The 230,686-nt window shown below is 61.2% G+C and carries 192 protein-coding genes, 2 tRNA genes, 1 pseudogene and 1 riboswitch (2 of these 196 cut by a window edge); of the genes and pseudogenes, 77 read left to right on the top strand and 118 right to left on the bottom strand.

Annotated features, from left to right (window positions below):
- A protein-coding gene (locus ACVWYF_RS01680; RefSeq protein WP_457063965.1) for a M61 family metallopeptidase crosses the window boundary here: on the top strand, positions 1 to 739 show its end. 1,037 nt of this gene lie to the left of the window's left edge; the window shows 739 of its 1,776 coding nt (coding positions 1,038-1,776); its start codon lies off the left edge, out of view; its stop codon occupies positions 737 to 739.
- A 162-nt stretch (positions 740 to 901) separates the two neighbouring features.
- Here ACVWYF_RS01680 and ACVWYF_RS01675 read toward each other — a convergent pair whose 3' ends face one another.
- From ACVWYF_RS01675 to ACVWYF_RS01645, 7 genes are all read right to left on the bottom strand, one after another.
- Positions 902 to 2,860 carry a KUP/HAK/KT family potassium transporter gene (locus tag ACVWYF_RS01675; protein WP_457063963.1) on the bottom strand — a complete coding sequence of 653 codons (1,959 nt, stop codon included), beginning with the start codon at positions 2,858 to 2,860 and terminating at the stop codon, positions 902 to 904.
- A gap of 117 nt (positions 2,861 to 2,977) precedes the next feature.
- Positions 2,978 to 3,661, bottom strand: coding sequence for a hypothetical protein (locus ACVWYF_RS01670; RefSeq protein ID WP_457063961.1), 684 nt, complete (start codon positions 3,659 to 3,661; stop codon positions 2,978 to 2,980).
- A 96-nt stretch (positions 3,662 to 3,757) separates the two neighbouring features.
- Positions 3,758 to 4,393 carry an FKBP-type peptidyl-prolyl cis-trans isomerase gene (locus ACVWYF_RS01665; RefSeq protein WP_457063959.1) on the bottom strand — a complete coding sequence of 212 codons (636 nt, stop codon included), beginning with the start codon at positions 4,391 to 4,393 and terminating at the stop codon, positions 3,758 to 3,760.
- A 238-nt stretch (positions 4,394 to 4,631) separates the two neighbouring features.
- Positions 4,632 to 4,766 carry a hypothetical protein gene (locus ACVWYF_RS01660; protein WP_457063957.1) on the bottom strand — a complete coding sequence of 45 codons (135 nt, stop codon included), beginning with the start codon at positions 4,764 to 4,766 and terminating at the stop codon, positions 4,632 to 4,634.
- Positions 4,767 to 4,887: 121 nt separating this feature from the next.
- On the bottom strand, positions 4,888 to 5,463 hold the full coding sequence (locus ACVWYF_RS01655; protein ID WP_457063955.1) for a pseudouridine synthase: 576 nt from the start codon (positions 5,461 to 5,463) through the stop codon (positions 4,888 to 4,890).
- Positions 5,464 to 5,533: 70 nt separating this feature from the next.
- Positions 5,534 to 6,604: an OmpA family protein gene (locus ACVWYF_RS01650; protein ID WP_457063953.1), complete on the bottom strand. Its 1,071-nt coding sequence runs from the start codon at positions 6,602 to 6,604 to the stop codon at positions 5,534 to 5,536.
- A gap of 141 nt (positions 6,605 to 6,745) precedes the next feature.
- A complete protein-coding gene (locus ACVWYF_RS01645) occupies positions 6,746 to 7,618 on the bottom strand; it encodes an aldo/keto reductase (RefSeq protein ID WP_457063951.1) in 873 nt (290 codons plus the stop codon).
- A gap of 194 nt (positions 7,619 to 7,812) precedes the next feature.
- Between ACVWYF_RS01645 and ACVWYF_RS01640 the strand changes: the two genes are divergently transcribed.
- Positions 7,813 to 8,274: a hypothetical protein gene (locus ACVWYF_RS01640; RefSeq protein WP_457063949.1), complete on the top strand. Its 462-nt coding sequence runs from the start codon at positions 7,813 to 7,815 to the stop codon at positions 8,272 to 8,274.
- Between the two features lie 41 nt (positions 8,275 to 8,315).
- Here ACVWYF_RS01640 and ACVWYF_RS01635 read toward each other — a convergent pair whose 3' ends face one another.
- The 5 genes from ACVWYF_RS01635 to ACVWYF_RS01615 all read right to left on the bottom strand — a co-directional run bounded on the left by ACVWYF_RS01635 (position 8,316) and on the right by ACVWYF_RS01615 (position 15,073).
- Positions 8,316 to 9,104 carry an SDR family NAD(P)-dependent oxidoreductase gene (locus ACVWYF_RS01635; protein ID WP_457063947.1) on the bottom strand — a complete coding sequence of 263 codons (789 nt, stop codon included), beginning with the start codon at positions 9,102 to 9,104 and terminating at the stop codon, positions 8,316 to 8,318.
- Between the two features lie 135 nt (positions 9,105 to 9,239).
- Complete coding sequence (locus ACVWYF_RS01630) at positions 9,240 to 9,830, bottom strand: hypothetical protein (RefSeq protein ID WP_457063945.1); 591 nt, start codon at positions 9,828 to 9,830, stop codon at positions 9,240 to 9,242.
- Positions 9,831 to 10,287: 457 nt separating this feature from the next.
- Positions 10,288 to 10,752, bottom strand: a complete 465-nt coding sequence (locus ACVWYF_RS01625; RefSeq protein ID WP_457063943.1) for a hypothetical protein — start codon at positions 10,750 to 10,752, stop codon at positions 10,288 to 10,290.
- Between the two features lie 68 nt (positions 10,753 to 10,820).
- Positions 10,821 to 11,612: a trypsin-like peptidase domain-containing protein gene (locus ACVWYF_RS01620; RefSeq protein WP_457063941.1), complete on the bottom strand. Its 792-nt coding sequence runs from the start codon at positions 11,610 to 11,612 to the stop codon at positions 10,821 to 10,823.
- Between the two features lie 41 nt (positions 11,613 to 11,653).
- Entirely contained in the window at positions 11,654 to 15,073 is a 3,420-nt protein-coding gene (locus ACVWYF_RS01615; protein ID WP_457063939.1) for a methylmalonyl-CoA mutase family protein, read from the bottom strand.
- Positions 15,074 to 15,223: 150 nt separating this feature from the next.
- Between ACVWYF_RS01615 and ACVWYF_RS01610 the strand changes: the two genes are divergently transcribed.
- Entirely contained in the window at positions 15,224 to 15,685 is a 462-nt protein-coding gene (locus ACVWYF_RS01610; protein ID WP_457063937.1) for a hypothetical protein, read from the top strand.
- Between the two features lie 103 nt (positions 15,686 to 15,788).
- Here ACVWYF_RS01610 and fdhA read toward each other — a convergent pair whose 3' ends face one another.
- From fdhA to ACVWYF_RS01595, 3 genes are all read right to left on the bottom strand, one after another.
- Positions 15,789 to 17,021, bottom strand: coding sequence for a formaldehyde dehydrogenase, glutathione-independent (fdhA, locus tag ACVWYF_RS01605; protein ID WP_457063935.1), 1,233 nt, complete (start codon positions 17,019 to 17,021; stop codon positions 15,789 to 15,791).
- 88 nt (positions 17,022 to 17,109) lie between these two features.
- Entirely contained in the window at positions 17,110 to 17,520 is a 411-nt protein-coding gene (locus tag ACVWYF_RS01600; RefSeq protein WP_457063933.1) for a GlcG/HbpS family heme-binding protein, read from the bottom strand.
- 261 nt (positions 17,521 to 17,781) lie between these two features.
- Positions 17,782 to 18,630, bottom strand: coding sequence for a hypothetical protein (locus tag ACVWYF_RS01595; RefSeq protein ID WP_457063931.1), 849 nt, complete (start codon positions 18,628 to 18,630; stop codon positions 17,782 to 17,784).
- Between the two features lie 436 nt (positions 18,631 to 19,066).
- On the opposite strand from ACVWYF_RS01595, the gene ACVWYF_RS01590 reads away from it, so the two are divergent.
- The 6 genes from ACVWYF_RS01590 (at position 19,067) to ACVWYF_RS01565 (ending at position 28,164) form a co-directional block, all read left to right on the top strand.
- Entirely contained in the window at positions 19,067 to 20,485 is a 1,419-nt protein-coding gene (locus ACVWYF_RS01590; protein ID WP_457063929.1) for a BON domain-containing protein, read from the top strand.
- A gap of 87 nt (positions 20,486 to 20,572) precedes the next feature.
- Entirely contained in the window at positions 20,573 to 20,803 is a 231-nt protein-coding gene (locus ACVWYF_RS01585; RefSeq protein WP_457063927.1) for a hypothetical protein, read from the top strand.
- A gap of 99 nt (positions 20,804 to 20,902) precedes the next feature.
- Complete coding sequence (locus ACVWYF_RS01580) at positions 20,903 to 21,802, top strand: universal stress protein (RefSeq protein WP_457063925.1); 900 nt, start codon at positions 20,903 to 20,905, stop codon at positions 21,800 to 21,802.
- Between the two features lie 96 nt (positions 21,803 to 21,898).
- On the top strand, positions 21,899 to 24,595 hold the full coding sequence (locus ACVWYF_RS01575) for a cation-translocating P-type ATPase (protein WP_457063923.1): 2,697 nt from the start codon (positions 21,899 to 21,901) through the stop codon (positions 24,593 to 24,595).
- A gap of 318 nt (positions 24,596 to 24,913) precedes the next feature.
- Entirely contained in the window at positions 24,914 to 25,738 is an 825-nt protein-coding gene (locus tag ACVWYF_RS01570) for a universal stress protein (protein WP_457063921.1), read from the top strand.
- A gap of 47 nt (positions 25,739 to 25,785) precedes the next feature.
- Positions 25,786 to 28,164 carry a phosphoketolase family protein gene (locus ACVWYF_RS01565; protein WP_457063919.1) on the top strand — a complete coding sequence of 793 codons (2,379 nt, stop codon included), beginning with the start codon at positions 25,786 to 25,788 and terminating at the stop codon, positions 28,162 to 28,164.
- 102 nt (positions 28,165 to 28,266) lie between these two features.
- On the opposite strand, the gene ACVWYF_RS01560 is transcribed toward ACVWYF_RS01565, so the two are convergent.
- Genes ACVWYF_RS01560 through ACVWYF_RS01550 form a run of 3 tightly spaced genes read right to left on the bottom strand, consistent with a single transcriptional unit; the run spans position 28,267 to position 30,815 of the window.
- On the bottom strand, positions 28,267 to 29,241 hold the full coding sequence (locus ACVWYF_RS01560; protein WP_457063917.1) for an MlaD family protein: 975 nt from the start codon (positions 29,239 to 29,241) through the stop codon (positions 28,267 to 28,269).
- Between the two features lie 23 nt (positions 29,242 to 29,264).
- The gene (locus ACVWYF_RS01555) at positions 29,265 to 30,047 is read right to left on the bottom strand and encodes an ABC transporter ATP-binding protein (RefSeq protein ID WP_457063915.1); all 783 of its coding nucleotides are present in this window, start codon (positions 30,045 to 30,047) and stop codon (positions 29,265 to 29,267) included.
- Between the two features lie 9 nt (positions 30,048 to 30,056).
- A complete protein-coding gene (locus ACVWYF_RS01550; protein WP_457063914.1) occupies positions 30,057 to 30,815 on the bottom strand; it encodes an MlaE family ABC transporter permease in 759 nt (252 codons plus the stop codon).
- Between the two features lie 299 nt (positions 30,816 to 31,114).
- Between ACVWYF_RS01550 and ACVWYF_RS01545 the strand changes: the two genes are divergently transcribed.
- Entirely contained in the window at positions 31,115 to 31,531 is a 417-nt protein-coding gene (locus ACVWYF_RS01545; protein WP_457063912.1) for a hypothetical protein, read from the top strand.
- Here the strand turns inward: ACVWYF_RS01545 and ACVWYF_RS01540 are convergent.
- Together ACVWYF_RS01540 and ACVWYF_RS01535 are read right to left on the bottom strand one after the other, a co-directional pair.
- On the bottom strand, positions 31,494 to 32,192 hold the full coding sequence (locus tag ACVWYF_RS01540; RefSeq protein ID WP_457063911.1) for a Crp/Fnr family transcriptional regulator: 699 nt from the start codon (positions 32,190 to 32,192) through the stop codon (positions 31,494 to 31,496). The two genes, ACVWYF_RS01545 and ACVWYF_RS01540, sit on opposite strands and share 38 nt — an antisense overlap.
- Positions 32,193 to 32,393: 201 nt before the next feature.
- On the bottom strand, positions 32,394 to 33,950 hold the full coding sequence (locus ACVWYF_RS01535; protein ID WP_457063909.1) for a L,D-transpeptidase scaffold domain-containing protein: 1,557 nt from the start codon (positions 33,948 to 33,950) through the stop codon (positions 32,394 to 32,396).
- A gap of 333 nt (positions 33,951 to 34,283) precedes the next feature.
- On the opposite strand from ACVWYF_RS01535, the gene lepA reads away from it, so the two are divergent.
- The gene (gene lepA, locus ACVWYF_RS01530) at positions 34,284 to 36,071 is read left to right on the top strand and encodes a translation elongation factor 4 (RefSeq protein WP_457063907.1); all 1,788 of its coding nucleotides are present in this window, start codon (positions 34,284 to 34,286) and stop codon (positions 36,069 to 36,071) included.
- 79 nt (positions 36,072 to 36,150) lie between these two features.
- On the opposite strand, the gene ACVWYF_RS01525 is transcribed toward lepA, so the two are convergent.
- Positions 36,151 to 36,579 carry a DUF5684 domain-containing protein gene (locus ACVWYF_RS01525; RefSeq protein ID WP_457063905.1) on the bottom strand — a complete coding sequence of 143 codons (429 nt, stop codon included), beginning with the start codon at positions 36,577 to 36,579 and terminating at the stop codon, positions 36,151 to 36,153.
- 100 nt (positions 36,580 to 36,679) lie between these two features.
- Between ACVWYF_RS01525 and ACVWYF_RS01520 the strand changes: the two genes are divergently transcribed.
- The 4 genes from ACVWYF_RS01520 (at position 36,680) to ACVWYF_RS01505 (ending at position 41,347) form a co-directional block, all read left to right on the top strand.
- Positions 36,680 to 37,600: a bifunctional 5,10-methylenetetrahydrofolate dehydrogenase/5,10-methenyltetrahydrofolate cyclohydrolase gene (locus ACVWYF_RS01520; protein WP_457063903.1), complete on the top strand. Its 921-nt coding sequence runs from the start codon at positions 36,680 to 36,682 to the stop codon at positions 37,598 to 37,600.
- A 203-nt stretch (positions 37,601 to 37,803) separates the two neighbouring features.
- Positions 37,804 to 38,385: a 7-carboxy-7-deazaguanine synthase QueE gene (locus ACVWYF_RS01515; RefSeq protein WP_457065079.1), complete on the top strand. Its 582-nt coding sequence runs from the start codon at positions 37,804 to 37,806 to the stop codon at positions 38,383 to 38,385.
- Between the two features lie 8 nt (positions 38,386 to 38,393).
- Positions 38,394 to 40,370: an OmpA family protein gene (locus ACVWYF_RS01510; RefSeq protein WP_457063901.1), complete on the top strand. Its 1,977-nt coding sequence runs from the start codon at positions 38,394 to 38,396 to the stop codon at positions 40,368 to 40,370.
- A gap of 602 nt (positions 40,371 to 40,972) precedes the next feature.
- Entirely contained in the window at positions 40,973 to 41,347 is a 375-nt protein-coding gene (locus tag ACVWYF_RS01505; RefSeq protein WP_457063899.1) for a hypothetical protein, read from the top strand.
- Positions 41,348 to 41,498: 151 nt separating this feature from the next.
- Here ACVWYF_RS01505 and ACVWYF_RS01500 read toward each other — a convergent pair whose 3' ends face one another.
- The 5 genes from ACVWYF_RS01500 to ACVWYF_RS01480 all read right to left on the bottom strand — a co-directional run bounded on the left by ACVWYF_RS01500 (position 41,499) and on the right by ACVWYF_RS01480 (position 47,499).
- Positions 41,499 to 42,788, bottom strand: a complete 1,290-nt coding sequence (locus ACVWYF_RS01500; RefSeq protein WP_457063898.1) for a citrate synthase — start codon at positions 42,786 to 42,788, stop codon at positions 41,499 to 41,501.
- Between the two features lie 205 nt (positions 42,789 to 42,993).
- Positions 42,994 to 44,415, bottom strand: coding sequence for a tRNA uridine-5-carboxymethylaminomethyl(34) synthesis GTPase MnmE (gene mnmE / locus ACVWYF_RS01495; RefSeq protein WP_457063896.1), 1,422 nt, complete (start codon positions 44,413 to 44,415; stop codon positions 42,994 to 42,996).
- Positions 44,412 to 45,110 (bottom strand): metal-dependent transcriptional regulator, encoded by a 699-nt coding sequence (locus ACVWYF_RS01490; RefSeq protein WP_457063894.1) that lies wholly within the window; start codon positions 45,108 to 45,110, stop codon positions 44,412 to 44,414. Before ACVWYF_RS01490 ends, mnmE begins: the two co-directional genes overlap by 4 nt.
- Positions 45,111 to 45,205: 95 nt before the next feature.
- Positions 45,206 to 46,216, bottom strand: a complete 1,011-nt coding sequence (locus ACVWYF_RS01485) for a 3-oxoacyl-ACP synthase III family protein (RefSeq protein WP_457063892.1) — start codon at positions 46,214 to 46,216, stop codon at positions 45,206 to 45,208.
- A gap of 113 nt (positions 46,217 to 46,329) precedes the next feature.
- Positions 46,330 to 47,499: a glycosyltransferase gene (locus ACVWYF_RS01480; protein ID WP_457063890.1), complete on the bottom strand. Its 1,170-nt coding sequence runs from the start codon at positions 47,497 to 47,499 to the stop codon at positions 46,330 to 46,332.
- A gap of 84 nt (positions 47,500 to 47,583) precedes the next feature.
- Between ACVWYF_RS01480 and ACVWYF_RS01475 the strand changes: the two genes are divergently transcribed.
- Together ACVWYF_RS01475 and ACVWYF_RS01470 are read left to right on the top strand one after the other, a co-directional pair.
- Positions 47,584 to 48,408: a 2,3,4,5-tetrahydropyridine-2,6-dicarboxylate N-succinyltransferase gene (locus ACVWYF_RS01475; RefSeq protein WP_457063888.1), complete on the top strand. Its 825-nt coding sequence runs from the start codon at positions 47,584 to 47,586 to the stop codon at positions 48,406 to 48,408.
- A 14-nt stretch (positions 48,409 to 48,422) separates the two neighbouring features.
- Positions 48,423 to 48,962: a hypothetical protein gene (locus ACVWYF_RS01470; protein ID WP_457063887.1), complete on the top strand. Its 540-nt coding sequence runs from the start codon at positions 48,423 to 48,425 to the stop codon at positions 48,960 to 48,962.
- A gap of 35 nt (positions 48,963 to 48,997) precedes the next feature.
- On the opposite strand, the gene msrA is transcribed toward ACVWYF_RS01470, so the two are convergent.
- The gene (msrA, locus tag ACVWYF_RS01465; protein WP_457063885.1) at positions 48,998 to 49,534 is read right to left on the bottom strand and encodes a peptide-methionine (S)-S-oxide reductase MsrA; all 537 of its coding nucleotides are present in this window, start codon (positions 49,532 to 49,534) and stop codon (positions 48,998 to 49,000) included.
- 190 nt (positions 49,535 to 49,724) lie between these two features.
- On the opposite strand from msrA, the gene ACVWYF_RS01460 reads away from it, so the two are divergent.
- Together ACVWYF_RS01460 and ACVWYF_RS01455 are read left to right on the top strand one after the other, a co-directional pair.
- Positions 49,725 to 50,588, top strand: coding sequence for a helix-turn-helix transcriptional regulator (locus ACVWYF_RS01460; protein ID WP_457063883.1), 864 nt, complete (start codon positions 49,725 to 49,727; stop codon positions 50,586 to 50,588).
- Between the two features lie 126 nt (positions 50,589 to 50,714).
- Positions 50,715 to 52,529, top strand: a complete 1,815-nt coding sequence (locus ACVWYF_RS01455; protein ID WP_457063881.1) for an alpha/beta fold hydrolase — start codon at positions 50,715 to 50,717, stop codon at positions 52,527 to 52,529.
- 293 nt (positions 52,530 to 52,822) lie between these two features.
- On the opposite strand, the gene ACVWYF_RS01450 is transcribed toward ACVWYF_RS01455, so the two are convergent.
- Positions 52,823 to 53,710 (bottom strand): 3-hydroxybutyryl-CoA dehydrogenase, encoded by an 888-nt coding sequence (locus ACVWYF_RS01450; RefSeq protein ID WP_457063879.1) that lies wholly within the window; start codon positions 53,708 to 53,710, stop codon positions 52,823 to 52,825.
- 216 nt (positions 53,711 to 53,926) lie between these two features.
- Here ACVWYF_RS01450 and ACVWYF_RS01445 point away from each other — a divergent pair, with 216 nt between their 5' ends.
- On the top strand, positions 53,927 to 54,085 hold the full coding sequence (locus ACVWYF_RS01445; protein WP_168672812.1) for a lmo0937 family membrane protein: 159 nt from the start codon (positions 53,927 to 53,929) through the stop codon (positions 54,083 to 54,085).
- 81 nt (positions 54,086 to 54,166) lie between these two features.
- On the opposite strand, the gene ACVWYF_RS01440 is transcribed toward ACVWYF_RS01445, so the two are convergent.
- Positions 54,167 to 54,979: a hypothetical protein gene (locus tag ACVWYF_RS01440; protein WP_457063877.1), complete on the bottom strand. Its 813-nt coding sequence runs from the start codon at positions 54,977 to 54,979 to the stop codon at positions 54,167 to 54,169.
- A gap of 101 nt (positions 54,980 to 55,080) precedes the next feature.
- Positions 55,081 to 56,703 (bottom strand): ABC-F family ATP-binding cassette domain-containing protein, encoded by a 1,623-nt coding sequence (locus ACVWYF_RS01435; protein WP_457063875.1) that lies wholly within the window; start codon positions 56,701 to 56,703, stop codon positions 55,081 to 55,083.
- Positions 56,704 to 56,989: 286 nt separating this feature from the next.
- Between ACVWYF_RS01435 and ACVWYF_RS01430 the strand changes: the two genes are divergently transcribed.
- Both ACVWYF_RS01430 and ACVWYF_RS01425 read left to right on the top strand, forming a co-directional pair.
- Complete coding sequence (locus tag ACVWYF_RS01430; RefSeq protein ID WP_457063874.1) at positions 56,990 to 57,460, top strand: DUF4199 domain-containing protein; 471 nt, start codon at positions 56,990 to 56,992, stop codon at positions 57,458 to 57,460.
- Positions 57,461 to 57,593: 133 nt separating this feature from the next.
- Positions 57,594 to 58,052 (top strand): hypothetical protein, encoded by a 459-nt coding sequence (locus ACVWYF_RS01425; RefSeq protein ID WP_457063872.1) that lies wholly within the window; start codon positions 57,594 to 57,596, stop codon positions 58,050 to 58,052.
- 49 nt (positions 58,053 to 58,101) lie between these two features.
- Here the strand turns inward: ACVWYF_RS01425 and ACVWYF_RS01420 are convergent, their stop codons facing one another.
- A complete protein-coding gene (locus ACVWYF_RS01420) occupies positions 58,102 to 58,515 on the bottom strand; it encodes a hypothetical protein (protein WP_457063870.1) in 414 nt (137 codons plus the stop codon).
- Between the two features lie 127 nt (positions 58,516 to 58,642).
- Between ACVWYF_RS01420 and ACVWYF_RS01415 the strand changes: the two genes are divergently transcribed.
- Positions 58,643 to 59,437 (top strand): murein L,D-transpeptidase catalytic domain family protein, encoded by a 795-nt coding sequence (locus ACVWYF_RS01415; RefSeq protein WP_457063869.1) that lies wholly within the window; start codon positions 58,643 to 58,645, stop codon positions 59,435 to 59,437.
- Between the two features lie 108 nt (positions 59,438 to 59,545).
- Positions 59,546 to 60,358 (top strand): M48 family metalloprotease, encoded by an 813-nt coding sequence (locus tag ACVWYF_RS01410; protein WP_457063867.1) that lies wholly within the window; start codon positions 59,546 to 59,548, stop codon positions 60,356 to 60,358.
- 192 nt (positions 60,359 to 60,550) lie between these two features.
- Here ACVWYF_RS01410 and ACVWYF_RS01405 read toward each other — a convergent pair whose 3' ends face one another.
- Positions 60,551 to 61,186 carry an LON peptidase substrate-binding domain-containing protein gene (locus ACVWYF_RS01405; protein ID WP_457063865.1) on the bottom strand — a complete coding sequence of 212 codons (636 nt, stop codon included), beginning with the start codon at positions 61,184 to 61,186 and terminating at the stop codon, positions 60,551 to 60,553.
- Positions 61,187 to 61,340: 154 nt separating this feature from the next.
- On the opposite strand from ACVWYF_RS01405, the gene mtgA reads away from it, so the two are divergent.
- Positions 61,341 to 62,102, top strand: coding sequence for a monofunctional biosynthetic peptidoglycan transglycosylase (gene mtgA, locus ACVWYF_RS01400; RefSeq protein WP_457063864.1), 762 nt, complete (start codon positions 61,341 to 61,343; stop codon positions 62,100 to 62,102).
- Positions 62,103 to 62,107: 5 nt separating this feature from the next.
- On the opposite strand, the gene ACVWYF_RS01395 is transcribed toward mtgA, so the two are convergent.
- The gene (locus ACVWYF_RS01395) at positions 62,108 to 62,392 is read right to left on the bottom strand and encodes a TIGR03643 family protein (protein ID WP_457063862.1); all 285 of its coding nucleotides are present in this window, start codon (positions 62,390 to 62,392) and stop codon (positions 62,108 to 62,110) included.
- A 163-nt stretch (positions 62,393 to 62,555) separates the two neighbouring features.
- Here ACVWYF_RS01395 and ACVWYF_RS01390 point away from each other — a divergent pair, with 163 nt between their 5' ends.
- Positions 62,556 to 63,017 (top strand): YybH family protein, encoded by a 462-nt coding sequence (locus tag ACVWYF_RS01390; protein WP_457063860.1) that lies wholly within the window; start codon positions 62,556 to 62,558, stop codon positions 63,015 to 63,017.
- A gap of 79 nt (positions 63,018 to 63,096) precedes the next feature.
- Complete coding sequence (locus ACVWYF_RS01385; RefSeq protein ID WP_457063858.1) at positions 63,097 to 64,581, top strand: alpha/beta hydrolase; 1,485 nt, start codon at positions 63,097 to 63,099, stop codon at positions 64,579 to 64,581.
- Between the two features lie 62 nt (positions 64,582 to 64,643).
- Here the strand turns inward: ACVWYF_RS01385 and ACVWYF_RS01380 are convergent, their stop codons facing one another.
- The gene (locus ACVWYF_RS01380; protein WP_457063856.1) at positions 64,644 to 65,747 is read right to left on the bottom strand and encodes an App1 family protein; all 1,104 of its coding nucleotides are present in this window, start codon (positions 65,745 to 65,747) and stop codon (positions 64,644 to 64,646) included.
- 196 nt (positions 65,748 to 65,943) lie between these two features.
- Here ACVWYF_RS01380 and ACVWYF_RS01375 point away from each other — a divergent pair, with 196 nt between their 5' ends.
- Positions 65,944 to 67,062, top strand: a complete 1,119-nt coding sequence (locus tag ACVWYF_RS01375) for a DNA topoisomerase IB (protein WP_457063854.1) — start codon at positions 65,944 to 65,946, stop codon at positions 67,060 to 67,062.
- 124 nt (positions 67,063 to 67,186) lie between these two features.
- On the opposite strand, the gene ACVWYF_RS01370 is transcribed toward ACVWYF_RS01375, so the two are convergent.
- Positions 67,187 to 68,728, bottom strand: coding sequence for a hypothetical protein (locus ACVWYF_RS01370; protein ID WP_457063852.1), 1,542 nt, complete (start codon positions 68,726 to 68,728; stop codon positions 67,187 to 67,189).
- Positions 68,729 to 68,806: 78 nt separating this feature from the next.
- Entirely contained in the window at positions 68,807 to 70,423 is a 1,617-nt protein-coding gene (locus tag ACVWYF_RS01365; protein WP_457063850.1) for a hypothetical protein, read from the bottom strand.
- A 123-nt stretch (positions 70,424 to 70,546) separates the two neighbouring features.
- Here ACVWYF_RS01365 and ACVWYF_RS01360 point away from each other — a divergent pair, with 123 nt between their 5' ends.
- Complete coding sequence (locus ACVWYF_RS01360; protein ID WP_457063848.1) at positions 70,547 to 72,184, top strand: hypothetical protein; 1,638 nt, start codon at positions 70,547 to 70,549, stop codon at positions 72,182 to 72,184.
- Here ACVWYF_RS01360 and ACVWYF_RS01355 read toward each other — a convergent pair.
- A complete protein-coding gene (locus ACVWYF_RS01355) occupies positions 72,181 to 72,900 on the bottom strand; it encodes a spheroidene monooxygenase (protein WP_457063847.1) in 720 nt (239 codons plus the stop codon). The genes ACVWYF_RS01360 and ACVWYF_RS01355 overlap by 4 nt on opposite strands.
- A gap of 96 nt (positions 72,901 to 72,996) precedes the next feature.
- Positions 72,997 to 73,509 carry a pyridoxamine 5'-phosphate oxidase family protein gene (locus tag ACVWYF_RS01350; protein WP_457063845.1) on the bottom strand — a complete coding sequence of 171 codons (513 nt, stop codon included), beginning with the start codon at positions 73,507 to 73,509 and terminating at the stop codon, positions 72,997 to 72,999.
- 128 nt (positions 73,510 to 73,637) lie between these two features.
- Here ACVWYF_RS01350 and ACVWYF_RS01345 point away from each other — a divergent pair, with 128 nt between their 5' ends.
- The gene (locus ACVWYF_RS01345; RefSeq protein WP_457063844.1) at positions 73,638 to 74,246 is read left to right on the top strand and encodes an acyl carrier protein phosphodiesterase; all 609 of its coding nucleotides are present in this window, start codon (positions 73,638 to 73,640) and stop codon (positions 74,244 to 74,246) included.
- 136 nt (positions 74,247 to 74,382) lie between these two features.
- Here ACVWYF_RS01345 and ACVWYF_RS01340 read toward each other — a convergent pair whose 3' ends face one another.
- Positions 74,383 to 74,931: an FKBP-type peptidyl-prolyl cis-trans isomerase gene (locus ACVWYF_RS01340; RefSeq protein ID WP_457063842.1), complete on the bottom strand. Its 549-nt coding sequence runs from the start codon at positions 74,929 to 74,931 to the stop codon at positions 74,383 to 74,385.
- 196 nt (positions 74,932 to 75,127) lie between these two features.
- On the opposite strand from ACVWYF_RS01340, the gene ACVWYF_RS01335 reads away from it, so the two are divergent.
- Complete coding sequence (locus ACVWYF_RS01335; RefSeq protein ID WP_457063840.1) at positions 75,128 to 76,294, top strand: SMP-30/gluconolactonase/LRE family protein; 1,167 nt, start codon at positions 75,128 to 75,130, stop codon at positions 76,292 to 76,294.
- 156 nt (positions 76,295 to 76,450) lie between these two features.
- A complete protein-coding gene (locus tag ACVWYF_RS01330) occupies positions 76,451 to 78,616 on the top strand; it encodes a S9 family peptidase (RefSeq protein WP_457063838.1) in 2,166 nt (721 codons plus the stop codon).
- A gap of 162 nt (positions 78,617 to 78,778) precedes the next feature.
- Here the strand turns inward: ACVWYF_RS01330 and ACVWYF_RS01325 are convergent, their stop codons facing one another.
- The 13 genes from ACVWYF_RS01325 to ACVWYF_RS01265 all read right to left on the bottom strand — a co-directional run bounded on the left by ACVWYF_RS01325 (position 78,779) and on the right by ACVWYF_RS01265 (position 98,568).
- A complete protein-coding gene (locus tag ACVWYF_RS01325) occupies positions 78,779 to 79,255 on the bottom strand; it encodes a hypothetical protein (protein WP_457063836.1) in 477 nt (158 codons plus the stop codon).
- Positions 79,256 to 79,293: 38 nt separating this feature from the next.
- A complete protein-coding gene (locus tag ACVWYF_RS01320) occupies positions 79,294 to 81,285 on the bottom strand; it encodes an AAA domain-containing protein (protein ID WP_457063834.1) in 1,992 nt (663 codons plus the stop codon).
- Between the two features lie 624 nt (positions 81,286 to 81,909).
- Positions 81,910 to 83,334, bottom strand: a complete 1,425-nt coding sequence (locus ACVWYF_RS01315) for a carbohydrate-binding protein (RefSeq protein WP_457063832.1) — start codon at positions 83,332 to 83,334, stop codon at positions 81,910 to 81,912.
- Positions 83,335 to 83,485: 151 nt separating this feature from the next.
- Positions 83,486 to 85,813, bottom strand: coding sequence for a beta-1,3-glucanase family protein (locus ACVWYF_RS01310; RefSeq protein ID WP_457063830.1), 2,328 nt, complete (start codon positions 85,811 to 85,813; stop codon positions 83,486 to 83,488).
- Between the two features lie 541 nt (positions 85,814 to 86,354).
- Entirely contained in the window at positions 86,355 to 87,467 is a 1,113-nt protein-coding gene (locus ACVWYF_RS01305) for a VWA domain-containing protein (RefSeq protein ID WP_457063828.1), read from the bottom strand.
- A gap of 9 nt (positions 87,468 to 87,476) precedes the next feature.
- Entirely contained in the window at positions 87,477 to 88,196 is a 720-nt protein-coding gene (locus ACVWYF_RS01300; RefSeq protein WP_457063827.1) for a 2'-5' RNA ligase family protein, read from the bottom strand.
- 21 nt (positions 88,197 to 88,217) lie between these two features.
- Positions 88,218 to 90,575 carry a DUF5682 family protein gene (locus ACVWYF_RS01295; protein ID WP_457063825.1) on the bottom strand — a complete coding sequence of 786 codons (2,358 nt, stop codon included), beginning with the start codon at positions 90,573 to 90,575 and terminating at the stop codon, positions 88,218 to 88,220.
- A gap of 182 nt (positions 90,576 to 90,757) precedes the next feature.
- Positions 90,758 to 91,561 (bottom strand): SMI1/KNR4 family protein, encoded by an 804-nt coding sequence (locus ACVWYF_RS01290; RefSeq protein ID WP_457063823.1) that lies wholly within the window; start codon positions 91,559 to 91,561, stop codon positions 90,758 to 90,760.
- A 55-nt stretch (positions 91,562 to 91,616) separates the two neighbouring features.
- Positions 91,617 to 92,702, bottom strand: a complete 1,086-nt coding sequence (locus tag ACVWYF_RS01285; protein ID WP_457063821.1) for an ATP-binding protein — start codon at positions 92,700 to 92,702, stop codon at positions 91,617 to 91,619.
- 164 nt (positions 92,703 to 92,866) lie between these two features.
- Positions 92,867 to 95,998, bottom strand: a complete 3,132-nt coding sequence (locus ACVWYF_RS01280; protein ID WP_457063819.1) for a DUF5691 domain-containing protein — start codon at positions 95,996 to 95,998, stop codon at positions 92,867 to 92,869.
- Positions 95,999 to 96,129: 131 nt separating this feature from the next.
- The gene (locus ACVWYF_RS01275; protein ID WP_457063817.1) at positions 96,130 to 96,489 is read right to left on the bottom strand and encodes a hypothetical protein; all 360 of its coding nucleotides are present in this window, start codon (positions 96,487 to 96,489) and stop codon (positions 96,130 to 96,132) included.
- 84 nt (positions 96,490 to 96,573) lie between these two features.
- A complete protein-coding gene (locus tag ACVWYF_RS01270) occupies positions 96,574 to 97,893 on the bottom strand; it encodes a DASH family cryptochrome (protein WP_457063816.1) in 1,320 nt (439 codons plus the stop codon).
- A gap of 72 nt (positions 97,894 to 97,965) precedes the next feature.
- Entirely contained in the window at positions 97,966 to 98,568 is a 603-nt protein-coding gene (locus ACVWYF_RS01265) for a hypothetical protein (protein ID WP_457063814.1), read from the bottom strand.
- 16 nt (positions 98,569 to 98,584) lie between these two features.
- Here ACVWYF_RS01265 and ACVWYF_RS01260 point away from each other — a divergent pair, with 16 nt between their 5' ends.
- Positions 98,585 to 99,049 (top strand): hypothetical protein, encoded by a 465-nt coding sequence (locus ACVWYF_RS01260; protein WP_457063812.1) that lies wholly within the window; start codon positions 98,585 to 98,587, stop codon positions 99,047 to 99,049.
- 76 nt (positions 99,050 to 99,125) lie between these two features.
- Positions 99,126 to 102,842 (top strand): AAA domain-containing protein, encoded by a 3,717-nt coding sequence (locus ACVWYF_RS01255; RefSeq protein WP_457063810.1) that lies wholly within the window; start codon positions 99,126 to 99,128, stop codon positions 102,840 to 102,842.
- A gap of 28 nt (positions 102,843 to 102,870) precedes the next feature.
- On the opposite strand, the gene ACVWYF_RS01250 is transcribed toward ACVWYF_RS01255, so the two are convergent.
- From ACVWYF_RS01250 to ACVWYF_RS01235, 4 genes are all read right to left on the bottom strand, one after another.
- Positions 102,871 to 103,794 (bottom strand): FKBP-type peptidyl-prolyl cis-trans isomerase, encoded by a 924-nt coding sequence (locus tag ACVWYF_RS01250; RefSeq protein WP_457063808.1) that lies wholly within the window; start codon positions 103,792 to 103,794, stop codon positions 102,871 to 102,873.
- Between the two features lie 54 nt (positions 103,795 to 103,848).
- A complete protein-coding gene (locus ACVWYF_RS01245; protein ID WP_457063807.1) occupies positions 103,849 to 104,280 on the bottom strand; it encodes a ribosomal maturation YjgA family protein in 432 nt (143 codons plus the stop codon).
- A 34-nt stretch (positions 104,281 to 104,314) separates the two neighbouring features.
- A complete protein-coding gene (locus ACVWYF_RS01240) occupies positions 104,315 to 105,133 on the bottom strand; it encodes an oxygenase MpaB family protein (RefSeq protein ID WP_457063805.1) in 819 nt (272 codons plus the stop codon).
- Positions 105,134 to 105,329: 196 nt separating this feature from the next.
- Complete coding sequence (locus ACVWYF_RS01235; protein ID WP_457063803.1) at positions 105,330 to 107,648, bottom strand: efflux RND transporter permease subunit; 2,319 nt, start codon at positions 107,646 to 107,648, stop codon at positions 105,330 to 105,332.
- 232 nt (positions 107,649 to 107,880) lie between these two features.
- Between ACVWYF_RS01235 and ACVWYF_RS01230 the strand changes: the two genes are divergently transcribed.
- The 6 genes from ACVWYF_RS01230 (at position 107,881) to ACVWYF_RS01205 (ending at position 111,140) form a co-directional block, all read left to right on the top strand.
- Positions 107,881 to 108,339, top strand: coding sequence for an ankyrin repeat domain-containing protein (locus tag ACVWYF_RS01230; RefSeq protein WP_457063801.1), 459 nt, complete (start codon positions 107,881 to 107,883; stop codon positions 108,337 to 108,339).
- A 76-nt stretch (positions 108,340 to 108,415) separates the two neighbouring features.
- Complete coding sequence (locus ACVWYF_RS01225) at positions 108,416 to 108,622, top strand: hypothetical protein (RefSeq protein ID WP_457063799.1); 207 nt, start codon at positions 108,416 to 108,418, stop codon at positions 108,620 to 108,622.
- A 93-nt stretch (positions 108,623 to 108,715) separates the two neighbouring features.
- On the top strand, positions 108,716 to 109,396 hold the full coding sequence (locus tag ACVWYF_RS01220) for a hypothetical protein (RefSeq protein WP_457063797.1): 681 nt from the start codon (positions 108,716 to 108,718) through the stop codon (positions 109,394 to 109,396).
- Positions 109,397 to 109,410: 14 nt separating this feature from the next.
- On the top strand, positions 109,411 to 110,205 hold the full coding sequence (locus tag ACVWYF_RS01215) for a thymidylate synthase (protein WP_457063795.1): 795 nt from the start codon (positions 109,411 to 109,413) through the stop codon (positions 110,203 to 110,205).
- Positions 110,206 to 110,213: 8 nt separating this feature from the next.
- A complete protein-coding gene (locus ACVWYF_RS01210) occupies positions 110,214 to 110,729 on the top strand; it encodes a hypothetical protein (protein ID WP_457063794.1) in 516 nt (171 codons plus the stop codon).
- A 36-nt stretch (positions 110,730 to 110,765) separates the two neighbouring features.
- Positions 110,766 to 111,140 carry a hypothetical protein gene (locus ACVWYF_RS01205; RefSeq protein WP_457063792.1) on the top strand — a complete coding sequence of 125 codons (375 nt, stop codon included), beginning with the start codon at positions 110,766 to 110,768 and terminating at the stop codon, positions 111,138 to 111,140.
- Here the strand turns inward: ACVWYF_RS01205 and ACVWYF_RS01200 are convergent.
- The 7 genes from ACVWYF_RS01200 to ACVWYF_RS01170 all read right to left on the bottom strand — a co-directional run bounded on the left by ACVWYF_RS01200 (position 111,135) and on the right by ACVWYF_RS01170 (position 122,490).
- Positions 111,135 to 111,938, bottom strand: a complete 804-nt coding sequence (locus tag ACVWYF_RS01200; protein ID WP_457063790.1) for an aminotransferase class IV — start codon at positions 111,936 to 111,938, stop codon at positions 111,135 to 111,137. The two genes, ACVWYF_RS01205 and ACVWYF_RS01200, sit on opposite strands and share 6 nt — an antisense overlap.
- 96 nt (positions 111,939 to 112,034) lie before the next feature.
- Positions 112,035 to 114,542 (bottom strand): T9SS type A sorting domain-containing protein, encoded by a 2,508-nt coding sequence (locus ACVWYF_RS01195; RefSeq protein WP_457063789.1) that lies wholly within the window; start codon positions 114,540 to 114,542, stop codon positions 112,035 to 112,037.
- Between the two features lie 111 nt (positions 114,543 to 114,653).
- Positions 114,654 to 117,131, bottom strand: a complete 2,478-nt coding sequence (locus ACVWYF_RS01190; protein ID WP_457063787.1) for a hypothetical protein — start codon at positions 117,129 to 117,131, stop codon at positions 114,654 to 114,656.
- A 111-nt stretch (positions 117,132 to 117,242) separates the two neighbouring features.
- The gene (locus ACVWYF_RS01185) at positions 117,243 to 119,759 is read right to left on the bottom strand and encodes a hypothetical protein (protein WP_457063785.1); all 2,517 of its coding nucleotides are present in this window, start codon (positions 119,757 to 119,759) and stop codon (positions 117,243 to 117,245) included.
- Between the two features lie 150 nt (positions 119,760 to 119,909).
- Complete coding sequence (gene dprA, locus ACVWYF_RS01180; protein WP_457063783.1) at positions 119,910 to 121,049, bottom strand: DNA-processing protein DprA; 1,140 nt, start codon at positions 121,047 to 121,049, stop codon at positions 119,910 to 119,912.
- A 6-nt stretch (positions 121,050 to 121,055) separates the two neighbouring features.
- On the bottom strand, positions 121,056 to 121,427 hold the full coding sequence (locus ACVWYF_RS01175) for a MerR family transcriptional regulator (protein WP_457063781.1): 372 nt from the start codon (positions 121,425 to 121,427) through the stop codon (positions 121,056 to 121,058).
- A gap of 22 nt (positions 121,428 to 121,449) precedes the next feature.
- Entirely contained in the window at positions 121,450 to 122,490 is a 1,041-nt protein-coding gene (locus ACVWYF_RS01170; RefSeq protein WP_457063779.1) for a glycoside hydrolase family 53 protein, read from the bottom strand.
- A gap of 164 nt (positions 122,491 to 122,654) precedes the next feature.
- Here ACVWYF_RS01170 and alaS point away from each other — a divergent pair, with 164 nt between their 5' ends.
- The 5 genes from alaS (at position 122,655) to ACVWYF_RS01145 (ending at position 130,299) form a co-directional block, all read left to right on the top strand.
- Entirely contained in the window at positions 122,655 to 125,336 is a 2,682-nt protein-coding gene (gene alaS, locus ACVWYF_RS01165; RefSeq protein WP_457063777.1) for an alanine--tRNA ligase, read from the top strand.
- A gap of 249 nt (positions 125,337 to 125,585) precedes the next feature.
- Positions 125,586 to 126,512 (top strand): SPFH domain-containing protein, encoded by a 927-nt coding sequence (locus ACVWYF_RS01160; RefSeq protein WP_457063775.1) that lies wholly within the window; start codon positions 125,586 to 125,588, stop codon positions 126,510 to 126,512.
- Between the two features lie 94 nt (positions 126,513 to 126,606).
- A complete protein-coding gene (locus ACVWYF_RS01155; RefSeq protein WP_457063773.1) occupies positions 126,607 to 127,461 on the top strand; it encodes an energy transducer TonB in 855 nt (284 codons plus the stop codon).
- 146 nt (positions 127,462 to 127,607) lie between these two features.
- Complete coding sequence (gene gatB, locus ACVWYF_RS01150) at positions 127,608 to 129,062, top strand: Asp-tRNA(Asn)/Glu-tRNA(Gln) amidotransferase subunit GatB (RefSeq protein WP_457063771.1); 1,455 nt, start codon at positions 127,608 to 127,610, stop codon at positions 129,060 to 129,062.
- Between the two features lie 115 nt (positions 129,063 to 129,177).
- Positions 129,178 to 130,299, top strand: coding sequence for a redoxin domain-containing protein (locus ACVWYF_RS01145; RefSeq protein WP_457063769.1), 1,122 nt, complete (start codon positions 129,178 to 129,180; stop codon positions 130,297 to 130,299).
- A gap of 87 nt (positions 130,300 to 130,386) precedes the next feature.
- Here ACVWYF_RS01145 and ACVWYF_RS01140 read toward each other — a convergent pair whose 3' ends face one another.
- The 4 genes from ACVWYF_RS01140 to ACVWYF_RS01125 all read right to left on the bottom strand — a co-directional run bounded on the left by ACVWYF_RS01140 (position 130,387) and on the right by ACVWYF_RS01125 (position 135,588).
- The gene (locus tag ACVWYF_RS01140) at positions 130,387 to 131,163 is read right to left on the bottom strand and encodes a hypothetical protein (RefSeq protein WP_457063767.1); all 777 of its coding nucleotides are present in this window, start codon (positions 131,161 to 131,163) and stop codon (positions 130,387 to 130,389) included.
- A gap of 62 nt (positions 131,164 to 131,225) precedes the next feature.
- Positions 131,226 to 131,744 (bottom strand): acyl-CoA thioesterase, encoded by a 519-nt coding sequence (locus tag ACVWYF_RS01135; RefSeq protein WP_198068335.1) that lies wholly within the window; start codon positions 131,742 to 131,744, stop codon positions 131,226 to 131,228.
- A gap of 150 nt (positions 131,745 to 131,894) precedes the next feature.
- The gene (locus ACVWYF_RS01130) at positions 131,895 to 134,120 is read right to left on the bottom strand and encodes a M43 family zinc metalloprotease (RefSeq protein WP_457063765.1); all 2,226 of its coding nucleotides are present in this window, start codon (positions 134,118 to 134,120) and stop codon (positions 131,895 to 131,897) included.
- A gap of 805 nt (positions 134,121 to 134,925) precedes the next feature.
- On the bottom strand, positions 134,926 to 135,588 hold the full coding sequence (locus ACVWYF_RS01125) for a protein-L-isoaspartate(D-aspartate) O-methyltransferase (RefSeq protein ID WP_457065077.1): 663 nt from the start codon (positions 135,586 to 135,588) through the stop codon (positions 134,926 to 134,928).
- Positions 135,589 to 135,747: 159 nt separating this feature from the next.
- Between ACVWYF_RS01125 and ACVWYF_RS01120 the strand changes: the two genes are divergently transcribed.
- The 7 genes from ACVWYF_RS01120 (at position 135,748) to ACVWYF_RS01090 (ending at position 143,988) form a co-directional block, all read left to right on the top strand.
- Positions 135,748 to 137,169 (top strand): sugar transferase, encoded by a 1,422-nt coding sequence (locus tag ACVWYF_RS01120; RefSeq protein ID WP_457063763.1) that lies wholly within the window; start codon positions 135,748 to 135,750, stop codon positions 137,167 to 137,169.
- Positions 137,170 to 137,275: 106 nt separating this feature from the next.
- Complete coding sequence (locus tag ACVWYF_RS01115) at positions 137,276 to 138,922, top strand: S8 family serine peptidase (protein WP_457063761.1); 1,647 nt, start codon at positions 137,276 to 137,278, stop codon at positions 138,920 to 138,922.
- Between the two features lie 120 nt (positions 138,923 to 139,042).
- Positions 139,043 to 140,203 carry a tRNA 2-thiouridine(34) synthase MnmA gene (gene mnmA, locus ACVWYF_RS01110; protein WP_457063759.1) on the top strand — a complete coding sequence of 387 codons (1,161 nt, stop codon included), beginning with the start codon at positions 139,043 to 139,045 and terminating at the stop codon, positions 140,201 to 140,203.
- 56 nt (positions 140,204 to 140,259) lie between these two features.
- Complete coding sequence (locus ACVWYF_RS01105; protein WP_457063757.1) at positions 140,260 to 141,042, top strand: hypothetical protein; 783 nt, start codon at positions 140,260 to 140,262, stop codon at positions 141,040 to 141,042.
- Between the two features lie 45 nt (positions 141,043 to 141,087).
- A complete protein-coding gene (locus ACVWYF_RS01100) occupies positions 141,088 to 142,785 on the top strand; it encodes a S8 family serine peptidase (RefSeq protein ID WP_457063755.1) in 1,698 nt (565 codons plus the stop codon).
- 144 nt (positions 142,786 to 142,929) lie between these two features.
- Positions 142,930 to 143,253 (top strand): hypothetical protein, encoded by a 324-nt coding sequence (locus tag ACVWYF_RS01095; RefSeq protein WP_216688795.1) that lies wholly within the window; start codon positions 142,930 to 142,932, stop codon positions 143,251 to 143,253.
- A 144-nt stretch (positions 143,254 to 143,397) separates the two neighbouring features.
- Positions 143,398 to 143,988 carry a riboflavin synthase gene (locus ACVWYF_RS01090; RefSeq protein WP_457063753.1) on the top strand — a complete coding sequence of 197 codons (591 nt, stop codon included), beginning with the start codon at positions 143,398 to 143,400 and terminating at the stop codon, positions 143,986 to 143,988.
- A 289-nt stretch (positions 143,989 to 144,277) separates the two neighbouring features.
- Here the strand turns inward: ACVWYF_RS01090 and ACVWYF_RS01085 are convergent, their stop codons facing one another.
- Genes ACVWYF_RS01085 through hemF form a run of 3 tightly spaced genes read right to left on the bottom strand, consistent with a single transcriptional unit; the run spans position 144,278 to position 146,394 of the window.
- Entirely contained in the window at positions 144,278 to 144,892 is a 615-nt protein-coding gene (locus tag ACVWYF_RS01085; protein WP_457063751.1) for a flavodoxin family protein, read from the bottom strand.
- Positions 144,893 to 144,905: 13 nt separating this feature from the next.
- The gene (locus ACVWYF_RS01080) at positions 144,906 to 145,484 is read right to left on the bottom strand and encodes a phosphatase PAP2 family protein (protein WP_457063749.1); all 579 of its coding nucleotides are present in this window, start codon (positions 145,482 to 145,484) and stop codon (positions 144,906 to 144,908) included.
- Positions 145,477 to 146,394, bottom strand: coding sequence for an oxygen-dependent coproporphyrinogen oxidase (gene hemF / locus ACVWYF_RS01075; RefSeq protein WP_457063747.1), 918 nt, complete (start codon positions 146,392 to 146,394; stop codon positions 145,477 to 145,479). The genes ACVWYF_RS01080 and hemF overlap by 8 nt, the downstream gene beginning before the upstream one ends.
- A 163-nt stretch (positions 146,395 to 146,557) precedes the next feature.
- Between hemF and ACVWYF_RS01070 the strand changes: the two genes are divergently transcribed.
- A complete protein-coding gene (locus ACVWYF_RS01070; RefSeq protein WP_457063745.1) occupies positions 146,558 to 148,750 on the top strand; it encodes an alpha-ketoacid dehydrogenase subunit alpha/beta in 2,193 nt (730 codons plus the stop codon).
- Positions 148,751 to 148,846: 96 nt separating this feature from the next.
- Here ACVWYF_RS01070 and tamL read toward each other — a convergent pair whose 3' ends face one another.
- Complete coding sequence (tamL, locus tag ACVWYF_RS01065) at positions 148,847 to 151,495, bottom strand: translocation and assembly module lipoprotein TamL (RefSeq protein ID WP_457063742.1); 2,649 nt, start codon at positions 151,493 to 151,495, stop codon at positions 148,847 to 148,849.
- A 14-nt stretch (positions 151,496 to 151,509) separates the two neighbouring features.
- On the opposite strand from tamL, the gene ACVWYF_RS01060 reads away from it, so the two are divergent.
- A complete protein-coding gene (locus ACVWYF_RS01060) occupies positions 151,510 to 152,268 on the top strand; it encodes a TrmH family RNA methyltransferase (RefSeq protein ID WP_457063739.1) in 759 nt (252 codons plus the stop codon).
- Positions 152,269 to 152,428: 160 nt separating this feature from the next.
- Here the strand turns inward: ACVWYF_RS01060 and ACVWYF_RS01055 are convergent, their stop codons facing one another.
- The 3 genes from ACVWYF_RS01055 to ACVWYF_RS01045 are packed head-to-tail and all read right to left on the bottom strand — an operon-like array spanning position 152,429 to position 155,251.
- Positions 152,429 to 153,589, bottom strand: coding sequence for a hypothetical protein (locus ACVWYF_RS01055; RefSeq protein ID WP_457063736.1), 1,161 nt, complete (start codon positions 153,587 to 153,589; stop codon positions 152,429 to 152,431).
- A gap of 24 nt (positions 153,590 to 153,613) precedes the next feature.
- Positions 153,614 to 154,678 (bottom strand): hypothetical protein, encoded by a 1,065-nt coding sequence (locus ACVWYF_RS01050; protein ID WP_457063734.1) that lies wholly within the window; start codon positions 154,676 to 154,678, stop codon positions 153,614 to 153,616.
- 12 nt (positions 154,679 to 154,690) lie between these two features.
- Positions 154,691 to 155,251, bottom strand: coding sequence for an RNA polymerase sigma factor (locus tag ACVWYF_RS01045; protein ID WP_457063731.1), 561 nt, complete (start codon positions 155,249 to 155,251; stop codon positions 154,691 to 154,693).
- Between the two features lie 168 nt (positions 155,252 to 155,419).
- Here ACVWYF_RS01045 and ACVWYF_RS01040 point away from each other — a divergent pair, with 168 nt between their 5' ends.
- On the top strand, positions 155,420 to 155,920 hold the full coding sequence (locus ACVWYF_RS01040; RefSeq protein ID WP_457063729.1) for a hypothetical protein: 501 nt from the start codon (positions 155,420 to 155,422) through the stop codon (positions 155,918 to 155,920).
- 6 nt (positions 155,921 to 155,926) lie between these two features.
- Here the strand turns inward: ACVWYF_RS01040 and ACVWYF_RS01035 are convergent, their stop codons facing one another.
- The 4 genes from ACVWYF_RS01035 to ACVWYF_RS01020 all read right to left on the bottom strand — a co-directional run bounded on the left by ACVWYF_RS01035 (position 155,927) and on the right by ACVWYF_RS01020 (position 161,453).
- Entirely contained in the window at positions 155,927 to 157,210 is a 1,284-nt protein-coding gene (locus ACVWYF_RS01035; protein ID WP_457063726.1) for a chloride channel protein, read from the bottom strand.
- Between the two features lie 49 nt (positions 157,211 to 157,259).
- Positions 157,260 to 157,333: riboswitch (Fluoride riboswitch) on the bottom strand.
- Positions 157,334 to 157,439: 106 nt separating this feature from the next.
- Positions 157,440 to 159,095, bottom strand: a complete 1,656-nt coding sequence (locus ACVWYF_RS01030; protein ID WP_457063724.1) for a hypothetical protein — start codon at positions 159,093 to 159,095, stop codon at positions 157,440 to 157,442.
- Positions 159,096 to 159,386: 291 nt separating this feature from the next.
- Positions 159,387 to 159,746, bottom strand: a complete 360-nt coding sequence (locus tag ACVWYF_RS01025) for a CoA-binding protein (protein ID WP_457063721.1) — start codon at positions 159,744 to 159,746, stop codon at positions 159,387 to 159,389.
- A gap of 135 nt (positions 159,747 to 159,881) precedes the next feature.
- Positions 159,882 to 161,453, bottom strand: coding sequence for an NAD(P)/FAD-dependent oxidoreductase (locus tag ACVWYF_RS01020; RefSeq protein ID WP_457063719.1), 1,572 nt, complete (start codon positions 161,451 to 161,453; stop codon positions 159,882 to 159,884).
- Positions 161,454 to 161,603: 150 nt separating this feature from the next.
- Between ACVWYF_RS01020 and ACVWYF_RS01015 the strand changes: the two genes are divergently transcribed.
- Positions 161,604 to 162,932, top strand: a complete 1,329-nt coding sequence (locus tag ACVWYF_RS01015; RefSeq protein ID WP_457063716.1) for an MFS transporter — start codon at positions 161,604 to 161,606, stop codon at positions 162,930 to 162,932.
- A gap of 162 nt (positions 162,933 to 163,094) precedes the next feature.
- Positions 163,095 to 163,304: a hypothetical protein gene (locus ACVWYF_RS01010; protein ID WP_457063714.1), complete on the top strand. Its 210-nt coding sequence runs from the start codon at positions 163,095 to 163,097 to the stop codon at positions 163,302 to 163,304.
- Between the two features lie 151 nt (positions 163,305 to 163,455).
- On the opposite strand, the gene ACVWYF_RS01005 is transcribed toward ACVWYF_RS01010, so the two are convergent.
- Positions 163,456 to 164,451 (bottom strand): tryptophan 2,3-dioxygenase family protein, encoded by a 996-nt coding sequence (locus ACVWYF_RS01005; protein WP_457063712.1) that lies wholly within the window; start codon positions 164,449 to 164,451, stop codon positions 163,456 to 163,458.
- 270 nt (positions 164,452 to 164,721) lie between these two features.
- On the opposite strand from ACVWYF_RS01005, the gene sdaAB reads away from it, so the two are divergent.
- From sdaAB to ACVWYF_RS00985, 4 genes are all read left to right on the top strand, one after another.
- On the top strand, positions 164,722 to 165,402 hold the full coding sequence (gene sdaAB / locus ACVWYF_RS01000) for an L-serine ammonia-lyase, iron-sulfur-dependent subunit beta (protein WP_457063709.1): 681 nt from the start codon (positions 164,722 to 164,724) through the stop codon (positions 165,400 to 165,402).
- Positions 165,403 to 165,474: 72 nt separating this feature from the next.
- Positions 165,475 to 167,019: a TolC family protein gene (locus ACVWYF_RS00995; protein WP_457063707.1), complete on the top strand. Its 1,545-nt coding sequence runs from the start codon at positions 165,475 to 165,477 to the stop codon at positions 167,017 to 167,019.
- Positions 167,020 to 167,108: 89 nt separating this feature from the next.
- A complete protein-coding gene (locus tag ACVWYF_RS00990; protein ID WP_457063704.1) occupies positions 167,109 to 168,515 on the top strand; it encodes an efflux RND transporter periplasmic adaptor subunit in 1,407 nt (468 codons plus the stop codon).
- Positions 168,516 to 168,752: 237 nt separating this feature from the next.
- Positions 168,753 to 169,742, top strand: coding sequence for an NAD(P)H-dependent glycerol-3-phosphate dehydrogenase (locus tag ACVWYF_RS00985; RefSeq protein WP_457063702.1), 990 nt, complete (start codon positions 168,753 to 168,755; stop codon positions 169,740 to 169,742).
- 17 nt (positions 169,743 to 169,759) lie between these two features.
- Here ACVWYF_RS00985 and ACVWYF_RS00980 read toward each other — a convergent pair whose 3' ends face one another.
- Complete coding sequence (locus tag ACVWYF_RS00980) at positions 169,760 to 170,071, bottom strand: hypothetical protein (protein ID WP_457063701.1); 312 nt, start codon at positions 170,069 to 170,071, stop codon at positions 169,760 to 169,762.
- A gap of 53 nt (positions 170,072 to 170,124) precedes the next feature.
- On the opposite strand from ACVWYF_RS00980, the gene ACVWYF_RS00975 reads away from it, so the two are divergent.
- Both ACVWYF_RS00975 and ACVWYF_RS00970 read left to right on the top strand, forming a co-directional pair.
- Positions 170,125 to 170,997, top strand: coding sequence for a glycosyltransferase family 2 protein (locus tag ACVWYF_RS00975; protein ID WP_457063699.1), 873 nt, complete (start codon positions 170,125 to 170,127; stop codon positions 170,995 to 170,997).
- Positions 170,998 to 171,001: 4 nt separating this feature from the next.
- Positions 171,002 to 171,433, top strand: coding sequence for an EamA family transporter (locus ACVWYF_RS00970; RefSeq protein WP_457063696.1), 432 nt, complete (start codon positions 171,002 to 171,004; stop codon positions 171,431 to 171,433).
- A 112-nt stretch (positions 171,434 to 171,545) separates the two neighbouring features.
- Here ACVWYF_RS00970 and ACVWYF_RS00965 read toward each other — a convergent pair whose 3' ends face one another.
- From ACVWYF_RS00965 to pdxH, 4 genes are all read right to left on the bottom strand, one after another.
- A complete protein-coding gene (locus tag ACVWYF_RS00965) occupies positions 171,546 to 173,366 on the bottom strand; it encodes a hypothetical protein (RefSeq protein ID WP_457063694.1) in 1,821 nt (606 codons plus the stop codon).
- Between the two features lie 2 nt (positions 173,367 to 173,368).
- Positions 173,369 to 173,959, bottom strand: a complete 591-nt coding sequence (locus ACVWYF_RS00960) for a Maf family nucleotide pyrophosphatase (RefSeq protein WP_457063692.1) — start codon at positions 173,957 to 173,959, stop codon at positions 173,369 to 173,371.
- A complete protein-coding gene (locus ACVWYF_RS00955; protein ID WP_457063690.1) occupies positions 173,956 to 175,284 on the bottom strand; it encodes a DUF1015 domain-containing protein in 1,329 nt (442 codons plus the stop codon). The genes ACVWYF_RS00960 and ACVWYF_RS00955 overlap by 4 nt, the downstream gene beginning before the upstream one ends.
- Positions 175,285 to 175,413: 129 nt before the next feature.
- Positions 175,414 to 176,064, bottom strand: a complete 651-nt coding sequence (gene pdxH, locus ACVWYF_RS00950; RefSeq protein ID WP_457063689.1) for a pyridoxamine 5'-phosphate oxidase — start codon at positions 176,062 to 176,064, stop codon at positions 175,414 to 175,416.
- Positions 176,065 to 176,304: 240 nt separating this feature from the next.
- Between pdxH and ACVWYF_RS00945 the strand changes: the two genes are divergently transcribed.
- From ACVWYF_RS00945 to ACVWYF_RS00930, 4 genes are all read left to right on the top strand, one after another.
- A complete protein-coding gene (locus tag ACVWYF_RS00945; protein WP_457063687.1) occupies positions 176,305 to 176,859 on the top strand; it encodes a YqgE/AlgH family protein in 555 nt (184 codons plus the stop codon).
- Between the two features lie 90 nt (positions 176,860 to 176,949).
- A complete protein-coding gene (locus ACVWYF_RS00940; protein WP_457063684.1) occupies positions 176,950 to 179,439 on the top strand; it encodes a DUF349 domain-containing protein in 2,490 nt (829 codons plus the stop codon).
- A gap of 122 nt (positions 179,440 to 179,561) precedes the next feature.
- Positions 179,562 to 179,634: transfer RNA gene (locus ACVWYF_RS00935), tRNA-Thr, on the top strand.
- Between the two features lie 124 nt (positions 179,635 to 179,758).
- The gene (locus tag ACVWYF_RS00930; RefSeq protein ID WP_457063681.1) at positions 179,759 to 179,956 is read left to right on the top strand and encodes a hypothetical protein; all 198 of its coding nucleotides are present in this window, start codon (positions 179,759 to 179,761) and stop codon (positions 179,954 to 179,956) included.
- Positions 179,957 to 180,036: 80 nt separating this feature from the next.
- Here ACVWYF_RS00930 and ACVWYF_RS00925 read toward each other — a convergent pair whose 3' ends face one another.
- Positions 180,037 to 180,861: a phosphatase PAP2 family protein gene (locus tag ACVWYF_RS00925; RefSeq protein WP_457063679.1), complete on the bottom strand. Its 825-nt coding sequence runs from the start codon at positions 180,859 to 180,861 to the stop codon at positions 180,037 to 180,039.
- Positions 180,862 to 181,208: 347 nt separating this feature from the next.
- On the opposite strand from ACVWYF_RS00925, the gene ACVWYF_RS00920 reads away from it, so the two are divergent.
- The 4 genes from ACVWYF_RS00920 to ACVWYF_RS00905 all read left to right on the top strand — a co-directional run bounded on the left by ACVWYF_RS00920 (position 181,209) and on the right by ACVWYF_RS00905 (position 186,368).
- Positions 181,209 to 181,856, top strand: coding sequence for an HD domain-containing protein (locus ACVWYF_RS00920; RefSeq protein WP_457063677.1), 648 nt, complete (start codon positions 181,209 to 181,211; stop codon positions 181,854 to 181,856).
- A gap of 67 nt (positions 181,857 to 181,923) precedes the next feature.
- Complete coding sequence (locus ACVWYF_RS00915; RefSeq protein ID WP_457063675.1) at positions 181,924 to 182,154, top strand: hypothetical protein; 231 nt, start codon at positions 181,924 to 181,926, stop codon at positions 182,152 to 182,154.
- 225 nt (positions 182,155 to 182,379) lie between these two features.
- A complete protein-coding gene (gyrA, locus tag ACVWYF_RS00910; RefSeq protein WP_457063673.1) occupies positions 182,380 to 185,025 on the top strand; it encodes a DNA gyrase subunit A in 2,646 nt (881 codons plus the stop codon).
- A 185-nt stretch (positions 185,026 to 185,210) separates the two neighbouring features.
- Complete coding sequence (locus ACVWYF_RS00905; protein WP_457063671.1) at positions 185,211 to 186,368, top strand: tetratricopeptide repeat protein; 1,158 nt, start codon at positions 185,211 to 185,213, stop codon at positions 186,366 to 186,368.
- Positions 186,369 to 186,661: 293 nt separating this feature from the next.
- On the opposite strand, the gene ACVWYF_RS00900 is transcribed toward ACVWYF_RS00905, so the two are convergent.
- The gene (locus ACVWYF_RS00900) at positions 186,662 to 186,910 is read right to left on the bottom strand and encodes a transposase (protein WP_457063669.1); all 249 of its coding nucleotides are present in this window, start codon (positions 186,908 to 186,910) and stop codon (positions 186,662 to 186,664) included.
- A 480-nt stretch (positions 186,911 to 187,390) separates the two neighbouring features.
- Between ACVWYF_RS00900 and ACVWYF_RS00895 the strand changes: the two genes are divergently transcribed.
- Complete coding sequence (locus ACVWYF_RS00895) at positions 187,391 to 188,413, top strand: hypothetical protein (RefSeq protein ID WP_457063667.1); 1,023 nt, start codon at positions 187,391 to 187,393, stop codon at positions 188,411 to 188,413.
- A 32-nt stretch (positions 188,414 to 188,445) separates the two neighbouring features.
- On the opposite strand, the gene hisIE is transcribed toward ACVWYF_RS00895, so the two are convergent.
- From hisIE to rpe, 9 genes are all read right to left on the bottom strand, one after another.
- Entirely contained in the window at positions 188,446 to 189,114 is a 669-nt protein-coding gene (hisIE, locus tag ACVWYF_RS00890) for a bifunctional phosphoribosyl-AMP cyclohydrolase/phosphoribosyl-ATP diphosphatase HisIE (protein ID WP_457063665.1), read from the bottom strand.
- A 32-nt stretch (positions 189,115 to 189,146) separates the two neighbouring features.
- The gene (gene hisF / locus ACVWYF_RS00885) at positions 189,147 to 189,902 is read right to left on the bottom strand and encodes an imidazole glycerol phosphate synthase subunit HisF (RefSeq protein ID WP_457063663.1); all 756 of its coding nucleotides are present in this window, start codon (positions 189,900 to 189,902) and stop codon (positions 189,147 to 189,149) included.
- A gap of 39 nt (positions 189,903 to 189,941) precedes the next feature.
- Positions 189,942 to 190,658: a 1-(5-phosphoribosyl)-5-[(5-phosphoribosylamino)methylideneamino]imidazole-4-carboxamide isomerase gene (locus ACVWYF_RS00880; RefSeq protein ID WP_457063660.1), complete on the bottom strand. Its 717-nt coding sequence runs from the start codon at positions 190,656 to 190,658 to the stop codon at positions 189,942 to 189,944.
- 33 nt (positions 190,659 to 190,691) lie between these two features.
- Positions 190,692 to 191,279: an imidazole glycerol phosphate synthase subunit HisH gene (gene hisH, locus ACVWYF_RS00875; protein ID WP_457063657.1), complete on the bottom strand. Its 588-nt coding sequence runs from the start codon at positions 191,277 to 191,279 to the stop codon at positions 190,692 to 190,694.
- Between the two features lie 81 nt (positions 191,280 to 191,360).
- The gene (hisB, locus tag ACVWYF_RS00870; RefSeq protein WP_457063654.1) at positions 191,361 to 192,467 is read right to left on the bottom strand and encodes a bifunctional histidinol-phosphatase/imidazoleglycerol-phosphate dehydratase HisB; all 1,107 of its coding nucleotides are present in this window, start codon (positions 192,465 to 192,467) and stop codon (positions 191,361 to 191,363) included.
- Between the two features lie 49 nt (positions 192,468 to 192,516).
- The gene (hisD, locus tag ACVWYF_RS00865) at positions 192,517 to 194,928 is read right to left on the bottom strand and encodes a histidinol dehydrogenase (RefSeq protein ID WP_457063652.1); all 2,412 of its coding nucleotides are present in this window, start codon (positions 194,926 to 194,928) and stop codon (positions 192,517 to 192,519) included.
- An 11-nt stretch (positions 194,929 to 194,939) separates the two neighbouring features.
- Positions 194,940 to 195,791 carry an ATP phosphoribosyltransferase gene (gene hisG / locus ACVWYF_RS00860; RefSeq protein ID WP_457063650.1) on the bottom strand — a complete coding sequence of 284 codons (852 nt, stop codon included), beginning with the start codon at positions 195,789 to 195,791 and terminating at the stop codon, positions 194,940 to 194,942.
- Positions 195,792 to 196,351: 560 nt separating this feature from the next.
- Positions 196,352 to 198,955 carry a TonB-dependent receptor gene (locus ACVWYF_RS00855; protein ID WP_457063647.1) on the bottom strand — a complete coding sequence of 868 codons (2,604 nt, stop codon included), beginning with the start codon at positions 198,953 to 198,955 and terminating at the stop codon, positions 196,352 to 196,354.
- A gap of 27 nt (positions 198,956 to 198,982) precedes the next feature.
- Positions 198,983 to 199,696, bottom strand: coding sequence for a ribulose-phosphate 3-epimerase (gene rpe / locus ACVWYF_RS00850; RefSeq protein WP_457063644.1), 714 nt, complete (start codon positions 199,694 to 199,696; stop codon positions 198,983 to 198,985).
- Between the two features lie 144 nt (positions 199,697 to 199,840).
- On the opposite strand from rpe, the gene ACVWYF_RS00845 reads away from it, so the two are divergent.
- Positions 199,841 to 200,437 carry a hypothetical protein gene (locus tag ACVWYF_RS00845; RefSeq protein ID WP_457063642.1) on the top strand — a complete coding sequence of 199 codons (597 nt, stop codon included), beginning with the start codon at positions 199,841 to 199,843 and terminating at the stop codon, positions 200,435 to 200,437.
- A gap of 91 nt (positions 200,438 to 200,528) precedes the next feature.
- Here ACVWYF_RS00845 and trmB read toward each other — a convergent pair whose 3' ends face one another.
- The 9 genes from trmB to ACVWYF_RS00800 form a co-directional block, all read right to left on the bottom strand.
- Positions 200,529 to 201,194: a tRNA (guanosine(46)-N7)-methyltransferase TrmB gene (trmB, locus tag ACVWYF_RS00840; RefSeq protein ID WP_457063639.1), complete on the bottom strand. Its 666-nt coding sequence runs from the start codon at positions 201,192 to 201,194 to the stop codon at positions 200,529 to 200,531.
- Between the two features lie 42 nt (positions 201,195 to 201,236).
- Positions 201,237 to 202,550, bottom strand: coding sequence for a bifunctional folylpolyglutamate synthase/dihydrofolate synthase (locus ACVWYF_RS00835; protein ID WP_457063637.1), 1,314 nt, complete (start codon positions 202,548 to 202,550; stop codon positions 201,237 to 201,239).
- Positions 202,551 to 202,664: 114 nt separating this feature from the next.
- Entirely contained in the window at positions 202,665 to 203,549 is an 885-nt protein-coding gene (locus tag ACVWYF_RS00830; protein WP_457063635.1) for a hypothetical protein, read from the bottom strand.
- Between the two features lie 33 nt (positions 203,550 to 203,582).
- Positions 203,583 to 204,002, bottom strand: coding sequence for an ExbD/TolR family protein (locus ACVWYF_RS00825; RefSeq protein ID WP_457063633.1), 420 nt, complete (start codon positions 204,000 to 204,002; stop codon positions 203,583 to 203,585).
- A 105-nt stretch (positions 204,003 to 204,107) separates the two neighbouring features.
- Complete coding sequence (locus ACVWYF_RS00820; RefSeq protein ID WP_457063631.1) at positions 204,108 to 204,806, bottom strand: MotA/TolQ/ExbB proton channel family protein; 699 nt, start codon at positions 204,804 to 204,806, stop codon at positions 204,108 to 204,110.
- Positions 204,807 to 204,814: 8 nt separating this feature from the next.
- Positions 204,815 to 206,044, bottom strand: a complete 1,230-nt coding sequence (locus tag ACVWYF_RS00815; RefSeq protein WP_457063629.1) for an HU domain-containing protein — start codon at positions 206,042 to 206,044, stop codon at positions 204,815 to 204,817.
- A 101-nt stretch (positions 206,045 to 206,145) separates the two neighbouring features.
- Positions 206,146 to 207,954 carry a hypothetical protein gene (locus tag ACVWYF_RS00810; protein WP_457063628.1) on the bottom strand — a complete coding sequence of 603 codons (1,809 nt, stop codon included), beginning with the start codon at positions 207,952 to 207,954 and terminating at the stop codon, positions 206,146 to 206,148.
- A 35-nt stretch (positions 207,955 to 207,989) separates the two neighbouring features.
- Positions 207,990 to 211,244, bottom strand: a complete 3,255-nt coding sequence (locus tag ACVWYF_RS00805; RefSeq protein ID WP_457063627.1) for a tetratricopeptide repeat protein — start codon at positions 211,242 to 211,244, stop codon at positions 207,990 to 207,992.
- A gap of 257 nt (positions 211,245 to 211,501) precedes the next feature.
- Complete coding sequence (locus ACVWYF_RS00800) at positions 211,502 to 211,708, bottom strand: hypothetical protein (protein WP_457063626.1); 207 nt, start codon at positions 211,706 to 211,708, stop codon at positions 211,502 to 211,504.
- A gap of 199 nt (positions 211,709 to 211,907) precedes the next feature.
- On the opposite strand from ACVWYF_RS00800, the gene ACVWYF_RS00795 reads away from it, so the two are divergent.
- Positions 211,908 to 213,251, top strand: coding sequence for a sugar MFS transporter (locus ACVWYF_RS00795; protein WP_457063625.1), 1,344 nt, complete (start codon positions 211,908 to 211,910; stop codon positions 213,249 to 213,251).
- Between the two features lie 30 nt (positions 213,252 to 213,281).
- Here the strand turns inward: ACVWYF_RS00795 and holA are convergent, their stop codons facing one another.
- Complete coding sequence (holA, locus tag ACVWYF_RS00790) at positions 213,282 to 214,340, bottom strand: DNA polymerase III subunit delta (protein ID WP_457063624.1); 1,059 nt, start codon at positions 214,338 to 214,340, stop codon at positions 213,282 to 213,284.
- 147 nt (positions 214,341 to 214,487) lie between these two features.
- Here holA and tyrS point away from each other — a divergent pair, with 147 nt between their 5' ends.
- Positions 214,488 to 215,798 (top strand): tyrosine--tRNA ligase, encoded by a 1,311-nt coding sequence (gene tyrS, locus ACVWYF_RS00785; protein ID WP_457063623.1) that lies wholly within the window; start codon positions 214,488 to 214,490, stop codon positions 215,796 to 215,798.
- A 243-nt stretch (positions 215,799 to 216,041) separates the two neighbouring features.
- Here tyrS and ACVWYF_RS00780 read toward each other — a convergent pair.
- Positions 216,042 to 216,212, bottom strand: a pseudogene (locus ACVWYF_RS00780) (histone H1); the annotation flags it as partial.
- Between the two features lie 252 nt (positions 216,213 to 216,464).
- The gene (locus ACVWYF_RS00775) at positions 216,465 to 217,712 is read right to left on the bottom strand and encodes an aminotransferase class I/II-fold pyridoxal phosphate-dependent enzyme (RefSeq protein ID WP_457063622.1); all 1,248 of its coding nucleotides are present in this window, start codon (positions 217,710 to 217,712) and stop codon (positions 216,465 to 216,467) included.
- A gap of 373 nt (positions 217,713 to 218,085) precedes the next feature.
- Between ACVWYF_RS00775 and accC the strand changes: the two genes are divergently transcribed.
- Positions 218,086 to 219,597 carry an acetyl-CoA carboxylase biotin carboxylase subunit gene (gene accC, locus ACVWYF_RS00770; protein ID WP_457063621.1) on the top strand — a complete coding sequence of 504 codons (1,512 nt, stop codon included), beginning with the start codon at positions 218,086 to 218,088 and terminating at the stop codon, positions 219,595 to 219,597.
- Between the two features lie 96 nt (positions 219,598 to 219,693).
- Here the strand turns inward: accC and ACVWYF_RS00765 are convergent, their stop codons facing one another.
- The 11 genes from ACVWYF_RS00765 to ACVWYF_RS00715 form a co-directional block, all read right to left on the bottom strand.
- On the bottom strand, positions 219,694 to 220,488 hold the full coding sequence (locus ACVWYF_RS00765) for a bestrophin-like domain (RefSeq protein ID WP_457063620.1): 795 nt from the start codon (positions 220,486 to 220,488) through the stop codon (positions 219,694 to 219,696).
- Between the two features lie 73 nt (positions 220,489 to 220,561).
- Positions 220,562 to 221,020 (bottom strand): RES family NAD+ phosphorylase, encoded by a 459-nt coding sequence (locus tag ACVWYF_RS00760; RefSeq protein WP_457063619.1) that lies wholly within the window; start codon positions 221,018 to 221,020, stop codon positions 220,562 to 220,564.
- Between the two features lie 9 nt (positions 221,021 to 221,029).
- On the bottom strand, positions 221,030 to 221,473 hold the full coding sequence (gene parS / locus ACVWYF_RS00755; RefSeq protein ID WP_457063618.1) for a type II RES/Xre toxin-antitoxin system antitoxin: 444 nt from the start codon (positions 221,471 to 221,473) through the stop codon (positions 221,030 to 221,032).
- Positions 221,474 to 221,610: 137 nt separating this feature from the next.
- A complete protein-coding gene (bshB1, locus tag ACVWYF_RS00750; protein ID WP_457063617.1) occupies positions 221,611 to 222,330 on the bottom strand; it encodes a bacillithiol biosynthesis deacetylase BshB1 in 720 nt (239 codons plus the stop codon).
- Between the two features lie 81 nt (positions 222,331 to 222,411).
- On the bottom strand, positions 222,412 to 223,533 hold the full coding sequence (locus ACVWYF_RS00745; protein ID WP_457063616.1) for a peptidoglycan DD-metalloendopeptidase family protein: 1,122 nt from the start codon (positions 223,531 to 223,533) through the stop codon (positions 222,412 to 222,414).
- A gap of 151 nt (positions 223,534 to 223,684) precedes the next feature.
- The gene (gene trxB / locus ACVWYF_RS00740; RefSeq protein ID WP_457063615.1) at positions 223,685 to 224,620 is read right to left on the bottom strand and encodes a thioredoxin-disulfide reductase; all 936 of its coding nucleotides are present in this window, start codon (positions 224,618 to 224,620) and stop codon (positions 223,685 to 223,687) included.
- Positions 224,621 to 224,766: 146 nt separating this feature from the next.
- Complete coding sequence (locus ACVWYF_RS00735) at positions 224,767 to 225,630, bottom strand: sigma-70 family RNA polymerase sigma factor (RefSeq protein ID WP_035566352.1); 864 nt, start codon at positions 225,628 to 225,630, stop codon at positions 224,767 to 224,769.
- A 123-nt stretch (positions 225,631 to 225,753) separates the two neighbouring features.
- Entirely contained in the window at positions 225,754 to 227,925 is a 2,172-nt protein-coding gene (pnp, locus tag ACVWYF_RS00730; RefSeq protein WP_457063614.1) for a polyribonucleotide nucleotidyltransferase, read from the bottom strand.
- A gap of 199 nt (positions 227,926 to 228,124) precedes the next feature.
- Positions 228,125 to 228,400, bottom strand: coding sequence for a 30S ribosomal protein S15 (gene rpsO / locus ACVWYF_RS00725; RefSeq protein WP_342301015.1), 276 nt, complete (start codon positions 228,398 to 228,400; stop codon positions 228,125 to 228,127).
- Positions 228,401 to 228,540: 140 nt separating this feature from the next.
- Positions 228,541 to 229,995: an LptF/LptG family permease gene (locus ACVWYF_RS00720; protein WP_457063613.1), complete on the bottom strand. Its 1,455-nt coding sequence runs from the start codon at positions 229,993 to 229,995 to the stop codon at positions 228,541 to 228,543.
- A 98-nt stretch (positions 229,996 to 230,093) separates the two neighbouring features.
- Complete coding sequence (locus ACVWYF_RS00715; RefSeq protein WP_457063612.1) at positions 230,094 to 230,507, bottom strand: START-like domain-containing protein; 414 nt, start codon at positions 230,505 to 230,507, stop codon at positions 230,094 to 230,096.
- A 132-nt stretch (positions 230,508 to 230,639) separates the two neighbouring features.
- On the opposite strand from ACVWYF_RS00715, the gene ACVWYF_RS00710 reads away from it, so the two are divergent.
- Positions 230,640 to 230,686, top strand: a tRNA-Met gene (locus tag ACVWYF_RS00710); it runs 27 nt beyond the window's last position.

Raw genomic sequence — 230,686 nt, 5'->3', positions numbered from 1 at the left:
TACGGAGGTGGAGAACACGCCCGGTAACCGTATTCAGTCGGCCGCCGAGTCCAGCTTCGATGCCTGGATTAAGTCCTACCGGCCAAATGAAAACTCTAACAATACCCAAATCAGCTACTACCCCAAAGGGGACCTGATTGGCACCTGGCTGGACCTGAACATCGCCCAGGCCACCGACGGTGCGAAGCACCTCGACGACGTGTTCCGCCTGCTCTACGACACGTATTATAAGAAAGCCGGCCGGGGCTTCACCGACCAGGAATACCAGGATGCCGTGGCCACTGTGGCCGGCCGCCGCTTCGATGAGTTCTTCCGGAACAGCGTGTACGATACCAAACCCATCGATTTCGCCACTGCCCTCGGCTATGCCGGCCTCACGCTGACCAGCGCGCCGCTAAGCACTGACGGCACGCTCGGGGCCAATTTTTCGAACCGCACCGGCAAGCTCCTTGTGGCCAGCGTGGTGCGCGACGGCGCGGCCTGGAACACCGGCCTCAGCGCCACTGACGAAGTGCTGCTCATCAACGGTGCCGCGCCCAGCGACGAGACGGTGAAAACCCTCATTAGCAGCCCCGTGGGCACCGACGTGAAGCTGCAAGTGCGCCGCGACGGCCTCACCCGCGACATTACCCTGCGCGCCCTGCCCAACCCCGACCGCAAGTTCACGGTGCAGCCCGTGGCCAGCCCCACCGCCGCCCAGCAGAAAGTGCTGGCCAAGTGGCTGCGACCCCAGATTTAACGGATTTTAGCAGATGATTGGTGGTTTCGCTCCGCTGTTTTATCACTGCCGCCCAACAAAAAATGCCGCCCGATTGGGCGGCATTTTTTGGTTAAATCCATCAAGATTCATGGCGGGGCGGAACCACCAATCATCCGCTAAAACCCGTTAAATCTGGGGTTCTTATTTTACCCGCTTCAAGGCTACTTCGCGCACCGGGGCAATTACCAGCGGCACCTTTTCTACTTTCACGGAGGAGGTGTCCAAGCCAAAATACTGGTCTTCAGAGGCAATGAACTGGCGAATGTAGAAGTAGGCCTGCATTACAAGCTTCTCGACGGTCGGGAAGTCGTTCTCGATGCTGAGGAATTTTTCCAGCACCACGAAGCGGAAATCACCGGTAACGTGCTGCTTGCTCAGCGATTCGTAGCGCGAGGTGATGTCTACTTCCTTGTTGCGCACCAGGTCTTCAATCACCTTGCGGAAGTAGAGGTTGATGCGCTGCTGCACCCGGAAACCGAGGCGGAAATTGATGCGGAACACGTCATCCTTAGCCACTTCGGTCACCTTGTACTCCATTGTGTACGGCTCGTCGGTGGTGTCGACGTGGATGAACCAGTAAATGTCGGCGCGCTTGGGCCGCTTCTGGAAGATGGAATAGATGATTTTCTGCTCAATCTCGGTGCTGCGCTCGGCCGAAGTCAGGAACACGAGATGGGTCGAGTATTTCGGGATGGATTCGTCGTCGCTGAGCTGCTTGAGAGCGTCCACGTAAGGCTCCAGCCGCACAAATTCGGTGAGGCGGCGCTTGATATAGAAGGCTTTAAGCCACACGTACATCACGGCCATGAGCGTACCGCCGATGGCCAGCGACACCCAGCCGCCGTGCGGGAACTTGCGCATGTTGGCAATCAGGAATGCGCCTTCAATGACGCCATATAGCACGGCAAAGGATATAACCAGCGGCAAAGCCACCTTCTTCATCTTCAGCCACATGGTGAGCAGAATGGTGGTCATCAGCATGGTCAGGGTGATGGCCAGGCCGTAGGCGGCTTCCATGTTTTCCGACTTTTTGAAGTACCACACCACCCCAATGCAGCCCAGCAGCAGCAGCCGGTTCATGCTGGGCACGAAGAGCTGGCCCTTCACATCGGTGGGGTAGTTGAGCTTCACCTTGGGCCACATATTCAGGCGAATGGCCTCGGCCACCAGCGTGAACGAGCCCGTGATAAGCGCCTGCGAAGCAATGATAGCCGCGATGGTCGCAATGCCAATGCCAATGAGCAGGAACCACGAAGGCATCAGCTCATAGAAGGGGTTGCGGCCATTCAGCTTCTCGCCCAGGTGGGCCAGCAGCCACGCGCCCTGGCCCAAGTAGTTGAGCAGCAGCGCAGACTTTACAAAAGTCCAGCTGATGCGGATGTTGCCCTTGCCGCAGTGGCCCAGGTCCGAATACAGCGCCTCGGCCCCGGTAGTACACAAAAATACCGAGCCCAGCAGCCAGAACCCGCTGGGGTAGCGCACCAGCAAATCGTAGGCATAGTAGGGATTAAAGGCCTTCAGAATAACGGGGTTCTGAATCACCCAGCTAATTCCCAACACGCCCAACATGGTAAACCACAGGAGCATTATTGGCCCAAAAGCCTTGCCCACAATCTGAGTGCCAAAGCTTTGCAGCAGAAACAGGCCGGCGATGATTCCAATGACGATGAATACAATAATGTCCTGCGTCAGCGATGGGTACACGGCTTTCAGCCCCTCAATGGCCGAGGACACCGAAATGGGCGGCGTAATTACGCCATCGGCCAGAAGCGAGGCCCCGCCGATGATGGCCACGGCCGAAAGCCAGGCCCCGCGCCGCCGCACCAAGGCGTAGAGCGAGAAGATGCCACCTTCGCCGTTGTTGTCCGCGTTCAACGTGAGCAGCACGTACTTAACGGTGGTTTGCAGGGTGAGCGTCCAAATCACGCAGGAGATGCCGCCGAGCACCAAGTGGGCATCAATCATGTCCGGCACCGTGGCCCCTTTGAGGATGGACGACATCACGTAGAGCGGCGAGGTCCCGATGTCGCCGTAAATAATGCCAAGGGCAATGAGCAGCCCCGCCCCGGATATAGCGGTATGCGAATGTTTAGAGTCCATGCGGTAAGTTGAAAGCGGTAATCGGCAAGTTTTGGGTGCTACGGGTGGATTACGGGGCGCGAAGGTAGCAGCCCGGCTGCTGGAATGTCCTTACGGTTTCCTGCCGGAAAAGTCGTATTAGCTGATATCTAATGGATTATTATTTGCAGCCGCCTCATTATCAGCGAAAGTCTGCACGTCGGCAGCGGATTGGGCAGCCTGGCGCGTGGCTTCGTCGGCGGCCGCGAGAAGGGCGGCGGCCTGGCGGGCATCGTAGTCATGCACGCGGAAGATGCGGCGGTTCAGCTCGGCACTGAGACGCTGCCAGGGCGCGGTTTCGCCGGGCAGGGCAAAGTTGACTACCTCGCGGCCCAGGCGGTGCAGGCGCAGGCGGTTGGTGCCGCGGTGCCCGTAGGCCAGCAGTACCGCCGTGGCCACCATGCCCAGCATGGCCGGGCCAGTGCGCAGCTGGTTTTGCAGAAAGGCAATCATGACAAAAGCCAGGCCCAGCCCCCCCAGCAAATACCACAGTATCCACTTCACGGGCGTGATTTCGGCCCGCTCCAGCTCGCGCAGCGAGAATTCCTGGCCCCGTACCGTCACGCTGCCATCGGCGAGGACCACGCGGCCGTCAGCAGACCGCACCTCGGGCAGGGGCGGTAGTTCCGGCAGAAACGCGGGGGGCGGGGTGGGTTGGTAATGGGGAGCGGGTGGCACGGCAGCGGCTGCCGCGCCGGGCGTAGGCAGCAAAGAGGCCCCGGAAGGTTGTTCCGGGGCCACGTTGGGCTGGTCAGCGGGAGGCTGGGCTTCGAAGGGATTCATGGTCTTGGAAACAGCCGGAATGGTGCTGGTGGGGCGGCTCCAGGTGGGAGCCGCCGTGCGGGTAGCGGCAGAAACAGGTTCTGCCGCTACGCTCGCTCAGTTGTTCACTTTCAGCAACTCTACGTCGAAGATGAGGGCGGTGTCGCCGGGGATGTCGCGGCCCGCGCCGCGCTTGCCGTAGGCCAGGTCGGAGGGGATGTAGAGGCGGTATTTCGAGCCTTCGGGCATCAGTTGAAGGGCTTCTGTCCAGCCGGCAATTACGCCGTTGACGGGGAAGGTAGCGGGCTGGCCGCGCTGGTAGCTGCTGTCGAACACGGTGCCGTTAATCAGGGTGCCGTGGTAGTGCGTCGTCACCGACGATTTCAGGCTGGGCTTGGCCCCCGTGCCCTGCGTGATTACCTCGTATTGGAGGCCGCTGGGCAGGGTGGTGACGCCGGCTTTGCTGGCATTCTGGGCGAGGAAGGCTTCGCCTTCGGCTTTGTTGTTGTTCATGGATTCGGGGTCTTGGGTATTATCGTCTTCGTCGGCACCGCTGCCCATTTGCTCCTGCAACTGCTGCATGGCGGCCTGCATCTGCTCCTGGGTGAGGCGGCTGGGGAGGCCCTGGAGGCCTTCTTTCAGCGCGCCGGCCAGAGTGTCAACGTCCAGTTCGAGGCCCTGCTGGGCAAAGTTGCGGGCCAGGTCGCGGCCAATGATGTAGCTCACCTGAGCTTGGTGGGAATCGAGGTTCATAAAACCAGGAGGGGGATTTGTGAAGCTGCAACGGCTACGGCCACAAATGCCGCCACCGGCAGCCGGTGAAAAAAGTGTTAAACGGGTTACGCCGTTGCGAGGGCAAGGTTCCAAAAGCCGCGCCGAACCACCCAAGCCCGCCGCATTGGCCGATGCCATAACAAAAGAGCCCGGCTAATGGGCCGGGCTCTTTCAGGAAATAATGCTGACAGGATGCTGCGTAACGATAAAATAGGGATTAGCAGTAGTGATGGTGGTCGTCGTCGCCGTGGAAAAAGAACGTCAGGTCGAGGTCGGCCAGTTTGGCAGCCAGGTAGGTCATGCCGCCTAATAGCAGCAGTGAGGAAAGAGAGAAAGCAGCGGTTTTTTTCATATCGATAGCGCAAATAGCCTAGTGGCTAATGCTGATGCAAAGATACGACACCGCGCGATAAATGTTATGCATGCAGCATAAAATAATGATTTAATAATGGATTAATCCTCGCCGAATGAGCTTAGATGCCAAAGTCCGGCACCTCCACCACCGCCCCCGGAGCCAGGTCGCCGAGCCAGATGCTGCCTACCCGCACGCGCACCAGCCGCAGCGTGGGAAAGCCCACGGCCGCCGTCATTTTGCGCACCTGACGGAATTTGCCCTCCCGCACCGTAATCGATACCCAGGAAGTGGGCCCGTGCCGGTCGTCGCGGATTTTGCGGGTGCGCGGGGCGAAGGCGGGAGCGGCTTCAAGGCGGTGAGCGGCGCAGGGGCTGGTGATGACCTTTTCGTTATGCACCCCGATTTCGACTCCGGCCCGCATCCGGACCAGCGCGGGCTCGTCCATTACCCCATCAACCTGGGCGTAATATTCTTTTTCGACGTGCCGGCTCCGGATGGCTTCGCTCACTTTGCCATCGGTGGTGAGCAGGAGCAGGCCTTCGCTGTCCTCATCGAGCCGGCCAATGGACATGGTGCCCGCCGGAAAATCATGGAATTTGCCCAGCATGGTTTTCTTCGCCTCGCCCGAAAACTGGCTGGTGAACTGGCTGAGGCAGCCGTAGGGCTTATGAATAAGAAAGTGGCGATGGGACATAATTGGGCGATGGCCTTGCTTTACAGGAGCGGCGCAGTTGCTGCTTGCTTAGCAGCTGCGCAACGTACAGTTACTTTATTTCTTCCACCTCCACGCGCCGGTTGCGGGCATCGGGCGAGGGGTAGAGCGGGCGCGAGTCGCCGTAGCCGATGGAGCTGAGGCGCTCGGACGCGATACCCGCTTTTAGGAGGTAGGTTTTCACGGCTTCGGCGCGCTGTTCGGAAAGAAGCTGGTTTTTATCGGGCTCGCCCAACTTATCGGTGTAGCCGGCTATGCGCAGGCGCAGGGTGGGACGGGTCCTGAGCTCGGCGGCCAGCTGGTCGAGGGCCGGGGCGGCGGTGGGCATCAGCTCGGGGGTGCCCAGCCGGAAGAGCACCGTAGGCAGCACTACCGTGGCGGGCGCGGCGGGCAGGATGGGCGTAACGGGGGCTTTTAGGGTTGAATCGGCAGGGGGCGCGGGTGGCGGCGTGGGCACGGGCGTCCGGGCCGGCTTAGCCCCGCTCACCTGAATGGTGATGGGCACCACGGGGCTTTGCTCGGTGGGATAATAGGCCTGCTTGAGGTAGAAGGTAGTGGTTTTGCTGAGCCGGGTGCGGTAGGTGTTGCCAGCGGCCAGGGGCTGCTGTAATTCGGCATCTGCGTACCAGAGCACGTTGCGGCCCGATACGCGCAGGGTGCTTTCGGTGCCGGCCGACACGGTGGCTAGCGACTTCAACCGGATGCGGTAGAAGGTGAAGGTACCCACGCTGCAGTCGCCCAAGGGGCGGTAGGTGGCGTGGCCGGTGAGCTTTTCCAAGGCGAGGTCATAGGTGAAGGTGATGGCGCCGTCGCACCAGTAGCTGGTGTAGGTACGGCCGGTTTCGTTCAGCTTCTGCTGGTGTTCGAGGCGCAGGCCGGTGGCGGTGCGGCCGCCCCGCATTTGGAAGGTGACGGAGGTGCCGGGGTTGCCGCCTACTTGCTGGTAGAGCACCCCAAACACGTCGGTGCCCTTGCTTTTCTGGAGCCGCAGGACGGCGGGCCAGTAGGCGTTGGGTTTCGCGGTTTCCGATTCAACTCCCTGCCAGACGCCCGTCAGGGACTGGGCGTGCGCCGGGGCGGCCAGTAGCAGCGCCCCGAGGCCATACCAAAAGCTGTTTTTCATGTCGTCAAAAATAACCAGTCCGGGAATTCTGAGGAGCCAGGCCACGGACGGCGGCCATACAAAAAGGCTGCCGAAACACGTTTCGGCAGCCTTTTTATCAGGAATGATGACAATGTTGCCGCTACCCGAATTGATAGCAAACTACCCCAGATACGCCATGTCTTCCGCGCTCAGCTTAATGTCGGCTGCTTTCATGTTTTCCTCAAAATGCGCCAGCGACGACGTGCCGGGAATGGGCAGCAGCCAGGGCGACTTGTGCAGCAGCCAGGCAATGTTGAGCTGGGCTTCGGTGGCGTTGTGCTTGCGGGCGATTTCGGCCAGTTTATCGCCGGCTTTGGGCAGGCCATGCACCAGCGAGAAGAACGGGATGAGCGGGATACCGTGCTGCTCGCACAGGGCCAGCACTTCTTCGCCGCCTTGGGTTTCGCCGTGGGCCTCGCGCAGGGTGGTGCGTTGCGCGTAGCCGTACATATTCTCCACAGTGGCAATTTCGCCCTGCTTCAGGCCGGCTTCCAATTCCTCGCGGGTCACGTTGCTGAGGCCAACGTGCTGAATTTTGCCTTCTTTCTGCATCTCAAACATGGCCCCAAGCTGCTCATCGAGCGGCACCGCGCCGTGGCCCATCAGCCGCAGATGCACCAGCTGAATCTGCTCGCGTTTGAGGGTGCGCAGGTTGTTGTCGATGGCGGTGCGCAGATTTTCGGGGGTGTTGAAGGGCACCCAGCTTTTGTCAGGCTTGCGGGTAGCGCCCACTTTAGTGCAAATGACCAAGTCGGCCGGGTAAGGGTACAGGGCCTCGGCAATAAGGCGGTTGGTCACGTCCTCGCCGTAGTAATCGGCCGTGTCCAGGAAATTCACGCCCGACTCCACGGCTTTCTTCAAAATGGCCAGTGCCTGGGGCCGGTCGGCGGGCTCACCCCAGATGGCGGGGCCGGTAAGGCGCATGGTACCGTAGCCGAGGCGATTAACGGTTAGGGGCTGGGCGGAGTTTTGGGCAATGGTGATGGTGGGCATAAGGGCTGGTTAGGTTCGGATAGGAAAAAGACGTTTAGGCCGACGCAATGTTTGGGAATGGCTCCGATATTTTAATTTCTGCCAGCGCCGCGCGCGCATCAGCAGCCGCTTTTGCCGCCGGATTGCGGAGGCCGCCCCTCCTAAACCCCTATTTCCATCGGTCCCTTATCTTGCGACGTAAAAATATGCTGCTCATGCCTGCCCCGCCCATTCACTCCAATGCTTTGCCCGACCAGGATGCTTCGGCGGCGGATATCCAAACTACTTCGGCTGCTAGGGCTTCAGCGCGCCCTGCCCGGCGGGTGCGTCGGCCCAGCCTCACCGGGGCGGTAGCTAACACCGCCACCCGGCTGCTCCCGCTGGTGGCCCTGCTCGATTCCATTCAGCCCTCGGTTAGCAAAGAGTCGATTTTCCGCATCCGGCGTAAGAAAATTAAGCAGCACTTCACCGAAATCTACGCCGAGCTGCACGCTGAGCGCCCCCGCCGCGAAGCCCTTACCCACGCCTTTCAGGCCCTGGCCGAGCTGGTACTGGAAGAAACCCGCGACATCAGCAAAAACGAATTGAAACAAGCGACTAAAGAAGTGGTGTTGGCCACGCTTCAAAATGCCCCCGCCCTTATCAACATTGCGCACCAGGCCCGGCTGCTGGCGTAGCGTCCGGTAGTTTGCCCGGCTCAGGCTGGAGGCCCCGCCTGCTACATGGAGCGGTGCCGGGCCGTGCGGTTGCGCAGGGCCTCGTAGTTGGCGGCGGCCACGGCGTCAATTTTGTGGGGCTCCAGGAAATTGGTTTTGATTTGCGCCTCGCGCTCGGCCCCGCCCATGATGACGTTGATTTCCCCCGCCAGCAGGCCCGCGATGGAAGCTTTGGCCACGTCTTCGGCCGAGTCCATGCCCTTCACCACGGCGGTTTTCATCATGTCGGTATCGGTGGCGGAGGGGTACACGGTCATTACATGCAGCGGGTGCTGGAAAAGCTCGCGGCGCATGGCATCGGAAAACTGGCGGATGGCGGCTTTGGTGGCGGCATACACGCTGTAGAAGGGCATGGCCAGGTAGCCGTAGCCGGAAGAAATGTTCATCAGCGCCCCGTCGGAGCTCTTTAGCAGCAGGGGCAGGGCTTTCTTGGTGAGCAGAATGAGGCCGGTCAGGTTGATATTGATTTGGCCGATGATGTCGTCGTCGGACTGGTCGGCGAGCAGGCCGGCGCTCACCACTCCGGCGTTGTTCACCAGAATGTCGAGCCCGCCCCACTCGCGGGTAATGGTGGCTACGGCGCGGTCGAGGTCGGCGGGCAGGCCTACATCGCCGGCAATGAGCAGCAGCCGGGCATCGGGGTATTCCTGCTTCAGGGCATCGAGGGCTTCCTGTTTGCGGCCCATCACGGCAAAGTCGCGCACGCCGTGCCGGAGAAATTCGGCTAGCAGCGCTTTGCCAATGCCAGCGCTGCCGCCGGTGATAAACACTTTCTTGTTTGCTAAGTCCATCTGGAAAGGCTGCCGGATTAGTGAGCGTGCAGCCGGATGGGTTGTACCAGTCCGGCCCCCGAAAGGTTGGTGCTGGTGGCTACGGCCAAACTCGTGCAATCCTGGGGGCGCTGCCGATTAAGCTCCTAAGCCCGGTTAAACAGCTGCCGTCTGAAAGCCTTGACGGGTCTTAATGAGCACCGGCAGTTTGGCTTTGCCCTTGGCCCGGCCTTTCTTGAAGGTGATGGTCCAGATGCTGTCGTAATCATTATCGGGCCATTCCAGCGGCTCTGCGATGCCCAGGGCTTCGGCAATTTTCACGATGTTGTGATGCTCCCAGACCAGCAGTACGGTGCCGCGGTGGTGGCGCAACTCCTTTACGAGGCCCTTAATTTCATCGGGGGCGTAGTCGCTGTTGATGGTCAGATTGTGCTGCACGGCGTAGGGCAGCACGGTTTGCATCATTCGCACCCGGGTGGTGTCTTCCTTATCGGTGCCAATGCACGGCACGTAAGTGAAATGAGGCGGTCGGGGCAGCAGGTTGTTGAGCACCTCGGGCAGGGCCAGCGCCCGTTCGAGGCCTTCGGGGGAAAGGTTGTCGCCTTCAGTCGGCTTTTCGCCGTGCCGGATGATGACAATCTGGAGCAAAGGCCCATTGGGTGCGGGCGGGGCCTTGGGATGCACCGGATTGAGATGGTATAGCAGGAAAAGCTTGGTCCTATCTATTTCGGTAAAATGAGTAATCATGAGGCAAAGGCAATAGTAAGAGGCCGGAATCAAGCAAAGAATGCTTAACCCGACAACGGGCTAGCTGCGGCATACTAGCCCGGCCGGTGCAGGGTTACAAACTTTGAATGAGCGCCCGCCTCCCAGCGCCCCCGCCGCCTCTTGCAGTGGCTTGAAGAGTCGAGGGGAGCTACAGTAAATCGCCGTGTCGCTGCGCCCCTAAAGCCGCTGCCGAAGCCGGGGGCTCAGTGTCGCACCCAAATGGCCCATGAGCTAGCCCAAGTGCCCTTGGTGCCTCTCAACGCCGCTGAGGAAGCTTAGTGTGTCTGGGAGGCGGGGCCGGTGGGAGATGCCCCGTTACGCAAAACACCCTGCCCCCACTAGGTGGGAAAGGCAGGGTGTCGGGATTGGGGAAGTGAGCCAGGTGAGAACTTGTCTAGCACAAAACTGACTACACATTAACCTTACGGGATTTTATCTACTTGATGAATGCAACCCAATCATTATTTGCATCAAAAACATTGTAGCCAGATGATGAATCACTTTCAATATGGCCTATATAATTATTGTTAGTGTCGAACAACGAATATCCATTTTGATTGTGATGGACTGCGAATTTTGTGTTTTCTAAATTAGTGTTAAACACTTGCATAACGCTGTCATTAACTTTCACGCAAAACTCTGTAGGAACCAAGTCCAAGTTGAATACAACGTTGCCTTGAAAGCTTGTATTGACATTGGGATTAATATTGCTATTAATCCTTGGGTTAATATTAGAGTTGCGCATCGGATTAATCATGCTGTTGCGCATCGGGTTGATTAAACTGTTGCGCATCGGATTAATCATGCTGTTGCGCATCGGGTTAATTAAACTGTTGCGCATCGGATTAATCATGCTGTTGCGCATCGGGTTGATTAAACTGTTGCGCATCGGATTAATCATGCTGTTGCGAAAAGGATTGATTAGGCTGTTTCGCGCAGGGTTTTTGCTTGTAGAAAGTATCATTGCTTCTAAGCCTTTGGAAATGAAGAGCTATCTATTAAACGTAGTACAGCATCTGTAGATATACACACTGTATAACCAGAATTAGTATACTCGACATGCTCTATTGAACTTTCTCTATTGTTTTTCCAAACGGTCGAGAATGGTACGTATTGGGAAACCAAGCCTATTATTCTGATTGTATCATCTTCACATACTTCAAGAACTGGTCCTCCACTATTACCATAGTACGCAAAGCAGTCAATAATGAACGTGTCGCTGCCAATATTGTATCCGGCGATTATTCCTTTTCTGAATAATGGTCTACTTACATCAAAACCTGTTATTATTTTATTGAATAGTAGAGAAGTTGGAAAGCCAATTAAATAAACTTGATTTGGTGCTCTTATTTCATTGATGCCTCTGGTATCACTGCTACTAACAGTAATTATTTCATGTGGGTATTCATTAAATAATGTGATTAATTCTGATGTACTATAGTCCCCTCTATTTGGTAATAATATGGCGACGAAATCATTGACCATATTGTGAATTATGTCAGTCTTGTCTAAGTATACTTCGAATAAAAAACTTACGGTAATTTCATCTCTGATATTTTTTGCTGTAACTAGTAGACTTGTGTCAATCAGTGTCTCACCTTTGAAAACCACATGTTTAGCAGTTATAATATAATCTGAGCCATTATGTGTTAAAATAAACCCAGAACCTAGTGACTGCCCTCCTGCTACACTAAGTGAGACAACATAAGTTAGATTATCTAGATACTTTTGATTTTGCATGACGTTTTCAAATAGGCTCACTGTCTTGAATGGATAGACAGTGAGCCTTATAGTTTCAACTCCTACATATTCCGCCGGTACTGCCCGCCGACCTCAAACAGCGCGTTGGTAATCTGGCCCAGCGAGCAGTATTTCACCGTTTCCATCAGCTCGTCGAACAGGTTGCCGTTGGCCACGGCGATTTGCTGGAGCTGCTTGAGGCGCGCCGGGGCCTGGGCGGCGTTGCGCTGGTGCAGCAGGGTGAGCATGTCGATTTGGTACTGCTTTTCCTCCTCCGTGGCACGGATGACTTCGGCTGGCACCACCGTGGGCGAGCCCTTCGACGAGAGGAAGGTATTCACTCCTATGATGGGGTACTCGCCGGTGTGCTTCAGCATCTCGTAGTGCATGCTTTCCTCCTGGATTTTGCCGCGCTGGTACATGGTTTCCATGGCCCCGAGCACGCCGCCGCGCTCCGTGATGCGGTCGAATTCGAGCAGCACGGCCTCTTCCACCAGCTCAGTCAGCTCCTCGATGATGAAGGAGCCTTGCAGCGGGTTTTCGTTTTTGGCCAGGCCCAGCTCGCGGTTAATGATGAGCTGAATGGCCATGGCCCGGCGCACCGATTCCTCGGTGGGCGTGGTGATGGCCTCGTCGTAGGCATTCGTGTGCAGCGAGTTGCAGTTGTCGTAGATGGCATACAGCGCCTGCAGCGTAGTGCGAATGTCGTTGAAGTCAATTTCCTGGGCGTGCAGGCTGCGGCCCGAGGTCTGGATGTGGTACTTCAGCATCTGGCTGCGGGCGTCGGCGCCGTACTTCAGCTTCATGGCCTTGGCCCAGATGCGGCGCGCCACCCGCCCAATCACGGCGTACTCGGGGTCGATGCCGTTGGAGAAGAAGAAGCTCAGGTTGGGCGCGAAATCGTTCACGCTCATGCCCCGGCTCACGTAGTATTCCACGAACGTGAAGCCGTTGCTCAGCGTCAGGGCCAGCTGCGTAATCGGGTTGGCCCCCGCCTCGGCAATGTGGTAGCCCGAAATCGACACGGAGTAGAAATTCCGCACCTTCTCGGTGATGAAGTACTCCTGCACGTCGCCCATCAGGCGCAGGGCAAACTCGGTGCTGAAAATGCAGGTGTTCTGGGCCTGGTCTTCTTTCAGAATGTCGGCCTGCACGGTGCCGCGCACCTGCGTCAGCGTCTTGGCCTTGATGGTGGCGTACACGTCGGCCGGCAGCACGTCCTCGCCCGTCACGCCGAGCAGCAGCAGGCCCAGGCCGTCGTTGCCGGCCGGCAGCTCGCCCTGGTAGCGGGGCCGGAGCTGGTTCTTAGCCGCATAAATCTGGTCGACTTTGGCATCGACTTCCGCCGTCAACTCGTGCTCCTTAATGTATAGCTCGCACTGCTGGTCGATGGCCGCGTTCATGAAAAAGGCCGCCAGCGTCGCCGCCGGACCGTTTATCGTCATCGAAACCGAAGTGCTGGGGTTGGCCAGGTTGAAACCCGAATACAGCTTCTTGGCATCATCGAGGCAAGCAATGCTCACGCCCGCGTTGCCAATTTTGCCGTAGATATCGGGCCGCAAATCGGGGTCTTCGCCGTACAGCGTCACCGAGTCGAAGGCCGTGCTCAGGCGCTTGGCCGGCAGGCCCATGCTCACGTAGTGGAAACGGCGGTTTGTTCGCTCCGGCCCGCCCTCGCCGGCAAACATGCGCGTCGGGTCCTCACCCTCGCGCTTGAAGGGGAACACGCCCGCCGTGTAGGGGAATTCGCCGGGAAAATTCTCCTGCATGGCCCAGCGCAGCCGGTCGCCCCAGCCCGAGTAGCGCGGCATCGACACCTTAGCAATCATATTGCCCGATAGCGACTTGGTATGCGTCTGCACCCGGATTTCCTTGCCCCGCACCGAGTACACGTACTCCGGGTTGCGGTAGTTCTGAAGCGTGGCTTCCCAGTTTTCCAGAATGGCCTGGCTGTCGGCATCGAGCCGGCGCAGCTGGGTCTGCTTGTTCTTCTCGAATTCGCCCACCATGCTCTCGCTGCTCTTTTTCTCGTCGCGGTAGTGCTGCTCCAGCTTGGCGAAAGCCCCGGCCACCTCGGCAATGTTGGCCTGCTCGCGCACGCGCTGGTCGTAGGCGCGGTTGCTTTCGGCAATCTCCGAGAGGTAGCGCGTGCGGTGCGGCGGGATGATGTAAATCTTCTCCGAATCCTCGCCGCTGGTTTCCAGGTGCGAGGCGAAAATGGCCCCGGTCTTGGTCTCCAGCATCTTCAGCACCGCCCGGTACAGCCGGTTCATGCCCGGGTCGTTGAACTGCGAGGCGATGGTGCCGAATACCGGCATCTGGTCCGTAGGCGTGTCCCACAGGCCGTGGTTGCGCTGGTACTGCTTGCGCACGTCGCGCAGCGCATCCAGCGCCCCGCGCTTGTCGAACTTGTTCAGCGCAATCACATCGGCGAAATCGAGCATGTCGATTTTCTCCAGCTGCGTGGCCGCGCCGTACTCTGGCGTCATCACGTACAGGCTGGCATCGGAGTGCTCGATGATTTCCGTGTCGCTCTGCCCGATGCCGGAGGTTTCTAGGATAATCAAATCGTAGTTGGCGGCGCGCACCACGTCCACGGCATCCTGCACGTAGCGGCTCAACGCGAGGTTGCTCTGGCGCGTAGCCAGGCTGCGCATGTACACCCGCGGCGAGTTGATGGCATTCATCCGAATCCGGTCGCCGAGCAGCGCCCCGCCCGTTTTGCGCTTGCTGGGGTCGACGGAGATGATGGCAATGGTCTTCTCCGGGAAGTCCATCAAAAACCGCCGCACCAGCTCATCCACGAGGCTGGACTTGCCCGCGCCGCCCGTACCCGTAATACCGAGAATAGGGGCGGGGCGCTTACTGCTTAGGTTCTGATTGTTGTTGCTTTCGCCCATCTGAAACTCGGCCACTAAGTCGCCTTTTACCCGCTCAAACTCCTCGGGGAAGTTTTCGGCCGCCGAAATCAGGCGGCCAATGCTGCGGGCGTCCTTCTCTTTAACGTGGCCAGCTTCGCCATTCAGGTTCTGACCTGTCGGAAAATCAGCCTGCTCCAGCAGGTTATTAATCATCCCTTGCAGGCCCATCGCGCGGCCATCATCGGGCGAATAGATGCGGGTGATGCCGTAGCCCTGCAGCTCCGCGATTTCCGTGGGCAGAATCACGCCGCCGCCGCCGCCGAAGATTTTGATGTGGCCCGCGCCGCGCTCCTTCAGCAGGTCGAAAATGTACTTGAAGTACTCATTGTGCCCGCCTTGGTAGCTGGTAATGGCAATGGCCTGGGCATCTTCCTGAATCGCGCAATCCACGATTTCCTGCGCCGAGCGGTTATGCCCGAGGTGAATAACCTCCGCGCCGCTGCTCTGGATAATGCGGCGCATGATATTAATGGCCGCATCGTGCCCGTCGAACAAGGCGGCGGCGGTAACGATGCGAACGTGGTTCTTAGGCTTGTAAGGCGCGGTGGGAGCGGGGTGCATATTCGGGGGAGTAGCGCGGACTTTGTAGTCCGCGACCGTAAGGGTGAAAACGTGCGCGAAGGTACGGAAAACGCTCCGGCGGGGTCGGCTCGCGTAAGTTTGGGGTTTCGAGCAAACTCGAATTCCGGTTATAATTAAGCAACGACCAGAATGAGTAAACGTAGCGCTTCTTTTTCCGAGTTTGAGCAAGTCATCCAAGAGATGCCGGGGCAGCAAGCTTGGCGCATCCGGGCCGTTTCAGGTACAGGTTCCATTTTTACAATGGAATTCAAACCCACATCGAAGACTGATGAGCTTCAGCGTGAATTCTCATTAATGGTATACTGCGCCTGGCGAATTGTTAAAGCCGGACACATCATCTGCACTTGGCATGAGGATGCCGATGCTAACATAGTGCCTGCTCTAAAGACACTGGAAGGCACTTCTGTCACTAAAGCAATTCTTACGGAATGGGGTGACTTGACGGTTGATTTCTCGAATGGTCATTCGCTGCACAGCTGGAACGACGCCCCATTTAAAGATGGCGACAGCTGGTTTATCGGCTACTCAGGCTTAGGGTATTATTCGGTAACAACCCGCAACGCTTTTTTCTATGAGCCAGAGGTTTATTAGCCACTCCTAACCGCTAGACAGCTTCAATTATGATAGCCCCAAACGCCAAACAGCCGGGCCGCCTCCCTGGCAGCCCGGCTGTTACGTCCGTTTCAGCCGGTGCCTAAGCGGCGGCGGTTTCTTTCTTGGCGGTGGTCTTCTTCACGTCCGGAATCAGGTTGTGCGGGTTGATGACGAACTTCCGGGCCACGCCTTTGTCAAATTCGGCGTAGCCTTTGGGCGCGTCGTCAAGGCTGATAATTTCCACGTTCACGGCTTTGCCAATCTGGATTTTATCGTAGAGAATGGCCTGCATGAGCTGGCGGTTGTAGCTCATCACGGGCGTTTGGCCGGTGTGGAAAGAATGGCTCTTGGCCCAGCCCAGCCCGAAGCGGATGGACAGGTTGCCGGTTTTGGCGGCTTGGTCCGTCGCGCCAGGGTCGGCGGTCACGTACAGGCCGGGGATGCCGATGGAGCCGCCTGCCCGGGCAATTTCCATGAGCGAGTTGAGCACGGCGGCGGGCACCTCGGTTTTGGCCTGCGTGCCGTGGCCGCTGGCCTCAAAACCCACGCAGTCGATGGCACAGTCCACTTCCGGCACACCCAGAATCTGGGCAATCTGGTCGGCTAGGTTGGCGTCCTCGTTCAGGTCCACCGTCTCGCAGCCGAAAGAGCGGGCGTGCGCCAGGCGGGCCTTGTTCATATCGCCCACAATCACCACGGCCGCGCCCAGCAGCTGCGCCGAAGCAGCGGCCGCTAAACCCACCGGGCCCGCGCCGGCCACGTACACCGTCAGGCCCGGCCCCACGCCGGCCTTTACGGCCCCGTGAAAACCGGTCGGGAAAATGTCGCTCAGCATGGTCAGGTCGCGGATTTTCTCCATTGCCTGGTCCTTGTTCGGGAATTTCAGCAGGTTGAAATCGGCATAAGGCACCATCACGTACTCGGCCTGGCCGCCCACCCAGCCGCCCATGTCCACGTAGCCGTAGGCCCCGCCGGCGCGGCCCTCGTTCACGGTCAGGCAGATGCCGGTTTTCATCTCCTTGCAGGTGCGGCAGCGGCCGCAAGCCACGTTGAACGGCACCGACACGAGGTCGCCCTTTTTCAGGAATTCCACGTCATCGCCGGCTTCAATTACCTCGCCCGTGATTTCGTGGCCCAGGACCAGCCCCGCCGGCGCCGTGGTGCGCCCGCGCACCATGTGTTGGTCCGAACCGCAAATGTTCGTTGAAATAACCTTGAGAATCACCCCGTGGGTAATTTTCTTGCCCTTGGGGTTCTTTAGCTCGGGAAAATCAATGCTCTGGACCTCGACCTTGCCGGGACCCAGGTAAACAACGCCTCTGTTGCTAGCCATGATGATGGGGTTAATGAAGTAAACAGGAAAAGAAAAACGCCATGCCTGGCAAGTGCAGGCATGGCGTTTGGAGCGGCGGTTGCGCGTCCTAGCGCTTGCCTTCGATGGCCAGCTGGCCAGCTTCGGCCACGGCGTGGTCGTCTTCCACGGTGCTGCCTGATACGCCGATGGCGCCCATCACTAGGCCACCATCGCCCTTGATGGGGATGCCGCCGGGAAAGCTGATGAGGCCGCCGTTAGAGTGCTCAATGCCGAAGAGCGGACCGCCCGGCTGTGACAGCCCGCCGATGGCCCCGGTGGGCATGTCGAAGAAGCGCGCCGTTTTGGCTTTCCGGATGGAGATATCCAGCGAACCCAGCCAGGCATCGTCCATGCGGATGAATGCGACGAGGTTGGCACCGCCGTCGACCACCGCGATGTTCATCTTAACGCCCATTTCGAGGGCTTTTTCGTGGGCGGCTTGCACGGCCGTTTGGGCTTGTTTCAGGGTAATTCCCATAAAGGTGTTGGTGGATTGGGGTGAAAGTTGGTGTTGAGGATTTAAAGAACAGAATCCTTCCAACTCTTAAGCGGATTCTGGCCCATTTGGTTGGCCCCGCCGCAGTGATTGCGACGATACCGGACCATTTTGCGAGAATAATACAGGGCCCTAAAAGGCCGGAAATCCTATGCTGTGCGGCTCAATACCAGTTTATGCACTGGTAGTCGGGCACAAAAAAAGCCCCGGCGGGCCGGGGCTTTTGCAGTCGTTTCAGTTGCCTCAGCCAAATGTCAGTGGCGGGCTCAGGGCCAGCCGCCAGGCTACGGCTACCATGAGGGCCAGGCCCAGCAGCCCCCAAGCCACACGCGTGGCTTGGGGGCGCTTCACGGTTTCGGAAAATACCTCGTTGAGGCAACCCAGGGCTAGCGGAGTCACCAGCAGGCCCATCATGGCCAGGTGCAGGGTTTCCTGCATGGTGAGGTAGGGCATTTTGGTGAGGGCAATGAAAACGCTGCCCACCACCCAGGGCGCAATGAGGGTGCTCACCACCATTAGCTGGCGCTTGTCGTAGCGCATCACCGTGTGCGAGTCGTGGGCCTGCAGGAAGGCGATGGCCCCGAAATAGCCCAGGCCCAGCTGCACCAGCCCGGCCAGCAGAGCCAGCACCACGTTCATCGCGCTGCCGATGCCCAGGAGCCAGTCGGGCACGTACCAGAAGCCCGAATGCGTGAACGTGTCGGCCAGCAAGGCCCCGAACACGGCGTTGCAAGCATGGAACGCCACCCACAGCAGCAGCAGCTTGAACTGCCCCCGGCGCGCCCGCTCGCCCCGCCAGTACCAGCGAAACGCCACCAGCCCCAGCACCAGGCACACCGCCGGCCCGCTGCCATACACCGCGACGATGGCCGTGCGCCACCACTCGTTATCGGCCAGGGTGTAGCGGATGCCGCTCGGGTCCCATATCCCGCGCAGCTGGAAGTGGTGCGACACGGCCGCCTTGGCCGCCTGGTGCAGGCCCCACACGAAATAATAAGCCAGCACATACAGCGCCGTGCCGTTGGTGGCCGCGATGTAGAACTTGCGGCGGTTGGTTTCGGGGGAAGAAGAAGTAGTGGTTTCCGGGGGCATAGGCAGCTTTACTGAAGCAGGCAAGATTGGGGAATCAGCAAAACTAAGCCGCTGGCCTGCAATTGCGCGGCCGCGCTACGCTGGCCGGCCGGATAAGGCCCGGCCCGGGCTTGAAAAGCGGCGTCAAGCCCCGCCCGAGCGCCAGGGAGTGCTAATTAAAATCATGGTAATATATGATAGTTGTCACGGCCTGAATGTCGCCGCCGAATGCATCTTGCAGCAGTCAGAAATCCTTCGGTTTATTCTGTTCCCCTGGCCTTTAAATAGCGCTGTTATGGTCACGTCCTCGCTGTTATTTTCTCTGCTATTGGTGCTGGGGCTGCTGGCCACTGGCCTGCGCCACGGTGCCCCGGCCCGGTACCGGGCCTGCTAGGCCATTTGGCCCGGGGCAGGTTGCCTGTGCCCGGGTGCTCCTCATTATTAGCGCCTCTTCGCCATGAAAAGCCAACCTGCCACGCTCATAACGGATGAGCATTTGGCCGATGCCGACATCACGGCGGCCATCGAGCTGTTATTTATGCTCAAAAAGGGCGTCACTTCGCACCTGGTGGAGGTGGCCACGCACGAGGGCATTGTGGTCCTCAACGGCTTCACCGACAACCTGCTGGCCCGCGAGCGAGCCGCTGAAGTGGCCAAAGCCGTGCGCGGCGTGCGTGGGGTAGTGAACGAACTGATTATCCGCACGCCCGATGTGCCCAATGCCGAACTACAGCGCCGGGTGGTGCGGGTCTTGCAGAACGACCCCGCCGTGCGCCGCTACCAGGTGCGCAGCTACGCCAACGACGGCGAAGTCATTCTGGAAGGCAGCGTGCAAACCTGGGCCGAGGAGCTGCTGGTGCTGCGGGCCTTGCGCGGCGTGCCCGGCGTGCGCCATCTGCACAACCGCCTGGTGGTGCGCGGCGGTCCGGTAGCTACTGCCGATGCAGACATTGCCGCCCACATCCGGGAGTGCCTGGCCTGGGACCTGCGCGTGAAAAGCCCGCTCGTGGACATTGCCGCCGACCACGGCGCGGTGCGCCTGACCGGCACCGTGGGCACGGCGGCCGAGTTCGACCACGTACTGGCCACCGCCCACCGGGCCGGGGCTACCAGCGTCGATGCCGCGCAGCTGCAAGTGGCCCCCTGGGCGCTCGACAAGGTGCTGCGTCACCAGCGCTTTGCGCCGAAAGCCGACGAGGACGTGGCCCGGGCCGTGCGCGATGCCCTGCGCTACGACCCGCGCTGCCACCCCGATGCGCCCACCGTGCAGGTCGAAGACGGCACCGTGACCCTGACCGGCGCGGTGGGCAACCTGCGTGCTCGCCGCGCCGCCGGCCAGGATGCCCGCAACGTGCTGGGCGTGAAAGAGGTGCATAACCTGCTCCAGGTGCATCCCGCCACGCCCGTGGCCGATGACGTGATGCGGCAGCAGGCAAAAACGGCCCTGGCCGCCGATGCCTATCTGGCCGGCTACGACTTGCTGGTGAGCGTGCAGCACGGCCGGTTGCGGGTGGGCGGCTCCGTCGATTCGCATTTCGACCAGCAGCGCACGGCGGAAGTGGCCAGCGGCATCAACGGGGTAGTGGAGCTGGAAAACCATGTGCGGGTGGCCCCGGCGCAGTCTCAGGCGGACGACGACGACGACCTGGCCGACCTCGAAGGCCCCGCCGCCGACCAAGCCCTGGAGCAGCGAATCCGGCTGCATTTCTACTGGTCGGCGCTGCTGCACGACCAGGACATTGAGGTGTGCGTGGCCAATGGTCGCGCCACCCTCACCGGTGCCGTGGATACGTGGCTGGAGCGCCAGCACGCCGCCGCCGATGCCCGCGACTGCGGTGCCCGCGACGTGAACAACCACTTACGGTCGCTGCACTGACGGCCGCCCCGATGATTAACCCCGCAACGCGCATGAAGATACAATTACGGCTTGATAATCAGTTCAATCACAAAGCCTCTTTGCGTCATGCCCCAGCCAATCCCGGAAATATATTACCCGCCCGCATCCCCGCCCGATTCCATTGCCGAGGCACCGGAATCTGTCCGCGCAGCGTCCCCCTACCGCACGGTGCCAAACCGCTACCGGGAGCCCCAGCTGCTGCCCGATTCCGACTACCAGCTCGACGACACGCTGACCGAGGAGGCCGGCATGGCCCGCAATCCGGGCGTGCTGGGGGCTTACGCCGGCTCGTTTTAGGGCCGGGTATCGGCTCTTTTTACCGTTTGCCATTCTTCGCAAACTTTTAGGATGACAAACGTGCTGAATTCCCCGACCGCGTCAATAATCCACCCCGCAATGAAAACGGCCCCGTCATTCTCTTTCATTGTCCTGACCAGCTTTTATCCCGAGGCGCAGCGCGCCGTGCGCTACGCCGACGCGCTGGCCGGCGGCGTGGGCGGCCACCTGCTGCTGCTGCACGCCAACCGCATTTCTTTCTTCGACCCCTACGTGTTTGCCGGGGACAGCTGGCGGCGGCAGGAGCTGGCCGAGGAGCCTGGCATCAAGGCCATGCTGACCCATCTGGCCGGGCAGCTCCACGCGCCGGCCACGGTGGAACTTCTCACCGACCTGCTGCCGGCGGCCGCCCAGGCCCTCACCCGGCAGCACAACCCGGCATTGTTCGTGGTGGGCCGGTCCGCCGATGATACCGCCGCCCCTGACCAGCTGAGCCTGATGCTGCTGGAGCTGCTGCGCGCCGGGCAGCTGCCCCTGCTGCTGGTGCCCCTGCGCACGGCCGCCACCACGCCGCCCCGGCGCGTGCTCATTGCTGCTGACAGCGAGCCGTTTGCCCTGCCCAAGGCCATCGATGGCGTGAAGCAGCTGCTGCACCGGCTCGCCCCGCACGTTACCATCGTACACGTATCGGGCGTCGAAGACGATGAAAACTGCGCCCGCGCCCGCCACGCCGTGGAGCTCAGCGGCCTCACCAAGGGCCTGCACGAGGCGGAGCCACGCGGCTACCAATATGACCGCCCGGCCGATGGCATTCTGGCCGCCATCGACGACCTGGGGGCCGACCTGGTGGTGCTGCTGGCCCGCCGGCGGAGCTACCTCGGCGACCTGTTACATCACAGCGTGACGGCCGAAGTGCTGCGCCGCAGCCCCGTGCCCGTGCTGGCCGTGCCAGCCGCCGAACCCACGGCAGCCCACCGCCGGCAGGCCCACCACGCGGCCGATAGTATGCTGGTCTGGTGAGTAGGCTTCGGAGAATAAAAAAGTGTATTTCTGGTTATTATGCGCTATACTGTGGGGTAGTTGGTATCAGTTGGTTTCCTTTCCATTGCCGTCGTCATGGCCGAGCTCATCGAACTGCCGCCGTCGCCGGCACTTGCTGCCCGCGTGGTTGGCCTCACCGAAGCCGAGGCCTGCGAGCGGCTCCGGCGCTACGGCCCCAACGCCGTGGAGCCCGTGCTGCCCGACAGCTGGTGGCAGGTGCTGCTGCGCCAGTTTCGCAGCCTGATTGTGCTGGTGCTGGGTGGGGCGGCGGGTTTTTCGTTTGCCTTCCACGACTACGCCGAGGGCTTCGCCATCTTGGCCGTCGTTGTCCTCAACGCCGGCCTGGGCTTTTGGCTGGAGTGGAATGCCCAGGCCTCGATGGCCGCCCTGCGCCGCTTGGGCCTGACCACGGCCCGCGTGCTGCGCGACGGTCAGGTGTGCGCCGTGCCCACTCCCCACGTCACCATCGGCGATGTGCTGCTGGTGGAGGCCGGCGAAGTGGTGGCGGCCGACGCCGCGCTGTTTGAAGCCCAGCAGCTCCAGGTGAACGAGTCGGCCCTGACCGGCGAATCGATGCCCGCCGGGAAGGCGGTGGCCCCGGCCACTAGCGACGGATGCGACATAAAATCCACGGATAAACTCACCGACAAATCCACCGAAGCGACCAGCCAGTTGTTCAAGGGCACGGCCGTGGTCAATGGCACGGGGCGGGCCTACGTGACGGGCGTGGGCAGCGGCACGCAGCTGGGCGAAATCACGCAGCTGGTGCAGCACGCCGCCCGCTCGGCCACCCCGCTCGAAGCCAAGCTCGACCGGCTGGCCCGGCAGCTGGTGTACATCACGGTGGGGCTGGCCGCGGCCTACGTGGGTATCGGGCTGGCGAAGGGCCAGCCGGTGTTTGGCCTGCTGAAAATTGCCATTGTGCTGGCCGTGGCGGCCATTCCCGAAGGAATGTCCATTGTGGCCACGCTGGCCCTGGCCTACGGCATGATGCGCCTAGCCCGCCATAACGTGCTGGTGAAGCGCCTGGCCGCCGTGGAAACCCTGGGCGGCACCGACGTCATTTTTACCGACAAAACCGGCACCCTTACCCAGAACCAGATGGCCGTGCAAACCGTGTGGCTGCCCGAGGGCCAGCTGCATTTTCCGCCGGTGGCCGGGGCCGCCGGGCCGGCGGCGCTCACCGGCGAGGCCTACCAGCTGCTGCTGCGGGTGGCCGTTCTGTGCAACAACGCCACCTACTCGCCGGCCTCCGCCGATGCTGCCCTCGGCGACCCGCTCGAAGTGGCGCTGCTGACCCTGGCCCACGGCGGGCCGTTTGACGTGCCGGCGGCGCTGGCCGACCCGCGCCTGGCCGAGCAGCCCTTTAACTCCGACACCCGCCTCATGGCCACCCTGCACCAACTGCCCGGGGGCCGGGCCTGGGTAGCGGTGAAGGGTGCCGCCGAGGCCGTGCTCCCGCATTGCGCCGCGCAGCAGCTGGCGAGCGGTGCCCAATCCATCGGCCCGGCCGAGCACACCGAATGGCTGCACCGCGCCAATGAGCTGGCTGCCAGTGGCTTGCGCGTGCTGGCCCTGGCCTATCGCGAGTTGCCCGATGAGCATCAGCCCAACTGGGCCGACGAGCTGACCTGGCTGGGCATGGTGGCCTTCCTCGACCCGCCGCGCCCCGAAGTGGTGCCCGCCCTCGAAGCCTGCCAGCGGGCCGGCATCCGGGTGTTGATGGTGACCGGCGACCACCCCGCCACGGCCCTCACGGTGGCCCACCAGGTGCATCTCACCACCGATTCGGACACAACCGTGGTGACGGGCGAGGAGCTGGAGAGTTTGCTCGCGCACCCCAACGGCGAAGGCCGCCGCCGCTTGTGGCAGGCCAGCGTATTTGCCCGCGTGAGCCCGGCCCAGAAGCTGGACCTCATCAGCCTATACCAGCAGTGCGGCCACGTCGTGGCCATGACCGGCGATGGCGTGAACGACGCGCCCGCCCTCAAAAAAGCCGACATCGGCGTGGCCATGGGCCGGCGCGGGACCCAGGTGGCCAGCGAGGCCGCCGCCCTGGTGCTGCGCGACGACTCGTTTGCCTCCATCGTGGTGGCCGTGGAGCAAGGGCGCATCATTTTTACCAACATCCGGCGCTTCGTGCTCTACCTGGTGTCATGTAACCTGAGCGAAATCCTGGTGGTGATGGCCGCCGGCCTGCTGGGCCACGGCGCGGGCCTGCTGCCCCTGCAAATCCTGTTTCTCAACCTGCTCACCGACGTGTTTCCGGCCCTGGCGCTGGGTGTGGGCAGGGGCAGCCCCCGCGCGATGCAGCACCCGCCGCAGGACCCGCAAGGCCCCATTATGCGGCCCGGCGACTGGCACCTGGCGGTAGCCTACGCCGCGCTCATGACCGTGGCCCTGCTCGGGGCCGACTACCTTGCCCGGCACCACTTTGGCCTGGCTCCGGCCGCCGCCAATGCCGTGCTGTTTTTCGGGCTGGCCGCCGCTCAGCTGGCGCACGTCTTCAACATGGCGGGTGGCCACACGCCCCTGTGGCACAACGACATTCTGCGCAACCGCTACGTGTGGCTGGCGCTGGCCCTGTGCTCCGGGCTGATGGTGCTGGCCTACGTGCAGCCGCTGCTACACCACTTGCTGGGGCTGCAAAAGCTCACGCTGGTGGCCCTGCTGCTCATTGCGGGGCCGGCCGTGGTGACGCTGGTGTTGGGCCAGCTGCTGGGCCGATTACTGGCCGGGAAGCGCCCGGCCAGTAATCGGCCCAGCAGTTGAGCAGGGGGGAGGCCCGATTGGCCTTGGCTGATGGTGCCGGAATGGTCGTCGTCAATGATATAATTCATGCACCGGGTTGATAATGCTTATGGTGCCGGGCCGATGAGTTATCGAAATTTAGAGTAACTCCCAAGCGCTATCCGGAGCAGGTGAAACGCTTTTGAAACAGCGTATTGATTGAATTGGTAGCCCCATCCGTGTTAACCAGAACTCCCCGGCGGGGCGAGCATGCCCCCGCCGTATTCGGTTGCGCTCCCCACCTGGCTCAGCGCCGGAACCGGCGGGACGGCGCTCACCAACTTCTTCCGGCTTCTCGTCATGCAACCAACTTTCGTCGTTCTCTCTGACCTGAACAGCGCCACCGATGCGGTGCTCCGCTACACCAGCCAACTGGCCACGCAGCTGCCGGAAGGCCACCTCGTGCTCATGCATGTGTTTCAGGACCCGCTGCTGTTACCCGAGTCGGCCCTGATGGTGCCCGTGGTTACGCCCGGCCGCCACGCGGTGCTGGCCGACCTGGCCCAGCGCGCCGACCACCTGCCCGTGCCCGCCGAGCCGGAGATGACCATTGACACCCTGGGCCTGGCCCTGGCCGATGCCGTGATGCGCCACCACCCGCTGCTGCTGGCCGCCGGCCGCGAACAGCCCGCCAATCTGATTGACCGGGTGCTCAGCAATATGGCGCTGCCCGTGTTGCAGGGCGCGCACTACCCGCTGCTGCTGGTGCCCGAAGAAAGCAACGCCACGGACCTGCCCCGCCGCATAGTGGTGGCCGCCGATGACCAGCCCTTTTGGCTGACCGCCCCGTCGCTGGCCTTGGCCGACTTGTTTGAGGCCCTGCAACCAACCACCACGGTGGTGCATGTAGCCGCCGCGCATGGCCCCTCAAAAGCCGGTATCGGCCTCGATGCGGTGCGCCGCACGGGCCTGTTTGGGCCTCTCGATAACAACAGCCTCTACGAAGTGCGGGAAGAATCCCCCGCCGACGGCATCCTGCACGCCGCCGCCGAAGTTGACGCCCAGCTCATTGTGGTGCTGGCCCGGCCGCACACCCTGCTCGGGGGCTTGTTCCACCGCAGCGTGACGGCCCAGCTGCTGCACCGCAGTCCCGTGCCGGTACTGGTGTTGCCCACCACCGATTGAGCCGGCTGCCCGTTTCCGCCCGATAGTCACTTCGCCAGCTCTTGCCCATGACTCCCGAACTCACGACCACCGCCGTGCCCCAGGCCACCCGCCTGGCCCAGCTGCACCGCTACTGGCTGGCTGCCAACTACCTCGGGGCCGCCCAGCTGTATTTGCGCGACAACTTCCTGCTGGAGCGCCCCTTGCAGGCCGCCGACATCAAGCCGCGCCTGCTGGGGCACTGGGGCACGCAGCCGGGCCTGAACCTGGTGTACGCCCACCTCAACCGCCTGGTGCAGGACACCGATGCCAGCGTGCTGCTGGTGACGGGGCCGGGCCACGGCGCGCCCGCCATCCTGGCCAACCTGTTTCTGGAAGGCACCCTGGGCGAAGTGGACCCGCAATACCCCGTCAACCGCACCGGCCTGGAGGAGCTCATTCGGCAGTTTTCGTGGCCCTCCGGCCTGCCCAGCCACCTCGTGCCCGGCACGCCCGGCCAGATTCAGGAGGGCGGCGAATTGGGCTACTGCCTGTCGCACGCCTACGGCGCGGCCCTCGACAACCCCGACCTCATCGTGGCCTGCGTGGTGGGCGATGGCGAGGCCGAAACCGGCCCGCTGGCCGCCGCCTGGCATTCCAACAAGTACCTGAACCCGGCCACCTCGGGCGCGGTGCTGCCCATCCTGCACGTCAACGGCTACAAGCTGTCGGGCCCCAGCATTTTTGGGCGGATGAGCGACGAGGAGCTGCGCCACCTCTTCACCGGCTACGGCTATCAGGTGCGGTTTGTGAGCGGCAGCGAGCCCCACCAAGTACACGCCGCCATGTGGCAGGCCCTGGACTGGGCGCACGCCGAAATCCGGCGCATTCAGGAGCACGCCCGGCTGGGGTTGCTCGATGGGGTGCCGGCCTGGCCCATGCTCATTCTGCAAACGCCCAAGGGCTGGACCTGCCCGCTCACAGTGGATGAACAGGCTATCGAAAACACGTTTCATGCCCACCAGCTGCCCGTGGCCGACCCCGCCGGCCAGCCCCGCCAGCTGCCCGTGCTCGACGCCTGGCTCCGCAGCTACCGCCCGCAGGACCTGTGCCGCCCCCTCACCGGCCACCTGTGCGAGGAACTGCTGGCCGGCTGCCCCACCGGCGAGCGCCGCCTCGGCATGAACCCGCACGCCAACGGCGGCCAGCTGCTGGTGCCCCTCAAGCTGCCCAATTTCTGCGATTATGGCGTAATGGTGCCTTCGCCCGGCAGCGTAACGGCAGCCGCCACGCACAAGCTGGCCACCTTCCTGCGCGACGTGTTCCGCCGCAACGAGGACGCCCGCAACTTCCGCGTGGTCTGCCCCGACGAAACCACTTCCAACCGCATGACCCCGCTGTTTGAAGCCACCCAGCGCGCCTGGCTCGGCCCCCTGCGCGAAACCGACGAATACCTGGCCCCGGATGGCCGCGTGATGGAAATCCTGAGCGAGCACACCTGCCAGGGCTGGCTCGAAGGCTACCTGCTCACGGGCCGGCACGGCGTATTTGGCTGCTACGAGGCATTTATTCCCTTGGTCGATTCCATGCTGAACCAGTACGCCAAGTGGCTGAAAGCAAGCAAGGAAGTGCCCTGGCGGCAGCCGCTGGCCTCGCTCAACTACCTGCTCACTTCCCACGTCTGGCGGCAGGACCACAACGGCTACACCCACCAGGCCCCCAGCTTCCTCAGCGCGGTGGCGGCCAGGAAAAGCTCGGTGGCGCGGGTGTACCTGCCGCCCGATGCCAACTGCTTGCTCGCCGTGATGGACCACTGCCTCCGCAGCCGCGGCTACATCAACCTGATTGTGGCCTCCAAAGCCCCGCAGGCCCAGTGGCTGGGCATCGAGGCCGCCCGCGAGCATTGCAGCCGGGGCATTTCGGCCTGGCACTGGGCCGGGAATGAGAGCAGCAGCGAAACCCATCCGCACCCCGACTTGGTGCTGGCCTGCGCCGGCGATGTGCCCACCACCGAAACCATCGCCGCCGCCGCCCTCATTAGGCAGCACCTGCCCAACCTCCGTCTCCGCGTGGTAAACGTGGTGGATTTGATGGCCCTCATGGCCCCCGACGCCCACCCGCACGGCTTGCCGGAAGCCACCTTTCTGAGCCTGTTCGCGGCCGATGCGCCGGTAGTTTTCGCCTTCCACGGCTACCCCACGCTCATTCATGAGCTGCTGCACCATCGGCCCGGCCCGGCCCGCTTCCACGTACACGGCTACCTGGAGGAAGGCCGCACTACCACGCCCTTCGATATGCTGGTGCTCAACAACATGAGCCGCTACCAACTCGTAATGGCCGCCCTCGACCGCATCGCGGCCGACCCCAACGGCCCGGTTCTGGCCCAGCTATGCCAGCTGAAGCTCACCGAGCACGCCGCCTACATCCGCGCGCACGGCATTGACATGCCGGAAGTCCGGTGCGCGTAGGTTCGGTCCTATAACCTCATGGCAAAAAACCAGAACGGTCATGCTGAGCGCAGCCGAAGCATGACCGTTCCATATTCTTTTTAATCTCCACACCGCCAACCCTCACGGCGTGGCCGCCTGCGCCTTATCCTTCTTGGCCTGCTTGCGGAAATACCCGCGCAGCAGGAAGTTATGCTTCAGCGCATCCATATTCTGGCTGAAGCCGGCCGTGCCCAGCTCCACGTTGCGCAGGCTCTGGCGCAGGTTGCGGGCCATGGCCGTATCGGCCAGCAAGGTATTGAGCGGGCCGTTGGGGGTCTGAATCTGCCGTTTGAGGCCGGCCAGGGTACGGGCCAGCGTATCGGAAGTACCGGCCAGCTGGCGCGTGGCGTGGCGCATGCGGCCGGCAAAGGCCGTATCGGTGAGCAAGTAGCCGGCCGGACCTTTGCCCTGGCGCAGCCCACGCGTGAGCTGCTGCATATCGGCCGCCGAGGCTTGCAGCAGAGCCGTGGCCGTGGCCGTATTGCGTAGGCTGCGGTGCATTTCGAGGGCTAGCTGCTTGTCGTTCAGTAGTTGCCAAAGCGCATCACTGCCGTTGAGCTTGTGGGTAATCTCGCGCAGGTCCTTGGTGATGCCCACCAGGTTTTTGTTCGATATATTGAGTGTGCCCAGCATCGCATCCAGCGCCAGCGGGGTGGTGGTGCGCAGCACGTCGCCGCTTTCGATGGGCCGGGCCGGGGTGGGCACGGCCTTTAGGTTGATGATGGTATTGCCCACCAGCCCGTCGGTGCCAATGGAGGCAATAGCGTTTTTCTTCACGTAGGGCTGCACTTCGCGGTTCAGGCTCAGGCCCACACGCACGGTGCTGTCGTTCAGAATGCGGATGTCCTTCACCGTGCCCACGCTGATGCCGCCCAGCCGCACGTTGTTGCCCGTGAGCAGGCCCGCCACGTTCCGAAAATCGGCCTGCACTTCCAGCGAATCGCCAAACAAATTCTGCTTGCGTCCCAGCAGAAACAGCACGGCCAGCAGGCAGCCCAGCCCGACCAGCACAAACAAGCCCAGGCGGAAATACGTACTGGCGGGGCGCTGAGGCATGACGGGGAGGTGTTAAAGAATGATTATTCCGAGAAAAACTCGTGGATGGCCGGGTCGACACTGGCCTTTAGTTCGGCGTAGGTGCCCAAGGCGTAGCAGCGGCCGTCCACCAGCAGGGCCACGCGGTTGGCGGTGAGGCGCACGCAATTCATATCGTGCGAGATGATGAGCGCTGAAGTGCCGTATTTCTGCTGCACTTCCCGGATGAGTTGGTCAATTTCGCGGGCCGTCACGGGGTCGAGGCCAGTGGTGGGCTCGTCGTAGAGAATTATTTCGGGGTGCAGAATGAGGGTGCGGGCCAGCGCGATGCGCTTGCGCATGCCCCCCGACAGCTCGGCCGGCATCATCTCAATGGTGTGGCCCAGGCCCACGTCGTCGAGGGCCTGGCGCACCAGCTCGTCCTCCTCGCCGGGACGGTGCGCCAGCCAGTGCCGCCGCAGCGGGAACAGCAGGTTTTCGCGCACCGTCATCGAGTCATACAGCGCATTGCTCTGGAACAGGAAGCCCACCCGCGCCCGCAACTGGTCGAGGGCGGCGTGGTCCAGCATGGCCACGTCCTGACCCAGCACCCGAATGGTGCCCGCATCCACCGGCAGCAGCCCGATGATGCACTTGATAAGCACCGACTTGCCCGCGCCCGACTTGCCCAGCACCACCACGTTTTCGCCCCGGCGCACGTCCAGCGAAAAGTCGTGCAGCACCTGGTTGGTGCCAAACGCCTTGCTGACGTTGGCCACCGTAAGCACAGCTTCGGTAGCGGCGGGGGGCGGCGCGGGGGCGGCCACGGGAGCAGGGGCGGGCAGCATCGGAGGCGGTTAGTTGAGGCCCAGCAGGCCGGTAATCTGCACGGCCAGCAAATCGAGAATGAAGATGACCAGCGACGAAGCCACTACCGCCGAGTTGGCGGCCTGGCCCACGCCCTCGGTCCCTTTATCGGCATAATAGCCTTTGTAGCAGCCAATGATGCCAATGGCAAAGCCAAAAAAGAAAGTTTTAATAACTGCTGGCACCACGTCGCCAAAGGTCAGGGCCGCCACAATGTTGTTGGTGAACAGGGCCAAGCTGGTGAAACCCTTCAGGTTGACGCCGAGGTACGACGCAAATAGCCCAATGGCGTCGGCCAGCACGGTAAGCACCGGCAGCATGAGCGTGGCGGCCAGCACCCGCGTGGCTACCAGGTACTTAAACGGGTTGGTGCCCGAAACCTCCATGGCGTCAATCTGCTCGGTCACGCGCATCGACCCCAGTTCGGCCCCGATGCTCGACCCGATTTTGCCCGCGAAAATCAGCGCCGTGATAATCGGCCCCATCTCGCGGATGATGGTGAGGCCCACCATGGTCGGAATCCACGACTCGGCCCCGAACTGGGCCATGGTGGGCCGGCTTTGCAGCGTGAGCACCATGCCCATGATGAACCCCGTGATGCCTACCAGCGGCAACGACTGGTAGCCCACCACGAAGCACTGGTGCAGCAGCTCCTGCACCTCGTAGCGCGGCCGGAAACCCTCCTGAAAAAACCGCCCGGCAAACCGGGTAATGGCCCCGGTTTCGGCAATGGTGGTACTGGTGGCCATGGTGGTGGTGATGGGTGGGTGGGGCCCGCCTGTAGCGGTGGAAGCTTCCTGCAAGGTGGCCCGCCGAAAGGGCGTCGGGTCATGCGCAAAGTTATGGTTTCGAATGATTTATGTCATGCTCTGCCGTAGGCCCAATCCGGTAGGTTGCAGGAGTGTAATAGCGGCCCGTCCCGAAATCCATTTGTTGACCTGGCTTTCTTGCGGCGAATGACTTATATCAATATATTTGATGATTAACGCACTTGTGATATGGAGCTCTAACGACCAAATTTGTACACTCACAAATTGATTAAATTGCCATGACAGCGCATTTCCCTTCCGATTTAGCTACTCCTTCGCAACGACATCGCTTCGTAGAGCTGTTTGCCGCCCGTATTGCCGAGGACGAACTGCTGGGACCGGTTTTTGGCGGCTTCGGGCACGTCTCACGGGGCGAGTACGCCTGGTGGGAGCAGGCCCTGACCGGCATGCGCTACTACGGCCGTCTCCTGGCCGATACCGCCGCCCACCTGCCGTGCGGCACCTATTTCGAGCGCTGGTGCGCCGTGCTGGAAAACACTTTCCGGCAGTATTTCCACGGCCCCGACGCGGCCGAGGCCCAGGGGCACGTCCTAAACGTGGCCACCATGCTGGGGCACTGGCACCTGGCTCAGCAGCGGCACCCGGCTCTGGCGCAGCCTAGTCATACAGCGTCGAAATCTCGATTAGCCGCTTGATATCCAGGATGGTAATGCTGCTGCCCTTGGTAGTGAGCACGCCTTCTGCCTTCAGTTCGGCCATGAAGCGGCTCACGGTTTCGCGCACGGTGCCCACCAGCGCCGCCAGGTCATCGCGCGAAATCGTGAAGCCGGGCGGGCCGTCGGCCGGCTGCTGGTAGGTGCGCAGCAGCAGGAGCAGGGCTTCGGCCAGGCGCTCGCGCACGGGCTTGTAGGCCAGGTGCAGCATCCGCTCCTCGGTTTCGGCCAGCTCATTGGCCATCAGCCTCATCAGCGAAGTGGCAAAGCCCGTGTTGTGCTCGATGAGCTGAAAAAACACCGATTTGGGAATAAAACACACTTCGGCCTCGTCGAGGGCCAGGGCATTGGCGGCGTGGCCTGTGCCCGCCAGCAGCCCCCGGTAGCCCAGAATATCGCCGGCCTTGGCCAAGCGAATGATTTGCTCTTTGCCATCGCCCCCCACTTTGGTCACCTTGACGTGGCCGGTGCTGATGCTGTACAGCCCGGCCGCGTGGTCGCCCTCCCGAAACAATACCTGGCCGCGCTGGTAGTGTTGGGCGGTTTTCGCCGCGTCAATTAATGCCATCTGCTGGCTGCTGGCCAGCAGGGTATCAGCCCAGCTGCGGCACTCCGGGGTGTTAGATGGGAACAATGAATTCACGAGTATGAGATAAAGATTTATAATGCAATATATATGATTGTAATTATAATAATAAATATTGGCATTTGACCACCGGGCGATAATTCGGTGGAACCTAGCTTTTCCTCCCATTATAGGCCAATGCAGTCCCCCGTTAGGGCTTCCTGAGCCCTTAAAAATTTTCGTCTGGAATTACCGGAACAGCTCACTGCTCGGCGGTTTTTATTCTGGTTGCCCGGCCAGAACGGCACCATCGTCCTTATTTGCTGCCGTGTTCCGGCGCTGGCTCCGGCCGGCCAGAGCACTACGCTGGGCGGTGGCCAGGCTATTCAGCAGCTGCTGGCGCAGGGTGGCGTCTTGGCCATACACGTCGGGGTAGAAGCGCAGCCGGCCCGCCACCACCGCGCAGGTGGCGTAGCGCACGTGCAGCGGCAAGGGGCGCTTGAGAAAGATGGTGCGCGGCTGCGGGTTGGCTTCGCACTGGGCCTCGGTGGGCAGCGCGGCGCTGGTACTGTCGGGGCCCAGCAGGTAGGCCGCCAGGTGCATGGGGCGCTCCAGGTTCACGCAGCCTTCCTCCAAGGCCCGGTAGGCGTGCGCAAACCGCTTCGGCTCGGGTGCATCGCTTAGGTACAGGCCGTACGGATTGGGAAAGCGGAAGATGATGTTGCCCAGCATATTGCCGCAGCCCGGGCTTTGGCGAATGGTGTAGGGAAAGTTCTGGGCCGTGATGGCCAGCCAGTTCACGCTGGCCGGGTTCACGGGCCGTCCCTGGGCATCGTACAGGCGGTAGTTGTTGTTGGCCAGGAAATCCTGCTCCGGCGCGTACCGGGCATTGGCTTTTAGATAGGGCAGGATGTGGCGGACCGCCACGCTGCGGGGCACGCTCCACTCGGGCGCAATCGTGAAGGACGTAACCTGGCTATTCAACGTAGGAGTGGGCCGGCCCGGCCGCCCAATAATAATCCGCTGGCTGAGCCGCAGCCGGCCCTTCTGCACCACCTCCAGCCGATATGCCGGCAGGTTCACCAGCAGGTATTCGCTTTCGGGAATGGCCGCCCAGCGCCACCGCTCCAGGGTCAGGGCCATTTGCTGGGCGCGCCGGCTGTGGGCGGCCTGCGCATTGCGCCCAGCGGGTTGCCGCCGCCAGCGTGCCAGCGCCTGCTGTAGCTCCCGGTACTCGCGCTGCGGCGGCTGGCAGCGCAGCATGGCCGCCGCAAAACCCGGCGCCGCCAGTGCCCGGGCCACCCAGGCCGCCGGCTCAAACGGCACCCCGGCTTTTTCCAGCGGCGAAGGCGTGAACGCGTGCAACTGCCCCCGCCGCAAATGCAGCGCAAACTGCACCACTCCATCGGTCAGCAGCACCTCGAAACGGGCCAGTCGGGCCACCCGGCCGGCCCCGGCCGGCTGGGCCAACGAATCGGCCAGTGCCCGGAGTTGCAGTACGTGGTAGCGCGCCGGCGTCAGGCCATAGTCGCCGGCCTGGGTCAGCAACGCCAGCGCCGCCCGGCCTTTTGGCCCGGCCCCGGTTCCTTCGCACCAGGCCGGCGCGTAGCTGCGCCGGGCATAAAATGCCTGCACCGCTGGCTCATCAGCCACCGCCAGCGGCCACACCCGCCCGGCCGCCGGCCCGGCCAGCACGGCCCTGATGCAGTTGGCCAGCGAGTCCGTAGGGTAGTTATTGGCCGGGGCGCTGGGCGTGGCCGGCCGGTCGGCGCTGCTCAGGCCGAACAGAATGGCCGTTAGCGAAGCCGCCAGCAGCATGGACTTTAACGAACGCATACACAGGGCTGTAGGATGAAGGTAAGCATCCTGTAAAAGTGGTGGTCCCGTCCTCGCAGTCCTGTGATAAAGGTCATGGCGACGGCTGAAATTTCTCATCTGACTGGATGAGCCGCGCCGCGCAAAATCCCCGTTTCAAAACAAACGGCACCCGGGCCACTCCCTGTAATTCGGCCCTAGCCATGCCAAATCGCGCAGACTAGTTATTCTGGTCGTAATTTGCAGGCTCAAGCTGGTGAAACGGGTACTAGGGTAGCGCGATGCCGGGCAACGGCCATTCCAACTCCCCCGAATTTCAACCGCCCCGCCAGCAGCCCAGCTTAAGAAATATCCGTGAAGAATATCCGCAACTTTTGCATCATTGCCCACATCGACCATGGTAAGAGCACCCTGGCCGACCGCCTGCTGGAGTTCACCAGCACCGTGGCCAAGCGCGACATGCAGGCCCAGCTGCTCGACAACATGGACCTGGAGCGCGAGCGCGGCATCACCATCAAGAGCCACGCCATCCAGATGCAGTACCCCTACAAAGGGGAAATCTACACGCTGAACCTGATTGATACGCCCGGCCACGTCGATTTCAGCTACGAGGTAAGCCGCAGCATTGCCGCCTGCGAAGGTGCCTTGCTGATTGTGGACGCTTCCCAAGGCATCGAAGCCCAGACGATTTCCAACCTCTACCTCGCCATCGGGGCCGATTTGGAAATCATCCCCGTGCTCAACAAAATCGACCTCCCGCACGCCATGCCCGAGGAAGTGACCGACGAAATTGTGGACTTGATTGGCTGCGAGCCCGGCGATATCCTGCACGCCTCCGGCAAAACCGGCATCGGCATCGAAGCCATCCTCAATGCCATCTGCGACCGCATTCCGGCCCCGAAAGGCGACCCGGAAGGCCCCTTGCAAGCCCTGATTTTTGACTCCGTCTTCAATTCCTACCGCGGCATCGAAGTCCTGTTCCGCATCAAAAACGGCACCATGCGCAAAGGCGACAAGGTGAAGTTTATGGCCACGGGCAAGGAATACGGGGCCGATGAAATCGGCATTCTGGGCCTGAACCAGGAGCCGCGCCAGGAAATGAGCGCCGGCAACGTGGGCTACCTCATCTCGGGCATCAAGGAAGCGCGCGAGGTGAAGGTGGGCGACACCATCACCCACGTCCACCGCCCCACGCCGGACGCCATCCAGGGCTTTGCCGATGTGAAGCCGATGGTGTTCGCCGGCATTTACCCCGTCGAAACCACCGAGTACGAAGAGCTGCGCTCCAGCATGGAAAAGCTGCAGCTCAACGATGCCTCGCTGGTCTGGGAGCCCGAAACGTCGGTGGCCCTGGGCTTCGGTTTCCGGTGCGGCTTCCTGGGCATGCTGCACATGGAAATCGTGCAGGAGCGCCTGGAGCGCGAGTTCAACATGACGGTCATTACCACCGTGCCCAGCGTGCAGTTCCATGCCATCGGCACCAAAGACCAGCTGCTGACCATCAACGCGCCGTCGGAAATGCCGGAGCCCAACCTGATTAAGCTGATTGAAGAGCCGTTCATTAAGGCGCAGATTATCACGGCGTCGGAGTACGTCGGTCCCATCATTACGCTGTGCATGGAAAAGCGTGGCATCATCAAGGGCCAGTCCTACCTCACCTCCGAGCGGGTGGAGATGACCTTCGAACTGCCCTTGTCCGAAATCGTATTCGACTTCTTCGACAAGCTGAAAACCATCAGCCGCGGCTATGCTTCGCTTGATTATGAGCTGATTGGCTTCCGCGAAGCCGACATGGTGAAACTCGACGTGATGCTGAACGGCGAGAAAGTGGATGCTCTCTCCGCCATTGTGCATCGTTCCAAAAGCTACGAGTGGGGCAAGCGCCTCTGCGAGAAGCTGCGCGAGCTGCTGCCCCGCCAGATGTTCGACATCGCCATTCAGGCCTCCATCGGCCAGAAAATCATTGCCCGCGAAACCGTCAAGGCCCTGCGCAAAAACGTAATTGCCAAGTGCTACGGCGGCGACATCAGCCGGAAGCGCAAACTGCTCGAAAAGCAGAAAGAAGGCAAGAAACGGATGCGCTCCGTGGGCTCCGTCGAAATCCCGCAGGAAGCCTTTCTGGCAGTTTTGAAAATCGATTAACAAAAAAAGGGCCGCTTTCCAGATGGAAAGCGGCCCTTTTTCTTACCGGTGAAACAGGCATTTGGCTGCCCAATCCCAGCTAATGGTTAGCTGTTTCGAATGGATTGGTGGTGGCCGCTCCCCCGGTGCTTTCGCTGGGACCGATGTAGCGCGCATCGCCCAAACCAAGGTACAAGGGCCAGAATAATACGCTCAGAATCAATTCCCCGGTTTCCCGTTTTCCGAATGACTTGCCCAAGCTGACGTACAGCGTGATGATGAAGTAAATGTTGACGATGGGGATGAACCATAATAAAAGCTTGATGGTCTCGCGGCCCACCATCTCGTGCAGTGCCACCAAATTGTAAATTGGAATCAGCATTGCCCAGCCCGGCTTGCCGGCTTTCTCAAACGTTTTCCAACCGCCATAAATGATGGCACCGATGAAGGCAAAATAAGCCAACCCGAAGATTAGGCCGAATAATCCGCCAAGGAAGCTGCCGAGCAGCATGAGTATTGGACTCTGCATAAGGGAAAGGGATTTAGTGAAGGTGGAGATTTTCCTTCGCCAATATAAGTGGTATTTTGTATTGCGTTTTTTGATTGTTCACAAATTACAGGTTTTAGCAATGAGCCCAGCTGTTTCATCCACCACCTCCAACCTCATCGACGGCAAGCAGACCGCCGAGGACATCAAAGCCGAAATCGCCATCGAAGTGGCCGCCCTGAAAGCCGCTGGCCAGAAGGTGCCGCACCTCGCCGCCATTCTTGTGGGCCATGACGGCGGCTCCGAAACTTACGTGCGCAACAAGGTGCTGGCCTGCGAGCGGGTCGGCTTCGCGTCCATGCTGCTGCGCTACGAGGACGACATCACCGAAGCCGATTTGCTGGCCAAAGTCGATGAGCTGAACCGCGACCCGGAGATTGACGGCTTCATCGTGCAGCTGCCGCTGCCGGCCCACATCAACCCCGAAAAGGTCATCGAAGCCATCCGCCCCGAGAAGGATGTCGACGGTTTTCACCCCATGAACATCGGCCGGATGGTGGCCGGTTTGCCGGCGCTACTGCCCGCCACACCCTCCGGAATTGTGGAGCTGCTGGCTCGGCAGGGCATCAAAACCAGCGGCAAGCACGCCGTGGTTATTGGCCGTTCCAACATCGTTGGTACCCCGGTTAGCATACTGCTGGCCAAGAATTTGGATACAGCCAACTGCACGGTTACTTTATGCCACTCGCGAACCGAAAATCTAGCCGAAATCTGCCGGACGGCCGATATCGTGGTGGCCGCCATCGGCCGGCCCGAGTTCGTAACTGCCGACATGGTACGCCCCGGCGCAGTAGTGATTGACGTGGGCACGACCCGCGTGCCCGATGCCTCCAAGAAGAGCGGCTACACCCTGAAAGGCGACGTAAATTTTGCCGAAGTAGCCCCGCTGGCCTCGGCCATCACGCCGGTGCCCGGCGGGGTTGGCCCCATGACTATCGCCATGCTTTTGCTGAACACCTTGCGGGCCGCGAAGGGCGAAATCTACCCTCATCCAGTCGGCTGATTTTTAGGAATATTTGGTTATCCTGGGCTCAGACCGTACTTTTAAAGTCCGGCCTTGGGAACGGCGTGCCCTACGGTTGGTGTTCAGGTTGCTTCGCTTCCTGAGGCTTTTTTGAGATGATACCCGTGACGTTACTTACCTCCGAATTAATTGCATCTTCCAATGATGTGACGGCTGCACCCGCCGGTACCATTTTGCCCGTAATGGAGCAGTTCTATACCATTCAGGGCGAAGGATATAACACCGGCCGGGCCGCCTACTTCATCCGACTGGGTGGCTGCGATGTGGGCTGCGTGTGGTGCGACGTGAAGGAATCGTGGGATGCCGACGCGCACCCGCGTCAGTCCGTAGCGCAGCTGGTGGAAGCCGTGCTGGCCTATCCCGGCCGCGACGTGGTCATCACCGGCGGCGAGCCGCTGATGCACAACCTGGGACCGCTCACGGCCGCTTTGCAGGCCGCTGGTTGCCGCACTTGGCTCGAAACGTCGGGCGCGCACCCGCTTTCCGGCACTTGGGACTGGGTGTGCCTCTCACCTAAAAAATTCAAGGCCCCACTGCCCGAAGTGCTGGCGGCGGCCCACGAATTGAAGGTGGTTGTATTTAATGGGCACGATTTTGCGTGGGCTGAGGAGCACGCGGCATTGGTTCCGGTCACTACGCGCTTATACTTGCAGCCTGAGTGGAGCCGCGCCGCGCGCATGACCCCCGAGCTGGTTGAATACGTGAAGCAGCATCCGCGCTGGCAGGTGTCGCTCCAAACCCACAAATACCTCGACATTCCCTAGCTTACCGTATGCGTCGCAGTTCAGTGTTGGGGGCCGTGCGCCTCGGAATGATGTGTCTGCTGGGGCTGGCCTCTGCCGAAACGGCTTGGGCCCAGCTGCCGCCCAAAGTGCAGACACCCACCAACACCAAAGCCCGCAGCCTGCTCGAAAAAGCGCAGCAGCAAACCAAGGAGCGGGATTTTATCAAGGCCGTTGAGACCCTGAACCAACTCAACCAGAAGTTCCCCTCCTTTGGCGAAGCCTTCCTGTTGAAGGGTTCGCTGATGAAAGCCATGGGCGATAACCGGGGGGCCCTCGCCGCCTACCGCGACGGCCTGGCCAAGGTGCCCGCCGAGCCCATCCACGCTTCGGAATACCAGCTCCTGGGCGACCTCGCCCTGAGCTACGGCGATTATCAGACTGCCCTCGATGCCTACCGGCAGCTGATGAAAGTGGCCCCCAAAGCCCAGAAAAACCTGGCTAAATCGCAGCGCCAGCTGCTCACCTGCGAGTTTGCCCTCGATGCCATGAAGCACCCGGCGGGCGAAGCGCCCATGCCGCTGCCGGCCCCGCTGAATGGCTTCAAGTTTCAGTATTTTCCGGCTCTCACGGCCGATAATCGGTTTCTGCTTTTCACGGGCCGGCCGGCGGCCAGCAGCGGCGAGGACCTGTACGTGAGCCGCCAGAACAAGGACGGCTCGATGGGCGAGCCGGTGCCGATATCGCCAGCCATCAATTCCAGCTACAACGAAGGTGCGGGCTCGATTTCGGGTGATGGCAAAACGCTGGTTTTTGCCTCCTGCGACCGGCCCAAGGCCATTGGCAACTGCGACCTGTACATCTCGCGCCGCACCGGCAACAACTGGAGCCCGCCCATCAATCTGGGCCTCAACGTCAATTCCACGGAGTGGGACTCGCAGCCCTCGCTCTCGGCCGACGGCCGCACGCTGTACTTCACCTCGACCCGGCGCGGCGGCCAGGGCCAGGAAGATATCTACGTAACCACTTTGCAGCCCGATGGCAATTGGAGCCCCGCCCAAAACGTGGGCACGCCCGTGAACACGGCCGGCAAGGACATGGCCCCGTTCATCCACGCCAGCGGCACCACGCTATACTACGTTACCGATGGATTGGTCGGCATGGGTGGGCTCGACGTGTTTCGGTGCGAAAAACAGGGTGCCGGTACCTGGAGCGAGCCCCGCAACCTGGGCTACCCGCTCAATACCTTCGAAAACGAAGCGTCGCTGTTCATCACTTCCGATAACCAGAAGGGTTTCTGCTCGCGTAGCCGCGCTTCCGAGGAGCCGCCCGGGGGCTACCGGCTGTCGCGGGAGCGGCCGGTTGAGCTGTTCGGGTTTGCGGTGCCGCCGGCCGTGAAGGCCCGCGAAACCAGCACCTATACGCAGGGCCGCGTATTCGATGCCAACACCAAAAAGCCCCTCAAGGCCGAGGTGAAGCTTTACGACCTCGACACCGACGTCCTCACCCAATTTGTCACCTCCGACCCCGAATACGGCGACTACACGGTGGTGCTCAACGAGGGTCATCACTACGCCATGTACGCGGCCGCCGATAAATACCTGCTCAAAAGCCTCAGCTTCGACTATTCCAGCCAGCGTCCGTTTAATCCTACGGCTTTGGATATTTACCTGGAGCCCGTGCGCTCCGGCCGTAGCGTGGTGCTGAACAACCTGTTTTTCGACACCAATAAGTACGACCTCAAGCCGCAGTCCCGCACCGAGCTCAACCGCCTGATTGAGTTCCTGCGGCAGTACCGCGACGTGCAGATTGAAGTGTCCGGCTACACCGACAACGTGGGGGCACCCGATGCCAATTTGCAACTCTCCCAGCGTCGCGCCCAATCAGTAGTTGAATACCTGTCCGGTCACGGCATTTCCGTCACCCGACTACGCTCCAAAGGCTACGGCGAAGGCCACCCCCTGGCCGCCAATGATACCGAAGGCCACCGCCAGCTCAACCGCCGCATCGAGTTGCATATCCTATAGAGGCAGGCTTCTTTGATATCGGCACCGTTACGGTTCATTGCGGGCTGCTGGCTTTTTTAGCTGGCAGCCCGTTCGCATTTGTGCTGCCACCTTGTGTGTTCCGTGCGGACAGCCGGCAAGAAGCCAGCCGCCCATCAGTAGCCCTGGGTCAGTAGCATGCCTCAGTGGCTATGAGAGCCAGCCAACATGCACAAAACGATAAGGTTGGTACTCCTTGCAGCGGCATATCCGCCACAAAGCAGCAATTACAATTCCATTTTTCGGCTCATTGAGTACCTGAACCAGCAATTGAAAGAATGGCCTTTCAACGCCTTTTAACTTAAAGCAAGGCTTTAGGTAAGGCGAAATATAATTGCACTCGGCAGGAAAAATATATGGTTCGCCTGCTGAAGGATTTTTTTTTGGCCTCAGCGGCTTATTTTTTTGTTTGATTCAACAAATTAAAAATCAGTAACTTATTCATTATTGCAAAAACCTTAAAATTAAAAAAGTGCCAGAAAAGATATTTTTAATTCAAATTAATTATTTGGCTATGTTTGATGAGCCCAATTGCACTCCAGCAGGGCACTTGACTTATCTCATCACCATAACCCCCACATTCCATGAAAAATTTGTTCCTGGCTACTTGCTTCGCTGCGGGTGTTACGATTGCCCCGGTGGCCGTGGCCGGCCCCGGCGACGGTGCTTACTCGCACGCCATGATGGCGCGGGCTACTACGCTCACCCGGGCGCTGGCGCAGCACGTACACTTCAACGAGGCCCAGTACCTCGCCGTGAAGCAGCTGCACCTGAATATGCTCACCGAGCGGCGCGACCTGGAAATAATGCTCAACGGTTCGAGCGCTGAAGAGCGTGATACCCAGCTGGCTCAGGCCCAGCAGCGCTACGAAACCGAGCTGGCCGGCATCCTGCAACCCCAGCAGTTATTGGCTTACCAGAACCTCCGCACCAACTTTACCGCGCACCGCCTGAAATAGGGGAGGGTAACCTCCTCAGCCGGACACGAAAAAGCCCGCTCCATAGAGCGGGCTTTTTGTTTTTTAGAGCCGTTTTAGTTGTTTGTTATCAGTTGTTAGTGTTGAATAGCTAGACCCTGACAACTGACAACGACCAACTGATGACTAAAACTTAGCGGGCATCGATGGCCGTGTAGTCGCGCTCCAGCTCGCCGGTGTAAATCTGACGCGGGCGGCCGATGGGCTCTTTGTTCTCGCGCATCTCTTTCCACTGTGCAATCCAGCCGGGCAGGCGGCCTAGGGCAAACATTACCGTGAACATCTCGGTGGGGATGCCCAGGGCTTTGTAGATGATGCCCGAATAGAAGTCCACGTTCGGGTACAGCTTGCGGTCGATGAAGTACTGGTCTGTTAGGGCGGCCTGCTCTAGCTCCGTTGCGATTTTCAGCAGCGGGCTGTCCTGCATACCAAGTGCTTGCAGTACCTCGTCGGCCGCTACTTTGATGATTTTGGCGCGGGGGTCGAAGTTCTTGTACACGCGGTGGCCGAAGCCCATGAGGCGGAAGCCGCTGTCTTTATCTTTTGCCTTCGCAATAAACTTGCTGGTATCGCCGCCGTCGGCCTCAATGGCTTCCAGCATTTCGATAACTTCCTGGTTGGCACCGCCGTGCAGGGGGCCCCACAGGGCATTGATGCCGGCCGAAACCGAGCCGTAGAGGCTGGCGTTGGCCGAGCCCACGAGGCGCACGGTGCTGGTGGAGCAGTTCTGCTCGTGGTCGGCGTGCAGGATGAGGAGCTTGTTGAGGGCGCTCACCACTACGGGGTTGATTTCATACTTCTCGGTGGGGAAGCTGAACATCATGTAGAGGAAGTTGGCGCAATAGTCCATGTCGTTGCGCGGGTAGTTCAACGGATGGCCCATGTTGTTCTTGTAGGTCCAGGCCGCAATGGTCGGCATCTTCGCCAGCAGGCGAATGATGTTCAGCTCCATTTCCTCGGGGCTGAGGTCGGGCGACACGCTCTGCGGATAGAAGCCGGTGAGGGCGCAGATGAGCGACGACAGGATGGCCATGGGGTGCGTAGCCGACGGGAAACCGTCGAAAATCTTCCGCATGTCCTCGTGTACCAGCGTGTGCTTGGTAATTTGGCCGCTGAAGTGCTCAAGCTCAGCCTGGGTCGGCAGGGTGCCGTAAATTAGCAGGTAGGCTACTTCGAGGAAGCTTGATTTTTCGGCCAGCTGCTCAATGGGATAGCCACGGTAGCGGAGGATGCCTTCCTCACCGTCGAGGAACGTGATGGCGCTTTTGGTGGCGCCGGTGTTTTTATAACCCGAATCGAGGGTGACGTAGCCGGTCTGGTCGCGCAGCTTACCAATGTCAAATGCCTTTTCGTGTTCGGTGCCTTCGATTACGGGCAAGGTGATGGACTTGCCGTCGAGGATGAGTTCAGCAGTTTCTGCCATGGGCGGGAGGGGTGTGAGGGAAATAGAGTGCGAAACTAAGCCATACTGGTTAAGCCGGGAAATTTTCCCGTCTCTACGCACACATTCATTACAACTAAAAGGGCCGTGAGGTTTCGCGAAAATGCCCTAAAAAGTGTGCAGAAACCATCTGGCAACGTTTACGTCGATTTTGGGCGGGGCGTTGGAGGAAAGGCGGCGAAGCCAATTATTTGCCGATGCAGAACTGGGTGAAAATGCTGGTGAGCAAGTCTTCGGAGGAAATCTCGCCGGTGATTTCGCCCAGCGCCGCCAGTGCGTGGCGCAGGTCGGCGGCCAGCAGCTCGGTACCAAAGCCGGTATCGAGGCCGGTTTGGACGGCGGCGAGGTGGGCGGCGGCGGTTTCGAGGGCGCGGGCGTGGCGCACGTTCGTCACGATGGTGGCGGAGGCGTTGTTTTCCAGCGCCGAGCCGCGCACCTGTTGCAGTAGCGCGGTTTGCAGGACTTCCAGGCCGTGGTTCTGGCCGGCGGCCAGCAGCACCAGCGGAATTTCGGTGGCGCTGGCGGAGTGGCCGGCCCGGAACTCCGTTTCAAAAGCGGCAAGCGCTTCGGGTGAAGCCAGGTCGGTTTTATTGCCCACGGCCAGCACGGGCAAATTCATCCCGGTGGTGAGCGCCTGAATTTCAGCGCGCACTTCTGTGGGTGTCAATTCGGCTAAATCAAACAAATAGAGCAGTAATGACGCCTTGCGTACGCGCTCCCGGGTGCGGGCCACGCCAATGGCTTCCACTTCATCGGCGGTGTCGTCGCGCAGGCCGGCGGTGTCCACGAAGCGGAAACGCAGGCCGTCGATGCTTACCTCGTCCTCAATAAAGTCGCGGGTAGTGCCGGGAATGGCCGATACAATGGCGCGCTCCTCGCGCAGCAGCGCGTTGAGCAGGGTGGATTTGCCAGCGTTGGGCCGGCCGGCGATGACGGTGGTAATGCCGTTTTTGATGACGTTGCCCAGCTCGAAGGAGCGGAGCAGGCCCAGTACCACGCCGCGTACCTCGGCCAGCAGCGCGGCCAGACCGGTGCGGTCGGCAAACTCCACGTCCTCTTCACCGAAATCCAGCTCCAGTTCCAGCAGCGCGGCAAACTTGATGAGGCGGGCGCGCAACTCACGCAGCTCCTGCGAGAAGCCGCCGCGCAACTGGTTCAGCGCTACTTTATGGCTCAAAGCGGAGTCGGCGGCGATGAGGTCGGCTACGGCTTCGGCCTGGGCCAGGTCCAGGGCCCCGCTCAGGAAGGCGCGCTTGGTAAACTCGCCGGCTTCGGCCAGGCGCGCGCCGTGGCGCAGGAGCAGGGCCAGCACCTTGCGCACCACGTAGTCGGAGCCGTGGCAGCTGATTTCGACCACGTCTTCGCGGGTGAAAGACTTCGGGGCGCGGAAGAGGCCGACCACTACTTCGTCGAGGATTTCGCCGCCGTTCGGGTCGCGCAGGGTGCCATAGTGCAGGGTGTTGCCAGCGGCTTCGGCGAAGCTTTTCTTGGAGAACACAGTGGCCGTGATGGCCACGGCGGCCGGGCCGGAAAGCCGGATAACGGCCAGCGCGCCCGCGCCCGGCGGCGTTGACAGCGCGACGATGGTATCGGAGAAAAGAGTCGTCATGCCGTTACAAACAGGTTGCGGCTTACTTCGGCCGAAATGAGGGCAGTTCGGCCGTAGTTTATTCTGAGCTCGAAGGAATTATCAAACGCCACCTTATCCAGGACTTCAACCAGTGCCCCGAGCTGTAGGCCCACTTTGTCGAGGTATTGGAGGAAGGGCGCGGAGGTGTTTTTGACGGCCGCTAGGGTCCCCGTTTCACCCGTGCAGAGGTCGGCCAGCAGGCGGTGGGCGGGGCGGCGGATGGCCCCGTCTTCGGCCGGAATGGGGTCGCCGTGCGGGTCGAGGGCGGGGTGGCCCAGGAAGGCATCGAGCCGGCGCATGAGCAGCGGCGACTGCACGTGCTCCAGCTCCTCGGCCACCTCATGCACCTCATCCCAGCTGAACCCGAGCTGCTGCACCAGGAAAACCTCCCACAGCCGGTGCTTGCGGATGGTGAGCAGCGCCAGCCGCTGGCCTTCGGCCGTGAGCTGCACGCCCCGGTATTTCTCGTAGTTGAGCAGGCCTTTTTCAGCCAGGCGGCGCAGCATATCGGTGACCGAAGCGGCGCGGGTGTCCAGCGCGGCGGCGATGCGGTTGGTGCTTACGCCGGCGGTGTCGGGCTCGGCCTCGGCCAGTTTGTATATGGCTTTGAGGTAGTTCTCCTCGGTGTGGCTGGGCAGTTTGGCGGGTGGGAGGGTGGACGGGGAATCGCTCATTCGGGGCAGGGGCGGAAGAGGAGGGCCAGTGCAAAGCTGCATGTAAAAATGCACGCTTCACACCGGCCCGAGCTGCTCAACCTAAAATTAGCTACTTAAAATTTCAAGAGCGCGGAAGCCCAGGTGAAGCCCGAGCCGAAGGCGGCCAGGCACACGAGGTCGCCGCGCTTGATTTTGCCTTCCTGCACAGCTTCGCTGAAGGCCAAAGGCACTGAGGCGGCGGTGGTGTTGCCGTAGCGCTGGATGTTGCTGAACACCTTATCGTCGCTCAGGCCCATTTTCTGCTGCACGTACTGCGTGATGCGCAGGTTGGCCTGGTGCGGGATAAGCATGTCGATATCGGAGGCCTGCAAGCCGTTCTGGTCCAGCGCCTCCTTAATGACCTGCGGGAAGCGCACCACAGCGTGCTTGAACACGTTCTGGCCGTTCATGTAGGGGTAAAGCTCGGCCTGGTTGGCGATGATGTACTCCACGCGGTTTTCGCGGTTCGAGCTGGGCTCGCGTACGATGAGCTCCTCGGCGTGCTCGCCCTGGGCGTGCAGATGGGTGCTGAGCAGGGCCTGGTTTTCGGAAGTGCTGGGGCGCAGTACCATCGCGCCGGCCCCATCACCGAAAATAACGGAAACGCCCCGGCCTTCGGGCGTTTTATCAAGGCCGGAGGAATGGATTTCGGAGCCTACCACCAGCACCGTGTCGTACATGCCGGTGCGGATGAACTGGTCGGCCACGGAGAGGGCGTAGATGAAGCCCGAACACTGGTTGCGCACGTCGAGGGCGGGGCAGTTGTTGGTCATGCCCAGCTCGCGCTGCATGAGCACGCCGGAGCCGGGGAAAAAGTAGTCGGGCGAGAGCGTGGCAAACACAATCAGCTGCACGTCGTTGGCGGCCACGCCGGCCATTTCCAGGGCTTTGCGGGCGGCGTTGGCCCCCATGTTGGCAGTGGTGTCCTTGCCTTCCTCAAACCAGCGGCGCTCCTGAATGCCGGTGCGCTCCTGAATCCAGGCGTCGGAGGTGTTCATCATCGGCTCCAGCTCGGCGTTTTTAACCACGCGGCTCGGCACGTAGTGGCCGACCCCGGCGATGAATGAGTGACGTAAAGTTGCCATGGATGGTGGGAGGAAAAAGTTGGGCTAGAGGAGAAAGAACCGCCGCAAAGGCGGAAATAAATTCGGTGATGCAACTACGTGCTACGGGCAAATTGGGGCGCAAAGGTGGCAGGTTAAATCACAGAATCCAGCAAATGCCACAATTTTTTGCCTTCCCCGGCCCAGAGCGCGTCGGTGGGAATGCCGTTGGGGTAAAACGAGTGACTCTGCAGCCGGGCCACCAGCGCCGGCCCGTCAATGGACTGCCCGAAGTCGACTGAAAGGCCCGCTTCGTGCATACTGAGCAATTCCTGCCACAGCGGGTTGGGTGCGGTGAGGACCGGCAACCCGTGCGCCAGGTACTCAAACAGCTTGGTGGGCCGGCAGCGTTCCGTACTTGGATGCGCCCGGTAGGCCAGCAGCCCCAGGTGACTGCGGCCAATTTCGGCTACGATGCGGGCGTGGGGTACCAGCTCATCGCCGCCAATGAGCGCGAGCCAGTCGGAATTTCCAGCTGCCTGCTCCCGTAGCTGCCCCAGCAGTTCGGGCAGTTGGCAGAAGCCGACGATGGTGAGCCGCACCCCGCCAGGCCAAGCGGCGCGTAGCTCACGGGCCAGGGCCACGGCCTCCCACACGCCGTTGAGTTCGGAAATGGTGCCGGAGTACAGCAGGCGCAGCGGCGCGGCGAGCGGCGGTAGCGCCAGAGGCTGCGGGCGCAGGATTTCGCCCGGCTGGGGCTGGTACTTGTTTTCGAGCACCACCACGCGGGCCGGCGGCAGCTGGCTCAGGAATGGTAATTCGGCGGCATAGCTGGTTTCGGCCAGGATAATGCCTGCTGCCCGCCGCGCCGCCCGCGCCTCCACCCAGCGCAGCCCGGCCGCCAGCCCGCGCCGCGTGAAGCCCTGGTACACGCGCTGTGTGCTCACGTTGAGGGCATAGTTTTCGCGGATGTCGTACAGGAACTTGCGGCCCCGGCCCAGCGCCTGCCAGAGCAGCGTGAGCGGGAGCAGTTCCGGGGCATGCACGATTACCAAGTCAGGCTTTAGCCGGCGTAGGAGCTGCCCGTAGCGCCATTGCGCCGCCAGCCGGCCCAGGCTGAGGCGACTACCATTGAAAATAGGATGGAGGCGGATGTTTGCGTGACCAGTGGCGGCGCCAGCCGGGCCGCGGCCGGCTATATGCACCCGCGTCCCGGCCCGGCCCGCGAGGGTTTCGGCAAACTTGCCCCGCATGCGGGTATCGTCCACGGGCTTCAGCACCGAGGCCAGCAGGATGACGAATTGAGACGAACCGGAGCCAAACACGCCCCAAAGATGGTAGTTTTGCTGATTCCAAGCCGTGCGGGCTTTTTCCGGCGGTTTTTCAAACCTAACCCTTCGCCTCCCCAAATGGCTGACCTGCAAACCCAAATCGAAGCCGCCTGGGCTGACCGCGCCCTGCTGCAAACCCCCGAAACCAAAGCCGCCATCGAGCACGTCATCGAGGAGCTCGACAAAGGCCGCCTGCGCGTGGCCACCCCGCCCGCCGAAGACGGCGGCGAGTGGACCATCAACGAATGGGTAAAAAAGGCCGTGATTCTCTACTTTCCCATCCGCCAGATGAGCACGCAGGAAGTCGGCCCCTTCGAATTTCACGACAAAATGCGCCTCAAAACCGACTACGCCGGCCAGCAGGTGCGCGTGGTGCCGCCCGCCGTGGCCCGCTACGGCGCATTCCTGGCCCCCGGCGTCATCCTCATGCCCAGCTACACCAACATCGGGGCCTACGTGGGCGAGGGCACGATGGTGGACACCTGGGCCACCGTGGGCAGCTGCGCCCAGGTGGGCAAGGGCGTACACCTGAGCGGCGGCGTGGGCCTCGGCGGCGTACTGGAGCCCGTGCAGGCCGCCCCCGTCATCATCGAAGACGGCGCGTTCATTGGCTCACGCTGTATTCTGGTGGAAGGCTGCCGTATTGGCAAGGAAGCCGTGATTGGCGCGGGCGTCACCATCACCGGCAGCACCAAAATCATCGACGTAACCGGCCCCGAGCCCAAGGAGTACCGCGGCTACGTGCCGCCGCGTTCGGTGGTCATTCCCGGTTCTATTCCGAAGCAATTCCCCGCCGGCGAGTATCAGGTGCCTTGCGCCCTCATCATCGGCCAGCGCAAGCCTAGCACGGATTTGAAAACGTCGCTGAATGATGCATTGCGGGATTTCGGGGTGTCGGTATAAGTAGCGTTAGAGCCATGAGCTTATATTATTTCGATGACGAAGAAGAAGGAGTAGCTCGCGAAACGAGCCATCCTTTTTTCGTTGAGCATGCAACGGCCGATTTCTATTACGACGGTGGAGATGATTTTTCTCCTTTTGGCAACGATACTGGGCACGACTTACTGCGTGATTTAGAAGAGTGGTATCAGGAGCGAGGAGCAAACGCTAAAGCTGCTACTTGGCTCCGGGAATTGATAAGGGCTTGGGGTTTTGATGTAGCTTATTTAAACTACACTACACTGGCTGAATTAGAATCAGTAGATTTAAAAGAGCAATACTTAAATGACGTATTGGACCAAGCAGTGATAGCCACTATTCTTGGCCAATATAAAATTGCTGGTAAAGCGGATAAGGGAATGCAGCCGATGGTTGCAAATGCTTTTATGAGACAACGTTATATGACTAAATTAGCCAATAAACGTGACGACCCTTGGAAAGAAGCCGAGTTGTATCTCTCACGTTTAGCAATCATGGAAGCCGACCTAGCCGCAATGGCCAATAAAAAAGCCCGCTAATCAGCGGGCTTTTTTATTAAATCAAAGCAAGCGAATTACATGCCCGCTTTCAACTTCTCGCCAAATAGCGCCTTCACCTTATCCACCTTGGGGCGGGCCACAAACTGGCAGTAGGGCTCGTGGCCGTGCAGGTTGAAGTAGTTCTGGTGGTAGTCCTCGGCGGGATAGAAGGTGGGGGCGGCCACGATTTCCGTCACCACCGGGTTGGGAAAAGCGTGGTTGTCGTTGAGTTTCTGCTTGTACTCCTCGGCCAGCTGTTTTTGCTCCTCGTTGTGGTAGTAGATGCCCGAGCGGTACTGGGTGCCCGTGTCGTTGCCCTGGCGGTTGAGGGTGGTCGGGTCGTGGGTTTTCCAGAAGATTTCGAGCAGTTCCTTATAGCTGATAACGGCCGGGTCGAAGGTGATGTCGATAACCTCGTTGTGGCCCGTGAGGCCGCTGCACACTTCCTTATAAGTCGGGTTGGCGATACGGCCCCCGGCGTAGCCGGACACCACTTTCTCTACGCCCTTCAGGTTCTGAAATACGGCCTCGACGCACCAGAAGCAGCCGGCGCCAAATGTTGCTTTTTGCATGGGTAGGAAATTGATTCGTTGGTTGCGATAACAACGCGGTAGACGTAGCAGAGGTTATTTCCTTACATGATTATGTGCCGCAGGGTGCGGGGCTGGCCTCCGCCCCGCACCTTACTCCGTGACGCGTATAAATGCTACAGCACCAACCTTTCGCCGCCTTCACCGGTTGCCCCCGAATACCTTGCGCCCGATGAGCTACACCTACCACTCCGAAACCTACGGCCAGCCGGCGCTGGAAACCAGCGCCGGGCAGGCGTGGCCGGGGCTGCGGGTCGAACGATTTCAGCTGGAGGCCATGGCGCTGCCGGCGCACTTCCACGCGCAGCACCTGCTCATCGTGCATCAGGGAAGTGAGCCGGTGGGCTCCAGCCGCCAGAACGGCAACGGGCGGGAGGAAGGCCGGTTTCAGTCCGGCGATGCGGGCCTGTACCCCGGCGGCGAATACGGCCCGATTGCCTGGGACGGCCCGGTCGATGTTATCCACGTTCACATCGAAGCGCAGCAGCTGGAAAACCGCGCCCGCCAGGGACTCGACCTCACGCATTTCGCCGTGCGCGAGCGGTTTCGCTTCGAGGACGGACTGCTGACCCAGCTCAGCCGGCAGCTGGTGGCCGCCGCCGGGGCCCGGCACGCGCTCGGGCTGCTCTACGTCGAGTCGCTGGCCAGCACGCTCAGCTACCACCTCATCGAGCACCACGCCACCTACGAGCGGCGCATTGCCGGTGCTGGTTCCCGGTTGCCGGCGGCGGTGCTGGCCCGCATCGATGCCTACCTGGAAGCTTCCACCGAGCAGGCCGTGACGCTGGAAATACTGGCGGGCCTGGCCAACCTGAGCGTGTTTCACTTCGCCCGGCGCTTCAAGCACACCACCGGCCAGTCGCCCTACCAATACGTGCTGGGCTGGAAAATCCGTCGGGCGCAGCTGCTGCTACGGGCCGGCCACCTGCCCGTGGCCAGCATCAGCGATGCGCTGGGGTTTGCCTCGCCCGCGCATTTTTCGGCGGCGTTCAAACGGGCCGTGGGGCAAAGTCCCCGGGAGTTTCAACGGGTGTAGGCAATCGGGGCGAACAGCAAGAATCTGTAAGAAGTGCGCAATAATCAGCCCGGGAGCGGGAAGACGGAAGGGGACCTTTGCATCCTTCAATGGCCGCAATAATGCGGCCCTCATTCCCCTTCCAATATGAACACCCCCATTCTAGTAGCCGGTGGTACCGGCAATCTCGGCGGCCGCATCATCGCGGCGCTGCTCAAGCGTGGTGCCGCTGTCCGGGCCGTGGTTCGGGCCGAAACCGACCCGGCCAAAGTAGAAGCGCTGGCCCAGTCAGGAGTTGATGTGCGGCGCGTGGATATGACCGACGTGGCCGCCCTCATTCAAGCGTGCGAAGGCGTGAGCTGCGTGGTTTCGGCCCTGGCCGGCCTGCACGACGTTATCGTGGACGGGCAAGCGGTGCTGCTGGCGGCGGCCGTGGCGGCGGGCGTGCCCCGCTTCATCCCGTCGGATTTTTGCAGTGACTACACCCAGCAGGCGGCCGGCGAAAACCGCAACTTCGACCTGCGCCGCGAATTCCAGCAGCTGCTCGACCAAGCCCCCATTCAGGCCACTTCGGTGCTCAACGGAGCCTTTGCCGAACTGCTGACCTACAACATTCCCCTGCTCGATTTCAAGCAGCACCAGGTTGGGTACTGGGAAGATGCCGACTGGCACATCGACTTCACGACCATGGACGACACGGCCGCCTTCACCGCCGCCGCCGCCCTGGACCCGGCCGCGCCCCGCTACCTGCGCATCGCCAGCTTCCAGCATAGCCCCACCGAGCTGGCCGCCGCCGCCGAAGCCGCCGGCAAAGGCCCGTTCAGCCTCGTTAGGTTGGGCTCGCGCGCCGATTTGGCCACCGCCATCCAGCACGCCCGCGCCGCCAACCCCGCCGGCGAGCAGCAGCTCTACGCCGACTGGCAGCAGATGCAGTACATGCTGAGCATGTTCAGCGTGCAGAACACCCCGCTCGATAACCAGCGCTACCCGGACCTAACGTGGACCAGCGTGCCGGAACTGCTCACCGGCCAGAAAGCGGACCTCGGCAACTCGGTGCCGCTGGATATTTATTCCGACGAGGAGCTCATCAAGCACTTTCCCGGCTTCCGCAACCAGTACGCTACCGTGAATGGCGTGCGGCTGCACTACGTGGAGGGCGGCAGCGGCCAGCCGCTCATTTGCCTGCCCGGCTGGCCCCAGACCTGGTTTTCCTACCACCCCATTGCCGCGCAGCTGGCACGCGATTACCGGGTCATCATCGTCGATATTCGGGGCATGGGCAGCTCGGATAAGCCGGAATCGGGCTACGACAAGAAGACGATGGCACAGGATATTTATGCCCTTATGCAGCACCTGGGCCTGCCCAAAGCCGCGCTGCTGGGGCACGACATCGGCGGCATGGTGGCCGCCAGCTTCGCCCTCAACTACCCCGAGGCCACCGAGAAGCTCATCCTCGCCGATGGTGCGCACCCCAGCGAGGGTATGCGCTACATGTCGATGCTACCCGCCCCCGGCACCTTTACCGGCAAGATGGACGGCCACCAGCCCTACGTGTGGTGGATGGCCTTCAACCAGGTGAAGGGCCTGCCCGAGAAGCTCCTCGAAGGCCGCTTTCAGCACCTGCTCGACTACCTGTTTGCCTACGTAATGCTGGACGACAGCAAAATGCCCGCCTTTGACCGGGCCGTATACGCCGCCGCTTACAATTCCGCCGACAGCATTCGGGCCGCCAACGCCTGGTACCAGGCCTTCGACCAGGACATGGCCGATGCCAACACCTACCCGCCGCTCACCATGCCCGTACTCGGCATTGGCAGCAACGTATCCTTTGAAAATATGAAGATGGGCCTGCCCGCGATGGCCCCCAACAGCCAGGTCGTCGGCATCCTGGACAGCGGGCACTACCTGTTCGAGGAGAAGCCCGAGCAGGTGCTGGCGGCGGTGCTGGGTTTTATGAAATAAGTCCAGCCGCTAATTACCTCCGACCTGGCCCAGCCCGTGTGCAACGGGCGTGCAAGGCCCTTGCCGCCTTTCGGAAGCCCGCTGCACGCCCGTGTAGCGGGCTTCCTGATGGGGAGAAGCCAACTGCACGCTCGTGCAAGGCGTTTCGGATAAACCGGAAGCCCTCTGCACGCTCGTGCAACTCACTTCGGGCAAGCCTGAAGCCATTCGCACGGGCGTGCGGGGTACTTCCGGTAAAGCAAGAAGCCGTCCGCACGGGCGTGCGAACGGCTTCTTGCTTTACCGGAGGCTATTTACTTCCGGAACCGCTCCGCCACCACCAGCTCCTTTGAGCCGGCCGTGTGCTGGTAGAAGCCCTCGCCCGACTTCACGCCCAGGCGGCCGGCCATCACCATGTTCACCAGCAGGGGGCAGGGGGCGTATTTGGGGTTGCCCAGGCCCTCGTGCAGCACCCGCAGAATGGCCAGGCACACATCGAGGCCAATAAAATCGGCCAGCTGGAGCGGCCCCATCGGGTGGGCCATGCCCAGCTTCATCACCGTGTCAATCTCCTCTACGCCAGCTACGCCCTCAAAGAGCGTGATGATGGCTTCGTTAATCATCGGCATCAGAATGCGGTTGGCCACGAAGCCGGGGTAGTCGTTCACCTCGGTGGGCGTTTTGCCCAGCTGGCGCGACAGGTCCATCACCTGCGTCGTCACGGCGTCGGAGGTGGCATAGCCGCGAATCACCTCCACCAGCTTCATCACCGGCACGGGGTTCATGAAGTGCATGCCAATCACCTGCTGCGGGCGCTTGGTGACGGCCGCGATTTTGGTGATGGAAATCGACGACGTGTTCGAGGCCAGAATAGCCTCGGCGGGCGCGTACTGGTCCAGGTCGCGGAAAATCTGGAGCTTGAGGTCCACGTTTTCAGTGGCGGCTTCCACCACCAAGCCCACGCCGGCCACGCCTTCGGCAATAGAAGTAAAGGTCTTCAAACGGCCCAGGGTGGCCGTTTTGTCGTCCTCGCTCAGGGTGGCTTTGGCTACCTGGCGGTCCAGGTTTTTGGTGATGGTGCCCAGGGCGCGGTCCAGAGCCGGCTGGTTGATGTCGATAAGGGAAACGGAAAAACCGTGCTGCGCAAATACGTGGGCAATGCCATTGCCCATGGTGCCGGAGCCAATAACGGCGACGTTCATAAGTATCGGAAAAAGAGTGGGTGGGATGAGAATGGCCGTCGCATTGCCGGCCGCTACAAAGCTACGGCACCATTAGTAACCCGTCTTTTTGTTTGCGCGCAGCGAAATATTTTTTCATTTAATATATCCTTTTAATAAACACCCCGTACAATGCCCCAGAGACACATCTCTAACATTTTTCACCTCCCCTTCATTCTTCTTTAACACCTCACAGCCATGGGTAACCTCCTGTATATCATCGCCGTCATTTTGGTCATCATCTGGGCAGTAAGCTTCTTCGGCGGCTTCTTCACCGGCGGCATCATTCACGTTCTGCTGGTTATTGCCATCATCGCCATCCTGCTGCGCGTCATTAGCGGCCGAAGCGCTGTCTAGCGCAATCCGAAAGGGTTAACTTAAAAACGCAAAAAAGCCGCCCCAGCAATGGAGCGGCTTTTTTGTGTGCAAGGGGCGCGGCTATTTGCCGATGTTGAACAACAGGCTGAAGCGCAGGTTAAAACCGGGGTAAAGCGAATAGATGGAGTTGTCGAAATTGTAGAGGGCAACCACATCCAGGGCGGCATTCTCGCCCAGGTAAGAACGGTAGCCAACGCCCCCCAACGGCGTTGTGACCGTTTTGCTCTGCTTGAACAGGTAGTTGCTGGGGCCTTCAAAGATGAGCTGCGCGTTGGTCACCTCGTACTCGGCATGGATAAAAAACTCCTTGTACACGATGTACTGGGCAAAGGCTTTGAAACCCAGGCTGCTGGTCGATACGCTGCTGGCCCCGTTGCTCGTCAGGGTGCCATCCGGCGTGTACGGGTAGCCCTGGTTGCCCGCAATGGAGTAGCTGCTGTAGGCGTAGGAAATGCCCGGGCCAACGGCAAACTTGTCGGTGATGCGGTACCCGATGGCCGGTGCCAGGCTCACGTTGAACCGGTTGAGGTAATCGTAGGAAGAATAGCCCAGGCCAAAGTTGGTGTACAGGAACTTCTTCGTCGGCGGCTTGTCTTCCGCGCCACCGGCCTTGGTGGCCTTCCGGTTAGGGAAATCCAGGCCTGAAGGCGCGTCGGGCGTTGTTTGCACGGGGGCGTTATAGGTCGGCTCGGGGGTAGGCGCGGGCTCCGGGGCAGTAGCGGGCACCGGCGTGGGCTGCACGGGCCGGGGCTGGGCCGGCTGCGGCGCAGGCGGGGCCGTGTTCAGCACGGGCTTGTCCTGGGCCTGCGCCCGGAAAGTGGGCAGCCCAGCCGCCGCAACCAACAGCAGTACCGGAAGCAAATGACGTTTCATTCGGAGAAGTAAAAAAGGAGGTAAGTGGAGTGACGGCGCACAGCCGGGTAACGAAAGCGGCCGGAAAATTATTCATTTTCCGGCCGCGATTCATCGATTGCTTAAGCCATTTGGTACATTTTCTGGCGCTGGGCTTTCAGCGTTTCATCGGCCAGATACTCTTCGTAATTCATGCGCCGGTCGATGATGCCATCCGGCGTGAGCTCGATGATGCGGTTGGCCACGGTTTCGATGAACTGCAGGTCGTGCGAAGCGAAGATAAGCGAGCCGGAGAATTCCTTCAAGCCGTTGTTCAGGGCTTGGATGCTTTCCAGGTCTAGGTGGTTCGTCGGGTCGTCCAGCACCAGCACGTTGCCGCTTTCCAGCATCATTTTCGAGAGCATGCAGCGCACTTTCTCGCCGCCGCTCAGCACGTTGGGCTTCTTCTGCGATTCCTCGCCCGAAAACAGCATCCGGCCCAGCCAGCCGCGCACAAAGCTCTCGTCCTTCTCCACCGAATACTGCCGCAACCAGTCCACCAGGTTCATGTTATCGGCCTGGAAGAAGGAGCTGTTTTCCTTGGGGAAATAGCTCGGCGTGATGGTCGTGCCCCACTTATACTCGCCCTTGTCGGGCGTGGCCTCGCCAAAAATAATGTCGAACAGAAGGGACGCCGCCCGGTCGTCGCGGCCCACGATGGCCACTTTGTCGCCCTTGTCCAACGTAAACGATACTTTCTTGAGTACCGACTGGCCGTCCACGGTCTTAGCCACGCCATTCACCTCCAGCAACTGGTTGCCGGCTTCGCGCTCGGGCTTGAAGGCGATGTATGGGTAGCGGCGCGACGAGGGCTTGATTTCCTCCAGCGTCAGCTTTTGCAACAGTTTCTGGCGGCTGGTGGCCTGTTTCGATTTCGAAGCGTTGGCCGAAAAGCGGCGCACAAACTCTTCGAGCTCCTTGCGCTTGTCCTCGGTTTTCTTGTTCACGTCCTGGCGCTGGCGCAGGGCCAGCTGGCTGCTCTCGTACCAGAAGTTGTAGTTGCCGGGGTACATCGTGATTTTCGAGAAGTCCAAATCGGCCATGTAGTTACACACGGCATCGAGGAAGTGGCGGTCGTGGCTCACCACAATCACCGTGTTCTGGAACGAGTCGAGGAAATTCTCCAGCCAGAGCACACTCTCAGCGTCCAGGTTGTTGGTTGGTTCGTCGAGCAGCAGCACGTCGGGGTTGCCGAAAAGGGCCTGGGCCAGTAGCACGCGCACCTTTTCGCTGGCCCCGAGGTCCGACATCAGCGAGTAGTGCTTGTCCTCCGTGATGCCTAGTCCGCTCAATAGCTCGGCCGCTTCGTAGTCAGCGTTCCAGCCCTCCAGGTCGGCAAACTCACCTTCCAGAATGGCGGCGCGCTCGCCGTCGGCGTCCGTAAAGTCGGCCTTGGCGTAGAGCGCGTCCTTCTCGCTCATCACCGCATACAGGCGCTGGTGGCCCTGAATCACGGTTTGCAGCACGGGCTGGTCATCGTAGGCGAACTGGTTCTGCTTGAGCACGGCCAGGCGCTGGCCGGCCGGCATCTCCACCGAGCCGGTGTTCGGCTCCAACTCGCCCGACAGGATTTTCAGGAACGTGGACTTGCCCGCCCCGTTTGCCCCGATGAGGCCATAGCAGTTGCCCGGCAAAAATTTAACGGTAACGTCTTCAAACAGGATGCGCTTGCCGTAGCGCAGGCTCACATTGGTGGTCGAAATCATTCAGTCAGAAAATAGTAGCTCACAAAAGCCGCGCATTTGGCGCGCGGCGGCCCGGCAAAATTACGCAACAGGACCCCCGTTGGAATCGTCGCGAAAAAAGTAGTTGCCAAGCCTGACGAAAATAACTAACTAGCAAGGCAATTAGTGCCCGGAGCCGCCCATAACGGCGCTCCCAAACCCGGACCAACCCAGCGGATACAACCCTCCGCTACGGGGGCAAGTATAGATAGCCTGACAGTAGCGCGGCCGTTAGGCCTGCCAAATTTCATAATTTACCTCTTAGGGCATGGCAGACAACAAATTGACTTCCGAAAGCAATGGCGTCCGCATGGGCGTATTTACGGCTGCCGTGCTGGCTGTCTACACCGGCGTGGCTGCGGCGGCCGGGTTTCTGGGCAAAATTGAAGCCGGTGCGCTCGATATTGTGCTGCTTGCGGCAGGCGTAGTTTTTGCCATTCGCCGCCTCAAGCAGGCCAAGGGGCGGCATATGTCCTATTTCCAGGGCTTTAGCACCGGCATCATCACGGCCCTGACGGCCTCGGCGCTGCTGGGGGCTTTCTTCTGGCTGCTGGGCGGCATTAGCCAGTCGGCTGTGCAGCAAATTCAGGCCCGCGACCTTTTCGGGGCCGACCTGGGCGTGCTCATTGGCGGCTTGGGCATCATTCTATTGGGCACAATGACCGGCGTGGTTACGTCACTCATCGCCATGCAGTATTTTAAATCTTCTGAGCATCAGGCAGTAGTGGGTATAGAATAGCTCGCTGTTACGATGGTTTGACCCGTAAAAAGGCCCTTTCGAGGGCCTTTTTCAGAGCTCAGCAGTATTACATTTTTTAGATTTTATAAGAGAAATTAGACAAAACAGAAACTAAATAATAACTTGCAGGTGTTTGGCGAAAAATCAGCTCGTGGTTGCTGACAAAAAGATGTTTTTTATGTCCAAGTATTCTCTCATTATCGTTTTTGCGCTGGCATCCCTCTCAGCTCGTGCGCAGATGTCGGACCGCCTTTCCGAACACCCCACTGCAAAGAGCGCCATCGCTCGGAAATCATCTGCCGAAGATGCCGCCGTGGCTGAAACCCGGGAGATGACCAGCCGGCTCCATCTCAACGAGGGCCAGTTTTTGAAGCTGTTGCCCCTGAACCGTACCAAACTGGCCGGTATGCACAGCATCAACCAGCAATACAAAGCCGACGAGGCCACCCGCGCCGCCAAGGCCGCCGAGCTGGAAGCGCAGTTTGAACAGGAATGCAGCCGCATCCTGACGCCTTCGCAGCTCAGCCAGCTCCAGCAGCAAAACGGCCAGCCCAATAATGCGCCCGCTAACACTGGAAACGGACTCGGTTAACAAAACCATTGCAAAATAAAAAGGCCCGCCAGTAATCTAGCGGGCCTTTTTATTTTGTGGTCAGTGGGTCCGTCAGCACTTCGGTGACGGTGCCCAGGGGGCCAAAGCGCAGGCTGAGGCAGGGAGCACCCGAACGGGCGTGGCCCGCGTTGCATTGGGAACCGGGCTCCAGGTAGTAGTAGTACACTTTTTCGGTGCCGGCGCGTAGCTCTTCCTCATCCGGCGGGCCGAGCAGGGCGTTTACGTCGTCGGCCCGGGCTTCGTAGAGCTGCTCTTTGGCTTGGGTGAGGGCGGGCACGGCCGCCCGCCGCTGGTTTTTGCAGGCGTAGGGGTCGGCGCGCCAGGTGGCGGCATCGAAGCCGGGCACCTGGGGCAGGGCATGGCCGCAGCCAACTAAAAGGGCACTGCCAAGGGCTGCGCCAGCCAGTTGCTTGAAAAAGGAAGAAAAAAATGCAGCTGACATCAGAAAAAAGCTAGATAAACGTTTGGGGCTGGTAGGGACTTGGCGAAACTAAGCACTATTTTTGGCTTGCCTGTGTATAGGGGCTTGTATTAAAATTGTTAAAATTTCATATAGCTTTAATTATTTGATGGCCAGAAAGTTTTTTTCCACTATCGCGGTATTGAGCCTGCTGGCTGCTGCCAACCCCGTGGCGGCGCAGAGCCAAAAGGCGGCCGTAGGAGCACTGCCGGCACCCGCCCGGCGGGCCTACTACCAGGTGGCCTTTATGCAACAAGCCGTGGCAATGTATGCCAAAATGGGACTGGGAGCATCCGGACTGTCGTTGCCGGTATTTCGGGAAGGGCTGGCGGGCTATTACAACCTGCGCTCGACGGGTAACTATGCCGCCGCCCCGCCGGTGCTCACGCTGATTGACTTTAGCCAATCCAGCCAGCAAAAGCGGCTGTGGGTTATCAACGTAGAAAAATGCAAAGTGCTGTTTCATACGCTGGTGGCCCACGGCAAGGCCAGCGGGGAAGACCAGCCGCTGGCGTTTTCCAATAAGGACGGCTCGGAGATGAGCAGCCTGGGTTTTTATCGCACCGCCCCAACCACTTACGTGGGCAAGCACGGCCTGTCGCTGAAAATTTCGGGGATGGACCCGGGCTTCAATTCCAACGCTGAGAGCCGGGCGGTAGTGATGCATGGGGCCGAGTACGTGTGCGAAGATTTTGTGAAAGCGCACGGCCGCCTGGGGCGTAGCCAGGGCTGCCCGGCCCTGCCGGTGGCCGAGACGGAAGCCATTGTGAAGGCCATTCGGGGCGGGAGCGTGCTGTACCTGCACGGGCCGGCGGGGGCGGGCTACCGCTCGCAGTGGCTGAACGTGGACACGGCGGCCTCGGCATTCGCCAGCCAGCGCGGCGGCGCGGGGCGAATGCAATAATTAAATAACCAGAAGTTAAAGGGTGCGTTTAAAGCGCATCGGGCGCGGCCCGTAGCAGTGAGCTATGGCTGCGCCCGTTTCTTTTTCAACCCTTTTTCTTCCCCTGTCATGCGCTTAAATCTCCGCTTCATCATTGCCATTATCGTGGCGGCGGTATCCCTGTTCGGCTACTTCTTTCATACTTCCACCAACGAGGTGACGGGCGAAACCCAGCACGTCAACATGAGTGCCGACCAGGAAATTGCCCTCGGCGTGCAGGCCGCCCCCGAAATGGAAGCCCAGTACGGGGGCGAAAGCCCCGATGCCCGCGCCACGGCCGCCGTGCAGGCGGTGGGCCAGAAAATCATCAGTAGCACCAAGGCGGGCCAGACGCCCTACAAATTTCAGTTTCACCTGCTGGCCGATGACCAGACAATCAATGCCTTCGCACTGCCCGGCGGGCAGGTATTCATCACCCAGGGCCTGCTCAAAAACCTGACCTCGGAAGGCCAGCTGGCGGGCGTGCTGGCCCACGAAGTAGGCCATGTAGTGGCCCGGCACTCGGCCGAGCAGGTAGCCAAATCGAACCTGACGCAGGGCCTGGCCGGCGCGGCCAGCATTGCCTCGTACGACCCCAATAGCCCCGGCAGCTCGGTGGCGAAAGCGGCCGTGGCCGCCGCCATTGCCAAGGTTATCAGCCTGCGGTTTAGCCGCAACGATGAGCTGGAGGCAGATAAAATCGCCGTGGATTTCACGCCCAAAGCCGGCTACGACCCCCGTTCCATGATAAAAGTGATGGAAATGCTGCAAAGCCAGGGAAGCCGCAGCAGCACGCCCGAATTCATGAGCACGCACCCCGACCCAGGCAACCGCATTGGCGAATTGCAAAAGGAAATCGCGGCAGAATATCCGCAGGGCGTACCAGCGGGATTGAAGCAATAGTCTGAACCGCAGATTTTGACGGATTTGACGGATAAGAACGGATTCGGTTAATACCTGCTGTAACTTGACTGCTGATATGTTAACAACTGAAAAGGCCACTGCTTTCTAAGCAGTGGCCTTTTGCATGTTTATCACACTGGCGTAATGCACCCAAATCCGTTCTTATCCGTCGAATCCGTCAAAATCTGCGGTCTAGAAGTTAGGCGGCGTGAGGTTTTTGAAGTGGCCGTTGAGGCGCACCCGGTCCTTGAGGCGCTCGGTTTCGAGCACGACGGGCAGGATGGTGTCGAGGTGTTCGCGGACCATTTCCTGGCGTTCCTGCTCGCTGGTGGTGGCCAGGAGCTGGTATTCCTGCTCGGTGCTGAAACCGATGTGGTGGGCCACGTCGAAGATGCAGTAGTCGGGGGCCAGCTCTAGCAGGAGCTTGCGCAGGCCGAGGGCTTCGTAGAGCTGGCGCACCTGTTTGGTGATGATTTCGCGCAGGAGCGGGTCGGGTACGTCGTCCTGCACCACGTCTTCGACGAGGCCGCCGGCGTAGAGCTTGCCGGGGGCCTGGCGGTAGAATTTGTTGATGCGAAACACGCCCACGGCTTTGGTGCGGATGTCGAGCTCGCCGCTGGCGTAGGTTTGTTCCACGCTGATGAGGCGCATCTCGGTGCCCAGTTCGCTCAGGGAATTGTCGAGATAGGGCGGGATGCCGAAGGTGGTGTTCTGCTCGATGCACTCACGCACCAGCTGCCGGTAGCGGGGCTCGAAGATGTGCAGGTTCAGTTTTTCGCCCGGAAAAACGACCAGATTTAAGGGGAACAGCGGAATCAGGCGGGCCATGGGCAGCGAAGCGAAAAAGAAGGTAACTACCGACTCAACAACGGGAACGGGTAGTTGGGTTTTGGGGGGCCGGACGAAACCCGTGGTGGGTGAAGCCGGCGGCAAGGTAGGCGCGAAAGCCGAAACCCCACCGGACGCGCTATTTTTGCGCTCCATGCCCTCTGCCAAGCTGATTCCCGACGTTTCCGTATTGCTCAAAAAAACCGGCCGCCTGCTGCTGCAAGTAGCGGCCGCGCTGTTTCTGACCACCATTGCCTGGGTGCTAATTTACCGCTGGGTAGCCCCGCCCGCTACCTGGCTGATGCTGGACCGCCGCGCCCACGCGCCCGTAGGCCTGGGCTATTACGGCATTCAGGAGGAGCCCCGGCACATTCGCTACCGCTTCCGCACCCTCGACGAAGTGGCCCCCAGCGTGCCCCTGGCCTTGGTGGCGGCTGAGGACCAGCGCTTCCTCATCCACCACGGCTTCGACTTGGACGCGCTGACCAACGCCGCCAAGCGCAACTGGAACGGCGACGGCAAGCACATCGTGGGTGGCAGCACCATTTCGCAGCAGGTGGCCAAAAACGTGTTTCTGTGGCAGGGCCGCAGCTACGTGCGCAAGGCTGCCGAGGCGTATTTTACGGTGCTAATTGAGACACTCTGGAGCAAGCGCCGCATCATGGAAATGTACCTCAGCGTGGCCGAAATGGGCGACTGCACCTTTGGGGTGGAGGCGGCCAGCCAGCGCTACTTCGGCAAGCCCGCCAGCCAGGTGAGTCCGGCCGAGGCCGCCCTGCTGGCCGGCGTGCTGCCCAACCCGCTCCGCTTCCGGGCCTCGAACCCCGGTCCGGTGGCGCGGGCCAAGCAGTTGCGGGTGCTGCGCAACATGCGCCGGCTGGGCGGCACCCGCTACGTGGCCGACATGCTGAAGTAGGCGGTTTAGCCGCGCTTGGAGATTTTATTGGCGGTGATGCTGCGCTGTAGCGTGGATTTGAACCGGGCGTCATCGACCTGGCTTTTGGCCCGGTGCTTGGTGGCGCGGCCTTGCACCCGGGCGCGCCACCGGCGCCAGGAGGCGGCCTGGAGCTCCCGGCGCATCAGTGTGATGACGGCTTGCTCGTTGAGCCCGAACTGCTGCTCAATGGCCTCAAAGGGCGTGCGGTCTTCCCAAGCCATTTCGATGATGCGGTCAGTGTCCTGGGCGGTGAGGATGGGCGTGGTCATAAAGCGTGTTTTCGATGAAAAGAAGCCGCCATTCGGGGCTTGCATCGTTTGGTAAACAGCTGAAAACCCTTTTTGGCGGGCGCTGGCAACGGCTTATTTCCGGTTATTGGCGAGATTGGGGCCTGAACCCAAATTTTTTCCCTCACGCTCGCTGATTAACCAAATGACCAACCCGAAAATGACGCTGGGTTTGCTGCTGTGCCTGGGCGGCACCCGCCACGCGGCCGCGCAGGCGGCTCCCAAAACCAACCCGCCCGCCGCCCGCCGGGCCATTGTGCAGGTGCTCACGACCCAGACGGCGGCTTGGAACCGGGGCGATATTCCCGGCTTCATGCAGGGCTACTGGCAGTCCGATTCGCTGGTGTTCATCGGGCGGAAGGGGCCGACTTACGGCTGGCAGCCCACGCTGGCCAATTACCAGAAGAATTACCCCAACGCCGCCGCCATGGGCCAGCTGGATTTCAGCGGGCTGCGGGTGACGTTGGTAGCGCCCACGGCAGCGCAGGTGGTGGGGCACTGGCACCTGGCCCGGCCGGCGGCGCTAGGCGATTTGCAGGGGTATTTCCTATTGGTGCTGCGGCAGATTGACGGCCGGTGGGTGGTTGTGGCCGACCACACCAACTAATTAAATGGTATGTAAGCAGAATTTTATGTGAATTTTCTTTACTTTGGGGGTTGGTGATTGCCGACTGTAACCTCTTTGTATGAAAATAATGTTTATTAGACAGTATAACCACGGAGCCTTTTTCGGCACTGTGATTTCCATCCCGCGTATCGCCGTCAGGTGGTGGTGGCTGGTGGGCCTGCTTGGGTTGTGCCTAAGCGCAAAAGCCCAGGCCCCAACGCCATTGGCCACCCAGCCGCTCGATTCGCTCCGGGAATTGCGAGGCACGGTGATGGATTCGGTGCATGGGCATCCAATCACCAGCGCTACGGTGGTGGTGAAAGGAAAAAACGTAGGGGTAGCCACCAACTCCAAAGGGGAATTCAGCTTACTGCTGCCGCTTGACACCTATACCCTGACCATAAGCTACTTGGGGTACGCCAGTCGTGTTTATTCGATTGATAAGGAAGATTTTGGGGAGGGGAAAAAGTTTTTTATGCCCCCCAGATTCTATCTGTTGTCGGGCGAAAAAGAACTGCTGCAAATCGTCGGCTCAACCGGACCAACGCGGGCCGACCCGAGCGCAACCTTCACGAAGGTGCAGGTGTACTTTGCCACCGACCGCCGGCCGGGCACGCCGGTCAATACCTTTACCAATGCCCGGGGGACGGACGTGCGCTACGGGATGGCCGAAGTAAGCATTCCGGGGATTCACAAAGCCGGGGAGATGGAGCGCCCGGGGATATTGGGGCAGGAAAATCCGTATACGAACGTGATGTTGCGGCGCACCCAGCTGCTGGCCAAGGATGCTTTTTTTGCGCAGCTCCGCACGCAGGTGGCAGCCAGCAAAAAGTCAGCAGCTTTTGTGTTTGTACACGGCTATAACGTGTCATTTGCCGAGGCGGCCCGGCGCACGGCCCAGATGCATTTCGACCTGAAATTTCCGGGGGTACCGATGTTTTTCAGCTGGCCGTCACAGGCTGCCGTGGTTCCCTACGTGGTGGATGAGCAGAACGCGGAATGGGCGCAGGATGACTTCAAGGCCTTTCTGCTCGATTTTCTGACGCGTACCAATGCGCAGCAGGTCTACATCATTGCGCACAGCATGGGCAACCGGCCGGTGGTGCGCGCAATGCGCGACGTGCTGGTGGAGCACCCCGAGCTGGCCACCAAAGTGCAGGAGCTAATCCTGGCCGCGCCCGACATTGACGCCGATGTATTCAACCGGAACATTGCCCCGGTGCTGGAGAAAAGCCGCATTCACACCACGCTCTACGCGTCGAGCCAGGACCGGGCGCTGCAGACTTCGCGGCTGGTCCACGGCCAATACCCCCGGCTTGGCCTGGTCGATGCGAAAGGGCCATACATGATGCGGGGCATGGAAACCATTGTGGCCTCGGAGGCCGACCCGAGCGCACTAGGGCTGAATTTTGGCCTGGGACATTCGTACATCGCCGAGGTGCCGCTGGTGCTCACGGATTTGGGCGGCTTGATTGTGGGCCGGAAGCGGCCGGACCAGCGTCCGTCCCTGCAAAAAGTTTCGGTGGGTGGGCAAAGCTACTGGACCCTGAAACCGGGAAAATAACGGGCGCCCGGAGCATTGGTTTCCGGCCAGCAGGCGGCAAATCCTTGCGCGAAGGCCTGCGCCTACACCACCAATCCCAGCCCCGCCGCGTGGGCGGCGGCGGCCGCATAATCCGCCACCAGCAGCATGGGCACGCCTGCCACTTTCAGCTCCTCGATAATTGGCCCGACCAGCGCGGCCCGCTCCGGCACCTGCACGTCGCGGATGTAAATGGCGCGGATGCGGCCAGGGTGGCGGCGCACCACTTCGCGGTAGATGCGGGCGTCTTCCTGGCCGCTGTCGCCGCAGAGGACGAAGGGCAGCGTGGGATAGGTGGTGAGCAGGTCGTCGATTTCGTGGAGCTTGTGGGCGAAGTGGATGGCGGCTGAGCCCGTGATGCCGGGTGGGGGCGTGGTTTTGGGCCGGGCAATGCTGAGGTCGCGTAGCAGGAGCGGGCCGGTGGGAATGTCGTGCAGGCTCAGAAACTCGGCCAGCAGGTCGTAGAGGTTCCAGGGGCTGCTGCTGACGAAGAAAAACGGGTTGTCGGGCCGGCCGGTGCGGCCGTGCTGGAGCCGGCGGTAGAATTCGGCCACACCCGCAAACGGCTGTTTCGACTGCGCATTGCTGAACAGGACCCGACCCAGCATCTTGAAAATATTGGTGGCGCTGGTTTCAAACACCGTGTCGTCGAGGTCGGAAATCACGCCGAACTCGGCGCTGGCGGGCGGTACCAGCACGGCGGCCTCGGTGGCAATGGCCTCGGGGGGCAGCTTCAGGAACCGGGGCAGCCGGGCCACGCGCACCGGCACCGGATACCAGAGGTAGGCCACGGGCGCCGGCAGCGCGTGGGGCTCGATGACGAGGGTGAAATAGCCTTCGTCGTCGGTGCTGACGAGGTGCTGGCTGCCGTCGGGCAGCTCGGCCACGAGGTCGGCCCCGGCTACTTCGCGGCTGTTGAAGCGGCGCACCATGCTGCGAAAATTGCGCCAGCGCGAGTCAGTAGCGGTGGCCGCAACCAGGCCGGGGTCGGCCAGCAGGCGGCCTTTGATGTAGAATTTCCTGGCCGTGCCGTAGCTGCGATACGCGTCGATTTGCAGGGGCCGCAGCCAGCCGCGCCGGGCCGAAAAACGAGTGAACAAGTGGTCGGTCCACTCGGAAAGATTGGAAAGGGCAGCAGGCAGCTTCATGGAGCAAACCTACGGCCGATGGCCGGCAATGGCCGGTGTAGCGCGGACTTTGTAGTCCGCGAGTGAAGGATGTTGGGAGGATAGGTAGTCGTTTGAACTCGCGGACTACAAAGTCCGCGCTACAGTGGGACGGCCTCTGCCGGCCTTTTTCCGTAGAACCCCGACGCCCAAATTCAAGGCTACTTCCGCTCTATCCATGCCCACCACAACCGCCCAACCCAAAACCCGCAAAAAGACGCTCCAGCCCCAGGATGAGGCGCATATTGTGTACAAAGACCCTGCCCGGCAGGCCGAAATGGCCGGCCTGCGCTACGCCACCGACCAGGGCCCCGGCCTGACCCGCAAGCCCACGCGCACCGGAAACTTTGTGTACCACGACGCCAAAGGCCAGAAGGTAACCGACCCGAAAACGCTGGACCGCATCAGCAATTTCGTGATTCCACCGGCCTGGACGGAAGTCTGGATTTCGCCCTCGGCCACCACGCACCTGCAGGTGACGGGCCACGATACCCTCGGCCGCAAGCAGTACCGCTACCACCCGGCCTGGGACGAAATGCGCAGCCTGACCAAGTTTTCGCGCCTGCGCACCTTCGGCGAAAAGCTGGGGCCGCTGCGCCAGCAGCTCAGCAAGGACCTGCGCCGCGCTGCCCTCGACCGCGAAAAAGTGGTGGCCCTGGTGCTCACGCTCATGGACCAGTCGTTTATCCGCATCGGCAATAAGGAGTATGCCAAAAAGAACGGTAAAACCAAGCCCAGCTACGGCCTCAGTACCTTGCAGGACAAGCACGTAGCCATCGAAGGAGCCAAAGTTAATTTCAGTTTTGTGGGCAAAAAAGGCGTGCCGCACGACGTGACCCTGCACGATGCCAAGCTGGCCCGGCTGGTGCGCAAGTGCAAGGAAATTCCGGGCCAGCACCTGTTCCAATTTTACTCGGCCGATGGGCAGCGCCACGCCCTGGAATCGGGCGATGTGAACGACTACCTGCACCGCCACACCGGCCTGCAGCTGTCGGCCAAGGACTTCCGCACCTGGGGCGGCACCGTGAAAATGGTGAGCTGCCTGGAAGCCGTGCTGAACGAAGAACCCGAGCTGCCCCCCGAAAAAGTCATCAAGAAAGCCGTGAAGGAAGTAGCCAACGGCTTGGGCAATACGCCTACGGTGTGCTCGAAATACTACATTCACCCGCAGGTGGTGGAGCTGTTCAAATCGGGCCAGCTGATTGACTACCTGCGCAAACACGACGCCGAAGCCCACGCCGACGACCCACTAACGCCCGTGGAGCGGCTGGTGCTGAAAATGCTGGACCAGGCGTGAGGCATTGGTAGGGTGCGGGGCTTGCCCCCGCCCGTCGTTGAACGATTCAAATACGAGCCTTTCAACGACGGGCGGGGGCAAGCCCCGTTCCCTACCTCATGCGTTATTATTGTATTCAGCAGAATTATTCCTCCGGCGGCTTATCGTAAGCGCGCTTAGCCGGTGCGCTTTCCTGCGAAAACCGAATACCCCGACTACCACCAGTAGCGCGAAACTCATCGGTGCCCGCGCCGCCGTAGATGCGGATGGCGGGCTTGCCGGCGGCAGTAGCGCCGTGCTCTTCCACGGTGAAAACGTCATCACCCGCTAAGCCTTCCAGTTGGATAAGCCGTGTTTCGGCAGGCAAAAAAGCGCGGCGCAACAGCGGCGCGGCCGTAGCACCGGCCGCCAGTGATTGGACCGTTACCACCGTCGAATCGGCGTAGCGCGCTATGGTGAACCGTTCGGCCTGGCCCGTGCCGCCGATGCGCGGACGCTTGGCCAAATCGAGGTAAAAGCCGTCGGCCAACGCGGGCAGGGCGGCGCGGCGGGCTTGCAGGGCCGCGATGGTGCGCGGGCCTTCAATAGCGAAGGCGGCAGCAGGCAAGCGGTGAATGGCGCGGGCAATGAGCGTATCGGGCAGGCGCTGCTGCATGGCCACGGCGGCGGCTCGGAACTGCGCGCGGCTTAGGCCCGCCAGAATGCGCTGGTCGAGGTAGTGCCCGGAGCCGAGCAGGCCAGCCGGGTGTTTATACCGGGTGCCAAACGTGACCCAGTGCCGCAAAAACAGATGGCCAGCGAGCCAGCCCAGTGCGCCATCATCGAGGCGGTAGAGCACCATGTCGCGGTCTTTGGGCAAAGCCAGGAGGGCGGCGGGGGCAGCTTCGGTGGGGGCCGTTACGGCCCAGCTCCACTGGCCGGGGTGGCGGTCCCAGTCGCCCAGCCAGCCGTCGAGCAGGCGGGCCCGCAGCAGGTCGGCCGGGGCGAAGCGCTGCTCGGGGCTGGCGAAAGCAGTGGCAAACGCCTTGGTGCTGTTGATGGCGGCGGTGGGCGGTGGGGTAGTTGGGGCGGCTTTTTCTTCCAGATAAGCCAGCTGCCCCCGGAAGTGGCGCAACGAGTCGATCTGAAAAGCCGGGTCATCGGCCCGCACGTAAAACAGGCGCGGGGAGGCGTGCGGCACCCCGGCGGCGGCGGCCAAAGGCGGTACCACCAGCGCGGCGTAGGGGTTGGTGGAGGAAATATTATCCCGCAACATATTGATGAGGAAAGTACCCCGCACCAGTTCCGGCATGGCCCGGATGGGGTCCTTGTCCACGGTGCGGACCACGTAGGCGCGGCCGTCGGCACCCGTCAGGCCCAGGCTGGTGCTGTTGAAGCCGCCGCCCACTTTGCCAGGAGTGAGGCCGCCGGGCTGCACGGTGGCCAGGCGCAGCACCGGCACAGCCACCGGGGCCGCCCAAGTGGGGCGGTGGTGCCGGCCCACCAGCGCGTTGTAGAGGCCGCCGTGCCGGGCGTATTGCCGGCCGGCGGTGGCCCCGCGCACGCTGTCGGCCGAGGTGGGCAGGGGCGTAGTGGCATCGAGCCGGGCATCGGGCTGAAAAAACTGCTTGCGAATGCAGCCGGTGCCGAGCAGCCCAGCCAGTGCGCCTCCCATCAATGTATAAAAGCGCAAACGGAGAAACATCAAGAGCAAGCAGCGTAATAAGTTTGGGCTTTGAACGGCCGGGGACTGAAAAAGGCTGGGTGGATTTTGGAGCAGCCTCGCTTAATCGTCGTTGAGGCGGTTGTAGGCGCGGTGTTTCTTCTTGGGGAGGCTGGGGCGGAGGCTGCCGGCGGCCGTTATATTAGAGGCTTCATCGAAGAGCTTGAGCCGCCGGCTGCTGCCTTGCAGCACCAACTGGTCGTGGCCCTCGCCGCCGTAGAGTAGCACGGGCATGGGCCGGCGGGTGGCGGCGGTGGTTACTTCAAACACGTCGTCGCCGCCCAGGCCGTCGAGGCTTAGCTCCTTGGTTTCGGCGGAGTAGTAAGTGCGCCGGAAACGGAGCGAGTCGCCGGCCGAAAGCTGGCTGAGGGCTTTGGAAAACACGCGGACGGTGGTCGAATCAGCGTAGCGATGCACGACGAAGCGCTCGGCCTCGGCCGTGCCGCCCAGCGTGGGCTCGTGGGCCAGGGTGAGGTAATATGCATCTGCGGCGTGGGGCAGGGTTGCGCGCCGGGCCTTAAGGGCGGTGCCGAGGCGGGGGCCTTCCAGCGCAAACACGGCGGGCGGCAGGCGGTGCAGGGCGCGCTCAATCACGGAATCGGGCAGGCGGCGCTGCAGGTCGCGGGCGGTGCGCTGGAAATCGGCCCGCGTCATGGCCGAGAGGCCGCGCTGGTCGATAAACCTCGCCTGAAATACCAGCCCGGCCATGTTGTTGTACTCGTTGCGAAACGTCTGAAACTGCGGGGCGATGAACGGCCGGGATGCCAGCCAGGGAATCACCCCATCATCGAACCGGAAATACACCTGGTCGCGGTCCTTCGGAATGCCGAGGTAGCGCACGCGGCCCCCGGCTTCCCTGAACGCGGCCCAGCTCCACTGGCCCTCGTGCCGGTCCCAGTCGCCGAGCCACACGTCGAGCAGGCGGGCGCGCAGAAAGGCGGGCTGGTCGATGAAGTAGGAGGGATGGTGGTACACCTTTTTCAGCATGGCCTCGCCCCCGTCAAAATCGACGGCATCGGCCAGGTCGGGCGTGCGGGCAGCCGGGGAGTTGTACTTCTCTTCGAGCAGTGCCAGCTTGCCCTGAAACCGGGCGGACGACTCGCCCAGGCCGGTTTCATCGGGCCGCACGTACACGAGGCGCGGGCGGGTGTGGGGCACGCCGGCCGCCTGGGCCAGCGGCGGCACCGTGAGCGCCCCGTACGGGATGGCGGCCGAAGTGGCATCGCGCACCACGTTGAGCACGAAGGAGTGGCGCAGCAGCAGCGGCAGGGTCTTATAAGGCTCCTTGTCGAGGGCGCGCAGGGCATATTCGCGCTGCTGGCGGCCGTTCAGGGTCATGCTGATGCTTTGGTAGCCGCCGCCGGCCTTGCCCGCCGTGAGGCCGCCGGGAGCGGCGGCGGCCAGGTTCAGCACGGCTACCTGGGCGGGGGCGGCCCACACGCGCCGGTAGTGGCGGCCCAGAAAAAACCGGTAGAACCCCGAGTGGCGGTTGTACTGGCGGCCGGCCGTGGCCAGCACCGAATCGGCCTGCGCCGGCAGGGTGGCGGTACTGCCGGGGCCGACGCGGGCATCGGGCTGGAAATAGTTGTGGCGGGCGCAGCCGCCAGCGGTCAGCCCCAGGCCCAGCAGCACCAGCAGGCGCGGGTAAGAACCGGAGCAGCGAACAAGTTGAGGAGGCATTCGGGAAAGGCGGGCAAGCGCGAATGAGCCTTTAACGCAGCTTCCCCGTAAAGGTGGGCGGTGGATGGCCCTGGCCGTGCATTTGGCGCCCTGTTCTACCGTAAAATACCTGCCTTTATCCCGATGAGCTCTCCGCGTTTTGGAAAATTACTGCTTATGCCGGGCCTGGCTGCTGGATGGGGAACGTGGGTGCGGGGCGGGTGCATTGGCGCGGTGGCCGTCGTTTTAGGCGGCTGCGGCGAGCATCGGGCGGCGGGCGTGGCAGGTCCGCGATGGAGCGCGGACTCGGCCACGGTGCAACTGGCAGCCGGGCCACAATATGCCCGTAGCGCCGCCTGGAAGTTCTTTTTTGGCACCCACTACCGCAGTGTGTGGGCCACGCCGGTGACGGTGCCGGTGCTGCGGCTGGCCACCGCCGTGCCCGGCGGCCTGGTGCCCATGCAGGCGGGCGGCAGCTACCAGAGCCACACCCTGCGCCTGCACGCGCCCAACGGCCGCGAATACGTGCTGCGCTCCGTAGACAAGGACATGAGCGCCGCGCTTAGCCCCGGCTGGAAAAGAAACCTGCTGCGCGGCCTGCTGAAGGACCAGACCAGCGCCACCCAGCCTTTCGGGGCGTATCCGGCCGCCTTCTTGGCCGAGGCGGCCGGGGTGCTGCACGCCAACCCCCGGCTGGTATTCGTGGGGCCTGACCCTGGCCTGGGCAAGTTCAGCGCCGCTTACGCCAACGCGCTGTACCTGTTTGAGGAGCGGCCCGATGGCGACCAGCGCCCGGTGGCCAGCTTCGGCCACGCGCCCCAGGTGGTGAACTCGCGCCACATGCTGGCCGCGCTGCGCCGCTGGCCCAGTGCCCACGTGCCCGCCCGCGCCTTTCTGCGCGCCCGCCTGCTCGACGTGCTGGTGGGCGACTGGAGCCGCCGCGAAGACCAGTGGCGCTGGGCCATGTTTCCGCAGGCCGGCCGGGTGGCGTTTCGGCCCGTGCCGCGCGACCGCGACCAGGCCTTTTTCCTGTTTGATGACGGGCTGGTGACGCGGCTGGTGTCGTGGTTTGCACCCAAGTACCAGACCTTTCGGGCCACCATTCGCTTGGAAAACGTGGATGGCCTCACCTCCACGGCCCGCGCCCTCGACCGCACGCTGCTCACCAGCCTGAGCGCAAATGATTTCCGGGAGGTGGCCGATTCCGTCCGGGCCAGCCTGAGCGATGCCGTGCTGGCCCGGGCCTTCAACTCCGGCCCCGCCGAAACGCAGGCCCGCCTGGCGGCGAAATTCGTGCCTATGCTACGCGCCCGGCGCGCGCAATTGCCGGCCGTGGCCCAGCAGTATTACGCCCTGCTGAACAAGCAGGCCTGGCTCATTGGCACCGACCAGGCCGAGCGATTTATCCTGAGCGAGGCCGGTGGCAGCCTGCGCGTGCAGCTGCTGGCCCAGCGCCCCGGCCGGCCCGACAGCCTCGTGACAGACCGCACCTTCAACCGAAAAATTACTCCTGAGCTCGACCTGTACGGCCTGGGCGGCGACGACCTGTTTGAGCTGCGCGGCGCGTTGCCGGAGGGCATCGCCGTGAACCTGTACGACGGCGACGGCCGCAATCGGGTTATCACCTCCCCCGGGGCCACGCCCGGCAATGTGGTGTGGTATACCGGCCCCGGCGAGCGGCCCACGTCGCACCCGGCCGGGGTGCAGGTAGAGTCCGACCCGCACCCCGAGCTCACGGCCAACGGCCGCGCCTGGCTGCACCGCTACAACCTGCGCGATTAGCCCTGCCGGGCCATAAGCCCGGCCAGGGGCTCCCGGCCATCAATGGTGCCCGCGCTGCCCAGTACCTGGAAGCGGGCGAACAACTCCTCGCCGTACCAATTTTCGCGGCGCGTGAGCTTGATGACCTCGCGGTGCGTGACGTCTTTGTAGGCGTACTCCTGCATGGCCTGGGCCGATTCCCACACGCTAAAGGTAGCTTGGCGAATTATCGGCAGCTCGCCCAGCCCGATGGCGGCCCGCACGCCCGCCGCGTGGGCCAGTGCCGCGCTGGTGGGCTCCACAAATTTCCAGAAGCGCGGGGCTTTGCGCCAGCGGATGCTGGCCCGGGTGAGCACGGCTACGGGCGTATTGGGCGGGGCTGAAACGGCGCTGGCGTGGTAGTCAAAAGGGTTTTGACCATCCCACAGGCCCTGGGCTTTGATGGGGGCGAGGCGCACGGTCCACTGCTCGGCGCTGCGCTGCTCGTAGGCCGCCCACAGCGGGTGCCGGCTGAAGAAGGCCTCCGCCCGGGCTACATCATCCCACACGGCCATGAAGCCGTAGCGGTCGAAATTGGGCCACAGGCCGAAGCCGTTGGCGGCCCCGCTGCCCAGCAACTTGAAAAACCGAAGGCCCGGCACCCGTTTTAACCGGGGCGGGGCGGTGCCCATCTGGGCCAGTGCCCAGCGCCGGTGACCGGTTTTGAGGGTGAAAACTGTGAGGGTGGTAAGGTGCATTCGTGCGAAAAACGGGTAAGCCGCCGTCCAGCGGATTTCAAGCAACAAAAAAAGGCCGGAATTGCTTCCGGCCTTTCATAATCACGGTTTCAAAACCTACTTGGGCTGCACCTGAGCGTGCTGGTTCACGTCGTCGTCTTTGCTGCCTTCGCCGGTCACTACCGCCCGCACGTAGCCGTAGGCCCGCGAAAGGAGGCTGCTGGGCGAATCCCAGTACTCGGCCTTGTCTACCGTCACTTTCAGGACGGTGATGTTGGGGTCTTCTTTGCCTTTGGGGAACCAAGCGCGCATGGGCTCGCTCCAAAGCTCGGCAATTTTGGCTTCGTCGCGGTTGGAATTGGCCCGGCCCGACACGGAGGCGTAGACGTTGCTTTCGGGGCTCGAATAGCTCAGGTTCACCTGGCTGTCTTTTTTTACCTCGTATACTTTGGCCGAATTCACATCGGTGAGGAAATACAGGGCTTGGTCTTCGCCGGGCTTGATGGTGGCCATGGGGCGGGAGTGCAGGCTGCCGTGCTCGTCGGTGGTGGTGAGCATGGCCATGCGGACTTCCTTGATTTTATCGAACAGTTGGGTCAGGTCGTGGGTTACGGGCGACTTATCGGACATGGGGAAGAGAGTTGGGGGGTGAAAGAACCGGCCGCTACTTAAAACAAGCCGGCGGCATAAGGGCTTACGGCAGCCAGCCGGCCGGGGTTGAATAATTGCCTCCGCCGGCCCGTATCTTACCCGCCATCATGAATTTTCTGGCCCACCTTTTCCTCTCTGGCAACCCCCGTTCGGCCGCGTATGCCGACCTGCTGCTCGGCAACTTCATCGCCGATTCGGTGCCCGGCAAGCAGCTCGAAAACTACCCGCCCGCCGTGCAGACCGGCATCCGGCTGCACCGCGCCATCGACACCTTTACCGACCAGCACCCGGTGGTGCGCCGCAGCACCCAGCGCCTGCGCGCCGCCGGCTACGGCAAGTACGCCGGTGTGATTTCGGACATGTTTCTGGACCATTTTCTGGCCCGAAACTTCGCGGAATTCTCCCCGGAAAAACTGCCTGATTTCGCCCGCCGCGTGTACGCTTTGCTGCAAGCCCGCGCCGCCGAAATGCCGCCCCGCGTGCAGCAGATGCTGTTTTATATGACGCAGCACAACTGGCTGCTGGGCTACGCCGAAACCGACGGCATTGGCCGCGCCCTCGGTGGCCTCAGCCGCCGCGCATCGGCCGGCTCGGGCATGGAAACCGCTGCCACGGAGCTGGTGGCTAATTACAAAGAATATGAGGCCGATTTCCGGGGATTTTTCCCAGAGCTGCGGCAGTACGTGGCGGAGTTGCTTGGAGGCAAACAAGTCTAAAAAAGCCCGCCATGCCGAGCGGAGCCGAAACACCTTCGCCGCTGTAGTAAATAAATTACTATTGCCGTAGAGCTGTTTCGGTTCCGTTCGGCATGGCGGGCTTGATTGGGCTGCTTACCAGCCGCCGCTCCAGCCGCTAGTGCTGGTGGCCGCCCTCGCCGTGGGCGTGGCCGTGGGCCAGCTCATCGGCGGTGGCTTCGCGCACGTCCTGCACCTTGCCGGTGAAGTGCATCACCATGCCGGCCAGCGGGTGGTTGAAGTCCATCTTTACGACCGAGTCGCCGATGCTTATTACTTTGGCCTGCATGTGGTTGCCTTCGTTGTCGGCCATGGGCAGGAAGTTGCCGGGCTGGAGCATCTCGTCGTCCAGCTTGCCATCGATGAGGAAAACTTCTTTGGGGATTTCAACCAGTGCCTGCTCGTCGTACTCGCCGTAGGCCTGCTCGGGGGTGAGGCTGAACTGGAATGAATCGCCGGGGTTTTTGCCATCGAGTTGGGCTTCAAACTCTTCGGGCAGGCCACTGTGGCCAAACAGGAAGACCATGGGTGCATCGGCTTCGGCTGATTCAACCAATACTTTTTCCTGGTTTTCGTCGGTCACGCTGAGGTCGTAAGTGATGGTGACGACTTGTTTATCGCTGATTGGAGCCATGAGCAGGGAAGCCGGGCCGGTTGGGGCGGCCACGGTAGTTGGAGGGTGGTAAAAAAGAATTTTCGGCAAGATAGGTACGCAAGCCCAGTGGAAACGGCCGGCCACGGTGGCGGTTAGCCCATGTGGAGGCAGGCCGGCCGCGCAACCCACCGCCCGGGCAGCCGTTAAGAATCAGCCCATTCGGCTTTGCCAAGGCCTTTTTCCCTTCACACTTTCTTCACCAAAACATATGCGCAAGCTATTTCCGCTGCTACTTGGCGGCACGTTACTGGCGGCCTGCCAGTCGAACCCGCCCAAAACCCAGGACGAAGCCGTGAACAAAGAAGCCGTGGTCCAAGCCGACTCCACGGCCAACACCACCACTACTGCCGATACCATGGGGCTGCCCGCCGGCTCCATCCCCACCATCGGCAGCCCGCAACTGCTCTTCACCCTCGACGACGCCCACAACACGCCCGACGGCCTGGCGCTGGCCCCCAACGGCCACCTCATCCTCTCGGTGCCCAACCTGGCCGACAACAGCCAGCCCGCCTCGTTGATGGAGATTGACGGCACTACGCTCAAGCCCTTCGTCGCCAACCTGCCCGTAGAGCCCACCACCAAAAAAGCCGCGCCCATGGACCTGGCTTTCGGCCCCGATGGCAACCTGTACTACGCCGAAAACCAGTACGAAAACAGCAAGGATTTCAAATCGCGCCTGATGAAGGTGGCCATGAAAAACGGTAAGCCCGGGGCCATTACCACAGTGGTCGACAACTTCGCGCTGGCCAACGGCGTGGTCTGGAAAGGCAACACGCTGTACGTGACCGACAGCCAGTGGGACCTGCCCGACAACGACAAGGGCAGCGCCATCATGAAGTTTTCGCTGGCCGAATTGAGCCAGGGTACCGTGCATCTGAAGCCTAAAACCAAGGACCCGCACGTACTGGCCATGTTCTCGACCACGGTGAACGAAACCGGCGTCGACAACGGCGCCGACGGCATCGACTACGACAGCAAAGGCAGCATCTACACCGGCTCGTTTGGCGATGGCAAGCTGTATAAAGTAACGCTGAACCCCGACGGCAGCCTCGCCAAACAGGAAACCCTGGCGCTGAGCGGCAAGCCGCTGCCCTGTGTGGACGGACTCGTCATCGACCGCGCTACCGACAAGATGTACGTGTGCAACTCGCGTGAAAATTCCATTGAAATCGTGGACCTGCGCAACGGCAATAAGGTGACGACTCTGGCCCAAAACCCCGATACCGACGGTGCCGGCGGCAAGCTCGACCAGCCCGCCGAGGTGCTCCTGAAGGGCAAGCGCCTCTACATCTCCGACTTCGACCACCCGGTGAAGCACTTCGCCAACACCAAGTCGGATGCGCCGCACACCATGTCGGTGATTGACCTGAAGTGAGTTCGGCCCCGGCGGCCTGTTGCCGCCAAGCTCATGTAGATGCCGCAGGCAACCAAGTGAAAAAATCCCCGTCGGTTAGTACTGACGGGGATTTTTCGTTCGAAATGGCCCTAGCTTTAAAATCTTATTAGCACGTTCCCCTTGACTGATTTCCTGATGAAGCATTACGTTGCCCGCCGGGCAAGCCTGGCCGGGGCCTTGGTAGCCCTGGCCGCCACCGCCTGGGCCCAAAGCCCCAGCACCCAATGGACCAAAGACGGCTACGGCTACTTGCAGGTGCGCCCCGATTCTGTCGTGCAGCTCGACATCCGCCAGCCCGACCAGGTCCGCACGCTGCTCAGTAAGCGGCAGCTCACGCCGGCAGGCCAGACGGCCCCGCTGGGGGTGCGCCGCGTGGCGCTCTCTGATAACGGCCGCCTTATTCTGCTCAATACCAATACGAAGAAGGTGTGGCGCTACGACACGCGCGGTGACTACTGGGTGTTTGATACCGGCACCGGGCAGCTCACGCAGTTGGGCAAGGGCCGGCCCGAGTCGTCGCTGATGTTTGCTAAGTTCTCGCCCGATGGCCGCCGGGTGGCCTACGTGAGCGGCCACAACCTGTTCGTGGAAAACCTGGCCGACCACGCCATCACCCAGCTCACCACCGACGGCACCGACAAGCTTATCAACGGCACCTTCGACTGGGTGTACGAGGAAGAGCTGGACTGCCGCGACGGTTTCCGCTGGAGCCCCGACGGTCAGCATCTGGCATACTGGCAGCTCGATGCGAACAAGACGCGCAACTACCTGATGCTGAATACCACGGATGCGCTCTATCCGTTCACCGTGCCTGTGGAATACCCCGTGGTGGGCGAAGACCCCAGCCGCTGCCGCGTGGGCGTGGTGGCCGCCAGCGGCGGCGATACGAAGTGGATGGATGTGCCCGGCGATGCCGTGCAGCACTACATCCCGCGCATGGAATGGTCCGGCAGCAACGAGCTGATTATTCAGCAGCTGAACCGCCGCCAGAACGAAAGCCGCCTGATGCTGTGCAGCGCCGCGACGGGCGCGGTGAAACCCTTTTACACCGAAACCGACAAGGCTTGGGTGGTGGCCAAAGATGAGCCCGTGGGCTGGGACTGGCTGAAGGATGGCAAAAGCTTCGTGTGGGCCAGCGAAAAGGACGGCTGGCGGCATCTCTACCAGATTGACCGCGCTGGTAAGGAAAAGCTCCTCACGCCTGGCAATTACGACGTTATCAGCCTCGAAGGGATTTCGGAGGCCACCAGCACCATCTACTTCCTGGCCTCGCCCACCAACGCCACCCAGCGCTACCTCTACAAAGTGCCGCTGAAAGGCGGCAAGGCCGAGCGCGTGACCCCCGCCGCCCTCAGCGGGACCAATACCTACGAGGTGTCGCCCAACGGCAAGGTGGCCCTGCACCGCTACGCCAGCGCCGGCAGCTACCCGGTAGCCGACGTGGTGGCCCTGCCCGCCCACCAGCGCCTGAGCGGCGGCGACGTGCCGGAGCAGGCCAAGAAAATCAAGCTGCCCAAGGTCGAATTCTTCCAAGTGAAAACCGCCGATGGCGTGACGCTGGACGGCTGGCTGGTGAAGCCCACCAGCTTCGACCCCGCCAAAAAATACCCCATCGTGTTCATGGTCTACGGCGAGCCGGCCAGCCAAACGGTGACCGACAACTTCGGCACGGGCTTCAACCGTCTCTACCAGGGCAGTATGGCCGATGACGGCTACATCTACGCCTCCATCGAGAATCGGGGTGCGCCGGCCCCGCGTGGCCGCGAATTCCGCAAATCCATCTACCACAACATCGGCGCGCTCAACATCCGCGACCAGGCGATGGGGGCGAAGGAAGTGTTCAAAAACAGCTGGGTTGATACCAGCCGGGTGGCGGTGTGGGGTTGGAGCGGGGGCGGTTCCTCCACGCTCAGCCTGCTGTTCCAATACCCGAAGATTTACAAAACCGGCATCTCCATCGCCGCCGTCGACAACCAACTCAACTACGACAACATCTACCAGGAGCGCTACATGGGCCTGCTGCCCGAAGACAAGCACTTTTTCGTGGACAACTCGCCCTTGGCCCACGCCAAAAACCTGCGCGGCAACCTGCTCCTCATCCACGGCACCGGCGACGATAACGTGCATTACAACAACGCCGAGCAGATGATAAACGAGCTGGTGAAAAACGGCAAAATCTTCCAGCTGATGGCCTACCCCAACCGCACCCACGGCATCTCGGAGGGCGAGGGCACCAGCAAGCACCTGGCCGCTACTTACACCAAGTTTCTGAAGGAGAACTGCCCGCCCGGCGGGCGGTAGCGCCACGGCGGACGCTGTTGCTTCTACGACTTTTGCTCAAGCCTCCGCGTCTTTAGCATGCCGAAGTAATTGAGCTTTGGTTAAATAAAAAAAGAGGCGTGGGGCCTATTCCCACGCCTCTTTTTTATTCCTGATTGTGGGGTGCTAAACCTGTCTTCTGGTTCAATGAATGCAGCCTAACCAAACTTGGGTGCGTTTGGCATATGCATCGTTGTACCAGCGATGCGCCGCTGTGCTGGTATTTCGCACCACGGGCGAGCCTGATTCTCCAACCGCCGCCACTACCAGATAAAAGCCTTTGGCGAAGCCATTATAGCCTGTGGAATATTCAATCGAAACATAGGCTGCATCCTCCATTTCACGCCCCCGTGCCAAATAGGTCGGGTATTCGAAGCCGTTATCAGCGCAAACAGTCTTGCTCATGGTGAGGCCGGATTGGGCATTGGGGCGGTACCCCTTTAGGTCGAGCAGAATATGTAGGCGAGCAGCTGCCTGGCGGGCACTTATCAGCGCCGCTTTATAGTCTTTCGTGCTTTGCAGAATCAACACATCTTTGATTACCCACGGCTCTTCCTGCGCCACCAGCTTCTGGCTAGGAATGATTGCGGCTAAACAAGCAAGAGCTAAAGGTTTGTACATGAGCAGTTGGGGCACGTATTGATACTGCAAATTAGGGGCTAATCCTGCAACTCCCAAGCCGTGCGGTAGCCGCCCACACGCTCCACGTATTCAATCAGCGCTTTGAAAAACGGGTGGGCGCTGAGCGTCGAAGAATCACCGACGAGCAGCAGCTTTTTGCGCGCCCGTGTCATGCCCACGTTCATGCGGCGGATGTCGCTCAGGAAGCCGATTTCGCCGTGGTTGTTGCTGCGGGTGAGGGTGATGGCAATGATGTCGCGCTCCTGGCCCTGGAAGGAGTCCACGGTACCCACGCTGAGCTGGCGGTGCAGCATGAAGCCGCTGAGCTCGTCGTTTTCCTCGATGGCATCCTTCAGATAGTTGATTTGGGCGCGGTAGGGGGCGATAACACCGATGCTGAGCGGGTCTTCCTCGTGGTCGGCGGGGTCGTAGGGCTCCAGCAGCTGCGCCAGGCGCTTCAACAGCAAATCCGCCTCTTCGGGGTTGGCGGTGGAGCGGCTTTCGGGAATGGTGATTTCCGTGAAGCCGAAGCCGGCGGTGTCGAGGAATTCCACGGGCAGGTCGGGGGCGAAGCGTAGGTCGTAGGCGTCGAGGCCGGCGTGGGCCACGGTGTCGTAGGCCACCAACTGGCCGTCGTAGAACTGGTCAGAGCTGAACTGCATGATTTGCTCATGCATGCGGTACTGCACCGTGAGCATGCGGGCCGTGGCCGGCTGGCGCTTGATGGCCTTCTCGAACAGGGTTTCGCGCAGGGCCCCGGCCTTGTCGCTCTTCACGGTGGGCGGCAGCTGGTGGTGGTCGCCGGCCAGAATCACGCGCTGACCTTTTGCAATTGGAATCCAGCAGCCCGGTTCCAGCGCTTGGGCGGCTTCGTCGATAAACACCGTTTCGTAAGTCAGGTGGCGAATGTTGCGGTTGCTGGCGCCTACCAGCGTACAAGTTATCACCTGCACCGATTCCAGCAAATCTTCGGTGATGTAGCGCTCCAGGTCGTCGGCCTGCTGGAACAGCATGCGCGCTTCTTCCTTCAGCATCCGGCGCTGCTGCTGCTCCTCGTAGCCGAAGTTGCGGACGTGTTTGCTGGCGGTTTCGCGGTACTGGTCGGCCGTCTGGCGCATCGAGCGCATCTGGTTGTAGCTCTTGTGGTTCATCACTTGGGCATCGAGCGTATGCTCCAACAGCAGGTCCGACACCCGCGACGGGTTGCCCATCCGAATGACGTTTACGCCGCGCTCGGCCAGCTTTTCGGTCAGCAAATCGACGGCCGTGTTGCTGGGCGCGCACACCAGCACGCGTCGCTCGCGCCGAATAGTTTCCAGAATGGCCTGCACCAGCGTGGTGGTTTTGCCAGTGCCGGGCGGACCGTGAATAATGGCCACGTCCTTAGCCGCCAGCACATGACGCACGGCAGCCAGCTGCGAATCGTTCAGCGGGCTGGGGTAGAACAAATCGGTGGCTTTTTCCTCGCGGAAACGGGCTTCCTTGGCGCCCAGCAGGATATCGCGCAGCTCAGCGAGGCGGTCGCCATACGCGCCCATCACCTTGCCCAGCGCGTAGTCCATCTCGCGGTAGCTCACCTCGTCAAAGGTCAGGTCGATGCCCATTTTATGGCCCTCCGTCACCCAATCAGGCAGGTCTTCCTTAGTAGTAGCGAGCAGTAGCTTGTTGCGCCGCACGCTGGTAATCACGCCGTTGAGCGTGGGCCGGTCGGTGGCCGAGCGGCCGGGCACGTTGCCAAACAGCGCGGCATTCTTGCCCACCTGAAACAGATGCAGGCCGGCTTGGCCGGCGGGCCGTTCCAGCTCCAGCACCACCTTGCCGCCGAATCCAATATCTTCCTGCGTGATGGTGACGGGGTACCAGGTGAGGCCGCGCTGCTGCCGCTCGGCAATGCTGGCCTTAGCGTTTTTGAGCTTGAATTGCACCAGGTCTTCCTGCTGCTCCAGCTTCATGAGGGCCTGCACCTGGCGCAGCTCTTTTTCGATGGCGTAGGGGTCGACGGGGGCGAAAGTGGGGGTGGTATCGGACAAAAGAAAGCGGGTTGGGTTCGTTGTGAGGAGTAACAACGAAAACGGGTAAATGGTGAAGTAGTAATTATTGGCAGCCTGTGGGAAACCAAATACCTCTTACGGAGCAAGTACCCATATTGGGCCTGACATGGTTTTGGTCGAGGATTCGGATATCAACGTCAGTGATAATTTTGGTAAGCTGAAGTTGATTCCAGGTAGGTATTGCTTCCCTGAGAATGGCCGATGCATCATCATAGGTCCACGCCGTGACGCCGAAATGAAGCGGGAAATTCGCTTGGGAAGGATTCGTGAATTCAAACCAGTAGCGCATCAGTTTCATGAGTTGCGGTTTTGCTGAATCTGGTATTCATGCGCAAAGGTCGGAATTAGCGGAAGAAGCGTCGTTGCCAACGTGGTTTTGCAATAGAAATCCCAAGTTCGCGCTGCTTCACGCTTGGCAACGATGGCTGCCGCGCCCGCGACGATAGCGGCGGAGGTGCCAAGCACGATGGCCGTACCCGCGACTGTGGCTGCCCGGCCGGGTGGTGCCAACGCGCCCAAATCCCCTTGACGCAGCTTGCCCAATGACCAAAAAGGCTGCCTGGATACCAGGCAGCCTTTGGCAATGCAGCTTGTTGGTGCAAATTATTCCTTGATAAAGCGACGGCGGAGGGTCTGCTTATCCGGGGAAGTCACGACGAGCTGATAGAGGCCGGCCGGGAGCCGGGCTATGTCGAGTGCAGTGCCGAGGGCACCGCTGCCCACGGCCTGGCCCAGGGCGTTGAGGAGGCGGTAGGTGCTGCCGGCCAGTTCCGGCGCGGTGGCCAGGTGCAGCTGGTCGGTGGCGGGGTTGGGGTAGATGCTGAGTTGGGCATCGTCCGGGCGGGCGAGGGTGGCCAGAGCCGGGCGGGCACTGGTTTTGGTGATGCGGACCCAGTTGAGGTTGTAGCCGCCGGTCTGGGCAAACACGCCGAATTTGTAGGTGCCGGCATTAATATTCACCAATTTCGACACCGTGGTCCAGGTTTGCCAGCCGCCGGTGCCGGGCACGGCCGTGTTGCCGAAGGGAATCGAGCCCGCGTTCAAATCTGCCGAGATGGTGCCGCCGCCGGCTCCGCTGGCCACCCGGTACTCAATGTTGTAGGTGCCGGTGGTGGGGAAGTTCACGTTGTTCCACACCAGGTAGTCGCCGGCGTCGATGTAGCCCATGTCCTGGCCGCCGCCCGCGTCGGAGCAGGCTTCTATCACCATGCCGTTGTTCACGTTGGCCGCTTCGGCCTGCAGCGTGACTGAGAAGGCCGCCGGCGCGCTCGTGAGCTGGTACACGCGCACGTAGTCCACGTTCATAGTGGCGGGTAGCTTGCTTTCATCCACGGTCTGGCCGGGCCAGTCGCCGGCCACGGCCAGGTTCAGCAGCAGGAAGAAGGGCTTTTGAAACTCCTCGGTGCCGCCCGTGCCGTTGGTGATGTTGATTTCGTTGTACTTGGCCCCGTCCACGAACCAGCGGATGTAGGTGGGCGTCCACTCCACACTGTATACGTGGTAGGCGTTGGGGCTGGTAGCCACATTGTTGCCGTACTGGGCGTGGCCGTTGCTGTCCCAATGCACGGTGCCGTAGCAGCGGCTGTCGGCGTTCACTTGCTCCATGATGTCGATTTCGCCGCAGTAGGGCCAGCCCACGCTGCCGATGTTGGCCCCCAGCATCCAGAAGGCCGGCCACAGCCCCTGCCCCAGGGGCGTTTTAATGCGCGCTTCCATGCGGCCAAAGGCAAACTGCTTCAGGCCCTGGGTTTTCAGGCGGGCCGAGGTGTAGGGCATGCCGCCTACGCTCTGCTTGCGGGCCGTGATGACCAGCTCGCCGTTGGCCACGGTGGCGTTCGACGCCTGGTAGTACTGCTTCTCGTTGTTGCCCCAGCCGCCACCGCCGGTTTCGAAGGCCCAGTTGGCGGTATTCACGGCCGTGCCGTTGAATTCGTCGGCCCATACCTGCTGGTAAGTTTGGGCGTGGGCGGTGGCGCAGGTCAGGACAAGCGCGGCGGCCTGGAGCAGGCGGGTTAAAAGTCGTTTCATGGAGTTGGGGTGGGTTTTAGAATGGATGAAAGTGGTTTCGCGAAATCTCACCCCCGGCCCCTCTCCTTGGGGATAGGGGAGCCTGACGACTGCTTACAGTCGGGCCACTGTGGTTTTCCACTCCTCGGGAGAGGGGCCGGGGGTGAGGGCGTTATTCCTTGCTAAAGCGGCTCAGCACCTTGCGGCCGTCGGCCGTCTGGGCCAGCAGGGTGTAGAGGCCGGGGCGCAGGGCGGCCACGTCCAGGGTTTCGCCGCGGTAGGTGCCGCGCCACACCAGGCGGCCATCCATGCCCAGAATGCTGAGCTGGCTGCCGGCAAATTCGGGCCCGGCGGCCAGTGTCAGGCGGTCGGTTACCGGGTTGGGGTACAGGGCCAGAGCAGTTTCGGTGGCGTTGGTGGTGGCCAGGGCCCGGGCCACGCCCTGTTTGGTGATGCGCACCCAGTTGAGGTTGTAACCGCCGGTCTGGGCGTAGATGCCGAAGTTGTAGGTGCCGGCATTGATGGTGACGGTTTTGGAAACCGTGGTCCAGGTTTGCCAGCCGCCGGTGCCGGGGATGGCCGTGCTGCCCAGCTGGATGGAGCCGGCGTTCAAATCCGCCGAAATGGTGCCGCCGCCGGCCCCGCTGGCCACGCGGTATTCAAGCAAATAAGTGCCGGTGGTGGGGAAGTTCACGTTGTTCCATACCAGGTAGTCGCCGGCGTCGATGTAGCCCATGTCCTGGCCGCCGCCCGCGTCGGTGCAGGCTTCGACCACCATGCCGTTGTTCACGTTGGCGGCTTCAGCCTCTAGTTGGCGGCTGAAGCTGGCCGTGGCGGTAGCAAAGTTCAGCCAGTTTAGGTTGCAGCCGGTGGAGGCGCTGGCGAACACGCGCAGGGTCTGTTTGCCGGCGGGGAGCGTGACGGTGGCGTTAATGGTCTGCCAGTTCTGCCAGCCGCCGGTGTTGCCCACGTTGACGCTGCCGAGCACGCCGCCGGCGCTGTTGCGCAGCTGCAGCGTAGCCCCGCCGTTGGCGCTGGCCACCCGGAAGCCCAGGGTGTAAGTGCCAGCCGAGGCCACGTTGACGGCGTAGTCGAGGTAGTCATTGGTTTCGAAGTAGTCCACATTGAGCCCGCCGCCGGTGTCGGTGGTGGTTTCGGTGAGGGTGCCGGACTGGGCCGAGAAGCTCTCGGCCTCAATCTTACCCGGGATGGCCTGTGCCGTCGGGGCCTGTCCGGCAAAACCGCCGAACGTGGCCACTACCTTGGTCGGTTGCGGCGTCTGCAGCGTGGCCGACTGGTCGGCCACGTCATCATAGGCAAAGCCGTACGACAAATTATCCACGCTGATGCCCGGCAGGTGCCAGAAGCGGGCGTAGTAGTTCATGGGGGCCGCGCCGTAGAAGCCGGCCACGTTGTAGAAGTTCTGCTGGCCCGTCGCGCCGGCCGCCGTGCTGATGGCGTGGCGGTTGACGGCCGCCGTAATCTGGGCCTGCACCACGAGGTCGCAGTCGCCATCGGAGTTGCGCGTGGCCAGAACGCCCTTGCCCTCGAAGGCTTCCTGGGTAGTAGGTTCGCGGGTAATGATGCCCGTGCGGCCGTTGTAGGCGCCCGACTGGCCCACCACCACGAGCCGGTTATCGGCCCCCACGCGGCCCTTGAACACGCCGGCGTTGCCCGCGTTGAAAATCAAATCCTCGTTCTTGTACTTGGCCCAAACGGCGTCGAGGTAGGGCTTGAAGTAGTTGCCGTAGGGGCCGGCCGTGGTGCCGTTGGTGCCGTCGTAGAAGGCGGCGGTTTTGCTGGGGAAGCTGATGACACCCGTCGTGTTGTTCACTGTGCCCTGGAACTCGGTGGGCACGTTGGCCTTGTAGGCGGCCACGATGTCGGCGGCGGTTTTCAGCTCGCCGGTTTTCTTGTAATAGCCGTTGCCGTACAGCTCCAGGCCCATGGGGTAGGCGAAGGCATCGACGCGGGTGGTGTTGCCGAAGAAGCCGCCGCCGTTGTTGGTCAGCTCAATGGTTTCGTAGATGATGCCCGTGTTGGGGTCCGTCGGGCTCTGCGGGTTGGGGGCCGTGTAGCCCGAGGGCGACCCATTAGCCCCGAAAAAGTAGAAATACAGCTGCTGCCCGCGCGAGATGTAGACCCGGCAGCCGGCAATGTAGGGCAGCGTGAACGTGTGGTTGGGGATGTTGCTCAGCTTGGTGAAGCAGGCCGCGTACTTCGAGTTCTGCCCCGGCCCGGTGTTGCCGTTGATGGTGGGGCCGGTGACGGTGTTGTAGCTGGTGCTCATGGGCAGCACCTGGCTGTTGGCCGCGTTTATCCAAACGTGGTTGTTGCTGGGGTCGATGCCCACGATGGCCACGTACAGGTCGGTATCGGCGAAGGGCGAGGTGTTGTTGATGGTGAACGGAATGCTGCCCTGAGCCAAGCCGGTGCGCGGCAGCAGGCCGCCGACAAACAGAAGCAGCCCAAAGAAGGAAAACAGTGCGGATTTTTTCATAGGATGGAAAGATGTGGGAATTGAAAAAAATGGAAAGCGCTGCCATGAAGCCCTGCTTGAAGAAGGGGCTGCCAGTATCCATGCCCGCCGCCGAACTGGCTTGGGCGGTGGGCATTGTGCGGGGTAAAGCTCCGGCCGGAGCAGGGGTCCCGGCCTGTCGAAAGGGCTGGCCGGGGAGCGGTGCCTAGCAAATATAGAAGCTTGCCGGAATAAAAAAACAGGCCAATCAGCCCCGAAAACAATTGTTTTGATGCCGATGACGGTTAGCTCGCACGCGCCGGTCATTTACGCCACTGGCCAGGGCCAAGCCGAAGGCAAGGGAGCACCTTTGCCCGATGCTGACGTGCGGCAGGGCCACCGGAGCCATGCGCTTAAAAAACAATTGTGCCGGGGAAAAAAATTGCACTTTGGACGCCAACGAAAGTTTTCCGCCGCTCGTTGCGAGGGAAAATCCGGCAAAGTCAGCTGCCTCAACGCCACAGCGCGCAAGCCCGTCCCGCACGATTCCTCCCCTCACTGACTGCTTACCTCCAATCTTCCCCTACTGCACTTCCAGCTTCGTCCCCTGAATGGCCCTGGCCATCAGCTCCGGAAATTTCCCCGGCGTGCAGGCGAAGCTGGGAATACCCAGCGCCGCCAGGTGCTCGGCCACGCGGCGGTCGAAGCTGGGCGCGCCGTCGTCGCTCAGGGCCAGCAACACCACGATGTTTACGCCGGCGGCTTTAAGGGCGGCGGCGCGCTTTATCATTTCCTGCTCGTTGCCGCCTTCGTAGAGGTCGGTGATGAGGACGAGGATGGTATCGGTGGGGCGGGTGATGAGCTGCTGGCAGTAGGTGAGGGCCAGGTTGATATCGGTGCCGCCGCCCAGCTGCACGCCGAACAATAAATCCACCGGGTCGTGCAGGTTTTCGCTCAGGTTCACCACGGCCGTGTCGAACACCACCATGTGCGTTTTCACGGCTTTCAGCGAAGCCAGCACCGCCCCGAATACGCCCGCGTACACCACCGACGAGGCCATAGAGCCGCTCTGGTCCACGCAGAGCACGATTTCTTTCAGCGCTTGCCCGCGCCGCCCAAAACCCACCAGCCGCTCGGGAATAATGGTTTTGTGGGCGGCCTGGTAGTGCTTGAGGTTGGCCTTGATGGTCGCGCCCCAGTCAATTTCATTATAGCGGGGGCGCGGGTTGCGCACGGCCCGGCTCAAAGCGCCCTGCACGGCCTGGCGCAGCGGGTTGCTGAGCTTTTTCTCCAGCTCGCGCACCACTTTGGTGATGACTTCGCGGGCGGTGGCCTTGGCCTTCTGCGGCATCACCCGGCTCAGCGACATCAGCGTGCCTACCAGGTGGACATCGGCCTGCACCGTGCGCAGGATTTCGGGCTCCAGCAGCAACTGGTTCAGGCCCAGGCGCGTCATCGCATCCTGCTGCATGATGGCCACGACTTCGGTCGGGAAATACTCCCGAATGTCGCCCAGCCAGCGGCTCACGCGGGGCGCGGAGCCGCCAAGGCCGGCCTTGCGCTCGGCCTTATCGCCGTCGTAGAGGACGGTGAGTACGTCGTCCATGCGGCCGTAGTCGGGCGGCATCGGCACGGCGTTGGCCGCATCGGCGGCGCTGCCGAGCACGAGTTTCCAGCGGGTGGGAGTTGTGGGCATGGCGGGGCGTTAGGCAGAGGGTGAAAAGGATTTGGAATGAGCCGATGTTCCCAGTGGAAATTTTTCCAGCAACACCGTATTGCGGGCGCGTTGGTACCAGTCATTGTAAACCAATTCGGCCGCATTGACTTCAAATGAACCGATGAAATACGCCTGATACTTTGCCAGCTTCTCCAGCAGCCGCGCTGGGTTTTGCAGCGGGTTGCGAAAGCGCATCACCGTAGAATGAGCCGTTTGAATGCTGTAGCGCTGGTCGATGGACTGTGGCAGCCCAGAGTTGCGGAAAAAGATGCGCATCGCATCGCGCATGGTTTCCAGCCCGTCGCCCACCGGGAAACCCTGCACGATAACGCTGTCTGGCGAGGCCGTCAGGCCCGCGTAGCTTATCGTGAGCGGGGCGTTCGATTCCAGAATGCTCCGCACAGCGTTTTGATAGGCGGCCGGGTCAATCAAATCCAGCGTAAAGCCCTCGTAACAGGAAATTATCGACATAATAGTGACGTGAATATCAGCGGCCGGGTAATAATACTGGTTGGGCTCGGCACCTCGAAAATCCATCATTATTTCCTCAATACGCGCCGTGATGGCAGCCGGCGGCCGGGCCAGGAGCGTGAGGCCCCGCCGCGTATCGTACGGCGAGTCAAGCAGACTATCCCGTTCCGCTTCACCTCGGGCCAGTTGACGCACTGCGGCCTGGCGCATAGCATCATAATGGGCAGTTAGGTCCATAATGAGCAAAGAAAGCAGCTGCTAATAACTGCCCAGCAATTCCCGCAGCCCCGGCAGCACCCGCGCCCCGCGCTGCCAGTCAAAATCTTCCGTGTCAGGCGAGGCAGAAACGTTGGCATCCGTGTTCGCGATTTCCAGAATCTGCCGCCGCTCGGGCAGTGAAAAATCCGTGAAAGCGCGACGCAGCAGCGGCACTATTTCGCGGAAGGTTTCCTCTTTTAACCCGCCCAGCCAGGTATCGAGCAGGTCGAATAATTCGCGGTGGTGGATGAGCAGCAGGCCGCTGCCGCGCAGGAAGCCCTCAATCCAGGCGGTGGCGTAGTCGGTAGGCTGGGCGGGGGCCAGGGCCAGGCCGAGGGTGGTGGCCGTGGCGGCGGCATCGGCTTGCTGCGCGTCGAAGAGCAGGCGGGCGGCGGCTCCGGCCAGCAGGCCGTTGGTGGGCCCGTGGCGCTGCACGGCGGCCAGGGCGGCGTACCAGTCGGCTTCGTGGGCGTCGTTTTGCAGCAGCCGGATGGCCTGGTGGGTGGCTTCGATACGCTTCAGAAGCGGCTTGGCGGCGGCATAATCCAGCCCCGCGCAGGCGGCGGGCAGGCCGATGCACAAGCGCGGCACCAGCTGCTGCACCACCTGGGCCACCTGCTGCGTGTCGGTGCGGCGCACGTTGCCATAGCGCAGCACCTGGGCCAGCGGGGGCAGGGCGGCCAGCAGGTGCGTCACGTCCCGGGTGCCGGCCCCAATGGTTTCGAGCCGCGCCACCAGCGCCGGAATGGCCGGGCCAAGGTCGGCGCGCAGGGCATGTTCAAGCAGTGTGCTTACGGCTTCGAGGCTGGTGGCTTCGGCGGCGCGGGCGGTGGCGCGGGTGGCGGCGGCGGCCAGCACGGTATTTCCCCAGCGGCCGGCCTCAATCACGGCCAGGGCCATTTCGGGCTCCCATTCCAGCGTCCACATTTCGTGGAAGGTGCCGCGTGCGCCAGTCACTTCCTCCGGCGCGCCCCAGTTGATGTCGAGCAGGCGCAGGCAGTGCAGCAGGTGACTGCGGTCGAGCTGGGCGGGCTGGCGCAGGTCGAGGTCGAGCGGCTTGGGCATGGCCTCGGGCTTGAGGCGCAGGGTTTTTTGCTGCTGGGCTAAATCCTGCTGCAAGGGCGTGGCGGGCAGGCCCGCCGGCACCTCGCCCAGCTTCACTCCAATCACCAGCTCCTTATGCACCAATGCCAGCGGCTCGGCGTAGCCCCCGCCCAGGATGGCCACGGCGGCTTCCTGCAATTCATCAATGCCCGGCAGCACCAACCCCCGCACGGCGGCCAGGGCGGCTGCCAGCCGCACGCCCTCAATGGCGTGGGCCGAGGACGCGTCCACATCCTGGCCGCGCAGCAGGCGGGTGGCGCGCACCATCCAGTGGGTCAGGACTTCAGCGCGGGGCTGGGCAAACAGCAGCTCGTACCAGGCCGGCGAAAGCACGCCTGCCCCATAGCCCGAGCTGAACGACAGCCGCTCGTAGGTCCAGGGAATCCAGGTGGTTTCGGTGGCGACTTTCTTCAGGCCTTTCAGACGGGCTTTGTCTTCCTTCTTGAATAGCTCGGCCCGCAGCACGGGGGCGTGCCAGGCTCCGCACACCACTGCCACGCGCGGGTAGCCCTGGGCCAGCGTGGCGCGCAGGGTTTCGCGCATGAATGCTTCGCGGAGCAGGGTTTCCTCGGTCTCGGGGCGATGCAATTCCTCGCGCAGGGCCGTCATCATCTCCAGCACCACGGCAAAGGTGTCGGCGTGGCCGGGCGCGTGTTCGAGGTGGGTTTCCCACCACTGCTCGGAATCGGTGTAGCCGGCCAGGCGGGCGATGTAGGCGACGGGGTCGGTTTCGGGAATGGGCTCGCCCTCCGCCTGTGCCTCACGAGACCCCTCCGGGGCCGGCGCCCTCTCTAAAAGAGGAGAGGGGGAGACAGTCGATTTTGTGTCGTTTTCTGCTATTTGCTTTTCACTTAATTCGTCTGGCTCCCCCTCTCCACCGGGGCGGGGGCCGGGGGGAGAGGCGACCATTAGGGCAGCCACCGCCTCGCGCATCCCAAACCTTAACGATATCGGCAAATCCATGCACCGCACATGCGCGCCATTGCGGGCGCACCACTGCACCGCCTGCCACTCCGGCGAGAACTCAGCAAACGGCAGAAACGAGGCCTGCCCTTGCTGCTTCGGGTTATACACCAGCAGGGCCACGGGCGGCCGCAACTCCGGATGGGTAGCGGTGGCCAGGGCCGCTTCGGCGTCGGCGGGGCACTCCAGCAGCACGATATCGGGCCGGAAAGCATCGAGCGCCGCCACGAGGCTGGCGGCGCTGCCGGGGCCGTGGTGGCGAATGCCGAACAGGCGGAGGTCGGTGGGCATGGGGGGCGAATAATGCGGGTGTAGAATATTTTTCAAAAACTCAGAAATAGTCCACAATTTTTAACTCCATTATTGTGGACTATTTCTGAGTTTTTGAAAAATAGTCTACAAAGTTGTGCTGCATTGGTAAACCATTGAAACTGTTTCGTTCGGGTTGGCTGCCTGCAAAGGCGGTGATTTAGTCAGTTTTCATTTGGGAGGTCGGTTGGAAGCAGACCGTAATCAATGAGGGCATAAGATGAACCAAACACGTTTCGGAGACTACGGTCTGTTTTCTTAATAATAGAGTTGCCAGCTTGTAGCTGGGTGAAAGCATCCTGGAGATTAAAAAAATAAATAGGGGTTTCCCAACCTGCGTATTCCAATCGGGAAAACGGGTGAATTCCATCCGGCAAGCTGATTTCTGACCGGAACTCTGTTGCATTGGCAGGAGAAGTATCCTTCAACTCCCACGGAGCATGCAGGGTAGCTTGCAGCGCAATCAGTATCTTCTGCTCCTCTGTGGTTTTGACGCTGATTTGCGCCCGCCAGGATTTTTGATGATTGAATAACCTGTCAGCGTATCCATCGCGCACTTCTTGAAAACTTGCGTGCAGCAATTCAGCAAATGAGAAATCCAAAGGCACTATTCGGTTCTCATTCCAGTGCTGGCATTCGTAGAGTTGGTTTTCAACTCCATCGGCATCAATCCGCAATAGCCAACAATCTTCGCCGCTATTATTGCCAATAACAATGTACTGAAGCTGGTCGGCTTTCGGAAGGTATGCTCGGGTATCCTTGAAGTCACTGGGTCTTTCCAGAAGTCCGAATACAAAGTCCTGCATTAACCCAAACGTGCGTAGGTATTCACGGTAGAATGCAGGAAAACGATGTTCGGCTAATCCCTCCAGCTTGTCAATTTCCCCATCGGTTAATGGCAGAAAAGCTACTTTATCGGCATATGGCAGCAGTTCGGTCAGGAGAGATTGGTAGTTAATCGACGCCATAAATCTGGAGGAATTAGCAGGTTGTGAAATGAAGTAAGCTGCTCAATTAACAAACTTACTCCACCACCTCCCGGCACGCCCGGTACAAATCCTTCCATCCATCCCGTTCCTTGGCCACGGTTTCGAGGTATTCGAGCCAGACCACGCGGTCGGGGGCGGGGTCTTTGATGACGGCCCCCATCAGGCCGGCGGCCAGGTCGTGAGCGCGCAGGGTGCCATCGCCGAAGTAGGCGGCCAGGGCCAGGCCGGCGTTCATCACGGAGATGGCCTCGCCGGTGCTCAGGGTGCCGGTGGGCGACTTGAGCTTGGTTTTGCCGTTTTCGGTCACGCCCTGGCGCAGCTCGCGGAAGATGGTGACGAGGCGGCTGATTTGCTCCAGCGCGGGGGCTTCCACGGGCAGTTGGAGGGCCTGGCCCTGCTTGGCCACGCGGGTTTGCACGATGTGGACTTCCTCGGCCAGGGTGGCGGGCAGGGGCAGCACCACGGCGTTGAAGCGGCGGCGCAGGGCGCTGCTCAGCTCGTTCACGCCCCGGTCGCGGTCGTTGGCGGTGGCGATGACGTTGAAGCCCTGCCGGGCCTGGATTTCGGTGCTCAGCTCAGGGATGGGCAGCACCTTTTCGGAGAGCATCGTCAGCAGCGTGTCCTGCACGTCGGAGGGGATGCGGGTAAGCTCTTCGATGCGGACGAGCTGGCCGGTTTCCATGCCTTTGTAGAGCGGGCTGGGCACCAGGGCGGCCAGCGAAGGGCCTTCGGCGAGCAGGCGGGCGTAGTTCCAGGAGTAGCGCAGGCTGTCTTCGGCGGTGCCGGCGGTGCCCTGCACCAGCAGGTTGGTGTGCCCGCTGATGGCGGCGGTGAGGTGCTCCGAAACCCAGCTTTTGGCCGTGCCGGGCACGCCGAGCAGCAGCAGGGCGCGGTCGGTGGCCAGGGTGGCCACGGCAATTTCCATCAGTCGGCGCTGGCCGATGTACTTGGGCTCAATTTCGAAGCCGTTAGCGAGCTTGCCGCCCAGCAGGTACGTCACCACGGCCCAGGGCGAAAGGTGCCAGCCGGGCGGCTTGGGGCGGTCGTCGGCGGCGCGCAGGGCAGCCAGCTCTTCGGCGTAGAGGTCTTCGGCGTGGGGGCGGAGCAGGGTGGGCGTCATTGGGTAAGGTGGTTTTGAAGTGGAAAGTAATGGGGAAGAACGTCAGGCTGAGCTTGTCGAAGCATCTCTACCGCTTCGTTGCAATAGTATTGATTAGTTGCGCGGTAGAGATGCTTCGACAAGCTCAGCCTGACCGTTCCTTTTTTTCTGCATGACCGTCTGATTCATTCATTGAGCGAAGCGTCCAAGTCAGTCCGGAAATGCAGCGTATGGCTGAACGCCTCGAACTGCTCGCGGTAGAATTCGTGGGCATCGGGAATATCGGCCAGCAGCCGTTGGGCGGCGGTAACGTCGCCGGGAGCCAGCTTGTCGAGCAGGGTCTGGCTCACGAAATAGCCGAAGCGCATCCGCTCCCGGGGCAGGTAGGGGAAAGCCAGCGCGGTGCCGGCCGTGTGGCGGGCCACCACCGCAAGGGCCGCTTGCGCGAGTGCCCAGGGCCAGGGGCCGGGCAGCACCCGGGCCTGCTCCAGCTTCTCCCAATCGGCTTCCCAGGGGCCGGGCGACGCGCGGAGGCGCTGGAGCAGCGGCGGCCCCAGCAGGCCCTGCTGCTCCTCGGCGGGTAGCAGCGGCACAAGCTTCCAAAGGGGCAGCTGGATGCCCGCCTTCGTGAGGCGCGACCCCTCGGCCAGCCATAGCTGCAAGAAGGCGGTGGCAAACCCCTGGCTGCGGTGCATGACGGCGCTTTCGGCCCAGGCCGAGAGCACGGGCACGGCCCAATCGGAAGCCAGCGCCTGGGTCAGCAGCTCGGCGGGGCTGGCGTGGAGGTGCGAGGGCCAGCGGTCGACGGGCACCCAGGCCAGCAGGTTGGCCAGGCGCGCCGCGCCGGCACCTACGGTGGTGGCCTGCCGGGCCGGCTGCGCCAGGTAGGTGAAGTGCGAATTCTTCTCCTCGATGCCGTCGGCCAGCCAGGATTTATCCCAGGCCTCGGGTAGGCTGACTTCCAGCGTGGCTTTGCCCAGGCCCAAGAGGCTGCGTCGGGTGCTGAGCAGCGGGGCCGCCCGCGCCCACAGCCGCTCGGTGAGCGCCGCGCCGTGAATTTGGACCAGCAGCGCGGCCGCCAGGCGGCGCACCTCCTGCCCCCGGGCTTTGAGCAGGGCTTCTAAAACCGGCTCGGCGTTGGGGTGCAGGTGGTCGGCCAGCAGCTCCAGTAGGGTTTCCTGGGCTTTGGCGGGCTCGGTGGGGAGGGCGGCCAGGAGCAGGGCGCGGGCCTCGGCGGGGGCGTGGGCGAAGTGCCCGGTGAGCCAGGCGAGACGCTGGGGCGGCGTCCCGGTTTCCCAGATGGCCGCGCCAGTCTGGGCCTGGTCTGGAGCCACTATTTTATCGGCCAGCTTGGTCCATTCGGGGTTCAGGCCCGCCAGCCAGTGGCCCCGGCTGCCCAGCACCGGCCCCAGCATGGCCCGCGTTTCGGCCGAATGGTGAGCGTAGTGCAGCAGCGGCACCAGCAGCGCGGGCGGCACGAGGCGGTCGCGGGCGGCCAGGCGGGCAAGGTAGTCGGGCAGCAGCTCCCGATGCAGGCCGTTGACGAGCATCTGGTGCAGATAATCGGTGCCCTTAGGGCCGATGACGGGCAGCAGCTCGGGCGGGGCGGGCACCACGGCCGGAGCGGCGGGGCGGGCGGGCCGGTGGCCGGCCTTGCGCATCAGGGCCAGCGTGCCGGCGGCCAGCAGCAGCTGGAGCTCGGGCGTTTCGGCAGCAGTGGGAAAGGCAGGGACGGTTTCGCCGCTTTGGCGGGTGCCGAGCAGGGCAATACGCAGGAGCTGTTCGGGCTTAACCTCGCTCCCCGGCCTGGTCGCCAGCGGAACGGGAGCACCGACAATGCCTGGCTCGGCATCGGCTGGCTTCGCCTCTCGGTGAGCGAGCGGGCCGGGGTGAGTGGGGGCGGCCGGTGCGTCCATCCAATTGCTCAGCGGCCGGAAAGCCTGCCCGTCCCACTCGCCGAAAAGCGTAATTGGCCGCCCACCGCTTTCGGCCAGCAGCTGCCAGGGCGTGTTTTCTTCAGCAAAGCGCAAGGCGAGGCTATGCGGTTCGGTGGCGTGGTGGAGCAGCCAGCGGCCGTCGGGCAGGGGCGTGGGGAGTACCTGGGTGAGCGTGGCCGGCCACTCGCGCAGCCAGGGCTGGCGGGCGAGGGCATTGGCATAGTCATCCAATAGCTGGCCAATGGACTGGCCGACGGGCACGACGCCGGCGGGCACCGTGCCGTCGAATTTTACCTGGACCGGGGCGGCCCGTAGCGGCAGCAATCCGGGGTAAAAAGCCAACTCGCCCAGGTAAGCGCCGTGCGGAATGAAGGGCGTATTGAACGGCTGCCCGCCGAACGAAAACTCCAGCACCAGCGCCGTGCGGCCGGTTTCGCGGCCGTGCAGCCAGGTGCGGCGGGCCGTCAGGCGGTCTTCCTCCCAACGGAACTGGCCCAGCACCCGCCAGGAGTCCGCCACGGGCGCGGCGGTGGCCAGCAGGTCCTCCTTTTTCAGGTTGACCCCGACTTGCTGCAACACGTCGGCCCGGGCATCGGGGCCGAGGCTGGGCAGGTTTAGGAAGGTCCGCGCCAGCAGATACAGCTCACCCAGGCGGCCCAGCAGGCGCGGGGGCCAGTCGGCGTGGGCGTGGCGCAGGGTGGCCAGCTCGCGCACGGTGCCAGCCAGGCCGGGCAGCTGGTTATCAACGAGCCGGGCCGCCTGGCTTTCCCAGAATTTGCCCGGCTGCTTATCGAGCGCGGCCAGGCCGGCGCGCAGCAGGTCTTCGAGCCAGGCCACGAGGTCTTCGGCTCCGGCCACCATGCGGGCCAGCCGCCTGGCGTCGACGGCGGGCGTTGTTTGGGTTTGGATGGCTGTTTCGCCGGTTTCAGCTGCCGCTGTTCCTTCCAGAAAAAGTGGGGTGTCAGGGGCGGCTTCGTCGGCCAGTAACTCTGCGGCAACTGCTGCTTTGGGCGCTTTGGGCGCAGGTTTTTCTGCTTTTTTCTCCTGCGTTTGCTGGCGTTTTTCCTGCCACTCCGTCAGCCAGGCGGGGGGCGTAGTACCGGCAAATAATTCGGGCTGGCGGGCCATGAGCAGCAGCAGCCCCGCCCCGTGCTTGCAGGGAAATACCCGGCTGGGGCAGCTGCACTTGAAGGCCGGCTCCGTCAGGTCGATGCCGGCGAGGTAGGGCTTGGTGCCGCTGCCGGCGCACTCGCCCCAGGCAGAAGTATCGGTGCGGCCCAGGTTGGCCCATTTGGCGGGTTTCAGCAGCTCCTGGCCCCGTTTGAGGGTCCCGGGGTCGGTGATGAGGGCGAGGGCCTGGGCTTCGGAATAGGAAATCATGCGGGGCGGGGTGGAGACGCATATTTGCGTCTCATCGTTGAACGAGCATCACTTTCACGGCGCGAACGACGAGACGCAAATATGCGTCTCTACACTTTGCAAGGCATTCGTTTTACTATCAGTCCCGGGTTTCACGCGAAAAAGTCGTCCGGGTCGGCTTGGCTCAGGTATTTGCGCAGAGCGGGCAGCGTGCCGAAATACGGCAGCACGCAGGCCAGAAACTCATCGACGGCGACCTGGCCGCTGGCGTATACCACGAACGTCTGGCCGCCATCGCCAAACTCAATCTCATCGAGCAAGGCCGGCTGGTGCTCCTCCACAATGGTTTCGAGGTGCTCGGCCCAGGAAGCGGCCGTGCCGCCGAAGCCGAAGTGCTGAAACAGGGCATAGTAGTCTTCCAGCCCTCCCACATCGGCGAAAATGACGAACTGATACTCGGGCGCAACGGGCTCGGGGGCGGCCGTCACTTGAAAAGGAAACGAAGCAGACATGCCGCGAAGGTACGGCAGACCGGTAGCGCAAGCATGGCGCGGCCGGGTCAAAAACGGCCCATGCGTGGCCTCGCAAAGCCCGCGCTACTTGCTCCAGGTGCGGACGTAGCGGCCCTGCGGGTCGTAGCGCCGGGCCTGCTGGGCCACGTCGAAGGCGGTATCGCGCACGTCGGTGCCGGTGCCCGCGATGTACTTCCAGTTGCCCCAGTTCGAGGCCGCGTCGTGGTCGATGAGCTGGTGCTCGAACCAGGCCGCGCCCCAGCGCCAGTCCTGGTGCAGGTCGTGGATGAGGTAGCTGGCCACGTTTTGCCGACCCCGGTTGCTCATAAAGCCGGTGGCGGTCAGCTCGCGCATGTTGGCATCGACAAACGCGTTGCCGGTGCGGCCGGCAGCCCAGTCCTCAAACACGGCTTTGTTGGGCCGGATGGGCTTGGGCAGCTGGTCGCGCAGGCCACGCCAGCGGAAAAAATCCGGCCCGGCCTTCTGAGCCAGCAGGCGGAAATAATCGCGCCACAGCAGCTCCAGCCGCAGCTGCATGGCTCCTTTGCTGCGTGCGCCGTGGGCATCATCATAGGCATTGATAGCTGCCCAAATCTGGCGGGCCGAGAGGCTTCCATTGGCCAGCCAGGGCGAAAACTTGGTGCTGAAAGCTTCGCCCAGCATCTCGTTGCGGGTGTCGTCGTAGCGGCCAATGAGGTGGCGTTCGACGGCGTAGTCGTGCAGGCGGGACAGGCCGGCGGTTTCGCCCCCGCCCAGCGCGGGCAGCGCCGAGCGGCGGTCGGGCGCAGGGCGCATCAGCAACGGCTGGCCCAGTTGGGTAGCTAACAAATCGGCCGTGGGCAGGGGCGCGGGCGCGAACCCGGCGGGCAACGGCGGCAGCTGGCGCGGCGCGGGCAGCGGGGGGCGCACCGTCATTTTGGAAAATACATCGAACCGAAACTTGCTGAACGAAAACGGCAGCTTGCCAATGGGAATGGGCAGGTCGGCGGGGTGCAGCAGCGTCAGGGTTTCAAAGCGCCGCAGCGGTAAGTGGGGGCCGAGTGCGGCTACGACGGCTTCCTCGGCTTCCTCTTCCTCGGTGGTGTGTTCGGTGCTGACATGCACAGCCTGCGCGCCCAGCTGCCGGGCCAGGGCGGGTAGCACGTCCTCGGGCCGGCCCACCGCGAAATGCACGCCGGAGCCCAGTGCGGCGTAGCGCCGCTGCAAATCGGTCAGGGTTTCGAGCAGGAACGCCAGGCGGTGCGGACCGGTGCGCGGCCGGTCCAGATAGGCATCGGGGCCAAAGGCTACGGGGTCGAAGCAGTACACCGGCAGCAGCGCGGTGGTGCCGGCGGCTGCCGCGGTGGCCAAAGCTTCATTGTCGTGGAGGCGCAGGTCGTTGCGTAGCCAGTAGAGGACGGTCATGCGGGGGAATTGAACGGTTTGTCAAGCAACAAACTGTTTCCGTTTTCTTCCCTCGTTCCGGTCAGAATCTGGCTATTTGCGCCGCCGCAACGCCACCACCAGCCCCACGCACAGCACGGCGAGGCCCGCAATCAGGGCATCGCGCACGAAATGGCTTTGTTTGGCTTCGGTTACTTCGGCTTCGAGGTCGCGCATCTTGGCGAGCTGCTGCTTTTCGCGCTGGTGCAGGTTTTCAGCTTCGTTGGTGAGCTCCGAAAGGCGCTGCGCGGTGAGGTTGCGGTCATCGCGCGAGCTGGTTTCGAGGTGGGTGGTGGTGGCAGCCAGCCGCACGGAATTCGTCTGGGCCGCCTGGGCGGTACGATTGAGCACGTCCACGATTTGCTGGTCCTTGTCCATAATGCCTTGCAGGGCATCCACTACTTCCTGGAGGTCTTTTTTGGAAGGCTTGTTGCCGAACAGGCTGTGACGCTGGGCGCTGGCCGCAGTGTAGCGGTCGGTCAGGGTTTTACGCTCCGCCAGCAGGCCGGGCAGGGGCGAATCGGGAGTAATGGCCGGCGTTTGGGCGGCCGTGGCCGCACTCCACAGCAGTCCGCCACTCACGACCAGGGCGCGAAACAATGGGCGGCGATTGGTTATTTGCAGACTGTCAACCCAGGAAAACAAGGACGTACGCATGAAGAAAATACAGGTAATGAAAAAAGGCAGCCTCTTATTGCTCGGGGCGCTGAGCGTGTGGAGCTGCGAAACGGCCCGGCCCAAAACACCGCCTACCTACGGCGGCGCGGCATCGGAAGGCCTCTACGAGAAAGGCGGCAGCGGCGTGTTGCCCTTCCTGATTCAGGCCGCCAGCCCGGACGACACCTACGGCTTTACGGCAAACAACCCGGTGCGGGTGGGGGGCGGTCGCGAGGCCGGCGTGCGCAACCAGCAGCGCTACCTTAATGCCCTGCTGGGGCCCCGGGGCGAAAAGCTTAATTATGAGCACGAAGGCAGCTGCTGCACGTTTAAAATCGCCGAAGCCGGCATCGACAACGAAGGCCAGCTCGACGTGTATTCCATCACCTGGAAAGGGCAGAAACAGCCCCTCCGGCTCTACCTGAATATGTACGAGGAAGGCCCTTTGGCATCCCCGGTGGGCCTCACGGCCGCCCACTAGCCCAGCCGGCAGCGGGCCATTGAGCGTCGAAAAACCGTTACTTTTAAGGGTTCGGCCGCCATTTCTCTACCTTTCGATGCCCACCCGCTACTACTCCCGCCTCGCCGCCCTGGCCGCCGACCCCGCCGCCGCGCCCGCCGACCAGCTCCCCAAGCTGCGCAAGCTGCTCGAAACCGTGCTGCGCGACGACTGCAAGGCCCGCGAAGCCCCGTTTGTCGACCTCAACCAGGCCATCGGCCAGGCCGCCTACACCCACGAGCTGCCCGCCGCCCTGCGCCAACAGCTGCAAGCCCTGCGCTTGGCCGCCAACCTGGTGGTGCATGAAAGCTACGCCGGCACCCGCGCCGAGGCTGCACGCGGCTTCGGGGCCGTAGCGGCGCTGGTGCTGCACCTCACCGGCGCGGCCTACGCCGGCCCCGCGCTGCCCCAGCCCCTGGCCGAAGCCGCTGCGCCCGCCGAAACGGCGGAACCCGCCGCTGCTGCCGCTCACATTCCCGAAGCCACCGCCAGCACCACCTGGCGCGTGCGGGTGCTGCACGCCGACCTGGCCACCGGCGCGCTCACCGTTGAAATGGCCGCCCCCGCCGATGGCCGCCCCGCCGGCCCCTTCGGCCTGCTGCTGCCCGTGGCGTATGAAAACGTGCTGCCGCTGGCCGCCGCGCTGCACCCCACACTGCACTTAATTGGCCCGGTGCGGCTGGCCGACGGCAGCGTGCGCGCCCGCCGCGTGGTGCTGGAGCCCGACTACCTCATCAGCGTCACCACCATTGCCGAGTGCGCCCAACGCGACGGCACCATCCCCGAATGGGCGCTGCTAAACGCCTTTCTGCCCGATGAAACTTCGCGTCCGCTGGTGCTCGGAAACCTCGTGAACCTGCTGCTTGACGAAGAAGTGAGCCACGCCGGGCGGCAGGAAGAATCGAAAACGAGGCAGGCTGCGGCCAATAAAATACAGCAGCGGGAGCGCCTAGCGAAACTGGCCGGCCACGCCGTTGCCACGGCTGAGCCGGAAGCTGAAGTCGAAACTGCTGATTTGGTAGCGGCATCCGCTCCCCACCTCGAACTAACAACCGACAACGAACAACCAACCGCCAAAGACTTCGACCTAGAAACCTTCTTCCGGGGCCGGCTTTTCCGCTCGGCTCCGCTCTCGCTCAGCACCCTGCCCGAGTTCCAGACCCGCACCGGCGTGCCCGAGCTGCTAAACGACCTGCGCCGCCACCACCGCACCCTGCGCGAAACCCGCGCCCTGGGCTTCGTGGCCGCCAGCCGCACCGGCTACCAGCAGGAACCTCTGCGCCTGGCCGACTGCTTCCTCGAACCCACCTTCCTCTCGGCCACCTACGGCTTGCAGGGTCGCCTCGATTTGCTTCACGAAAGCAGCACCGGCTACGACCTCATCGAGCTCAAAAGCTCGACCAAAGTGCCCCACGCCGAACCCTGGACCAACCACGCCGCCCAGGCCCAGCTCTACCGCCTGCTCCTGGAATCGGTGTTTGGGGCCGATGGGGAAACCGCCGGCCGGGGCCGCACCAGCATCCTGTACTCGAACGCGGCCAGCGGCCAACCCGCCGTGCGCCGCGTCGACCAGGACCAGGATTTGATTGACCGGCTCATCTCGGCCCGCAACCAGCTCGTGGGCACCGAATTGCAGCTGGCCCGCGCCACCGGCCCCCGCCAAACGGCCCACCTGCTGGCCCCCGTACTGCACCCCAACCTCATGGCCCTGCCGCCCTTCGGCAAAGCGAAGGCCGAAAAAGTAGCCAACGCCTGGGCCGCCGCCGACTCCGTGGAGCGCGCCTACTGCCTGGAGCTGGCCCGCTTCTCGGCCCGCGAAATGCGCCTCACCCTGCTCGGCGACGAAGCCCGGCCCGGCGACGCCGGCGGGCAGGCCGGCCTCTGGCTGCTGCCCCAGGCCCGCAAGTATCAAAACTTCAGCCTGCTTGATGACCTGGAGCTAATCGAAGACCATAGCGGCGCGCCCGATGATGCCCGCGACGGCCTCGGCCCGCACCTCATCTTTCAGCGCCCCGCCGGCGGCCGTGAAGTCAACTTCCGCGCCGGCGACACGCTCATCCTGTACCCGCGCCGCCGCAACGCCCGCGAAACTGCCGCTCCCGAAGCCGCCCAAGAAACAGCAGTTTCCAATTCAGCCGAAGGCAATTCGGAAATTCACCAATCCACCAGCCCACCAGTCCACCAGTCCACCAATCAGCCAATCCACCAGCTCAGCGTATTGGATGCGCAGGTGGTGAAGGTGGTGCTGGCCGAAGACCTCGGGGCCGATGGCCGCGTGGTACTCAGCGTGCGCAACCGCCGCATGGCCCCGCGCTACCTGCTGGGCCACTCGCACTGGGCCCTGGAGCCCGATACCTACGACACCTTCCGGCGCGAGTGGGCCGGCCTCTCGTCCTTCCTCGGCCTGAGTCCGGAGCGCCGCAAGCGCCTGCTGGCCCGCACCGGCCCGCGTGAGCCCGAAGGGTGGAGCCCCACTGCCGCGCCCGCCACCACGGCCCCTGAAGTAGTGGCCCGCGCCCTGGCCGCGCCCGACTGGTTCGTGCTTTGCGGCCCGCCCGGCACTGGAAAAACCCGCAGCGTGCTGCGCGAGCTGGCCGAAAACCTCTACAAAGAAGACAAGCAGGTGCTACTGGCCGCCTACACCAACCGCGCCGTGGACGAAATCTGCGAGCAGCTGGTGGAGGCGAAGTTGCCGTTTATTCGGGTCGGTTCGCGGTTGGGGACTTCGCCGCAGTACCGGCCTTACCTGCTCGATGCCATGATTGCTGACTGCGGCAGCCGCCAGACCGTGCGCGCCCGTCTCACCGGCACGCCCTTTTACGTGGGCACGGTAGCCAGCCTGCTGGGCAAGCCCGAGCTGTTCATGCTCAAGCAGTTTGATGTGGCGGTGGTGGACGAGGCCAGCCAGGTGCTGGAATCGCCGATGCTCGCGCTGCTGGCCAAGGTGAAGAAGTTCATCCTCATCGGTGACCACCGCCAGCTGCCCGCCGTGGTAGCCCAGGAGCCCGAAACCAGCGCCATTGCCCCCGAAGTGGCCGAGCTGCTGCGTGAAAACCTCGGCCTTACCAACCTGCGCAACTCCTACTTCGAGCGCCTGTTCCGGCGCGCCGAAGCGCACTGGCCGCACGCCCACGGCACCCTCGCCGACCAATACCGGATGCACCAGGAGCTGGCCGTGCTCGTCAACCAGGATTTCTACGACGGCCAGCTGCGCTGCCCGCAGCCCTGGCAGGCCGCCCCGCTCGACCGCGCCGCCTGGCCCGCTGCTTCCGATGATTTTACCGCCGCGCTACGCCGCCAACGGGTGGTTTTTGTTCCTACCCAGCGCCAGCCCGAGGATTTGTCCATGAAAGAATCGGCGCAGGAAGCCGAACTGGCCGCCCGCGCCGCTGCCTACGTGGCCCAGGGATATGGTCCTAATTTCAATCCCGAAACCACGCTCGGCATCATTGCCAGCTACCGCAACCAGGCGGCCCGCATCCGCGCCCGGCTGGCCCAGCTGGCCCGCGAGCTGGCCCTGCCCGCCCTCGCCCAAATCAGCGTCGATACCGTGGAGCGCTACCAGGGGAGCCAGCGCGAGGTCATTATTGTGAGCTTCTGCTGCCACCACGAGCACCAGCTGGAACTCATGGTATCGCCCGATGAAACCGGGCAGGTCGACCGCAAGCTAAATGTGGCCCTCACCCGCGCCCGCCAGCAATTGGTGTTGCTCGGCAACGCGGAAATGCTAAGCCGCGCCCCCCACCACGCAGCCCTGCTGGCCCGGGTGCGGTAGCGCGGCTCCGCATTTTCTGGTACCCTTTCTATTTAATGTCGACCACTTCTATCTCGAAGCGCAACACGGTATTGGGGCCGATGCTGGAGGAAGACCCGGCGGGCCCATAGGCCAGCGCCGACGGCAGTAGTATCTCAGCCTTGTCGCCGATGTGCATCAGCCCCACGCCTTCCTCAAAGCCCGCAATCAGCTGGCCGCGCCCAAAAGGGAAGACCAGTGGCGTGTTGTTGTGCAGCGAGGAGGCATCGAACACCGTGCCCGTCGCATCGAGCAAATGCCCGGTATATAGCACCGTAACCGTGTTGCTGATGGCCGGCCGCACGGCGCTGGCGTTGGTGGTAACGGGCAGGAAATAGAGCCCCGAGGTTTGTTTCTGAGCCGTGGTAATGTGATTGGTGGCCAGGTAACTGGTAATCAGGGCATCGTCGATGGCCGCGAAGTCCAACACTTCCACCTCGAAGCGCACCACCGAATTGGCCGGAATGGCCCCGTTCGCAGTGGACCCGCCATAAGCCAGGCCGGAAGGAATAAGCAGCTCGGCCTTGTCGCCGATGTGCATCAGGGCAATGCCTTGCTCAAAGCCCGGAATCAGCTGCCCGGCTCCCACTTTGAAGGTGATGGGCACGTTGTTGTGCTTGGAAGAGGCATCGAAAACAGTGCCCGCAGCATCCAGTAAATGAGCAGTGTACAGCACCGATACCGTGGCACCGGAGGCAATTTGCACCCCATTCGGTTTCGTCGCCACCGGCAGGAAATAAAGACCGGAGGCTTGTTTCTGGGCCGTGGTGATGTTGTTGGTGGCCAGGTACTGCGTGATGATTTCCTGGTCAACCCCGCTGTAATCTTTGATTTCGGGGTCGTCTTTCTTGCAGGCGGTGGTGAACAGGCCGGCGCAGGCCAGCAGGGTTAACAAGAACAGGCGCGTTAGCGAGGCGGAAAAATAAGGTTTCATAGGCTGGTTTTTGTGGTAAAAATAGGACATTAAGACCGGCAGAACACGGGCTTGTTACCCGACGTTCGCATTTTTTGCCGGGATAGTAATTCCTGCGGCCGCAATCTTTCGCAAACGGATGGCGCTAAAAATGCCCTCTAGGCCCAGGCCCATCCCAATTCCCAGCGTGTAGGCCAGCATGTCGGCCCACTCAAAGCTGCTGCCCAGCACAATGCGCGCCACCCGCGAATGCTGCCAGCCCAGCCAGCTCAGCAGGTTCACATACTGCAATGCCTCAATAAGATAAGCGGTAAACAGCACCCCCAGGGCCACTTTCTTTGGCGGAGCGGTAAGCAAGCCCCGGGCAAAGCAATAGAGGAAAACGGTAGCCAGAAAATCGCCGGCGTAGGGCCGGATGATTTTGTCGTGTACGAACAAGGCGATGAAGACTTCCAGCAGGAATAACACGCTGGCCATCAGTAAATAATATTTCTGAATGCGAATCATGTGACGATGAAAATCACGGAGTGTTTGAATGCTGCTAATGCATCGGGCACCGGCGGGCGGCTTGCATGGGCACTGCCTGCTCGGCCAGCGCCACGGGTGCCGCATCAAGGGCCTGAATCCGGTCCCGATACTCCGCCGGCAGCATGGCATTTCTGGCCCACCGGCTTGGCTGCCAGCGCCGGGTGCGGCGGTAATAAGCCACGGCAGGGTTGATGAAAAACCCGCCGGGCAGCTGCAACAGCTGCCGCACCCGGGCCGGCACCACCAGGCCCTGCACCAGCCGCAGCAGCCGGTAGCGCGGGCCGCCCAGATGCCGCCGGTATTGCAAATACAAATCCGCCGTGTAGGCGCTGGCGGCCGTGTCTTGGGCCAGGTGCTGCTCGCGGGCAGCGCGCCAGGCCGGGTAGGAGGTGGGCAAATCGGGCACGCCCATGCGCTGCCCCACGCGGCAAAACACCGTCACAATTTCCTCGCGCTCGGCCTCGGTCAGGGGCCGTTCCAGCACCTCAAAAGCCCGCATAGAATAGCCAATGAGCATAAACAGCACGTCGCGGTAGGCCCAGGCCGGAATGGCCTGCCCCCGGCGCGCCTCCACGGCCGCGTGGATGGCGGCAATGCTGTCGATGGCCCGCTCGGCCCCGGCCCGGTCGGCAAATACGATGCGGCGGGCATAGTCGACTGTCGAAAAGAGCCGCGCCAATGGGTCGGCGGGCAGGCGGCCGGTGAAGTAGAGCCAGTCCACCGCCTTGTTGAGGGCAAACTCGGCCGCCGCCCCGGCAAAGATGAACAGCACCGTATCGGCAGTGCCCCAGATGCGGCGCACGATGGAATTGGGGGCTACGAAGTAATCCATAACATGTTTCTAGCGGAAGCAAATTCAGAATACCGGGCGACCGGCTGATAATTCTACTGCAAATTTAGAAAGAACTTTGTAATTCAAAGTTATTGTCCCGGATTACTTAGGTGTGAGCAGGGGGATTGTCCCGCACCCTACATCCTACTTCTGTGACGGCTATAAACCAGATTTTAGCCTTTTCTATCCGGCTCAGCTATTTGCGTAACAAGTCCGGCACCACCGCACCAACCACTGCCACTTTCGGCCGCTTGTAGAAATACAGTATCAGCAGGGGCAGCAGCGTCAGTTCGGCCACCACGCCGAACAGCAGCGTGAGGCCAATGAGCAGGCCGACGTAAAACGTGCCGTCGAACTTGGAAAACAGCAGCGTGGAGAAGCCCCCCACCAGAATCAGCGAAGTAGTGATAACAGCCTTGCCAGCCAGCAAATAGGTGTAGCGCACGGCCTTAAAAATGTCCGGCTCCTTGCCCAGCGTAAGACGCAACTTGCTGATGAAGTGGATGGTATCATCAACGGCAATACCGAAGGCGATGGTGAAGATGATGCTGGTGCTCACCTTCATGTTCACGCCGGCCAGGCCCATCACGCCGGCCACGATGATGATGGGCAGCAAGTTGGGAATGAGCACCACGAGGGTCATGCGGAAGGATTTGAACAGCGCCAGCACGATGAGCGTGACCATGGCCACGTCGATGGCCATGCCTTGAATCATGTTCAGGGTCAGGTTCTCGTTGTTTTTGTCGATGAGGTTGGACGAGCCCGTGAGTCGGGTGCGGAGCACGGTGCTGTCGGTGCCGGTGCGCAGGTAGCGGCGCAGGGCGGCATTCAGCTTATCGGCCCGGATGCTGCCCACGTCGGCCATGCGGCCGGTGAGGCGGCCGGCCGAGCCATCGGGCAGGGCCAGGGCGCTGAATTCGGGCTTTTTGCGGAACTGCCGGAGCTTGCCGCGCAGGCCGCGCATTTCGAGGGTGTCGATGGGCAGGCGGTATTCGGCCAGGCTGCCGCCGTGCAAGGCCTTGCGCACCGATTTCACCAGCGTGACGGGCGAGGCGGCGAAGCGCAGGCCGTAGGCTTTCGCTAAGTACCCCTCTATTCGTTCGGTCTGGCGCAGCACGGCCAGGTCGTAGATGTCGCGGCCGGGGGCCGGTTTCAGCTCCAGCTCGAAGGGCCGCACGCCGGCAAACTGGCGGTCGAAAAAGGCGAAATCCTGCCGCACGGGGTCGCTTTTGGAAAGGTCATCCAGCAGCGACGAATTGATGTGGACCCGCGTAGCCAGCCCGATGGAAACGGCCAGCACCAGCCCACTCACCGTGAAAATCAGCCGCCGCCGCACCAGCACCTGCCGAAACAGGCGGCTGAGCACACCGTCCCAGCTGTGGCCCTGGCGGCGGGGCTCGCGCAAGGCCGGTTTGCCCAGCAGCACCAGCATGGCCGGCAGCAGCGTGAAGCTGAGGATAAACGCCAGTATAACGGCCACGCCCGTGAACAGCCCGAAGTTGTGAATGGGCCGAATCGTACTCGTCATCAGCGTGAAAAACCCCAGGCTGGTGGTGAGCGCCGACAGCCCCGACCCAAACCCCGATTCCTTGATGGTGACGCGCAACGCGTCTTTCTTGCTGGCCCCATAGCCCAGCTCGCTTACGTAGCGACTAATGATGTGGATGGTGTCGCTCATGCCCACCACGAACAGCATGAGCGGGAGCAGGGCCGTCATCAAATCGATGCTGACCCCAAACGCGGCCATGATGCCCAGGCCCCACAAAATGGCCCCCAGAACCACCACCAGCGGCAGCACCACGCCCCACCACGTCCGAAACGTGAGCCAGAGCAACCCTGTGACGAGCAGCACCGACAGCGACATGAACACCACCAATTCCCACTTCAGCCGGTCCACGAACACGGACTGCGCCACGATGCGGCCCGCGAAATGCACCCGCTCATCCGCAATGTGCAGGCGGGCTAGGCCACCGCGCAGGGCCGCAAACAGGGAGTCGCCGGGCGGCTTTTCGAGGTCGGGCGTGAGCTGGAGCACCAGGGCCAGGGCGCGGGCATCGGGGCTGAACACGTTGCCGGCCAGGCCGGGCGTGCGGTAAATCAGGGTCGAGTCGGCGGCGCGGCGGGTGGGGTCGGCGCGGTAGGTTTCAGGGTGCAGGTAGGGGAGGCTGAACACGCCCAGGCCCTCGACCACGGTATTGGCCAGGGTGGTGGGGGAGGTGACGTGCCGCACGTCCTTCTGCCGCGCCGCCAGCCGCGTCAGGGAGTCCACCTGAGCCAGGAAAGCGGGGTCGAACACGGTGCGGCCAGCGGGGGCTTCCACGCCCAGCAGCAGGTAGTCGTTGTCGTTGCCGAAGCGCTGGGTGTAGCCCTGGTAGTAGTCCAGGTCAGGGTCGCCGGCGGGGTAGAAGTCGTTGAAATTGTAGTTGAACCGCAGCTGGGCCACGAAAAAGGCGCTCAGGGCCGTGAGCAGGCCCAGCACGAGCAGGGTGGTGTAGGAGTAGCGGCGAAGGGACATTCGAATGGTGAAGCGGTTTGGCACCCGCCATCCGGCGGGTAGCGCGGAATGGCAGATTTCTTCCGTTTAACAAGCCGCCGGCCACAACGTTCGGCCCGCGCGTCCCGGTAGTGTTACTTTTTAGGTAAAGGCTTATAATTATTATAGCACAGGCGTTTTTCGCGCAATTCGCACCGCCGGCGGGCGCATCTTTGTGAATTATTTACTCCAAAATGTATTGCTGAGTCAGGATATGAAGAGCGCATTATTGTTGGTTGCTGCCGTGTTTTACTTCGTTACCACGGCCCCGGCCCAAACGCCCACGCCCGCCCAAAGCCTGAAAAAAGCGGTGCTGAAAAGCGACCTGCCCACGGCCGAAGCCCTGCTCAAAGCCGGCACCGACCCCAATACCCCCATCGAAATTGTGCCGGGCTCGGCTACTACCTACCTCATCACGGCCGCTACCAACAACAGCCTCGATGTGGTGAAGCTGCTGCTGCAAGCCAAAGCCCAGGTCAACCAGGTCGATGCCTTTAAAACCACGGCCCTCATGACCGCCGTGAGCAAAGGCAACGCCGCTATCGTCGCGCTGCTGCTGGCCAGCGGGGCCGATGCGCGGGCCAAAGACGACGACGGCAAAGATGCCCTGGCTCTGGCCAAAGAAGGCGGCAACAAGGAAATAATCGCGCTGCTGGAGCAGAAGCTGAAGTAAAGCCCGGCCGTGGTGTATCTTAGGGTCTGCGAATAATTGGTTGCTTTAATTATCCCCTCACCCCACTTCGTTTCCCATGAAAAATACCCTGCTCGCCCTCGCCCTGTTTGCCTTCGCCGGCACTACCGCCTTTGCCCACGACGGCCACGACAAGCCCGGCCAGAAAGGCAAGAAAGAAACCTGCACTAAAGGCATGGCCGGCGGCTCGTCGTGCTGCATGAAAGGCGGCAAAACTGCCAGCGTGAAACCCGCCGCCAAGCCGGAGGCTGCCGTTAAACTGTAATTACCACTGGCGGCTTTGGCCGCTGCTGAGAAACGAAAAGCCGCTTCGGAAACGAGGCGGCTTTTTATAAATTTAAATTTTTGCGTTCGTAGAATGTCCAAGCTCACTTATTCAAGCCTGAGAATGGCCTTTCTGCTCTTCTTTATTTTCTGCGCTCTATCTGGTAAGGCACAGCACTGGAATAGAGTCAGCATTGATGATTCAACAACAGTAGATTTTCCTGGACACGTTAAGCGGAAGAAGTCTGTGGAAAAATCTGTGGAAACGCTAGCCTGCTTTTACCAAGATGAGAAAGCTGTATATCTAACTGCCCTACAACATGATGCTTATGGTGGAAACCCAATAGCGACCGAGTTAACACAGTTCTATGACGAAGCCCTAAAGGGAACACTGTCGGCGGCAGGCGGTGGTCAAATCATCGCCCAAAAGCCGTTTACTGTAAATGGTTTCAATGGGATTGAGGCACAGTATGAAACACCCAACAAGCCAGATTTACCCAGAGTTAAATTTGTAAGATTACTGATTGCTAACGGGACTTTTTATAGTCAAAGTTTTTGGACAAATTCTGAGCAAGACCCTGAAATAATTGAAAGACGTAACCATTTCTTTTCTTCATTTCATACAGAGGTAAAGATGACTGCCCCTGTTGACCCAGAAACCCAAACACGGGCTTACAAACTAGGCTCACTGATGGGAAGTCTGGTTTTTTACGGAGCTTTGGTAGCCATATTTGTTGCAATTGTGCGGCGATATTCGAAGCCCAAATCAGCATAGCTAAGTTTTTATTCATGCGCCAATACCAAGCCCTGCTCCGCCAAATCCTCGACACCGGCACCGTGAAGACCGACCGGACAGGTACCGGCACGGTATCCATTTTTGGTCCGCAGCTGCGGTTCAATCTGGCCGAGGGCTTCCCGCTGGTGACCACCAAAAAGGTGCATTTGAAGAGCATCATCCACGAATTGCTGTGGTTCTTGCAGGGCGATACCAACATTGCCTACCTCCGGGAGCACGGCGTGAAAATATGGGACGAGTGGGCTGATGCCAACGGCGACCTCGGCCCCGTGTATGGCCACCAGTGGCGCAGTTGGCCCGACGGCCACGGCGGCCACATCGACCAGATTGCGCAGATTATCCAGCAGCTCAAGACCCAACCCGACTCGCGCCGCATCCTCGTCTCGGCCTGGAACGTGGCCGAACTGCCGGAGATGAAGTTGCAGCCCTGCCACGCCCTGTTTCAGTTCTACGTGGCCGATGGCAAGCTCTCCTGCCAGCTCTACCAGCGCTCGGCCGACGTGTTTCTGGGCGTGCCGTTCAACATTGCCAGCTACGCGCTGCTCACCCTCATGTTGGCCCAGGTGGTAGGGCTGCAACCGGGTGAGTTCATCTGGACCGGCGGCGACACCCACCTCTACAGCAACCACCTGGAGCAAGCCCGTCTGCAGCTGGAGCGCGAGCCGCGCCCGCTGCCCCAGATGCACATCAACCCAGCGGTGACCGATATTTTCGGGTTCCAATACGAGGATTTTAAGCTGGAGAATTACGAGCCGTGGCCGGCCATCAAAGCGCCTGTGGCCGTATAGGCGGCAGCATGAAAAACAGCGCGCTGGGGATAATCATGGGAGGATGCGCGCTGCTGGCGGCCGGCCCGGCCTGGGCGCAGTATGCCGCGCCGGGCTTCCCCATGCTGCCGCAGGGCCGCCTGCCGGTGGTGAAGGCTCCCGCAAAATTGCAGTCGCCCATCCTGCCGCGCTTCTGGCACGAAGCCGACCCAGGCAAGCTGGCAGCGGGCCGCACGCAGTTCTTCGAATTCGTATCGGAGCACGCCAAATTTCCGGATGCCGCCCGGCCCACGCCCGCGCAACCCAAGGCCCCGCTGCCCACCGGCCGCCTGTTGGTGCGCGTGCTGGTACGGCCCGATGGCTCGGTGCGCCAGCCGCCCCGCGTGATGCGCCGCGAGCTGGCGATGCCCGAAAGCGCCTACCCGCCCGCCGCCATCCAAGCCCTCGATGCCGAGGCGCAGCGGGTGCTGGGGGCCTTGCGCTTCGTACGCTCCAAGTCGGTGCAGGACTCGCTGGTGGTGCCCATGCGATTTATTGAGCAATGAGCGTTTAAGCGTCGGCTATTTCCTCTTTCACCCAGTTTGATTTCAGTTCATCGCAAAAGTCAGTTCAAGATGTTAGGCGATTTCATTAGTGAGGTTTTAGGCGAGATGATTGTAGTGCCGCTATTCAATACCATCGTAGCGGTTGTTTGGTCGGTGGTGCGTAACTCAACGCTGCTGGCGCTTTATCCCATTATGCTTTTCACGGGCCTGCTGCGGTTGTGGCTGCGAGAGCGGAGCCGCCATAGCTTGAGCCATTTGTGGCGGGAGCATGGGCCGGCGGGTTTGCATCGTTTTGGCTGGCAGGAAGCCGCCCTCGACGTGGAGTCTGTTTGCGCGACTGTGCTGATTACGTTGGCCGGCGCTGGTATTTGCCTGGTCGCTTATGCGATTCTGAGCCAATGGTTTTTATAAGGCACGAAGTAAATGCAGTAGCTCGGGCCGTGATGCTTCAAACCATGCATTGCCAACTTGCCGCACCGCCCGCACCACCGCCACATTCGCCGTAAAAACCGCATCCGCCGCCAATAATTCCTCCTTAAAAAACAGCTCCTCCCGGCAATCCACGCCCGCCGCCCGGGCCGCCCGTAGCACCTGCGCCCGGCGCACGCCCGCCACGCAGCCCGTTTCAAGCGCGGGCGTAAACAGCACCTCGTCCTTCACCCAAAAAATAGCCGCCGCGCTCGCCTCTGCCACATGCCCGGCCGCATCGCACAGAATGATTTCATCCAAGCCGCGCTGCTGCCGTTCGTGGGCGGCGCGCACGTACAGCCACGCCTGTGGCCCCTTGCAAAAGCTGAGCGGAGAATGAATGGAATGCGTTTCCAGCGCAAAACCGGCCTTTTCGATGGGTGTTTCATCGGGCACGAAGGCTTCGGCGGTGGCCAGCCATTCGGTGGTGGCGGTGGTGGGGGAGTAGCGGCCGCCGCCGGCGCGCCAGAGTTGCAGGCGCAGCCGGGCGGCGGGCAAAGCATTGGCGGTGGCGAGGCGGGCCAGGGTGGTTTCCAGGGCTTCGGGCGTGGCGAGCTCGGTGGGCAGCGCGAGGTAGAGGGCGGCGGCGGCCCGTTGCATACGCTGGCAATGACCGGCCGCGAGGCGTAGGCGATGGTCGGCGAAAATCAGGGTTTCAAAAAAGCCGTCGCCAAACGCCAGGCCCCGGTTGGGCAGGGGCAGGGTGGCGGCGGGCAGCAGGTGGTTGTTGAGCAGCAGCATGGGCCGCAAGGTAGCGCGGACGGCGGCCCGGTGCCCACAAAAAAACGGACGAGCCAGCTGGCCCGTCCGTTTCTGGCTGCTAGCAACCGGCGTAGCTTACTGTACCTGCACGCGGCGGGTCACGGTGCCTTCGGCGTAGGTCACGCGCAGCAGGTAGATACCGGCGCGGAGCGTTTCGAGGGGCAAGGCCACGGGGGCGGCCCCGTTCAGTACCTGCTGGCGCATGGTACGGCCCAAGGCATTGACCAGCGCAAGGGCCTGGGGGTGCGAATGCAGGTCGAACGCAACGTTAAGCACGCCCGTGGCAGGCACCGGCCAGGCCAGCGTCTGTTCGGCTACGGCTTGCGGCGCGGCCACATGCAGCACATTGGAGGCCGTGATACGGGCCAGCCCCACGCTGGGCTGGCCGCTTAGGCTTGAGAAACCGCCTCCCACCACAAGATTGCCATCGGGCTGCACCAGTAGGGCCCGCACGATGCCATTGGGGGTAGCGGTGTTACCAAATGAAGCATCGGCCTGCCCGTTGGCCAGTACCCGGGCGAGGTTGGAGGGCAGGGTGGCGCTAGTGAAGGTGCCCCCAAGCAGGATGCGATTGTTGGGCTGCACCAGCAGCGAATAGAGGTAGCCACTGATGGGCGGCGGCGTGAAGCCAGTATCGAGCGTGCCGTCCGCGTTCAGGCGCGACAGGCTCCGGCGGCTGGCCCCCCAGTTCGTATCGAAGTTTCCCCCGACCAGAATCTTGCCGTCGGGCTGTACCGTCAGGGCGTACACCGCGCTGGACTGGCGCGATGCGAATTCGAACACGCTGCGGGTGAACGTTGCATCTACGGCCCCCGTGCTCTCCAGCCGCTGAATGGCCGTCGGAAAGCTGCCATTGCCGGCAAAGATGCCGGCAATCAATACTTTGCCGTTGGGTTGCAGAGCCATGCTGTAAACCGCGCTCAGCGAGTTGTTGACCGGAGGCACCGTGGCAAATGTCGCGTCCGGGGAACCGTTGGCCTGCAGGCGCACCACCATGCTGTTGGTGCCGGCTCCATTCAATATAATGCTGCCCGTAGCGGCAACCAGGATTTTGCCATCCGGCTGCAACAGCATACGCGACAACTGGCTTCCCGTAAAGTCGGCGGCGAAGCTGTTATCGATGGCCCCCGTGGGCAGCAAGCGTATCGCCTTCTGCACCGACAGGGCCAGTATCTTGCCGTCGGGCTGTAGGGCCAGGTTTGAAGCCCCTTCGAAGGTGGAACTAATGGCAAACGTGGGGTCCAGCGTGCCATCGGGGTTCACGCGGGCCAGCCGGCGAATCAGTTGGCCATTGAATTCAGTGAAGGAACCCCCAACGACTATTTTGCCATCGGGCTGCCGAACCACCGAGGAAATGGCTCCAAAAGTTTGAATCACCGGCTGAAAGCCTGCGTCAATAGTGCCATTCGCATTTAGCTGAATCAGGCTGCGGTCGAGTGTGCCACTGAAATTGGTGAACCCGCCGGAAACCAGGATTTTGCCGCTCGCCAGCAGTGTGACGGCGCGAGGAAACGAATCGGGACCGGTTCCCATCAAAAACCCGGTATCGGGCGAACCATCCGAATTCAAGCGGGAAACGCGCGATACGGCTGCCCCGGCCGAATTCACGCCAACGGCATTGATAACGACAATTTTACCATCTGGCTGAAGCTCAAACGCATTTCCGTAGTAGGAGTAAGCCGAGAAGTTGGAGAAAGTAGCCGGCGTGGCGAAGCTATTATCCAGACTGCCGTTGGCCAACAGCCGGACCAGGCCGCGGTTGCTGCCGTTGCTTAAGTACCCTGAGGCCAAAATCCGCCCGTCGGGCTGCACCGCAAGGTTACTGACCTCATCATACTGCGCCAGCGACGTACTAAACGAAGCATCCAGGGCACCCGTGGCACTCAGGCGGGCCAAGCCATTCACCGCGCTGCCGTTGTAGTCGGTGAAATAGCCGCCAATCAATAGCTGGCCGCTGGGCAGCAGGACTAGTGACTCAATTTCCGCATCGCTGCCCGTACCCGGGGTGAAGGTGGTATCCAGCGAGCCGTCGCTGTTCAGCCGCGCAATGTTGTTGGCCACCACGCCATTGATGTGGTCAAAAGCGCCCGTGATGATGATTTTGCCCGATGGCAGTTGCAACAGGTTGTCGATGTAGGTGTAGCCCGATGCGCTGGCAATGCCCGTGCCGAGGCTGAAGCTGGCATCGCCGGTGCCGTCGGCGTTCAGGCGAATGGCGCTGCTGCGCGTGATGCCGCCCGCCGTGATGGGCGACGTCAGAAGTGTGGTCACCAGCAGCTGGCCGTTGGCCTGCAAGGCCACCTTGTAGGCTCCGTCCAAGGCCCCGAGGTTTTGCTGGAATGGCTGGTCGAGGGCACCCGCTGCGGTCAGGCGCACCAGCGAAGCCGTGCTGGTGCCGTTTACCCGCCGGAATTCACCGATTACCAATCGTTTGCCATCGGGCTGTTCGATGGCGTTGGACACGGTGCCCACGCCATACAAGGTCGGCGGGCCAAACTGCGGGTCCAGGCTTTGGGCGGCCAGGTGCTGGCTGCCCCTGCCGCCAATGAGCAGAACAACTGCTATCAGTAGATTTTTTTTCATCAGGGTGAAAAGTGGGATGAGAAGGATAAAAAATTAAATTGAAGCGGGTTAGGGATTTGCCAAGGTCGTCAGCCTTTGCAAACCCCTAACCCGCTTCAAAATTACCGGAAATTACTGCACCTGCACGCGGCGGGTCACGGTGCCTTCGGCGTAGGTCACGCGCAGCAGATACGGGCCAATGGGTAGGTTTTCGATAGCGAGATTCGTTGGAGCGGCACTGCTCAGCGCCTGGTGGCGCACGGTGCGGCCCAGCACGTCGAGCAGGTCGAGGGCCCGGGGATGGGCGCTGGCATCGGGGGCCACGGTGAGGGTGGTGTGGGCGGGCACGGGCCAGGCCTGGGTGCGGTCGGCCACGGCCTGCGGGGCCTGCACGTGCAGCACGTTGCTGGCCGTGAGGCGGGCCAGGGCCAAAGCCGGCTGCCCGCTGATAGCCGTGAAGTTACCGCCCACCATCAGCGTACCGTCGGGCTGCACCAGCAGGGCGCGCACCGTGCTATTAGGCACGGCGGTGGCTGCGTAGGTGGCATCGGCAGCACCGGTGGGCAGCAGGCGGGCCAGGTTAGCGGGCAGGCCGTTGCCAGAGAAGGAGCCGCCCACCAGAATGCGGTCGTTGGGCTGCAATACCACCTTGTACACGGTACCCCCGACATTGGGCGGGGTGAAGCCGGTATCGTGGGTGCCGTCGGCGTTAAGGCGGGCCATACTGTTACGGGAAATGCCGCCCACGGACGTAAACTGCCCGCCTACCACCACTTTGCCATCGGCCTGCACGGCCAACTCATATACCCCGTAATTGGGAATAAAGGTGGCAATGGGCGTTTGGGCGAAGCTGGCATCCTGTGTGCCGGTGCTGCTTAGGCGAAATACCGTGCGGTAAGCAGCGCCGTTGGTGGGGGTGTAATTACCGGCTATCAGTAGCTTACCATCGGGCTGCAGGGTCATCGCCTGCAAATAGGTGAGCCGACCCGTGCTGAGCGCTGGCACATAAGAAGCATCGGCCGAACCGTCGGCCAGCAAACGGAGCAGGCTACTTCCGAAGGTATTGGCCGAACTGCCGCCGACCAGTATCCGGCCATCGGGCTGAAGCAGCAGGTGGTTGATAATGCGGTTGGCCACACTCGGGGCGCTGAAGGTATTATCGAGGGTACCGGTGGTCAGGTAGCGTTGTACCGAATTCTGCGTGGCTACCAGCAAACGGCCATCGGGCTGCAAGACCAGCCGCATGATGGCGGACGGAATGGGTGCGCTTAGCGTGAAGGTGGCATCGAGCGAGCCATTGGGATTGATGCGTGCCAGCCGCCGCACGGTCTGGCCGTTAATCTCGCTGAAGCCTCCACCCACGAGCAGTTTGCCATCGGCCTGCCGCACAATTGAACTGATAACGCCCGGCAGCTGAATCAGGGGCTGGAACGAGGTGTCGAGCGCGCCAGTGCTGGTGAGCTGCATCAAAGCCCGGTCGAGCGGACCGTTATAGTCCGTAAAGCTGCCGGCTGCCAGTATGCCGCCGCTGGCCAGCAGGGTTAGTGATATCGGCTTGCTGTTGGGGCCGCTTCCGTTTTGAAACGACGCATCAATGGAACCGTCGGTATTAAGGCGGGCCACGGCAGTGCCGGGGGAGCTGTTTGCAGGGCTGGTTACTAATATTTTGCCGTCAGGCTGTACCACTACCGCATCGCCAAAATAGGAAAAGACGTAGCTGTTGGCGAAAGTTGTGGGTGGGGTAAACGAATTGTCGATGGTGCCATCGGCCAGCAGCCGCACCAGGGCATCGCCGGATTGGTTGAACGCACCGGCTATCAAAATCCGACCATCGGCCTGCACGGCGATGTTGATGACCTCATCGGCTTGCGCGAAGGGCGAGACAAAGCTGAGGTCGAGGCTGCCGTCGGCATTCAGGCGCGCTATGCCGTTGCACGCCACCCCATTGTATGACGTAAAAGAGCCGCCAATCAGGAACTTGCCGCCGGGCAAAGCCACTGCGGTCACGATTTCGTTGTCGGCCCCGGTTCCGGGGTTGAAGGTCGCGTCAACCGTGCCGGTCGAGCTTAGGCGGGTAATGTAGTTGGAAGTTGCCCCATTGAAGTGGTCGAAATAGCCCACTATTAGCACTTGGCCCGTGGCTAGTGGCAAGGCTTGGTCAATGGCTCCCGAACTGCCGGAGATTTCCGGCCCCGTACCGGGATTGAAGGCGAAGTCGCCCGTACCATCGGCGTTGAGGCGCAGCAGCCCGTTGCGGGTGATGCCGCCCGCCGTTACGATGTCGCTGTAGCTAACCAGGAGCAGCTGCCCATTGCTTTGGCGGCTCACGCGGTACACCTGCGACGTGGTGCCGAGGTTTTGCTGAAAGACGGCATCTATGGTACCGGTGGGACTGAGGCGGGTCAGGTAGTTGGCCGTCGTACCGTTCACACGGTTGAAGGCACCCACCACCACGCGCTTGCCATCGGGCTGTTCCAGCGCCGAGTATACCGTGCCCGTCGCGTAAGTGGCGGGCGGCGCAAAGCCCAGGTCCAAGCTTTGAGCGGCGAGGTGCTGGCTGCCCCTGCCGCCCACGAGCAGAATTAGCGCAACAAGTAGATTTTTTTTCATCGGGTTAAAATATGGATTAGGAAGAATTAGAGATGAAATCGAAGCGGGTTAGGGATTTACAAAGGCTATCGTCCTTCGCAAACCCCTAACCTGCTTCAAAATTACCGGAAATTACTGCACCTGCACGCGGCGGGTCACGGTGCCTTCGGCGTAGGTCACGCGCAGCAGATACGGGCCAACGGGTAGGTTTTCGATAGCCAGATTCGTTGGAGCGGCACTGCTCAACGCCTGGTGGCGCACGGTGCGGCCCAGCACGTCGAGCAGGTCGAGGGCCTGGGGATGGGCGCTGGCGTCGGGGGCCACGGTGAGGGTGGTGTGGGCGGGCACGGGCCAGGCCTGGGTGCGGTCGGCCACGGCCTGCGGGGCCTGCACGTGCAGCACGTTGCTGGCCGTGAGGCGGGCCAGGGCCCCATAGGGCTGCCCCCCAACGGACGTGAACGAGCCGCCGACCACGATAGCGCCATCGGGCTGCACCAGCAGGGCACTCACGGAGCCGTTGGGCACCGCCGAAGTACCAAAAGACGTGTCGGTGGCACCGTTGCTCAGCAGGCGGGCCAGGTAGTTGGGAAACCCGATGCCGCTGATGCTTCCTGCCACCAGAATGCGGTTGTTGGGCTGCAATAGCAGCTGATTTACGGTGCCGTTGATGGCGGGCGGCACAAAGCCGGCATCGAGCGTGCCGTCGGCGTTGAGCCGGGCAACATCGGCCCGGGCCGTGCTGCCATAACCCGAAAACACCCCGCCGGCCAGCACTTTGCCGTCGGGCTGCACCGCCAGGCTGTTGACGGACGGGAGGCCGCCGGTAAACTCGGCTCCGGCAAAGCTGGCATCCAGCGCCCCGGTGCTTTCCAGGCGCATCACCGTGCGAATGGCGACGGTGGTCGCATTCGGCACAAACCGACCCGCCACTAAAATTTTGCCGTTGGGCTGCAGCGCCATGGCCGTGAACCCCACGAAGCGGTTGGGCCCCGTGCCATTCGGCGCGAAGGAATTGTCGATAGAGCCATCGGCCAGCAGACGCATAAAGCCCGTGCTGATGAAGCCCGCCGTCGTCGCGGTGTTGTTGATATACAGCGAGGTGCTGCCTATCAGAATGCGCCCGTCGGGCTGGAGTAGTATTTTCGCGTTAATGCTGGTGAAGATGGCCGTCAGTGTATTATCCAGCGCGCCGGTGGTTTGGTAGCGCTTCAGGAAGCTTGGGCCGGCGGCCAGCAGGCGGCCGTCGGGCTGCAGGGCCAGGTCGGTCACGGAGTTGTCCAGGTTCGGGGAGGGGAAGGAGGTATCCAGGCTGCCCGTAGCATTGAAGCGGGCCAGGCGGCGCATCGGCTGGCCATTAATTTCTGAGAAGTTGCCGCCGGCCACAAGCTTGCCGTCGGCCTGGCGCACCACCGCCAGAATGCTGCCCACACTCTGCAGCACGGGTTGAAAAGCCAGGTCCAGCGCACCTGTGCTGGCAACCTCCACCAGTGAGCGGTCGCCCAAGCCATTGAAATTGGAGAAGCTACCTGCTACCAACAGCTTGCCATTGGCCAGCAGGGTGATGGCGCTGGGCGTATTGGATGGCCCCGTGCCCACCTGGAAGGACGCATCCACCGTACCGTTCGGGTTTAGGCGCGCCAGGCGGCCAGCGCTGGCACTGGGTACGCCCGTGGAGCTGGAAATCAGGATTTTGCCATCCGTTTGCAGCTGCATGGCAGGCCCCGAATACGAGTACACGCTCAATTCCGGGAAGGCCGGGGGCGTGAAGCCGGTGTCGAGGGCACCGGTTGAGGTGAGCCGTGCCAAGCCCAGGGCGGTAGTCGCGGCCCCCACATAAACTGAGCCCGAGAGCAGGATTTTGCCGTCGGGCTGCACCAGTACGTTGACGATGTAAGCGTCGGGACCCAGGCCCGTCGAAAAGCTCGAATCGAAGCTGCCGTCAGCATTCAGGCGGGCCAGGCCATTGCAGGCGTTGCCGTTGAACGAAGTGAAAGCCCCGGCAATGAGAAACTTGCCGCTGGGCAGGGCCACGATGGTGTTCACCTCAGTGAAGTTGGTGCCGGCCACGCCGGAGCCCGTGTTGAAAGCGGCATCCACGACCCCGGTGGATGTCAGGCGCACAATGTTGTTGACGGTTGCGCCGTTAAACGTGTCGAAGGTGCCCACCACGATGGTCTGCCCGTTGGGCAGGGAGATAAAATCATCGAGGTAAACGGTTGGTCCCGCCGGCCCCGTGCCAATGCTGAACGTGGCATCGCCGCTGCCGTCGGCATTGAGCCGGAGCAGGCCGGGCATGTTCAGGCCGCCGGCCGTCACGTTGCCGCCCCCCGAACTGGCCAGAATTTTCTCATTGGCCGTCAGGCTTATCTCGTATAAGCCTGCGGTGACGCCGACATTTTGCTGAAACGCGGCATCCACCGCCCCCGTGGGAGTGAGCCGGCTCAGCGACGAGGCCGCGCTGCCATTCAGGCGGCTAAACCGGCCCGCAATAACCAGCTTGCCATCCGACTGCTCGGCCACGGAACTCACGCTGCCCGGCGCGTACACGCTCGATGGGGCGAAGGTTGGGTCAATGCTTTGCGCGTGCGCCTGGGGCAGGATGGCCGGCAGCAAACACAAGCCTGAGAGAAAAAGTAGGGGTGCTTTCATTAATGAATTGACAAAAGAGTGGAAACCGAAAAAAACTAAACTTACGCCCAATGTTTTGAAAAATCGCAACCTGCAAATAAGGTTCGTGTCCCGGCCGCTGACTGGCCCGGCTCCCCATAGCCACCGGCATGCCCACAGTTGAAATAGCCCTTACACCAGCACGAATTTCTTGCCCGGCAAGGCCCGCACCACGCCCCGAAACTCCAGCGCCAGCAGCAGCGAGGCCACCGTGTGGATGGCCAGCTGCGCTTTCCAGGCCAACTCGTCCATCTGCATTTCGCGGCCGGGGGCGGCGGCCAGTACGGTTAGCACGGCAAATTCGTCGGCTGTGAAGTCATCGGCTGAGTAGGAAGGCACCGGCTTGAACTTGCCTGACTGGTGCAAGGCGGCATCCCAGTTCAGGAGCTGCTCCAGGTCGCGCGGCTCGGCGTAGAGGGCCGCTTTGTTGTCGCGAATGAGCGCGTTGCAGCCCGCCGAGGCGGCCGAGCTCAGGTTGCCGGGCACGGCCAGCACGTCGCGGTCGTAGCTCAGGGCCAGCTCGGCGGTTATCAGCGCCCCGCCTTTGATGGCGGCTTCCACCACCACTGTGCCATCGCTCAGGCCGGCAATGATGCGGTTGCGGGCCGGGAAATTGTAGCGGTCAGGCGGGGTACCGAAGGGAAATTCGGTGAGCAGGCCGCCCTGTTCGCGCATCTTTTCGGCGGTTTTTTGGTGCGCGTGCGGATAGATTCGGTCCAGGCCCGTGGCCATCACGCCCACGGTTTCGAGGCCCTCCTGCAGGGCGGCGCGGTGGGCTATGATGTCGATGCCGTAGGCCAGGCCGCTCACCACCAGCGGCCGGTGCGGCAGCAAGCCGGTGATGATGCGCTCGGTTTGCTCGCGGCCATAGTCGGTGGCCTGGCGGGTGCCCACGAGGGCCACGGTTTTGGGCGCGTTCAAGTCGGCTGTGCCCTGGTAATAGAGAATGGCCGGCGCGTCGGGAATCAGCTTGAGGCGGCTGGGGAAGCGCTTGCTGGTGTAGAAAATGATTTCGACCCCGTCCTTTTCCGCTTTCTTCAAGTCGGCTTCCGCTTTGCGAAACGCGGTTTCGCGGTCCTTCCCGGTGAGGATAGCCACGGTAGCCGCGCCCACGCCGGGAATGCGGCGCAGCTTGCCGGGCGGCATCATGAGCACGTTTTTGGCCGCGCCGCCGTAGCTCATCAGCTGCCGCGTTAGCTGCGGGCCGATGCCGGGCAGCAGGGTCAGGGCAAGCTCGTGGAAAAGGGTGTCGGTGGTGGTAGAATCAGGCATGGAAGGTTATTCGGCAACGTCGGGGTCGGCCTTGCCAGCCGCTTCCACTTCCTTCTTCAGGCTCATCAGGAACGCGCGCACCTTCTCCAGGCTTTGCACCACGTCAATCTTCTCCTTCAGTTGCGGCCCTTTTTGCTTGAGCATGTCGCGCGCGCCGGGAATGGTATAGCCGCGCTCCTTCACCAAATGGTAGATGGTGCGGAAAACCTCGATATCCTGCGGCGTGTAGAGGCGGTTGCCCTTCTTGCTACGGCGGGGGCGCAGCTCCTCAAATTCGGTTTCCCAGAAGCGCACCAGCGACTCGGCCACCTTGAACTGGGCAGCCACTTCGCCAATGGTGAAGTATTGTTTTTCGATGCTGCGCTCTTTGTAAGGCATGGTATGGGAAGCCGGTATCGGGTTACTCAACCCGGTATTTCCGGCTGATTTGGTCGTAAATTAACAACAAGTCGTTGGCCTTTCCCTGTTTGTCGAAAATGGATTCCCAGGTGTTGAGCGGCTCCCAGATGAAGCTACCCTTGCCTTTGCCGCCCGGCAGGTTGAAGGCGATGTCGTTGACTTCGCGCTTACGCTCTGAATATTCGACCACCACAATGTCCTGCGGGTATTTTTTGGCAAGGTCGGTCAGGTTGTTTTTGAGGTCGGCAATCGTACCGTGCCACTTGGGGTAGTACGACTCGCCAATCACGTCGAAGGGCACCTTGCGCGCCGCCATGTGGTCGAGCCACAGAGTTGACTTCATGTTCTGGCCGCCCAGCGCAACGTGCATCATCACCAGGGCGGCGGAGGTGGTTTCGCGCACGGCAAGGGCACCGGCTTTGGCCAGGCCGGCCAGCACATCGAACCGGGCGAGGCTGTCGGCTTTGTCCACGTCGCCGTCGGGCCAAATCATGCCGTGGTTGATTTCGTTGCCCACCTGCACCATATCGGGCGGCGTGCCCTGGGCGTTCAGGGCCTGCAATACTTGCTTGGTGTAGTCGTGCACGGCGGTTTCCAGGGCCGCGCCGCTCAGGCTTTTCCAGGCCAGGGGCTTGAACTGCTTTTGCGGGTCGGCCCAGGTATCGGAGTAGTGGAAATCGAGCAGCAGCTTGAGTTTCGCCTGTTTCACGCGCTTGGCCATGGCCAGGGTGTGGGGCAGGTCGCAGAAGCCTTTGCCGGGCGAGTAGCCGCTGTCGGCGGCGGGGTTGTTGAAAATCCGAAGCCGGATATAGTTGAAGCCGTGGTCTTTCAGAATCTGAATAGCATCTTTCTGCACGCCTTTGTCCGAAAACTTCACGCCCCGGGCCTCTAGTTGCGGTAGAAACGAGATATCGGCCCCCAGCACTTTGCCCAGCCGGGCCTTACGTGGGAAGGGCGGAGTAGCGGAAATGCTGCTCAGTCCAGCTAAAACCAGCAAACCAATGCCGGCCGACCGGCGCAGAATATTCAAACGAAATGACATAGCTCAGGAAGCAAAACGTGCGGCTCAAACCAAGCCGGGGAAGGGCCCGCAAGATACGGGCAGCCGGGCAACCGCGTCAGGAAGGCGTTTTGTTACCTTTGTGGCACTGGCCCCGTGGCAAAACCGATTCCTTGCCGGGTGCGGGCCGTTTTCTTCTGCTTCCTATGTCACTCCCCACCGCTTCCGCTGTTCGCCAGCAGTTCCTCGATTTCTTCGCCTCAAAAGGTCACCACATCGTGCCATCGGCCCCGATTGTGGTGAAGGACGACCCCACGCTGCTGTTCATCAACTCGGGCATGGCCCCGTTCAAGGACTATTTTCTGGGCAACAAGCCCGCGCCCTACAAGCGCATTGCCGACACGCAGAAGTGCCTGCGCGTGAGCGGCAAGCACAATGATTTGGAGGAAGTAGGCTACGACACCTACCACCACACCATGTTCGAGATGCTGGGCAACTGGTCGTTCGGCGACTACTTCAAGACCGACGCCATTGCCTGGGCCTGGGAGCTGCTGACCGACGTGTACAAGCTGGAAAAAGACCGCCTCTACGTCACCTATTTCGAGGGCGATAAGGCCGACGGCACCGGCCCCGACACCGAAACCCAGAACCTCTGGCGGCAATACACCACCGACGACCGGATTTTGCCCGGCAACAAGAAGGACAACTTCTGGGAGATGGGCGACACCGGCCCCTGCGGTCCCTGCACCGAAATCCACATCGACCTGCGCTCCGACGAGGAGCGCGCCGCCACCCCCGGCCGCGAGCTGGTGAACGCCGACCACCCGCAGGTCGTGGAAATCTGGAATAACGTGTTCATGGAATTCCAGCGCCTGGCCGATAAGTCCCTTATCAAGCTGCCCGAGCAAAGCGTGGACACCGGCATGGGCTTCGAGCGCCTGATGATGGCTGTGTCGGGCGTGAAATCGAACTACGACACCGACGTTTTTCAGCCGCTCATCCAATTTATTGCCAAGGAAGTAGGAGTGGAGTACCATGGCACCGCCCCCGCCAAGGTAACCGACCAGCCCACCACCGAAAACGAGAAAACGGACATTGCCATCCGCGTCATTGCCGACCACATCCGCACCATCGCCTTCACCATCGCCGACGGCCAGCTGCCCAGCAACGTGAAGGCCGGCTACGTCATTCGTCGCATCCTGCGCCGGGCCGTACGCTATTCCTTCTCGTCGCTGAATCAAAAGCAGCCGTTCCTGTATAAACTGGTGCCCGTGCTGGCCGAGCAGATGCGCAACATCTTCCCCGAGCTGAAGGCCCAGACGGCTTTCGTGCAGCGCGTGATTGAGGAGGAGGAAATTGCCTTCCTGAAAACGCTGGAAACCGGCCTGCGCCGCCTCGATGCCCTGGAAGAAAGCACCCGCGCCAACGGCGGCATCATCGACGGCAAAACCGCGTTTGAATTATCCGACACCTTCGGCTTCCCGCTCGACCTCACCGCCCTCATCGCCCGCGAAAAGGGCCTGACGGTGGACGAGGAAGGCTTCAAGAAGGAGCTGGAGCTGCAGAAAAACCGCAGCCGCAACGCCCAGGAAACCGAGCAGAGCGACTGGGTGACGGTGACTGAGCACGACGCGCCCAACGTATTCGTGGGCTACGACCAGGACGAGGCCACGGCCCGCCTGTTGCGCTACCGCAAAATCGACAAAAAGGGCAAGACCGAGTACCAGCTGGTGTTCGACCAAACCCCGTTCTACGCCGAAAGCGGCGGCCAGATTGGCGACACCGGCTACCTGGAATCGACCCTGAGCAAGGTGCGCGTAATTGACACGAAGAAGGAAAACGACCTCATCATCCACACCACGCTGGAGCTGCCGCAGGAACTGACTGAGGAATTCCTCGCCCGGCCCGATGCCGCCCGCCGCGCCCTCATCAAGAACAACCACACGGCCACCCACCTGCTGCAAGCCGCCCTGCGCGAAGTGCTGGGCAGCCACGTCCAGCAAAAAGGCTCGCTGGTAAACGAAAAGCTGCTGCGCTTCGACTTCTCGCACTTTACTAAGGTTTCGGAAGAGCAGCTGCGCGAAATTGAGCGGCTGGTGAACGAGCGCATCCGCCAGCAAATCCCACTCGATGAGCGCCGCAACGTTCCCATCGCCGAGGCCAAAAACCTGGGCGCGATGGCCCTGTTCGGCGAGAAATACGGCGAGTTTGTGCGCGTCATCACTTTCGATAGAAACTACTCGGTGGAGCTGTGCGGCGGCCTGCACGTAGCCAACACGGGCAGCATCGGCTACCTCAAAATCACGAGCGAAAGCGCCGTGGGCGCGGGCGTGCGCCGCATCGAGGCCGTGACGGCCGGCGCGGCCGAAGCCTACGTGGACCAGCAGCTCGACCTGCTAGCCCAGGTGCGCGAAACCCTCGGCAACCCCCAGCACCTGCTCACCACTTTGGAAAAGCAGGGCGAGGAAATGGCCACCCTGCGCAAGCAAATCGAGCAATTCGCCCAGCAAAGCATTAACCAGCAGAAAGACCAGCTGGTGGGTCAGGTGAAGGAGCTGAACGGTGTGAATTTCCTGGCCGCGCAAGTGCAAGCTGGCAGTGCCGACGCGCTAAAAACCCTCGCCTTCAACCTGCGCCAGGCCGTGCCGAACCTCGTGCTTATACTTGGCGCTGAGGTAGAAGGCAAACCGCAGTTGGCCGTGATGCTGGCCGACGAAATTGCCCAAGCCGGCAAGCTCAACGCCACCACGCTGGTGCGCGAGCTGGCCAAGGAAATCCAGGGTGGCGGCGGCGGGCAGCCATTTTTTGCAACGGCTGGCGGCAAAAACGTGGCCGGGTTGGGCGCAGCTATTGCCAAGGCCGAAGCGGCCGTAGCAGCGGCGCTGTAGACGCAGCAACTGCAGTAAAACGCCAGAAGCGGCGGCTCCTCTGCGAGGGGTTGCCGCTTTTGCTTTGGATGGTAAGGCTCGTGCCATCGGATTCATGTGGCCCGACTTTTTTGCCGATTTCAATGATTCAACTGTAATGCCGCAGGCTGGCCGCCGATAGCTAAAGCATAGCTGCTGCATCTATTTGTGCTTGCGGAGCTTTTTTTGCCGACATTTCAGCTCTTATTCACCCTTTCTCTGCTCGTTTTCATGTCCACCTTCGCCCTTATTCTGCTCGGGCTCATCGCCCTCACGCTGTTTCTGTGCTACGTCATTGTGCCGCAGGGCACGGTGGCGGTGGTCACGGTTTTTGGCAAATACCGGCGCATCATGTCGCCGGGGCTGAACTTTAAGCTGCCGTTTATTGAGGCGGTGTACAAGCGAATTTCCATCCAGAATCGCTCGCTGGAGCTTAATTTTCAGGCGATTACCATCGACCAGGCCAACGTCAACTTCAAGGCTATGCTGGTGTACGCGGCCTTCGACCAGAGCGAGGAAGCCATCAAGAACGTGGCCTTCAAGTTTGTGGACGAGCAAAGCCTGATGCAGGCGCTGGTGCGGACGGTGGAAGGCAGCATCCGGGCCTTCGTGGCCACGCAGCGGCAGGCGGCGGTGCTGAGTTTGCGCGGCGAAATCGTGCTCCACGTCAAGGACCAGCTCGATGCTACCCTCGAAAGCTGGGGCTATCACCTGATTGACTTGCAGCTCAACGACATTGCCTTTGATGAGGAAATCATGCGCTCGATGGCCAAAGTGGTGGCCAGCAATAACCTGAAAGCCGCCGCTGAAAACGAAGGCCAGGCCCTGCTCATCACCAAAACCAAAGCCGCCGAAGCCGAAGGCAACGCCATTAAAATCGCGGCCGAGGCCGAGAAAATCGCGGCCCAGCTGCGCGGCCAGGGCGTGGCGCTGTTCCGGGAGGAAGTGACCAAGGGCCTGGCCCACGCCATGGAGGAAATGACCAAAAACAACCTCGACCCGGCGATGGTCTATTTTTCGATGTGGACCGAGGCCATCAAGCATTTCGCCGAGCAGGGCAAGGGCAACGTCATTTTCCTCGACGGCTCGAACGAAGGCATGAACAAAAGCCTGCAGCAGATGATGGCCATGCAGCAGCTGACGCGCCCGCTGAAGTAAGCGACCTGGGCCGTTTCGGCGGCCAGTGTGTAATTTCGGGGGGTGAGAGTTCGGGACTATTTCCGGGGCTTTCAGCTCCTTTTTTTCTTGCGCGGTGAAAACACGGTTACTGTATCTGGGGCTTTTGCTGGCGGGGCCGCTGGCCAGCCGGGCGCAAGCGCCACGGGCGGCCACGCCCAACCCCATCAGCAGCTTTTTTACGCCCGATTTTCAGCCCACCACCTCCGCCGATACCACGGCCCTGTGTGCCGAGATTACGTTTCGCGACAGCCTCAGCGGCACCACGCGGGTGTATTATCCGTCCGGAAAGCTCAAGCAGCACATTCCGTATGCCAACGTGGCGCGGGGCGTGCGCTACGGCTGCGTCACGACCTGGTACGAAAACGGCCAGATGTGTACCAAGGAAGACTACGTGCGCGGCGTGCGCAACGGCGACCTGCTCACCTATTACCCCGACGGCACCCTCAAGCGGCGCGAGCATTGCCAGGACGGCCGGTGCGGCGTGGGCACCTGCTACGATGCCAACGGCTATCCCGTGCCGTATTTCGCCTACGAACAGCTGCCGCTGTACCCCGGCGGCGAGGAGCGCCTGCTGAAGGAACTCACCAAAGCCGTGCGCCTCAATAGCCAGGAACTGGCCGCCGCGCGCCGTGCCGTTCGCCACATGCCCGACATGGTGCAGTATGGCTGGCGGCGCGAAGTGGACGTGGAGCTGGCCGTGGCCCCCGACGGTCGCATCACCAACGCCCGCGTGGTGCAGTCCACGGCTGGCTTTCTCAACAATGCCGTGCTGCGGGCGGTGGCCATGCTGCAGCGGCAGTTTGTGCCCGGCCGACGCGATGGGCAGGTGATGACCAGCTTCCTCACGGTGCCGCTGTATTACACCCTCGAAGCGCCCGCCCGCCAGCCAAATTACGGCAACTTCGACAACCGTAGGATGCGCCGCTAGGCCCTGCCGGCCGTTACGGCACCGGCCACTTCAGCCAGTTGGAAGCCGAAAATCGGCGGTTGGCGGCCCCGCCATGCGGGCCGGCTTCCGGCTACCCGTTACCTTTAAGGCTGAATACCCAGTAGAACCCCGCGTTTTTACAGAATATGGACGAAGCCACCCTTGCCAAATACCAGCCCGTTATCGGCCTGGAAGTTCACGCCCAGCTGCTCACGCACAGCAAGATGTACTCTTCCGATGAGAACGAGTACGGCGTTGCCCCCAACACCAACCTGTCGGTTATCACCCTCGGCCACCCCGGCACCTTGCCCCGGGTGAACCGCACGGCCGTGGAATTTGCCATGAAAATGGGCCTGGCCACCAATTGCCAGATTCGGCGCGACAACCTGTTTGCCCGCAAAAACTACTTTTACCCCGACCTGCCCAAGGGCTACCAGATTACGCAGGACAAAACTCCGATTTGCCACGACGGCCACCTCGACGTGCGCGTGGGCGAGGAGGTGAAGCGCATCGGCATCACCCGCATTCACATGGAGGAAGATGCCGGTAAATCGATGCACCTGGCCGGCGAAACCGAAACCCTGGTAGACCTGAACCGGGCCGGCGTACCGCTCATCGAAATCGTGAGCGAGCCCGACATCCGCACCGGCGATGAGGCTTACGCCTACCTCACCGAAATCAAGAAGCTGGTGGAGTACCTCGGCATCTGCGACGGCAACATGGAGGAAGGCTCGCTGCGCTGCGACGCCAACATCTCGGTGATGCTGCACGGGGCCGCGCAGTTCGGCATGAAGGTGGAGGTGAAGAACATGAACTCCTTCCGCAACGTGCAGCGCGCCATTGCCTACGAAATCGAGCGGCAGATTGCCATCATCGAAGCCGGCGGCGAAGTGGACAGCGAAACCCGGGGCTTCGATGCCCCCAGCGGCACCACCAACGGCCAGCGCAGCAAGGAAACGCTGAACGACTACCGTTACTTCCCGGAGCCGGACCTGCCGCCGCTAGTCATTTCCGACGAGTGGCTGCACCGCGTGGCCGCCGAGCTGCCGGCGCTACCGCAGCAGCTCTACTCGCGCTTCGTGGGCGAGCTGGGCCTGAACGATTACGATGCCTCGGTACTGATTGACCAGAAGGAAGTGGCTTTGTTCTTCGATGACCTCTCGCGCCTCACGCCCAACGCCAAAGCGGCCGCCAACTGGGTGATGGGTCCCGTGAAATCGTACCTGAATGAGCGTGCCCTCACCATGGCCGATTTCCCCCTCGACGCCGCCCAGCTGGCCGGCATCATCGAACTGATTGACGCCGGAAAAATCAACTATTCGGTGGCCAGCAAGCAGTTGTTTCCGCATTTGCTCGACCATCCGACGGCCAACGCTACCGGCGCGGCCGAAAGCCTGGGCCTGCTCACGCAAGCCGACAACGGCGAGTTGGCCGGCCTCGTGCAGCAGGTGCTTGCTGCTAATCCCGCCAAAGTTGCCGAGTACCGCGCCGGCAAAAAGTCGCTCACTGGCATGTTTATGGGCGAGCTCATGAAGCTCACCGGCGGCAAGGCCGACCCCAAGCTGGCCAACCAATTGCTCCGCGCCGGGTTGGACGGGTAAGGATTTCGTCCTCCGCCCGTCCATCTCCCGGCTCCGGTTTTAGCGGCCGGAACAAACCACTCACGGCCGCGCGTTGGCCATTTCGATTCACCAGTTCACGCACATGCCTCACCCCATGATAAAATCTGTTTTCCTGGCCGCCACCGTGCTGGGCATGGCTAATGCTTGCCAGAATGCCGCCGCCGCCGATGGCTACGAGATTTCGGGCCAGCTGAAAAATGCTCCGGCCGGCACGGTGCTGCACCTTTCCGAGCTCAACTCCAACCAGTTTGTGGAGAAGACCACGGGCAAGACCGACGCCGCCGGGAAGTTCTCGCTGAAAGGCGTAACGGTGGCCCCCGGCATCTACCAATTGAAGCTGGACGATGCCAACCAAGTGCTGCTGCTGCTCGACAACAAAACCCATGTGGAAGTGAGCGGCGATGCCAAAAGCCTGCCCACTTCTTACACCGTGAAAGGCAGCAAGGAAGCTGAAGTGCTGCGCCAGTTCACGCAGGTGATGGAGGGCAGCAAAGGCCAGCTTGAGGACATCAGCAAGCGCTACGGTGTGGCCGGGCAGGCCGGCAAAACCGAGGAAATGAAAGGCATTGAGAAGGAATATTACGTCATTCAGGGCCGCAACACGGCCAAAATGAAGTCGCTAATTCGGCGCAATGCGACATCGGTGGCGAGTGGGTTTGCGGTGGGGGCTTTCATCAATCCCGATGAGGAATTCCTGTTTGCCGACTCCGTGGCCACCATTCAGCGGAAGGCTAATCCGAATTCGCCTTTCACCAAGGAGTTGACTGCCCGCCTGGAGCCCATGCGCGCCACCGCTCAGGGCGCGATGGCCCCCGAAATCAACCTGTCCCAGCCCGACGGCTCCAAGCTGGCCCTGAGCAGCCTGCGCGGCAAATACGTGCTGATTGACTTCTGGGCAAGCTGGTGCGGACCCTGCCGCCAGGAAAACCCCAACGTGGTTCGCGCCTACAACCAGTTCAAGGACAAGGGCAAAGGCTTCACTATCTACTCCGTGTCGCTGGACCAGGAGAAGGGCAAGTGGGAAAAAGCCATTGCCGCCGACGGCCTGAGCTGGCACCACGTTTCGGACCTGGCCGGCTGGCAAAGCGTGGCCGGGGCCGCCTACGGCGTGAAAGCCATTCCGCAGTCGTTTCTGATTGACCCGCAGGGGAAAATTATCGCCAAAAACCTGCGCGGCGAAGCCCTTTCCGCCAAACTGGCCGAAGTGCTGAAATAGCCTACTTCATTTAGTCACAAAAAAGCCCCGTCTGATTTCAGACGGGGCTTTTTTGTGACTAAATGAAGTAGGGTCCGACCCCGCACCCTACCCCAGAAACATGCGCTGCAAGCCGGGCCAGAGCCGCTTTTTGAGGCTGACATCATACTCTACCAAATCGACGGTGGCGGAGGCCAGGTAGGAGAGGCCCAGGCTGGGAAACTGCACCGGCTCGTATATCTGGGTGTTGCGAATGGTGGTGTCGAGCAGGTTTTTGCCGAAGGCCACGATGCGCGTGGCCGCCAGCTCCCGGCGCAGGTTGGCCAGCGCCACCGGCAATTCCGATTCGACGTTGACCAGTAATACGTCGGCCATTACCAGATTCAACGCCTGGAGCATCTTGTTCAGAAACACGTTGCGATGCACCTTGAGAAACTGGTCCGACGGCAGCCGGAACAGCAGGATTACACCCTGCGCGTTGTCGCCCATCACCGTGAACGGCGTGAGCATGACCGGCGGCACGGCCGGGGCGGCCGGGGCGGCCGGGGGCACTCCGGCGGACGCTGCCAGGGCCGGGCGCGGGGCCTCGGGCGCGGGCGGCCCCGCTGCTGCCACCGGATGCAGGGCGCTGGAAGTGAGCCGCTCCAGGCCCGCCGAGGGCTTGCTGTAGGCCATTGGCGGCATGCTGGAGACGCGGGGTGGGGCGGCCGGCTCCGGTTTCGGGACCACCGGTGGTGGCGCAGGCGCGGCCTGGGCGGCCACAGGAGCCGGTGGCGCGGCCGCAGACTCCCCGGTGGCAGGCGCTTCGGCCACCGGTTCGGCGGGCACGTAGAGCGTCACATCGGTGTAGAAATTTTGCAGAAAGGCCAGCTTTTCGGCAGACATGGCGCGGCGGTTGGGAGTGGAAAAAATCGGGCCGACTCAGGCCGATGAAGCAATTATACCAATTATTTCAAATCGAACAAGGCTTTCAGCTCCTGGGCTTCGGCGGGCTGCATGCGGCCGGCCAGTACCAGGCGCAGCTGCCGGCGGCGCAGGGCTCCTTCGTAGAGGCTGATTTCGGCTTCGGTTTCGGGCACGGCCTCGGGCACGTCGATGGGCCGGCCGCTCTGGTCCACGGCCACGAAGGTGAAAAAGGCCTCGTTGGTCTTGAGCTTGGTGCCGCTGGGGATGTCCTCGGCCCACACATCGATATGCACTTCCATGCTGGAGCTGAACGCCCGCGTCACCTGCGCCTGGAGCGTGACCACGTTGCCCAGCCGGATGCTGTCGCGGAACGATACGTTATCGACGGAGGCCGTGACCACGATGCGGTTGGAGTGCTTCTGGGCCGCGATGGCAGCGGCAATGTCCATGAGGTGCATCATGCGGCCCCCCATGAGGTTGTTGAGGGTGTTAGTGTCGTTGGGCAGTACCAGCTCGGTCATGATGACGAACGAGTCGGCCACGGGTTTTTGCTTGCGCATGGAGAAAAAGTAAAGCGGCCTGCGGGAGGCTGAAAATATTGTTGCAAAGGTACGGCCCGGCCCGGCGCAGCGGCGGCTCAAAACCAAAAAAGCCCCGTCCGAAGGTTCGGACGGGGCTTTTCACATCAGCAATAAATGCCGGGCGTGGGGTTACTCCACGTTGAGCTTGCTGGTGAAGGTTTCGCCATTGAGCGAGATGTGTACCACGTACACGCCGGCTTTGAGGGCGTGGCCGGCGCTTTGCAGCGCCACGCTCTGCTGGCCGGCACCATACATTTTGGCGGGCAGCGAAACGACGTTGCGGCCCAGCACGTCGGTGAGGCGTACCTGCACTTGCGTGGCGGTCGTCAGGTTGAGATGCACGGCCGTTTCGTTGGTCATCGGGCTGGGGTACACGCTGATGCCGCGGCTGGCCAGGGCATCGGCCTTGGTGCCCAGCGGGCCGGCAATGCGCAGGTTATCGAAGTAAAAGTTGTTGCCGGCAGTGGTGCCGTTCACCATCTGGAAGCGCACTTTGAACAAGCCGCCGCCCTGGAACTGGGCCGGAATGGCCACCGTCAGGTTCTGCCAATCGGCGCTGTTGGTGGGCGCATAGCCGTCGATGGGGGTGAGGCCCTGGGTGGTGAGCGCCGTTACGTCGAGTATGGTGGGTGACGACCAGTTGACACCGCAATCACTGCTGAACGAAACGCGCAGCTGCTCGTTGCTGGCCACCGTGCGCAGGGCGAAGGCCCGCGCGAAGGTCAGCGTGGCCGGGCGGGGCACGGCAGCTAGGTTGATGTTGGGCGTGATGAGCTGGGAGGTAGCACCCACCGGAATCACCCGGTCCTGCACAATCAGGTAGCCGGTGCCGGCGGCGGCGGGCACGTTGGCCTGCCGCACCCAGCGGTAGTTTGGGGCCGCCACGCCGGCGCTGGTGAAGCCCGAAGTGGTATAGTTGCGCAGCGTGGGGTCGGCGAACAAGGCCGGGAAGCTGGCGTTTTCAAACGACTCCGTGTACGGGGCCACTTCGCCGCCCGTCGGGCCTTCCACCCGAATGTAGTTGGTCACGGTGCTGGTGCCGGGACCCGTGCTGTTGCTCACGGTTTCGGTAACAGGGTAGAAGCCTGCCGCCGCGTACGATACCGAGACGGTGGAACCTGTAGCCGTAGCGGGCGTGCCGCCGGGAAACGACCAGGAGTAGGTGAGCGCGCCGCCGGCCGACGAGAAGTTATAGGAGTAGTCGCTCAGGGTCACGGGCGTGTTGATGCACACGCTGGTGCTTGAACCGGCAGCGGGGGCGAAGGCGACCACCGGAGCACAGTTGGGAGCCACGTAGCCATCGTCGGTGCCGGTGGCTACCAGGTTGGCCTGGGTGGTGAGGCCGGTGCGCTCGGGGCGGGTGGCCAGCACGTTGCGCATCAGCGTCTTCTGGCCCTGCGTAAACATGGTGGGGCACGACGCGTAGTCCATGATGTTCTGCACGTTGGCCAGAATGCGCTGGCCGGAAGCGTCGGTGCAGGGCGAGTACGTCAGGTCGCAGTTGAAGGTGCCGTCGGTGGTGGGGGTGTCGGCCACGCCGTCGTCGCCGCTGCAAATGCCGGTGCCGGGGTTATTGGTTTGGCCCCAGGGGTGGCTCAGGCCGAAGTAGTGGCCGATTTCGTGGGTAGCGGTGCGGCTCTGAGCACGGCCGGGCGTGCTGGTGCCCTGGTTGCCGAACCAGTCGCCCCGGGCCACAAAGCCGTCGCGCACCGCCGTAGAGTTCTGCGGCAGGTTAGAGTAGCCCAGCACGATGCCCCCCCCTGCCGTGGGCGTACCGATGCTGCTCACAATCCAGATGTTGAGGTAGCGCAGCCGGTCCCAGATAACCAGGGACTGCACGGAACCGCTCTGGTCGTCGTTTATCAGGCTGGGGGCGTAGTGGCGGGTGATGCCCGTGGTGCAGTTGCCGTTGGGGTCCTTCTTGGCGAGGCGGAAACGGAAGCCGAGAGACGCGGCCCGGGCCCGGAAAAACGGCACCGTATTGGCCGTGTCTGGGTTCAACTTCTGGTAGTCGATATTCAACTGGTCGATGGCACTGTTAATCTGCCGGTCGCTGATGTTCTCGGGGCCACCGGCATGAATGATATGTACGACCACGGGAATGGTCACATCGGTCACATACGACGTTTTATTTTGCTGCGTGGCGGCCAACGCCTCCAACTGCTTATACATGGTGCGCTGGGCTTCGCGGGCACCGGGGTGCTCGGCAAAGTAGCGCTCCTGCTCGGCCACAGCTCCGCACCAGTTGGGGCTGCGCTGGCTGCTGGTGCCTTGGGTATTGCTTTGGGCGCTGGCCGCCAGCCCGGTCAGGGCCAACGCCAGGGTGAGCGCCGTGGGTATAAGTTTTTTCAACATGAGGAAAAATTAGAAGGAAAACAGGTTTTATTAGAAGAAGGGAAAGAAAAAAGTGGCTGGGGCCGTAAAAAGATTTGCACTAATGGCAGGGCTTTCAAATTTACCGAAAAACCCTGAATCTGACACGCTCCGCCGTTGGAACGGGCAAGCTATGATTAATGGAATTATTGCCTTGCTGGTCGAACGTGCATTAACGGTGCGCAGTTCAACCACATAGACGCCTGCTGCCGGCCGGTCCGGCAGGCAGCAGGCATGGCCGCGCCCACCGGCCGGCCCGGCAAATCGGCCAGCCGCAGCTCGACCGGGCCGGGGTGCTGCCGGCCCGGTCGAACTGCGTGGCCAGGAGCGGCCCGCCCCCACGGCCAGGTGGTCGAGGCAGAAGCAGTTGCCGCCGTTGCGCAGCATCACCAGGCGCGCCTGGGTAGCGGCGGGCATCTGGGCGCGCCTGCCGAAGGAAGGGGCAGCAGGCCGCTGCCGCACCCGGCTGCCGGGCAAAAGATGCCTACTGGGCACTATCGACCGCGCAGCGGTAGCCGGTTTGATGCGCTGGGTAACGGCGCTCCACACCATCCGGCGTTTGGGCCGTGGCCACGAGGCTGCCAGGAGCAACGGCCGCACTGAGCAGCCCACCCGCAACAGGGCGCAATATTTTCAGCAGCAGCAGGAAGGCGGGTGGAAAAAGCGGGGGAGAAAAGGGGCAGGAAAAAAAGAAACCCGGCGGGCCTTGCAGCTGGGGGAATTCAAGGAGCCGGGGAATCGCAGGCGAATTACACCTGAGACAATGGGAAAAGAATGAATCAGAATTCTACGAGCGCCAGCCCCCGGCCCCGAGCAGCGGCACAAACCGGAAGTCCTCAAATTCTTCGCGCACAAAGGCTTCGGCCCCTTCGCGGGTCACGCGCACCATGCGCTGGGTCTGGCTGTCGCCCACGGGAATCACGAGGCGGCCACCCACGCGCAGCTGGCGCAGCAGGGCCGGGGGCAGCCCCGGCGCGCCGGCCGTGACGAGGATGGCATCGAACGGGGCCTGGTCGGGCAGTCCCACCGAGCCATCGCCGCAGTGCAGCCCGGCCCCGCCGGCTCCCAGCGCGGCCAGCAGTTGCCGGGTGCGGGCAAACAGCACCTCGTTAAACTCAATGCTGTGAACGTGGGGCGTGAGCTGGAGCAGCACGGCGCACTGGTAGCCCGAGCCGGTGCCCACTTCCAGCACCCGGTCGGTGGGCTGCAGGTTGAGCAGCTGGGTCTGGTAGGCCACGGTGTAGGGCTGCGAAATGGTCTGGCCCTCGCCGATGGGAAAGGCCTTGTCCTGGTAAGCATGGGCCTCGAAGGCGGGCGCAAAAAAGAGATGGCGCGGCACGGTGGCCAGGGCCTGCAACACCCGCTCGTCGTGAATGCCGCGCAGCCGCAACTCGCGGGCCAGCGCCCGGCGCTGCCCCTGGTGGCGATAGGAATCCTGAAGCGGTGAGATGATAATACGCGGAATTAAGTGAATAAAAGCCGGGCGGTTGACCCCGGGGGTGCAGTGGCCGGCCCGAAAAGAAGCCGCCGGACAACTACCGGCTGTCCCTACCTTTGCCGGGAGCGGTACGTCTCCACAGGCCGCGAAAATACTACCCCGCCCACCGTTTTGCAGTTAATTCGTCGCTTTCAATATATCAAGCTAGTGGCCGCCGATTTCGGCGCGGCGCTGGTTGCCTGGATGTGTTTCTACCTCGTGCGCAAATATTTGCTCAACGAGCTCACCGGCTATCACTTCACCGAAGGCGTGCTGTTCGACCTCACCGGGTCGGCTGTATTCATCGCCGTATTCTGGACCGTGCTCTACGCACTGGTTGGCGAGTACCGCGACATCTACCGCAAGTCGCGCCTCGGCGAAATTCTTCGGCTGGCGCGCGTGGCCATGCTGGGCGCGGTGGTCATCTTCTTCACGCTGCTGCTCGATGACCAGGGTGTGGTGAACTACCGGGCTTATTATAAGACGTTTACCGCGTATTACCTGCTGCATTTCTTCATCACGGCCGTGCTGCGCACCATCGCCGTGAGCAGCGTGCAGCGCCAGATTCGCACGCAGAAAATTTTCTTCCCCACGCTATTGGTGGGCTCCAATGCGCTGGCCTTGAACACGTTTCATGAGCTCTCGCGCACCAGCCGGCACCTGGGCCTGCGGCTGGTGGGCTTCGCGCCGGTGGGCGATACCATCGACCCGGCCCTTGCCGCCGAGCTGCCCGCGCGCGGCTCTTACCAGCGCCTGCCGGCCCTGGTGCGGGCCCTCAAAATTGAGCAGGTGGTCATCGCCATCGAGCCCAGCGAGCACCTGCTGATTCAGGATATTCTGGCGCTGCTCGAAGGCTCGCCGGCCCGCATCAGCATTCTGCCCGACCTCTACCAGATGCTGCTGGGGTCGGTGAAAGTCAACCACTTATTCGGGACGCCGCTCATCGAAATCAAGCAGGACCTGATGCCCGTGTGGCAGGTAATGCTCAAGCGGATTATCGACGTGGTGGGCTCGGCGCTGTTCCTGGTGCTGGCCAGCTGGGTCTACGCCTTCACGGCCGTGATGGTGAAATTGTCGTCGCCCGGTCCGGTGTTTTACCGGCAGGAGCGCATCGGGCGCGACGGCCACCCGTTCCGCATCATCAAGTTCCGGTCGATGTTCAGCGATGCTGAGAAAATGGGGCCGGCCCTGAGCTCCGACCACGACCCGCGCATCACCAAGTGGGGCCGCTTCATGCGCAAGGTGCGCCTCGATGAGCTGCCCCAGTTCTGGAATGTGATAAAGGGCGATATGAGCATCGTGGGTCCGCGCCCGGAGCGGCAGTTTTTCATCGACCAGATTGTGAAAATTGCGCCCCACTACCGCCACCTGCACCGCGTGCGGCCGGGCCTCACCTCGCTGGGCCAGGTAAAATATGGCTACGCCGAAACCGTGGCCCAAATGGTGGAACGGCTCAAATTCGATATTCTCTACATCGAAAACATGAGCCTGGCAATGGATTTTCGGGTGTTGCTCTACACGCTCAAAATTATTGTGGAAGGGCGGGGAAAGTAAGCAGCTACGCTTGATGAAGAGCTGAGAAATATGCAGCGGCAGGCCGCAAATTGTGGTTATCTTCCGGACTGAAAAACCTTCCAACTCCACGTTTTTCAGCCGCCTCATGATGAAAAAGCTACTGTTGTTGCCCTTGCTGGCAGCCACACTGGGTGCCAGTGCCCAGAACGCCGGCACGGCTCAGCCCGCCGCCCAAACCCGGTTGCTTGTGCGCTTGCAGGACAATCTCCGCAACGAGCTGTTGTCGGAAAATAAATCCGGTGCGGCCCGTCCGGCCGCGAAGCTTTTTGACCAAGTCAACCGCCGCTACCAAGTCGCGCAGGTGCAGGCCCTCAACCCGGGAAAAAATGCGGCCTTGGCGCCGGCCATGTACCTCATCGTCCTGCCCGCGGGCACCAATGCCCGGCAGGCCATCCGCGACTATGAGCAAACCGGGCTCTTTCGCTATGTGGAACTTGATGCCCAGGGCCAAGGCGCTGGGGTACAAGGAGTGGAGCCCAATGATACCTATTACGGCTGGCAGTGGTATCTAAAGAATAATGGCTTGTTCTCGCTGTCTCCCGCCCGTTATGGGGCGGATATCAGGATGGAAGCCGCTTGGGGAATTACCCGCGGCGACTCGTCGGTAACAGTGGCTATAGTTGACAGTGGATGTAAGCTCGACCATCCGGAGTTTGCCGGCCGCATCTGGCGCAACCGCCATGAAATAGCCGGTAATAGCATCGACGACGACAAAAATGGTTTTGTGGATGATGTGAAAGGGTGGAATTTCGTTTCAAACACCAATAATCCGACCGATGACTATGGCCATGGTACCAATATTGCAAGTATTATTGGGGCCACTGGCAACAATAATGTTGGCTACGCTGGTATGAATTGGGGCTGTAAGCTGATGGTTTGTAAAGGGCTGGACGCCCAGAATAATGGCTTTTACTCCTGGTGGACCAGCGGCATTTACTACGCCGTCGACAACGGCGCGCGGGTTATCAATATGTCGCTGGCCGGCACCAGCACCTCGCAGTCAATGCAGGATGCCATCACCTACGCCAACCAGCACGGCGTGGTGGTAGTGGTCAGCATGGGGAACAACAACAGCGTGGTGAACTACCCCGCCGGGTTGACGGGAGTTATCAGCGTAGGGGCAACAAACCCCGATGATAGCCGCGCTAATCCATTTTCGTGGTCGGCTACCAGCGGTAGCAGCTATGGCGGGCACATTTCGGTGGTAGCGCCCGGCAACTACATCTTCGGGCTCGATTATCAGTCCAATATCAATTATAACATCTTTTGGAGCGGCACTTCGCAAGCTACACCGCAGGTAGTAGGGCTGGCTTCGCTGCTGCTCACGCTTCGGCCTCTACTCACGCCCGATCAGGTAAAAGCCATTATTCAGAGCACCGCTGATGACCAGGTAGGACCGCCCACGGAAGATGCAGCTGGTTGGGACCAGTATTTTGGGTACGGACGCATTAATGCATTGCGGGCACTTGCCAGCGTCCTGACTCCCAGCCAAGCAAGCAAAAAATTTGGTTTTGAGTTGTTTCCCAATCCGGCGCGGCGCGATTTCACCCTTCAGCTCACCGATGAACGTCTGCTTCATAGCCAGGTCCAAATTTTTAATAGCCTGGGGCAGCTGGTGAGCCAGCAGCAACTCACCGCCCTCACCCAGCAGGTGCCTGTTCCGGTAGCGGCCGGTACGTATTGGGTCGCCATCATGGGCACTACCGGCGGGCAGCGCCTGGTAGTAGAATAAGGCGAACGCAGCGCCCGTTGCCGGCGGTAGCGTGCAGGTCCGTGCGCGAGCTTGCGCGCTATTGTACCTTTGTAGTTGCCAGCCGGAACCATTCAAGCTCCGGGTGAATTGCAACCCACTATGAATACCGAAGTAAAAGGAAGAGTCCTCGTCGCGATGAGCGGCGGAATTGATAGCAGCGTAGCCGCCGTGCTGCTGCACGAGCAAGGCTACGAAGTGGTTGGGATGACCATGAAAACCTGGGACTACGCCAGTGCCGGCGGCTCCAAAAAGGAAACCGGCTGCTGCTCCCTCGACAGCATCAACGATGCCCGCGACATTGCCGTGCAGCTCGGCTTTCCGCACTACATCATTGATATCCGCGACGAATTTGGTGATTTCGTGATTGATAATTTCACCGAAGAATACCTCGCTGGCCGCACGCCCAACCCCTGCGTGCTCTGCAACACCCACATCAAGTGGGATGCCCTGCTGCGCCGTGCCGACCAGCTCGGCTGCGAGTTCATTGCCACCGGCCACTACGCCAACATCCGCAAGGAGGCCGAAACCGGCCGCTTCGTGGTGAGCAAAGGCCTCGACGAAAACAAGGACCAAAGCTATGCCCTCTGGGGCGTGAGCCAGGCGAGCCTGAGCCGCACGCTGTTCCCGCTGGGCGGCATGCGCAAAACCGAAATATATGACGAAGCCCGCCGGCGCGGCTTCACCGAGCTGGTGAACAAGCCGGAGAGCTACGAAATCTGCTTCATCCCCGACAACGACTACCGGGGCTTCCTGCGCCGCCGCGTGCCGGGCCTGGAGGCGCGGGTGGCCGGCGGCAACTTCGTGACCAAGAATGGTCGCGTCATCGGCAAGCACGAGGGCTACCCGTTCTACACCATCGGGCAGCGTAAAGGGCTGGGCGTGGCGCTGGGCTACCCCGCATTCGTGCTCGAAATCCGCCCGGATACCAATGAAGTGGTGCTGGGCAACTACGAGGAGCTGGCCAGCACGGCTACCGTGGTGGGCAAGCTCAACATGGGCAAAGAAGCCAGCCTGGCCGGCCGGGGCCTGGTGCCGGCCGTGGTGAAAGTGCGCTACAACCACGACGGCGCGGCGGCTTTCCTGGAAGAAGTGGACGGCAAAATCCGCGTGTATTTCGAGGAGCCCGTACACGCCATCACGCCCGGCCAGGCCGCCGTGTTCTACGACGGCCACGACGTGCTGGGCGGTGGCTGGATTGAGCGCCACGTAATCGGCGAATTTCCCTTACCTTTTGTCGCTATGGCCCCGGCCAGCCTCTAATCCTTTCCTTTTTCCGTCGCTCGCTACTCATGCAACGAATACGTTTTTCCTGGAATTTGCCGACGACTACCCGCCGGCTTGGCCTGGCGCTGGCAGCGGGCGCGGCAATCGGTTTTGCCGGTTGCAAAGAAAATACGGTGGAAGTTCTGCCCGATGCGGGCCTAGGCTACTACCCGGTGGCTGTGGGCAACTACTGGATTTATGCCGTGGCCGACACCGCCTGGAGCACGGCCAGCAACCAAGGCTCTCAGGTGACGGCCAGCGTGCCCACAGTCAGCGCGTTTCAGTTCAGGGAAACCATTGCCAGTTCCTTCACCGATGCAGCCGGCAAAACCGCCTTTCGCCTGGTACGCGCCAAGCGCCTGACGCCCACCGACCCCTGGGTCGACGACAGCGTATTCACCCTGAGCCCCACGGCGCAGTCGGTCATTCTCAACCGCAACAACTTGCGCACGCTGGAGCTGATTTTTCCGGTGCGCGAAGGCCGCCTGTGGAATTTCAACGCCTATAACAACAACTCCGAAGACACGGTAACGGCCGAAACCCGCCGCTACCGCCGCACTGGGGAGCCATTCAGCACTACCGCCGCCGGCACCACGAAAGCCTACCCGGCCACCGCAACCACCACCAACGAAGGCACGGCGCAGGCCGATGACGCCTACTACGTGAACACCTACCAGCAGGTATTTGCAAAGGGCGTGGGACCGGTTTTCCGGCGGAAACGGCGCTTCTCCAACTTTTACTACGTAGGTAGCGGGGGCAATGTCATATTTGTGCCCAGGTCGTATACGTTCGGCTATTCGCGCCGCGAAACGCTGATTGAATCCAAAATCAATTAAGCTGCCCGCCGCTGATTTTATTTCCCTCGCTGCTCATCGCAACTTATGGTGCCTACTTCATTTAAATGGGTGAGCCTGGCCCTGGTGGCCGGCGCGCTGAATGTGCTGGCCGTGGCTCCGGCTTCGGCGCAAGGCACTGTGCGCAGGCATCTGGTGTACTTTCGGGATAAGGCCGGTACGCCGTTTTCGGTAGCGCAGCCGCAGGCGTTTCTGTCAGCCCGGGCGCTGGCCCGGCGCACCCGGCAGGGCATCGCCGTGCTGCCGCGCGACCTGCCCGTGAGCCCCGCCTACGTAGCCCAGATTCGGGCCGTGAGCGGTGGGCCGCAGGTGCTTTACACGTCGCGCTGGTTCAACGCGGCCGTGGTTTCCTGCGATTCCCTCACATTGGGCCGCATCATGGCCCTGCCCCAGGTGAGCCGCGCCAGCACCCTCAACCGCGCTTCCCGCGTGCCGGGGCCCTTCACCCTGCCCACGCAACTGCCCGAGCCCGCCGCCCGCAACACGGCAGCCACCCGCGCCCAATACGGCCCGGCCTACCGCCAGAACCAGCAGATTGGGGCCTTGGCCATGCACGATGCAGGTTTCCGAGGCGATGGCATGCAGATAGCCGTGTTCGACGCTGGCTTCCCCGGGGCCGACCAGATTTCGGCCCTGCAACCCTTATTCCTGGAGCAGCGCCTGGCCAGCACCCGCAACTTCGTGGATGGCGGCAATAGCGTGTATGGCCGCAGCGACCACGGTACCAACTGCCTCTCCACGATGGCGGCCAACCAGCCGGGATTCTTCATCGGCACCGCGCCCAAAGCCACGTTCCACCTGTGCATCACGGAGGACGTGTATTCTGAGCATCCCATCGAAGAAGCCAACTGGCTGGCCGCCGCCGAATACGCCGACTCGGTGGGCGTGGACGTTATCAGCTCCTCGCTGGGCTACACCGATTTTGATGCGCCTTCCGTGTCCTACACCTACGCAGATATGACCGGCCGCAACGCCATCAGCTCGCGGGCCGCCACCATGGCCGCCCGCGTGGGCATGCTGGTAGTGAGCGCCGCCGGTAATGAGGGCAACCACGCCTGGCGCTACATTTCGGCCCCCGCCGATGCCGATTCCATCATGACCGTCGGGGCGGTGGATTCGCTGGGGAACCATGCGTTTTTCAGTTCCTACGGCCCCACGGCCGATGGGCGCATTAAGCCTACGCTCTCGGCTATGGGGCTGGCCACGGCGGTACTCTCGCCCAACGGCGGCGCTTTTCGGGGCAACGGCACCTCGTTTGCCTGTCCCGTGCTGGCAGGCATGGCGGCCGGCTTCTGGCAGGCCAACCCCACGCTCACGGCCCAGCAGGTGATTGTGGCCCTGCGCAGCACCGCCACGCAGGCCGCTACCCCCGACAACACGCTGGGCTACGGCATTCCGAACTTCGTGACGGCCTACAACGCCCTGCATCCCAGCGCCCCACTGGACACCGTTTCCCCGGCGGCCAATGCCGCTGGTGCCCTGGGGGTGTACCCAAACCCAATCGGCAACGGCCTGCTTACCCTGGTGCTACCGGCCGCGCTACGCGGCCAGCCGCTGCGGGTACGCGTGCTCGATGCCCGGGGGGCGGTGGTGGTGCAGCGGCAGCTGCTGGCTACCAATGACGGTGAAACTCCGCTCCGCCTCGGGCCGTTGGCCAAAGGCAGCTACATCTGCGAAGTAAGCGCGGGCAGCACCCGGCGTACGGTGAAATTCGTGCAGCAATAAGTAGTTCTTCAGGAACTAAAAAAAGGTGCTTCGTGGCACCTTTTTTTGTGTGGTTTTATCGGGTTATTGGCTTGTTTTTGAGGGTGATAATTCGTAATTTTAAAGCATCAATTAACCCTCTTTTAGTGCAGTATAATGTTGCAAATGATGACGACCAAGCGCATCGGGCGCCGCCAGTTTCACTTCACCGTGCAAGGCAATAACTTTCACGAAACGGTGGCCGAATACGAGCGTTTGAGCTTTGCCGATGTGGCGGCCTGTGGCATCTGCGGGTCCGACAACCTGGACCTGACCAGCCGCGTGGCCCAGGGCAAATTCAAGTACACGTCAGTGCGCTGCCTGGAGTGCCGGGCCGACGTGACTTTCGGCAAGCGGGAAGACGACGACCAGACCGTATTCCTGCGCAAAAAAACCGGCGGCCTGCCCGGCGAGCTCGACTGGCGGCCCTTTGAGAAGGGCGACAAATAACCGCCGCGCAACCTTCGCGGTTACTACTCCGGCAACGGCACTCTGGCAGCAGGGTGCCGTTCTTTGTATTCAGGCGGCGGCACAACTGATAGTTGGCCTGCTGCCTTCCGTGAAATACGATTAATCCGACACCCCCTCCGATTTATGTTTACTGGAATTATTGAAGCCCTGGGCACCATCTTAGCCGTTGAGGACCAAGGTAGTAACCGCCACTTTACCGTGGCTTCGCCCTTCGCGGCCGAGCTGAAAATTGACCAAAGCGTGGCCCACGACGGCGTGTGCCTCACCGTGGTGGCTGTGGACGCGGCGGCCGGTACGCACGTGGTCACGGCCATTGACGAAACCATGCGCGTGACCAACCTGAGCCAGTGGCAGCCCGGCCGCCACGTCAACCTGGAGCGCTGCCTGGCCGCCAACGGCCGCTTCGACGGCCACATCGTGCAGGGCCACGTCGATGCCACGGCCACCTGCCTGAGCGTGACCGACCAGGACGGCTCTTGGCTGTTCCGGTTTGGGCACGAGCCTGGCCCCGGCCGCCTCACCGTCGAAAAAGGCTCCATCTGCGTGAATGGCACCAGCCTCACCTGTTTCGAGAGCACCGACGACGGCTTCACCGTGGCCATTATTCCCTACACCTACGAGCACACCAGCTTTCAACAGCTCCAAGCGGGCGAAACGGTGAATCTGGAGTTTGACATCGTGGGCAAATACGTAGCGAAGCTGCTGGGGAAATAAGGCTGGCAACCTGTTTGGCAGGAGTGCGTAGGAAGTGGCTACTTCCACGTAACCTTTTCGCCATCATGTCGAAACGTGCATTAATTGAGCCCAACCCGAACGATAAGCGCTACATCCGCCGGAACGAAGACGGAGAGATAGCGGAGTCGGTTGATTTGAACCGGTCGCTTTCGCAGGATGACCAGCACAATTCCAAAAAGACCAGCAAGCCCGGGCAGGGCGACCAAGGCGACGGCCACCCCGCAACCGCGAACCCGCCAAGTAACCGCATCTTCCAAAGCCCCGTTGTTTATTCAGCGGGGCTTTTTTGCAAGTCAGTCGGTAGCGGGCCGGCCGCTGGCACCAATTCTTCTGAGGCGGCGAAAAAAGATTTGGCCCGGTCCAGCGCCGCGCTATCAAGCTGAATGTCGTTGGGCCGCGAGCCCGTGCCGAAAAGCAGGCCGCCCCAGCGCATTTGCAGGTACTTAGCCGTCATAGTCAGGGAATCTTCAAGGGGTTGGGCTTCGGCGCGGATGCCGCTGCTAACGGTGATGGCCCACAGGGATTTACCCTGCATCTGCTCGCGGAAATTCAGGCCCGGCGTGCGCAGCCAGGCGCTCCAATGGTCGAGGTAAAGCTTGGCGGAGGCGGGCAGGCTGTACCAGTAAAGCGGGGCTACCAGCACCAGGTCGGTGGCATGGAGCGTGGCTTCGAGCAGCAGCCGGGCGTTGCCGGCGGGGGGCTGAAAGGAGCCGCTGTGCCGCAGGTCGATAAAATCAGCCAATGGGCAATCGAGCAGGTGCAACCATTGCTGCTCAGTATCCGTGGGCAGCGGGTGGGCAGCGCAGTAGGCCAGCTGTTCGCTGTTGCCCAGGCGGCGGGTGCTGCACATCAGGAAAAGAAAGCGGCGGTTTAATTGGCTCATAAGTAGAAATAAGCTACGCCTGGATGGGCCACCAGCGCGGAGCCCAGCGCTGATATATCACCGCTGCCAGCCAGCCCATAAGGCCCCCGACAGCAGCCCCGCCCAGTACGTCGGTGGGGTAGTGGGCGCCAAGATACACGCGGCTGTAGGATAACAAAACAAACCAGGCAAATACCCCGATTTTTAGCCCGCGAAAACGCCCAGCAGGCAGCACCACGGCCAGAAAAACCGCCAGCGCCATGGAATTGGCGGCGTGTGAGGACAGGAAGCCAAACTGCCCGCCGCAACCATCCGGTAAGCGCAGGAGATGCTCCAGCGACGCATCGTGGCAGGGGCGGGGCCGCCCGAAAAACGGCTTGAACAGCCGGCTGGTGATGCTGTCGGCCAGGCCCACGGCGGCGATAACCAGTGGCAGCAGCAGGGCCGCCCGCCAGCGAAAATGGTATATCAGCCAACCAATCAGAATGGCGTAGACCGGAAACCAAACCAAGCGGTTGGAGGCAAAAACCATCACCGCATCCAGCAAGGGGCTGTGGGCATGGTTGACGGTCAGCAGTAGCTGCCGGTCAAGCTGTTGAATGACTTCAAGCATCGGCCAGCCAGTCTACGCCCTTGCGGAGCCAAGCCAGGGTGGTGGCCTCCGCGGTGCCGGGGGCGGGCGGGGCGGGGTTGTAGGCCCAGCCGGTGCGCGGGGGCAGGCTCATGAGGATGGACTCGGTGCGGCCGCCGGTTTCGAGGCCGAAGCGCGTGCCCCGGTCGAAGGCCAGGTTGAACTCGGCGTAGCGGGCGCGGCGCTGGCTTTGCCAGGCTTCCTCGCGCTCGGTGAAGGGCAGGGCGTGGTTTTCGGCCATGAGCTGGGTGTAGAACGGGCCAAACAGCTCGGCCACGTCGCGCATGAAGGCGAATAATTCCTCGGCGGTGCCGTCCGAGCCCACGGTCAGTCTATCGTAGAAAATGCCGCCCACGCCGCGCGTTTCCTGGCGGTGCGGGAGGTAGAAATAGTCGTCGGCCCAACGCGTGAACTTAGGGTAGTAGGCCGGATTGTGGCGGTCGCACACGGCTTGCAGCTGCGCGTGGAAGCGGCGGGCCTGGGACTCGTCCACGTAAATCGGCGTTAAATCGATGCCGCCGCCGAACCAGGCCTCGCCGTTGCCGGCCTCAAAATACCGCACATTCATGTGGATGATGGGGATGCGCGGGCTGCGCGGGTGCAGCACCACGCTCACGCCGGTGGCGTAGAAATGCGGGTCGGGCATGTGCAGCTGCCGGGCGGCGGCCTCGCTCATCTCGCCCCAAACCGCCGAAAAACCAACGCCCCCTTTTTCGAGGATGGCGCCGTGCTCCAGTACTTTGGAGCGGCCGCCGCCGCCGCCCTCGCGCTCCCAGGCATCGGTGAGGAAGGTGGCGGAGCCGCCATCGGCGGTGGCAAGCTGCTGGCAGAGGCGCAGCTGGAAATCAGCCAGCCAGGCTTCAATTTCGGGGCGAATGGTGGGGGAGGGCATGCAGGGGGAAGGCAGTTGACAGTTAAGAGGTAAGGGTTAAGAGTTAAAAGTGGGTAGTTCGTAATCGATAACTCATCACTTTTAACTCTTAACCCTTAATTGCGCAAAGATACGGACGAGGGCGCGGGGTGTACTTTTGCAGTCTCACCCCGCCCTGCTCCCGATGTCCGATTTCGCTGCTCCCGCCGCTTCCGATACTACTGACTTTGCCAACCCCCGCGTAGCCGCCGCAGCGGCCGCTGCCGCCGAAGCCTTCACCACGCCCGCCACCGCCACGTCCGCGCCCGATGTCAGCCTGCTGCGCCGCACCTACCGCCTGATGCACACGGCCGCCGAAATGGCCACGCTCTACGAAGAAGAAAAGGCCACGGCCTCGCGCTACGTACACGCTACCGCCCGCGGCCACGAAGCCGTGCAGCTGGCCGCCGCCTTCCTGCTCACCGGCAATGACTACGCCGCGCCCTATTACCGCGACGACGCCCTGCTGCTGGGCCTGGGCCTGCGTCCGTACGAGCTCATGCTTCAGCTGCTGGCCAAGGCCGACGACCCGTTCAGCGGGGGGCGCACGTACTATTCGCACCCCTCGTTGCGGCGGGCGGGCGTCCCGGTTATTCCGCACCAAAGCTCGGCCACGGGCATGCAGGCCATCCCAGCCACGGGCATGGCCCACGCCATCAGCTACTTTGAAAAGCAGGGACTGGCAATTGAGTCGTTGAATAAATCGGCGGGCTGGCTGGCTCAGAAACCGTTGGTGCTCTGCTCCATCGGCGACGGGGCCATGACGGAGGGCGAGGTGGCCGAGGCGCTGCAAATGGCCATTCTGCACCAACTGCCCATCGTGTATCTGGTGCAGGATAATGATTGGGGCATCTCGGCCACCGGTCGCGAGATGCGCGCCATGAATGCCTACGAGTTTGCGGCCGGCTTCCCCGGCCTGCGCCGGATGCAGGTGGACGGGGCCGATTTCGAGTCGTCGCACACCGGGCTGGCCGAGGCGTTTGCTCACGTACGCGCCCGGCGCGGGCCGGTGCTGGTGCATGCCAAATGCCCACTGCTGGGCCACCACACCAGTGGCGTGCGCCGCGAGTGGTACCGCAATGATTTGAGCATCCATCAGGAGCAGGACCCGCTGCCGCGCCTGCACCAGCGCCTGCTGGCCCTGGGCGTGGCCGAAGCCGCCCTGGCCGCCCTGCAAGCCGAAGCCCGCGCCACCGTGCGCGCCGACTGGGCCGAGGCCCTGGCCGCGCCCAACCCCGACCCGGCCACCTTCGCCGACCACGAGTTTGCCCCGCCCGCCGTGACGGAAGAAGCCGGCGAACGCAGCCCCGCCGGGGCCGAAAAAGCCCTGATGGTGGATGCCGCCCTGCACGCGGTGGACGACATCCTCCAGGAATTTCCTGAAGCCTTATTCTACGGGCAGGACGTGGGCGGTGAGCTGGGGGGAGTGTTCCGCGAGGCGGCGCTACTGGCCAAAAAGTATGGCGATGCGCGGGTGTTCAACACGCCCATTCAGGAGGCTTATATTGTGGGCAGCACGGCGGGCATGGCGGCCGTGGGGGCGCGGCCCATCGTCGAAATTCAGTTTGCCGATTACATCTGGCCGGCCCTGAACCAGCTGGTGGAAGAGCTCAGCAAATCCTGCTACCTCACCATGGGCAAGTTCCCGATTCCGGCCCTCATCCGGGTGCCCATTGGGGCGTATGGCGGGGGCGGGCCGTACCATTCGGGATCCATCGAAAGCACGCTGCTCACCATTCGGGGCATCAAAGTGGTGTACCCCAGCAACGCGGCCGACATGAAGGGCCTCATGCGCGCCGCCTTCCTCGACCCTAACCCGGTCATCATGTTGGAGCACAAGGGCCTGTACTGGAGCAAGGTGCCCGGCACCGAAGAGGCCAAAACCGTGGAGCCGGCGGCCGGCTACGTCATCCCGCTGGGTGTGGCCGCCATCGCGCAGGCCGCCGATGCGGAGCAGCTTGCCCGGGGCAATACGGCCGTGGTCGTGACCTACGGCATGGGCGTGCATTGGGCCAAAGCCGCCAGCCGCGACTATCCCGGCCAAATCGAAATCCTCGACTTGCGCACCCTCAACCCCCTCGATTTCGACGCGGTAACGGCTGCCACCCGCCGCCACGGCAAGGTGCTCGTCCTCACCGAAGAGCCGCTGATGAACAGCTTCGCCGAAAGCCTGGCCGGTCGCATTCAGCGCCACTGCTTCACGGCGCTGGACGCGCCGGTATTCACCCTCGGCGCGGCCAATTTGCCGGCCATTGCCCTCAACGTGGAGTTGGAAAAGCAGATGCTGCCGAGTGCGGCCAAAGTGGCCGTGGCGCTGGGCGAGCTGCTGGGGTATTAACCGGCTTGGCGGGTTGGTGGAGTAGTGGACTGGTGAGTTAGCGGATTAACAAACCGCCAATTCATCAATCCACTAACCCACCACCCCGCCAAGCTACTAAAATGGATACCCGATGCCCAGGTTGAAGGAAACGGGGTTGGCACTGGTGTCGAAGTTGCGCAAGGCCCATTTATCGGCGGCAACGGGTGCGGTGGGGTCGTAGATTTTGGTGGCGATGTCGAGGCGCAGAATCAGGAACGTGAAATCGAAGCGCAGGCCAAAGCCCGAGCCCACGGCAATCTGCCGGTAGAAGGTGTTGAGCTGAAACTGCGCGCCGGGGCGAAGGTATTCGCCGGTAACAGGGTTTTTCTTTTCCTGCAAGCCCCACACGTTGCCGAAATCCGTGAAAACGGCTCCTTTGAAGAAGCCATAGATTGGGAAGCGGTACTCGGCGCTGCCTTCCAGCAGCAGCTCGCCGGGCTGCTCGGTGAGGTAGTCGCGCACCAGTTGGTTGCCGCTCGGGCGCAGGGGCGTGTAGCCGCCAGGCCCCAGGCGGCGGGGCTGCCAGGCCCGCAGGCTGGTGGAGCCGCCGGCAAAAAACGACTTGTCGTAGGGCACGATGAACTGTGGGTCGCTCTCGGGTGTGGTGGGGTCGTCGGTGCGGGTGAGGGCATGGACAGCCCCGCCGTTGAGGCGCCACACAAAATACGTTTGGGGCGTGAGGTGGTAATAGCGACGGTAATCGATGCTGATGCGGGCGAAGTCGTACACGCTCAGGCTGGTGCTTTCGTAGAGCCCCTTGCGATAGAGCCCGCGCGTGAGGCCGCCGATTTCGCCAAACAGCCGCAGGTAGTAAGCATTGCGGGTTTCGTTGAAATCGTTGGAATTATAGAGCGAAGTGAAGCTGAAGCTCGGCTCAACCTGCTTGCTAAATGAGCGGTACAGCGAGGAGCCATCCGTAAGCTGAAGCGCCTTGAGCCGGGCATTAAATGCGTCACTTGTGAAGGGGGTATTCACCAAGGTGATAACCACCGGCGAAAACACGTACTGATGAAACGGCGAGCGCTGCCAGATGTAATCCCAGGCAAACTCGAAGTTGGACCGGATGTATTCCGGGCGCTTCACGTAGGTTTCGGAGAGCGAAAATCGGGTTTTGGGGTTGTAGCGCGTCAGGAAATAATTGGTGCGGAAGGGCACCAGAAACTGCGGCAGCACCAGCGCCGCCGTGGCCCCCAGCTGCGTGGTATACACGTTATCGGTGCTGTCGTTGCCCAAACGGGTGAGCTGGCCCTCGAAGCCGGCCCGCACGCCAAATTCCAGCACCTCGGCCCCGCCGAAGGGGTTGCGGGTTTTCAGACGGTAATTCAGAAACGGACCCGGCAGGTAGGCCACGTAGGTAGCGCCCACCTCCACGGTCTGCGAGAATTTGGGCGCAGGCGAAGCATTGATGACGGCCACCAGCTCGCCGGTGCTGGGGGTGCGGCCGGTACTGTCGGCGGTGGGCGGGTCGGGCACCTTCCGGTAGTTCACGGTATTGAACCGGAACATGTCCAGGTCGGCCAGCTGGCGCTGGGTTTGCATGGTGTTGGCCAAGCTGTAGTGCTGCTCGGGGCGCACCAATACCTTGTTGGCCAGCAGGCCGGTGCTGAATTTCTGCTGGTAGGCGGCGAAGCGAATCGAGTCCGTAACCACGGTATCCATCCGCACACCGAGGCTGGGACGGGCGCGCAGCGCGCCGGCGGTGCCGGCGCGGCGCAGGGTGTCGCCGGTGGCGTTGCGCAGGGTACGGCCCACGCCGGCATCGGTAACGAAGCGCACCTGGCGCAGCGTGTACACGCGGTGGCCCTGGCCCGGGCCGGGGTTGGCAATGAAGGTGCGCAGCCGCACCGTGAATTTCTCGTAGCTCGTGTCAGCTTCGAGGGTGATGTACTGCTGGCGGAAATCGAAATAGCCCGCGTTCTTGAGGAGGGTTTCGAGGCGGGTGCGCTCCTGGCCAATCAGGTCCTCGTTGTAGCGGTCGTTTTCGTGCAGCAGCGTGGCTGGCTGGCCCCGGCGCACCACGGCGGCCACGCCCGAATCGGGAATACTGGGGGCCTGCAGGCGATAAAGAAACGGCGGGCCTTCCTTGATGTTATAAGTCACCGTGACGCGGCGGTACTGCTTGGCCGCGTCCAGCGAATCGGGCTTGCTTGGGATAATCGAGCCCACGGCTTTCAGGGCTCGCAGCACGATGCCGCGCTGGTAGCGGGCCGTGTCGGTGGCCGACACCCGCGCCCGGAAAAAGCCCTGCGACCGCAGAAACGTCGTCATCTGCTCCACCGATTTCTTGGTCAGGGCCGTGTCGTAGATAACCGGCGCTTCGCCCAGACGCATGATGGCGTTGCCTTTGTCGAGGGCCAACTGCTTGCGTTTTATCTTGCGTTCGCGCTGGTCGAGCATTTTGCCCAGCTCAGCCGAGTCGGTGCCGGCGGCCTTTATTTTGGCCGCGTAAGTCGTTTCAATCTCGCGCAGCTTGGTTTTAATGCGCGCCGAATCGTAAAAGTTGAAGCCTAGGTGGTAGATGGCCAGCTTGGGCGGCAGCTTGGTGTTGGGCTTTTGCTGGGCCAGCGCGGTGAGCCGCTCTTTGTCGGCCTGCTCGATGCCCTTGATTTCGACGCGGCTGAGCAGGCGCTGGTTGGGCCGCAGCAGGCCAAACGGCGAGCAGGCCGCCAGCCCCAGCAGCGCGAGCAGCGGCCCCAGCCGGTGCGCAGGCCGTAGTTTTGGCAAATAAGTAAAGCGTAATGGTTTCAAAAGCACTTGGCAAATACGTGCAGTCACTGCACCAGAAGAAGTACCGGCACCGCCACGGGGCGTTCCTGGTGGAGGGGGGCAAAAGCGTGTTGGAACTGCTAAGTTCCGACCTGGAAGTTGAACACGTGCTGGCCACGGCCGAATTCATCGACCAAAACCGTGCCCAGCTGCCCGCCCGGCTGCCGCTCAGCATAGCCACCGAAACCGAGCTCACCCAGTTCGGCACGCTGGCCACCAATACCACCGCCCTGGCCGTGGTGCGCCTGCCCGCCGAAACCCCGCTGCCCCTAACGCTGCCCGAAACCGGTTTGTTGCTCGCCCTCGACGAAGTGCGCGACCCCGGCAACCTCGGCACCCTGCTGCGCCTAGCCGACTGGTACGGCCTGCCCGGCGTGGTGCTCAGCCCCGGCTGCGCCGATGCCTACGCCCCCAAAACCGTGGCCGCCAGCATGGGGGCCTTCGCCCGGGTGCGCGTCTGGGAGCGCGACCTCGCGGCGTGGCTGCACACGCTGGCCCCTGCCGTGGGCATCTTCGGGGCCGATTTGGCGGGCGACAACGTGCATCGCCTCACCCTGCGCCCCGCCGGCGTGCTCGTGATGGGCAGCGAGTCGCACGGCCTCACGCCGGGCGTAGAGGCGGCCCTCACGCGCAAGCTGCACATTCTGCGCGGGGCCGGCGGCCAGGCCGAAAGCCTGAACGTGGCCATCTCGGCGGCCATTCTGCTGGATAATTTCTTTCGGAATATGTAGGGGGCTTTCGACCCCTAAAAGCAGAACGCCATGCTGAGCGCAGTCGAAGCGTCTCTACCGTGCAAGTAATCACTTACTATTGCGGTAGAGATGCTTCGATTGCGCTCAGCATGGCGTTCTATTATCAGTGGGTTTCAACCCGGCTTGGTCCGGCTGATTTCTAGAACCCAGTGAGGTTCAGGCCGAAGGAGAGGACGTGGGTGTTGGGGCCTTTGCCGTCGCGGAACATTTCGTTCATGTTGTAGCGGGTATACAGGCGAAGGGCGTGAAAGCCGATTTCGCCCTGCACCCCGTACTGCCAATCGTTGAGATTGAGGGGACCGGAGATTTTGTCGTCGTGCTTGTAGTCGCTGCCCGACAGCTTATACTCGGTTTCGATGTTGCTGGCCACGCGGTAGCCGCCAAAACCGCCCATGCCGAGCGTGAGGGTGCGACGGTCCTCCTTGTTGCGCAGCTTGAGACGCAGCATCACGGGCAAGTTGAGGGTGCCCAGGTACAGGGTCGAGCTGCTGACCTGCTTGGTGTCGGGGGCGCGCTCAAAGGAGGTGGCGGTGCTGCCCTGTACCCACTGGTTGTTGCCCTGAAGCTGGAAGTTGTTTATAGCGAACTCCGGCCCGAAGGTGAGGGCTAGCTTGGCGCGCTTGCTGTAGGCTAGCGGCTGCACAAAATCGAGGCCGAAATCAACGTTGCCCACGCCCCAGCCCCAGTAGTCGAGCCCAGGGGCGCTAGGACTAACCGCATTGGCGGTAGTGTTTACCAAGGTGTTGAGCCCGATGCCCAGCCGGAAAGAAACCGAAGAGCGGCGCTGGGCCCGGGCGTGCTTCAAGGAGTCGGCCGCCGTCTTCTTCTTTTTGTCGCTGTTATTGCTGTTGAAGTTGTACGACGTGCTGCCATCTTCGTCGGTGTGGGCTACGAGGCCGAATTTCTTGTTCAGAAACACCTGCGTTTTGGTGCTGCCTTTCTCGTTCACGCCGGGCTTGTGGGCCGTGATGCGGATTTCTTCGGGCAGGTTCTGGTTGGGCTGGTCTTTGTCGGGGTAGAAGCGCATGGTCACTTGGTCGGTGGTGCCGGTTTTGGCCGCCGCTTCGGCCTGGTTGATGTAGGTAGCCAGGCGCGAAGTGAGCGAGTCGAGGTGGTAGTTTTTCATCTCGCGCAGCTGGGCGGCGTTGCGCACGGTCAGGGTCAGGGTGGCCTTGTTGGGCAGGCGCACCACGATAGTGTCCTTAACCGTAGCGGCGGGCCGGAAGGCGGTGGCGCGGGCCACGTTCAGCCCGCCCACGGTGGTCAGCAGCAGAAAGAAGGGGAGAAAAGCGCGTTGCATGGTTTCTAACGAGAAGAGGATGAATTACAATTGAATGGATTTCGTGACCCGGTGTCCGGCCACGGTGGCCTGGATGGTCACGTTTTCGGGCAGGCCCGTGACTTCGGCCAGGCTCACCCGCTCGCCGCGCACCAGGTGGCCGGCTTGCTCAAGGAGGCGACCGCCCAGCCGGCGGCGCTCGGCCGGTTCGGGGTTGGCAGCCAGGGCCGAGGCCACCGTACGGGCGGGCCGGGCGGGGGCTTCGCCGTTGCGCACCTCCACCGTGATAAGCTCGGGGGCGGGCACCAGGCGGGCGGGGTCGATTACCGTCGCGGGCGCTGGGGTGGGCGGGTTTGCGGCTACCACCGGAGCCGGCCGTTGCTCGTCAGCAGCAGTTTGGCGGGCCGGAGTAGGCGGGGTCGTGCGAACCACGAGGGTGGGCGATGGGGCGGCCGCGTCCGGCTGCCGGGTGCTTCCCAGCGGGTGGCGCGGCGACAGCCGCCCGGCCGATTTACTGGCCTTTGAAGCGGTAGATGCGAGGGCCAGGGAGCAGGTTGCCTGAGCCGTGGTGTTTTTTTGAACGGAGTAAGAAACCGTGTTTTCAATACCTGCCGGTGTGTTATTATCGGCTATTGCTTCTTCAGAAATCGGGGTGGGGGTGGCGGTATTGGTTGCCGTGGGAGTTGCGGTTGCGTTGAGCTTGGTGGCAACTACTGTGAGCTTCTTACTAGCAGTGTTTGTGCCTTCATTCTTCTGAACGGCCACTGCACTGCCACCCATTTTGCCGAATGGGAAACCCAGCCACAGGCCGGCCCCGCCGGCCAGCAGCAGGACGAGCACGGCGGCGGCCATGGCCATGGGCCACCACGCGGCGGCGCGGCGCTGGCGCTGGCGCAGGTGTTCGTCTTCGAGGCGCTCCCAGAGCTCGCGGCGCGGGGGCGTGGCGTGAGGGCCGAGGCCTTTTTGGAACAGCTCGTCGAGGTGCGGGTCGTGGGCTTCGGGCTGGGGCGCGCTGTTTTGCAGACGCGCCCAGAGGTCGTCGCCGGGGGGCGTGGCATGGCCGTCGAGCTGGCGGCGGAATAAATCATCAATATTATCGTCGGGAAGCATAATGAATAGGGGCTAATTCGCCGAGATGGCGGAAAACTGAACGCGCCGCTGGAGCATGGCGCGGGCCTTGCTAAGCTGCGATTTGCTGGTGCCTTCGCTGATGCCCAGCAGCTCGGCAATTTCCTGGTGGCCGTAGCCTTCCAGGGCGTAGAGGTTGAAGACGGTGCGGTAGCCGGTGGGCAGGGTGGCCAGCAGGTTCATCAGGTCTTCGGCCTGCAGCTGGGTGTCGGCGGTGGCGGCGGTGGTGGCCAGGTTTTCGGGCTGGGCAAAGTCCTCAAACGACACGGTCATCAGCTCGCGCTGGCGCAGTTGCATCAGGGCTTCGTTCACCATGATGCGGCGCACCCAGCCCTCGAAGCTGCCTTCGAAGCGGTAGTTGGGCAAGGCCCGGAACATCTTGGCAAAGCCCAGAATCAGGGCTTCTTCGGCATCTTCGCGGCGCTTGAGGTAGCGGCGGCACACGGTGAGCATCAGCCCGGCCAGCCGGTCGTAGAGCTGGCGCTGGGCCCGGTGCTCGCCCCGCACACAAGCAGCGATGAGGTCGGCTTCGGTCGTCACGGTAAGGGTGGGCAAAGTGCAGAAAGGATGGTGAGTTGAAGCGGCAGATGCGGAAAGGGCGGGAAGGGTTGCCTGGGGTAAGAAGTTTTTTGCGGTGCTCCGTTTGTTGCCTTAGAGGGCGTAATTTCGCAAGCGCTACTCAATGCCATTATGCAAAAACTGCTACCATTCCTTCTGTCCTCGTTGGCTGTCTCACGCCTTGCGGCGCAGGAGGCCCCCAGTAAGCCCGTCAGCTACCAAAAATACCGCGCTGCGCTGGGCATTTTGGGCAATCCCAAAGTGCTGGGCGTGCAGGCAGAAGGCCGTTTCGGGCAGCATTTTGGCGGGCGGCTGGTGGCCACGCAGGTGTTCGATTCGCATCGACAGAACGAATTTAGCGCCGGGGGCATCGGCTTGCTCACCTATTACATTCCCCTGAAAAACCCACGCCTGGAACCGGTGGTCGGCATCGGTGGCGTTTATTCGCTCTACCACTGGGACCTTGGCTACAATAAAGGCAACCTGACGGACTTCAACGTGGGCGGCGGCCTGGGACTGAACCTGCGCTTTAGCAATGACTTCCGGGCCGGCATCAACGTTTTATTTGCCAATGGATTCGTGGCCGATTATCAGGCCGACGAGATGCGCGTGGTGCGCCGAAAGCTGCTCGTGATGCCCGCCTTCACGTTTGATATTCTGCTGTAGGGCCAGCTAGGGCAGCTCGCCCAGGCGCTGGCCCTGCTGCCGGCCCAGGCGCAGGTGCTTGGCCTGGCCCACCACCTGCGCGGTGTAAATGCCGTGGTGGCCAGAGAACAAATACGCCACCACGCAGGCCAGGGCCAGGTACACCCCGGCGTGGGCCCCGAACAGCTCCAGCCCCATCAGCAGGCAGGCCAGCGGGGTGTTGGCCGCGCCCGCAAACACGCCCACAAAGCCCATGGCCGCCAGCAGCGCCACCGGCAGCGGCAGCACTACGGCCAGCGCGCTGCCCAGCGCCGCCCCGATAAAAAACAGCGGGGTGACCTCGCCTCCCTTGAAGCCGCAACCCAGTGTGAGGGCCGTGAGGGCCAGCTTCCAGGCCCAGTCGGTGGGGGCCAGCGGGTGCTGGAAGGCTTCGACAATGACCGGCACGCCCAGCCCGCCGAAGCGCACCGGCCCCACCAGCCACAGCAGCCCGGCCACCAGCGCGCCGCCCACTACCGGCCGCAGCGTCGGGTAATTAATGCGGCTGAAAACCCGGCTGAGGCCGTGCGTGAGCGTGGCAAACGCCCGCGCCGTGAGCCCGAACAGCGCCCCCGCCAGCAGCGTGCAGCCCAGTAAAAGTGGCGTGAGCGGCAGTTCGCCCAGCGTGGGGTAGTGGGTGTGGCCCACGCCCCAGGCCCGCGTCACGAAATCGGCCATCACCGCCGCGAGGAAGCTGGGCAGCACGGCTTCGTAGCGAATGGAGCCCAGCAGAAAGACTTCGAGCCCGAACACGGCCCCGGCCAGCGGCGTGCCGAACACCGAGGCAAACCCCGCGCTCATGCCCGCAATGAGCAGCAGGCGGCGGTCGCGGGGGCGCAGGCGCAGCCAGCGGGGGAGCTGGTCGGCCAGAGCCGCGCCCATCTGCACGGCCGTCCCCTCGCGGCCCGCCGAGCCGCCAAACAGGTGCGTGGCCAGTGTGCCGCCCAGCACCAGCGGCACCATGCGCAGCGGCAGCCGCTGGCTGGGGCGGTGGATTTCATCCAGAATCAGGTTGTTGCCGCGCACCACACTATTGCCGAAATAGTGGTAGGCCCCGCCGATGAGCAGGCCCGCCGCCGGCAGCAGCGCCAGCATCCAGGGGTGGGTTTCGCGCCAAGCCGTGACCCAATCCAGCGAAACCAGGAACCCCGCCGATGCGGTGCCGGCCAGCGCGCCAATCAGGCTGCAAATCAGCCCCCAGCGCAGCAGGAATAGGAGCGCCGAGGTGAAGTGGGCGGCCCGCAGGTGGGCGAGGGAAAAGAGGGAAAGCATGGGTGCGAACGGCAGGATGAGCTATGCGGCGCGGCCGTCGGGGCCGCGCCGTTTCGTAGGAATCATCAGCGCGGGGCACGGGGCTCCGGCGGTTCGCGGTGGCAATCCATCACCGTATTCTGGGGCAAATATAAAGGCAGTTTGCCGGCGATGCCTTTTATCGGACAGGTAACAAAAAAGCAGCGTCCGAATCAGGCGCTGCTTTTTTGTTTTTTTGTGAAATGCTGGCTTACATCTTCATTCCCGGCATTCCGCCGTGCTGCTTACCGCCGTGGCCCATGTGCATGCTCATGCGCGGGGCGATGAAACGCAGGTACACTTCGAAAGAAAGCGGGTTTTTCCCGTAGGCATTCACCAGGGCGGCATTGTCGGTATTAAAGGTATTGAGGGTTCCGGCGAGGCCGAGGTCGAGCCAGCCAGCTTTGGTTTTGGCGAGGTACTTGGATGCGCCGAGCGTGAAGGCGGCCACTGAGCGGTTGGCTTGCGCGTCGTGGTCGGTGGGGGCGGGCAGCAGGAGCTCGCCGTAGTTCAGCTGCAGGGTTTCGAGGCGGGTGAACAGGTTGAACTGCTTGGCCTGGAGGTTGCTTTCGAGCAGGAAGGAGTTGGAATAAGTCGTTTCCTCGCCGGTGCCGCTGTGCCGGTTCATGCCCCACACGGCAGTAGTCGAGAGGATGCTTTCCTTGCCCACGTTCGCATTGTGCAGCACCGAAGCGCTGGTGCGGTCCACGTTGTCGTTGGGCTCCAGCTCTTCGGGGCTTTTGAGGTGGGCGGCCGAAACTTGCAGGGCCACGTTAGCCGAGGGGTTCACCGAGAGGCGCGCACTGTACGAGTCGAAGCGCGGCTTATCGAAGCTGTAGCGGTTTTCGTTGGGCTCGCGGCCGGTGAAGAGCGAGCCTTCGAGCTTGGCGTTGCGGTAGCGCACGCCCAGCGTGGCCACCCCGAACTGGATGTGAGTGGCATCCTGCCAGTGGTGGCCCAGTGGGGCCGCCGGCAGGTTGGCCGCCGAGGGCCGGTGCATGAACACGGGCGGCCCGATGGCCGGCTCGCCGGGGTAGCCGAGGTAGGCGGTTAGGTCCACGTTGGAGCTGGCGGCGTAGGTGTAGGCCACGGCCAGCTCGCTCACGAGGTCGTGCGGGTGCTGGTGGTCGTACAGCTTTTCGCCTTTCCACGACTCGCCGGTCTGGAACAGCAAGGGGTAGCCCGCGCCGCCCACCGTCAGCGGGTCGGGCGAAAGCATGGCCTGGATGCTGAACAGCCCGCGCTGGCCCACCAGGTGGTTGGCCATGCCCATCACGTAGCTGTTGGCGCGGAAATTAGCATCGCCGCGCAGCTCACTGTGGTTGAAGTTCTGGCTGGTGTAACGCAGAAACACGGAATACATCAGCATCACGTCCCAGCCTTTGGTCTGGTACATCTGCATGTACATCGGCGAGGAATCGGGGTGCCAGCTGGTGCCCGAGCCCTGCCGCGTCATGGGCAGGTTTTTGGAGAACGAGTTGCGCATGTCCATCATCATGCCGCCGCTGCTGTCGGCGGCCATGCCAGGCATGCTGGCGTTGCCGGCCATCCCCATGTTCATGCCGGTCATGGCGGGCGCGGGTTGGGCGGGCGACGCGGAAGCCGGTGCGGGCATATTCATGCCCGGTGTGTCCATTCCTGGCATGGCCGGGGCACCGGCTTTGCCCCCGGTGGTATCGGCCGGAGCAACGGCGGCGGACTTGGGGCGCACCGCCTTGGGTTTGGGCCGGGGGGCGGGCGCAACGGGTTTGGATTTCGGTTTTGCAGCCGGCATGGGCATCGACATGTCCATGCCCGGCATGTTGTGTTGGGCAAATACCGAAGTGCTTAGCAGTACGCCCAGGGAAGTCAGAAGTAATGGTTTCATATAATATCGGTTGGCAGCATTTTCAATGACACCGGGAGAATACCCGCCCCTTTCGGTAATATCAATTTCCTGCACGCCATATTTTAAGGGGTATCACTGAAGCGGGACCGGCTGATAGTGCAAAATTCGGGCATTCTAGTGCTGCCTGTACTACGTAATCAGGCTTAAAAGATGCAGAATTCCGACCTTCTCACCCGCCGGTTGTACTGCCATCAATGCAAGCGCGCCCTCCAAAACCAGGTTTTGGGGGGCGCGCAATAGGCAATTCCAGTCCTATTAATACTGCTGCGGTTAGTACTGCCCAATCGAGAGCAGCACCAGCGTGCAGGCTTCCTCGGTCTGGATGCCGCGCTGCTGGGCCAAGCGCTCCAGCTCAGGGTTTTCGGTGCCGGGGTTGAAAAGGATGCGCTTGGGTTGCAGGTCCAGAATGTAGTCGTACCAGTCGGGCTGGTTTTGCGGGCCTACGTAGAGCGTTACCGTGTCAATGTCCGTTTCCTGGGGCCGGTCGGTGTGAATGTCGAGCCCGGCCACCTGGCCTTTGCGGATGCCCACGGGTACCACTTCGTGGCCGTGGTTTTTGAGCATATGCGCCGCCCGAAACGAGTAGCGGGCGGGGTTGTCGGAAGCACCGAGCACAAGAGTCTTCTTCATGATTGGAAAATAAGCGAGTACCCGGCGGGCGGGTACGGATTGTTAAGATGAGTTCAGTAGTACGAAAAGCCGAACGCCGCAGCCAGCCTAACGTGCGGCTCCACCGAAGGGTGCCCGCCTGACGGAGCGAAAAACCTAACGGCTCACCGCCGCCCGCACGGCTTCGGCGCACCGCTCACCGTCCATCGCGGCCGACACGATGCCGCCAGCGTAGCCCGCCCCCTCGCCGCACGGGTACAGCCCCGCCACCACCGGATGCTGGAGCGTGTCCTTGTCGCGCGGAATGCGGATGGGGGCCGAAGTCCGGCTTTCCACGCCCACAATCTGGGCGGCGTTGGTGGCGTAGCCGGGGATTTTTCGGCCGAAATCGCGGAAGCCCTGGCGCAGGCGTTCGGCCAGCACCGGCCCGAGCACGTCGTCCATCTGCACCGACACCAGGCCGGGCTGGTAAGACGTCTCAAGCAGGCTGGTTGAAGTTTTGTTTTTGAGAAAGTCGCCGAGCAATTGGGCCGGAGCCCGCTGCGTGCCACCGGCCGCCTGGCAGGCCAGCTGCTCAATCTGCTGCTGAAAATGCAGGCCGGCCAGCGGCCCGTGCTGCTGCACGTCCATATCGGCCAGCTCCACGGCGGCCACAATGCCGGAATTGGCAAAGCGCGAATCGCGGCGGCTCGGGCTCATGCCGTTCACCACCACCTCGCCGGGAGACGTGGCGGCGGGTACGATGAACCCGCCGGGGCACATGCAAAACGAAAACACGCCGCGCTGCTCGCCGCGCACCTCCGTCTGATGTACCAGGGAGTAGGAGGCGGCTGGCAGCAGCCCACGGTCGGCCCGGCGGTACTGGGCCTGGTCAATTAATTCCTGCGGATGCTCGACGCGCACGCCCAGCGCAAAGGGCTTGGCCTCGATGAGCACGCCGCGCCGGTGCAGCAGCTCGTAAATGTCGCGGGCCGAATGGCCGGTGGCCAGAATGGTCGCTTCTGCCTCAATGGATGCGCCGCTGGCCGTGACCACCCCGCGCAGCTGGTTGTTGTCAAGCAAGAGGTCGGTGACGCGGGTGTCGAAATGCACCTCGCCGCCTGCTTCGATGATGGCCTCGCGCAGGGCCTGCACCACGGCCGGTAGTTTATTGGTGCCGATGTGGGGGTGGGCGTCCACCAATATGTCGGGCGTGGATCCGTGCTGCACCAGGCGGCGGAGCACGCGGCTCACGTCGCCGCGCTTGGTAGCGCGGGTATAAAGCTTGCCGTCTGAATAGGTGCCGGCTCCACCTTCCCCAAAGCAGTAGTTGGAATCGGGATTCACCAGCTGGTCTTTGTTGATGGAGGCAAGGTCGCGGCGGCGGGCGCGCACATCCCGCCCACGCTCCAGCACAACGGGTTTCAGCCCCAGCTCCAGGCAGCGCAGCGCGGCAAACAAACCCGCTGGACCCGCGCCAATGATGAGCACACGGGCAGCGTTTGTTTTAACATTTGGATAAATAAACCATGGTCCAAATAACTCGCTTGGCGGATTGTTCCGGTAAATGTCGGCCCGTAGCCGCACAAGGGCTTGCCGGCCCCGGGCATCGATGGAACGGCGGCGTAAATGTACAAAATCAGCTTCGCCAGGGACTAGGCCGGCTTGTTGTAAAATGGCGTCGTAGCACGCCAACTCATCAAAAGCAACTTCGGGAGCGAGAAGAATTTCTAATTCTTGTTTTAACATTTGTGTAATAAGAAAGGTGGCTATCCTTTTGGGTGCGGAATGAAGTGTTGCCCATCGCAGTCACAAAGTTACGGCCGTAGCAGCGGGGCATTCGGGCAGAAAAAACGAAAAGTCCCAGCCGTGGCGGGCCGCGAATCGTTTATTTGCCTCATGATTACAACTACCCTTTCAGCGCCGGTTTCGCGGCTGCGCTCCATTGTCAGTGGCTCCATCGGGAACCTGGTGGAGTGGTACGACTGGTATGCCTACTCGGCCTTTGCGCTCTACTTCGCTCCCGTTTTTTTCCCGCAGGGCAGCGCCACGGCTCAACTCCTTAACACGGCCGCGATTTTCGCGGTAGGCTTCCTGATGCGGCCGCTGGGAGCCTGGCTGCTGGGCGCGTATGCCGACCGCCACGGCCGGCGGGCGGCGCTGCTGCTTTCGGTGCGGCTCATGGCAGGTGGCTCGCTGCTGATTGCGGCAGCCCCCGGCTACGCCACTATCGGGGTGATGGCGCCGGCGCTGCTGCTACTGGCCCGGCTGGTGCAGGGCATCAGCGTGGGGGGCGAATACGGCACCTCGGCCACCTACTTGAGCGAGATGGCCGGCGTGAAGCACCGGGGCTTCTGGTCCAGCTTTCAGTACCTCACCCTGATGGGCGGGCAGCTGCTGGCGCTGGTGGTGCAGCTGGGCTTGCAACAGCTGCTCACCCCGGCGCAGCTGGGAGCCTGGGGCTGGCGCGTCCCGTTCGTCATTGGGGCGCTGGCGGCGCTGGGTGCGCTTTACCTGCGCACGCACATGGGCGAAACGGCCGCATTCGAGCAGCAACAGCAACAGCAAAACGCCGTTTCGGCCGACCCCGAGGGCGAGGGCCGCGCCCCCTCGCCCAGCCAGTTCCGCGTGCTGATGCAGCACCCGCGGGCCGTGCTCACCGTGGTGGGCCTCACGCTGGGCGGCACGCTGGCGTTTTATACCTTCACTACCTACGCCCAGAAGTTTCTGGTTAATACCTCCGGTTTTTCCAAGGAGCAGGCCACCCTGATTTCCTTCGGGGTGATGGCGGTGGCGCTGCTGTTTCAGCCCCTGCTGGGCGCTATCTCCGACAAGGTAGGGCGGCGGCCGGTGCTGCTCATGTTCGGCATTGGGGCCACGCTGGGCACGGTGCCGCTGCTGCGGCAACTGGCCCACACCCACGATGCGTGGCTGGCGGCGGGCCTGCTCATTGCGGCGCTGTTTGTGGTGAGCGGCTACACGTCCATCAGCGCGGTGGTGAAGGCGGAGCTGTTCCCGACCGAAATCCGGGCTCTGGGCGTGGGCCTGCCGTTTGCCCTCACCGTGGCTATTTTCGGCGGCACGGCCGAGTACGCAGCTCTCTTCGCCAAGCAGCACGGTGTAGAAGAGTGGTTCTATTGGTACGTGACGGGCTGCGCGCTACTCTCGCTGCTGGTGTACTGGCGCATGGACGAGACGCGGGCCGAGAAGGGCACGATGGCGGAATAAGCACTTGGCGGCTCAGCAACGGCCAGTTCAACTCTTGTGCGAACTACTTGCGTTGGGTTGGTAATATTCGTATATTAGATTTAAAATATCGATATTGCTTCGACCCAGTTTGCCGGACCTTGTCAGCCTGCTCATTCATTCTGTCATTTAACCTTTTCAGCCATGAAAACCCTGTCGAAGTCGCCGTACGTTTCTCCCATGCGGCTCTTGCTGGTCACCACGCTGATGTTTCTGGCGGGCATGGTGGCTTGGTGGAGCTGGACCCAAACTGGCCAGGGCGGGTTCCGGTACGCTACGGTGGGGCTGGTCATCGTAGCGGCGGCAGCGGCTTTCTTTGGCCGGTGGAGCATGTACGGTACCAACCGGCGGTAGCTGAAGCCCATTCTGCCATACGGCCAATATGATTGTCCCGACAGCCTTACCGCTGGTGGCGAATACCCCAATCTCTAACCAAGCATAAAGAAAGGGAGACTCCATCAACGAAATGATGAGGCCTCCCTTTTTCAATTTTTATCTGAAGAAGCTACGCGCCTACGCCCGTTTCCTCCAGCACACCCTCCACCCAGCCTTTGCCCCAGTCCTCCAACTCCTGGGCGGTCCAGAGCTGGGGGTAGAAGATGCGGCGCTGGAACTTGGGAGGCAGGTAGCTGCGCCAGTTGGTGCCCCCGGTGGCGGCCACGTCGGTAGGGTTGCGCTGCAGGTAGCGCACCGCCGATTTGAAGTGCATCAGCGGCCAGTTCACGTTCACGCTGATGTCGAGCTGGCGCAGGGCGCGTAGCAGGCGGGGGTGGTGGCGTTCCTCTTCGGGCAGGCGCTGGACCACGGCCCACACGTTGCGGTGATGGAAGGCTTCGGCGTGGCGCACTAGGTCAGCGGTATATTTGCGCTCGAACTCAATAAGCGTAAGGGCTTTGGCTCCGCTGGATTCGACGGTAGCCCCGGCTTTCCAGTAAATGCAGCCCAGCAGCTCGTCGTAGTCGTAGGCCGAGGCCTTGCCCAAGGCCTGGCGCTTGGCCTCGTCGGTGAGGTTTTCTAGGCTGGTGCTGGCAATCTCAATCATGCGGTACTGCACACTTTGGAAGCCGGAGGCGGGCATCAGGGCCATGCGGAAGTCGAGGAACTGCTGCTTGTCCATGCCATCAACCATCACATCAAATGAGTCGATAAGGTTGTCAAAATAGCGGTTGATGCGGCCCAGGCGCAGCACGACTTCGCCCAAAGTAGGCTGTTCGAGGTTGCCGATTTGTTCGTACTCACAGAGACAGAGCTTGAAGTACAGCTCCGAAATCTGGTGGTACATGATAAAAATCCGCTCGTCGGGAATGTTGGTGAGCGGGCGCTGGAGGGAGAGTAAGGTGTCTAACTCGATATAATCCCAGTAGTTAACATAGTTGGCGTGGTAGAGACCTTCGAGGTAGGCGGCCAGGTCCTGGCCGTCGGGGGCGTATTTCGCCTGGAGCCGGCGCAGCTGGGCCAGCACGGCGGGAGAAAACTCCTCCTGGGTGGGAGAGGGGGACATGAAAACGGGAGTGAGGTGGGATGGTGGGAGAAGCCTGGGTGGGCCTGCGACAAATATCGTCAAAATACTGACTTTGCAAAGCGGGATTTTAGGCGGCGTGCCGAACAATTCGCAACCAAAATGGTTGGGGCGCATCTTTGCTCCTGAATGCCGGACGAAAAGAATTTGCCCCGGAAATTTATTGTGTGAAAAGTGCCAGGCGAAATAACCGCGTAGTCCGCCGCGCAACCGCTACTTTTAGCCTTCCAAACCGACCGAAGGCACCTTTCCATGGCTGAAAAATCCAGCATTTTTGATATGATAGGGCCCGTGATGATTGGGCCCAGCTCGTCGCACACGGCCGGGGTGGTCCGTATTGCGCGCGCCGCCATTCGCATTCTGGGCGCGGTGCCTACCGAGGCGGTGGTTACGTTCTACAACTCGTTTGCCCGCACCTACGAGGGCCACGGCTCGGACCGCGCCATTGTGGCCGGCCTGCTGGGCTACGCGCCCGACGACACCCGCATCCGCACCGCGTTTGATCACGCCGGGGCGGCCGGCCTGCGCTATACCTTTCAGAGCGTGGGCAATGCCTCCACCATGCACCCGAACACCATCAAGCTGAATTTGCTGGATGGCGCCACCGGCCGCCGCGTGGAAGTGGTGGGGCAGAGCCGGGGCGGCGGCGTGGTTCGCATTGTGGAGGTGGACGGCTTTCCGGCCGATTTTTCGGGCGCGCTGCACACGCTCATCATCGATGCCGACGACGTGCCCGGCTCCATTGCCTTCATCGCCTCTGTCATCGCCCACGACCAATGCAACATCGCCACCATGATGGTGAGCCGCAAGGGCCGCAACGACGCCGCCCGGCAGTTCATCGAAATGGATAGCCCCATTAAAGAAATAACCCTGGCCTATCTGCGTCAATTGCGCTGGGTGCAGGGCATCACCTACATTCCGACGCTGGAATAAGGCCCGGCCGCGTACTAAAACGCCCGGCTAACCGATTAACTACCTCCACCAAAGCACCAATTTTTCTGCGCAATGAAACGAAGGAACACGTCATTTTTCCATCTGGCGCGGCCCCGGCCGCTGGGGCTGGTCGTCGTCGGCGCGCTGCTGGCCACGACCAGCGCCCGGGCCCAGACCACGCCCGCACCGCCGCCAGCCCTGGGCCAGGCGGCCCCGGCTCCCAGTGGCCCCTGGACGCTCCAGGCGGCCGTCGACTACGCTGTGACGCACAACCTGACCGTGCGCCAAAGCGAGCTGACCGCCCAGCAGCAGGATGCCGTGACGCGCCTGAACCGCGCCGCCCTGCTGCCCACCGCCGCCCTCAACGGTAGCCAGACCTTCAGTTTCGGCACCAACAAAGACCCCTTCACCAACCAGTTTCAGGCGGTGAACGTGCGGGGCAACAACTTTTCGGCCCAAGGGCAGGTCACGTTGTTTTCGGGCTTTCAGCTGCGCAATACCATCAAAGCCGGCCAGCTCGATGCCCAGGCCACGCTGGCCGACGTGGCGAAGGCCCGCAACGACCTGTCGCTGAACGTGGCTTCGTCGTTTCTGCAGCTGCTGCTGGCGCAGGAGCTCATCCGGGCCTCCGAGGCGCGCATGGGCACCGTGCGCGAACAGGTGAGCCGCAGCGAAAAGCTGCTCAAAGCTGGGGCCGTGGCTGAGGGCAACCTGCTCGACAGCCGCGCCCAGCAGGCCGGCGAGGAGCGCACCCTCGTGACGGCCCAGAACCAGTTGGCCCTGGCCCAGCTGGCCCTGGTGCAGCAAATGAACCTGGACCCCGCCACCGCCCGCCGCTTTGAAGTGGTGGTGCCCGCGCTGCCCGACCCCACCACGCTCACCACCGCCGATGGCGGGCTGGACCCCAACGCGACCTACGAAATGGCGCGCCAGAAGCTACCCGAAATCAAGGCGGCCGAGTTGCGCGTGCTCAGCTCGCAGCGCAGCCTGGAGGTTGCCCGGGGGGCGTATTATCCGCGTCTGACGATGGCTGGAGGAATTTCAACCGGTTTCTCTTCGGTGCGGAACCAGCAGGTGCTGCGGACCGACAAGTTCAACCTGACGCCCGTGTTTCAGGTGGACCCAACCGCGCCGCTCGGCTACTCGCCCACCACGTACATCATTCCGCAGCCGGCATTCGATGTGCTGCCCTACCGGTTTATTGACCAGTTGCGCGACAACCGGGGCGAGTTCCTGCAGTTCAACCTCACCGTGCCCATCCTCAACGGCCTGCAAACGCGGGTGGGCGTGCAGCGGGCGCAAATCAGCATTCAGCAAAGCGAGGTGCGGGCCGAGCAGGTGCGCCTGCAGCTGCGCCAGTCCATTGAGCAGAGCTATGCCGATGCGCTGGCGGCCCAGCGCCGCTTCGCGGCCAGCTCACGGCAGGTGGAGGCGCTGGCCCTGGCTTTCCGCAACGCCGAAATCCGCTTCAACAACGGCCTGCTGAACGGCACCGATTTTAACATCGCCCGCAACAACCTCACGGCCGCCGAGTCGGACATGATTCAGGCCAAGTACGAATTCTTCTTCCGCCGCAAGGTGCTCGATTTTTATCAGGGCAAGCCGCTGGCTCTTTAATCATTTAACAAGCAACATTTATCATTTAACAGTTGCGCGATTACTCGTGAATTGTTAACTGTTACTTGATAAATGTTAAATGAAACCTTATGAAAAACAACCGTTTACTGTACATTCTGCTGGGATTGGTGCTCGTGCTCATCGTGGGCTACACCGTGGCGAAAAAGAAGGGCTGGGTGGGCAAAATCCCCGGCGTGGAAGTGCTGGTGGCCAAGGCCGGCCCCACCAACATTGTGGAGAAAGTGAGCGCCTCGGGCAAGGTGCAGCCCGAAACCGAAGTGAAAATCTCGCCCGACGTGTCGGGCGAAATCACCGAGCTCTACGTGCAGGAGGGCGATTCCGTGCGCAAGGGCCAGCTGCTGCTCCGCATCCGGCCCGATAACTACCAGGCCCAGGTGGCCATGCAGAGCGCCCAGGTGGGCACCCAGCGCGCCAACGTGGGCCAGGCCCAGGCCCGGCTTCAGCAGCTCATGGCCTCAGCCAAGCAAACGGAGCTGACCTTCCGCCGCAATGCCTCGCTGTATAAGCAAAAGGTGATTTCGCAGGCCGACTACGAAGCCAGCCAGGCCGCCTACAACGCCTCCCAGGAGGAAATCAACAGCGCCAAGCAAACCATCCGGGCCTCGCAGAGCACCGTGAGCGCGGCCTCGGCCTCGCTGGAGGAAGCCCGCAAAAACCTCAACAAAACTACGATTTACGCGCCCGTGAGTGGCACTGTGAGCAAGCTCAACGTGAAGAAAGGCGAGCGCGTGGTGGGCACCACCCAGATGGCCGGCACCGAAATCATGCGCATTGCCAACCTCAACAACATGGAGGTGCGCGTGAACGTGAACGAGAACGACGTGAACAACGTGAGCATCGGCGACTCGGTGGAAGTGGAAGTGGACGCCTACAGCAACAAGGACGAGAAGTTTCGCGGCCTCGTGACCAACATTGCCAACACGGCTAAGGACGCTCTCACGGCCGAAGCCGTGACCGAGTTTGAGGTGCGCATCCGGCTGCTGCCCGAGAGCTACCAGCACCTGCTGCGCAATGTGCGCGGCCACATCGTGGTGCCGTTTCGCCCGGGCATGACGGCCTCCGTGGATATCATCACTGACCGCAAAGGTGGCGTGCTAAGCGTGCCGCTGGCCGCTGTGACTACCCGTTCGGACTCGGCTAAAACTGACGATGCCAAAAACGGCCCGCGTATGGGCGGCCGGGGCAATGGCACCGCCACCGCCGTGGACCCCAACGCGGCCACGAAAAAGGCCGATATCCAGGAAGTGGTGTTCGTGATTAAGGACGGCAAAGCGGTGATGACGCCGGTGAAAACCGGCATCAGTGACTTCCAGAATATTGAGATTCTGAGTGGCGTGCCGGCCGGGGCGCAGGTGGTAAGTGGGCCGTTCCGGGCCGTGGCCAAAACCCTGAAAGACGGCTCGGCGGTGGACATCAAGGACGAGAAATCCCTCAACAAAGAAGCCCTGAAGGAAGGCCCCGACGAAGGCAAGTAAGAATAATAACTCCCCTCCTCAACTGAGGAGGGGACATTTCAGCAAAGCTGAAATTGGGGTGGTTGACCTCGTTGAACGATACCCGAACGATGCTCTGTGCGAGTCGTTCTTATATCGTTCAACGAGTTCACCACCCCAATTTCGCTTTCAGCAAAATGTCCCCTCCTTAAAAAAGGAGGGGAGTTGCCGTTCTTTGAGGCTTCAACTTCCCACCGCAACACTATTTCGCCTTCCCCTTTGGAAAAAATTGCCATGCTCGGCGGCGGCTCCTGGGCCACCGCACTCGTCAAAATCCTCAGTGAAAACGGTGCCCGCGTGGATTGGTGGCTGCGCTCGAAAGACGACGTGCAACACCTGCTGCGCACCCGCCACAACCCGCGCTACCTCTCGGCCGTGCAGTTCGACCTGAACCGCGTGTACCCCACCACCGACCTGGAAGACGCCATTGAGGAAGCCGACTGGCTAGTCCTGGCCGTGCCGGCCGCCTTCGTGCAGCCCGTGCTCGATAAGCTGGACCGCGACGCGCTGAAGCACAAAAACGTGATTTCCGCCATCAAGGGCATGATTCCGGGTAAGAACCAGCTCGTGACCGACTACGTGGCCGAGCGGTTCCGGCTGCCGCGCACGCAGCTGGGCGTTATCGCCGGGCCGTGCCACGCCGAGGAAGTGGCCCTCGAAAAGCAGAGCTACCTCACCATCGGCTCGCCAGATGCGGCGCTGGCGCTGGCCTTCTGCGAGCTGCTGCGCAACCGCTTCGTGAGCGCGCACCCGGCCACCGACCTCGACGGCATTGAATACTGCGCGGTGATGAAAAACATCATTGCCCTCACCGGCGGCATCGCCCATGGCCTGGGCTACGGCGACAACTTCCTGGCCGTGCTGGTGAGCAACGCGGTGCAGGAAATCCGCCGCTTTTTGCAGGCCATCAACCCGCAGGCCCGCGACCTGTCGGCTTCCGCTTACCTCGGCGATTTGCTGGTGACGGCCTACTCGCAGTTCTCGCGCAACCGCACGTTCGGCAGCATGGTGGGGCGCGGCTATTCGGTGAAATCAGCCCAGCTGGAAATGAACATGGTGGCCGAAGGCTACTACGCCGTGAAGTCCATTCACGAACTGAATAAGAAGCTCAAAGTGAGCATGCCGATAACGGAAGCGGCGTTTAATATTCTGTACGAGCGGATTTCGCCAGCCGTGGAGCTGGAGATTCTAAAGGAGAAGCTGCGATAAATGATATTTTAATGCCATTAACCCAAAATTGAGAAATTATTTGGGTTGCCCGGTTCGTAAATCAATTTTACTTGCTCCCCTTTTTTGTATCGAGGAAACAGAAAGGCTGTTCCATTTTTATCAAGCAGCTCGATGGTGGTGCCACTGGTCAATTGAAATCGGACAATCGGTCGTACAACTGTATTTCTGCCCCAGCAAACTTGGTTGCGAACGACTATTCCGGAGACCTGTGTGCCTGAACTTCTAAGTTTTTGTTTGCGCTGGTTTTCGTTATAGAATGCCCAAACTGCTAGGCTTATCACTAAAATTCCAAAGGAAATGGGTATCATATTAGAAAGGCAAGGTCTGGCGTAAAGCGGCTGTGAATTTAATCTATGAACTTATGAAAGTAGTTGGTTTCACCTTCGTCCGAAATGCTATCAAGTACGACTATCCAGTCCTCGAAAGCATTAATTCTCTATTGCCGCTCTGCGATGAATTAGTAGTAGCTGTAGGCAATTCAGAAGATGAAACGCTGAGCCTGATTAGAAGCATCAACTCCCCCAAAATCCGCATCTATGAAACCGTGTGGGACGACTCCCTGCGCGAAGGCGGCCGGGTGCTGGCCGTGGAAACCGACAAGGCCCTGGCCGCCGTGCCGGCCGATGCTGACTGGGCCATTTACCTGCAAGCCGATGAGGTGCTGCACGAGGCCGATTACGCGGCCATCCGGGCCGGGATGGAGCGCTGGAAGGACGATAAATCCGTGCAAGGCCTGCTGTTGAACTACCGGCATTTCTACGGCTCTTACGACTACGTGGGCGATTCCTACCGCTGGTACCGGCGCGAAATCCGCATTGTGCGGCCCGGTATTGGGGTGGCTTCGTACCGCGATGCGCAGGGCTTCCGGCTGGCCGATAATAGCAAGTTGAGTGTGAAGCTGCTCGATGCTACCGTACATCATTACGGCTGGGTGAAAACGCCCGCTGCCATGCAGCGCAAGCAGGAAACATTCAACAAGCTCTGGCATTCCGATGAGTGGGTGGCCCAGAACGTGGCCCCCGCCGAGGAATTCGACTACAGCCAGGTCGACTCCCTGCAACGTTTCACCGGCATGCATCCGCAGGTGATGGTGCCGCGCATCCGGGAACAGAACTGGCGCTACGACCATGACATGAGCCGCAATCAATACCGGCTAAAAGACCAGTTCAAGCGCTGGCTGGAGCAGCTGACGGGCTACCGGATGGGAGAGTACCGCAACTACAAGCTTGTATAAGCAGATGATGAACTGGCTGCCCCTGGCGCTGCTCACGGCCCTGTGCCTGGCGCTCTACAACTTCTTCATCAAGCTGGCCGCCGACCATGTGCCGCCGGCCGTGGGCGCGGTGGTGCTCCAGTTGGTGGCCGCCGCCCTCGGGGCCGCGTGGCTGCTTAAACTGAAGCTGCAAGGCCAGCCGCTGGCCGTGTCGGACAAGGGGCTGGCCTGGGCGGTGCTGGCGGGCTTGGGCGTAGGCTTGGCTGAAATCCTGACGTTTGTGGTGTTTCAGCGCGGGGTGAATTCCTCCGTGGGTACGCCCGTGATTGTGGGCGGCTCAGTGCTGCTGACGGCCGTGCTGGGCCTGGTGGTGCTACGTGAGGCGCTGACGCTGCCCCAGGCTGGTGGCCTGCTGCTGATTGTGGCGGGCATTGCGTTGCTGGCCCGGGGGCATTAATACGGTAGAGTCGCAATATTTTGCATCTCGTCGTTGCTGAGGTTGTTTATGCGGTGAGATTTCAACTGTTCGACGCAAACCGTTTAACGACGAGACGCAAAATACCACGTCTCTATTCCACTAGGTGCCAATAGGAGGGAAGTCCTCCGGCCACGCTGGCCGAATCGGCTACGGCTGGGTTTAGCCGATATATTTCAACCTGCTCATTGCGAAAAACGGGCGGAAACGTAAACCCGGGTTGAAACCAGCCGTGCAGGTCGGGGAAAGCCAGCACGTAGGTGTAGCTTATGCCCGGCTGCGGGAAGTGGTCAATGGGCCAGCGTTGGCCGGGGCGCTCGGAGTGCAGGTACATCCGCACGAACAGGCTGTGGGTTGATTCGGGCATGAGCGTGGGCGCTTGGGGGTGCTGGTCGAGCCATTGGAAGGCTTGGTACAGCGCTTCATTGCGGTGACGCGGGCGCTGGTTGTCGCGCCACAGGCTGTTGATTTCATAGCTGAACCAGAGCAGTGCCACCAGTCCCAGCGTCAGGTGGAGCCCACGTTGCCAGGTTTTTGGAGCCGCTTGCAGTAGCCAGTCGACTACCAGCGCGAGCAGCAGGAAAAAGAAAAAGGCTTTGTAGAGCACCGCGCGGCCGGGGGCAAATACCCGTTGCGCGGCCATCATGGCGTAAGGAAAAGCCATGAACCACAGCGCAACTGGTACCAGCCGCTGCCAGCAATGCTGCTGTGCCGTCGGCCACTGCGCCACCCGCCGCCACAGCAGCAGTACCGCCATCAATATGCCCACCACCAGCAGCCCGCCAACCTTGGCCTGACCGGCCAGAAAGCCTTCCGTTTCCCAGAGGTAGGCCGGCAGTCCCCGCCAAAACACGCCCAATGGTTTGGAAGCCACGAAGCCATTGCTGAAGAAAATAGCCGGCCCCGATATGAACAGCAACGGCGCATACAGCAGTATGCTGCCCGCCACTACCACTGTGCCTAGCCCCGCCATCACTGCTAATCCCGGCCAATTGCGCTGCCGCAGATAGCTCAGCCCCAGCCACGAAAAAGCCGACCCCAGCACCAGGGCAAACGTGGGCACCGTGTACAGGCCCAGCACGCCGCCCACCACCAGCCCGGTCCAGGCAGCGCGGGGCTGGCGGGTGTCATTGGCCAACGCCAGCGACGCGAAAAAGGCCATCACTGCCAGTAGCGTCAGCAGCCAGTAGCCCCGGCCCACGGCTACGTGGTACAGGCTGAGCTGCGCCAGACTGAACAATAGCGTGCTCAGCCAGGCCACCCGAAAGCTGGCCCGCGCCCACAATAAGCCCATAAACAGCAACCCCGTGGCCACCGTGGCGGCCAGCACCACGGGCAGGCGCATGGTGAACCAGAACCCGGGATTCACATGATAAAACACCCAGCTGATGGTGTTGGACAGTACATGGTTGTTGGGCACCGGGTAGTAGCCCGATACGGCCAGCAGGCTCTTGCTGACAAACATTTCGTACGAAGGCACGTCATCATATCCCGGCGTTACGGCCGGCAGGCTGATGATGAACCGGAAGGCCGTGAGGGCCAGCAGGAGCAGGGCCGCGCCATGCCTTTGCGTAGTTGGTAGAGCCCCGAAAGTGCGGCGCAGGCCCGCCAGTACTTCGCCCAATTCGCGGCCCCATTGGCGGCCCTCGGCGCGGCCGGCGGGCATGGCTATCAGGGTAGCGGTCGTCAGGGTAAACAACCCCGCTACGCCCGTCAGTAGTTGGCCCACGCGGGAAAACTCAGCGGCCGAAAACGGCCGGATGCGCCATTTGTAGAACGGGAAAATAGCGTCCAGCTGCCGCGCCTCGGCCCAGGTTGAGCTGTGCAGCACCAGCGCCGCGTAGCCCGCGCACAAGGCCAGCATCCCAAGTGCTAGTATGCCGAAAAAGCGCGCTCCCGGTAGCTTTGCTACCATGCTCATTGAGGCTGTACGCTGCCGGGCAAAGCCCCCAGCGCCTCCAGCTCGGCCCAGACGCGGTGCGTGGGCAGGCCCATCACGTTGAAATACGAGCCTTCGAGCCGGGTGATGGCGGCCATGCCCAGCCAGTCCTGCGCCCCGTAGGAGCCGGCCTTGTCGTAGGGCTGGCAGGTGTCGATGTAGTAGCTGATTTCGGCCGGGCTCAGCGGGCGGAAATGCACGGTGGTCTGGTCCGAGAACACGACCTGGCGGCCGTCGCCGATGCGCAGGCACACCCCGGTGAACACGTCGTGGGCGCGGCCCTGCAGGCGAGTGAGCATGGCGGTGGCTTCGGCGCGGCCGGCGGGCTTGTTCAGCACGTCATCTTCGAGGCACACGATGGTGTCGGCCGTTATCACCAGCTCATCGGGGGCCAGGTCGGGGGCGTAGGCGGCGGCTTTGTGGGCGGCGAGGTATTCGGCGACTTCGGCCCGGCGCAGGTGGGCGGGGAAGTCCTCATCGACTTCGCGCAGTCGGATTTTGTAGGGCAGGCCCATATCCGTCAGTAGCTGGCGGCGGCGGGGCGAGTTGGAAGCTAGAATGAGTTTCACGCGGGGTTGGCCTGAAAATGCTCGGCGAAGAGGTTGCCGGCTTCCTCGTCGGCAATGCTGCTGAAAAGGAAACCACCGATGGTTTTGGGATAGAAAAAAGTTGATTTGGGCGGCATCACGGCCCCGGAGTGGCACACGGCTTCCACTTCGGCCATCGTCACTTCGTTCACAATGAATGCAGCCCGCGCCTCGCCCCGGTCCACCCGCTGAAGGCATTCGGTGAAGTTGCGCACGTAGGCCACGCCCGGCCACACCCGCTGCGCATCCGGCCCCACAATGCCCAGCACCTTTTCCAATACAAAAAAGTGCAGCACCGTCAGGTCCAGCGCCTTTACCTGCTCGGTCGTGTCCCAGTCCAGCTGCGCGTGTACCTCGGGCCGAAGCCGGATTTTGAACGCTTGCCCATCCACGTACAAGCCGAAAGCCCACTGCTTGCCCGCAATGATTTCGGGCAAATCACTGGCATCATCGGTAGGTAAAACAGTGAAGTACGGGGCCAGCCTATCCAGTAGCTCCCCGGCGCTCAGGTTGCCGGGCAGGTCCACCAGCAGGCGGTGGGTGGGCAGAATGCGCAGGTCGTCGGCCGCCGCGTTGGTGAGGTACATGAGGTGGTAGTTCCAGGGCTCGCGGCCGGTGGCGCGGCCGTCGGCGGCCAGCTCCCGGGCCTGGCGGTAGGCCAGCGAGCCTTCGTAGCGGTGGTGGCCGTCGGCCAGAATCACCTCGCGCCGCGCCAGCACCTGCTGAAACCGCCGGATAATGGCCGCGTCCTGAATCACGGCCAGTACGTCGCGGGCGCCCTGGTAGTCCTCCTCGGTTTCTACTAGCGGCGAGCGCATGGCTTCGTCCAGATAGGTTTCCAACTCGAAATCCTCGTCGCGGTACAGCCCGTGCGTGGCGCTGGTCTGGAACTGGGTGCGGGCCAGCAGCTCGGCCCGGTCGTTCACCGAGGCCGGCAGCGTATTTTCGTGGCGCAGCACCACATCTTCCTCCCAGTCATAGGCCCGAATATGACACATGAAGCCCTTGCGGCAGTATTTGCGGGGGCTGCCGGGCAATTGGAAATACTGGTAATAGGCGTAGATGCCGGGTAGCTCGTCCTGTCGCAGCACGCCGCTGGCCTGCCACTCGCGCAGCCGCACCAGCGCCGCCTCGGCCGGGTCGTCGCCCCGGGGTACCGACAAGTGAATGGAATTGAGGGGATTGCGGTACAGCGCCTCCCGCTGCTTCGCCGACACGACATCGAACAGCGGCGAAACGTAGGCATCAATGTTGGCACTCAGCGTCGCATTGTAGCGCCAGCCGCGCAAGGGTTGAATTTCAGCCAAGAAATTATTGAATGTTAATGAGTGAATCTTGAACGTTATGCTGAGCGCAGCCGAAGCATCTCTATCACAATGGTAAATGATTTACTAACACGGTAGAGATGCTTCGGCTGCGCTCAGCATGACGTGCCCTCACGGGGCTAAGCGGCTGCGCTTCCAGACGGTTCCATCCCACTCGTACACGATGCGGTCGTGCAGGCGGCTGGGACGGCCCTGCCACAGTTCCAGACGCGTGGGCCGCAGGATGTAGCCGCCCCAGTTGTCGGGGCGGGGCAGCGGGTTCTGCTCTCCGAATTCTTCGGCCACGGCCTCTTCGCGGGCTTCCAGCTCTTCGCGGCTGCCGATAACCTGGCTCTGCGGCGAGGCCCATGCCCCAACCTGACTGCTGCGCGGCCGGCTCTGGAAATACTCGGTCGACATCGTTTCCGGGGCCTTTTCCACGCGGCCTTCCACGCGCACCTGGCGTTCCAGGCCGGGCCAGAAGAAGTTGAGCGCGGCCAGTGGCTGTCCGGCCAGTTCCTGGCCCTTGCGCGAGTCGTAATTTGTGTAAAACAAAAAGCCGGCATCATCGGGCAGGCCTTTCAGCAGCACCACGCGCGACGACGGCTGACCTGCGGCCGATACCGTGCTAATAGTCATGGCCGTGGGCTCGTCGAGCTGGGCCACCAGCGCTTCTTCCATCCACGCCCGGAACTGCGCCACGGCATCGGGCAGTACATCGGCTTCAGAAAGGGTGCGCTGGGTGTAGGTTTTGCGCAGGTCGGCAAGGTGCGGGTCAGTCATGCGGGGAGAAGTGCGGGGTATGAATTGCAAGCGTAAGGCAACCGCTTGCGCGTTGATTTCGCGTAGTCATTAGAGGAACATTTTTCCGCTAATGACAGTCTTACTTATCCCGTGAGAGCGGTTGCCGGGGCATTGCGGACGCAAGATACGACCCCGCGCAAGGCAGGCCACCCCGCTCCGTTTCGGATTCCTGCTGCTGCCGCCTCTTTCTTATACCTCATTTTTCATTCTCTCCTGATAATGCGGCCCGGTACTCTGCTCATCTCCAAGCCCTTCCTCGGCGACCCCAACTTCGAGCGCAGCGTGGTGCTGCTCTGCCGCGACGAGCCCGCCGACGGTTCTTTTGGTCTCGTGCTGAACCGCACCACCAGCCTTGTGCTCGACGACGTGCTCGACCTGCCGCCCGAGGCCACGGCTGCCGCCCTGGTGCCCATCTATGTGGGCGGCCCCGTAGAGCCCAATACCCTGCACTACCTGCACCGCCGGGCCGACCTGCCCGGGGCCACCGCCCTGGGCCAGGACGTATATTGGGGCGGCGATTTTGAAATCCTCCTCGGGCTGCTCGGTAGCGGGTCCATTTTGGCCGGTGATGTGCGGCTGTTTGCCGGTTATTCGGGGTGGTCGGCGGGCCAGCTGGCCGGCGAAATGCAGGGGCAGAGTTGGATACGTCACCCCGCAAGCGCCGGGAAAGTGTTTACTTTGGCATCTGATGCGTTCTGGCGGGAAATCCTGCGGGAGAAAGGGGGCAAGTTTAAAGTCCTGGCCAACTATCCTGTCGACCCCCGGCTGAACTAATGCAGGTTTTGTTCGGACGTTTGTTTTATTCCCACACTTTTTTGCTCTCTCCTCTGGCCCCATGCTCCGGGCTGGCTTTTACGAAGATATATGGCTGCTGAAGAAAACCCCACTGCTCCGCTCGCGGGCGGCAACGACCCGGCCGGCGAAGACCGGATGACCATTTTGCAACGTCGCCTGGCCGAGATTCAGGGCAAATCAGCCCCGGCTGATTCGGCTGCTGAGGCCGTCGCCCCCTCGGCCACGCCCACGCCCAACGCGGCCGGCGAAACCCAGGTAGAGCTGCCCGCCCAGGGCACGCCCGAGTTGGCCGCCGGCCAGCCCGAAGGAGCCGGCACCGCCGAAGCGCCCGCTGCTGCCGTAATCGCCACCGATTTGGGCACTACGGCCCCGGACCCCGGGACGCCCGAAGCCGCTGCTGCCGCCGAAACCGCCCAGCACGTTCCTGATTCGGTGACCGTAGATGGCCATGATGTGTCAGCCCCGCAAGCGCGCGCCATTGCGCACTACGGCGAAGAAATGGCCGTTACGCCCAATCCCGATGCCCTACCCGCCGCCGAACATATCGATAGTGCCACGTCCGCGCCCCTTGCCGACACTGAAACGCTGAGCGCCCCGGACACCGCCGCCACCGTTGAAAACCAGGCCCCTGAACTCCCCACCGTGGAACTGCACGATGCTCCGGAGCTGGAAACTGCTCAGGAGCCCCTGGCCACGTTGCCCACTTCGTCGGAAACGCCGCTGGATGCGGCTCCGGCCGATGTAGCCGCCATTGATGCCGGCGAAGAAGCAACCGGCGTGGAAAGCGAGGACACTGAAGCACCCGAAACGGCCGCTCCCGACTTCACGGCGCTCGACCTGCCTGCCCAGGCCAACTACCTAGTGGGCCTGTTGCGCACCCCCAACGCCGGCAAAAACCGCAAGCAGATTCTGGACCTCACCCGCCAGTACGAAACCAACGTGGGCCTGGCCCGCACCGCTGCCCGCGAGAAATTTGCGGCCGGTGGTGAAGGTGCCGAAGCTTTCGCTTTTCAGCAGCCCGAGGGCCAGCAGGAGCTTAATAAGGCCCTGCAGGAATTCCGTGAGAGCCGTGCCAAGGATGCCAAAGCCGAGGACGCCAGCCGGGGCGATAACCTCGGTAAGAAAAAAGCACTCCTCGACCAGCTCCGCACGCTGGTGGATGCTGCCGAAACCAAAGACAGTTCCGGCAAGCTGAAAGCGCTGCAAGCCGAGTGGAAGGCCACCGGGGCCGTGCCCCAGGGCGACAGCCAAGGCATCTGGGATACCTACCACGGCCTGCTCGATATCTATTATAGCAAGCAGGGCCAATTCCTGCAGATGAAGGACCTGGACCGCCGCCGCAACCTGGAGGCCAAAGAGGCCCTCATCAAGCGCGCCGAAGCCCTGGGCTCGGCTTCTGGTATTAATAAAGCCCTTGATGAGCTCACCAAGCTGCACGAGGACTGGAAGAACATCGGCCCCGTGCCCAACGACCAGCGTGAGCCGCTGTGGCAGCGTTTCATCGCCGCTTCGGATGTGCTGCACCAGCGCCGCAAGGAGTTCGTGGACCAGCGCTCGACCGTGGAGAAGGCCAACCTCACGGTGAAGCAGGCCTTGCTGGAGCGCGTGCTGCCCTTCGCCACCTTTGAAACTGACCGCGTGAATCTGTGGCGCTCGAAAACCGACGAGTTGCAGGAAATCAAGACCGAGTGGGAAGCTGCCGGCCTCGTGCCCCGCGCCCAGGCCGATGCCCTGAACAAGCAGTACTGGGCCGCCTACAAGGCATTCTTCAATCGTAAGAACGATTTCTTCAAGTCGCTTGATAACGAGAAGTCGGCCAACGTGAAGGCCAAGCAGGCCCTCATCGACCAAGCCGAAGAAGCCGCCAACAATGCCGACGGCGACGCCGCCCGTCAGGTCATCATCCGCGTGCAGAAGGAGTGGAAGGATGTGGGCCGCGTGCCCGACAAGCTGGCCGACAAGCTCTGGCACCGCTTCCGCGCCGCCTGCGACGCCGTGTTTGAGCGTCCCAAGCAGGAAGGCCAGGGGGGAGGCCGCTTCCGCGAGGAGAAAGTGCAGCAGGCTTCGGTTGAGCAAACCGCGCACCTCGATAAAATCGCGGAGCAGGTTAACGCCCTCACCGCCGATACCCCCGGCTCGCTGGAAGGCTTCCGTGAAATCCTGGCCGGTTGGGCCACCGAGTTCGATGCCAACGACGAGCAGCCCAACCGGGGCACCGCCGACCGTAGCGAAGAGCAACTGCTCTCGCTGCTTGGCAAGTACCTCGACCACGTTCCCGGTCTGGGTTATGCCGACCGTGCCGACCTGTTGTTCCAGACCGAAGTGACGCGCCTCAAGGCCCGTCCGCAGGCTCAGCAGCAGCTTACGCGCAAGGAAATGGCCTTGCGCAAGGAAATCAACGAGTTGGAAAACGACGCCTCGACGTTGCAGACCAACCTCGATTTCTTCGCCCGCTCGAAAAATGCTTCCCAGCTCCGCGAGGAGTACCAGGGTCGCATCGCCGAAGGCCAGAAGCGCATCGAAGCGTTGAAAAAGCAGTTGCGCATGATTCGCAGCTAATTAGCGCTGCTAAACAATGAAAAGAGGGCCGGCAGCCTGGATGCCGGTCCTCTTTTTTTCGCTAAATGCGGTCCGGTTGCTAGGAAAGCGGTGCCGGCTGTTTACTTTTGCACCACCAACCTGCCGCCTTAGCTCAGTTGGTAGAGCTTCTGACTTGTAATCAGAGGGTCGTTGGTTCGAGTCCGACAGGCGGCTCACATGCTAAAGCCCGTTGTAATCGCCAGATTGCAACGGGCTTTTTTGGTGGCGTATTTTCCGGAGTAGATAGCAATTCCATCGAAACAATAGCCGAAGGGAACCCTATTTCCGTAGAATGCTCATGGACCCAAATCAAGTACCCCCAAATTCGGAAAAACCAGAAACCGCCAACGACCACCTGCTCGAAGACCTGGTTGCCGCTACCAGCTTGTTCAACCCAGCCCAATTATGGCAACGGGAAGTAGAACTGGAAGCATTGGATGAGCAGGCCGCTGCCGGCACCACCGGCCCGGATAGCGCCGAACCACCGGTAATTTAAGCTCAATAAAACCCACGCAAACGCAAAGCGGCCCGCCGGAATCAAATGATGTCGGCGGGCCGCTTTGCGTTTGCGTGTAGCTATTTGGGCCGCCAGGTCAGGCATAGGCCCGTGCCGCCCGCTGGGGTCCACATGGGCATGAAGCTGGTATCGCCAATGCCGTGGCCGGTAGGCTTGTGGCCCCAGCGGTTGCGGTGCGTGAGGTAGGCCACATGCGCCGAAAGAATCCCGAAGCCCGCCCCGGCCACCACATCCGATTCCCAGTGCTTATTATTTATCATTCGAAAAGCGGCCACGCTGGTGGCCAGCGTGTAGGCCCCGATGCCGTACCACTGGCTCTTGTCCCGGAACTCGGTATGCACAATGCTGGCCGCCAAAAATGCCTGCGCCGTGTGCCCCGACGGAAACGACAACTTGTCTGATCCATCGGGCCGTTCGATGCCGGCCAGCGTTTTCACCACGTACACGGAGGAAAGCATAATCAACTCACTTTTTACGATAACGAGGCCGAGGTTCAGCCGGTCGCTGTGTGACTCTACGCCGGCCAGCAGCACGACGGGGATTTCCAGGTAGGGTGCCCATTGCAGAAAGTCGTCGATGTGGTTTCGGTAATCGCCAAAGACGTGGCGAATGTCACTCTTGGCATCGTAAGAGCTATAAAAGCCGTTGCCATTGATGGTGCTGACTCCGTAGCCAATGAGCACCGCCGGAATGATGCTGGCCCGAAACCCTTTGCTTTTGAAGAAAGGCTTTTTGAGCGGTGAAGATACTCCGGTGGGGTTCTGGTATTTGTGGGTGGTATCGGCCGGCGCGGGAGTGGCCAGCGGCACCTGCGCGGCGGCCAGTTGCGGGGCCGATGCGAGCGGCAGGAGCAGGGCCAACGAAATAACGTAGCGGGAAATCATAGAAATGGGGCTTTGAAAGGGCTAAGTACGGGACGCATGGTGTAAGCCTCGTGAAAAGTGCCCGTGCCATTTCGTGCTGAAACGGAAGTTGCCCCTACGCCAGCGGTGCCGCTGCAAATGCTGGTGCCGGACTTGGCCCGGGCTGCTTGCGCAAATGAAACGCTTCATTCTGATTTATTTCGGTATTTGGGAAGCAATAAATCCAACCCGATGCGCCGCTAACCAGCCTACCTGACGGATAACCGGACCCTCAACGTGTAGAAATAAGCCCGTACTTTTGCACTGCTCCCAAACGGTGGTCACCCAAGGGGACGGCTGCCTTTCTTATCTTTTTTCTATCAGCGCTCTTGGACGTACTTGCCATCACTGCCCGTTTTATTGAAGACAAGTTTGCCAATGAAGGCAGTGGGCACGATTGGGCCCACATCCGCCGCGTGTGGCTGATGGCCCGCCGCCTGGCCGTCGCGCATCCCGAAGCCGATGTGCTGGTAACCGAGTTGGCCGCCCTGCTGCACGATATTGCCGACTGGAAGTTTCACGACGGCGACTACGAAGCCGGACCCCGCGCCGCCCGGGCCTGGCTGCTCAGCCAGCAGGTGCCCGAAGCAACCATTGCGCGCGTCGAAACGGTCATCCGGGAAGTTTCCTTCAAAGGGCTGGGTGTGGCTACGCCGGTGTCGTCCATCGAGGCCGCCCTGGTGCAGGATGCCGACCGCCTGGATGCCATCGGGGCCATCGGTATTGCGCGGGCATTTGCCTACGGTGGGCACGCCGGCCGGCCGCTGCATGACCCGGCCATTGCGCCCGTGGCGCATGCCAGCTTCGTCAGCTACCAGAAGAACGTGGCTCCCACGCTCAACCACTTCTACGAAAAGCTTTTTCATCTCAAAGACCGCCTGAATACGGACGTTGCCCGCGCTGTGGCCGGGAAACGCCACGCCTATATGGAAGCCTATGTGGCCCGCTTCCTGGCAGAATGGGACGGCGAAGACTAAAACCCGTCTGTCGGCGTTTGGCCCGGCGGGCGTCTTCGCTGCCTGCCCTATGCGTTACCTTTGCCCCATGAAGCTGTTTTTTCGCTCGTTGTTCTGTCTGCTGCTGGTGGCCGTGGCCAGCTGCCGCACCTGTCCCATCGAATCGTGCCACACGCGCAAGGTCCACATGCATAGCGGGGTAAAATACCGGGGCCAGCCGCTCTGGAAGAAGCAAAATCCTGCCATCGGCGAGAAAATCAAGACGTATAATTCCAAGTCTGCCAAGCACGACAACGACCGCAGTAAGTCAATCCGGTAAGCCGGTTTTGACGGCAGCAGAGAAGAGGCTGCTTTAGTGGTTTTGCTGGCTCGGCAACCGGAGTACGGCTATGGTAACCCTTGTCGTATTTATGCCCGAAAAAGGCCGCAGCGCTTGCCGTTGCGGCCTTTTCATTGTATCTTCGCACGCATATAAAGAACCATTCACCCTGCGGCTGAAAACCACCTCATTTGGGTTTTTTCAAGCCGCCTATCAACCCCCTCAATGGCGGAAGGCGAAAAAATCATTCCGATTAACATCGAAGACGAGATGCGGGGTGCCTACATCGATTACTCGATGTCGGTTATCATCTCCCGGGCCCTGCCCGATGTTCGTGACGGCCTGAAGCCCGTGCATCGGCGCGTGCTCTACGGCATGAGCGAGCTGGGCGTGGGCTACAACAAATCCTACAAAAAATCGGCCCGTATCGTGGGCGAGGTCCTGGGTAAATACCACCCACACGGCGACTCCTCGGTGTATGACACCATGGTGCGCATGGCCCAGGACTGGAGCCTGCGCTACCCGCTGGTTGATGGCCAGGGCAACTTCGGCTCCGTCGATGGCGACTCGCCGGCGGCCATGCGTTACACTGAGGCCCGCCTCAAGCGCCTTTCGGATGAAATGCTCGGGGACCTGGATAAGGACACCGTTGATTTCCAGCCCAACTTCGACGACTCGCTGGAAGAGCCCAGTGTGATGCCCGCCAAGTTCCCCAACCTGTTGGTGAACGGCACGACGGGCATTGCCGTGGGCATGGCCACCAACATGGCTCCCCATAATATGACGGAGGTCGTGAGCGGCATCATTGCTTATCTCGACAACCCCGACATCACGGTGGTCGGGCTTATGCAGTACGTTACAGCGCCCGACTTCCCTACCGGCGGCATCATCTACGGCTACGAGGGCGTGAAGCAGGCCTTCGAAACCGGCCGGGGCCGCGTGGTTATGCGCGCCAAAGCCTCGTTCGAAACCTCCAAAACTGGCAAAGAGCAAATCGTCGTCACCGAGATTCCCTACATGGTGAACAAGGCGTCGATGATTGAAAAAACGGCCGCGCTTATTAACGATAAGAAGATTGAGGGCATTTCGGACATGCGTGACGAGTCGGACCGCGACGGCATGCGAATCGTCTACGACCTGAAGCGCGATGCCATGCCCAGCGTGGTGCTCAACAACCTTTACAAATACACCCAGCTGCAAAGCTCTTTCGGCGTCAACAACGTGTGCCTGGTCAAGGGCCGTCCGATGACGCTGAACTTACAGCAGCTCATCCAGTATTTTGTCGAGCATCGTGCTGAAGTCATCGTGCGCCGTACGCGCTACGAGCTGGCCGAAGCTCAAAAGCGTGCCCACATCCTCGAAGGCCTGCTTATCGCCCTCGACCATCTGGACGAAGTTATTGCCCTCATTCGGGGCTCGCGCGACCCCGAAGTGGCTCGTGGTCAGCTTATCTCGCGTTTCGCCCTGAGCGAAGTGCAGTCCCGAGCCATTCTGGACATGCGCCTGCAGCGCCTCACCGGCCTGGAGCGTGACAAGATTGTGGCCGAATACAACGAGTTGATGAAGCTGGTCGACTACCTGAAATCGGTGCTTGAGTCGGACGAATTGCAACGCGGCATCATCAAAACCGAGCTGATAGACATCCGGGAGCGGTACGGCGATGCCCGCCGCACGGAAATCAACTACATCGGTGGGGACTTCTCGACGGAAGACATGATTGCCGACGAGGCGATGGTTATCACCATTTCCCGCGAAGGCTACATCAAGCGCACTAATCTGGATGAGTACCGCGCCCAGGGCCGCGGTGGGGCTGGTTCGCGTGGGGCTATCTCCAAGAAGGACGATTTCACGGAGCATCTCTTCGTGGCCACGACCCATGAGTACCTGTTGTTCTTCACCGAGCTTGGCCGCGTGTTCTGGCTCAAGGTGTACGAGGTGCCGGAAGGAGGGAAGGCCACCAAAGGCCTGCCGCTGCAAAACCTCATCGAGATTCCGCGCGAAGACAAAGTGCGTTCTGTCCTTAACGTGCGCGGCCTCAAAGACCCGGATTATCTCGAAAATACCTTCCTGATGTTCTGTACCGAGCAGGGCACCGTGAAGAAAACGCCGCTCGAAGCGTATTCGCGTCCCCGTACGGCCGGCATTAATGCCATCACCATCAACGAAGGCGACCGGATTCTGGACGTGCAGCTGCTGGCACCGAACGCGGAAGTCATCCTGGCCTCGCGGGCCGGCCGTGCCGTCCGCTTCAACGAAAGCCAGGCCCGTTCAATGGGGCGTGCCGCTGCCGGTGTGCGCGGCATCCGCCTCGAAGATGTGCCGGGTAACCGCGTGGTGGGCATGGTCTGTGTATCTGACCCCACCCAGGAATTGCTGGTGGTGAGTGAAAACGGTTTCGGCAAGCGCAGTGAGCTTGATGGATTCCGGGTAACTAAGCGTGGTGGCAAAGGGGTGAAGGCCATGAAGCTTACCGATAAGACGGGTAATCTGGTGGCCATCAAGGATGTAAATGATTCCGACGACTTGATGATTATCAACAAGTCTGGTATCACCATTCGCCTGCGAATGAGTGATTTGCGCACTATTGGCCGGGCTACGCAAGGCGTGCGGTTGATTAAAATCAGCGGCAATGATGAAATTTCTTCGGTAGCTAAAGTGGCCGCCGAAGAAAAGGAGGAAGAAACCGAAGTAGCACTGCTCGCCACCACCGAAGAAGGTGGTGTACTTGGGGAAGCGGCTATTAACGGTACTGATACTGAGATTCTTGTTGATGATGCTGACGAGGCTGACGAAACCGACGATGAGTTAGAAGAAGACAATGATGATGAGGAAGATTCCGATGACGAATCGGAATCCGATGACTTGGCATAATTGCTGAAGTAGGAGCGGGGCGGTCCATTTGGGTCGCCCCGTTTATTTTTGACGAACCCTGGACTGGCTCTCATCGTTTCCGGTTGCGGGCCTTCTCCCAAAATTCACTTTTTTTCATTTTCCCCGCTGTTATCAAACCGGGTGATTTCCATCCAGTCCCTGAATTTCGGCATATTCCCGAACTCATGAAGAAGACATTTCTGACGATTGCCGTCGCCGTTGCCTTGGCCGGCGGGTTGCCCTCGCTGGCTCACGCCCAAACTTCAGCCGTCACCAACGCCATTCTGAATCAACGCTCCGGCTTGCTTGATAAATCTCGCATTGATATTGATAAGGCCATTGTGAATGAAAAGACCAGCGGTAAAGCCAAAACCTGGTATACCCGTGGTGAAATCTATCAGGGCATGTTGGAAAGCCCTATCTATAGTAAGCAGTTGCAGCCGGGTGAAGGCGTTCAAAAAGCCTATGAGTCTTATAACAAGACTGTGGAGCTTGATACCAAGGATGGTGAATTTGGCAAACAGGCCGTTGCTAAAATGGATGGTCTCTACGGCCGCGCCTTTAATGATGCCGTGAATAGCTATAATGCTAAGGATTATGACAAAGCCATCGAAAGCTATAAGCTAGCCTCGAAAATCAAGCCGCAGGACACTACGGCCGTGCTTTATTCTGCTTACGCCTCAGAAGCTAAGCAGGATTACGCGGGGGCAAAAGCCAGCTACAACCAGTTGCTGGGCATGAATTATAAGTCGGTGACGTTGTATTCGCGCTTGCTCCAAATGGCTAAGCAGCAAAACGACAATGCGGAAGCTGCTAAAGTAGTGCAGCAGGCGTTAGCAGCATATCCCACTAATAAGGCCTTCATGCTGGAGGATTTGAATATGTCGCTTGCTAGTGGCAAGGGCGAAGACGCGCTTGGTAAAATTAACAAGTCCATCATTGCTGACCCAGGCAACTCAAACCTTTACGCCGTGCGTGGTTCTATGTATGACCAGCAAAAGAAGACTGAGTTGGCGGTAGCCGACTATAAGAAGGCCGTAGAACTTGAGCCGAACAACTTCGATGCTCAGTTTAACCTTGGCGTCTACAACTACAATAAGGCAGCAGATGCTTATACTAAGGCTAGCAAAATGGACCTGAAAACGTATCAGGCTTCGGGTAAGAAATTTGAAACTGAGGGCAAAAAATATTTTGAGGCCTCTGTTCCATATTTTGAAAAGGCGCTTCAGTTGCAGCCCGATGACCGCAACACGTTGGCTTCCTTGCAAAAAGTATACTTCCGTCTTGGGCGTACTGCTGAATCGGAAAAGCTGAATGCAAAATTGCAGAGTCTGAAGAAGTAGGGGGAGCATTGAGATTCCGTATTATAAAAAAGGCCCGCATTCATGCGGGCCTTTTTTATAACCAACTGTTTAGGAGATATATGAAGTATTACTTTGTCTTTTAATTTAACATAATATAAATTATAAGACAAGTTTCTGAGTTTGGATATTGGTGATAGCCTTGGAAAACTAAACGATTATGGATTGTAAGTCCATAGGGTTGCTTTGCGAATGAAATCCGCTCGTCTTGGCTAAAGCCAACTGAAAGACAACCACTGCAAGTGGGCTTTTCCAGAATAAAATTCTCGTCCCCGTTAGGTTTCACGATGGTTCAATAACTGCCCTAGTACTGACTTTAACTCGGGAAATTCTTGTAATAATAATGCGGTAATGTGTCCCTTCGGCTGGCGCACTAATCCTCTTAACGCCAGCGCAGGCAGATACGACACATGCAAATGAATATGGTCTTTGCTTACGACCCCTTTCAAAATGCGTACATCAAGTGCGATACATGTTTGTCGCAGCAAGTTCCGGTAGCGCAGTTGTATGTCCCCGGTAGGCATCTGGCAGTGGCACTTTATGCTCCATACCAGACGCATTCCTACCTTGTGGATTGAACGTCTGCTTGTTCGTTGCCTCGCCATACGACGCTGTCTTGTCCTATTTTGTCTTGTGTTCCCATCTGCTTTCTTTGTAAGTACCCAACCTCTAATTAAATGAAAAATAAGGAAAAAAAAGTACAAAAACAGATTAGCTTTATACTGTTTAATACTTATTAACATATCACGGTCCTTGTCTTACTGCCGATATATACCACAATTGCTCATACTTTTTTGTAGTAAAGAGGTTGCCTAAGAAACTTAAGCTCCTAAGAGATATATTGATTTATTGTAAAGTGGAGTTAATTTTTTTACCCCAAATACGTAAGTTTTTAATACGTGATGCAACAAGGAGATTAAGTCTAAAAAAGTATATAAATTTTCTATATTTTTTGCTTTTTTAAACTATTTTTACATACAATACCCAATCATTCAAAAAGCAAAATGCCAAAACTTATAGACTACCCACGAACGAGTTATACCGGAGCTTGGGAATTAGCAGAAATCACAGACGACACTGGTGGAAAATGCACAATAGAGACCGCAGCTAGGAAACTAAACAGAAAGGTGAGCGGCTCCTTTAAAGCAATAATCGGGTCAGCCGTCAAATTTGGGCTTGTGACTAGCAAACGCGAATTACTCACAACAACAACGCTGTTCAAGCGAATAAAACACGCGTACGATAAACAAGAAGAATTAGCTTTTCATCGAGAAGCATTCCTAACCCCACCCCTATTCACTCAAATTTGCCGCAAATTCCGCTCCAGGGAATTACCAGTTCAGATGTTGGATGTAATGCTGATACGCGAGTTCGGCGTTGAGGAGATAAATGCCCAAGGCGTTGCTAAAGCATTCGTAGACGGCTGCAGAATGGTTGGGCTGCTAGATGAACACAACACAATTGCTGATATTGACGCCATCTCAGCAAAACAGCCGGCCAGGCAACAACAACTCGCCAGCCCGGTACCAAACGTCAACGCGTTCAGGACTGAAGACAACTCTTCATTAGCAGTGACGCCAACCGGCACGACAGTTTCCAAAGGTGATAGAGATTATTCGTTGCTGGAAGGCAGTACCCAAAGTAGTCAGCCAAACGGTACCAGAAAACTGCATAATAACGGTAATGAGCATTCCCCAACAGAAAGAAATACGGACGCCATTGCCACACTGTTTGGACTCGTAACAAACCCTACAGCAACGCCGAAAGTAATAGCCGAGGAACTTCAACGAGTAACGACGCCGCAGAATAATACTGAAGCACAAGAGATTAACACTCACAACCTATCGGATGTCGGGCCGGTTGTTCCGTTCAAGCCTTCATTAGTGGAAACTACGAAAACAGATTACCAAGTGAAGATAAGTGGCCCTGGAATTAATACTGAACTTACTATTACAGAAGAGGAAGACATAACGCTTGCTATTGCCTTGCTCGAAAAGATACGCCGACAAATAAACAGCTCTTTATAGGTACAAAAGCTAATTGTAAAGCCAGCAAGCAGTTACAACTCGGTCAAATGACGGGTGTTAGGCAGACGATGCCGTTCCTGGAGCACTTCTATTACCTCCGAGGTGGTGACTCCAGATGCTTCCAGGAGGACCAGAAGATGGTACATCAAGTCGGCGACTTCGCCAGGTAAAGTGACACGACTGCCAGCAACGGCATCAATCACCGTTTCCACAGCCTCCTCGCCCACCTTCTGAGCGATTTTTGCAATGCCTTTGTTGAATAGGGAAACGGTGTACGACGTGGGCGCCCGTTCCGGGAACCGGTGCCGCTCAGCAATAAGCCGCTCTAGACTAGCTAGGAAGCCAATGGGAGCAGCTGGGGCGACTGTTTCATCAGCCTGTACGAAGCAACTGACGGTGCCGCGGTGACAGGTTGGGCCGGCCGGGAGGGCTCGAACAAGGATAGTATCGGCATCACAATCAATGTGCGTGCTTACTACAGTGAGAAAATTACCGCTTGACTCGCCCTTGGTCCAGAGCCTGTTTTTTGACCTGGAAAAAAAAGTCACCCTTCCCTCCTGTTGCGTTTTGGCCCAGGCTTCGGCATTAAAATACCCAAGCATCAGCACTTGGCCGGTGTCAGCATCCTGGATAATTGCCGGGGCCAGGCCGGTAGTTTCATCAAAACGAAGGCCAACAGGCGCGGTGGGAGCAACAGGCATCACAGAAATTAAAAAAACGGTAAAACACAGTATTATAAGCGAATAGAAATGCCCGCCGTGTGCAGGTACTGCTTAAGCGTGGGCAGGGCAGTTTCATTGAAGTGAAAAATGCTGGCGGCCAAGGCCGCATCGGCCCCCCCAACTTCAAAAACGGCGGTAAAATCAGAAGGCTGTCCGGCACCCCCGGAAGCAATTACAGGTACGGACACGGCATCGCTGACCGCCCTAGTCAACTCCAGGGCGAAGCCGGCTTTGGTGCCGTCGTGGCTCATGGAGGTCAGCAAGAGTTCGCCGGCCCCTAAATCGGCGGCCGTGCGGCACCAGTCGACCGCCTGCCGGCCCGTGGGCGTGGTACCGGCCCGCGTCATTACCTGCCACTCGCCATCCACTATGCGGGCATCGACGGCAACTACGACGCACTGGGAGCCGAAACGCCGCGCTAAATCCGAGATAAACGCCGGGCGGGCCAGGGCAGCAGAGTTGATGGAAACCTTATCAGCCCCACTGAGCAGCAGCGCTTCTACATCGGCTACGGTGCTGATACCACCGCCCACCGTGAAAGGAATATCCAGCACGCGGGCGATGTCGCGCACCAGCTCCGTCAGGGGCTGGCGGCGTTGGTTGGTAGCAGTAATATCTAGGAATACCAGCTCGTCGGCCCCCTCAAGAGCGTAGCGGGCGGCCAGCGCCACAGGGTCGCCGGCATCGCGCAGGCCTTCAAATTGAATGCCCTTTACGGTGCGCCCGTCGCGCACATCCAAGCAGGGTATTAGTCTTTTCTTAACCACAACACTAGTTGTTTAATGAACGCCCAACGACTGAATTTACTAAAAGAACCGCTGCAAATCGGCCAAGGCGATGGTGCCCTCGTAGAGCGCTTTGCCGATAATAGCACCGTGCATTCCGGCCTCCTGCAGCAGTTCCAAGTCGGAAATGGTGGTTACGCCACCGCTGGCAACAAAACGGGCCGAGGGGAATTGCTGCACCAGTGAGCGGTACGTGGCCAGGGACGGCCCCTGAAGCAGCCCGTCTTTGCTCACGTCGGTACAAATGAAAGTGGTACCGCCGGCTGCCAGATAGTCGGCAATGAAACCGGTCAGCGTCAGGGCACTCTGGTCAGCCCAGGCATTGATGACAATGTGCTCACCCTTGTAGTCGGCCCCGAGAAAGATGGTGTCGGCACCATGCTGCGCCAGCCAGGCATGCACGGTAGCCGGCTCGCGTACGGCCAAGCTGCCGGCAGTGGCGTGAGCAGCACCGGCGGCCAGTACCTGCGCCAGAGCAGCCTCAGTTTGGATGCCGCCACCGGCATCGATGTCGAGGCTGGTTTGGCGGGCAATGGCTTCCAGCACGGCCAGGTTGACCGGCTGGCCGGCGCGGGCACCGTCAAGGTCGACCAGATGCAGTCGGCGCAGGCCCGCATCGGCAAAGCGCCGGGCGACGGCTACGGGGTCCGCATCGTAGGTGGTTTGGCGGGCAAAATCGCCGGCACTGAGCCGCACGCATTGCCCGTTGATAAGGTCGATGGCAGGAATAATTTCCACGGGGTATCCGGTTATTTAATGAGTTGAGGCGGCTTACAGCGCCAGGAAATTGGCCAGAATGCGGGTGCCTACGCCCCCGCTTTTCTCGGTGTGAAACTGCACTCCGTAGAAGTTTTCGTGCTGCACTGCCGCGCTGAATGCATCGGGATGCGCCGCTTGGGCAATGGTGTATGGCCCCACGGGAGCATAATAACTGTGTACAAAATACACATGGTCGGCTTCGGTGAGCCCCGCCAGCAATGGCCCGCGCAGTTCCTGGAGGTTGTTCCAGCCCATATGCGGGACTTTGTGGGCAGCGTCGGGCACGAAGCGCTGGACGTTGAAAGGCAGTAGTCCGAGCATGGGTGTGTCGTTCTCTTCGCTGTGCGTGCCCAGCAGCTGCATTCCCAAACAAATGCCCAGAAATGGCTGGGTGAGCGTGGGCAAAACCCGGTCGAGCCCAGATTCCCGCAGTGCTTGCATGGCCGATGAGGCTTCGCCCTCACCGGGAAAAAGCACTTTATCGGCGCGGCGTAATACCTCGGGGTCGGCGGTGAGGGTCGCCTGCGCACCAAGCCGTTCAAGGGCGAAGAGCACCGATTGCACATTACCACCCTTATAGTCAACTACTGCGATTTCCATAGCCAGAACTCAATTAATCCAAATGAACAATTACTAACATTATTCATTTGGATATACAACTTTGATTTAAATGCCCTGCGGCTACAGTATTCCTTTGGTACTGGGAATAGCAGAAGATTCATCGCGCTGCAAAGCCATTTTGATGGCCTTGGCCACGGCCTTGAAAATGGCTTCAATCTTATGGTGCTCGTTATCACCCTGGCAGGAAATGTTGAGCGTAGCCCGGGAATTGTCGGTGAAGGACTTGAAGAAATGAAAGAACAGCTCGGTGGGCAAGTCTCCTACCCGCTCGCGCTTGAATTCAGCGTCCCACACCAACCAGGGCCGGCCAGCAAAGTCGATGGCTGCTTGGGCCAGGGCTTCATCCATGGGCAGCAGGAAGCCGTAGCGGGCCAGGCCGCGCTTATCCCCCAAGGCCTGGGAGAAGGCGGTACCGAGGGCGAGGGCAGTATCTTCCACCGTATGATGTTCATCAATGTGTAAATCGCCTTTTACACTAATGTGTAAGTCGATTCCACTGTGACGCCCCAACTGCTCCAGCATGTGGTCGAAGAAACCAAGCCCCGTGTGGATGTCGGTCTGGCCGGTGCCATCCAGATTTAAGCGGATAGCAATCTGGGTTTCATTAGTGTTGCGCTCGATAACGGCCACGCGGGCCGGGTAGCGCAGGAAATGATAGATGGCATCCCAGCTGGTGGTGGTAAGGGCGGCGCGGGGGTCGGACTCCTCTCCTATCAGAATGGATTGGCTACCGAGGTTCTCCGCGAGTTTAACATCCGTAAGCCGGTCGCCAATAACATAGGAGTTGGGCAGGTCGTAACCGTTGGCGGGGTCGAGGTACTGGCCGAGCAGGCCCGTGCCGGGCTTGCGGGTGGGCAGGCCTTCGTGCGGAAAGCTGCGGTCAACGTGCTCGGCGGCGAAATGTACTCCCTCGGTGGAGAGAATGTCGCGCATGAGCTGATGCGCCGGCCAGAAAGTATCCTCCGGGAAGCTCGCTGTGCCCAGCCCGTCCTGGTTTGTAACCAATACCAGCTCGTACTCGGGCAAATCGCGGGCAATGCGTGCCAGCGCGCTTATGGCCCCGGGCAGAAACTGAAACTTATCGGGCGTGAGGCCGTCAATTTGCTGGCTGGGCTGGGGCTCCACAAGAATGGTGCCGTCGCGGTCGATAAAAAGCGCCTTTTTCAACTCTATGAGATTAACGAGGTACGAGAAAAATGGGGATTAGCCCGGTACATTATTCAATGGTAGCGGCGGCAGCCGGGACAGGCATTGCGGCCCCAATTTCCGTGAGCGCCTGCACAAGCTGGCGGTTTTCGGCCGCAGTGCCCACCGTGAGGCGTAGGCAACCGGCGCAGCCGGGCTGGGTGGTGCGGTTGCGGACGACGATGCCCCGACTACGCAGGTAGTCGTACACGGCGGTAGCATCAACAGAAAAGCGCACCAGCAAGAAGTTGGCATCGGAGGGAAAAATATGCTCCACAATGGTCACCTGCGCCAGCTCTTCAACCAACCAACGGCGGCCTTCCAGCAGTTCCGCCCGCATTTCGGACAGGCGCGGCGCGGCGGCCAGGGCGGCCAGCGCGTGTTGCTGGGTGGCGGCTGAGATGTTGTACGGTGGCTTGATTTTGTCGAGATACGCAATGAGCTGCGCCGACGCATACGCTACCCCCAGCCGCAGGCCGGCCAAGCCCCAGGCTTTGGAAAAAGTCTGCATGACTACCAGGCGGGGAAACTCGGCTAGGCGCGTAATCCAGCTGGGCGCATTGGCAAAGTCGGCGTAGGCTTCGTCGACGATGACCAGGCCCCGAAAGCTGCGCAGGATAGTTTCGACGGCTTCCTGCGCGAGCAGATTACCGGTCGGGTTGTTCGGCGAGCATAGGAAAACCAGCTTAGCATTGGAGGCGGCCAGTTTTGCGGCGGCATCGGCGGGCAATTGGAAATCGGCCGTCAGCGGTAGGCGCTCCACGCGCACGTCGTTGAGGTTGGCGGCTACCTCGTACATGCCGTAGGTGGGCGGGCAGATGGCGATGCTGTCCTGGCCCGGCGTGCAGGTGAGACGCACAAGCAGGTCGATGGCTTCGTCGGAACCGTTGCCAAGGAAAATCTGGTTCGGCATTACGCCTTTCAGCCGGGCCAAATCAACCTTGATGGCGCGCTGGTGCGGGTCGGGGTAGCGGCTGAAATCGTCCGGGCCCACGGAACCCAGGCTATTTTCATTGGCATCGAGCATAACCGGGGCCATGCCCTCAAACTCGTCGCGCGCCGAAGAATACGGCTCCATGCGCTCCACGCTCGGGCGGATGAGGCCGGCGTAGGGCTTTGCGGACGGGGCCGCCCCCTCTGCCGGGGTAGAATCACTGCTCAGCGCAGCCAGCCGCAGGGTGACGGCGCGGGCGTGCGCGGCCAGGCCTTCGGCTTCGGCCATGGTTTCCACCACCGGGCCGATGGTGCGCAGCCCCTGGGCCGACAGGCGCTGGAAGGTGATTTTCTTTACGAACGAATCGAGCGACACCCCGCTGTACTGGCGGGCGTAACCGCTGGTGGGCAGCGTGTGGTTGGTGCCGGAAGCGTAGTCGCCCACGGCTTCGGGCGTGAGGTGGCCCAGGAAAACGGAGCCCGCGTTGGTAACCTGGGCAGCCAGCGCGTCGGCGTTATCGGTGGCCAGGATGAGGTGTTCCGGCGCGTACTGGTTCGAGAACTCCAGCATGCTATCAGCATCCGGCAGCAGAATGGCGCGGCTGCTCTCCAGGGCCTGGGCGGCCACGTCGCGCCGGGGCAGCAGAGCCAACTGGCGAATTACTTCGGCCTGCACTTGCTCCAGCACCGCGCCGGAATCGCTCAGCACCACTACCTGCGAATCGGGGCCGTGCTCGGCTTGCGACAACAAATCGGCGGCTACAAAGGCCGGATTGGCACTGGCATCGGCAATGATTAATACTTCCGAGGGACCGGCGGGCATATCAATGGCCACCCCGCATTCGGCGGCGGCCAATTGCTTGGCGGCGGTCACGTAGCGGTTGCCGGGACCGAATATTTTATCAACGGCCAATACGCTGTCAGTTCCCAGCGCCAACGCGGCAACGGCTTGCGCGCCGCCGGCTTTCACCACTTTACCGATGCCCAGCAGCTGCGCCACGAATAGGATGACCGGGCTCACCGAGCCGTCGGGCTGCGGCGGGGTGCAGACGACCACCTCGGGGCAGCCCGCCAGCCGGGCCGGGACGCCCAGCATTAGCAGGGTGCTGAACAGTGGGGCCGAACCGCCCGGCACGTACAGGCCCACGCGCTGCACCGGCACGGCTCGGCGCGAGCACACCACACCCGGCATGGTTTCGACCCGCAATTCGGGCTCGCGCTGGGCGGCGTGGAAGGTTTCAATATTGGTTTTGGCCTGCCGGATGGCGGCTTGCAACTTGGCCGGGACCTGCGCGGCCGCGGTGGCAAACTCGGCTTCGGAAACCAGCAGAGTGGTTAGCGCGGCTTTGTCGAGCTCAGCGGCCAGGGTCAGCAAAGCGGCATCGCCACCGGCGCGCACCTGCTCGAAAATGGCCCGGACGCGGGCGGCTACCTGGGGCGCTTCGGCGGCGGCGGGGCGCTGCTGGAGAGCGGGCCAGGTGCTGGGGTCGGGATAGGAATAGAGCTGCATGGTGGACCGGGCTAGGCAATCATCTTTTCGATGGGCAGCACGAGGATGCCTTCCGCGCCCACGGCTTTGAGTTGGCTGGTGATGTGCCAGAACTCGTCCTCCTGCACCACCGACTGCACCGACACCCAACCGGCTTCGGCCAGCGGCGTGATGGTGGGCGACTTGATGCCCGGTAGCAACCGGCGGACTTCCTCCAAGGCCGCCACGGGCGCATTCAGCACAATATACTTGCTGCGCTTGGCGCGGCGCACGGCCTGCATCCGGAACTGCAATTGCTCCAGCAAATCCTGCTGCTCGACCGTGAGGTTGGGCTGGGCGATGAGCACGGCTTCGGAGCGGAATACGGTTTCTACTTCGCGCAAGCCGTTACCCAACAAGGTCGACCCGCTGCTCACGATGTCGCAGATAGCTTCGGCCAAGCCGATGCTGGGCGCGATTTCGACCGAGCCGCTGATGGTGTGCAGGTTGGCCTGCACGCCGTGCTCGGCGAGGTAGCGGCCGAGGATGTTGGGGTAAGAGGTGGCGATGTTCTTGCCTTGCAACACCTCAATGGATGGGTAGGCATCGGCCCGGGGCACGGCCAGACTCAGGCGGCACTTGCTGAACCCGAGGGTTTCGACCTCCAGGTTGGGGTAGCCGGCTTCCACCAGCACGTTCTGGCCCACAATGCCGAGGTCGGCCACGCCGTCCTTCACGTAGCCGGGAATGTCATCGTCGCGCAGAAACAGGATTTCGAGCGGGAAATTGGTGGCTTCCGTCTTGAGCTTATAGGAAGTGCTCAGGAAATTGATGCCGCACTCGCGGATGAGGGCAAGGGAGTCCTCGCTCAGACGGCCGGACTTTTGAATAGCTAAACGGAGCATGAAATGGGGTAAACAGGCGGGTGCGGCCCCGGCGGGGCACAGGCATCGGATATAGCCCTAACGCAATTTAGCCGGCGTAAGGCTGAATTTCCCGCAAAGTGAAACGGTGAAGCCCGGGGCAAACACCCCGAACGCGGCGGTGGAGACTCGGGCAACCGGTGCTAAGCTAGCAACCGGCACACAGCCCGGCCTCCCACAGATGGTGGTGATGATGCACGCCCGCAACTGCCCGACGGCCCGTGAGCGGGGCAGCGGCAACAGCGCAAAGAAGGGCGGAAAAGGTGGTCATCGGGCACAAAGATAAGCGGGAAACATAATCGGTTGGCACAAACCGGCCTTATTTTGTTTCTGCTGCCAATACCCCGGAGCGAGGCTAAAGGTTTGGAACAGGTCAAAAGATAGTTTTCAGCCCACCGGCGCACTTACCGCAAAATCCGAAGCAAATGACCCAATTTAGTGCTTTTATTAATACTATTGCCGGCTAGTTACGCATTGGCGCAAGCCCTTACGGCCGCTGCTGAGCGGGAGAAAAGACTGCCGAGGTATACGCCGCGTTTAACCTAAAAGCGCGCAATCAGACGCAGATTCACGATGCGCTGCGAGAGGTAGCTGGGCACCGAGTACGTTACACCGTTCACGTCCTGCAGGTAGCTGTAGCCGGCCACGTTGTTGGCGGCGAATACGTTCAGGATTTCCAAGCCCAGCCAGAGGCTTTCAAAGCTGTAGAAATGGGCTTTGGGGGCGTTGTTGTTTTTCAGGCCCACTACTTTGGAGAAACCCAAATCGACGCGGTTGTAGCTGCGGGTGAGGTCGGCGGTGCCGCGCAGGTCGGGCAGGTTGGGCGGGCTGAACGGCAGGCCGGTGCCAAACACGAAGTTGACGTAGCCGCGCACCGAGGGGTTGTTTGGCAGATGGTCCTGGAAGAAAATGCCCACGTTCAGGCGCTGGTCCTGCGGGCGGCGGATGTAGCCCTTGGGCTCGCGGCCGGTCACTTTGCCGTCGGCATCGACCACGTTCAACGAGTCGCCGTCCACGTTTTCGCGGGTGGTGAGCACGCCGAGACTGAACCAGGATTCAGCCCCCTTCACAAACTCGCCGCTGATACGGGAGTCGAAGCCAGCAGCGTAGGCGCGGGCGTTGTTCTTGGCGAAGTAGCGCAGGCGTACGTTGTCCACGTCGTAGGGCACCACGTCGGTGAGGTATTTATAGTAGGCTTCGGCCGAAAACTTAAACGGCCGGCCGTACTGCTGGAAGTTGATTTCCTTGCCCACGATAAAGTGGTAGGATTTCTGGGCGCGCAACTCCACGTTCAGGTTGGCCGTCTGAATCAGGGGCTGGCTGGGGTCGGTGCGGTCGCCGGCCTGATTGCGCAGTTCGCGGTAGAACGGCGGCTGGTAGTACACGCCCACGGCCGCCTTGAACGAGCGGTTGGGATGCGAGCGGCTGATTTGCGAAAACTGCACCCGGGGGCTGATAACCAACTGGCCGTTGGTGGTCCAGTAGTGCGCCCGGGCCCCGTAGGTGAGGGCGGTCAGCGAATCGAGGTTCCACGTATCCTGCACGAAGCCCTGGGTGCGGGTGCTTTGCAGGCTCAGGTCCGAGAGCAGGCGGGTGCGGCGGGCATCGGGCACGAAATCAGCCGAGTCGGCAAAGCTGTACTCGTCGAGCTTATCGGTGATTTTTTCGCGGCCGATTTTAGCGCCCCAGCGCACGGTGTGGTTGGCGGCGGGTGCCCAGCGGCCCCGGGTTTCGGCCGTGAAAATCTGCGCCGTGAGGTTATTCCGCGAGTGCTTGAACTGCGAGCCGATGTCGCGCTGGCGCACGGCCTGGTTGAAGTCGGGCGAGGTCGGGTCGCGGTTGATTTCGGCGAAGGTGTAGGCCGCTTCCACGTCGCGGTACTCAAACTCGCGCGAAATCAGGGCCGAGCCCAGCAACTCCATCTGCAGCTTCGAGGAGAAGTCGTGCTTTAAGTTCAGACCCGTTTGGTAGGTATCGAACTGCATCCGCTCCCGCCCATCATAAGCAATGAAGACGCGGGTGAACTGGTTGGTCCCGGTCGAGAACGTGGCCTGGCCGGTTTCGGGCGAGAAGCGGTAGTCGTTGTGGGCCACCACGCCGAGCAGGCCCAGCGAGGTGCGCTGCATGTCGTCCTTCTTGCCCAGGCCGATGTTCACGAACGCCTGCGCATCGTAGAACGTGGGGTTGTAGCCGCCCTGCGCCTGTTTCAGCGAGCTCAGCACGTACTGCGCATTTTTGTAGCGCACGCCGGCCAGGTAGCTCACCCGGCCGTTGGCCGAGCGGGCTTCGGCGTGGGCCGCGCCGCCCACCAGGCTGGCCGTGAGCGAAGCCGCGAATTTCTCGGGCGTCTTATAATCCACGCTCAGCACCGAGGCCAGTTTGTCGCCATACTTCGGCTGCCAGCCGCCGCTACTGAACTCCACCTGCTTTACCAAATCGGGGTTGATAAAGCTCAGCCCCTCCTGCTGGGCCGATGTCACGAGAAACGGCCGGTAAATCTCGAAGCCGTTGACGTACACCAGGTTCTCATCGTAGTTGCCGCCGCGCACGTTGTAGGTGCTGCTCAGCTCGTTGTTCGACACCACCCCGGGCAGGGTTTTCAGAATGGCGTTGAAATCGCCAAACGGCGAGGGTATTTCCTTGGCCGAGCGCGGATCAATGCGCGTAACGCTGACCTGCTCACGCGTATCGGCCTGGTTGGAACGGCCCGTTACGCGCACATTGCTCAGCGCCTTAGTGTCGAGGCGCATGGTGAGCCGGAGCGGTTTGCCGGCATCGGCGGGCAGCCGTAGCGGCTGGCGCAACGTGACGAAGCCCAGGCGGCGCACTACCAGCACCACGTTCTGGCCCGTGGCCGGCACCCGCACGGACAGCGCAAACGCGCCGTCGGCGTTGGTATTGGTGCCGCCGGGCTGGCCCTCCACTCCTACCGCAGCCAGTTCCAGCGGCTGTCCGCTAGCATCGCGCAACGTCCCGGTAAGGGTCACGACGGTGCCGGGCGTGGTCTGCTCCGGACTAATAGCTTGCGCCCAAACCGCAGTTACCGACAACGGCCCCAGGGCCAGACAACCCAGCAACACCAGGCGGCACTCAACTTTCCTAATAACTGGCACTGACGGCAACGGCAAGGTAGCGGGTTGTTTCACGGGGCTTAAAACGAGCGGGCAGCCCAACTATTGCTGACGACCAGCGGCCGGAACGTCCATTTCCAGGCCGGCCAGGTGGTCGCGCAGGCGGGCCAGCGTGGCCACCGGCCCCTCGGGCGCACTGAACACGAAATTGCCCGCCACCAGCACGTCAGCCCCGGCTTCCACCAGCGGGCCGGCGTTGTCCATGTTCACGCCGCCGTCCACCTCAATCAAAGCATCCGAGCCGGTATCGAGCAATAATTCTCTCAGCATGGCTACCTTTTTCAGCGTGTTCGGAATAAACGCCTGCCCGCCAAAACCCGGGTTCACGGACATCACCAGCACCACGTCGAGGTCGGCGGCAATGTCTTCGAGCAGCGACACCGGCGTGGCCGGGTTCAGGGCCACGCCGGCCCGGCAGCCGAGCTGCTTGATTTGCTGCACCACGCGGTGCAGGTGCGGGCAGGCTTCGTAATGCACCGTGATGCTACTGGCCCCCGCGTCGCGGAAAGCGGCCAAGTAGTGCTGCGGCTCCTCAATCATGAGATGCACGTCGATGGGCTGCTTGGCGTAGCGGGCCACGGCTTGCAGCACGGGCAGGCCGAACGAAATATTGGGCACAAAGCGGCCGTCCATCACGTCGAAGTGCAGCCAGTCGGCGGCACTGGTAGCGAGGCGTTCGGTTTCGGCTTGCAGGTTGGCCAGGTCGGCGGCCAGAAACGAGGGGGCCAGCAAGGGCGTGCGGCGGGGTGCATTCATGGGCACGAAGATACAGCTACCGGGCACTCGTTGAATACGGCCGGGCCCCGGCTTCGGCGCTACTTTTGTGGCGGGCCACCGGCCCCAGTTCCATTCCCCAGGCCGGGCTTGCCGGCCCCCTTCCCTCCATTCCCTCGTTTCTCCGTGCCTCACCTCGTCCCCCTCCTTATCCGCGGTATCAACAACCTTTCCGATGCCCGCTACTGCGCCGGCATGGGTGCCGATAAACTGACCTTTATTCTCGACCCCAGCTTGCCCGAACACCTCGATACCAAGACCGTAAAAGAGCTGGCTGGCTGGATTGCCGGAGTTGAACTAATAGGTGAGTTCGACCAGCTCAGTGCGCATGAGATTAATGCGATAGCCGCCGAATGCAGCCTGGATGCCGTCCTGCTCCGCACCCCCCGGGCCGCAGAAGCATTAGCCGAAATAGCCCCGCCGGTATACCTGGAGCTAACCGCTGATTCGGCGGCCCGGACCCAACCCCTGCCCGCTTCCCCCGTAGGTTTCGTGCTGGAATTGCTAGCGGCCGAAATGCCGGAAACCCTCGCGGCCCTGCAACAAATCAGCGCCCAAAAGCCCCTGTGGCTCGGCCCCGGCCTGCACCCTGAGCGCGCCCGCGCCCTAGCTACTTCCCTCCCATTGGCCGGCCTGGTTTTCCCCTCCGGCGACGAAGTGAAGCCCGGCCTGCGCGATTTCGACCAGCTTGAGGCCGTATTTGAGGCCTTAGAAACCGAATAAGCCAGTCTATTTTGGAAGCCAAGCGTCCACGCAGGACCATTCAATAATGGCTTATGCTTTGACGTTTCAGTTGGCGGGAAAGCGGACTGGTTTACGTCAGCCGGAACTGCACGTATTTGATGGGCACGCCGATGGCGCGGTATTTCCCCTCGAAATTGGTCTGAATGGCCTGGGCTTCGGTGAATTCCAGGGCCGTCTCCGCGTACAAATTCCGCGTAAACCGCTCCACGGCAGTGCCGGGCCGGGCCGCCAGCGTTTCGAGTGTGTACTCGAAAAGACCCTCATTATCAGTCTTCAAGTGCAACAGACCGCCGGGGGTTAACAATTGTTCGTAAAGTCCCAGGAAGCGCGGCGAGGTTAGTCGGCGCTTGATGTCACGGTCACGGGGCCGCGGGTCGGGAAACGTTATCCAGATTTCATCCAGCTCGCCGGGACCGAACTGCGCGGCCAGCGCCTCGGCCCGCATCCGCACGAAACCCACGTTGGTCAGGCCCATTTCGGCGGCGCGGGAGCTGCCCATCCAGATGCGTTCGCCCTTAATGTCGAGGCCCAGGAAATTACGGCCGGGGTGGCGCTGGGCCAGGCCCACGGTGTATTCGCCTTTGCCACAGCCTACCTCCAGCGTCAGCGGGTGGGGCGCAGGAAAAAAATCGGTACGCCAGCGGCCACCCAGCTGTTCGTATTCGGGTTTGCCCGGCTCAATGATGTCGGGACGGGAGGCGTTATCGGTAAAACGCTGAAGCTTAACTCGGGGCAAATCAGTAGGTATATGTTGTTACGCAAAGGTAAAGCTGGCCGGTTAGGCGGTAGCGTATAGCTCTTCCACCTCGGCCACCACAAAGGTGCTGCCGCCAATGAAAACCACATCTGCGGGGCCGGCCGCCTGGCGGGCCGCCGCCACTGCCCCCGCCACCGACCCATAGGCTTGCCCGTGCAGGCCCAGCCCGGCCGCCTGCTCAGCCAGTTCACCCGCTGGCAAAGCGCGCGGAATATTGGCCGCGCAGAAGTAATAGGTGGCTTCCTTCGGCAACAGCTCCAGCATGGAAGCAACGTCCTTATCGTTCACCGTACCAATTACCAAATGTAAACGCTCCTGCGGAAGCCGTTGTAATTGAGCCACTACCGCTTTCAGTCCGGCCGCATTATGCCCCGTATCGCACACCACTAGCGGTTGGCGGCCGATGATGCTCCAGCGGCCGCGCAGGCCGGTGAGCGTCGTCACCTGGCGCAGGCCGGCCCGCACGGCCGCTTCCGTGATGCGGAAGCCTAAGGCGCGGAGCTCATCCAGCGTGGCCAGCACGCCGGGCAGGTTAAACTGCTGGTAGTCGCCGGGCAGGCCCAGCTCAGCATTGGGCAGGTAAGGCCGGCCGTGCTGGCTGATTTTGAGGGGGCGCAGGCCGGTTTCGAGCGAAGGCTCGGCGGCAAACGTGGCCTGATAGATTTGGTCGGCAAAAACGAGGTGCGCGAGTTTGGCCGCAGCCTCGCGTCGGAACACGTCGGCTACTTCAGGCTGCAACTGGCTCACGACCACTGGCACGCCAGATTTGATGATGCCCGCTTTTTCACCCGCGATTTCGGGCAAAGTATTGCCGAGCAGCGCCTGGTGGTCAAAACTGATGTTGGTAATGAGCGACACCAGCGGCGTGATGATGTTCGTGGAATCGAACCGGCCGCCGAGGCCCACTTCAACGATGGCAATATCAACTCGCTCCTCGGCAAAGTAATCGAACGCCAGCGCCACGCACATCTCAAAAAACGACGGCTTAATTTCTTCAAACAGCGGCTGCCAGCGCGACACCCACTCCACCAGATACGCCGGGGCCAGTTCCTGCCCATTCACCCGAATGCGCTCCGTGAATTCGCGTAGATGCGGCGAAGTATACAGGCCCACCTTGTAGCCCGCCGCCTGGAGCACCGCCGCCAGCAGGTGCGAGCTGCTGCCCTTGCCATTGGTGCCGGCTACATGCACACTCCGGAATTTGCGCTCTGGATGGCCCAGCGCTTCGGCCAGGGCCAAGGTGTTACCGAGGCCTTTTTTGAAGCCCGCTGCGCCCACCCGCTGAAACATGGGGAGCTGCTCGTAGAGGTAAGTAAGGGTTTCCTGATAAGTCACAGAACAGAAAAAACGGGGAGAAAGCACAAATTAACGGTATTTCGGGTTGGAACCTACGAAAAAGCCCCGCCGCCTGCTAGCAGACGGCGGGGCTGGCCCGAAACCTGCGAGTAGCTATTTCACCGAGAATTTAAACGTGTAGAAACCGGTTGCGCCGCCGGGAGCCGAATTCGTCTTGATAAAATTGGTATCGAGCAGTTTGTCGCGGCACAGCTTTTCCTGCGACGGCGACACATTTCCCGAAACCTTGGTGACCGATTCTACCTCGCCATCAGCCGCAATCTTGATTTTAAAGCGAATCACGCCCGAATTGTCGTCCACCGCTTCCACCACCGGCTTGCTCTCGAAGCGCCAGCCGCTCATTTCCAGGCCGCCGCTGCCGGGGCTGCTGCCGCTGCCGCCCCGCCCGGGAGCTCCGTAGAGCGCGGTGGCATCGAGCGTACCGTTGGGGTCGCCCTGGTCGCCCACGGTGCCGGGCCGGTCGCCGTTATTGTTGCCCGTGGGGGCATTGCTGGTGCCGTTCACGCCGTTGCCGCCGCCGGTAGCGCTGCCTTTGGGGGCAAAGGTCACGGCCACTTTACGCGGCACTTTGGGCGCGGCTTTCACTTCTTCCTTGGGCGGCGCAGGCGTTTCAACCGGGGCTTCCGATACGGGGCTTTCTTCGGCATCGCTGGTGATTATTTTCTCCTGCGAAGGCGGCGTGGGGTCGGGCGTGGCCACGGCCACGGGGCGCGGCTGCGGGTCGGGGCTGGCCTGGGGCGGGCGGCTGTCTTCGCGGTTGGGCGAGTTGTTGGCCGTGGCCATGCTCTGCACGTTGCCCGAGCCGGCTTCGTCGAGGCCGTAGTTCAGTTCCACGCCATCGCCACCGCCCAAGGGGGCCAGCGGCGGATTCGGGCCTTTGAAAACGGAGAAGATAAACAGCAGCAACAGTACCCCATGCACCACCAGGGTACCAATCAGGCCTTCGCGGCGGTGCGGTTCTTGATAGTCAATAGCCATGATGCAGTGTACGCTTTACCAGCTAAAAACGGCTTATTTACCGGCCGACTGCTGGGCCTGGGTGGCCATCACCATTTTCAACTTGAGGCGGTTGCCAATCTCTAAAATGTCAACCAGCTTCTGAACGTTCAATGAGGCATCCACGCGCAGCACAACGGTGGGCTGCTCCGTAGTCGGCACGGTACCTACCAAAGCTACCAGCTCCGGCTCCACATTAGCGGGTGCGACAGGCTTTTTGTTGACGAAGTACTGCCCGGCCGCATCCACCGAAATGGTGATGGGCTGTTTCATTACCTGCTTGCTGGATTTAGCATTCGGCAGCAACAGCTTAATTACGTTGGGGTTAACCAGCGTCGAGGCAATCAGAAAGAACAACATCAGGAAGAACATGATGTCGTTCATGGCCCCGGTTTCGACGTGCGACGTGAGGCGGTGACGGCGGGAAAGATTCATAACTATTTGAGTTATGAATTATGAATTATGAGTTATAAATTATGAATTACCAGAAGTCAAATGACCTTCCAATTCATAATTCACAACTCATAATTCATAACTCAATTAGTTGTCCTGCAGAATGTCCATGAACTCAATGGCCGAGTTTTCCATGCGGAACACCATGCGCTCAACCAGAATGCTCAGCCAGTGGTAGCCGACGTGGGCAATGATGCCGACAATAAGGCCGGTGGCCGAAGTCACCAGTTTAACATACAGACCATCAGCTACCTGCGGAATACCGAACTCCTTGGTAGCCGCGATGGAATAGAAAATTTTGATTACCCCAATGATGGTACCCACGAAGCCAATCATCGGCGCGATGCCAGCGATGATGCCCAGGATGCTGATGTTTTTTTCGAGGCGGGCGATTTCAATCTTGCCCACGTTCTCCACGCTGGTTTCAATTTCCTTCAGTGGCAGGCCGATGCGGCGCAGGCCTTTTTCCACCATACGGGCCAGCGGCGAGGAATTCTGGGCGCAGTAAAGCTTGGCTCCGGCCAGGTCGCCCTTCACCATGAGCGAGCGGATGCCGGCCATGAAAGCATCGGGGTTGCCGGCGGCCCGGCGAATGGTGAAGTAGCGCTCAATAATAATGTAGACCGAGAGAATGGAAAGGGCTACCAGCGGAATCATTATCAGGCCGCCGCGCAACAGCAGGTCAATGACGGGGACACTGGTATCGGCAATGGGAACAGCAGCAGCGGCGGCGGTATTAACAGTATCGGCAGCGGCAGGAACCACTTGCAGGAGGAATACGGACATGCGGACGGTTAAAATTTCAAGGTATTGTAGTCACAGTGCGTGCTTACGCGCAGGCGCTGAGCTTCGCGCTGCGCCGAGGCCATATCGGGATAGTCGGCGGCCGTGAGGCGGAACAGCCGGCTGCCGAAGGGCGGCAGAATGATGTGCGAGGCGTGGCCGCTTCTGGTCAGCAGCTTGCGGCCCTGCTCGGCACCGGCCAAGCTGCGGTAGGCACCCGCAATGACGTAGCAACGCCCCGTGCGGCTTTTAATTGCAACGGTGCCGGCGGTAGCGGCCAGGCTTTTGGACCGCACGGAAGCGGCGGCTGGCATTGCAGGGGCAGCGGCAGTAACCACAGGCGTGGTAATGGCAACTGTTTTGGGCGCGGCTGGCGCGGTGTCAGCTATTGCGGACGCAACAGTGGCATCGGTTGCCGGGGTTTCCTTTCTGAGCGGCAGGCTGGCCGGGGCGCTACTTTCGCCCACCATTTCCGGCACGGGCGGCGTCGTTGTATTTCCCACCGGCGTCATGCCTTCCGTGGAACTGGCGCTGCTGTTGGCGTTGGTACTGAAATCCTGCTGGCTTAGCGTAGCCTGTTGGGGTTCGGTAATGATTGGGGTTACGGTATTGGGCTGGTGCTGCGCCCACTCCCACTGCGGCATGGTAGCCTGCCAGCTCATGGGCAGGTAGCCGGCTTTCAGCGCTACCTGGTAGTTGGCAAGGAGTAGCAGGCTGGCGGCTACGGCAATGATACTGGCCGGCAGCAAGCGCGCCAACGTGGACCGGCGGGCACCGCCACTGCGCAGGATGGGCTGCGCGCTTTTGACGCGGACATCGGCCACGCGCACGGGACGGGCGGCCAGTTCCGGCAGGCCAAAGGCGGCGGCCAGTAAATTATCGGTGCCGGTGTATTCAAAAGCAAGGCCCCGGCCCGCCGCCCGACGGAAAATGCCGATGCCCGGCAACTCGGTCCGGTTGGTGTCGTCGAGTTCCTGCTGGAGGCCGGCTACGGCGGCGCGCACGGCTTCGCGGGCCTGCGCGATGGACAGGCCCAGGTGCTGGCTCAGGGCATCAACCAGCAAGCCGTCGTTGCGGGTCAGGGCCTGGTTGAAGGCCACTAGCTTGGTGGGCGGGCTCAGGGCCTGACGGCCGGGCTGCGCACGGGCCGACGACACATCGGCCACAAGCCCCCCGAAGTCCGGAATAATCACGCAATCGTGGTCACGGAGCAAGGGGCGAATGTGGTCGGCGAGATGCATGGCAACAGTTAAAAGTGATGAGTTGAAATTCATGAGTTGATGCCTAGGGTGGCTGTCGCACGGACGGCTAACCACTTCACCTTTAACTCTTCGCTTTCAACTCAAAAGGTATAGGTAGCCCCACCCAATACGTTAATACCTTTCACGGGATATCCGTAAAAACGCTGGTACTGCCGATTGGCGAGGTTATTACCCATTGCAAAGATGGATATTTTTGGCGTAATGCGGTAATCGGCGCGCAGATTCAGGTCGACAATCGGGTCGGTGGCGCGGTAGAAATCGGCTACCCGCGCGGCTCCGGCGCTGGTGGCCGGCCGGTAGCTGATGCCGTAGCTGGCCGCGAAGAAGTAGCCTTCGACGCCCACCATCAGCTTGTCGAAAACATTGTAGGTACCGAATACCGAACCCTGGAATTCGGGGCGATGAAACGGCACCGGCAGGTTTTTGAGGGCGTACTTATTGTAGTCCACCCGGGTGCCGAGGCGGAATTTTTCGGCCGCATTGTACAACAACTCGCCGTGGATGTTCAGCACGCCGGTGGCGTTCTGGTCGTAGACGAGGTCAAACCGGGTGGGGTCGACGGGATTGTTGAGGTAGAAGTACAGGTTACGGTCGCGGGCATAGGTGGCCTTCACGTTGAACTCCAGGCCCCGGGCGGGCGTGGACGTGAAACCGGCGTAGATGGTAGGGCCGCGATGGGTATCGGCCACGTTCAGGGTGCTGTTCAGCCAGGGGTTTTCGGTGGTCAGGTCGTAACGCGTGACGCGCTGCAGCGCCCCTCCCAAACCCGCGTAGACCATGAATTTTTCGGGCTCAATAGTGTAGCCCAGGCGCACGGCAGGGTATATCACGCCCTTGCTCACACTGGTGGCGGTATCGGACGAGTAGCCCACCGTGGCCCCCACCGAAAAGGCAATGTTATTATTAAGGAACTCGTAGGCCGGCGTGGCCTGCACGAAAGTACGGGTGCGCGTTATCTCGTTTGGGGCGGGTGTGGGCAAAATCGCAGCCCCGCTCCGCGTCGATTTATCCGAGATAAAGGAAGCATCGGCGGCTACCGTGATGCGGCTGGATTCGCCCAGCGCATAGCCCACTTTGGCATTCAGGCGCACGTCGTTTTCGGAAGCTGAGAAATTATCGGCCCAATAGCGGTAGCCGATGCCCGCATCATAGGTCAGCTGCTGCTCGGGGTCGCGGTTGTGCGCGTAGGCCTTTACGGCAAAGCGGTTAAAGGTCTGCTTGATGTCGCCGGACTCGGGCGTTGCTACCGGGCTGCCGTTGGCGGCTTTCTCGTAGCCGTAGAAATTGTAACGCTCGCGGCCAAAGTCCAGCGTGGCCCCAAAGGCCCCGGTGCCCCGGTAAAGCTCGCCCATGAGGTGGGCGCTGGTTTCCGACATCCGGGAGTTCTTGCCATCCACCGGCCCATTGATAGAGCTAATGTGCTTCACATCCAAGCCATAGGCGTGGTCGGTGTTGCGGGTGCTGTGGAAATAGCCGCGCCCGTAGAACGTGCCGTAGTTGCCGATGGCCGCCTTCACGAAGTTGCCGGTGAGCGGCGTAGGCTCCTCGGCCCGGATGGTGAGTACCTTCACCGAGGGCGTGAGGCGGTCGGCGGGCAGGCGGAAGTCGGGGAAGGTGTAGGCCACCTTGCGCTCGGCTTTGGGCGGGGCGGGCAGCTTGATTTTATAGAAGTTGCGGGTGGCTTCGGGCAACTGGTTCACCCGCTCCTTCACAATCTCAATCTCGGCCTCCTCAATGTTGCCTTTGTACTTGCCCTTGGTGGGCTGGGCCTGCGCGGTGGCAGCGGGGGCCATGCCGCCCACCAGCACGGCGGCCAGGGCCAGACTGGCGGCCAGGCCGGGGCCGGAGGATTTGGTAGAACGGCTTTTATTTATCGTCAAACGCTTCATCAGCAAATGGGTTTCTTTAAAAAAGTGCGCCGTTCCTAGCGCTGAGTGGTATCGGCCGGAGCCGTGGTGGTGCCGCGCAGGTTGGTGCGCGGGGCCGGGGCCTTGCCTTTGGTGGGCGCAGTGGTTGGCTTGGCGGGGGTGCCGGTGGGCATTTTGGCCGGCACCGGGGCTTTGGCCGGGGCCTTGGTAGGCGCTTTCACCGGGGATTTGGTGGGCGGGGTGTTTTCCTCGGGCTGGTCAGCACCCAGGGTTTTGAGGCGCTGCTTAGCCGTTTCCAGGACTTCTGGCACCGGGAAGTTGTTGTCGATGAGCGAGTTCAGCGTACCCCGCGCCTGGAAGTTGTCGCCCTCCGAAGCGTAAATGTCGGCAATCAGCAGAAAGGCCCGGCCCAGCCACAGCGAGTAACTGCTGAAATCGGAATTTACCTTCAGCGCCGCCGCTTTGGCTTCGTCGTTCTTCTTCTGTTTGAACAGGGTTTCGGCCAGGTAGTACTGGGCTTCGGCCCCGTTGATGTCATTGGGCGCGGCCGTGACGGCCTTGGCCAGCTCGGTGGCGGCCTGGTCGTAGCTCTCGGTCCGCAAGCTGGCTTTGCCTAAGTAGAGCAAGGCAGCGTTGGTGGCGTTGGCGGTGGCACCGGCCTGGGCGCGTAGCTCCTCGGCCACGCGGCGGGTGCCGGGGTAGTCGCCGCTCTCGTACAGGCTGCGCATCTGACCGAGGGTAGCGTTGGCTACTTCGCGGCGGTTGGTGCTGGCCCCGCGCAGGCGCTCGTAGAGTTTGGCGGCCTCGGCATAGCTCTTGTTCTCAAATTCCAGGTCGGCGAGGCGGCCCACGGCGCGGTTCACAAACTCGCTTTTGCCCTCGGCCACCACAGTCCGCAGGCGGGTCAGGCCCTGCTGCTTGTCGCCGGTTTTCAGGTACGAATCCGCCAGGAAGAACCGGGCATCAGCGCCCAGAGCCGACTCCGGGTATTGCTTCAAGTAAGACTCCAGGCGCAGAATGGCAGGCTGGTATTTTTCAGCCAGATACAACGACTTTGCCGCTTCAAACTCCACGCTCTCGGTGGCCTTGCTGTCGGGATTCTGGGTTTTGAAACCCGCGAGCGCCGCATCAAATTCTTCGGTACGGCCCAGCGCCGTCAGGCTTTCCTGCAGGTTGTAGAGCGCCTGCGAAGCGGCTTCGCTGCGTGGGTAGCTCGTGAGTACCTGCTGGAAATCGACCACGGCCTTGTCCTGCTGCTGGAGGTTGGCGTAAGCTACGCCGCGCTTCTGCAGCGCCTGCGGAATCAGCGGGCTGTTGGGGCGGCCTTCAATCAGGCGCGTAAAGCCCGCGACGGCCGGTTGGTACTCGCCGGCCTCAAACGCCAGCTGCGCCTGCTGAAATACGGCATCCTCGGCGTAGCGCGAGTTGGGGCTGGCTTTTAATAGCGCGGCCAGCGTGCTGGTGGCTTCCTCGCGGCGGCCCATCAGGCCCAGCGTGCGGCCCTTCTGGTAGTAGGCGTAGTCCTTATCGGCCGCGTTGGCCTTGATTACCTTGTCGTACTGGTCAAGGGCCTGCTGGTAGCTTTTCGATACATAGTAAGTATCGCCCAGGCGCAGGATGGCGTCGTAGTAGTTGGGGTCCGAAGGCTTGGCGTCGGTATCGCTGAGGAAAGCGGTGAACTGCGGGCGGGCCTTGTCGTACTGCTTGGTATTATAATAAGCATAGCCCAAACCGTAGCGGGCTTTTTGCTCAAAGTCAGCTTCTTCGGGGCTCACGCCGCCCCGCCGAGCCGAGCGCGCTGCCGCCGCATACGCGGTGATGGCATCGGGATATTGCTGGCCCACGCTGAAAATCTCGCCCCGCAACACCTGCGCGGCGGCCCGCAGGCCATCATCCGACGGAAATTTCAGGGACTTGTCCAGCAGCGGCAGCGCCTGGGCGTAGTTGCCGTTGTTGTAGAGCAAAGCCGCTTGCGAATACGCCACGCGCTGGTACGTAGCGTCGAGCTTTTCGCTGCGGTCATCGATACCTTCGAGGTAAGTAATGGCTTGGTTGTAGTCGGTGGACGCCAGGAAACTGTTACCAAGCAGGTCGTCGACAATGGGCTGGTTTTTCGAGCGGGGAAACTTCTTGCGGAAGTCGCGCAACACGTTGATAACCTCGGGCAGATTGCCCTGCTCGTATTGCACCTGGCCCAGCTTGAGGGTGGCATTTTCGGCAATGGCTTTGTCGAAGGTGCTTTGGCGGGCAGCCTCGAAAGCCGTCACGGCCTGGGGCTTCTGGTTGGCCTGCACGTAGCTCAGGCCGAGGTGGTAGGCGGCGTTCTGGCCCAAGGAGTCGCGGCGCACGGCCACGTTCTTCAGGTTGGCAATGGCCCCTTTGAAGTCGCCCATTTTGTAATTGGCGTAGCCAATCTTGTATTGCAGCGCCGGCTCAATCTTGTTCTGATGCACGGCGGCGTACTTGTCGAAGTACTCAGCGGCTTCCTTATACTGCTGCTTCTGGTAGTAAGCGTCGCCCACCAGCAACTGGATTTCGTCGGAATTCTGGGGCGGCGGGGTGTTTTGCAGCGCCTTGGTGGCGTAGCCAATCAGGCCGTCGTAGTTGCCTTCCTTGTAGTAAATCTGGGTAACGATGGCCGGCACCACGGGCTTGTAAGCGTCGTTCTGCTCGGCCACGCCGAGGTCGGCGCGGGCGGCGGCGTAGTCGCCGGCGCGATAGCCCAGGTAGCCGGCGTAGTAGGCGCTGGCGTACTTGTACTGGCTCTGCACCTGCTTGTTGCGGTCGAACAGCAGGCGGGCCTTTTCGTAGTCCTTCTGCTCGAAATAGCTGTAGCCGAGCTTGAAATCGGACTCGGCCCGCTGGTCGTTGCTCAGGTTGTCGGGCGCTACTTTGGCAAAGTAGCGGATGGCCGACTCGTAGTTTTTCTGGTCGAAGTAGAACTTGCCGAGCTCGAAATAAGCCGCGGCAGCCTGGGGATGCGCGGGGTGTTTGGCGGCGAAGTCCAGAATGAGGCCCTCGGCATCGGGGTGCGAGAGGTAAAGGCCGCTCACGGCGTAGTAGTACTCGGCATCGGCGGTGCGGTCGGCGGCAGCGGCGGGGCCGGCCTGGCTGCTATGCACCGGCGCAATGGCCAGGTACTGCCGAAACGCTTCCTGCGCCGCGCCGTACTGGCCGCGGTCAAACAACTCCAACCCTTCCTGAAAGTGCCGCTCATCGGAGGCAAAAACCTGGGTTTGCTGGGCGCTGGCGGCCATGGGTGCCGCGGCGCTCAGAGCGGCGGCCAGCGCCAGCCGGGGAAATAGCTTCATGTAAATACCTGTCGTGGAGGGGCCGCACCGGCCCCGGGAACTCGCCAAAAGTAGCGATAAATGCCCGTAGGTTGCCCACGCAACGCAGAAATGCAGGTTTCATTGCCATCTGCTACCCGAACCCACCTTATTGGAGTGCTCCGCGTCCTCTTGACCAGTTAAACAGCAGGATGCTGATTCTGGCTGAAACAAGACAACAGAAAGCCCCGTCAGCTGACGCTGACGGGGCTTGTATGAAACGTATTGGAAACGCCCGGCTACTTGAATTTGGGCGTGATGCCTGGCAGGTTCAGGTTTCCGCTTTTGTATCGCTTATACAGCAAAGCCGCGCCAGCGGCCAGCAGGGCCCCGCTAACTACTTTGCGGGCTGGCGAAGAGCCAACGCGCGTTCCCTCCTCATTGGTCCGGCTACCGAACAGGCCGGCCAGAAGGCCCCCGAAGGAGCCGCTTGGATTATCGCTCATGCGTGAAATCAGGTTAAGGTGAAATACCCGTTTTGTACGGTGGTTCGGGCTGGGGTGTTTTGGCCGCCCTGGCCGGGGCATTCGGTGCGCCATGCGCCCTAACCCTGCTGCTTGGCCGCCGAGACGGCTAAACTATCCGGCGGGCTGCGGCTTATAGGCGGACATTTTTTTTCATCCCACCTTTCCCATTCCCTTGCCTGTGCAGCCAACCCGTACCATTCCCCCGCCGCCGTTCACGGAGCGGCGCTACTTGATTACCTTCATTTTCGTGGTGTCACTGTTCATGCTCTGGGGCCTGGGCGTGACGATGGCTGACATTCTCAACAAGCATGTGCAACAGGTGCTGCACGTGAGCAAGGCCAATTCAGCCTACGTGCAGGCCGCCACCTTCGGGGCATACTTCGTGATGGGCCTGCCCGCCGGCTGGTTCATGAAGCGCTTCGGCTACCAAAAGGGCGTTATCCTAGGGTTGGGGCTGTACGCGGCCGGAGCCTTCCTGATGGTGCCGGCCGCTAATGCGGCCTCGTTCACGCTGCTGCTGGGGGCGCTGTTTGTGCTGGCCTGTGGCCTGGGCACGCTGGAAGCCGTGGCGCACCCCTTCCTCGACGGCCTCGGCGACCCGGCCAGTTCCGACCGGCGCATCACATTTTCGCACGCCATCAACGGCATCGGGGCGGTGAGCGGGCCGCTCATCGGGGGCTATTTCATCTTGCGCGGCACCCACGCGGCCGGCGACTTATCGGCCGTCAAGACGCTCTATACCATCATCGGGGCGGTGGTGGGCAGCATCGGGCTGGCCTTCACCTTCGTGAAGGTACCCACGCTCAACGCCGAGCACTCGCCCGAAACGCCGCTGGCCGCCCCTAGCGAGTCGCCCACCAACCTGGTGGCCGACAAGTCGCTGTTTCAGCACCGGCATTTTGTGTGGGCCTGCGTGGCGCAGCTCTTCAACACAGCGGCGCAGGGCGGTACCTGGGCGTTTTTCATCAACTACGGCACCGACTACATGGCCTTGAAGCCGGGGCCGGCCATTGCAGGATTCTGGCAGGTGGGGGCGTTGTTTGGCCGCACCGTGGGCTTGGCTCCCGGGTTGCCCCACCTGTCGGGCGAAGTGGCCGCCTACTTTTTTTCCCTGAGCCTGGTGGGCATGATGCTGGGCCGCTTCCTGGGCACCTACCTCATGCAGTTCATCGCCCCCAACCGGCTGCTGGCCTTCGCCGCCGTGGCCAATATGGTGATGTGCGTGCTTGTGGCCCAGCACGCGGGCTGGGTGTCGTTCGGGGCGCTCATCGGGCTGAATTTCTTTTTCAGCATCATGTTCCCCACCATCTACAGCCTGGGGCTGAAAGACCTGGGGCGGCACAAGCAATTGGCTTCGTCGTTTATTGTGATGGGCGTTGTAGGCGCGGCCCTATTTCCACGCTTCGTGATGGGCCCGGTGGCCAATACCAGCGTGGCCCATGCCTACTACCTGCCCATTATTTGCTACGTGGTGGTGTTTCTGTATGGCATCCGGCTCTACAAAGTAGACCGGAACGCCTAGCCGGTCACACGCTGTAGGCATGCCGGCCAGCTACTCCAGCACGCCGGCCGGCACGTTGTGCAGAATCAGCCACACCAGTTCCCGCAGAATCTCGGCGTCGTCCATTGAGCCGCTTTCGATGCCTTTGCTCTGCGCATCGGCCCGACGGATGTTGTGAATCAGCCCCACCACCCGCTCGGTCGGAAACACGCGCAGGGCTTGCTGATACTCCTTCTGGGCGAAGCTGTTTAAAATCCCCAGGCTCTTGAAAACACCATCCGGCGGGTTGGGGCCGGCCTGGTGCAGCACCAGCAGCTTGGTGAAAAAGTTGAACAGCAGCGTCAGGTTCGGGATGAGCGGGTTAGCCTTGGGGTTGGCCGCGAAGTAGGCCAGAATGCGGTTGGCCTTGAGCACATCACGCTGCACCAGCGCCTTTTGCAGCTCAAAAATGTTGTAGTCCTTGCTGATGCCCACCATGCGCTGCACCAATTCCTCATCAATGGGCTGGCCGGGCTTCAGGTTCAGCACCAACTTATCTACCTCATTGGCCAGCCGGCCCAAATCGGCCCCGATGTACTCGGCCAGCATGGCCGTGGCCTGCCCGGTGATTTGCTGGCCGCGCCCGCGCACGTTGGCCGTGAGCCACTGCGGCACCTGGTTGTCGTAGAGCTTCTTGCTGGTCATCAGCACCGCCGGCGAGTCTTTACCGGAGAGCAGCTTGCCCAGCTTCTTGCGGCTGTCTAGGGTTTTGTGCTTGTAGCAAAACACCAGCACGGTGCTGGGCAGCGGGTTTTTCAGGTAGGCCTCCAGGAAAGGCCAGCTCCGCTCCTGCTCCAGGTCGGCCACGGTCTGGGCTTCTTTCACGATAACGACCGAGCGCTCGGCCATCATTGGAAACCGCTTGGCCTGGCCCAGAATGGCCGTCACGTCCACGTCCTTGCCATACACCACCATTTGGTTGAAGCTGCGCTCGTGTTCGGCCAGCACGGTTTTTTCAATCAAATCGGCCACCACGTCAATGTAGTACGGCTCCTCACCCTGCAAAAAATACACGGGCTGAAACTGCCGCTGCTGGAGCTGCTTGAGAAGGGCGTCGGCTTCTTGTATCAATGAGAAATGAGGGATGAGGGATGAGGAATTGCCTGATGAAGGGCCGACGAAAGCCCAAAATTACGCCGTGGCTACCTTTGTTAAATCGAAACCGCTCGGTTCGGCACCGTTGGTGTTCATTCTTCATTCCTCATTCTTCATTCCTCATTGGATTTAATAACTGAACTGACCTGGCGCGGCATGTTTCACGACGCCATGCCCGGCACCGCCGAACACCTTGCCGCCCACGCGCCCATCACCGGCTACATCGGCTTCGACCCCACGGCGGCTTCGCTGCACATCGGCAACCTGGCCACCATCATGCTGCTGGTGCATTTGCAGCGCGCCGGCCACCGCCCGCTGGCCCTCGTGGGCGGCGCTACCGGCATGATTGGCGACCCCAGCGGCAAATCCGCCGAGCGCAACCTGCTCGACGAAACCACCCTGCGCCACAACCAGGCCGGCATTCAGGCCCAACTGGAGAAGTTTCTGGACTTCAGCGAAGGCCCCACCGGCGCGCTGGTCGTGAACAATTACGACTGGTTCAAGGAAATCGGCTTCCTGGGCTTCCTGCGCGAGGTCGGCAAGCACCTCACTGTGAATTATATGATGGCCAAGGACTCGGTGAAGCGCCGCATCAGCGGCAACGAGGACAGCGGCACCGACGGCATCAGCTACACCGAATTCAGCTACCAACTGCTGCAGGGCTATGACTTCGTGCATCTCAACAAAATATTGAACTGCACCCTGCAAATGGGGGCCAGCGACCAGTGGGGCAACATCACGACCGGCACCGAGCTCATCCGCCGCCTCGCCAACGCCGAGGAGCGCGAAGCCAAAGCCTACGCCCTCACCGGCCAGCTCATCACCAAAGCCGACGGCACGAAGTACGGCAAGTCCGAAACCGGCACCGTCTGGCTCGACCCCGCCCTGACCTCGCCCTATCAGTTCTACCAGTTTTTCCTGAATTCGGCCGACGCCGACGCCCCGCGCCTCATCCGCGTGTTTACCCTGCTCAGCGAGCCGGAGATTCTGGCCATACAAGCCGAGCACGCCGCCGCCCCGCACCTGCGCATCCTGCAAAAGGCCCTGGCGGCCGACGTAACCACCCGCGTCCACTCCGCCCAAGCCACCGAAGCCGCCATTGCCGCCTCGCAAGTCCTCTTCGGCGGCGGCGACCTTACCTCGCTGGACGAAGCCACGCTGCTCGACGTATTTGCCGGCGTGCCGCACCTGCGCGTGCTCCGCGCCGAGATGTCCGAGCTCAACGCCGCCACTTTCCTCAGCGATTTCACCCTGCACAAAATCTTCCCCTCCAAAGGCGAAGCCCGCAAGATGATTCAGGCCGGCGGCGTGAGCATCAACCGCGAAAAAGTGGCCTCACCCGATGCACCAGTGGCTGCGATACAGCATTTGGCTGGCAAATACCTCGTCGTACAGAAAGGAAAGAAGAATTACTTTTTAGTAGAGTTGGTGTAGCTATTGGTAAGCTTCAGCCATTAAACCTCATGCAATCTCGCGCCAAGCCCACAACCACACAAAAAAGGCCCCACCAATCGGCGGGGCCTTTTTTTTCGTCCACAGAATCCGCGAAATCCGAAGAATCTGTGGTTCGAATTACTTTTTCTTAGCAGCCGGAGCGGCCTTCTTAGCAGCCGGAGCGGCAGCTTTCTTAGCAGCCGGAGCGGCTTTTTTAGCAGCCGGGGCCGCCGTAGCAGCACCCGTGTTTTTGGTGTTCTGCACTTCGGTGCGGAACGCCTGGGCCATCGTTTTCAGCTCCTGCATGCCTTTGCGCACGCGGGTGCCGGCAGCGGCGTTCTGCTTGTCGTAGAATTTCGAAAAGTCGTCTTCGAGCGACATCACGAGGTCCTTCAGTTTGCCAAAATTGTTCATTGGAAGTTGGGGTTGGGAGTGAAAAATGAGTTTGTGGTGGTGTTAAGCCGGCCCTAATATACAGGGATTTCAAATGCAAGCAAGTTTTTCACTTTTTTTTAAAACCGCCCCCCCGGCTTTCAAAGGCAGATTTCGCCAAAAAAAAGGCCATTTGCGCATTTTGCGCAAATGGCCAACCCATTAGAATAGTCCAAAAACAGAAACGCGGGCCACCTTCTCAGGCAGCCCGCGTCAGTAGTGGATAAGGCGGTTTTAAACCGCCTCCGGAATCGCAGTCGTACGGCTGTAGAGGCCCTTTTTGAGCTTGTCAGCCACGGCGGTAAAGGCCACAATCGTTTCCTCTACATCGGCAAGCGTATGGGAGGCAGTGGGGATGATGCGCAGCATAATTACGCCCTTGGGCACGACCGGATACAACACGATAGAGCAGAAAATACCGTGATTTTCACGCAAATCCAGCGTTACCTGCGTTGCATCGGCCACCGTGCCCTCCAGCAGCACGGGCGTTACCGGCGAGGTGGTAGTGCCCAGATTGAAGCCCTTTTCGCGCAGGCCGCTCTGCATGGCCCGCACAATCGTCCAGAGATTTTCCTTGAGCTGCGGCTGGGTGCGCAGCAACTCCAACCGTTTTAGCGCGCCCGCTACGAGGGGCATGGGCAGTGATTTAGCGAATATCTGGCTGCGCATGTTGTAACGCAAATAGTCAATTACGCTTTCCGGCCCAGCCACGAATGCGCCGATGCTGGCCATGCTCTTAGCAAAGGTCGAAAAATATAGGTCGATACGGTCCTGCACGCCCTGTTCTTCGCCCGTTCCGGCCCCGGTGGCACCCATCGTGCCAAAACCATGAGCATCGTCCACGAACAGGCGGAAGTCAAATTTTTCCTTCAGCGCCACCACGCCGCGCAGGTCGCCCTGGTTGCCCGACATGCCAAAAACGCCCTCGGTAATGACGAGAATGCCGCCACCGGTTTCGTCGGTCAGGCGCTTGGCGCGCTCCAACTGCTTTTCCAGGCTGGCCATGTTGTTGTGGGTGTATACAAACCGCTTGCCAGCGTGCAGGCGCACCCCATCGATGATGCAGGCGTGCGACTCGGCGTCGTACACAATCACGTCGTGGCGGTTCACCAGCGCGTCAATGATGGACACCACGCCCTGGTAGCCGAAGTTGAGCAGCGTGGCGGTGGGCTTCATCACCATCTCGGCCAGTTCATCTTCCAACTGCTCGTGCAGGGTCGAGTTGCCGCTCATCATGCGCGCGCCCATAGGCAGGGCCATGCCGTAGTTGGCGGCGGCATCGGCATCGGCTTTGCGCACCTCGGGGTGGTTGGCCAGGCCGAGGTAGTTGTTCAAACTCCAGGTGAGCACTTCTTTGCCCCGGAAAATCATGCGGGGCTTGATTTCACCTTCCAGCTTGGGGAAAGCAAAGTAGCCGTGCGCGTAGCTTGAATGCGAGCCCAGAGGCCCGCGGTTGGCCGAAACCCGGTCAAAAATATCCACTGAAAAAACGGAAATAGGGTGAGAAAAGGCGGGGAATAGCCGCTTTGGGAATTGGTGTTGGTTTTACAACCCAAAACGGGGCTAACCACAAAGGTAGCCACCGCGTCGCGGATGTACATAATTTGGGCTTAACAACCGCGAGGTGGCCCAAGGGTTTGCCGACGGGGGCAGGTTTCGCAGTTTCTTTGTGGGCCGTTAGGACATTGATTAGAACAAACCAGCCCGTCATGCAGAGCGCAGCAAAGCATCTTGCCCGCATTCACTAATCCTGTCTATTGGATTGCGTTGCGCGGTAAAGATGCTTCGCTGCGCTCTGCATGACGAGCTTTCTTAAAAAATACTCACTGCTATCCCGCCCCTCACTCCCACCTACATGAAAAAAATCACCAAGCTGCTTGTTGCCAACCGGGGCGAAATTGCCCTGCGCGTGCTGCGCTCCGCCAAGGAAATGGGCATTGCCACCGTGGCCATCTACTCCGAGGCCGACCGCAATGCCCTGCACGTCCGTTACGCCGACGAGGCCGTGTGTGTAGGCCCGCCCGCCTCGAAAGACAGCTACCTGCGCGGCGACAAGATTCTCGAAGTCTGCAAGGAGTTGGGCGTCGATGCCATTCACCCCGGCTACGGCTTCCTCTCGGAGAATGCTGGTTTTGCCCGCGCCGTGCGCGAAGCGGGCCTGATTTTCGTGGGTCCCAGCCCCGAGGCGATGGAAATGATGGGCGACAAGCTCTCCGCCAAGCAGGCCGTGCAGGCCTATAACATCCCGCTGGTACCGGGCACGGCCGAGGCCATCTCCGATGTGCCCGCCGCCAAGCTGATTGCGCAGGAAGTGGGCTTTCCCATTCTGATTAAAGCCTCGGCCGGCGGTGGCGGCAAGGGCATGCGCCTTGTGAATGGCCCCGACGAGTTTGAGGAGCAGATGCAGATGGCCATTAATGAGGCCATGTCGGCCTTCGGCGATGGCGCAGTGTTTATTGAGAAGTTTGTGACCGGCCCGCGCCATATCGAAATCCAGGTTTTGGGCGATGAGCACGGCCACATCGTACACCTGTTCGAGCGCGAGTGCAGCATCCAGCGCCGCCACCAGAAGGTGATTGAGGAAGCGCCCTCGTCGGTGCTTACGCCCGAACTACGCGCCCAGATGGGCCAGTGCGCCGTGGACGTGGCCCGCGCATGCGCCTACACCGGAGCCGGCACCGTGGAATTCCTGCTCGATGACCAGCACAACTTCTACTTCCTGGAGATGAACACCCGCCTCCAGGTAGAACACCCCGTGACGGAGCAAATCACGGGCCTCGACCTGGTGAAGGAGCAAATCAAAGTGGCCCAGGGCGAGCCCCTCGCCTTTCGTCAGGAAGACCTCACCATCACCGGCCACGCCCTGGAGCTGCGCGTGTACGCCGAAGACCCGCAGAACAACTTCCTCCCCGATATCGGAACCCTTACCACCTACGTGCGCCCCCAGGGCCCCGGCGTGCGCGTGGACGACGGCTTCGAGCAAGGCATGGACATTCCGATTTACTACGACCCGATGATTGCCAAACTGGTCACTTTCGGGGCCGACCGCGCCGAGGCCATTGCCCGGATGCTGCGCGCCATCGAGGAGTATCAAATCACGGGCATCGAAACCACGCTGGGCTTCGGCCGCTACGTGCTGACGCACCCTGCCTTCGTGAGCGGCAATTTCGACACCAACTTCATCAAGGACCATTTCTCCCCCGCCAACCTCGCCCCCACCGCCCCGGACGAGGCCACGGCCAAAATAGCCGCCGCGCTGGGGGCCATGCTGCTCAGCGAGAAGAAACCCAAAGCCGCTGCCGCCACTGGCGAAACGGCAGGCGCGGAGGTTTCGGGCTGGCGGCGGAATCGGTTGGGGGTGCGGTAGCGCCCCAAGATTATATGTCTGCATTTGAATGCAAAAAGCCCGGCTGATTCAGCCGGGCTTTTTGCATTCAAATCAGCTAACACCTATGGGCAATAGTTACGGCGCATTATCGTTTGCCTGCATCATTTTCAGCACATCGGCCAAGGGTTGCTGGCTAATTAAAAAGCCGTGCTGGGCCGTGGCATCCATCGCGGCAATCATGGTGATAACCAACGCAAACGCGGCTGCCAGTACGGGCATACTCACCAAGCGCCGGGTACTGAACATCCCGGTTTGGTAGCCCACGCTCAGCATGCTCATGGCAGAAAGCAGATTTAGCACGAGCCAGATTCGGCCCGGAATATGGTAGTCCAGGGCGACGGTTTTGCGGGCGGTATGCACATTCACCAGTTCACTTAACGAGCTGATAAAGAGGCTCCGCATTTCCGAATCCATGTTTTCCGGCACCAGCGAAGTGACCTGTTGCCACATCAGCTGCTGAAGCGCATTGGTGCGAGGCTCGCGCTGCCGGGCGACGGCCAGCGAGGTGATGCCCAGGCGTAGGGCCACGTATTCCGGGAATAGCTTTTGCAGGGCCTGCCGCTGCTTTTCGGGGAGGAGGAGGCTGTATTGGTAGGCCGTCCGAATCCGGTTGGCGTCTTCAATCACCAGCTCGCGGCGGGCATCAAATCGGGAGGCCGTCATGGCAAACGTGAAGGCGAGCAGGAAGGCCAACAATCCGAGCATGGCCCCCACCACGGCCGCCACCGGTGGTTCCGGCTCTCGCAAACCCCGTCGAATCAGGAGCCGGCCCAAGCGAAACCCGGCCTCATTAGCGCCCAACGACACCCCTACGACCAGCGCAAACAGCACCCACGAGGGCAGACTCGAGATAAAGACGGCGGTGTCCATATCTCGTACATACGAGTATATTAGTATTCAGGACTATTATCAACAATCAGTACCCAACCGCTGCCCGACCGGGTTAGTCAACACCGGCTTTGATGCGCGGGTCGAACTCAAAATCCTCCCAGCCTACAATGCGCATCTGCGCGAAATCGGGGTGGCGCGTGTTGAGTACGTAGTTGTGTTCGTGGGCGATGATGGAGGACGGCACCCGCAGCACGGCCGCCGTTTGGCGCTGGTACCAGGCGGCGCCCAGGGGCTGGCAGCGGGCGTAGTGGCGCGGCAGCTGCCACTCGGCGGGCATATGGACTAGGGTAAGCTCTTCAATGGGTAGATTATCAGGCACCTCGATACGGATGACTTTGAAGAGGCTATTGAGGCCTTCGCCGCTACGGTGTACTACATTTTCAAGGCAGGCCAGGGCGCGGCTGCCGGCGGCGTAGATGACCAGTTGGCCGCGCAGGTTCCAACGGCCGGGGTTACCGGAGGCGACGAGCTCACTGGCGTATTTGGCCAGGCAGATACGGTAGATTTCCACGACGGGGGGCTACGCCAAGTCGCCGTGAGCGATGCGGTCGACTTCATCGGCCACTAGGTCGATGCCGCCACTGGTTTCGAGCAGGGCGAGCGGGGATTGATTGTCGAGGCCGTAGGAAGGCTTATCCAGCCAGCGGCGGAAGGCCAGGAGCTCGCCGAATACTTCTTCGCCCTGGCGGGCGAGGGCTAACAATTTGAGGATTTGCTCGCTGGCGGCGGGGCCGAGACGCTTTTTGCCTTCGCGGTAGGCGCGCAGGGTTTTGGTGGTGGTGTGCAACAGGTCGGCCAGCTCATCGGCGCTCAGCATGAGCAGAGCGGCCACGTCGAAGGCCGTTTTGGCGGGCACTCCCGTGCGGGCTTCCATCACGAGGGCGAAGGAATCGGCCACAGTGGCCTGTAGGCCCAGCAGGGCGGGCGAATAAACGGCGGCGGGGTAAGCGGTGGGAGCAGCCATGCGTTCAAAAGATGAGGTTCTCTCCCAAATATGGGAAATATTTCCCGATAAACAGGAAATATTTCCCATTAGTTTCCTCCCTTGCCGTACCCGTTGCCCGCACTCGTGCTCGCGAGCTGAAGTCAGATGGAAATGCGCTACAGCAGGTCGCCCACCTCGCGCACGCCTACCGGCCGCGCCACCGTGAAGCCCTCGCCAAACTCGACCCCGATAATGTGGCCGAACTCCCGCGCCCGCGCCTCCATAAACCGCCCAAAAGCCTGGCTCGACAAATAGGTCTGCGGTGCGTCTAAATCAGGATTAAAAAACTGGGTTTTGAAGGCCTGAATGGCCTCCCACTTCTTCTCCCAATACGGTGTGATGTCGACTACGAAAGCAGGCGGCAACTGCCGGTCCTGGATGTAGTGGTACACGTTTTTAGGCCGCCAGGCCCCCTGCGGCAGGCCGTCATCGCCGATGGTTTCAATCATGCGCAGCCCGGCCAGGAAGCAGGCATCAATGGCCAACTGCGCGGCCCGACCGTGGTCGGGGTGCCGGTCGGTGATGGCATTAGCCAGCACCACATCGGGCTGGTAGCGGCGAATGGCGGCAATGAGTGGCAGCTGGTGCTCCCGGTCGTTGCGGAAGAAACCATCGGCCATGCCCAGGTTATCGCGGATTTCGATGCCCAGAATCTTATTCGCCGCTGCCGCTTCCTCGGCCCGGATGGCCGGCGTGCCGCGCGTGCCTAGCTCGCCCCGCGTGAAGTCGACGATGCCCACTTTCTTGCCGGCCGCCATGCTGGCCAGCAGGGTACCAGTGCAGGACATTTCTACATCGTCGGGATGAGCGCCAAAGGCCAGGATATCGAGTTTCATTGCAGGCATTTGAAAAGATGGAGGAATAAAAACCGTCATGCCGAGCACAGCATGACGGTTTGCCTGAGAAAGGCAAGGTGATTACTTAATCCGCAGCTTCTTACCCGGCTGCAAGGTTCTTACCCCCGGATTGAGTTTTTTTAGGGTGCTTACGCGCACGCCATACCGTTCGGCCACTTCCGACATCGTATCGCCGGAGCGCACTTTGTGCGTAACCACCTGCCGGGCGCGGGAGGGCGCACCACTCCGGCTGCCACTGCTGCGGCGTCCCACCGCCCGGCTGTAGTAGTTGAATAGCGCCGACGTAATGGTGAAGTTGTCCTTCCGCAGCTTGTAGCCGGGGAAGTCGTACATCAGCACTGGGTTGATGGGGTTGCCCTGGTAGCGCACTTCAAAGTGCAGGTGCGAGCCCGTACTACGTCCCGTGCTGCCGCCGTAGCCAATGAGCTGGCCCGCTTTCACGAAGGTGCCCACCGTTACCAGCGCCTTGCTCAAGTGCCCATACACGGTTTCGAGGCCGTTGTAATGGCGCACCAGAATGTAGTTGCCATAGCCCCCGCCGTCCCACGCCTGAATGCGGACCACACCGTCGAACACGGTTTTCACCGAGTCGCCGGTTTCCAAATCCAGGTCCATGCCATAGTGCCAGCGGTAGCCCCGGAAGGCAAAGCCCGACGTGATGGGCGTACTCAGGAGCGGCATCTTGGCGTACCGCTGCCGGGACGGGTCGGTGAGGTGCAGCTTCAGCGAATCACGGTAGCTGCGGCCATCCACGCGGTAGGGGTTCACGCGGTGCGTGTCCCAGATGGAATAGTAGCCGGCCACTTTCACCCACGACGAATCAATGAGCACCTCTTCCGACATCTCCACGATTTCCTGCCCGCCCTCGTTCAGCGTTGTGGTGTCTTCGCTCACAATGCTGAGCTTCTTGGCCGGGTTGAAGTAAATAGACTTCGCGGCGTCCGAATTGTCATCGGGGATTTCCTCTGTTTCGATAACCGTCGTGGTATCCGGCCGCACGTACCGCATCCGGGGCGTTTTGATGCGAAAGAAGTCCGACTTGCCGGTTGTGCTGCCGGCTTTGGCCTTGCCACGCGGCACCTTGCGCTTCTGCGCCTGGACTGGGCTCAGCCCCGCCAGTAGCCAGAGCAGCGCCAGCAACAGCAGCGCCGGGCACCAATAAGTTGTTTTCAGGAAAGTCAAAAGGCAGGTTGTTTTTAGACAGTAACAAGCAGCACGTCATGCTGAGCTTGCCGAAGCAGCTCTACCGCCTCAGTAATTAATTACTCTCGCAGTAGAGCTGCTTCGGCAAGCTCAGCATGACGTGCTGTGTTATGACGTTCAGGAAGCAAATTTAGTGTATCCCCATGGCAGCCAAATACCGTTCCGCATCCAACGCAGCCATGCAGCCGGTGCCGGCGGCCGTCACGGCCTGGCGGTAGGTATAGTCCTGCACGTCGCCGCAGGCAAATACGCCGTCGATGTTGGTTTTGCTGGTCCCGGGAATCGTTTTCAGATAGCCCTGCTCATCATGATGCAGGTAGGGCTGAAAAATCTTGGAGTTTGGCTCGTGCCCGATGGCCACGAAGAAGCCTGTCAGGGCAATTTCGCGGGTTTCGTGGGTCATCAGGTTCTTCACGCGCACGCCTTCTACCGCGTGTTCGCCCAGAATCTCATCCGTCACCGTATCGAACAGTACCTCAATCTTGGGGTTGTCCAGCACGCGCTGCTGCATGATTTTCGAGGCTTTCATCTCGCTCTTGCGCACAATCATGGTCACCTTGCTGCACAGGTTGGCCAGGTAAGTCGCTTCCTCGGCAGCCGTGTCGCCCGCGCCCACAATCGCCACTTCCTGCCCGCGGTAGAAGAACCCATCGCACACGGCGCAGGCCGAAACGCCCGAGCCGTTCAGCTTCGCCTCCGAGGGAATGCCCAGCCACTTGGCCGAAGCCCCGGTGGCAATAATCACAGCATCGGCCGTCAGTTCCAGCGTTTCATCAATAGTGATTTTACGCGGATGCACGGAAAAATCAACCTCCGTGGCAATGCCATAGCGGATATCAGTGCCGAAGCGGGAAGCCTGCTTTTTCAGGTCCTCCATCATTTCCGGGCCCATCACGCCATCGGCGTAGCCCGGAAAGTTCTCCACGTCATTCGTGATGGTGAGCTGCCCGCCCGGCTGCAAACCCATGTACATAACGGGAGCCATGTTGGCCCGAGCCGCATAGATAGCAGCCGTATAACCGGCCGGGCCGGAGCCTATAATCAGGCATTTGATGTGTTCAGCCATTGCGTTGGGCGGTAAGCTTTCGCTTGCCGTTTTAAAGCTAATTTTCAAGATAAAAGTCTCACGGCAAGCTAACGCTTACCGCACAAGTTGTACAAAAAACCCCAACCTTACAGCCGGGGTTTTTCAACAACAAAACTGAGCAGAAGTTAGCCCAGGTAAGGCTTCAGCGCCTTCGAGCGCGACGTGTGCCGCAAACGACGAATCGCCTTTTCCTTAATCTGACGAACCCGCTCGCGGGTCAGGTTAAACTTCTCGCCGATTTCCTCCAAGGTCAAAGCAGCTTCGCCGTTCAGCCCGAAGTACAACGTAATTACATCAGCCTCACGCTTAGTGAGCGTGCTCAGGGCGCGCTGCACTTCCTTGCGGAGCGAGTCGTTCATCAGAGCCATATCCGGCGACTCCTCGTCCTCGTTTTCGAGCACGTCGAGCAAACGGTTTTCCTCGCCCTGCACAAACGGCGCATCCACCGATACGTGGCGGCCCGAAATTTTGAGCGTGTCCACCACTTCCGAAGTAGTCAACTCCAGCACTTCGGCAATTTCCTCGGGCGAAGGCTCACGCTCGAATTTCTGCTCCAGCTCCGAGAAGGACTTGCTGATTTTATTCAGCGAACCCACGCGGTTCAGGGGCAGACGCACGATGCGGCTCTGCTCGGCCAGGGCCTGCAGAATCGACTGGCGAATCCACCAAACGGCGTACGAGATAAATTTAAATCCCCGGGTTTCGTCAAAGCGCTTGGCAGCTTTGATAAGGCCGAGGTTGCCCTCATTGATGAGGTCACCAAGACTAAGACCCTGGTTCTGATACTGCTTTGCTACCGACACGACGAAACGCAGGTTGGCTTTAGTCAATTTTTCCAGCGCTTGCTGGTCTCCGTCGCGGATGCGCTGCGCAAGCGTCACCTCCTCGTCGGGCGTGAGCAAATCAACCTTGCCAATCTCCTGGAGGTATTTATCCAGCGACTGGCTTTCGCGGTTGGTAATCTGCTTACTAATTTTTAGCTGTCTCATTGGGGACTAGGTAAGAACGATATCTGATGGGGTTATACGTAAGAAAAAGCCGTCCGGACAGTCCCCTAAGTCAGAGGTAGCCAACAGGCTTCCTCCGACATTAGTTCGGGACTATCAGTGCAACTACGCCTGAGCTTCGCCGTTGCTGGCACCGGCCGTTTCCGGCTTGGGCAACAACACTTTGCGCGAAAGCCGGTACTTACCAGTTTTCTTATCGATTTCCACCAGTTTCACGTCAATGTCCTGGCCCACTTCCAACAAGCCTTCCAGCGTCTGAATCCGCTCGTGCGTCACTTCCGAGATGTGCAGCAGGCCGTCTTTGCCGGGCATAATCTCCACGAAAGCGCCGTAGGGCTGAATGCTGCGCACTTTGCCCTTGTACACCTCACCTACTTCGGGCTGGGCTGCGATGGCGCGGATGCGGTCGATAGCGCCCTGCATGTCGTCCTGGTTGGCCGCGTAAATGCTCACGTGGCCTTTCTCGTCCTTCTCCTCGATAATTACCGTGGCGTTGGTATCCTTCTGAATCTGCTGGATAACCTTGCCGCCCGGCCCGATGATGGCACCGATAAACTCTTTGTCAATCAACATCTTGTGCGAGCGGGGCGTGTGAGGCTTCAACTCGGCAGCTGGGGCGGCAATGGTCTTCGCCATTTCGGCGAGGATGTGCAGGCGGCCGGCGCGGGCCTGGTGCAGCGCGGCGGTCAGAATCTCATTGCTCAGGCCTTGGATTTTGATGTCCATCTGGCAGGCGCAAATGCCTTTATCCGTGCCGGTTACTTTAAAGTCCATGTCGCCGAGGTGGTCCTCATCGCCGAGGATGTCGCTCAGAACGGCATATTCGCCGGTTTCCTTGTCCTGCACGAGGCCCATGGCAATGCCCGACACGGCACCCGTGATTTTAACACCCGCGTCCATCAGCGCCAGCGAGCCGGCGCAAACGGTGGCCATTGAGCTGGAACCGTTCGACTCCAGAATGTCCGACACGATGCGGATGGTGTAGGGGTTTTCGTCTTCGGGGGGCAGCACCTGCTTCAGCGAGCGCAGGGCCAGGTTGCCGTGGCCGATTTCGCGGCGGCCAGCGCCCCGGTTCGGCTTCACCTCGCCGGTCGAGAAACCGGGGAAGTTGTAGTGCAGCATGAATTTCGAGTAGCCTTTGGCAAGCGGCTGGTCCACAATCTGCTCATCAAGCTTGGTGCCAAGCGTAGCAGTGGTCAGGCTTTGCGTCTCACCGCGGGTGAAGATGGCAGAGCCATGAGCACCGGGCAAATAGTTGATTTCCGACCAAATAGGGCGGATTTCGGTGAGCTGACGGCCGTCGAGGCGAACCCGCTCCTTCACCATCATGTCCCGAATAGCCTTCTTCTCAGCCGAACCATAGTAGCGGCTGAACATCTTCATGTTCAACTCAGCATCCACGGACAGCAGGTGCTCCAGCACCGCCTTTTTCACCTTGCCAAAGCCTTCCTTGCGTCCGCCTTTACTTGTGTTACCGCTGCGGGCCACATCGTAGGCGCCCTGGTATACGGCGTCCAGAATGGTCTTTTTCAGTTCTTCGTTTTCCTCGTACTTGGGGTACTCGCGGGTCGGCGAATCCGCGGTGCGGCCCACGGCCTCGGCCAGGTCCTTCTGCAACTGGCACTGGGCCTTGATTGCTTCGTGGCCGAAGGCAATGGCCGCCACCATTTCCTCCTCGCTCACTTCCTTCATGGCACCTTCTACCATGGCCACAGAGTCGGCAGTTGCGCCCACCATCAGGTCCATGTCGGCGCGTGCTAGGTCGGAGGTCTTGGGGTTAATCTGGAACTGGCCGTCGATGCGCGCCACGCGCACTTCGGAAATTGGACCGGCAAACGGAATGTCGGAAATCGACAGGGCAGCCGAGGCGGCCAGCGCGGCCAGTGCATCGGGCTGCACTTCTTTATCGGCCGAGATGAGGGTAATCATCACCTGCACCTCGTAGTGGTAGTCTTTGGGGAACATCGGCCGCAAGATGCGGTCAACGAGGCGGCACACCAGGATTTCGTAATCGCTCAGGCGACCTTCGCGGCGCTGAAACGAGCCGGGAATCTTGCCGGCCGAGCCGAATTTCTCCTGATAATCAACCGACAGCGGCAGAAAATCAACGCCGTCGCGCTGGCTCGGGGCCGAAACCACCGTAGCGAGCAGCATGGTATCGCCGAGGCGAACCACGACGGCACCGTCGGCAAATTTGGCCAGCTTGCCGGTTTCGATGGAGATAACGCGGCCGTCGGGCAGCGCCAGGGTTTTAGTAATGGCGTGGGGTTGGGACATCAGCGGGATTTGCTTGGAAAAGCGACAGCGGGCGAGCAGCCAAAAACGAGCACCGCGCACGGCATTCGTTACTCAAATAAACTCAACAGTGCGCCGATGGTAAAACAGCTTTCCGGGCCGGCCTCGGGGCCAAACCAACCCGAACAAAAAAAGAGTAGGGAACCTTCGTTGGAAGGCTCCCTACTCTCAGATTCCGGACTTACTTACGGATGCCCAGCTCCTTGATGATGGCGCGGTAGCGGTTGATTTCGCGGTGCTGCAAGTAGTTCAACATGCTGCGACGCTTGCCTACCAGCTTCAGAAGGCCCAGGCGGGTGCTGTGGTCCTTCTTGTTCACCTTCAGGTGCTCGGTGAGGTGAGTGATGCGGTGGGTGAAAAGGGCGATTTGCGCCTCGGCCGAACCAGTGTCGGTTTTCACTTTTTGCAGGCTGTTCTTCTCGAAAATGGCCTGTTTTGCTTCGGTTGTCAGAATCATCGGCTGATAGGTGTTACCCCGTCTTAGATTTTGGGATGAAAAAAAGAAATTTGATTACCCCACACATTGGGGTGCCGCAAAGGTACGAAATATTAAAACAGGATGAAAGCAGGTTGGCGATATTTGTACTATAAGCTCGCTTAGGCTACGACCTCTTCCTCCGGCTCCGTTATTTTGCGCAGCGCCGGAATGCCCAGACGCTGCGGCAGCCGCCGCCAGAAATCCATTTCCAACAGGCCCGAGTCGTTATACGCTTGGTAGAGGAAGAATAAACCGGCTGGCAGCAGCACTAGGTTCGACATCCACATCCCCACTCCTACCGGCATCACAAACTCGCGGCCGTACTTCTCGCCCATGATGCTTAATACGTAGTACACGATGAAGAAGAGGATGGAAATAAGAATGGGCACCCCCAAACCGCCTTTTTTGATAATCGAGCCCAGCGGCGCACCAATCAGAAACATCAGCAGCACCGCGACGGACTGCGAGTATTTTCGGTAAACCTCAATCCGGAACAGGGCCGAATTTCGGGCGTAGTCATTCAGCCGCTCGGAGGTAGAATTGGCGAAAGCCTGAATGTTGCGGGCGCGATTGGCCGCCTGCTGAAGGATGGAAGCGGTGATAGGAGCCAGCTTGGTAGTCGGCACTTGCATGCTTTCCACTTTCTGATTCGCCTTGCGCCCGGTAGTATCGAAACGGGCGAAGGTGTAATACGCATTCATTTGCCGAGGTAGCTGTTTCTGCTCTACACGCAGCTTCTTCTGCACCGAATCGGTGGCCGAGTGCAGCTGCGGGATGTTGAGCATCATCCGGTTTTCCTTGAACAGGTCCTCCTTTGTGCGGCCCAGACTGAACGAGGCCAGGGAAAACGTAATGACGTTGTGGTCGAACCCCTGGCGCACGAAGCTGGCCCCGGCGCGGTCGCGGGAATCGGGCTGCTCGATGTAGTTGTGGCCGTGAAAGAGTTCCAGATTCAGATAACCGCCTCCTAGCGTAGTAAACATGCGGCCGGAATCGGCCAGCATCACCGTGGCGTTGCCCGACTTCTGGGTGTGGTCGTAAATCATGACCCCGTGCAGCCGGTCGCCATTTTCACCGGTTTTCTTATCCACTTTAATAGTGTAGCCAGGAATGCCGCTGTAGAACACGCCTTCGCGGATGTCCAGCGCCAGTTTTTGTTGGCGCACGTCCCACAGCAGGCTATACGCTTTGAGATTGGCCTTGGGCACAATGGTTTCATTGAACCAGAACGCGCCGATGGCTAGGCCCGCCGTGAGCAGCAGCACCGGCCGCAGAATACGCGTGAGCGCAATGCCCGACGCCTTGATTGCCGTTAGCTCGTGGTGCTCGCCCAGGTTGCCATAAGTCATCAGCGAGGATAGCAACACGGCCAGCGGCAGCGACACGGGCACGATGAGCACGCTGAAATAAAATAGCAGCTGCAACAGTACTCCCGTGCCCAAATCCTTCCCGATAATATCGTCCAGATACTTAAGCAAAGTGTGCGTGAGCAGAATAAACTGCACCACCGCGAAGGTGAGCAGAAAAGGGCCTGCAAAGGCCTTAAGAATAAGCTTGTCGAGCTTTTTGAGCATGGTAGGCGACGCTTAAGGGCGCGAAAGAATGCGCCAGCGCAGAAACGAAAGTTCAGATAAAAAAGTACCGCAGTCCGGTTGCGAAAGAACTGGACTGGTTAGCCGCCCACCTGCTCCCGCAGCTTAGCCACGAGGCCTTCCCACAGCTCATGCTGCTCGGCGGCGTCGTGGCCCGCAGCGTAATCCACCACGCGCAGGTATACTTCGTCCGTCACCTGCGACGAATCGAGGGTAAACTCCAGGAAGTTGGCATCGAGCACCGTCTGCCGGTGGTCGTCGAGGAATACGAAACGCACGGCCTTGTTGAGGCGCTGGCCCGAAATTTCGGCGTAATGGTTGTCATTATCCCAGATAAAATTGAGGCGCTGGCCCTCTACATAACGCACATCGTCGCAAAACCACTGCGAAAGGCCTGAGGCGGTAGCCAGGTAGGGGAAAAGAATCTTGGGTGACGCGTTAATTGGGAATTCCACCACGAAACGCGTTTTGGTTTGAGTATCAGGCAATGCCATAGGACTAAGACGAAGGAAGCCGGGCGCCGCTGGCGTAAAACAGGCGGAACACAGAAGAAATACAGTATTATTTGGCCCAGCACCTTGCTTTAGGGCCTTTTGTAACGTTACCTTTGCACCCACAAAAAACCCGGCGGGGTAGCTCAGCTGGTTAGAGCACAGGATTCATAACCCTGAGG

This window comes from Hymenobacter sp. UYAg731 (genome assembly GCF_054061335.1).
The sequence above is the reverse complement of the archived record's forward strand: the minus strand, read 5'-3'. Positions and strand labels throughout refer to the sequence as shown.

Coding starts and splice junctions, on each gene's coding strand:
- rpe (WP_457063644.1), bottom strand. CDS start 199,696: ATGAATGCACCCCGCCGCACGCCCTTGCTGGCCCCCTCGTTTCTGGCC.
- ACVWYF_RS00815 (WP_457063629.1), bottom strand. CDS start 206,044: ATGCATCTCGCCGACCACATTCGCCCCTTGCTCCGTGACCACGATTGC.
- ACVWYF_RS01525 (WP_457063905.1), bottom strand. CDS start 36,579: ATGCAGAGTCCAATACTCATGCTGCTCGGCAGCTTCCTTGGCGGATTA.
- ACVWYF_RS01405 (WP_457063865.1), bottom strand. CDS start 61,186: ATGGCCCGCCTGATTCCGCTGTTCCCCTTAAATCTGGTCGTTTTTCCG.
- ACVWYF_RS01570 (WP_457063921.1), top strand. CDS start 24,914: ATGCAACCAACTTTCGTCGTTCTCTCTGACCTGAACAGCGCCACCGAT.
- ACVWYF_RS01350 (WP_457063845.1), bottom strand. CDS start 73,509: ATGTCCGATAAGTCGCCCGTAACCCACGACCTGACCCAACTGTTCGAT.
- ACVWYF_RS00805 (WP_457063627.1), bottom strand. CDS start 211,244: ATGAAGCTATTTCCCCGGCTGGCGCTGGCCGCCGCTCTGAGCGCCGCG.
- ACVWYF_RS01490 (WP_457063894.1), bottom strand. CDS start 45,110: ATGAGCGATTCCCCGTCCACCCTCCCACCCGCCAAACTGCCCAGCCAC.
- ACVWYF_RS00990 (WP_457063704.1), top strand. CDS start 167,109: ATGAAAAACAACCGTTTACTGTACATTCTGCTGGGATTGGTGCTCGTG.
- ACVWYF_RS00995 (WP_457063707.1), top strand. CDS start 165,475: ATGAAACGAAGGAACACGTCATTTTTCCATCTGGCGCGGCCCCGGCCG.
- ACVWYF_RS01650 (WP_457063953.1), bottom strand. CDS start 6,604: ATGAAAAACAGCTTTTGGTATGGCCTCGGGGCGCTGCTACTGGCCGCC.
- ACVWYF_RS01365 (WP_457063850.1), bottom strand. CDS start 70,423: ATGCCTCCTCAACTTGTTCGCTGCTCCGGTTCTTACCCGCGCCTGCTG.
- ACVWYF_RS01285 (WP_457063821.1), bottom strand. CDS start 92,702: ATGACGCCCACCCTGCTCCGCCCCCACGCCGAAGACCTCTACGCCGAA.
- ACVWYF_RS01645 (WP_457063951.1), bottom strand. CDS start 7,618: ATGCCCACCATCACCATTGCCCAAAACTCCGCCCAGCCCCTAACCGTT.
- ACVWYF_RS01355 (WP_457063847.1), bottom strand. CDS start 72,900: ATGCACCTTACCACCCTCACAGTTTTCACCCTCAAAACCGGTCACCGG.
- ACVWYF_RS01455 (WP_457063881.1), top strand. CDS start 50,715: ATGAACACCCCCATTCTAGTAGCCGGTGGTACCGGCAATCTCGGCGGC.
- ACVWYF_RS01575 (WP_457063923.1), top strand. CDS start 21,899: ATGGCCGAGCTCATCGAACTGCCGCCGTCGCCGGCACTTGCTGCCCGC.
- bshB1 (WP_457063617.1), bottom strand. CDS start 222,330: ATGAAACTCGATATCCTGGCCTTTGGCGCTCATCCCGACGATGTAGAA.
- ACVWYF_RS01590 (WP_457063929.1), top strand. CDS start 19,067: ATGAAAAGCCAACCTGCCACGCTCATAACGGATGAGCATTTGGCCGAT.
- sdaAB (WP_457063709.1), top strand. CDS start 164,722: ATGGCTGAAAAATCCAGCATTTTTGATATGATAGGGCCCGTGATGATT.
- ACVWYF_RS01140 (WP_457063767.1), bottom strand. CDS start 131,163: ATGTCTGCCGAAAAGCTGGCCTTTCTGCAAAATTTCTACACCGATGTG.
- mnmE (WP_457063896.1), bottom strand. CDS start 44,415: ATGACGACTCTTTTCTCCGATACCATCGTCGCGCTGTCAACGCCGCCG.
- alaS (WP_457063777.1), top strand. CDS start 122,655: ATGTCACTCCCCACCGCTTCCGCTGTTCGCCAGCAGTTCCTCGATTTC.
- ACVWYF_RS01560 (WP_457063917.1), bottom strand. CDS start 29,241: ATGCCTCAGCGCCCCGCCAGTACGTATTTCCGCCTGGGCTTGTTTGTG.
- ACVWYF_RS01250 (WP_457063808.1), bottom strand. CDS start 103,794: ATGAAACCTTATTTTTCCGCCTCGCTAACGCGCCTGTTCTTGTTAACC.
- ACVWYF_RS01015 (WP_457063716.1), top strand. CDS start 161,604: ATGATTACAACTACCCTTTCAGCGCCGGTTTCGCGGCTGCGCTCCATT.
- ACVWYF_RS01345 (WP_457063844.1), top strand. CDS start 73,638: ATGAATTTTCTGGCCCACCTTTTCCTCTCTGGCAACCCCCGTTCGGCC.
- ACVWYF_RS01565 (WP_457063919.1), top strand. CDS start 25,786: ATGACTCCCGAACTCACGACCACCGCCGTGCCCCAGGCCACCCGCCTG.
- ACVWYF_RS01005 (WP_457063712.1), bottom strand. CDS start 164,451: ATGTCCCCCTCTCCCACCCAGGAGGAGTTTTCTCCCGCCGTGCTGGCC.
- ACVWYF_RS01325 (WP_457063836.1), bottom strand. CDS start 79,255: ATGTACAAACCTTTAGCTCTTGCTTGTTTAGCCGCAATCATTCCTAGC.
- ACVWYF_RS01660 (WP_457063957.1), bottom strand. CDS start 4,766: ATGAAAAAAACCGCTGCTTTCTCTCTTTCCTCACTGCTGCTATTAGGC.
- ACVWYF_RS01215 (WP_457063795.1), top strand. CDS start 109,411: ATGCGCCAATACCAAGCCCTGCTCCGCCAAATCCTCGACACCGGCACC.
- ACVWYF_RS01290 (WP_457063823.1), bottom strand. CDS start 91,561: ATGGCGTCGATTAACTACCAATCTCTCCTGACCGAACTGCTGCCATAT.
- parS (WP_457063618.1), bottom strand. CDS start 221,473: ATGGCTGCTCCCACCGCTTACCCCGCCGCCGTTTATTCGCCCGCCCTG.
- gatB (WP_457063771.1), top strand. CDS start 127,608: ATGGACGAAGCCACCCTTGCCAAATACCAGCCCGTTATCGGCCTGGAA.
- ACVWYF_RS01510 (WP_457063901.1), top strand. CDS start 38,394: ATGCGTCGCAGTTCAGTGTTGGGGGCCGTGCGCCTCGGAATGATGTGT.
- ACVWYF_RS01115 (WP_457063761.1), top strand. CDS start 137,276: ATGATGAAAAAGCTACTGTTGTTGCCCTTGCTGGCAGCCACACTGGGT.
- ACVWYF_RS01230 (WP_457063801.1), top strand. CDS start 107,881: ATGAAGAGCGCATTATTGTTGGTTGCTGCCGTGTTTTACTTCGTTACC.
- ACVWYF_RS01580 (WP_457063925.1), top strand. CDS start 20,903: ATGAAAACGGCCCCGTCATTCTCTTTCATTGTCCTGACCAGCTTTTAT.
- ACVWYF_RS01600 (WP_457063933.1), bottom strand. CDS start 17,520: ATGGGAATTACCCTGAAACAAGCCCAAACGGCCGTGCAAGCCGCCCAC.
- ACVWYF_RS01080 (WP_457063749.1), bottom strand. CDS start 145,484: ATGCTTGAAGTCATTCAACAGCTTGACCGGCAGCTACTGCTGACCGTC.
- ACVWYF_RS01595 (WP_457063931.1), bottom strand. CDS start 18,630: ATGCCCCCGGAAACCACTACTTCTTCTTCCCCCGAAACCAACCGCCGC.
- ACVWYF_RS01130 (WP_457063765.1), bottom strand. CDS start 134,120: ATGTTGAAAAAACTTATACCCACGGCGCTCACCCTGGCGTTGGCCCTG.
- ACVWYF_RS01330 (WP_457063838.1), top strand. CDS start 76,451: ATGAAGCATTACGTTGCCCGCCGGGCAAGCCTGGCCGGGGCCTTGGTA.
- ACVWYF_RS01225 (WP_457063799.1), top strand. CDS start 108,416: ATGAAAAATACCCTGCTCGCCCTCGCCCTGTTTGCCTTCGCCGGCACT.
- ACVWYF_RS01260 (WP_457063812.1), top strand. CDS start 98,585: ATGAAAAAAGGCAGCCTCTTATTGCTCGGGGCGCTGAGCGTGTGGAGC.
- ACVWYF_RS01280 (WP_457063819.1), bottom strand. CDS start 95,998: ATGATTTCCTATTCCGAAGCCCAGGCCCTCGCCCTCATCACCGACCCC.
- ACVWYF_RS01055 (WP_457063736.1), bottom strand. CDS start 153,589: ATGCAACGCGCTTTTCTCCCCTTCTTTCTGCTGCTGACCACCGTGGGC.
- ACVWYF_RS01030 (WP_457063724.1), bottom strand. CDS start 159,095: ATGAAACCATTACTTCTGACTTCCCTGGGCGTACTGCTAAGCACTTCG.
- ACVWYF_RS01625 (WP_457063943.1), bottom strand. CDS start 10,752: ATGATTAATCCGATGCGCAACAGTTTAATCAACCCGATGCGCAACAGC.
- ACVWYF_RS00810 (WP_457063628.1), bottom strand. CDS start 207,954: ATGAAGCGTTTGACGATAAATAAAAGCCGTTCTACCAAATCCTCCGGC.
- ACVWYF_RS01515 (WP_457065079.1), top strand. CDS start 37,804: ATGGAGCAGTTCTATACCATTCAGGGCGAAGGATATAACACCGGCCGG.
- ACVWYF_RS00830 (WP_457063635.1), bottom strand. CDS start 203,549: ATGGCTATTGACTATCAAGAACCGCACCGCCGCGAAGGCCTGATTGGT.
- mnmA (WP_457063759.1), top strand. CDS start 139,043: ATGAATACCGAAGTAAAAGGAAGAGTCCTCGTCGCGATGAGCGGCGGA.
- ACVWYF_RS01655 (WP_457063955.1), bottom strand. CDS start 5,463: ATGTCCCATCGCCACTTTCTTATTCATAAGCCCTACGGCTGCCTCAGC.
- hisG (WP_457063650.1), bottom strand. CDS start 195,791: ATGCTCCGTTTAGCTATTCAAAAGTCCGGCCGTCTGAGCGAGGACTCC.
- ACVWYF_RS01520 (WP_457063903.1), top strand. CDS start 36,680: ATGAGCCCAGCTGTTTCATCCACCACCTCCAACCTCATCGACGGCAAG.
- ACVWYF_RS01435 (WP_457063875.1), bottom strand. CDS start 56,703: ATGATTTCGACCACCAATGTGAGCCTGCGCTACGGCAAGCGCATCCTG.
- ACVWYF_RS01375 (WP_457063854.1), top strand. CDS start 65,944: ATGCCCACCACAACCGCCCAACCCAAAACCCGCAAAAAGACGCTCCAG.
- ACVWYF_RS01050 (WP_457063734.1), bottom strand. CDS start 154,678: ATGCTTCCCGACGATAATATTGATGATTTATTCCGCCGCCAGCTCGAC.
- hisIE (WP_457063665.1), bottom strand. CDS start 189,114: ATGCCTGTTGCTCCCACCGCGCCTGTTGGCCTTCGTTTTGATGAAACT.
- ACVWYF_RS00765 (WP_457063620.1), bottom strand. CDS start 220,488: ATGGACACCGCCGTCTTTATCTCGAGTCTGCCCTCGTGGGTGCTGTTT.
- hisD (WP_457063652.1), bottom strand. CDS start 194,928: ATGCAGCTCTATTCCTATCCCGACCCCAGCACCTGGCCCGCTCTCCAG.
- msrA (WP_457063885.1), bottom strand. CDS start 49,534: ATGCAAAAAGCAACATTTGGCGCCGGCTGCTTCTGGTGCGTCGAGGCC.
- ACVWYF_RS01585 (WP_457063927.1), top strand. CDS start 20,573: ATGCCCCAGCCAATCCCGGAAATATATTACCCGCCCGCATCCCCGCCC.
- ACVWYF_RS01665 (WP_457063959.1), bottom strand. CDS start 4,393: ATGAACCTCGATTCCCACCAAGCTCAGGTGAGCTACATCATTGGCCGC.
- ACVWYF_RS01675 (WP_457063963.1), bottom strand. CDS start 2,860: ATGGACTCTAAACATTCGCATACCGCTATATCCGGGGCGGGGCTGCTC.
- hisH (WP_457063657.1), bottom strand. CDS start 191,279: ATGGAAATCGCAGTAGTTGACTATAAGGGTGGTAATGTGCAATCGGTG.
- ACVWYF_RS01270 (WP_457063816.1), bottom strand. CDS start 97,893: ATGACCGTCCTCTACTGGCTACGCAACGACCTGCGCCTCCACGACAAT.
- ACVWYF_RS01295 (WP_457063825.1), bottom strand. CDS start 90,575: ATGCCCACCGACCTCCGCCTGTTCGGCATTCGCCACCACGGCCCCGGC.
- ACVWYF_RS01670 (WP_457063961.1), bottom strand. CDS start 3,661: ATGAATCCCTTCGAAGCCCAGCCTCCCGCTGACCAGCCCAACGTGGCC.
- ACVWYF_RS01275 (WP_457063817.1), bottom strand. CDS start 96,489: ATGTCTGCTTCGTTTCCTTTTCAAGTGACGGCCGCCCCCGAGCCCGTT.
- ACVWYF_RS01500 (WP_457063898.1), bottom strand. CDS start 42,788: ATGGCAGAAACTGCTGAACTCATCCTCGACGGCAAGTCCATCACCTTG.
- ACVWYF_RS01535 (WP_457063909.1), bottom strand. CDS start 33,950: ATGCGTTCGTTAAAGTCCATGCTGCTGGCGGCTTCGCTAACGGCCATT.
- ACVWYF_RS00820 (WP_457063631.1), bottom strand. CDS start 204,806: ATGTCCGTATTCCTCCTGCAAGTGGTTCCTGCCGCTGCCGATACTGTT.
- pnp (WP_457063614.1), bottom strand. CDS start 227,925: ATGTCCCAACCCCACGCCATTACTAAAACCCTGGCGCTGCCCGACGGC.
- ACVWYF_RS01390 (WP_457063860.1), top strand. CDS start 62,556: ATGACCAACCCGAAAATGACGCTGGGTTTGCTGCTGTGCCTGGGCGGC.
- ACVWYF_RS01385 (WP_457063858.1), top strand. CDS start 63,097: ATGAAAATAATGTTTATTAGACAGTATAACCACGGAGCCTTTTTCGGC.
- ACVWYF_RS00940 (WP_457063684.1), top strand. CDS start 176,950: ATGGCTGCTGAAGAAAACCCCACTGCTCCGCTCGCGGGCGGCAACGAC.
- ACVWYF_RS01420 (WP_457063870.1), bottom strand. CDS start 58,515: ATGTCAGCTGCATTTTTTTCTTCCTTTTTCAAGCAACTGGCTGGCGCA.
- ACVWYF_RS01380 (WP_457063856.1), bottom strand. CDS start 65,747: ATGAAGCTGCCTGCTGCCCTTTCCAATCTTTCCGAGTGGACCGACCAC.
- ACVWYF_RS01630 (WP_457063945.1), bottom strand. CDS start 9,830: ATGATTACTCATTTTACCGAAATAGATAGGACCAAGCTTTTCCTGCTA.
- dprA (WP_457063783.1), bottom strand. CDS start 121,049: ATGCCTGATTCTACCACCACCGACACCCTTTTCCACGAGCTTGCCCTG.
- ACVWYF_RS01175 (WP_457063781.1), bottom strand. CDS start 121,427: ATGCCTTACAAAGAGCGCAGCATCGAAAAACAATACTTCACCATTGGC.
- gyrA (WP_457063673.1), top strand. CDS start 182,380: ATGGCGGAAGGCGAAAAAATCATTCCGATTAACATCGAAGACGAGATG.
- ACVWYF_RS00970 (WP_457063696.1), top strand. CDS start 171,002: ATGATGAACTGGCTGCCCCTGGCGCTGCTCACGGCCCTGTGCCTGGCG.
- ACVWYF_RS01060 (WP_457063739.1), top strand. CDS start 151,510: ATGGTTTCAAAAGCACTTGGCAAATACGTGCAGTCACTGCACCAGAAG.
- ACVWYF_RS00905 (WP_457063671.1), top strand. CDS start 185,211: ATGAAGAAGACATTTCTGACGATTGCCGTCGCCGTTGCCTTGGCCGGC.
- ACVWYF_RS01475 (WP_457063888.1), top strand. CDS start 47,584: ATGGCTGACCTGCAAACCCAAATCGAAGCCGCCTGGGCTGACCGCGCC.
- ACVWYF_RS01095 (WP_216688795.1), top strand. CDS start 142,930: ATGATGACGACCAAGCGCATCGGGCGCCGCCAGTTTCACTTCACCGTG.
- ACVWYF_RS01635 (WP_457063947.1), bottom strand. CDS start 9,104: ATGGACTTAGCAAACAAGAAAGTGTTTATCACCGGCGGCAGCGCTGGC.
- ACVWYF_RS01450 (WP_457063879.1), bottom strand. CDS start 53,710: ATGAACGTCGCCGTTATTGGCTCCGGCACCATGGGCAATGGCATTGCC.
- ACVWYF_RS01145 (WP_457063769.1), top strand. CDS start 129,178: ATGATAAAATCTGTTTTCCTGGCCGCCACCGTGCTGGGCATGGCTAAT.
- ACVWYF_RS01245 (WP_457063807.1), bottom strand. CDS start 104,280: ATGATTCGCATTCAGAAATATTATTTACTGATGGCCAGCGTGTTATTC.
- ACVWYF_RS00915 (WP_457063675.1), top strand. CDS start 181,924: ATGAAGCTGTTTTTTCGCTCGTTGTTCTGTCTGCTGCTGGTGGCCGTG.
- ACVWYF_RS01550 (WP_457063914.1), bottom strand. CDS start 30,815: ATGGCCACCAGTACCACCATTGCCGAAACCGGGGCCATTACCCGGTTT.
- ACVWYF_RS00720 (WP_457063613.1), bottom strand. CDS start 229,995: ATGCTCAAAAAGCTCGACAAGCTTATTCTTAAGGCCTTTGCAGGCCCT.
- ACVWYF_RS01240 (WP_457063805.1), bottom strand. CDS start 105,133: ATGGATTACTTCGTAGCCCCCAATTCCATCGTGCGCCGCATCTGGGGC.
- fdhA (WP_457063935.1), bottom strand. CDS start 17,021: ATGGCTAGCAACAGAGGCGTTGTTTACCTGGGTCCCGGCAAGGTCGAG.
- ACVWYF_RS01460 (WP_457063883.1), top strand. CDS start 49,725: ATGAGCTACACCTACCACTCCGAAACCTACGGCCAGCCGGCGCTGGAA.
- ACVWYF_RS01555 (WP_457063915.1), bottom strand. CDS start 30,047: ATGCTGCCCGCCCCTGCTCCCGTGGCCGCCCCCGCGCCGCCCCCCGCC.
- ACVWYF_RS00965 (WP_457063694.1), bottom strand. CDS start 173,366: ATGGTAGCAAAGCTACCGGGAGCGCGCTTTTTCGGCATACTAGCACTT.
- ACVWYF_RS00980 (WP_457063701.1), bottom strand. CDS start 170,071: ATGATACCCATTTCCTTTGGAATTTTAGTGATAAGCCTAGCAGTTTGG.
- ACVWYF_RS00715 (WP_457063612.1), bottom strand. CDS start 230,507: ATGGCATTGCCTGATACTCAAACCAAAACGCGTTTCGTGGTGGAATTC.
- ACVWYF_RS00825 (WP_457063633.1), bottom strand. CDS start 204,002: ATGAATCTTTCCCGCCGTCACCGCCTCACGTCGCACGTCGAAACCGGG.
- ACVWYF_RS01485 (WP_457063892.1), bottom strand. CDS start 46,216: ATGGCAACTTTACGTCACTCATTCATCGCCGGGGTCGGCCACTACGTG.
- ACVWYF_RS01430 (WP_457063874.1), top strand. CDS start 56,990: ATGGCAGACAACAAATTGACTTCCGAAAGCAATGGCGTCCGCATGGGC.
- ACVWYF_RS01335 (WP_457063840.1), top strand. CDS start 75,128: ATGCGCAAGCTATTTCCGCTGCTACTTGGCGGCACGTTACTGGCGGCC.
- ACVWYF_RS01440 (WP_457063877.1), bottom strand. CDS start 54,979: ATGAAACGTCATTTGCTTCCGGTACTGCTGTTGGTTGCGGCGGCTGGG.
- ACVWYF_RS01025 (WP_457063721.1), bottom strand. CDS start 159,746: ATGAAGAAGACTCTTGTGCTCGGTGCTTCCGACAACCCCGCCCGCTAC.
- ACVWYF_RS00930 (WP_457063681.1), top strand. CDS start 179,759: ATGGACCCAAATCAAGTACCCCCAAATTCGGAAAAACCAGAAACCGCC.
- accC (WP_457063621.1), top strand. CDS start 218,086: ATGAAAAAAATCACCAAGCTGCTTGTTGCCAACCGGGGCGAAATTGCC.
- ACVWYF_RS01190 (WP_457063787.1), bottom strand. CDS start 117,131: ATGAAAAAAAATCTACTTGTTGCGCTAATTCTGCTCGTGGGCGGCAGG.
- mtgA (WP_457063864.1), top strand. CDS start 61,341: ATGCCCTCTGCCAAGCTGATTCCCGACGTTTCCGTATTGCTCAAAAAA.
- ACVWYF_RS01010 (WP_457063714.1), top strand. CDS start 163,095: ATGAAAACCCTGTCGAAGTCGCCGTACGTTTCTCCCATGCGGCTCTTG.
- ACVWYF_RS01255 (WP_457063810.1), top strand. CDS start 99,126: ATGCCCACCCGCTACTACTCCCGCCTCGCCGCCCTGGCCGCCGACCCC.
- ACVWYF_RS01445 (WP_168672812.1), top strand. CDS start 53,927: ATGGGTAACCTCCTGTATATCATCGCCGTCATTTTGGTCATCATCTGG.
- ACVWYF_RS01410 (WP_457063867.1), top strand. CDS start 59,546: ATGCGCTTAAATCTCCGCTTCATCATTGCCATTATCGTGGCGGCGGTA.
- ACVWYF_RS01310 (WP_457063830.1), bottom strand. CDS start 85,813: ATGAAAAAATCCGCACTGTTTTCCTTCTTTGGGCTGCTTCTGTTTGTC.
- ACVWYF_RS01505 (WP_457063899.1), top strand. CDS start 40,973: ATGAAAAATTTGTTCCTGGCTACTTGCTTCGCTGCGGGTGTTACGATT.
- ACVWYF_RS01265 (WP_457063814.1), bottom strand. CDS start 98,568: ATGCGTACGTCCTTGTTTTCCTGGGTTGACAGTCTGCAAATAACCAAT.
- ACVWYF_RS01360 (WP_457063848.1), top strand. CDS start 70,547: ATGAGCTCTCCGCGTTTTGGAAAATTACTGCTTATGCCGGGCCTGGCT.
- ACVWYF_RS01195 (WP_457063789.1), bottom strand. CDS start 114,542: ATGAAAAAAAATCTACTGATAGCAGTTGTTCTGCTCATTGGCGGCAGG.
- ACVWYF_RS00925 (WP_457063679.1), bottom strand. CDS start 180,861: ATGATTTCCCGCTACGTTATTTCGTTGGCCCTGCTCCTGCCGCTCGCA.
- ACVWYF_RS01100 (WP_457063755.1), top strand. CDS start 141,088: ATGGTGCCTACTTCATTTAAATGGGTGAGCCTGGCCCTGGTGGCCGGC.
- ACVWYF_RS01640 (WP_457063949.1), top strand. CDS start 7,813: ATGCCTGCCCCGCCCATTCACTCCAATGCTTTGCCCGACCAGGATGCT.
- ACVWYF_RS01395 (WP_457063862.1), bottom strand. CDS start 62,392: ATGACCACGCCCATCCTCACCGCCCAGGACACTGACCGCATCATCGAA.
- ACVWYF_RS01610 (WP_457063937.1), top strand. CDS start 15,224: ATGAGTAAACGTAGCGCTTCTTTTTCCGAGTTTGAGCAAGTCATCCAA.
- ACVWYF_RS01035 (WP_457063726.1), bottom strand. CDS start 157,210: ATGCTTTCCCTCTTTTCCCTCGCCCACCTGCGGGCCGCCCACTTCACC.
- ACVWYF_RS01235 (WP_457063803.1), bottom strand. CDS start 107,648: ATGTCCCTTCGCCGCTACTCCTACACCACCCTGCTCGTGCTGGGCCTG.
- ACVWYF_RS01185 (WP_457063785.1), bottom strand. CDS start 119,759: ATGAAAGCACCCCTACTTTTTCTCTCAGGCTTGTGTTTGCTGCCGGCC.
- ACVWYF_RS01160 (WP_457063775.1), top strand. CDS start 125,586: ATGTCCACCTTCGCCCTTATTCTGCTCGGGCTCATCGCCCTCACGCTG.
- ACVWYF_RS00900 (WP_457063669.1), bottom strand. CDS start 186,910: ATGCCTACCGGGGACATACAACTGCGCTACCGGAACTTGCTGCGACAA.
- ACVWYF_RS01470 (WP_457063887.1), top strand. CDS start 48,423: ATGAGCTTATATTATTTCGATGACGAAGAAGAAGGAGTAGCTCGCGAA.
- ACVWYF_RS01020 (WP_457063719.1), bottom strand. CDS start 161,453: ATGTTAAAACAAGAATTAGAAATTCTTCTCGCTCCCGAAGTTGCTTTT.
- ACVWYF_RS01170 (WP_457063779.1), bottom strand. CDS start 122,490: ATGTCATTTCGTTTGAATATTCTGCGCCGGTCGGCCGGCATTGGTTTG.
- ACVWYF_RS01220 (WP_457063797.1), top strand. CDS start 108,716: ATGTCCAAGCTCACTTATTCAAGCCTGAGAATGGCCTTTCTGCTCTTC.
- ACVWYF_RS01135 (WP_198068335.1), bottom strand. CDS start 131,744: ATGCGCAAGCAAAAACCCGTGGCCGACTCGTTCGTCATCATGACCGAG.
- trxB (WP_457063615.1), bottom strand. CDS start 224,620: ATGGCTGAACACATCAAATGCCTGATTATAGGCTCCGGCCCGGCCGGT.
- ACVWYF_RS01085 (WP_457063751.1), bottom strand. CDS start 144,892: ATGAGCCAATTAAACCGCCGCTTTCTTTTCCTGATGTGCAGCACCCGC.
- ACVWYF_RS00975 (WP_457063699.1), top strand. CDS start 170,125: ATGAAAGTAGTTGGTTTCACCTTCGTCCGAAATGCTATCAAGTACGAC.
- ACVWYF_RS01200 (WP_457063790.1), bottom strand. CDS start 111,938: ATGCTGCTGCTCAACAACCACCTGCTGCCCGCCGCCACCCTGCCCCTG.
- ACVWYF_RS00945 (WP_457063687.1), top strand. CDS start 176,305: ATGCGGCCCGGTACTCTGCTCATCTCCAAGCCCTTCCTCGGCGACCCC.
- ACVWYF_RS00735 (WP_035566352.1), bottom strand. CDS start 225,630: ATGAGACAGCTAAAAATTAGTAAGCAGATTACCAACCGCGAAAGCCAG.
- ACVWYF_RS01305 (WP_457063828.1), bottom strand. CDS start 87,467: ATGCCCACAACTCCCACCCGCTGGAAACTCGTGCTCGGCAGCGCCGCC.
- ACVWYF_RS01545 (WP_457063912.1), top strand. CDS start 31,115: ATGACAGCGCATTTCCCTTCCGATTTAGCTACTCCTTCGCAACGACAT.
- hemF (WP_457063747.1), bottom strand. CDS start 146,394: ATGCCCTCCCCCACCATTCGCCCCGAAATTGAAGCCTGGCTGGCTGAT.
- ACVWYF_RS00895 (WP_457063667.1), top strand. CDS start 187,391: ATGCCAAAACTTATAGACTACCCACGAACGAGTTATACCGGAGCTTGG.
- ACVWYF_RS01300 (WP_457063827.1), bottom strand. CDS start 88,196: ATGGACCTAACTGCCCATTATGATGCTATGCGCCAGGCCGCAGTGCGT.
- ACVWYF_RS01415 (WP_457063869.1), top strand. CDS start 58,643: ATGGCCAGAAAGTTTTTTTCCACTATCGCGGTATTGAGCCTGCTGGCT.
- ACVWYF_RS00800 (WP_457063626.1), bottom strand. CDS start 211,708: ATGAGCGATAATCCAAGCGGCTCCTTCGGGGGCCTTCTGGCCGGCCTG.
- ACVWYF_RS01090 (WP_457063753.1), top strand. CDS start 143,398: ATGTTTACTGGAATTATTGAAGCCCTGGGCACCATCTTAGCCGTTGAG.
- rpsO (WP_342301015.1), bottom strand. CDS start 228,400: ATGATTCTGACAACCGAAGCAAAACAGGCCATTTTCGAGAAGAACAGC.
- pdxH (WP_457063689.1), bottom strand. CDS start 176,064: ATGACTGACCCGCACCTTGCCGACCTGCGCAAAACCTACACCCAGCGC.
- ACVWYF_RS01615 (WP_457063939.1), bottom strand. CDS start 15,073: ATGCACCCCGCTCCCACCGCGCCTTACAAGCCTAAGAACCACGTTCGC.
- ACVWYF_RS01315 (WP_457063832.1), bottom strand. CDS start 83,334: ATGAAACGACTTTTAACCCGCCTGCTCCAGGCCGCCGCGCTTGTCCTG.
- ACVWYF_RS01070 (WP_457063745.1), top strand. CDS start 146,558: ATGTCCGATTTCGCTGCTCCCGCCGCTTCCGATACTACTGACTTTGCC.
- ACVWYF_RS01210 (WP_457063794.1), top strand. CDS start 110,214: ATGAAAAACAGCGCGCTGGGGATAATCATGGGAGGATGCGCGCTGCTG.